The sequence below is a fragment of the Aquimarina spongiae genome, assembly GCF_900141785.1.
GTDB lineage: Bacteria > Bacteroidota > Bacteroidia > Flavobacteriales > Flavobacteriaceae > Aquimarina > Aquimarina spongiae.
The window spans coordinates 57,672-288,357 of record NZ_FQYP01000004.1 but is presented as its reverse complement, the minus strand read 5'-3'; the positions used below and the strand labels follow the sequence as shown (position 1 = coordinate 288,357).

The 230,686-nt window shown below is 36.4% G+C and carries 184 protein-coding genes and 1 tRNA gene (2 of these 185 only partly in view); 128 read left to right on the top strand and 57 right to left on the bottom strand.

Annotated features, from left to right (window positions below; all coding sequences use genetic code 11):
* Positions 1-1,633 carry the 3' portion of a cation:proton antiporter gene (locus BUE24_RS10895; protein ID WP_073316049.1) on the top strand. 200 nt of this gene lie to the left of the window's left edge, so the window shows 1,633 of its 1,833 coding nt (coding positions 201-1,833); its start codon lies beyond the left edge, outside the window; its stop codon occupies positions 1,631-1,633.
* 120 nt (positions 1,634-1,753) lie between these two features.
* The gene (locus BUE24_RS10890; RefSeq protein ID WP_073316048.1) at positions 1,754-2,008 is read left to right on the top strand and encodes a hypothetical protein; all 255 of its coding nucleotides are present in this window, start codon (positions 1,754-1,756) and stop codon (positions 2,006-2,008) included.
* Between the two features lie 44 nt (positions 2,009-2,052).
* Here BUE24_RS10890 and BUE24_RS10885 read toward each other — a convergent pair whose 3' ends face one another.
* Positions 2,053-3,096, bottom strand: coding sequence for an endonuclease/exonuclease/phosphatase family protein (locus BUE24_RS10885; protein ID WP_483188849.1), 1,044 nt, complete (start codon positions 3,094-3,096; stop codon positions 2,053-2,055).
* A 147-nt stretch (positions 3,097-3,243) separates the two neighbouring features.
* Between BUE24_RS10885 and BUE24_RS10880 the strand changes: the two genes are divergently transcribed.
* Both BUE24_RS10880 and BUE24_RS10875 read left to right on the top strand, forming a co-directional pair.
* Complete coding sequence (locus BUE24_RS10880; protein ID WP_073316046.1) at positions 3,244-6,126, top strand: peptidase associated/transthyretin-like domain-containing protein; 2,883 nt, start codon at positions 3,244-3,246, stop codon at positions 6,124-6,126.
* Between the two features lie 11 nt (positions 6,127-6,137).
* The gene (locus BUE24_RS10875; protein WP_139241973.1) at positions 6,138-7,544 is read left to right on the top strand and encodes a DUF5689 domain-containing protein; all 1,407 of its coding nucleotides are present in this window, start codon (positions 6,138-6,140) and stop codon (positions 7,542-7,544) included.
* Between the two features lie 3 nt (positions 7,545-7,547).
* On the opposite strand, the gene BUE24_RS10870 is transcribed toward BUE24_RS10875, so the two are convergent.
* The 4 genes from BUE24_RS10870 to BUE24_RS10855 all read right to left on the bottom strand — a co-directional run bounded on the left by BUE24_RS10870 (position 7,548) and on the right by BUE24_RS10855 (position 9,511).
* Complete coding sequence (locus BUE24_RS10870; protein WP_073316044.1) at positions 7,548-7,994, bottom strand: GNAT family N-acetyltransferase; 447 nt, start codon at positions 7,992-7,994, stop codon at positions 7,548-7,550.
* A gap of 12 nt (positions 7,995-8,006) precedes the next feature.
* Complete coding sequence (rpiB, locus tag BUE24_RS10865; protein WP_073316043.1) at positions 8,007-8,438, bottom strand: ribose 5-phosphate isomerase B; 432 nt, start codon at positions 8,436-8,438, stop codon at positions 8,007-8,009.
* A 570-nt stretch (positions 8,439-9,008) separates the two neighbouring features.
* The gene (locus tag BUE24_RS10860) at positions 9,009-9,248 is read right to left on the bottom strand and encodes a hypothetical protein (RefSeq protein WP_073316042.1); all 240 of its coding nucleotides are present in this window, start codon (positions 9,246-9,248) and stop codon (positions 9,009-9,011) included.
* An 83-nt stretch (positions 9,249-9,331) separates the two neighbouring features.
* Complete coding sequence (locus tag BUE24_RS10855; protein WP_073316041.1) at positions 9,332-9,511, bottom strand: hypothetical protein; 180 nt, start codon at positions 9,509-9,511, stop codon at positions 9,332-9,334.
* 240 nt (positions 9,512-9,751) lie between these two features.
* Here BUE24_RS10855 and rnr point away from each other — a divergent pair, with 240 nt between their 5' ends.
* From rnr to BUE24_RS10840, 3 genes are read left to right on the top strand one after another with little or no spacing between them, the layout of a single operon-like run.
* Positions 9,752-11,950, top strand: a complete 2,199-nt coding sequence (gene rnr, locus BUE24_RS10850) for a ribonuclease R (RefSeq protein WP_073316040.1) — start codon at positions 9,752-9,754, stop codon at positions 11,948-11,950.
* 43 nt (positions 11,951-11,993) lie between these two features.
* The gene (locus BUE24_RS10845) at positions 11,994-12,668 is read left to right on the top strand and encodes a head GIN domain-containing protein (protein WP_073316039.1); all 675 of its coding nucleotides are present in this window, start codon (positions 11,994-11,996) and stop codon (positions 12,666-12,668) included.
* Positions 12,669-12,707: 39 nt separating this feature from the next.
* Positions 12,708-13,406, top strand: a complete 699-nt coding sequence (locus BUE24_RS10840) for a LysE family translocator (RefSeq protein WP_073316038.1) — start codon at positions 12,708-12,710, stop codon at positions 13,404-13,406.
* Between the two features lie 31 nt (positions 13,407-13,437).
* Here BUE24_RS10840 and BUE24_RS10835 read toward each other — a convergent pair.
* Positions 13,438-13,508: transfer RNA gene (locus BUE24_RS10835), tRNA-Cys, on the bottom strand.
* Between the two features lie 93 nt (positions 13,509-13,601).
* Complete coding sequence (gene folB / locus BUE24_RS10830) at positions 13,602-13,958, bottom strand: dihydroneopterin aldolase (RefSeq protein WP_073316037.1); 357 nt, start codon at positions 13,956-13,958, stop codon at positions 13,602-13,604.
* A gap of 160 nt (positions 13,959-14,118) precedes the next feature.
* Here folB and BUE24_RS10825 point away from each other — a divergent pair, with 160 nt between their 5' ends.
* The gene (locus BUE24_RS10825) at positions 14,119-16,164 is read left to right on the top strand and encodes a glutamine--tRNA ligase/YqeY domain fusion protein (protein ID WP_073316036.1); all 2,046 of its coding nucleotides are present in this window, start codon (positions 14,119-14,121) and stop codon (positions 16,162-16,164) included.
* Between the two features lie 33 nt (positions 16,165-16,197).
* Here the strand turns inward: BUE24_RS10825 and BUE24_RS10820 are convergent, their stop codons facing one another.
* The 5 genes from BUE24_RS10820 to BUE24_RS10805 all read right to left on the bottom strand — a co-directional run bounded on the left by BUE24_RS10820 (position 16,198) and on the right by BUE24_RS10805 (position 20,971).
* On the bottom strand, positions 16,198-16,707 hold the full coding sequence (locus BUE24_RS10820) for a hypothetical protein (RefSeq protein ID WP_073316035.1): 510 nt from the start codon (positions 16,705-16,707) through the stop codon (positions 16,198-16,200).
* Between the two features lie 284 nt (positions 16,708-16,991).
* On the bottom strand, positions 16,992-17,945 hold the full coding sequence (locus tag BUE24_RS10815) for an SPFH domain-containing protein (RefSeq protein ID WP_073316034.1): 954 nt from the start codon (positions 17,943-17,945) through the stop codon (positions 16,992-16,994).
* 65 nt (positions 17,946-18,010) lie between these two features.
* Entirely contained in the window at positions 18,011-18,187 is a 177-nt protein-coding gene (locus tag BUE24_RS23940) for a hypothetical protein (protein ID WP_170864591.1), read from the bottom strand.
* 106 nt (positions 18,188-18,293) lie between these two features.
* On the bottom strand, positions 18,294-19,805 hold the full coding sequence (gene gltX / locus BUE24_RS10810) for a glutamate--tRNA ligase (protein WP_073316033.1): 1,512 nt from the start codon (positions 19,803-19,805) through the stop codon (positions 18,294-18,296).
* A 125-nt stretch (positions 19,806-19,930) separates the two neighbouring features.
* A complete protein-coding gene (locus tag BUE24_RS10805; RefSeq protein WP_073316032.1) occupies positions 19,931-20,971 on the bottom strand; it encodes an alkane 1-monooxygenase in 1,041 nt (346 codons plus the stop codon).
* Positions 20,972-21,072: 101 nt separating this feature from the next.
* On the opposite strand from BUE24_RS10805, the gene BUE24_RS10800 reads away from it, so the two are divergent.
* The 11 genes from BUE24_RS10800 (at position 21,073) to BUE24_RS10750 (ending at position 58,927) form a co-directional block, all read left to right on the top strand.
* Entirely contained in the window at positions 21,073-24,444 is a 3,372-nt protein-coding gene (locus BUE24_RS10800) for a DUF4175 family protein (RefSeq protein WP_073316031.1), read from the top strand.
* On the top strand, positions 24,437-24,865 hold the full coding sequence (gene ybeY, locus BUE24_RS10795; RefSeq protein ID WP_073316030.1) for an rRNA maturation RNase YbeY: 429 nt from the start codon (positions 24,437-24,439) through the stop codon (positions 24,863-24,865). Before BUE24_RS10800 ends, ybeY begins: the two co-directional genes overlap by 8 nt.
* Positions 24,866-24,941: 76 nt before the next feature.
* Positions 24,942-26,813, top strand: a complete 1,872-nt coding sequence (mnmG, locus tag BUE24_RS10790; protein WP_073316029.1) for a tRNA uridine-5-carboxymethylaminomethyl(34) synthesis enzyme MnmG — start codon at positions 24,942-24,944, stop codon at positions 26,811-26,813.
* Complete coding sequence (locus tag BUE24_RS10785) at positions 26,813-27,292, top strand: hypothetical protein (RefSeq protein ID WP_073316028.1); 480 nt, start codon at positions 26,813-26,815, stop codon at positions 27,290-27,292. Before mnmG ends, BUE24_RS10785 begins: the two co-directional genes overlap by 1 nt.
* 104 nt (positions 27,293-27,396) lie before the next feature.
* Positions 27,397-28,266, top strand: coding sequence for a class I SAM-dependent methyltransferase (locus BUE24_RS10780; RefSeq protein ID WP_425290162.1), 870 nt, complete (start codon positions 27,397-27,399; stop codon positions 28,264-28,266).
* A gap of 229 nt (positions 28,267-28,495) precedes the next feature.
* Positions 28,496-29,020, top strand: a complete 525-nt coding sequence (locus BUE24_RS10775) for an OmpH/Skp family outer membrane protein (protein WP_073316027.1) — start codon at positions 28,496-28,498, stop codon at positions 29,018-29,020.
* 570 nt (positions 29,021-29,590) lie between these two features.
* The gene (locus BUE24_RS10770) at positions 29,591-31,648 is read left to right on the top strand and encodes a T9SS type B sorting domain-containing protein (RefSeq protein ID WP_084549488.1); all 2,058 of its coding nucleotides are present in this window, start codon (positions 29,591-29,593) and stop codon (positions 31,646-31,648) included.
* A 4-nt stretch (positions 31,649-31,652) separates the two neighbouring features.
* Positions 31,653-35,531 carry a PorP/SprF family type IX secretion system membrane protein gene (locus BUE24_RS10765; RefSeq protein WP_073316025.1) on the top strand — a complete coding sequence of 1,293 codons (3,879 nt, stop codon included), beginning with the start codon at positions 31,653-31,655 and terminating at the stop codon, positions 35,529-35,531.
* Positions 35,532-35,589: 58 nt separating this feature from the next.
* A complete protein-coding gene (locus BUE24_RS10760) occupies positions 35,590-50,736 on the top strand; it encodes a T9SS type B sorting domain-containing protein (RefSeq protein WP_170864589.1) in 15,147 nt (5,048 codons plus the stop codon).
* Between the two features lie 84 nt (positions 50,737-50,820).
* Positions 50,821-51,777: a PorP/SprF family type IX secretion system membrane protein gene (locus tag BUE24_RS10755; protein ID WP_073316023.1), complete on the top strand. Its 957-nt coding sequence runs from the start codon at positions 50,821-50,823 to the stop codon at positions 51,775-51,777.
* Between the two features lie 169 nt (positions 51,778-51,946).
* A complete protein-coding gene (locus BUE24_RS10750) occupies positions 51,947-58,927 on the top strand; it encodes a PA domain-containing protein (RefSeq protein WP_073316022.1) in 6,981 nt (2,326 codons plus the stop codon).
* Between the two features lie 56 nt (positions 58,928-58,983).
* Here BUE24_RS10750 and BUE24_RS10745 read toward each other — a convergent pair whose 3' ends face one another.
* Both BUE24_RS10745 and BUE24_RS10740 read right to left on the bottom strand, forming a co-directional pair.
* Positions 58,984-59,382 (bottom strand): DoxX family protein, encoded by a 399-nt coding sequence (locus tag BUE24_RS10745; RefSeq protein WP_073316021.1) that lies wholly within the window; start codon positions 59,380-59,382, stop codon positions 58,984-58,986.
* 62 nt (positions 59,383-59,444) lie between these two features.
* Positions 59,445-60,599: a DNA polymerase III subunit gene (locus BUE24_RS10740; RefSeq protein WP_073316020.1), complete on the bottom strand. Its 1,155-nt coding sequence runs from the start codon at positions 60,597-60,599 to the stop codon at positions 59,445-59,447.
* A 224-nt stretch (positions 60,600-60,823) separates the two neighbouring features.
* Here BUE24_RS10740 and BUE24_RS10735 point away from each other — a divergent pair, with 224 nt between their 5' ends.
* The 8 genes from BUE24_RS10735 to BUE24_RS10700 all read left to right on the top strand — a co-directional run bounded on the left by BUE24_RS10735 (position 60,824) and on the right by BUE24_RS10700 (position 77,060).
* Positions 60,824-62,011, top strand: a complete 1,188-nt coding sequence (locus tag BUE24_RS10735) for a phosphoglycerate kinase (protein ID WP_073316019.1) — start codon at positions 60,824-60,826, stop codon at positions 62,009-62,011.
* A gap of 230 nt (positions 62,012-62,241) precedes the next feature.
* Positions 62,242-63,861 (top strand): LysM peptidoglycan-binding domain-containing protein, encoded by a 1,620-nt coding sequence (locus BUE24_RS10730; protein ID WP_073316203.1) that lies wholly within the window; start codon positions 62,242-62,244, stop codon positions 63,859-63,861.
* Positions 63,862-63,877: 16 nt separating this feature from the next.
* Complete coding sequence (locus tag BUE24_RS10725; RefSeq protein ID WP_073316018.1) at positions 63,878-64,864, top strand: DUF4837 family protein; 987 nt, start codon at positions 63,878-63,880, stop codon at positions 64,862-64,864.
* Between the two features lie 151 nt (positions 64,865-65,015).
* Positions 65,016-67,442, top strand: coding sequence for a T9SS type A sorting domain-containing protein (locus BUE24_RS10720; protein WP_073316017.1), 2,427 nt, complete (start codon positions 65,016-65,018; stop codon positions 67,440-67,442).
* Positions 67,443-67,500: 58 nt separating this feature from the next.
* Positions 67,501-69,906, top strand: coding sequence for a hypothetical protein (locus BUE24_RS10715; protein WP_073316016.1), 2,406 nt, complete (start codon positions 67,501-67,503; stop codon positions 69,904-69,906).
* A 58-nt stretch (positions 69,907-69,964) separates the two neighbouring features.
* The gene (locus tag BUE24_RS10710; RefSeq protein ID WP_073316015.1) at positions 69,965-72,415 is read left to right on the top strand and encodes a hypothetical protein; all 2,451 of its coding nucleotides are present in this window, start codon (positions 69,965-69,967) and stop codon (positions 72,413-72,415) included.
* 85 nt (positions 72,416-72,500) lie between these two features.
* Positions 72,501-74,891: a hypothetical protein gene (locus BUE24_RS10705; RefSeq protein ID WP_139241972.1), complete on the top strand. Its 2,391-nt coding sequence runs from the start codon at positions 72,501-72,503 to the stop codon at positions 74,889-74,891.
* 42 nt (positions 74,892-74,933) lie between these two features.
* On the top strand, positions 74,934-77,060 hold the full coding sequence (locus tag BUE24_RS10700; protein WP_073316013.1) for a Tex family protein: 2,127 nt from the start codon (positions 74,934-74,936) through the stop codon (positions 77,058-77,060).
* 66 nt (positions 77,061-77,126) lie between these two features.
* Here the strand turns inward: BUE24_RS10700 and BUE24_RS10695 are convergent, their stop codons facing one another.
* Complete coding sequence (locus tag BUE24_RS10695) at positions 77,127-77,315, bottom strand: twin-arginine translocase TatA/TatE family subunit (protein ID WP_073316012.1); 189 nt, start codon at positions 77,313-77,315, stop codon at positions 77,127-77,129.
* Positions 77,316-77,550: 235 nt separating this feature from the next.
* Here BUE24_RS10695 and BUE24_RS10690 point away from each other — a divergent pair, with 235 nt between their 5' ends.
* From BUE24_RS10690 to purD, 27 genes are all read left to right on the top strand, one after another.
* Positions 77,551-78,420 (top strand): M23 family metallopeptidase, encoded by an 870-nt coding sequence (locus tag BUE24_RS10690; protein WP_073316011.1) that lies wholly within the window; start codon positions 77,551-77,553, stop codon positions 78,418-78,420.
* 5 nt (positions 78,421-78,425) lie between these two features.
* Complete coding sequence (locus tag BUE24_RS10685) at positions 78,426-79,925, top strand: GH3 auxin-responsive promoter family protein (RefSeq protein WP_073316010.1); 1,500 nt, start codon at positions 78,426-78,428, stop codon at positions 79,923-79,925.
* A gap of 23 nt (positions 79,926-79,948) precedes the next feature.
* Positions 79,949-81,643 (top strand): DUF6909 family protein, encoded by a 1,695-nt coding sequence (locus BUE24_RS10680; RefSeq protein WP_073316009.1) that lies wholly within the window; start codon positions 79,949-79,951, stop codon positions 81,641-81,643.
* Positions 81,644-81,646: 3 nt separating this feature from the next.
* The gene (locus BUE24_RS10675) at positions 81,647-82,615 is read left to right on the top strand and encodes a hypothetical protein (protein WP_073316008.1); all 969 of its coding nucleotides are present in this window, start codon (positions 81,647-81,649) and stop codon (positions 82,613-82,615) included.
* Positions 82,616-82,672: 57 nt separating this feature from the next.
* On the top strand, positions 82,673-83,647 hold the full coding sequence (locus tag BUE24_RS10670) for a type I phosphomannose isomerase catalytic subunit (RefSeq protein ID WP_073316007.1): 975 nt from the start codon (positions 82,673-82,675) through the stop codon (positions 83,645-83,647).
* A gap of 3 nt (positions 83,648-83,650) precedes the next feature.
* Entirely contained in the window at positions 83,651-84,667 is a 1,017-nt protein-coding gene (rfbB, locus tag BUE24_RS10665) for a dTDP-glucose 4,6-dehydratase (protein WP_073316006.1), read from the top strand.
* Entirely contained in the window at positions 84,664-85,527 is an 864-nt protein-coding gene (gene rfbA, locus BUE24_RS10660) for a glucose-1-phosphate thymidylyltransferase RfbA (RefSeq protein WP_073316005.1), read from the top strand. Before rfbB ends, rfbA begins: the two co-directional genes overlap by 4 nt.
* Positions 85,524-86,075 carry a dTDP-4-dehydrorhamnose 3,5-epimerase gene (gene rfbC / locus BUE24_RS10655; protein WP_073316004.1) on the top strand — a complete coding sequence of 184 codons (552 nt, stop codon included), beginning with the start codon at positions 85,524-85,526 and terminating at the stop codon, positions 86,073-86,075. Before rfbA ends, rfbC begins: the two co-directional genes overlap by 4 nt.
* Positions 86,065-86,934: a dTDP-4-dehydrorhamnose reductase gene (gene rfbD, locus BUE24_RS10650; RefSeq protein WP_073316003.1), complete on the top strand. Its 870-nt coding sequence runs from the start codon at positions 86,065-86,067 to the stop codon at positions 86,932-86,934. Before rfbC ends, rfbD begins: the two co-directional genes overlap by 11 nt.
* Complete coding sequence (gene wecB, locus BUE24_RS10645; RefSeq protein ID WP_073316002.1) at positions 86,934-88,070, top strand: non-hydrolyzing UDP-N-acetylglucosamine 2-epimerase; 1,137 nt, start codon at positions 86,934-86,936, stop codon at positions 88,068-88,070. Before rfbD ends, wecB begins: the two co-directional genes overlap by 1 nt.
* A complete protein-coding gene (wecC, locus tag BUE24_RS10640) occupies positions 88,060-89,274 on the top strand; it encodes a UDP-N-acetyl-D-mannosamine dehydrogenase (RefSeq protein WP_073316001.1) in 1,215 nt (404 codons plus the stop codon). Before wecB ends, wecC begins: the two co-directional genes overlap by 11 nt.
* Positions 89,275-89,298: 24 nt before the next feature.
* Entirely contained in the window at positions 89,299-90,639 is a 1,341-nt protein-coding gene (locus BUE24_RS10635) for a flippase (RefSeq protein ID WP_073316000.1), read from the top strand.
* Positions 90,632-91,627: a polysaccharide pyruvyl transferase family protein gene (locus BUE24_RS10630; RefSeq protein WP_073315999.1), complete on the top strand. Its 996-nt coding sequence runs from the start codon at positions 90,632-90,634 to the stop codon at positions 91,625-91,627. The genes BUE24_RS10635 and BUE24_RS10630 overlap by 8 nt, the downstream gene beginning before the upstream one ends.
* 12 nt (positions 91,628-91,639) lie before the next feature.
* Entirely contained in the window at positions 91,640-92,590 is a 951-nt protein-coding gene (locus BUE24_RS10625; protein ID WP_073315998.1) for a glycosyltransferase, read from the top strand.
* Positions 92,591-92,613: 23 nt separating this feature from the next.
* Positions 92,614-93,837, top strand: a complete 1,224-nt coding sequence (locus BUE24_RS10620) for a hypothetical protein (protein ID WP_073315997.1) — start codon at positions 92,614-92,616, stop codon at positions 93,835-93,837.
* Positions 93,815-94,396: an acyltransferase gene (locus BUE24_RS10615; RefSeq protein WP_073315996.1), complete on the top strand. Its 582-nt coding sequence runs from the start codon at positions 93,815-93,817 to the stop codon at positions 94,394-94,396. The genes BUE24_RS10620 and BUE24_RS10615 overlap by 23 nt, the downstream gene beginning before the upstream one ends.
* A complete protein-coding gene (locus tag BUE24_RS10610) occupies positions 94,380-95,621 on the top strand; it encodes an O-antigen ligase family protein (RefSeq protein ID WP_073315995.1) in 1,242 nt (413 codons plus the stop codon). The genes BUE24_RS10615 and BUE24_RS10610 overlap by 17 nt, the downstream gene beginning before the upstream one ends.
* Positions 95,614-96,636 carry a glycosyltransferase gene (locus tag BUE24_RS10605; protein WP_073315994.1) on the top strand — a complete coding sequence of 341 codons (1,023 nt, stop codon included), beginning with the start codon at positions 95,614-95,616 and terminating at the stop codon, positions 96,634-96,636. Before BUE24_RS10610 ends, BUE24_RS10605 begins: the two co-directional genes overlap by 8 nt.
* Positions 96,611-98,752, top strand: a complete 2,142-nt coding sequence (locus tag BUE24_RS10600; protein ID WP_073315993.1) for a bi-domain-containing oxidoreductase — start codon at positions 96,611-96,613, stop codon at positions 98,750-98,752. Before BUE24_RS10605 ends, BUE24_RS10600 begins: the two co-directional genes overlap by 26 nt.
* Positions 98,753-98,819: 67 nt before the next feature.
* The gene (locus BUE24_RS10595; RefSeq protein WP_073315992.1) at positions 98,820-100,268 is read left to right on the top strand and encodes a hypothetical protein; all 1,449 of its coding nucleotides are present in this window, start codon (positions 98,820-98,822) and stop codon (positions 100,266-100,268) included.
* A gap of 44 nt (positions 100,269-100,312) precedes the next feature.
* Positions 100,313-101,467, top strand: a complete 1,155-nt coding sequence (locus tag BUE24_RS10590; protein ID WP_073315991.1) for a glycoside hydrolase family protein — start codon at positions 100,313-100,315, stop codon at positions 101,465-101,467.
* A gap of 1 nt (position 101,468) precedes the next feature.
* Positions 101,469-102,212 (top strand): WecB/TagA/CpsF family glycosyltransferase, encoded by a 744-nt coding sequence (locus BUE24_RS10585; protein WP_073315990.1) that lies wholly within the window; start codon positions 101,469-101,471, stop codon positions 102,210-102,212.
* The gene (locus BUE24_RS10580) at positions 102,209-103,519 is read left to right on the top strand and encodes a UDP-glucose dehydrogenase family protein (RefSeq protein WP_073315989.1); all 1,311 of its coding nucleotides are present in this window, start codon (positions 102,209-102,211) and stop codon (positions 103,517-103,519) included. Before BUE24_RS10585 ends, BUE24_RS10580 begins: the two co-directional genes overlap by 4 nt.
* Positions 103,516-104,493 carry a UDP-glucuronic acid decarboxylase family protein gene (locus BUE24_RS10575; protein WP_073315988.1) on the top strand — a complete coding sequence of 326 codons (978 nt, stop codon included), beginning with the start codon at positions 103,516-103,518 and terminating at the stop codon, positions 104,491-104,493. The genes BUE24_RS10580 and BUE24_RS10575 overlap by 4 nt, the downstream gene beginning before the upstream one ends.
* 11 nt (positions 104,494-104,504) lie before the next feature.
* The gene (locus BUE24_RS10570; protein WP_073315987.1) at positions 104,505-105,851 is read left to right on the top strand and encodes an undecaprenyl-phosphate glucose phosphotransferase; all 1,347 of its coding nucleotides are present in this window, start codon (positions 104,505-104,507) and stop codon (positions 105,849-105,851) included.
* Positions 105,852-105,954: 103 nt separating this feature from the next.
* Entirely contained in the window at positions 105,955-107,250 is a 1,296-nt protein-coding gene (locus BUE24_RS10565; protein ID WP_084549487.1) for an O-antigen ligase family protein, read from the top strand.
* 115 nt (positions 107,251-107,365) lie between these two features.
* Positions 107,366-108,637: a phosphoribosylamine--glycine ligase gene (gene purD, locus BUE24_RS10560; protein WP_073315985.1), complete on the top strand. Its 1,272-nt coding sequence runs from the start codon at positions 107,366-107,368 to the stop codon at positions 108,635-108,637.
* 77 nt (positions 108,638-108,714) lie between these two features.
* Here the strand turns inward: purD and BUE24_RS10555 are convergent, their stop codons facing one another.
* Positions 108,715-108,945 (bottom strand): DUF6341 family protein, encoded by a 231-nt coding sequence (locus BUE24_RS10555; protein WP_073315984.1) that lies wholly within the window; start codon positions 108,943-108,945, stop codon positions 108,715-108,717.
* 123 nt (positions 108,946-109,068) lie between these two features.
* Between BUE24_RS10555 and BUE24_RS10550 the strand changes: the two genes are divergently transcribed.
* The 3 genes from BUE24_RS10550 (at position 109,069) to BUE24_RS10540 (ending at position 111,708) form a co-directional block, all read left to right on the top strand.
* Positions 109,069-109,989 (top strand): DUF6427 family protein, encoded by a 921-nt coding sequence (locus BUE24_RS10550; protein WP_425290161.1) that lies wholly within the window; start codon positions 109,069-109,071, stop codon positions 109,987-109,989.
* Positions 109,990-110,051: 62 nt separating this feature from the next.
* Entirely contained in the window at positions 110,052-110,660 is a 609-nt protein-coding gene (locus BUE24_RS10545; protein ID WP_073315982.1) for a DUF4254 domain-containing protein, read from the top strand.
* Positions 110,647-111,708: a glycosyltransferase family 9 protein gene (locus BUE24_RS10540; protein ID WP_244548139.1), complete on the top strand. Its 1,062-nt coding sequence runs from the start codon at positions 110,647-110,649 to the stop codon at positions 111,706-111,708. The genes BUE24_RS10545 and BUE24_RS10540 overlap by 14 nt, the downstream gene beginning before the upstream one ends.
* Before the next feature lie 12 nt (positions 111,709-111,720).
* On the opposite strand, the gene BUE24_RS10535 is transcribed toward BUE24_RS10540, so the two are convergent.
* Positions 111,721-112,773: a ferredoxin--NADP reductase gene (locus BUE24_RS10535; protein ID WP_073315980.1), complete on the bottom strand. Its 1,053-nt coding sequence runs from the start codon at positions 112,771-112,773 to the stop codon at positions 111,721-111,723.
* Positions 112,774-112,922: 149 nt separating this feature from the next.
* Here BUE24_RS10535 and BUE24_RS10530 point away from each other — a divergent pair, with 149 nt between their 5' ends.
* Positions 112,923-114,395, top strand: a complete 1,473-nt coding sequence (locus BUE24_RS10530) for a DUF5687 family protein (RefSeq protein ID WP_073315979.1) — start codon at positions 112,923-112,925, stop codon at positions 114,393-114,395.
* Between the two features lie 4 nt (positions 114,396-114,399).
* Positions 114,400-115,131 (top strand): ABC transporter ATP-binding protein, encoded by a 732-nt coding sequence (locus tag BUE24_RS10525; protein ID WP_073315978.1) that lies wholly within the window; start codon positions 114,400-114,402, stop codon positions 115,129-115,131.
* Between the two features lie 34 nt (positions 115,132-115,165).
* On the opposite strand, the gene BUE24_RS10520 is transcribed toward BUE24_RS10525, so the two are convergent.
* Together BUE24_RS10520 and BUE24_RS10515 are read right to left on the bottom strand one after the other, a co-directional pair.
* On the bottom strand, positions 115,166-115,624 hold the full coding sequence (locus BUE24_RS10520; RefSeq protein ID WP_073315977.1) for a hypothetical protein: 459 nt from the start codon (positions 115,622-115,624) through the stop codon (positions 115,166-115,168).
* A 79-nt stretch (positions 115,625-115,703) separates the two neighbouring features.
* Entirely contained in the window at positions 115,704-116,258 is a 555-nt protein-coding gene (locus BUE24_RS10515; protein WP_073315976.1) for an RNA polymerase sigma factor, read from the bottom strand.
* Positions 116,259-116,346: 88 nt separating this feature from the next.
* Between BUE24_RS10515 and BUE24_RS10510 the strand changes: the two genes are divergently transcribed.
* From BUE24_RS10510 to atpG, 13 genes are all read left to right on the top strand, one after another.
* The gene (locus tag BUE24_RS10510) at positions 116,347-117,513 is read left to right on the top strand and encodes a FecR family protein (RefSeq protein ID WP_073315975.1); all 1,167 of its coding nucleotides are present in this window, start codon (positions 116,347-116,349) and stop codon (positions 117,511-117,513) included.
* A gap of 85 nt (positions 117,514-117,598) precedes the next feature.
* Positions 117,599-120,841, top strand: coding sequence for a TonB-dependent receptor (locus BUE24_RS10505; protein ID WP_170864587.1), 3,243 nt, complete (start codon positions 117,599-117,601; stop codon positions 120,839-120,841).
* 263 nt (positions 120,842-121,104) lie between these two features.
* Positions 121,105-123,744 (top strand): type IX secretion system periplasmic lipoprotein PorW/SprE, encoded by a 2,640-nt coding sequence (porW, locus tag BUE24_RS10500; RefSeq protein WP_084549498.1) that lies wholly within the window; start codon positions 121,105-121,107, stop codon positions 123,742-123,744.
* 24 nt (positions 123,745-123,768) lie between these two features.
* Positions 123,769-124,215: a bactofilin family protein gene (locus BUE24_RS10495; RefSeq protein ID WP_073315974.1), complete on the top strand. Its 447-nt coding sequence runs from the start codon at positions 123,769-123,771 to the stop codon at positions 124,213-124,215.
* A complete protein-coding gene (locus BUE24_RS10490; RefSeq protein WP_073315973.1) occupies positions 124,169-124,414 on the top strand; it encodes an AtpZ/AtpI family protein in 246 nt (81 codons plus the stop codon). The genes BUE24_RS10495 and BUE24_RS10490 overlap by 47 nt, the downstream gene beginning before the upstream one ends.
* Before the next feature lie 35 nt (positions 124,415-124,449).
* Positions 124,450-124,827 carry a DUF6168 family protein gene (locus BUE24_RS10485; RefSeq protein ID WP_073315972.1) on the top strand — a complete coding sequence of 126 codons (378 nt, stop codon included), beginning with the start codon at positions 124,450-124,452 and terminating at the stop codon, positions 124,825-124,827.
* A gap of 122 nt (positions 124,828-124,949) precedes the next feature.
* Positions 124,950-126,017, top strand: a complete 1,068-nt coding sequence (gene atpB, locus BUE24_RS10480; RefSeq protein WP_073316200.1) for a F0F1 ATP synthase subunit A — start codon at positions 124,950-124,952, stop codon at positions 126,015-126,017.
* Between the two features lie 33 nt (positions 126,018-126,050).
* Positions 126,051-126,242, top strand: a complete 192-nt coding sequence (atpE, locus tag BUE24_RS10475) for an ATP synthase F0 subunit C (protein ID WP_027394417.1) — start codon at positions 126,051-126,053, stop codon at positions 126,240-126,242.
* 86 nt (positions 126,243-126,328) lie between these two features.
* Positions 126,329-126,829 (top strand): F0F1 ATP synthase subunit B, encoded by a 501-nt coding sequence (locus BUE24_RS10470; protein WP_073315971.1) that lies wholly within the window; start codon positions 126,329-126,331, stop codon positions 126,827-126,829.
* An 8-nt stretch (positions 126,830-126,837) separates the two neighbouring features.
* Positions 126,838-127,365: an ATP synthase F1 subunit delta gene (gene atpH, locus BUE24_RS10465; RefSeq protein WP_073315970.1), complete on the top strand. Its 528-nt coding sequence runs from the start codon at positions 126,838-126,840 to the stop codon at positions 127,363-127,365.
* An 11-nt stretch (positions 127,366-127,376) separates the two neighbouring features.
* Entirely contained in the window at positions 127,377-128,849 is a 1,473-nt protein-coding gene (locus BUE24_RS10460; RefSeq protein ID WP_073315969.1) for a hypothetical protein, read from the top strand.
* Positions 128,850-128,870: 21 nt separating this feature from the next.
* Positions 128,871-130,451, top strand: a complete 1,581-nt coding sequence (gene atpA / locus BUE24_RS10455; RefSeq protein WP_073315968.1) for a F0F1 ATP synthase subunit alpha — start codon at positions 128,871-128,873, stop codon at positions 130,449-130,451.
* Between the two features lie 43 nt (positions 130,452-130,494).
* Positions 130,495-131,355: an ATP synthase F1 subunit gamma gene (atpG, locus tag BUE24_RS10450; RefSeq protein ID WP_073315967.1), complete on the top strand. Its 861-nt coding sequence runs from the start codon at positions 130,495-130,497 to the stop codon at positions 131,353-131,355.
* 79 nt (positions 131,356-131,434) lie between these two features.
* On the opposite strand, the gene BUE24_RS10445 is transcribed toward atpG, so the two are convergent.
* Positions 131,435-132,133 (bottom strand): LytR/AlgR family response regulator transcription factor, encoded by a 699-nt coding sequence (locus tag BUE24_RS10445; protein ID WP_073315966.1) that lies wholly within the window; start codon positions 132,131-132,133, stop codon positions 131,435-131,437.
* A gap of 4 nt (positions 132,134-132,137) precedes the next feature.
* Positions 132,138-133,814, bottom strand: a complete 1,677-nt coding sequence (locus BUE24_RS10440) for a histidine kinase (RefSeq protein ID WP_073315965.1) — start codon at positions 133,812-133,814, stop codon at positions 132,138-132,140.
* Between the two features lie 161 nt (positions 133,815-133,975).
* Here BUE24_RS10440 and BUE24_RS10435 point away from each other — a divergent pair, with 161 nt between their 5' ends.
* The 8 genes from BUE24_RS10435 to BUE24_RS10400 all read left to right on the top strand — a co-directional run bounded on the left by BUE24_RS10435 (position 133,976) and on the right by BUE24_RS10400 (position 142,826).
* A complete protein-coding gene (locus BUE24_RS10435) occupies positions 133,976-135,829 on the top strand; it encodes a serine hydrolase domain-containing protein (protein WP_170864586.1) in 1,854 nt (617 codons plus the stop codon).
* Between the two features lie 207 nt (positions 135,830-136,036).
* Positions 136,037-136,417 carry a hypothetical protein gene (locus tag BUE24_RS10430; RefSeq protein ID WP_073315963.1) on the top strand — a complete coding sequence of 127 codons (381 nt, stop codon included), beginning with the start codon at positions 136,037-136,039 and terminating at the stop codon, positions 136,415-136,417.
* Positions 136,418-136,426: 9 nt separating this feature from the next.
* On the top strand, positions 136,427-137,881 hold the full coding sequence (locus BUE24_RS10425; RefSeq protein ID WP_073315962.1) for an oligosaccharide flippase family protein: 1,455 nt from the start codon (positions 136,427-136,429) through the stop codon (positions 137,879-137,881).
* 37 nt (positions 137,882-137,918) lie between these two features.
* Positions 137,919-138,353 carry a dUTP diphosphatase gene (gene dut / locus BUE24_RS10420; protein WP_073315961.1) on the top strand — a complete coding sequence of 145 codons (435 nt, stop codon included), beginning with the start codon at positions 137,919-137,921 and terminating at the stop codon, positions 138,351-138,353.
* 44 nt (positions 138,354-138,397) lie between these two features.
* The gene (locus tag BUE24_RS10415; protein WP_073315960.1) at positions 138,398-139,414 is read left to right on the top strand and encodes a sugar phosphate nucleotidyltransferase; all 1,017 of its coding nucleotides are present in this window, start codon (positions 138,398-138,400) and stop codon (positions 139,412-139,414) included.
* A 35-nt stretch (positions 139,415-139,449) separates the two neighbouring features.
* Positions 139,450-140,820 (top strand): tetratricopeptide repeat protein, encoded by a 1,371-nt coding sequence (locus BUE24_RS10410; RefSeq protein ID WP_073315959.1) that lies wholly within the window; start codon positions 139,450-139,452, stop codon positions 140,818-140,820.
* 6 nt (positions 140,821-140,826) lie between these two features.
* Positions 140,827-141,597 (top strand): lipoprotein insertase outer membrane protein LolB1, encoded by a 771-nt coding sequence (gene lolB1, locus BUE24_RS10405; protein ID WP_073315958.1) that lies wholly within the window; start codon positions 140,827-140,829, stop codon positions 141,595-141,597.
* Complete coding sequence (locus BUE24_RS10400; protein WP_073315957.1) at positions 141,597-142,826, top strand: murein hydrolase activator EnvC family protein; 1,230 nt, start codon at positions 141,597-141,599, stop codon at positions 142,824-142,826. Before lolB1 ends, BUE24_RS10400 begins: the two co-directional genes overlap by 1 nt.
* A gap of 12 nt (positions 142,827-142,838) precedes the next feature.
* Here BUE24_RS10400 and BUE24_RS23935 read toward each other — a convergent pair whose 3' ends face one another.
* The 3 genes from BUE24_RS23935 to BUE24_RS10390 all read right to left on the bottom strand — a co-directional run bounded on the left by BUE24_RS23935 (position 142,839) and on the right by BUE24_RS10390 (position 144,840).
* Positions 142,839-143,006: a hypothetical protein gene (locus BUE24_RS23935; protein ID WP_170864585.1), complete on the bottom strand. Its 168-nt coding sequence runs from the start codon at positions 143,004-143,006 to the stop codon at positions 142,839-142,841.
* A gap of 102 nt (positions 143,007-143,108) precedes the next feature.
* Complete coding sequence (locus tag BUE24_RS10395) at positions 143,109-143,618, bottom strand: acyl-CoA thioesterase (protein WP_073315956.1); 510 nt, start codon at positions 143,616-143,618, stop codon at positions 143,109-143,111.
* Positions 143,619-143,826: 208 nt separating this feature from the next.
* On the bottom strand, positions 143,827-144,840 hold the full coding sequence (locus BUE24_RS10390) for an HU domain-containing protein (RefSeq protein ID WP_073315955.1): 1,014 nt from the start codon (positions 144,838-144,840) through the stop codon (positions 143,827-143,829).
* A gap of 147 nt (positions 144,841-144,987) precedes the next feature.
* On the opposite strand from BUE24_RS10390, the gene dprA reads away from it, so the two are divergent.
* Positions 144,988-146,091 (top strand): DNA-processing protein DprA, encoded by a 1,104-nt coding sequence (dprA, locus tag BUE24_RS10385; RefSeq protein WP_073315954.1) that lies wholly within the window; start codon positions 144,988-144,990, stop codon positions 146,089-146,091.
* Positions 146,092-146,168: 77 nt separating this feature from the next.
* Here the strand turns inward: dprA and BUE24_RS10380 are convergent, their stop codons facing one another.
* The 6 genes from BUE24_RS10380 to BUE24_RS10355 all read right to left on the bottom strand — a co-directional run bounded on the left by BUE24_RS10380 (position 146,169) and on the right by BUE24_RS10355 (position 152,027).
* Complete coding sequence (locus BUE24_RS10380) at positions 146,169-148,034, bottom strand: M12 family metallopeptidase (RefSeq protein ID WP_073315953.1); 1,866 nt, start codon at positions 148,032-148,034, stop codon at positions 146,169-146,171.
* A 92-nt stretch (positions 148,035-148,126) separates the two neighbouring features.
* Positions 148,127-148,519, bottom strand: coding sequence for a nuclear transport factor 2 family protein (locus tag BUE24_RS10375; protein ID WP_073315952.1), 393 nt, complete (start codon positions 148,517-148,519; stop codon positions 148,127-148,129).
* A 12-nt stretch (positions 148,520-148,531) separates the two neighbouring features.
* Complete coding sequence (locus tag BUE24_RS10370) at positions 148,532-149,632, bottom strand: glycoside hydrolase family 3 N-terminal domain-containing protein (protein ID WP_084549485.1); 1,101 nt, start codon at positions 149,630-149,632, stop codon at positions 148,532-148,534.
* 30 nt (positions 149,633-149,662) lie between these two features.
* A complete protein-coding gene (locus BUE24_RS10365; RefSeq protein WP_073315950.1) occupies positions 149,663-150,514 on the bottom strand; it encodes a sulfurtransferase in 852 nt (283 codons plus the stop codon).
* Positions 150,515-150,533: 19 nt separating this feature from the next.
* Positions 150,534-150,989, bottom strand: a complete 456-nt coding sequence (locus BUE24_RS10360) for a nuclear transport factor 2 family protein (RefSeq protein ID WP_073315949.1) — start codon at positions 150,987-150,989, stop codon at positions 150,534-150,536.
* 42 nt (positions 150,990-151,031) lie between these two features.
* Positions 151,032-152,027 carry an NAD(P)H-dependent glycerol-3-phosphate dehydrogenase gene (locus BUE24_RS10355; protein ID WP_073316199.1) on the bottom strand — a complete coding sequence of 332 codons (996 nt, stop codon included), beginning with the start codon at positions 152,025-152,027 and terminating at the stop codon, positions 151,032-151,034.
* 124 nt (positions 152,028-152,151) lie between these two features.
* On the opposite strand from BUE24_RS10355, the gene BUE24_RS10350 reads away from it, so the two are divergent.
* From BUE24_RS10350 to BUE24_RS10315, 8 genes are all read left to right on the top strand, one after another.
* Positions 152,152-153,081: a nicotinic acid mononucleotide adenyltransferase gene (locus BUE24_RS10350; protein WP_073315948.1), complete on the top strand. Its 930-nt coding sequence runs from the start codon at positions 152,152-152,154 to the stop codon at positions 153,079-153,081.
* A gap of 260 nt (positions 153,082-153,341) precedes the next feature.
* Positions 153,342-153,554 carry a hypothetical protein gene (locus tag BUE24_RS10345; RefSeq protein WP_073315947.1) on the top strand — a complete coding sequence of 71 codons (213 nt, stop codon included), beginning with the start codon at positions 153,342-153,344 and terminating at the stop codon, positions 153,552-153,554.
* Positions 153,555-153,795: 241 nt separating this feature from the next.
* Positions 153,796-155,349 carry an L-piperidine-6-carboxylate dehydrogenase gene (amaB, locus tag BUE24_RS10340; protein ID WP_073315946.1) on the top strand — a complete coding sequence of 518 codons (1,554 nt, stop codon included), beginning with the start codon at positions 153,796-153,798 and terminating at the stop codon, positions 155,347-155,349.
* 170 nt (positions 155,350-155,519) lie between these two features.
* Positions 155,520-157,085: a T9SS type A sorting domain-containing protein gene (locus BUE24_RS10335; protein WP_073315945.1), complete on the top strand. Its 1,566-nt coding sequence runs from the start codon at positions 155,520-155,522 to the stop codon at positions 157,083-157,085.
* A 99-nt stretch (positions 157,086-157,184) separates the two neighbouring features.
* The gene (locus BUE24_RS10330; RefSeq protein ID WP_073315944.1) at positions 157,185-157,559 is read left to right on the top strand and encodes a hypothetical protein; all 375 of its coding nucleotides are present in this window, start codon (positions 157,185-157,187) and stop codon (positions 157,557-157,559) included.
* Positions 157,560-157,646: 87 nt separating this feature from the next.
* The gene (locus BUE24_RS10325; RefSeq protein WP_084549484.1) at positions 157,647-161,342 is read left to right on the top strand and encodes a T9SS type A sorting domain-containing protein; all 3,696 of its coding nucleotides are present in this window, start codon (positions 157,647-157,649) and stop codon (positions 161,340-161,342) included.
* 66 nt (positions 161,343-161,408) lie between these two features.
* Positions 161,409-161,870: a hypothetical protein gene (locus tag BUE24_RS10320; RefSeq protein WP_073315942.1), complete on the top strand. Its 462-nt coding sequence runs from the start codon at positions 161,409-161,411 to the stop codon at positions 161,868-161,870.
* A 148-nt stretch (positions 161,871-162,018) separates the two neighbouring features.
* The gene (locus BUE24_RS10315) at positions 162,019-165,720 is read left to right on the top strand and encodes a T9SS type A sorting domain-containing protein (RefSeq protein WP_073315941.1); all 3,702 of its coding nucleotides are present in this window, start codon (positions 162,019-162,021) and stop codon (positions 165,718-165,720) included.
* Between the two features lie 120 nt (positions 165,721-165,840).
* On the opposite strand, the gene BUE24_RS10310 is transcribed toward BUE24_RS10315, so the two are convergent.
* From BUE24_RS10310 to BUE24_RS10295, 3 genes are all read right to left on the bottom strand, one after another.
* A complete protein-coding gene (locus BUE24_RS10310; protein WP_073316198.1) occupies positions 165,841-166,944 on the bottom strand; it encodes a TFIIB-type zinc ribbon-containing protein in 1,104 nt (367 codons plus the stop codon).
* 71 nt (positions 166,945-167,015) lie between these two features.
* On the bottom strand, positions 167,016-168,152 hold the full coding sequence (locus BUE24_RS10305; protein ID WP_073315940.1) for an SPFH domain-containing protein: 1,137 nt from the start codon (positions 168,150-168,152) through the stop codon (positions 167,016-167,018).
* A 385-nt stretch (positions 168,153-168,537) separates the two neighbouring features.
* On the bottom strand, positions 168,538-169,020 hold the full coding sequence (locus BUE24_RS10295; protein WP_073315938.1) for a hypothetical protein: 483 nt from the start codon (positions 169,018-169,020) through the stop codon (positions 168,538-168,540).
* A gap of 258 nt (positions 169,021-169,278) precedes the next feature.
* Here BUE24_RS10295 and BUE24_RS10285 point away from each other — a divergent pair, with 258 nt between their 5' ends.
* Both BUE24_RS10285 and BUE24_RS10280 read left to right on the top strand, forming a co-directional pair.
* Positions 169,279-171,015: an AraC family transcriptional regulator gene (locus tag BUE24_RS10285; protein ID WP_073315936.1), complete on the top strand. Its 1,737-nt coding sequence runs from the start codon at positions 169,279-169,281 to the stop codon at positions 171,013-171,015.
* Positions 171,016-171,123: 108 nt separating this feature from the next.
* Positions 171,124-171,321, top strand: a complete 198-nt coding sequence (locus BUE24_RS10280; RefSeq protein WP_073315935.1) for a hypothetical protein — start codon at positions 171,124-171,126, stop codon at positions 171,319-171,321.
* Positions 171,322-171,365: 44 nt separating this feature from the next.
* Here the strand turns inward: BUE24_RS10280 and BUE24_RS10275 are convergent, their stop codons facing one another.
* The 3 genes from BUE24_RS10275 to BUE24_RS10265 form a co-directional block, all read right to left on the bottom strand.
* Complete coding sequence (locus BUE24_RS10275) at positions 171,366-172,094, bottom strand: metallophosphoesterase family protein (protein WP_073315934.1); 729 nt, start codon at positions 172,092-172,094, stop codon at positions 171,366-171,368.
* Between the two features lie 16 nt (positions 172,095-172,110).
* Complete coding sequence (locus BUE24_RS10270) at positions 172,111-173,247, bottom strand: ATP-binding protein (RefSeq protein ID WP_073315933.1); 1,137 nt, start codon at positions 173,245-173,247, stop codon at positions 172,111-172,113.
* An 85-nt stretch (positions 173,248-173,332) separates the two neighbouring features.
* Positions 173,333-174,085 carry an SDR family NAD(P)-dependent oxidoreductase gene (locus BUE24_RS10265; RefSeq protein ID WP_073315932.1) on the bottom strand — a complete coding sequence of 251 codons (753 nt, stop codon included), beginning with the start codon at positions 174,083-174,085 and terminating at the stop codon, positions 173,333-173,335.
* Positions 174,086-174,502: 417 nt separating this feature from the next.
* Here BUE24_RS10265 and BUE24_RS10260 point away from each other — a divergent pair, with 417 nt between their 5' ends.
* The 13 genes from BUE24_RS10260 to BUE24_RS10200 all read left to right on the top strand — a co-directional run bounded on the left by BUE24_RS10260 (position 174,503) and on the right by BUE24_RS10200 (position 188,985).
* Positions 174,503-175,504: an AAA family ATPase gene (locus BUE24_RS10260; protein ID WP_073315931.1), complete on the top strand. Its 1,002-nt coding sequence runs from the start codon at positions 174,503-174,505 to the stop codon at positions 175,502-175,504.
* An 81-nt stretch (positions 175,505-175,585) separates the two neighbouring features.
* Positions 175,586-176,452: a DUF58 domain-containing protein gene (locus BUE24_RS10255; protein WP_073315930.1), complete on the top strand. Its 867-nt coding sequence runs from the start codon at positions 175,586-175,588 to the stop codon at positions 176,450-176,452.
* 11 nt (positions 176,453-176,463) lie between these two features.
* Positions 176,464-178,107, top strand: coding sequence for a BatD family protein (locus tag BUE24_RS10250; protein ID WP_073315929.1), 1,644 nt, complete (start codon positions 176,464-176,466; stop codon positions 178,105-178,107).
* Between the two features lie 2 nt (positions 178,108-178,109).
* Positions 178,110-179,114: a vWA domain-containing protein gene (locus BUE24_RS10245; RefSeq protein ID WP_073315928.1), complete on the top strand. Its 1,005-nt coding sequence runs from the start codon at positions 178,110-178,112 to the stop codon at positions 179,112-179,114.
* Between the two features lie 6 nt (positions 179,115-179,120).
* Positions 179,121-179,630 (top strand): flavodoxin family protein, encoded by a 510-nt coding sequence (locus BUE24_RS10240; protein WP_073315927.1) that lies wholly within the window; start codon positions 179,121-179,123, stop codon positions 179,628-179,630.
* A 65-nt stretch (positions 179,631-179,695) separates the two neighbouring features.
* Positions 179,696-180,730: a vWA domain-containing protein gene (locus tag BUE24_RS10235; RefSeq protein ID WP_073315926.1), complete on the top strand. Its 1,035-nt coding sequence runs from the start codon at positions 179,696-179,698 to the stop codon at positions 180,728-180,730.
* Positions 180,720-181,619: a tetratricopeptide repeat protein gene (locus tag BUE24_RS10230; protein WP_073315925.1), complete on the top strand. Its 900-nt coding sequence runs from the start codon at positions 180,720-180,722 to the stop codon at positions 181,617-181,619. The genes BUE24_RS10235 and BUE24_RS10230 overlap by 11 nt, the downstream gene beginning before the upstream one ends.
* A gap of 54 nt (positions 181,620-181,673) precedes the next feature.
* Positions 181,674-183,440, top strand: coding sequence for a BatD family protein (locus tag BUE24_RS10225; RefSeq protein ID WP_073315924.1), 1,767 nt, complete (start codon positions 181,674-181,676; stop codon positions 183,438-183,440).
* A 9-nt stretch (positions 183,441-183,449) separates the two neighbouring features.
* On the top strand, positions 183,450-184,199 hold the full coding sequence (locus BUE24_RS10220; RefSeq protein ID WP_073315923.1) for a tetratricopeptide repeat protein: 750 nt from the start codon (positions 183,450-183,452) through the stop codon (positions 184,197-184,199).
* An 81-nt stretch (positions 184,200-184,280) separates the two neighbouring features.
* Complete coding sequence (locus BUE24_RS10215) at positions 184,281-184,601, top strand: hypothetical protein (RefSeq protein WP_073315922.1); 321 nt, start codon at positions 184,281-184,283, stop codon at positions 184,599-184,601.
* Between the two features lie 151 nt (positions 184,602-184,752).
* Positions 184,753-186,351 (top strand): SulP family inorganic anion transporter, encoded by a 1,599-nt coding sequence (locus BUE24_RS10210; protein WP_073315921.1) that lies wholly within the window; start codon positions 184,753-184,755, stop codon positions 186,349-186,351.
* 26 nt (positions 186,352-186,377) lie between these two features.
* Positions 186,378-187,010 (top strand): carbonic anhydrase family protein, encoded by a 633-nt coding sequence (locus BUE24_RS10205; RefSeq protein WP_073315920.1) that lies wholly within the window; start codon positions 186,378-186,380, stop codon positions 187,008-187,010.
* Between the two features lie 109 nt (positions 187,011-187,119).
* Positions 187,120-188,985, top strand: a complete 1,866-nt coding sequence (locus tag BUE24_RS10200; RefSeq protein WP_073315919.1) for a SulP family inorganic anion transporter — start codon at positions 187,120-187,122, stop codon at positions 188,983-188,985.
* 45 nt (positions 188,986-189,030) lie between these two features.
* Here BUE24_RS10200 and BUE24_RS10195 read toward each other — a convergent pair whose 3' ends face one another.
* Complete coding sequence (locus BUE24_RS10195) at positions 189,031-189,534, bottom strand: CvpA family protein (protein WP_073315918.1); 504 nt, start codon at positions 189,532-189,534, stop codon at positions 189,031-189,033.
* Between the two features lie 147 nt (positions 189,535-189,681).
* Between BUE24_RS10195 and BUE24_RS10190 the strand changes: the two genes are divergently transcribed.
* Together BUE24_RS10190 and BUE24_RS10185 are read left to right on the top strand one after the other, a co-directional pair.
* Complete coding sequence (locus tag BUE24_RS10190) at positions 189,682-189,924, top strand: hypothetical protein (protein WP_073315917.1); 243 nt, start codon at positions 189,682-189,684, stop codon at positions 189,922-189,924.
* 6 nt (positions 189,925-189,930) lie between these two features.
* Positions 189,931-190,209 carry a hypothetical protein gene (locus BUE24_RS10185; RefSeq protein WP_073315916.1) on the top strand — a complete coding sequence of 93 codons (279 nt, stop codon included), beginning with the start codon at positions 189,931-189,933 and terminating at the stop codon, positions 190,207-190,209.
* Positions 190,210-190,214: 5 nt separating this feature from the next.
* Here the strand turns inward: BUE24_RS10185 and BUE24_RS10180 are convergent, their stop codons facing one another.
* The 3 genes from BUE24_RS10180 to BUE24_RS10170 are packed head-to-tail and all read right to left on the bottom strand — an operon-like array spanning position 190,215 to position 194,302.
* Positions 190,215-192,767 (bottom strand): TonB-dependent receptor domain-containing protein, encoded by a 2,553-nt coding sequence (locus tag BUE24_RS10180; protein ID WP_073315915.1) that lies wholly within the window; start codon positions 192,765-192,767, stop codon positions 190,215-190,217.
* A 54-nt stretch (positions 192,768-192,821) separates the two neighbouring features.
* Complete coding sequence (locus BUE24_RS10175) at positions 192,822-193,733, bottom strand: FecR family protein (protein WP_073315914.1); 912 nt, start codon at positions 193,731-193,733, stop codon at positions 192,822-192,824.
* Between the two features lie 56 nt (positions 193,734-193,789).
* Complete coding sequence (locus tag BUE24_RS10170; protein ID WP_073315913.1) at positions 193,790-194,302, bottom strand: RNA polymerase sigma factor; 513 nt, start codon at positions 194,300-194,302, stop codon at positions 193,790-193,792.
* A gap of 71 nt (positions 194,303-194,373) precedes the next feature.
* On the opposite strand from BUE24_RS10170, the gene BUE24_RS10165 reads away from it, so the two are divergent.
* From BUE24_RS10165 to BUE24_RS10150, 4 genes are all read left to right on the top strand, one after another.
* Complete coding sequence (locus BUE24_RS10165) at positions 194,374-195,942, top strand: 7TM domain-containing protein (RefSeq protein ID WP_073315912.1); 1,569 nt, start codon at positions 194,374-194,376, stop codon at positions 195,940-195,942.
* 40 nt (positions 195,943-195,982) lie between these two features.
* Positions 195,983-196,858 (top strand): sugar-transfer associated ATP-grasp domain-containing protein, encoded by an 876-nt coding sequence (locus BUE24_RS10160; protein ID WP_170864584.1) that lies wholly within the window; start codon positions 195,983-195,985, stop codon positions 196,856-196,858.
* A 6-nt stretch (positions 196,859-196,864) separates the two neighbouring features.
* Positions 196,865-197,998, top strand: a complete 1,134-nt coding sequence (locus tag BUE24_RS10155; RefSeq protein WP_073315910.1) for a hypothetical protein — start codon at positions 196,865-196,867, stop codon at positions 197,996-197,998.
* 78 nt (positions 197,999-198,076) lie between these two features.
* Positions 198,077-198,433: a hypothetical protein gene (locus BUE24_RS10150; RefSeq protein ID WP_073315909.1), complete on the top strand. Its 357-nt coding sequence runs from the start codon at positions 198,077-198,079 to the stop codon at positions 198,431-198,433.
* A 200-nt stretch (positions 198,434-198,633) separates the two neighbouring features.
* Here the strand turns inward: BUE24_RS10150 and BUE24_RS10145 are convergent, their stop codons facing one another.
* Together BUE24_RS10145 and BUE24_RS10140 are read right to left on the bottom strand one after the other, a co-directional pair.
* The gene (locus tag BUE24_RS10145) at positions 198,634-198,924 is read right to left on the bottom strand and encodes a DUF1330 domain-containing protein (protein WP_073315908.1); all 291 of its coding nucleotides are present in this window, start codon (positions 198,922-198,924) and stop codon (positions 198,634-198,636) included.
* 10 nt (positions 198,925-198,934) lie between these two features.
* A complete protein-coding gene (locus BUE24_RS10140; protein WP_073315907.1) occupies positions 198,935-199,264 on the bottom strand; it encodes a winged helix-turn-helix transcriptional regulator in 330 nt (109 codons plus the stop codon).
* A gap of 208 nt (positions 199,265-199,472) precedes the next feature.
* Here BUE24_RS10140 and pheS point away from each other — a divergent pair, with 208 nt between their 5' ends.
* Together pheS and BUE24_RS10130 are read left to right on the top strand one after the other, a co-directional pair.
* Complete coding sequence (gene pheS, locus BUE24_RS10135) at positions 199,473-200,492, top strand: phenylalanine--tRNA ligase subunit alpha (RefSeq protein WP_073315906.1); 1,020 nt, start codon at positions 199,473-199,475, stop codon at positions 200,490-200,492.
* Between the two features lie 27 nt (positions 200,493-200,519).
* Complete coding sequence (locus BUE24_RS10130) at positions 200,520-200,915, top strand: hypothetical protein (RefSeq protein ID WP_073315905.1); 396 nt, start codon at positions 200,520-200,522, stop codon at positions 200,913-200,915.
* Positions 200,916-200,919: 4 nt separating this feature from the next.
* Here the strand turns inward: BUE24_RS10130 and BUE24_RS10125 are convergent, their stop codons facing one another.
* Together BUE24_RS10125 and BUE24_RS10120 are read right to left on the bottom strand one after the other, a co-directional pair.
* Complete coding sequence (locus tag BUE24_RS10125) at positions 200,920-201,690, bottom strand: hypothetical protein (protein ID WP_073315904.1); 771 nt, start codon at positions 201,688-201,690, stop codon at positions 200,920-200,922.
* Positions 201,691-201,692: 2 nt separating this feature from the next.
* Positions 201,693-201,992, bottom strand: a complete 300-nt coding sequence (locus BUE24_RS10120) for a hypothetical protein (protein ID WP_139241968.1) — start codon at positions 201,990-201,992, stop codon at positions 201,693-201,695.
* A gap of 345 nt (positions 201,993-202,337) precedes the next feature.
* Here BUE24_RS10120 and BUE24_RS10115 point away from each other — a divergent pair, with 345 nt between their 5' ends.
* Positions 202,338-202,811, top strand: coding sequence for a hypothetical protein (locus BUE24_RS10115; RefSeq protein ID WP_073315902.1), 474 nt, complete (start codon positions 202,338-202,340; stop codon positions 202,809-202,811).
* Positions 202,812-202,973: 162 nt separating this feature from the next.
* On the opposite strand, the gene BUE24_RS10110 is transcribed toward BUE24_RS10115, so the two are convergent.
* A complete protein-coding gene (locus tag BUE24_RS10110) occupies positions 202,974-203,720 on the bottom strand; it encodes a DUF6261 family protein (protein ID WP_073315901.1) in 747 nt (248 codons plus the stop codon).
* 297 nt (positions 203,721-204,017) lie between these two features.
* Here BUE24_RS10110 and BUE24_RS10105 point away from each other — a divergent pair, with 297 nt between their 5' ends.
* Positions 204,018-204,704: a hypothetical protein gene (locus tag BUE24_RS10105; RefSeq protein WP_073315900.1), complete on the top strand. Its 687-nt coding sequence runs from the start codon at positions 204,018-204,020 to the stop codon at positions 204,702-204,704.
* A 493-nt stretch (positions 204,705-205,197) separates the two neighbouring features.
* Here the strand turns inward: BUE24_RS10105 and trpS are convergent, their stop codons facing one another.
* The gene (trpS, locus tag BUE24_RS10095) at positions 205,198-206,166 is read right to left on the bottom strand and encodes a tryptophan--tRNA ligase (RefSeq protein ID WP_073315898.1); all 969 of its coding nucleotides are present in this window, start codon (positions 206,164-206,166) and stop codon (positions 205,198-205,200) included.
* A 145-nt stretch (positions 206,167-206,311) separates the two neighbouring features.
* On the opposite strand from trpS, the gene BUE24_RS10090 reads away from it, so the two are divergent.
* On the top strand, positions 206,312-207,055 hold the full coding sequence (locus BUE24_RS10090) for a lysophospholipid acyltransferase family protein (protein WP_073315897.1): 744 nt from the start codon (positions 206,312-206,314) through the stop codon (positions 207,053-207,055).
* Positions 207,056-207,147: 92 nt separating this feature from the next.
* Here the strand turns inward: BUE24_RS10090 and BUE24_RS10085 are convergent, their stop codons facing one another.
* From BUE24_RS10085 to recA, 4 genes are all read right to left on the bottom strand, one after another.
* Positions 207,148-208,716, bottom strand: coding sequence for an outer membrane beta-barrel protein (locus BUE24_RS10085; RefSeq protein ID WP_073315896.1), 1,569 nt, complete (start codon positions 208,714-208,716; stop codon positions 207,148-207,150).
* Positions 208,716-209,264 carry an RNA polymerase sigma factor gene (locus tag BUE24_RS10080; RefSeq protein WP_073315895.1) on the bottom strand — a complete coding sequence of 183 codons (549 nt, stop codon included), beginning with the start codon at positions 209,262-209,264 and terminating at the stop codon, positions 208,716-208,718. Before BUE24_RS10080 ends, BUE24_RS10085 begins: the two co-directional genes overlap by 1 nt.
* Before the next feature lie 22 nt (positions 209,265-209,286).
* On the bottom strand, positions 209,287-209,703 hold the full coding sequence (locus BUE24_RS10075) for a hypothetical protein (RefSeq protein WP_073315894.1): 417 nt from the start codon (positions 209,701-209,703) through the stop codon (positions 209,287-209,289).
* 140 nt (positions 209,704-209,843) lie between these two features.
* Entirely contained in the window at positions 209,844-210,854 is a 1,011-nt protein-coding gene (recA, locus tag BUE24_RS10070; protein WP_073316197.1) for a recombinase RecA, read from the bottom strand.
* A 579-nt stretch (positions 210,855-211,433) separates the two neighbouring features.
* Between recA and BUE24_RS10065 the strand changes: the two genes are divergently transcribed.
* The 8 genes from BUE24_RS10065 (at position 211,434) to BUE24_RS10030 (ending at position 220,071) form a co-directional block, all read left to right on the top strand.
* On the top strand, positions 211,434-212,051 hold the full coding sequence (locus BUE24_RS10065) for a DUF3103 family protein (RefSeq protein ID WP_073315893.1): 618 nt from the start codon (positions 211,434-211,436) through the stop codon (positions 212,049-212,051).
* A 582-nt stretch (positions 212,052-212,633) separates the two neighbouring features.
* On the top strand, positions 212,634-213,665 hold the full coding sequence (trhO, locus tag BUE24_RS10060; protein WP_073315892.1) for an oxygen-dependent tRNA uridine(34) hydroxylase TrhO: 1,032 nt from the start codon (positions 212,634-212,636) through the stop codon (positions 213,663-213,665).
* 154 nt (positions 213,666-213,819) lie between these two features.
* Positions 213,820-215,100 carry a PSP1 domain-containing protein gene (locus BUE24_RS10055; protein WP_073315891.1) on the top strand — a complete coding sequence of 427 codons (1,281 nt, stop codon included), beginning with the start codon at positions 213,820-213,822 and terminating at the stop codon, positions 215,098-215,100.
* Positions 215,087-215,581: a gliding motility lipoprotein GldH gene (locus BUE24_RS10050; RefSeq protein WP_073315890.1), complete on the top strand. Its 495-nt coding sequence runs from the start codon at positions 215,087-215,089 to the stop codon at positions 215,579-215,581. Before BUE24_RS10055 ends, BUE24_RS10050 begins: the two co-directional genes overlap by 14 nt.
* The gene (locus BUE24_RS10045; RefSeq protein ID WP_073315889.1) at positions 215,582-217,924 is read left to right on the top strand and encodes a penicillin-binding protein 1A; all 2,343 of its coding nucleotides are present in this window, start codon (positions 215,582-215,584) and stop codon (positions 217,922-217,924) included. It abuts the gene before it with no gap.
* A gap of 100 nt (positions 217,925-218,024) precedes the next feature.
* Positions 218,025-218,726: a CoA transferase subunit A gene (locus tag BUE24_RS10040; protein ID WP_073315888.1), complete on the top strand. Its 702-nt coding sequence runs from the start codon at positions 218,025-218,027 to the stop codon at positions 218,724-218,726.
* A gap of 35 nt (positions 218,727-218,761) precedes the next feature.
* Complete coding sequence (locus tag BUE24_RS10035; RefSeq protein ID WP_073315887.1) at positions 218,762-219,403, top strand: peroxiredoxin; 642 nt, start codon at positions 218,762-218,764, stop codon at positions 219,401-219,403.
* Positions 219,404-219,414: 11 nt separating this feature from the next.
* Positions 219,415-220,071: a CoA transferase subunit B gene (locus BUE24_RS10030; protein WP_073315886.1), complete on the top strand. Its 657-nt coding sequence runs from the start codon at positions 219,415-219,417 to the stop codon at positions 220,069-220,071.
* A gap of 608 nt (positions 220,072-220,679) precedes the next feature.
* Here the strand turns inward: BUE24_RS10030 and BUE24_RS10025 are convergent.
* Positions 220,680-221,507, bottom strand: a complete 828-nt coding sequence (locus tag BUE24_RS10025) for a M57 family metalloprotease (protein ID WP_084549482.1) — start codon at positions 221,505-221,507, stop codon at positions 220,680-220,682.
* Between the two features lie 362 nt (positions 221,508-221,869).
* Positions 221,870-223,564, bottom strand: a complete 1,695-nt coding sequence (locus BUE24_RS10020; RefSeq protein ID WP_073315884.1) for an ABC transporter ATP-binding protein — start codon at positions 223,562-223,564, stop codon at positions 221,870-221,872.
* Positions 223,565-223,668: 104 nt separating this feature from the next.
* Here BUE24_RS10020 and BUE24_RS10015 point away from each other — a divergent pair, with 104 nt between their 5' ends.
* The 4 genes from BUE24_RS10015 (at position 223,669) to BUE24_RS10000 (ending at position 226,989) form a co-directional block, all read left to right on the top strand.
* Positions 223,669-225,147, top strand: coding sequence for a sensor histidine kinase (locus tag BUE24_RS10015; RefSeq protein ID WP_073315883.1), 1,479 nt, complete (start codon positions 223,669-223,671; stop codon positions 225,145-225,147).
* 62 nt (positions 225,148-225,209) lie between these two features.
* Positions 225,210-225,413 (top strand): DUF4177 domain-containing protein, encoded by a 204-nt coding sequence (locus BUE24_RS10010; protein ID WP_073315882.1) that lies wholly within the window; start codon positions 225,210-225,212, stop codon positions 225,411-225,413.
* Between the two features lie 24 nt (positions 225,414-225,437).
* On the top strand, positions 225,438-226,220 hold the full coding sequence (locus tag BUE24_RS10005; RefSeq protein ID WP_073315881.1) for an enoyl-CoA hydratase/isomerase family protein: 783 nt from the start codon (positions 225,438-225,440) through the stop codon (positions 226,218-226,220).
* A gap of 130 nt (positions 226,221-226,350) precedes the next feature.
* On the top strand, positions 226,351-226,989 hold the full coding sequence (locus BUE24_RS10000) for a hypothetical protein (RefSeq protein WP_073315880.1): 639 nt from the start codon (positions 226,351-226,353) through the stop codon (positions 226,987-226,989).
* 6 nt (positions 226,990-226,995) lie between these two features.
* Here BUE24_RS10000 and nadD read toward each other — a convergent pair whose 3' ends face one another.
* Genes nadD through BUE24_RS09985 form a run of 3 tightly spaced genes read right to left on the bottom strand, consistent with a single transcriptional unit; the run spans position 226,996 to position 229,015 of the window.
* Complete coding sequence (gene nadD / locus BUE24_RS09995) at positions 226,996-227,577, bottom strand: nicotinate (nicotinamide) nucleotide adenylyltransferase (RefSeq protein ID WP_073315879.1); 582 nt, start codon at positions 227,575-227,577, stop codon at positions 226,996-226,998.
* A 4-nt stretch (positions 227,578-227,581) separates the two neighbouring features.
* Positions 227,582-228,154 (bottom strand): guanylate kinase, encoded by a 573-nt coding sequence (gene gmk / locus BUE24_RS09990; RefSeq protein WP_073315878.1) that lies wholly within the window; start codon positions 228,152-228,154, stop codon positions 227,582-227,584.
* Positions 228,155-229,015 (bottom strand): YicC/YloC family endoribonuclease, encoded by an 861-nt coding sequence (locus BUE24_RS09985; protein WP_073315877.1) that lies wholly within the window; start codon positions 229,013-229,015, stop codon positions 228,155-228,157.
* 218 nt (positions 229,016-229,233) lie between these two features.
* Between BUE24_RS09985 and BUE24_RS09980 the strand changes: the two genes are divergently transcribed.
* Positions 229,234-230,025, top strand: coding sequence for a zinc metalloprotease (locus BUE24_RS09980; RefSeq protein WP_073315876.1), 792 nt, complete (start codon positions 229,234-229,236; stop codon positions 230,023-230,025).
* Positions 230,026-230,100: 75 nt separating this feature from the next.
* Here the strand turns inward: BUE24_RS09980 and BUE24_RS09975 are convergent, their stop codons facing one another.
* Together BUE24_RS09975 and BUE24_RS09970 are read right to left on the bottom strand one after the other, a co-directional pair.
* Positions 230,101-230,661 carry a GNAT family N-acetyltransferase gene (locus BUE24_RS09975; RefSeq protein WP_073315875.1) on the bottom strand — a complete coding sequence of 187 codons (561 nt, stop codon included), beginning with the start codon at positions 230,659-230,661 and terminating at the stop codon, positions 230,101-230,103.
* Positions 230,662-230,666: 5 nt separating this feature from the next.
* Positions 230,667-230,686 carry the final stretch of a CopD family protein gene (locus BUE24_RS09970; RefSeq protein WP_073315874.1) on the bottom strand. It continues 532 nt past the right edge of the window, so the window shows 20 of its 552 coding nt (coding positions 533-552); its start codon lies beyond the right edge, outside the window; its stop codon occupies positions 230,667-230,669.

Below are 230,686 nucleotides of genomic sequence, written 5' to 3'. Positions count from 1 at the left end.
GTTTTATTTTGTTTCTCTGGCCATTAGTATCATTCTATTCGAAGGTGGATTAACGCTAAGGCGTAGTGAAATTTTGAATGTAGGTCCGGTGATCATTAAACTTATTACCCTGGCGGTAGTCGTTACCTTTTTTGGAGCTGGACTGGCGGCCCATTTTATTTTTGACCTGAGCTGGCCTATTTCTTTTCTTTTTTCCTCATTAATTATCGTTACGGGGCCAACAGTGATTACACCTATCTTAAGAAATATACCCCTCAAAAAGGATGTGTCCGCTGTATTAAAGTGGGAAGGTATCCTTATCGACCCTATTGGGGCTTTGGTCGCGGTTTTGGTTTTTGAGTTTATTCGTGTTGGTGGAGGTGAAGAGTTTACCTTTACTGCACTTGTCGAATTTAGTAAAATCGTTCTGGTAGGTTTTACCTTTGGTTTTACCTTTGCATATGGTCTTGCTTTTTCACTGAAAAGAAAAATTGTTCCACACTATTTATTGAATGTCGTAACGCTTGCCACAGTACTTGGAGTATTTGTGCTCTCTGATATTTTTGCTCACGAATCCGGTCTATTATCTGTTGTGGTAATGGGTATGGTTTTGGGGAACATTAACTTACCTTATCTGGATGAGATCTTATATTTCAAGGAATCTCTGAGCGTTCTTCTAATTTCGATTCTTTTTATTCTTTTGGCAGCAAATATTAACCTTGAAGACTTACAATTGGTATATAACTGGAAAGCGGGATTGCTTTTTGCCGTTGTTGTATTTATCGTTCGACCTCTTGGGGTTTTTCTTAGTTCTTCGAAATCTGGTCTAAAAACCAATGAAAAGCTTTTTATTAGTTGGGTAGGACCCAGAGGAATTGTAGCAGCAGGAATCGCTTCCTTATTTGGGCTAAAGTTGTACAAAGAAGGAGTACCCGGAGCAGAATATATCACTCCATTGGTGTTTATGATAGTACTGGGTACAGTATTACTAAACGCCACTACTGCACGATATGTGGCCAAATTGGTAGGTGTCTTTTTGAATAAGTCTGAGGGAATTTTAATCATTGGCGCCTCCAAAATTTCAAGGCTTATTGCTCTATACATCAAAAATAATAACAAACATGTTGTACTTGTAGATAGTAATAGAGATAATATTACAAAAGCCAAAGACTTAGGACTAGATGCTATTGAAGCAAACATTTATGGTGAGCAATTAAAAGATAATATCGAGCTTAATGACGTTGGATATCTTATGGCACTTACTGCTAACAGTGATATCAATAAATATGCGATTAATAAGTTTAAGGATCAATTTGGGGAGAACGGTTCGTTTCGATTAATCACTTCGGACGAAATGAATAATCCTAATAACAATCCACAAGAAGGATTGTTTTCTCATACCGATGATTACTACAAACTTATTGCACTTGCCGAAAAGTATCCTAGTATTCAAGAAATAAAAATTAAGGACAAAAAGCATTATAAAACGCTTATTGAGATTACCAAAGAAGATTCAGATATCATTCCTCTGTTTATAAAAAATAGTACTAAAAATCTTCGTATTATTTCTTCCTACAGCAGAGAAATAGATCAGATACAGGAAGACAGTTACTTAGCCTATATCGGTAAACCTTTTGATATTGAAGAGGTATAAAAACAATCGCTAAAAAACATTTTTTATCGATAAAATGCATTTTTTTAACTTAATTTTTTGTTAATAAGTGTATAACTTCTATATTTGGGCTCATAAATTTACATTAAACACCCAAATACTATGAAAAAACTTATGTTATCTGCCGTATGTGCATTCGCTTTAGTTATAACCTCTTGTGGAAGTGATGATGATGGAGGAGGAAACTGTAGAGAGTGTGAAATCATTGGTATCGCAACTTCTATTTGTGACAACGGTGATGGTACAGTAACTGTTACTGCATTAGGGCAGTCTGGTACTGAAACACTTCCAGAAGGAACAACTTTTGAAGCGTTTGCTGATGCCACTTGTAATGCTGGAATAACAATCGGTCAATAATCGGCCTAGCTAACTAAATCTTATGAAGGTGACTCTATTTGGAGTCACCTTTTTTCTTTTATCAAATACATGTACACTGGTAAGTGATCACTATAGCCTCCTACATAGTTTTGACCACTAAAACTTCGGAAAGGATATCCTTTATATCTCCCGGTGGTAGTTATTAAAAATGCTTCACTGAATATTCCTACCTTATAAAACCTGTAAGAACTGTAATCTTCTTGTAATAACTCCTTCGACACGATGATTTGGTCAAAAATCGTCCAACTATCGTTCCAGGCATGCGTACCAACACCTTTATTCTTCATTTTGGCCAAAGGATTATATAACTCTTTCAAATCTGTATCCATTCGTTTAGAGGTCACTCCCAATACTTTTTTTAGGCTTGCGCTATCAGGATCATCATTAAAATCTCCCAACGTAATTATTTTTGAGTAAGGATCTAAAACAAAAATTGAATCTATTATTCTTTTATTCAGTTTCGCTGCTTTTTTCCTTTTATATGCGCTTCTTGTCTCACCTCCTCTTCTTGATGGCCAATGATTTACAATACAATGAATCAAATCACCATCCAAATACCCGCTTACTATCAATTGATCTCTTGTATATACTCTTTTTTGTGTTACTTCATCATAAAGGTATAATTCATAGGTTTTAAAATGTTTTGGTTTGAACCGATCTTTTTGATACAATAAACCCACGTCTATTCCTCTGCGATCTGGAGAGTCCTTGTGTATAATCCCATATTTATTTTGAATAAGGATAGGTTCTTTAATCAAATCTTCTAATACCTTCCTGTTTTCTATTTCTGCAACTCCTAGTATAGCCGGAGCACTTCCAGTATGTTCTTTTCCAATTTTCGAAATCACTAATGCCATGTTTTGTAATTTCTCTTTATACAATTTATCGGTCCAATGATATCGGCCTTTTGGAGTTCTATCATTATCAAATGTTAGAGGATCATCTATGGTATCAAAAAGGTTTTCTAAATTATAAAAAGCGACGGTCTGAATGTTATAGGTTTTCTTTTGCTGTGAGAGCAGTATCGCAGGCACAAAAGACAAAAAGATCATCAGTACTCTTTTAATCACAACCATAATACAAATCGTTTAATCATTCTCACAAATATTAATGTTCTGAGTTTCAGATTTTGAAACTGATGTAATTTAATATTGCCTCTCACAACGTCGTCCTACTCATAATTTTTTATAACCAAAAAGAATTAGGTAAAGGACATGATAAATCGAATATCTACATTAAAACTCGCTCTGGTATTTGAGTTTTGTGTTTCCATCTTAAATGCTCAGGAAACTAATATAAAAGGTAGGGTTATCGACACTTTTAGCAATGAAAATATTGTTGATGCTTTGGTGTCAATTGAAAAAACCGATATCTCTTGTCGAACCAATACTTTTGGAGTCTTTAGCTTTAATGATGAGCAACTTCCTCTTGGAGAGCAGATTCTTGTCATTTCAAAACGTGGATACCTTTCGAAACGGTTTCCTGTTGTGATTAATGAAGCCCAAATACTTGATCTTAAAATCCTCCGATTAGATTATGATTTTAGTGAAGAGGATCAACAAATTGCTACTATCGAAATCAGTGACCTGGAACTGGAAGAAGAGAACGATGTTTCCTTTAATATTCCGGCGCTCTTACAAGCTAGAAAAGACATCTTCTTGAATGCCGCAGCATATGATTTTAGCGCAGCTTTTTTTCGACCAAGAGGCATAAATAATGAAAATAGTCAACTTTTGATTAACGGAATTGCTTTCAACAAAATCTACAATGGAAGACCGCAATGGAGCAATTGGGGAGGGTTAAATGATGTACAGCGCAATCAGGAATTTTCAATGGGTATTTCAGAAAACAGCTATTCCTTTGGCGATCTCCTGGGGACATCAAATATCATTATGAGGGCATCTCAGTACAGAAAAGGAGGAAGAGTCTCTTATGCCGCTTCAAACCGCACCTACCAGGGAAGGGTAATGGCTACCTATAATTCTGGAGTTTCACAAAGCGGATGGGCATATTCATTATCGTTTTCTAAAAGATTTGGTGAGGAAGGAATTTTTGAAGGCACAGGATACAATGCACACTCCTTTTTTGCATCCGTAGAGAAAAAAATAAATGAGAAACACAGTCTTAATTTTACGGGGTTCTATACGCCAAATCAAAGAGGTCGATCTACTGCAATTACCGAAGAGGTAGCTCGTATCAAAGGACCTAATTACAATCCGAATTGGGGATATCATAATGGTAAAATAAGAAATGCTCGACAACGAAGAATAGAAGAACCTATCTTTATGCTAAATCATTATTGGCAGCTTTCAGAAAATACCCTAATCAATACCAATTTAGCGTATCAAACCGGAGAGGTAGGGAACAGTCGTATTGATAACACAGGAGGAGACCTGTTTATAACTTCAAGTGGACAACAGCTGTTTGCCGGAGGAGGAAGAAGTACACAAACCAACCCTGTTCATCAAAGTAACTTACCTAGTTTTTTTCTTGGTAACCCTAACCCAACTCACCTAGATTTTCAGAATGCTTTTTTAGCTCGAGAAAACCTAATCAATAATGGACAGATCGATTGGGACTCTCTAGTAGCTACAAATCTTAACAATGCAGCATTAGGAAATAATTCTACTTATATCGTATATGAAGATCGTACGGATGACACTCAATTGGTGGGTAATGTGATTGTAAGTAGTAAGATATCCAAACATATCAATTTTAATGCTTCCATGTCTTATCGCTCCTTATCTAGTGAAAACTTTGCAGAAGTAAGCGATTTATTAGGGGGTAATGGTTTTTTGGATGTTGATCTCTTTGCTATATCCTTTTCTTCTTTAGACCACGATATACAACTTAATCAAGCGCAAAGTGATCTACGTAACCCAAATAGAATAGTCTCCGAAGGAGACAGATATGATTACAACTATATACTGGAAGCGGCTACTATGAATGGGTTTTTGCAAACATCATTTCGGTTTAACCCCGTTGATTTTTTTATTGGAGGTAAGATATCTCAATCTTCCTTTCAAAGAGACGGACTGTATGAAAATGGTTATTTTCCCGGCAATCAATCCTTTGGAAAAAGTACGGCACAGCAATTTCTAAATTATGGCATAAAAACAGGATCTACGATACGAATCGATGGGTTACAGACTTTTCAGGTCAATGCGGGATATTTTAGTAAAGCCCCTACGCTTCAAAATGTTTTTGTAAACCCAAGACAAAACAACATGACTGTTTCTGAGCTTACCGGAACAGAACAACCAAATGAAATCATTCAAACCGTAGATGCTAACTATTTATTCCGTTCTAAACGCATCAAAGCGCGTTTGAGCGGTTATTATACCAAAATAGAAGACGCGACAGATATTTCCTTTTTTTACACGCAAGCTATTTCAGGATCAGAAGCTGGTTTTGTACAAGAGATTGTAACCGATATCGATAAGCTTTACTATGGAGGTGAACTAGGTATTGAATTTCAGATTACCCCAACCTTAAAACTCAAATCCGCAGCAGCGATTGGAGAATTTAGATACAATAACAACCCAGAACTAGCACTAGCCAGTACTAGTGATGTTTTTGCAGAGGTACAAGGTGTTCGTTCTTTCGGCAAATCCTACATCAAGGGATATTATTTGCCTGTGGGTCCACAAAACGTGGCTCAATTGGGATTCGAATACCGTGATCCTGATTTTTGGTGGTTTGGAACCACTGTTAATTATTTTTCTAACGCCTTTATCAATGTGAGTCCATTTGCAAGAACCTCTAATTTTTATCAAGATCGTGATGGTTTGCCTTTTAATGATATTGATGAAACTGTAGCTCAATCTTTGTTACAGCAAGAACAATTGGAAGATTACTTTCTTGTAAATGCTATTGGTGGAAAATCATGGAGAATTAACAATTATACTTTAGGTTTTTTTGCTTCCATTACTAACATCCTTGACCAGAAATACAGAACCGGTGGTTTTGAACAAACCAGAAATGCCAATTATAGACTAGCATTAGAAGAATCCAGAAGGGATACGCCCATTTTTGGCCCAAAGTACTTTTATGGCTTCAGCACCTCATACTACCTTAATTTTTATGTAAGATTTTAAACACAGATCAAATGATATTCACACCAAAAACCAGCAGATCAATTTGCTATATGTTCCTAGCTTCAATTCTTTTATACTGCACTCCAGAACAAAATTTTGACACTCCATCCATATCGACTCAGGAACCAGAAATTACAGGTACTTCTATTGATATACAATCCTTATTAGGCATGCTTGGTCAGGAACTAGAAAAAGAAGGAGAAAATGCGAAATTGATCTTTGAGGATACTGATAATTTTATCAGTGGATATGTGGTATCAAGTGACCGTGCAAGCAATTTTTTTAAAGAGCTCATCATTCAAAACAAAAAGGATAATCCTACCGCGGGGATTAGAGTATTGGTAGATGTTAACCCTCTGTTTACCTTTTACGATTTTGGAAGAAACGTATTTATTCCTCTGAATGGTTTATCTATAGGCATAGAAAATGGGGTTCCTACATTAGGAGTTCTCGATGGAAATACGATTGCTCCAATACCTTCATTTCAAACTGAACACACAATAATAAGAGGCTTAGAAATAGCAGAAATTATCCCTTTGGAATTGAGTATTTCTGATTTTTCTGATCAGTATCTTCATCTTTTTATCAAGATCAACAACCTTCAATTTCATAAAAACTTTGTCCAAAATGATAATGTCTTTTCTTTTGCTTCAGAACCCAATGACCTATTTGATGGAGAACGAATCATAGAAGATTGTGAAACCCAAAGAAACACGGTTTTAAGCACCAGTACTTTTTCTGATTTTAAAGGCTTAAAACTACCTCAAAATAGGGGTAGCTTTCAAGGGATTCTTACCAAGAATTTTCTTGGAAATCGATATAATCTGGTACTCAATGATCCCAATGGACTTTTATTTGATACCGAAGAACGATGTGATCCTCAAGTATTTGAATGCGTTCAAGAACAAGAAGGAAATCAAATCATTTTTGAGCAAGATTTTACTGATTTTAAAACCTCAGATTTGGGGAAAGAAGGTTGGTTTAATATCAATCAAACACAAGGGAAGTTGAAATACAAAATAGGGGAGTTTGCCAATAATAAATATGCTCAAATCACAGGGTTTAGATCAAATGAAGGCTTGTATGAAGTTTGGTTGATTACTCCTGAAATTGACTTAAGTACCACATATTCAGAAGTTTTGAACTTTGATGTCCAAGCCGGGTTTGATAATGGTAATATTCTAGAGGTGTTTATCAGTACTGATTTTGTTGATGATGTCTCGACTGCCAACTGGTCTAAATTAGACGTAACCGTACCCCGCGGACCATTAAATGCTTTTGGAGACCTTTTTCCCTCTGGTGCTATTGGTTTGAATTGTGTAGAAGGTACGGTGAGAATAGGGTTTAGATATTTGGGCGGTGATCCAAAAGTGACCACACGGTACCACATTGATAACATCAAAATAACTGGTAACTAACTTTTACTCTAGTATCATTCCGATATGGGGGATACCATCTTCGAGGTACTCCTCTCCTACCATAACAAACCCATGGGATTCGTAAAATCTTTGTAAATAGGTTTGTGCAGAAATTTTGATGGTGGTGGTTTTAAAATGATTGTCCACGGCAGCAATGCTTTCTTTGATGAGATCATGGCCATATCCGTATTGCCTTTCTTTTTCAGCAACCACTACTCTACCAATACTGGCGTGCTCAAAATAATCGCCTGCTTTAAATATTCTAGTATAAGCGACAACTTGATCATCTTTGTAACCAATTACATGCAATGCTTTTTGGTCTTTGTTATCGATATCTTGATATACACAATCTTGTTCAACAACAAAAACTTCTGCGCGTAAGCGCAAAATTTTATAGAGCTCCGATGCTGTAAACTCATCGAACCTTTTTACCATAAATTTTAGGCTCATAAATCCGTAGTATTAGCACATCGGTATTTTGTTTACCCGATTTAAGTGTCTACCTCCTTCAAAAGCAGTATTTAAAAATGTTTTTACCATTTCTAAAGCTTGTGGTGCAGAAGTAAATCTTGCAGGGATACATATAATGTTTGCATTATTATGTTGTCTGGTAAGTTCTGTTATTTCTTTTGTCCAACACAGACCAGCCCGAATATTTTTGTATTTGTTAGCAGTCATGGCAACACCATTACCACTACCACAAATTAAAATTCCAAAATCCGCATTCTCACTATCAACATCTTTTGCTACAGGATGCACAAAATCTGGATAATCTACACTAGAATCTTCGTTTGTACCATGATTAATTACTTCAATTCCCTGAGAAGTAAGATATTCTACTATTGTAAACTTATATTCTGTTCCTGCGTGGTCGTTTCCTATAGCTATTTTCATTTGTTTTTGATGTCTGTTTGAGTTACACTACAAAGATAATTTAATCCAAAAAAGTAACCTTCAAAAAGTCAAATAATTACGTAAATATTACCTTAATGTTAATAACTCATAACCTTGTGTTAACATTGTATGTGAATAAATGGTTCCTAAAATTTATAACATTTTTTTGCTTGTTTGATTTTTTATTAGAATACAAGAGGTGTCTGCAATTTTCAAAACAATAAATTCATTTTTTTTGGTTGAGTTTTCAAACATTAAATTAATGTTATGAACTGCCATTTTTTTGAAAAACTATTAAATATTATACCTGTGAATATGCTATTAACAACTGTTGATTATTTTTTATTTCTGTTACATTTTCAAGCAATTATCATATTGATATCTTGTTTATATGTTTCTGAAAATTTCAAGAAACTAAAAAAGCAAAAAAAACTTCGAAAAGTTATACCGCTATTCACACTACATCATAAGTATCATTATTAATTTTAAATTTCAAAAAAAGAAAAAAGATATATTTAATATATGTTGAAAAGTATCTTTGAATTTAAAAATTGAAAATAAAGAATGTTCTTATACAATTCGTAGATGAGAATTGGTATTTAAATCGTCTATGATTTGTAGTACTCTTTCTTTGTCTCTTTGATGAACTTTGAGATTGATTCCTCCCAGAGCGTTGGAGTAAAAAGGAAAAACGCCAATCATTGTTTCGTTCTCGAAGAAATACGATATGCCTTCTCTATCTAGAAGAAGTTTCAATATAGCGTATTCATAGGGGTAAGTAAAGGTTTTTACAATAACAAAGTCTTTCATTAAAAGAAAATCAATAGCTAAATATACGAAATAAGAAAAAGGGATCAGTAAAGTAGTGATAAAATGAGATAAACTACTGACCGTTAATCAGTCTCTAGAGTTTCTTCCCCAAATCGTGCTGAGCCATTTATCTCTGACTCATTGATCGTTTCATTCTTTTTATCCAGGGTATTACTGATATATAAACTGAAAGAATACACTCCTAACAAGAATATTAGAACGAAAAGGAATATTACTTTATGTACTTTTTTGATTTTAGCCATCGTTATATAGAAACAGCAATCTATGACTGTTTAGTATAGTAAAATAAAATTAAGTAATTTTTAAGATAAAAGCAGGAAATTGTTTAGAAAATGTAAATATAAACTACTGATTTACAGATAATACATTTTTTAAAGGTTAAACATAAAGAGAATGCAATGATTAATAAAAAGTTTAAACCTAAAATTATAAATCTTTAACAATAAACAGTACTTTTATCAGATATAATATAATTGACATTAATGAAAAGAAAGAGTAGAAGAAGAAAAAAGTCTCCCAAAATAGAGAATATCACCCAAGGAATACTCAAAATACTTAAATCAGAACCTCATAAAACTTTTAATTACAAACAAATAGCTGCTAAATTCGGTGTGAATGATGCCAGTAGCAGAAATCAGATTATCAAGAAGTTAGCTCAATTAGCAGCAAAAAAACAAATTGAAGAAGTTGAGCGAGGTAAATTTAAGATCATTCCTAATATAAATACATTTACAGGTAGATTAGAGATCACCGCAAAAGGAACTGGATATGTAGTGGTAGAGGATCTTGAAGACGATATTTTTATTCCAAATAATAATTTAAATAAAGCATTAGACGGAGACGAAGTAGAGGTATATGTGTACCGCAGAAAGAGAAGAGGGAAAAGCGAAGGAGAAATTACAAGAATCATCAACCGTAAAAGAAATGAGTTTGTAGGAGTTATTGAGCTTCAAAAAAATTATGGTTTTGTAAATGTTCAGGATGGTAAAATGTATACCGATATTTTTGTACCGAAGAATAAAATAGGCAAGTCTGAACATGGGGATAAAGTATTGGTAAAGTTAGAAGATTGGCCTGATAATGCAGAATCACCTTTTGGTAAAGTAGTAAAAGTTCTGGGTAAACCAGGAGAACACCATACCGAAATTCATGCTATTTTAGCTCAGTATGGGCTACCATATGAATTTCCCGAGGAGGTTGAAGAATTTGCCAATCAATTAGATACGAGTATTCAGGAATCTGAAATCAAGAAACGAAGAGATATGAGAAATATCTTAACGTTTACGATAGATCCCAAGGATGCCAAGGATTTTGACGATGCTTTATCTTTCGAAATTTTAGAGAATGGAAACTACGAAATTGGTATCCACATTGCAGATGTATCACACTACGTAAAACCAGGATCAATTCTTGATGATGAAGCCTACGAAAGAGCAACTTCTGTATACCTGGTAGATAGAGTGGTACCGATGTTACCCGAGATTTTATCGAATAATGCATGTTCTTTAAGACCACATGAAGAGAAATATACATTTTCTGCAGTTTTTGAACTTAACGATAAGGCAGAAATCAAAAATCAATGGTTTGGTAGAACAGTAACCTACTCTGATGCACGTTTTGCTTACGAGGAAGCGCAACATATCATAGAGACCAAAGAAAGTGGTATTCCTGAAGAAATTTCACTTACCGGAAAAAGCTATGCCGCTGATGATAAGATAAAAGAAGCGATTCTTAAATTAGATGAGTTGGCCAAGATCATGCGCTCCAAACGAATGAAACATGGAGCTATTTCTTTTGATAAGGTAGAAGTACGGTTCTCTTTAAACAACAATAACGAACCTACAGGAGTCTTTTTTAAGACTTCTAAGGACGCCAATAAGTTAATCGAGGAGTTTATGTTACTTGCTAATAAAAAAGTCGCAGAATTCATCGGAAAACAAAATCCAAAGAAAACCTTCGTATATCGAGTACACGACGAACCCGATGACGAAAAGTTAGCAGCACTACAAAACATCATCGGACGATTTGGATATAAATTAGATTTAAGAGACCGAAAAACTACCACAAAATCTTTAAATGGTTTATTAAAGGATGTGCAAGGTAGAAAAGAACAAAACCTTGTAGATACGCTTGCTATTAGAAGTATGAGCAAAGCGGAATATACTACCCGTAATATTGGGCATTATGGATTAGCATTTGACTATTATTCGCATTTTACATCACCGATTAGAAGATATCCTGATGTTATGGCACATCGTTTGCTGCAACATTATCTGGATAATGGAAAATCTGTTGTTGAAGAAGAATACGAAGAAAAGTGTAATCACAGCAGTAGTATGGAAAACCTTGCTGCAAATGCAGAAAGAGATTCTATTAAATACATGCAGATCAAGTTCATGAAAGATCATGAAGACGAGCATTTTTTGGGTGTAATTTCTGGAGTAACCGAGTGGGGTATTTATGTAGAAATTATTAGCAATAAATGCGAAGGAATGATCAGATTACGCGATATGAATGATGATCATTACGTATTCGATCAGGACGAATATGCTGTTGTAGGGCAGACTTCGAAGAAAGTTTACCAGCTAGGAGATGAAGTTTATGTGAAAGTAAAAAGTGCTGATTTGGTCAAAAGGCATCTGGATTTTACACTTATCGGAAGTAAAGAAGAGGTAGAATAAAATTCTATAGATAATAACACACAAATCTTAAAATATTTTTGATATGAAAAAGATTCTTTTTTTATGGGTATGGTTACCATTACTCTCGATAAATGCTCAGGACGTAGTGACCAAAAACATTGGAGATTTTACTGAACTAAAGGTATTTGATAAAATCAGTGTAACCTTGGTGGAGAGTGATGAAAATAAGGTTGAAATAACTGGAATAAAAAGACGTGAAGTAGACGTGATTCTGAAAGATGATCTGTTGAAAATACGAATGTTTGTAGATAATATTTGGGATAATAACAACACCAAAGTAACCGTGTATTATAAACAAATTGAAAAGATTGATGCCAACGAAGGTGCCAGGATTATCGCCCAGGACGTTATCAAATCAAGAGATTTGGATATCCGTGCGCAAGAAGGTGGAAAGGTCATTGGAAAAGTAGATGCCAATTTTGTGTACGGAAAAGCGGTAACAGGTGGAGAAATTGATCTTGAAGGTGAAGCAAAGGAACAGGAAATTATAATTAACTCTGGTGGGCAATATTACGCTAGTGAACTTGAAAGTAACGAAGTACAGGTAAGGGTAAGCGCCGGAGGAACTGCAGAAGTTTTTGCCAGAAAGTACATCAAAGCCAATACCAATGCTGGAGGTACCATAAGAATTTTTGGAAATCCAACAGAAATGGATACTCAAAAATTATTGGGAGGTAAAATCATAGAAGTTAACTAAGTAGTTTTTTTACCTTTGTAGTATAGACACACTTATCATATGCTTCAAGATGCTCAGGCCGCAATACCATTAGGATTTTTATTAGCCTTTTTGATTGGGCCTGTTTTTTTTGTGCTTTTAGAAACAGCGGCTATTAAAGGTTTTCGAGCTGCATTAGCGTTGGATCTGGGTGTAATTTTTGCTGATATTGTCTTTATTCTTATCGCATATTTTAGTACCAATCAAATTCTTGAAAAAATTAAAGATGATCCTGCGTTATTTATTTTTGGTGGGATGTTGTTGGCTACCTATGGAGTAATTTCTTTTATCCAGGAACGTAAAAACTATAATAAACTTCGAGATACGTCGGTAGAAATAATCAATAAACAGAATTACTTGATGCTCTTTGTAAAAGGGTTTTTGCTCAATTTTATCAATATCGGAGTATTGGGTTTCTGGCTGAGTATTATCATTGTTATTGGACCACAATTGGATATGAATACCAATAGAATATTGTATTTCTTCAGTATTGTTCTAGGTACATATTTGTTTATTGATGTGTTCAAAATGTTATTGGCCAAACGCTTAAAAAGAAAATTGACTCCAAAAAGAACATATATGACCAAAAGAGTAATTAGTATACTGATGGTTGTTTTTGGAGTGTTTTTAATATTAAAAGGAGTCTTACCAGATACCATGGAGGAGAGAATACAAAATGAAATAGAAAGAATAACTCCAGAAACTCCTGCTTTTAACTAAAAAATCCCGTACAAAATGTACAGGATTTTTGAGGTGTCGAGCGGATTCGAACCGCTGTAGATGGTGTTGCAGACCACTGCCTAGCCACTCGGCCACGACACCAGTTTTTGGTTGGAAGGCAAATGTAAAAAAATTTATTATTTCTTAGTAAGAAATTGCATTAAAACTGCATTCCAATATAACGAAAGTACAAAGTTAACGATTTTTACTTCGGGTTATAGTAACCATTTCAACATTTCCTCCAATAGGTGGATTAATTTTTGAAACATCTACTGTTGCTTTTTCAACGAGAGGTAACTCTTTGAGTATTCTTACCAATATTCGTTCTGCCGCATGTTCTAAAAGCTTCGATCGAATAGCCATTTCTTTTTTTACAATATGATTTAAATGTACATAATCTACGGTATCAGCCAAACGGTCTGACGCTGCAGATTGAGTTAAATCTGCTTTAATTTTAAGATCAACTCTGTAGTCGGATCCTATTTTTTTTTCCTCAACAAGACATCCATGATAGGCATATATCTTGATGTTTTTCAGTTTAATTATTCCCACAGATGTTTTTGACAAAGGTAAAGGAATCTTTATTAATATTCGAGTCAAAAATTCTGGTTATCGTATGGATATGATCATATTTAAAATAATGTAATTAAAGGTTTTTTGATGTAGTGAAGCAACATAAGAATTTGTAGTTTTGTGGTTTATTTACTTTGTAATGACTGAAGAGAAAAAATCGCTCAATTTTATAGAGCATATTATAGAAGAGGATCTTGAAAATGGAATGAACACTAGCAATTTGCGTTTTCGTTTTCCTCCGGAACCTAACGGATATCTGCATATAGGACATACCAAAGCTATAGGAATAAGTTTTGGTTTGGGGTTAAAATATAATGCTCCTGTCAATCTTAGGTTTGATGATACCAATCCTGCAAAAGAAGAGCAGGAATATGTAGATGCAATAAAAGAGGATATTACCTGGTTGGGGTATACATGGGATAGAGAATGCTATTCTTCAGATTATTTTCAACAGTTATATGACTGGACAGTACAGTTAATTAAAGAGGATAAGGCATATGTGGATTCTCAAACTGCAGAAGCTATAGCAGAGCAAAAAGGTACCACTACAGAACCAGGAACAAATAGTCCTTATAGAGACCGGTCTGTAGTCGAAAATCTGGATCTTTTTGAACGGATGAAAAATGGAGAATTTGATGAAGGAGCACATGTAGTTCGCGCCAAAATTGACATGGCTGATCCAAACATGTTAATGAGGGATCCATTAATGTATCGTATCCTTAAAAAATCACATCACAGAACAGGTGACGAATGGTGTATTTATCCTATGTACGATTGGACACATGGAGAGAGTGATTACATCGAGAATATATCTCATTCCCTATGTTCTTTGGAGTTTAAACCTCATAGAAAATTATATGACTGGTTTTTGGATCAGGTGTATAGTGAGCATATAAGACCCAAACAGAGGGAGTTTGCCAGGCTTAATTTGAGTTATACCATTATGAGTAAGCGAAAGCTCCTTAAACTGGTAGAAGAAGGTATTGTCAAAGGATGGGATGATCCAAGAATGCCTACTATTTCTGGCCTTAGAAGACGTGGATATACTCCAGCATCGATACGTAAATTTGTAGAAACAGTAGGTGTGGCCAAGCGAGAAAATGTTATCGATGTTTCTTTGTTAGAATTTTGTGTAAGAGAAGATCTTAATAAAATAGCGCCTAGGGTAATGGCGGTTATGAACCCGGTAAAACTGGTAATCACGAATTATCCTGAAGGACAAGAGGAGTGGTTAGAAGCCGAAAATAATCCTGAAGATGATAGTGCAGGATCTAGAAAAGTTCCATTTTCTAGAGAGTTATATATAGAAAAAGAGGACTTCAAAGAAGAAGCTAGCCGAAAGTTTTTCAGACTTACTTTAGGTAAGGAAGTTCGTTTAAAAAATGCATATATCATTAAGGGAGAAAGTGTAGTAAAAGATGATGAAGGAAACATCACCGAAATCCACTGTACATATGATCCAGAAAGCAGATCGGGTAGTGGTACAGAAGCTTCTAAACGCAATGTGAAAGGAACTTTGCATTGGGTATCTATAGCACATGCAGTACCCGCAGAAATAAGAGTATATGATCGATTATTTAATGATGAAGCACCTGCTGGACATAAGGATAAAGATTTTATGGAGTTCCTTAATCCAGAGTCTCTAAAGATCATAACAGGGTATGTAGAACCTAGCTTAAAAGAGGTGCAACCACTTGAACAATTTCAATTTCAAAGACTAGGATATTTTAATGTTGATCCTGATAGTTCTGATAATCTTTTGGTATTTAATAAGACTGTAGGATTAAGAGATACCTGGGCAAAGGCTAAACCTGTACAATCTCAAAATAACAACAATAAACCAGCTCAAAATCAGCAGAGAGAGGTTCGTGCTATAGAAGAGGTAAAAAGAGCAGGGAAGAAGTACACCAATTTACCCGAAGAGAAAAGAGCTGTGCTAAAAAATAAGATCATTGAGGCGGCAAAAAAAGTCGAAATTGAGGAGTTGATTCCGCTATATAACACAGCGGCAAAAAAGGTTGGAACCCGCATTGCTACTACAATTGCGTTGGGTATAGTACTTGAAACAAAGAATATGGAACCAGATGAATTGGCGATAGCATTTATTCAGAAAGGAATAGAAGACGGCAACGAATTACTACAAACGGAAGCTAAAGAAATTGCCAAAAAATATAGTATTAACTAAAAAAGAAAAGCCCTCAAATAGAGGGCTTTTTTATTAGTTTTCTGCGATGTGCTCATCAAGAGGTATCTCTATATCTGTTTTAAAATTTGGAAACAGTTTCTGAGTATCAGGATCATCAAGTAATTTATTGGACTCTACAAAATACCATTGCGATTTTTTGGAATCATAAAATCCAAATAAAGAACCTTTTATCACTACGGATCTACCACTAAAGTCCATCTCTACAGTATTCTTTATCAGACACCGATATTCTTTTCCTTCTTTTTTAAGTTCTGCAACTTCTTCGATTTTAGATTTTTTAACTTTAATATTTTGAGCATCCATAGTTCTGAAATTATCATTCATGGTTTCCATCAATTGTTCTTGTCCAAAGGCGTCAAAAATATTTGGATGAGTATATTTAAGCATTTGACTTAAATTTCTATCAACGGATGCTTTTGATGTTGCTTTAGCATCTCTTAGTGCAGTTTTTTTAAGAGTGTTTGCGTTTTGCGAAAAAACACTCCCTGTGACCAAAAGTAACAGTAAAAAGTAATTTTTCATGGGACTACGTTTTATAAAAATTGTTAAGTTTACGACTATAAGTTTTATTTATAAATTTACAGTATTTATCACTTTTTCTTATTAAAAATAACGTTAAATAAAGCTTTTTAAACGATTAAAAAAATAACAGAATGTAAATCTATATAGGGAAATCAAAAACTGTGCTAAAAACCCTGTAATTGATTTTTTAACAAAAATAAGCCCGTTTTCATAAGTTTGCAACAAAAAAATAAAAAACCCGACCTATGAGCATAGGTCGGGTTGATTTTTAAGATAAAAAAATGTTATTCTTCGGTTCCAGGTTTTTTCTTTCTGGTGATTCCTTTAGCTGCATTTTGTCTTTTCATTTCTTCACCAATTTGATTCGAAGCGGTAAAAGAAGCAATCATGTTATTTAACATATCACTTCCTGCTTGAGGAGAATTTGGAAGTAATATTAAATTACTATTGGTTTCTTCTCCTATAGATTGTAAAGTATCATAATGTTGAGTAACTACAATTAGAGCTGAAGCTTCTTGAGAATTGATACCAACATTGTTAAGCACATCTACACTTTCTTCCAGTCCTCTTGCAATTTCTCTACGTTGATCGGCGATACCTTGTCCTTGTAATCGTTTACTTTCGGCTTCAGCACGTGCTTTTGCTACAATTTTAATTCGCTCAGCTTCTGCTTCATACTCTGCAGCAATCTTTTCACGTTCCGCAGCATTAATACGGTTCATTGCTTCTTTAACTTGTAGATCTGGATCAATATCAGTTACTAACGTTTTTATAATGTCATATCCGTAATTGATCATTGCTTCATTTAATTCTGCTTTTACGGCAATAGCAATGTCATCTTTTCTTTCAAAGACATCATCCAATTTCATTTTAGGAACTTCGGCACGTACAACATCAAAAACGTATGAGGTAATTTGATCATGTGGGTTTTCTAGTTTATAGAAAGCATCATATACTTTCTCTTTGATCACTTGAAACTGTACAGAAATTTTTAAACGTACAAACACATCATCTTTTGTCTTCGTTTCAACGATTACATCAAGCTGTTGTATTCTCAAATTGATTCTACCAGCAATACGATCGACTATTGGAATTTTCATTTGGAGTCCTGAATTACGGAAGCTCAAAAACTTTCCAAAACGTTCTACCACGGCAGAGGTTTGTTGTTTCACCACAAAGAATGAGGAGAACAAAACAATAAAACCAAAAATTAGTACCGGAATTAATAATATACCCATTGTTTTTTCTGATTAAAGTTAATAGTTATGTAAATGAATGTACAAAATAAATGTATTGCAATACACTATTTTGAAATGGTAATCATAGCAGTAGCAATCTGCGCATTACTCGAACCAAATGCTACTGAAACTATTTCCCAACCATCTTTTGAAACACGATTAAGGGTATCTTCAACCTCTTTCCTTAGCTTTTCGGTCGACCATACATTGGATAGTTTTAGTACTCTAAATGTTTTTGCCATTGCTATATTTTTGTTGATTCTAGTATTATATATGTGTCGGTTTTTTAGAAAACGTTACATATGTTCGATGTGGAACAATAAAAATAGTATTGCAAAACAAACAAGATTAAAGCTGCTCTATAGCACTTTCAATTCTGTAAATGGTTTGTTTTTTACCAATTATAGAAGCGATCAAAAATAGATCCGCTCCTTGCAATGATCCGACTAGTGCTACTCGTAAAGGCATCATTATTTTTCCAAAACCTATTTCCTTTCCAGTAATCCATGCTTTTACGATTTGGGAAACGTTATCTTGAGTAAAGTCATCAATATCGCTAAGTATCCGAGTTAGCTCGTGCATAAGATCAGCCGTATCTTCTTTCCAGGCTTTCTTTGTAGCTTTTTCATCGTATTGAGTAGGTGGTATAAAGAAGTAGGAGGACAGTTCCCAGAGATCATTTACAAATACCGCTCTTTCTTTTACTGCTTCAACTACAGTTTCGATAGGAGCATCGGTGGTGATCTTTTTATGCTCTAATATGGTTTTGAATGCACCTACCAGTTCAGAATTATCTAGTCTTTGTAGGTGCTGTTGTTGAAACCATTTTGTTTTTTCTGGATCAAATTTGGCCCCGGCTTTATTCACTCTCGAAAGATCAAATTGTTGAATTAATTCATCAAGGGAGAAAAGTTCTTGCTCGGTTCCAGGGTTCCAACCCAAAAAGGCAAGCATGTTTACTACGGCTTCAGGAAGATAACCATCTTCACGATATCCGGCAGAAAGATCGTTGGTTTTCGGATCATTCCATTGTAATGGGAATACAGGGAATCCTAATTTGTCACCATCTCTTTTGCTTAGTTTTCCTTTACCGACAGGTTTTAGAATTAAAGGAAGGTGAGCAAAAACAGGAGCTTCCCATTCTAATGCTTGATATAGCATAAAATGAAGTGCTAGAGAAGGTAACCATTCTTCACCTCTAATTACATGAGTAATTTCCATCAAATGATCATCTACGATGTTAGCAAGATGATAGGTGGGCATACCATCACTTTTGAATAAAATTTTATCATCCAAAGTGTTGGTGTCTATTTTGATATCTCCTCTTATTTCATCTTTGAGATGTAATGTTTCGTCTTGTGGAGATTTGAATCGAATTACATAAGGTACACCAGATGCCAATTTGTCGTGAACCTCTTCTGCAGATAAGCTTAAAGAATTATCGAGTTCGTTTCTATTATGCCAATTGTAGATAAAAGTTTTCTTATTGGCTTCGTGTTCTTTTCTTAACTGATCAAGACTATCAGGGGTATCAAATGCATAGTATGCTTTTCCATTTTCCAGTAGACGATCTGCATATTGTTTGTAAAGATCTTTTCTTTCACTTTGACGATAAGGACCAAATGATCCTTCCTGATCAGGACCTTCATCATAAGGAATATTACACCAGTTTAAGGCATCTTTAATGTATTGTTCTGCTCCTGGTACATATCTATTTTGGTCGGTATCTTCAATACGTAAGATAAACGTACCGTTGTTTTTTTTTGCAAATAAATAATTGAATAAAGCGGTTCTTACTCCACCAATGTGTAAAGGACCGGTTGGGCTGGGAGCAAATCGTACCCTAACTTGTTTTGTCATGATCGTGTAATTTTATGCGCTTTATGATAATTGTTTTATCATAAATAATCATGCACAAAGATACAATCTTCATAAGTGAAATAAAGAGTTTTTTGGAGGATATGTGTATTGATTTGATTATGAATTTATGAGGTTTTCATTTCACGTGGAACTCGTTTATTCATAATCATAAACCAAATTGGAGGTAATAAAGAAAGAACCATGGATGTAGGATAGCCAAAAGGTAGTTGTGGACTTTGATCATGATGATCCAATAATTGATATTTTTTGGAGGCACGGTGGTGATGGTCACTGTGTCGGGTTAATTCGTAGAGTATAATTCTTCCTAGAGAATGATTAGAATTCCAGGAATGAATCTCTCTCACTCTTTCATATCTGCCAGAAGAAGTTTTGTTGCGCCTTAATCCATAGTGTTCGATATAATTGATAGTTTCAAGAAGTAAAAAACCAACAATGCCACTAAAGAAAGCAATTTTTAATCCTTGAAAATCAAATAATATATAAGCTAGTGAGAGGTATGATGCTTGTATAAGAAGGTACCAAAGCATATCATTTTTTATAGATAAAAAAGATTGATTCTTTTGTTTCAATAAATTGAGCTGTATACGCCATGCGCTCAGATATTGCCCAAGAGTAGAAGAGAGCCAAAAGAAGTAAACAGGTTGATTATATTTTGCCGTAGCGGGATCTTCTTTAGTTGCTACTTTAAGATGATGGCCAAAATTATGTTCAATATAGAAATGCATGTACAATGAAGGTAGTAGAAGTGCTTTTCCTATAAAGCGTTCTTTGGTGAATCTATGGCCTAATTCATGACCGACATTAATACCATTGGTGCCTAGAATGATTCCAGTAGAGAGTATGATACCAACAATTTCATAGGTTTCAAGATTAGTATTATGACATACGTAAAGCGTTGTAAATAGGATTCCGTAAACTATAGGTAAATTAAAATAGAGCATCCAGTCAAAAAGTTTGTTCTTGGATTTTTCTTCTTTTTGTGGTTGATCATCATTACGGGTAGAAGCAGCTGTAAATAACTCCAACAGAGGTATGAAACCAAAGGCATAAATGAGGGTTAAATAGGTAAAATATCCTTGAAGCAAAAGACCAATAATGGCCATCAGAGGAATGGTGTAAGCGGTAATATATTTTAGATCTTTCATAAGTTATTAGGAGCTAATGGATTGAATTATCATAAATATAACAATTCTATTAAAAATAAAGTTGTAGTTTTAAAAGTTACAGGTACTAGAACAAAGGTTTTATGGAGAATTTTGATATTATAAAGAATAAGTTAGAGGGATTTGTAAGGAAGTATTATATCAATGATTTGATAAAAGGAGTGATTCTTTTCTTTGCAATAGGAGTTTTGTATTTCTTTTTAACAATGTTGATAGAATACTTTCTTTGGTTAAGTCCGGTAGGTCGAACAATTCTGTTTTGGTTATTTGTCGCGGTAGAGTTTGGTTTGTTTGTTAAGTTTATTTTGATACCTGTAGCTAAGTTATTTCGTTTAGCAAAAGGAATCGATTATAAAGATGCTTCTACAATTATAGGAAATCATTTTCCTGAAGTAGATGATAAGTTATTGAATCTTTTACAACTTAAGGACAGCAATGAGGAATCTTCATTATTGTTGGCAAGTATAGATCAAAGATCAAAAGAGTTACGTCCGGTTCCGTTTTCTTTAGCGATCAATTTTAAAGGGAATATCAAGTTCTTGAAGTATGCAGCAATTCCTATAACTATATTTTTAGTTCTATTGGCTATCAACAGAATAAGTTGGATTTCTGATAGCTACGATCGGGTGGTAAATTACAATGTGGCTTATGAACCACCGGCGCCGTTTAGTTTCTTTATTGTGAATAAAGAATTGAATGCTTTCGAACACAAGGATTATATACTCAGGGTTAGAACTAGTGGTGAAATTGTACCTGAAACTGCTACGGTAACTTATAATGATGAAGTGTATTTTATGAAAAATACAGGTGTTGGTGAGTTTGAGTATGTTTTTGTGCAACCTAAGGAATCAATTGATTTTGTGATAAGTGCTAATAATATTAGCACAAATTCATATACATTAAATGTGGTTCCTATTCCTGCGCTTTTGGATTTTACGATGTTTTTAGATTATCCGGGGTATACCAAGAAGGTAGATGAAAGTTTAAAAAGTTCGGGTAATGCAACTATTCCAGAAGGAACAAAAGTGAAGTGGATGGTATTTACTAGAAATACAGAAAAGGTGGATATTAAAACGAAGGATAGTATTATTCCTCTTAATGGAGATGAAAATGAGTTTAATCATGAGATGAAGGTTTTCTCCAATATGGACTATGAGATTACCACTTCTAATCACAATGTAGAAAATTATGATAATCTATCCTTTACTTTGAATGTAGTGAAGGATCAATATCCAGAGCTTAATTTAAGATCAGAGAAAGATACTTTGGATAATAGAACGATGTATTTTTCTGGGAGGATAAGTGATGATTATGGGTTGAGTAGTTTACGTTTGGTGTATTATAATACAGAAGAATTTGACAACAGAAAAACAGTAAATCTTCCCATAAGAGGTTCGGTTTTTGACGAGTTTATTTATGCTTTTCCTGGAGATTTACAATTGGTTGATGGCGCCAATTACGAATTCTATTTTGAAGTTTTTGATAACGATGTGATACATAATTATAAAAGTTCGAAGAGTCAGGTTTTTGATTTCCGAAAGTTAACTGAAATAGAAAAAGAGGAAGAATTACTACAGAAACAGAATGAAGCGATTTCGGGATTAAATAAGTCTTTGGATAAATTTAAAAAGCAAGAAGAGGAGTTAAAGAGTATAAGTAAACTTCAGAAGGAAAAGAAAGAATTAGATTTTAATGATAAGCGAAAGTTGGAAGATTTTCTAAAGAGACAGAAGCAACAGGAAAAGATGATGCAGGATTTTTCAAAGCAGTTAAAGGATAATTTGGAAGAATTTAATAAGGAAAAGGAAGAACCTTTTAAAAATGCATTAAAGGAAAGACTGGAAAGAAATGAAGAACGATTAAAGAAGAATGAAAAGTTGCTAGAGGAAATAGAAAAGTTATCTGATAAAATTCAGAAGGAAGAGTTGACCAAAAAGCTAGATGAACTAGGGAAGGAAAACAAGAATCTGAAGAAGAACTTAGAGCAGTTACTGGAGTTAACAAAGCGATATTATGTAACAGAAAAGCATGAAAAAATGGTGGAGAAGTTATCAGAGTTATCTGATAAGCAAGAGGAATTATCTGAAAAAAATGAAGAGGAAAATACCAAGGAAGAACAAGAGAAATTGAATGATGAATTCAAGGATATTCAAAAAGAATTAGAGGAATTGAGAAAGGCCAATAAGGATTTGAAAAAACCAATGGATCTAAAAATGGACAAGAAAGATGAACAGGATATAGAAAAGGATCAGAATGAGGCCAAGGAAAATTTAGAGAATAAAAAGAATAACGAAGCAAAGAAGAATCAAAAAAGTGCTGCTCAGAAGATGAAGCAAATGAGTAACAATATGAAGATGCAGATGAATATGGCAGGAGGTGAACAGCAGATGGAGGACATGGAAATGCTGAGACAAATATTGGACAATCTAGTTGATTTTTCTTTGGGACAGGAAGACTTAATGAAAGACTTTAAAGGTATAGATAGGGACAATCCAATCTATTCAACAAAGTTAAGAAGGCAAAGTGTGTTGAGGGAGAATTTTATACACATAGATGATAGTTTGTATTCTCTTGCATTAAGAACTCCTCAGATTACAGAAAACGTAACTCAGAAATTAAATGATATCGAATTTAATATCGATAAATCCTTAGAACGTTTAGCCGAAAATCAAATAGTACAGGGTACAGCTAACCAGCAGTATACAATTACAGGTTCTAATGATCTGGCGTATTTGTTAAGTAGAACTTTGGACCAAATGCAAAATAGTATGTCCGCTGCAGGCAAAGGACAAAGTGGTCAGAACGAATTCCAACTTCCAGATATCATTAAACAACAGGGAGAGTTGAATGAACAAATGCAGAAGGGTATGAAAAAAGGAGATAAGAAAAATGGTGAACAAGAAGGCCAACAGAATGAAGGAAGTCAAGGGGATCAAAAAGAGGGGGAACAAGGAAAAGGAAAGGAAGGAAAAAAGGGAAATAGGAATAGCGATGGCGAACAAAACAATGGGCAGGGTCAACAGGATAAGTTGCAAGAAGATTTAAATGGAGAGCTATACGAAATATACAAGAAGCAACAGGAATTAAGAAATGCATTGTCCGATCGAATCGAGAAGTTAGGTAAAGGAAATGGTGAAGGAAGTGAGTTGTTGCGTAGAATGGAACAGGTAGAACAGGAGTTGTTGGACAAGGGTTTTAATGAAAGAACCTTAAGTAGAATGTTGAACTTGAAACACGAGTTGTTGAAACTTAAAGATGCAACTTTTGAGCAAGGTGAAGAGGATAAAAGAGAAAGTGAGACGAATCAAAGATTGTTTGAAAATACAGGTAAGATCCAATTGGAAAATGCTAAACAATATTTCAATACTACAGAGATATTAAACAGACAAGTATTACCTTTGCGGCAAAATTACAAGAAAAAGGTACAAGAGTATTTCAAGAAAGACAATGATTAACTTTTATTACGAGACAGTTGTAGGGCATTTGAACGAACCTAAATTAATGGGTTGGCTAAATGCCGTTGCTAGTTCTGAGGATACGAGCATAGGAGAAATTAGTTATATCTTTTGTGACGATGAGTACCTGCTTGAGATTAATAAAAAGTTTCTGAATCACCACACCTATACGGACATCATAAGTTTTGATGATACCATCGGAAATTTATTAAATGGAGATATTTTTATCTCTCATGAGAGGGTAGTAGATAATGCAAAAAACTATGACGTTTCGGTAGAAGAAGAATTAAGAAGAGTGATGGTTCATGGACTGTTGCATCTTTGTGGTTTCAAGGACAAGACAGACAAGGAAGCTTCTCTTATGAGACAAAAAGAAGATGAAAAACTTAGGATGTTCCACGTGGAACATCCTAAGTTGTAATATAAATTTGTTCCACGTGGAACAAATTTTTTCAACAAAGTGAGTAACGTTCCACGTGGAACAATGAGATAAAATTATGTTTGATACAGAGTATGATGTTGTAGTAGTTGGAGGAGGACATGCAGGAAGTGAAGCAGCGGCGTCAGCCGCTAATTTGGGTTGTAAAACATTGTTGATTACAATGAATTTGCAAAACATTGCGCAAATGAGTTGCAATCCTGCTATGGGAGGAATTGCAAAAGGACAAATTGTTCGAGAGATTGATGCGCTCGGAGGGTATAGCGGAATCGTGAGTGATCGAACAGCGATTCAGTTCAAGATGTTGAACAAATCAAAAGGTCCTGCAATGTGGAGCCCAAGAGTTCAAAGTGACCGAATGCGGTTTGCAGAAGAATGGAGATTACTTTTGGAGCAGACCGAGAATTTAGATTTTTATCAGGAAATGGTAAGTGGTCTGTTGATCGAAAATGGAGAGATCAAAGGAGTAAAAACATCTTTGGGAATTGAAGTAAAAGCCAAGACGGTCGTTTTAACCAATGGTACTTTTTTGAATGGTTTAATTCATATAGGAGAAAAGCAATTTGGAGGAGGTCGAGCAGGTGAAAGAGCGGCTACAGGAATTACCGAAGAGTTGATCGGTTTAGGATTTGATGCTGGTAGAATGAAAACAGGAACACCACCAAGAGTAGATGGAAGATCTTTGGATTATTCAAAAATGGTAGAACAACCTGGAGACGATTTGCCGGAGAAATTTAGTTACAGTGATAAAACAAAACCGCTTTCCGAACAGCGATCTTGTTTTATGACATACACTTCTCCGTTGGTTCATGATTTGCTTAAAGAAGGTTTTGATCGTTCTCCAATGTTTAATGGAAGAATCAAAAGTATTGGGCCTAGATATTGTCCATCGATAGAAGATAAGATTAACCGCTTTTCTGAAAAAAATAGGCATCAGATTTTTGTAGAACCGGAGGGATGGAATACTGTAGAGATGTATGTAAATGGTTTTTCTACTTCCTTACCAGAAGATGTACAATTTAAAGCGTTACGTTCTGTAGTAGGTTTTGAAAACGTAAGATTTTTTCGACCGGGATATGCAATCGAGTATGATTATTTTCCACCTACACAGTTATCACACACACTAGAAACGAAATTAGTTTCTGGTTTGTTTTTTGCAGGACAGATTAATGGAACTACGGGATATGAAGAAGCAGCATCTCAAGGTTTGATGGCGGGAATAAATGCTGCTTTAAAAGTTCAGGAAAAGGATGCTTTTATTTTGAAAAGAAGTGAAGCTTATATTGGGGTGTTGATTGATGATCTAATCACTAAAGGTACAGAAGAGCCATATCGAATGTTTACATCAAGAGCGGAGTATAGAACTTTGCTAAGACAAGATAATGCTGATTTTAGATTAACTCCAAAATCTTTTGAGATTGGTTTAGCTTCTGAAGAACGAATGCGAAGAATGGAACAAAAGGAAAAAAAATCATCAGACTTTGTTCAATTTTTTAAAGATACAAGTGTAACTCCAGAAGAAGCAAATCCGGTTTTAGAATCAAAAAATTCTGCTCCGGTAAAACAGAGCGGAAAGATGTTTAAATTATTTGCTAGACCTCAAATTACTTTAGAAGATATTCAAAAGTTCAAAAAGGTTCAGGAATACATCAAGGATCAAAATTTGGACAAAGAAGTTTTGGAGCAAGCCGAAATTCAAGTAAAATACTCGGGATATATTGAAAAGGAGAAAAATAATGCGGATAAATTGAATCGATTAGAGGATATTAAAATTCCGGAAAATTTCGATTACTCCAAACTGAAATCTTTGTCTTATGAAGCTAAAGAGAAAATGTCAAAGATAAAACCAGCTACGGTTTCTCAGGCATCTCGAATTAGTGGAGTATCACCAAGTGACATTTCTGTGCTATTAGTTTATATGGGGAGATAATGAAAAGTGTAATTTGCAAACAAGATAGAGCACTAAAAGGAAAAATACTTTCGGCTTTAATTTTGTGTTTTGCCATTTTTTATGCGTTTCAGAATACAGAGCCGTTAGTAAGCAGAGTTCTTTTTTCGGCAGGGAGTTTACTATTGTTTGGTTTTTCCGTTTCTTATAAGATTACAGAGAATTTTCAGAACAGAAAATTGTATTCAATCTTTGGCGTTGTAATTTTTAGTTCAAAATTAGAGTTAGATTTTCCGGATTATATTTCAGTTTTCTCTGGATCATTTTCCATGGACAATGAATGGGGAGCGGTAAGTGCAATCGGAACTAAAGAGCGACATGAAAAATTAGTAGTTCGTTTTTTTACAGGAAACAAATATGTTTCTCTGTTTAAGACGGAGAATTATAAAGAAGCATTACAAAAAGCAGAAGAGTTAAGTAAATTGCTAGAGGTAGAAATTTACGATACCACCAAAGAATAGTTCCACGTGGAACACAAAATAAAAAGTATCCAATAGTAGATACTTTTTTTGCGTTTTGTCATGAGAGTTGTGTTTAATGTAAAACAAAATACCAGTACTAAATTGTGAATGTTTTGGAAGAGAAAAAGCAAAAAGAAGAACAACCCATTTTTGTAAGCTGTAAAGATCATACAGTTTCTGGAGAAACTTTTCATTTGATTTCTGATACGAACTACGATATGTTGGTGACTACTCCAAAACCTAAAGAAGAGGATTTAGGGAAATACTATGAGAGCGAAGATTATATTTCTCATACCGATAACAAAAGATCTCTTTTTGAAAAAGTGTACCATTTAGTAAAGTCTTATGCGTTACGCAAAAAAGTTGGATTGATTACTAAGCTGAACAATGGATCAGGAACTATTTTGGATATTGGAGCCGGTACTGGCGATTTTTTATCAAAAGCAAAAAATGGAGGTTGGACAGTGTCTGGAATCGAGCCAAACGAACAGGCAAAACAATTAGCCCAACAAAAAGAGGTTTTACTACACACAAAGACTGATGAATTTGAAGATCACTCTTTTGATATAATTACACTTTGGCATGTACTAGAACATGTTCCCGATTTACAACATCAAATACAAGAAATAAAACGATTACTAAAACCTGGAGGGTATGTTATTGTAGCTGTTCCTAATTTTAAATCTTATGATGCTACACACTACAAATCTTTTTGGGCTGCTTTTGATGTTCCTAGACATTTGTGGCATTTTTCGAAAAATGCAATTCAAAAATTATTTGCAGAACAAGGATTGAATTTGACACAAACCTTGCCTATGCATTTTGATGCATATTATGTGTCACTATTGTCCGAAAAATATAAAACAAGTAAAATGAATTTTTTAAGTGCTTTTTGGATTGGTTTTCGTTCTAATATAAAAGCAATACGTTCAAAAGAGTATTCGTCCCATGTTTATGTACTCAAAAATTCATAATTCTTATTTTGGGACGTTTTTTATCTAATATTTGACCTTTTCTAGTAAAACTACATTGCTTTTTTTAAAAAGTGGCTTAAATCGGCTTATTTTAATTGAGTTTTAATAGGATTTATAAATGATAGGTCAAATAAGTATTGTTTTTACTTATATATTGTTTTTTTAAACTGAATAATCAATTTTATGAGTTGAACTTTGATATTTTTGCCCAGAACTAATTTTTTGAAACATGAGAAAATTTTTATGGATTGCAAGCGTTGCTTTTATTTTGGGATCATGCAATCAACAGGTAGAAAAAACAGCTTACGTAAATAATACAAAAGTAGTTTCTGATTTTAAAGAAATGAAAACTGCTCAAGAAAAATGGACAAAACGAAATAATGAAGTTAGAGCCGAACTTGAAGCAAAAGCCAAACAATTTCAGATAGAGGTACAGGGATTCCAGAATATCGCCAACCAAATGTCTAAATCTAATAGAGAAAAGAAACAGCAAGAATTGGTTGTAAAGCAACAAGAGCTTCAAAGAGAACAACAATCAAGAATGCAAGAAATTCAACAAGGAAGCCAAAAAGAAATCGATTCTATTATTAATAAAGTAAAGAATTTTATCAAAGACTACGGTAAGAAAAATGGATATACCTATATCTATGGAGATACCGAAGTAAGTAATATTCTGTATGGAAAAGAAGAATTAGATATTACCGAAAAAATTCTAAAAGAATTGAACGGTGAAGAAGTTAAAACAGAAGAATAAAGTATATTTTTTTATACGTTATATAGACTCCATCAACGCGTATTGATGGAGTTTTTTTTATGTCCAATTTGCAGAAGAAATATGTTAATAAACGATCGTTTTTTAACGCTTTTTTGGTAACAAAATAGGGGAGATTTTAACTTTACTATTTTACACTTTATCGAAAAAAGTTGCCTTTTTCTGAATTTATTTAACGTTTAAAATGTTGATAAAATCCAGCTTTTTTTAATGATTTTCTATGATTTTCTGCAAATTTAATACTGATTTTAAGGGAGATTTTGGTCTTTTTCGAACCCATATTTGGTTTTTTTAACGTATTACAATTGCTTGATTAACAAAAAATTATGTATATTATTCAATTATAAGGATGTATCTTATAAATGAGTCCAATAGGACCTGAAAAAATAAGTCAGAAAATTATTACAAAAAAAATTAAAATTTTCGTTTGATATAAATATTTAATTTATAATTTTATGACTTGGTAAAAAATATATTAACAATATTATTAACAAGCGCCCCAAATCGCTTCGTTGATAATTAGCATATCCACCCCTTTAAAAGTGTGATATCATGAAAAGTAAACTTAACCTCATAATGCTCGTCTGTGCGCTATCGTTCATTAATAGCAATGAACTTTGGTCGCAAAGAACTATTGGGGCTCCTGAACTTCAAGATTTTGCGGCTTGTGCCGATAGCTTTTTCAACTCCTTTACCGTCATTGCAACACTCTCTCCTGGGGATGCACTTCCTTCTAATAATGAGTTCATCTTAGAACTTTCTGATCCCAATGGTAGTTTTGACGACCCAAATGCGATTACTATACTTGATACAGCACCAGGCCCAAACAATGGTTCCGCTTCAGAGTCGGAGATTCGTTTTGAGAATTTTCCGATTCCAGAGGATGCCAATAGTGATAATTACAGGTTAAGAGTACGTACAACTACAGATCCTCCGATTTTTAGTAGTTTGTCTGATCCAACCGCGTTTCATTTTTTTAGAAACGATATAGATTTATTTTTGAATGAAAGACAGGACGTGATCTTTTGTAACGTCAGTTCATTCTCAAAAACATTATCTATACGACTTGAAGATCTGGACGGCAATGCTGTTGCCGCTGATTCTTTTGAGTGGGAATGGTTTAGGAACGGGTCTCTTATTGTAGGAGAGACGACACCAAATCTGGTCGTCACCGAGGTCGGCACTTATTTTGCCAGGATCCCACTAGGTAACTGTCAAAACTTTTTTACATTCGAAGAAACCAACCGAGTAGACGTATCTTTAGTAGATGTGTCTACAGCGTTTATAGAAAATGCAGACCCAATGGGTGATTTTGCATTTTGTCCAAACGATACCAAAGTATTACAGTCCAGTCTGCAAGACACCAGATTTACCTATCAGTGGTTCAAAGATGATGTGGCAATAGACGGAGAAGTGGGTCCAACCATAACCCTACCTACCAATGAGTTTGCAGGAGTGTATTCGTTAAGCATCAGTCTAAGTGAAGACTGTACATTAGATGAGAACCAAATACCACCGGTAACTGTGATTAACGAAGGTTCTTCGATTACACAACCGTTACCAGAAAATTTAATTCTTTTACCAACACAAACAATCAATCTGGAAATCATGACAGATGCTCCAGATGGGAGTACCTTCAGATGGTTTGTAGAAACTAATCCACAAACACAAGGTGTTTTATCAGGAGGAACAACCTCTCTAGAAGCTCAATTTGTCGGTTTGTACAGAGTAGAAATTGATGCATTGGATGCTTGTAATAGTTTCTTGTTTTCAGAATCAAACATATTGGCGCCAACTGGTTTTACCGTGGTGATTGGGCCACAAGGAGAAAACGTCTGTGACTCTGATTCTTTTGTGCTAGAACTCAAAGAGATTATTGGTCAAACTACGGTAGACGGCCTAGAAGTACCGCTTACCGAAGAACAATTAGGGTTTTTTGATTATGAGTGGCGTCGAAATGGAATCCCAACAGGAGATACCACTACATCGATAACTGTATCAAGCTCAGATATCGGAGATGTATATACGCTTTTTGCTACACTAAGAACTAGAGAATTTGTTGATGTTCCTTCAAATGATTTAACAGTGGCTCCTATACCACCAGGTACAGTAATTACCGCAGATCCTTTGGTGCTTACAGAAGGAGGTTCGGTAACCTTGTCTGTGCCCTCTGATCCAGGATATACCTATCAATGGTTTACCGTGGTAGATGGAGAAGATGTACCGATTGATGGGGAAACTAATAATACTCTGGTAGTGACCGAACAAGGCGAATACGGAGTGACAGTAACTTCTGCCATTTGTGAGGTTCGATTGGATCCTGTAATCATAGGCTCACAAGGGGTAACTGAGATTATTCCAAATATTATTACACCAAACGGTGACAATATCAATGATAATTGGTTTTTGCCAGACTCTTTGTTCAATCAGGCAGATGTAGAAGTAACAATTTATGATATCAATGGTCAAGTTGATTTTTCAGGGGTTAGTTATCAAAATAACTGGCCTTTTGAGAATTCTAAATCGTCGGGTCAAAATCCGATATATTATTACATAATAACTAAAAACAACTCCGTCGTCAGAAAAGGTTCGATAACGGTAATGAGATAATTTTATGGTCAGAAAATTACTTGTATTAATAATATGTTTTTCTCTTAACATGGTTAGAGGGCAAGAAGAAGACGCTACAGTTTTTGGTGTGCTTCCTACGGACATACCTACCCATAACTTGGTTAAATATAACCGTTTTTACTTCAACCCCACCTTTTCTTTAGTTCGTGAAAACAAAAAATCAATCAATGCCTATAACAAAACACAATGGGCAGGTTTCAATGATAATCCACAAACATATTTAATCAATTACACCGCCAATTTTGATGAGAAAACAGGAGTTGGTATAGGTCTGCATCAGCAAAATGAAGGGATTTACAGATATTTTGGAGGTATTGCCAATTTTGCATACAACTTGGAGTTCGACAGAGATATGAATTTTACGTTTGGGTTAAACCTGGCGTTCTCACAAAGTGGTCTGAAATCGAATATCGATTCTGCCACTAGTATCGTTTTGAATAATGGAGTAGAAGTAAGTGATCCAACGATATTAAATTTTGAAAACAGTTCGGTATTTACCCTCTCTCCTGGGGTTAACTTTAATTATGCTGAGTTTGATGTAGGGGTATCTGTATCCAATCTTGCAGCATATAACCTGAGTGGTAGCGAATTATTAACGGATAACATGGCATTTACAGGCCATGTAATGTACACTACGAGTTTACAAAGAAGATCAGACAAGACTATACGAGGGATGGCATATGCCAATATGCTTACCAGTGCTGACGAAGCTGAAAGCGATTCAAGTTTACGATATGGTGGAAACGTAATTGTAGAGTTTCCAGAATTAGGTTGGGCACAGGCCGGTTACAATAGTTTTTATGGTGCCTCTTTGGGTATTGGTGGTAATATTACAGAAAATGTATCTGTGGGATATACCTACGAGATGGGTCTTGGAGATACCAGTAATTTTGGCTCTACCCATGAGGTAGGACTAGCCTATAATTTCCAGAAAGAAAGACCTAGAAGACGAAGAGGCGGACCAAAATCTAGTACTCAAAAAGCATACGAAGAAAGAGACTCTGAAATCAGAAGATTGAAGAAAGAAATTCTTGAACAGAATAAGATTATTAGAGAACTTCAGGATGAACAAGGAACCACTCAAAGTAATGAGGAACGAGCAATGAGTGAACTTGAACGATCTATTGCTGAAGCTAAAGAAAAAGAAGCAAAAGCAGCAAGAGAACTAGAGTTACAACGAGAAGAAGAAGTAAAGTTACTCAACAAACAAGCTGAAGAAGAACGTCTGGCTGCACAAAGAGCGCTTGAAAGAGAATTAGACGAACAAGGAGATGAAGAGGAAGGATTAGCTTCTCAGAAAGCAATAGAAAAAGAAGTTACCGTTGAAGAATCTGAAGAGCAAAGAATAGCTGCAGAAGAAGCTGCAAGAGAGGCAGAAGCCGCCAAAGAGCAGGCTGCAGAAGAGGCCCGTATTGCACAGGAAGAAGCTGCAAGAGAAGCCGAGGCTGCTGAACAACAGGCTGCCGAAGACGCTCGTGTCGCTCAAGAGGAAGCTGCAAGAGAAGCCGAAGCTGCAAAACAACAAGCTGCAGAAGAAGCTAGACTTGCAGAACAACAAAGAGTAGAGCAAGAGCAAGAAGCTGCCCGTATTGCTGCAGAAGAGCAACGTAAAGAAGAAGCGGCAAGAAGTCTAAGAGAATTAGAAAGAACAACTAGTCAAGTGATCTCTGATGGTGATTCTGATGCGTTGAGAAGTCAGGCAGACTTAGTAAGATCAAATCAGTTTATTCCAGATCCTGAAAAAGAAAGATTATTGGCAGATATCGATGCAAAGATTGCTGAGAAACAAGCTGATGATATTCAGGAATTGATTGCACAAACAAGATCAGTGATTAGCGAAGGAGACTTGGAAGCTCTTAGATCTCAGTTAGGAATAGTACAAGCAAGCGGTATCTTACCACAGGCAGATTTAGATGGCCTGGTAGGAGAGCTTAATGCCAAGATCGCAGAGAAGGAAGCTGAGGCTACTGCCGCTGCCGAAGAAGAAAGATTACGTCAGGAGGCTGCAGATGCTGCGCGTGTTGCAGAAGAGCAACGCCAGGCAGAAGAAGCACGTAATATCAGAGAATTAATTGATCAAACAAGATCGATACTTAATGAGGGTGATTTAAATGCCTTGAGATCTCAACTTGATGTTGTACAGGGTAGTACAATTTTACCACAGGCAGACGTAGATGGTCTTGTTGCAGAACTTAATGCCAAGATTGCCGAGAAAGAAGCTGAGGCAGCTCAGTTGGCAGAACAACAACGAAGTATTAGAGAATTAATCGATCAAACAAGAACGATACTCAATGATGGCGATGTAAATGCCTTGAGATCTCAACTTGATGTTGTACAGGGTAGTACAATTTTACCACAGGCAGACGTAGATGGTCTTGTTGCAGAGCTTAATGCCAAGATTGCCGAGAAAGAGGCTGAGGCGGCCCAGTTGGCAGAACAACAACGAAGCATTAGAGAATTAATCGATCAAACAAGAACAATACTTAATGAGGGTGATTTAAATGCTTTAAGATCACAGTTAGATGTTGTACAGGGTAGCACAATTTTACCGCAAGCAGATGTAGATGGTCTGGTAGGAGAGCTTAATGCTAAGATAGCCGAGAAAGAGGCAGAAGCTGCGAGATTGGCAGAAGAAGAAAGATTACGTCAGGAAGCTGCAGAAGCTGCTCGATTAGCAGAAGAGCAACGTCAAGCTGAAGAGGCACGTAGAGTTCAAGAGTTAATTGATCAAACCAGAACGGTTATCGCCAATGGTGACCTAGATGCTTTAAGATCTCAATTAGGTATCGTACAAGGAAGCGATATCTTACCACAAGCAGATGTAGATGGTCTGGTAGGAGAGCTTAATGCTAAGATTGCCGAGAAAGAAGCAGAAGCTGCGAGATTGGCAGAAGAGGAGCGATTGCGTCAAGAAGCAGAAGCTGAAGCCGCTGCTGCCGCTGCCGAAGAGGAAAGACAGAGACAAGAAGCTGCCGCTGCTACTCAAGAGAATGAAGAAGGTCTTGATGAAATTAAGAAAGAACTTGATGACAATACGCGTATCTCTAGTAAGCTATTCGCTCGACGAGACTCATTATTAACAACGAGTTTGAATGTAGATAAACGAGGATTTAATAAGTTACTTGAATCGTTAGTAAGTATGAACGACGATGCCGAAGAAGCTAAAGATTCAGATCCTACAAGTTCTAAGAGGCTTTCAGCAAATAACAGGTTCATCAAGTTTGCTGATGCAACTCGACCTGAAGCACAATATGCAACTAAGTATATCCCAGGATATCCAGAAGGATATTATCTGATTGGTAATGTATTCAAGGGAGGAACATACGCACAAAAGTTTACGGAGACATTAAGTGATCTAGGATTTAATAATTCTAAGATCATCTTAAACCCAGAAAACCAATTCCAGTACGTAGCTATCGAATACTACGAAGATAAGGATGAAGCGGCCGAGAAATATCTAAACAGTATTGATAATAGATACTATGGAGATATGTGGATCCTGCATATTGCGAAGAGTAGAGTAGCATCGTACAAGAAACTGCTACAAGAGACGAGATTGATCACCGATACAGTAAAAGACGATACGGTATTGACTGAGAGTCTATCTTATATCGGAGGACATAATATTGAAAATGGATATTATTTGATTACCAATATTTTCAAGAGAGAGAACTATTTCGAAAGAGGTATGGAGAAATTGAGATCACAAGGACTTGAGCCACAGTTTTTCAGAAACCCAAAAGATAACTATATCTATGTGTACCTGAAACGATTTGATGATCTGGATAGTGCGAAACAGAGTTTATTCTCGAATGTAGAAGGATCGTTCAGTGGAGACTTATACATCTTGAAAATACAGTAAATAAACGCCCAACGTAAACACCATAATGACCCAAAATAAAACACTAAATACTCAGCTTATGAAAACCAAAATAGCCCTCAAAATAGTTTTGGTGATGTTGTTGATGATCGCCAGTAACATAAGCACTTTATATGCGCAGGAAATCATCCCCCTTTCTACAAGGGAGACGCAAAACAGGATTAACGGTAACCTGATCATGAATGGTAACGCCATTGTTGGTTTGGTTGACAGCGACAGCGACAATGTTGTATATGATCCAAATGCTGCATACGATGGTAATTTCAATAACGGTAACAGTATATCCGACTATATCGATATCGATGGTGATCCAACGACATTTAGTTCGAGTAGTGCAGATATCAATACCCCAAGACCGGAGTGTACAGAGATTGTATATGCGGGTCTGTATTGGAGTGCCACGTATTATCTAGAGAGGATTCCTATAACCAGCAGTACACTTACGGTAAATAATACTGGTCTGGCGGGCGATTATGATGTTGTAGACAATAATTTCACTCCAGGTAATGTCCCACCACCAAATCCGGGAGTAACGGGAAATTTAGTGTTAGCAATAGATGCTAGTGGGTTTACAGATGGTTGTGATGCTCCGTTACAAAATTCGGCAGCCATTAATGGTAATATCGCAGTAATACGAAGAGGGTTTTGCGGTTTTACTCAGAAAGTGATCAACGCTCAAAACGCAGGAGCTATTGCGGTTATTATAGTAAATAATAATGGAGGAGCTCCTTTTGCTATGGGCGGAGGTAATGGTGCGATTACTATTCCTGCAGTAATGATGGACCAAGCAAATGGTGAAGCATTGATTACTCAAATGGCAAGTAGTACGGTTAATGCTACTTTGGGTGGTGTAGTAGATACCACTACTGGTGATGAATTATTAACTGGATTGCCTTTGGCAGATGCCAGAAAAATAGGTGATGCAGATTTTAGAAATATTAAGTTTAGAGTACCAGGCGGATCATATGTAGATATCACTGCACAAAATGTAATTTATGACGGGTATAGAAATACACCGACCAACCTTTTGTCTGATGGTTCACAAAATCCAAATGCGACTGATGATGTACCTTATGTATGTTATTCGAATGTAACTAATTTAATAGACCAAAACAACACAAATGGTACTTATACCGTAGCAAATATGAACGCTACCATTGGTCGAACCTCGGGGGCCTCTGGAGCTTCTGGAGGATGGGTACTTGTGATTATTTATGAAGATCCGCTCGAAAGTAGTAAGTTTATTAGTACCAATGACGGGTTCGTACAAATACGAAATAGTGATCCTGATGTAGATTTTACCTATACAGGATTTACTTCTTTACCAGCACCACTGCCAGTAGAAGTACGTTATGGTGTAGCCGCCCTTGAAGGTGACCGTAGTTTGGGTGCTACGACCTTTAGACCTAATGGAGATCAGTTATTAATTGAAGATACCAATACACCTTCTAATTTTGTGCCGCTTGGAGAAGATAATACTGCTCCGGCTAACAATTTTGATATTAATCCAACGATCAACTTTTTTAATAGTTCGATTACTTTTAATCATCAATACCTAACAGGTCGTAATCCGAATTCGGAAAACACTTTAGGATTTGATATTGACCTTTTTGATCTGGACAATACGGGTAATCAATTAATCGGAAATGATCAAACCGATGCAACTTTCCGATTATCTACCGACCAGGATACCTATCGGGTATTCTTAAATACCTTCTCTATTGAAATTATAGAACCCGAATTGCGGATCATTAAGAGAGTTTTTGATACCGATGGTACTACCGAAATCACCAATGCTACTGTAGAGCTTGGTGATGAGCTGTTTTATGACCTAGAGATCGAAAATGTAGGTAATGAAGATTTGGTGGATGGTACGGTTACTATTCGAGATGTGCTTCCTGCCAATGTAAATTTAGTAAGCATACAAACATCAACATTACCTCCTGGAGTTACTTTTGACGACTCTGTACCAGGAATAATCGATTTTGATATTCCTGCTAGCATAGTTGAAGAAACAGATGCCCCAATTTTTATACGATTTAGAGTGCAGCTGGTGAACAGTTGCGAAGAATTGAGAGATGCATGTTCTGATGTGATCCAAAACTCAGCTTTAGCTACCTTTACGGGAGCTATATCAGGGGTTACTGCAACCAATAACAGTAGTAGTGTGATCGGAGCCTGTGGTAATACAGATGGAGAGGCCACTAACTTCTTGGTAAATGTACCATCTTGTAATTTTGATGTAACGTTTTGTAATAACAACTTGCAGTTGGTTGCAGGTGGTGGATATGATAGATATACTTGGTCTGGACCAGGGATTGCACCACCAGTGGTACAAACTGGACCAAATGCAAATATATTTACACCTACAAATCCGCAAGCAGGTACGTATACGGTAATCAAAGAAGATACAGATCCGTCTGATGGTACTTGTATGACACTTACGGAGGAGTTTACGGTAGCAGACTTTAGAACAATTCAAAATCCAGTTTTAGATTATGTAAACGGAACAAGTGTAATTACTGCAAATTGTAGTGGTTTAGAACTTCCACAAATCTTATTATGTGGTGATCAGGATTTCTTACTAGAAACAAACTTTGATCCATCTTTAAACTTACAATCCATTTCATGGCAACGTCTAACTCCAAGTGGTTCTTGTGTGTTGGATTCAAACGATCCATGTTCATTATTATCTGGAGCATGTACTGATGCAAACTGGGTAGAAGAGCCAGGAGGAAACACACCTAATTTTACCGTTTCTGATGCAGGGGATTATAGAATCCTTGCAGAGTTTGATGGAGGGTGTTTGATTCCATTCTTCTTTAGTGTATTTAAAAATGATTTCCAACCTACCTTGGCGATGCAACCGATAGAGTGTGGTAACCCAGGTAGTGTAAGCGTAACTAACGCACCAACAAACTTTGAATTTAGTTTAACATCAGGTGGGCCATATAGTAATACAACGGTATTCCCAATTGCGCCTGGAGCAGGAGGAGACATTACCGTATATGGTATAGACACCACCTTCCCAGGTTGTGAGTATACGGCAACGATCAACGTTCCTGAAATTAATCCTACCTTTAACATAACAGGATCTAACCCATCGTGTACCAATGACGATAACGGAACAGGTACAGGTAGTATTCAGATTCAAGTAACAGGAGGTTCTCCAGAATATCAATATACCATTTCTGGAGGTGGACTTACTTCGCCAATTATTATTCCAAATAGTAGTGCCAATAATGGTAACTACACACAAAATAACTTGAACCCAGGAACCTATACTGTAGAGGTAATCTCAAACAGACCAGACCCTGAGTGTATCGAGACACAAACAGTAACGATTGATCCAGCCACTCCGTTTACCGCAAATGTAGTATTGGTTGCTCCAGAAACTTGTGATAGTGGGGCAATTGTAGAGGTTGTGGTAACATCAGGATCCGGTAGTTATGAATTTGACGATGGTACTGGTTCTTTTGGACCAAGTAATCAATTTGAAATTCCTAGACCTGCAGATCCTTCAACAACCTATACATTCTTTGTTAGTGATACGAGTTTACCAGCAGGAACTCCTGCTTGTATTATTGAGGCAAGTATTACAGGGATCTCTCCTTACGAACCGATTGTTCTAGATAATGTAACTGTAACACAACCACCATGTCCGGGAGACGGTGGACAGGTTAGAGTAGAGGTATCTCCAGAAGTGGCCGGTAGAGAATACACCTATCAGTTGTTAAATACCACTGATATGGATCCGGTAAGTCCTATATATACTGTAGTACAGGAGATTGTGTCTACCTCTAGAGATATTACTTTTGTAAATGTACCAGATTTAACATCTTATAGAGTTCGAGTATTCCATAACAATACTACCGATCCAACGGCAGGACCTATTTGTCCTGTAGATGGTACTGATTTTGCAATTGCTAGCCCAGTAGATATCAATGCTACGGTAGCTGTTACTAGAGAGTTAAGCTGTAATCCGGCACCAAACGATACTGCGATCATAACAATATCAGGATTATCCGGTGGATCTTCTACTTTTGAGTGGAGTTTTAATCCTACCTCTGGATTTGCGAACATTACTTCAGATCCTTTTGATATCCCAGTTAGTGTTGCAGGAAGTTATACAGTATATATACGTAATCAAGGAACCGGTACTTGTGCAGTTAGCTTTCCGGTAGATATTGATCCTTTGGTTACTGTAGATGATATTGACTTTACGGTACCAGGAGCATCAAACTGTTCGGCTCAAACCTATAATATAACGGCTACTGCTGTTCCAGCAGGACCCACCTATACCTATAGTGTAGTACCAGCACCAGTATCAAGTGGTCCTGGAGCGGGAGAATTTAGATTAAGAAGAGGTATAATATATACGGTTACCGCTACAAATACAGCTAATAATTGTACCTATTCTGAGCAATTTACTGAAGATAGTATACCAGAAATCCAAATTACAAGTGCCGTAGAAAGCGACCCTGTAAGTTGTGTTGGATTTAGTGATGGAGAATTGACATTTACGGTTGCTAATAGTACTAATTTTGATTACGAAATTACAGGACCAGTGAACAGGACAGGAACCGGAACCGGAACAGATCCTATAACCATCACAGAAGGTTCTTTACCTGCAGGTACATATACCATTGATGTGACTGACAATGCTTTAACACCTCCTTCTGCAAACTGTACAGATAGTGAGACCGTTGTAATAACAGAACCAGCTAACGCTTTAACACTTGGTACATCTTCAACTCCTGCAAATTGTGGTGCTGATACCGGTACCATAACGGCTACGGCTACAGGAGGTAGCGGAACGTATCAATTCCAATTAATAGATAACGGAACAGGCTTACCAGTTACAGGATTTGCTTATCCGAATACCAATAACTCATTTACCGGTCTTGCAGCTGGAGATTATACGGTATTTGTAAGAGATGGAAATTCTACCGATGCCTGTGAAATTTCAGAAGTACGTGTAGTAGATCAGTTTGTACCACCAACAATTGCCGCAGTAGCGGGAGGGGATGCTTGTGTGGATACAGATCCGGCAACACAGTGGATTACAATTACACCAAGTACATCTCCAGCGCCACCAGTTTTAGGGCCATTCGAGTATACCTTAACTGGCCCAGTTACGGCAAATAATGTTGCGGTTACATTTTTAGCAACTACACCTCCAGTATCGGCTCCGGCAAATACGTTTGAGATCCCTGGATTAATCCCAGGTGCATATACAGTTACGGTAACCAATACAACTACCAACTGTGTAACTGCGGTAGAAAACTTTACAATTAATCCAGAGTTAACGATAACAGCAACGTTAACCCAAGATATAGATTGTAACAATCCTGAAGCTACGATAGAATTTATGGCGGCAGATGGAAGTGGAACTTATGACCGATTCGATTTGTATGCTGCAGGATCTTTAGGAACCCCTATCGCAGGAGGAGGGAATATCGCCTCTCCATTTACAAGTGCGATATTGGTACCTGGAGATTATGTGGTTGGAGTACTTGACGATGCAGGTTGTACTGCATTTTCGAATACGGTAACAGTGACTCCGTTTAACGCTGTCACCGCTACTTTAACACCAGAAGATCCATCTTGTAATGGACTTACCGATGGTACAATACAGGTTGAGGTTACAGCAGGAGAAGGACCATTTATTTATATTCTTGATGGTGTTGCAGCTACTCAAATAGGACCTACGGGAGATACTATGGTTACTTTCAGTAATGTTGACGATGGCCTACATACAGTAACTATCACAGATGGTTCTGGAGCTACTCCTCCTTGTACATTCGACTTTAATACTACCTTGAATGATCCAGCAGCAATTACGGCAGCTATTGTAGATATCAGAGATCTTAGTTGTACGGCTACCCCAGATGCTCAAGTGCAAGTAACACTTGGAGGTGGTTCCGGAAGCTATGAGTGGAGTATAGATGGTACCAACTTTAACGCAGCGGGAACTACTGCGTTTACAATTGACTTTAGCACAGATGGAAACTTTACGTTATCTGTTAGAAATGCTGCTACAGATGACTGTTTGGAAACCTTCCCAATAACCATCGATCCAATATTGGAAGTAGATACCGTGACGGTAACCCCAGGTGATCAGGATTGTACCAATCAAACAACTGAGGTAACCCTATCAGCTACTCCGGCATTAACGCCACCTGAAGAGTATGAATTTAGTATTACACCAGACCCAGCAACTGGTGCAGCCGCTACAGGATCAACAGCATTTAGTAATACAACAAGTTATACCTTTACCAATGGAGTTACGTATAGAGTAACTGCAAGAAGAAGTGATAATGAGTGTACAGATTTTGTAGACTTTAATCAACCTCTTTTAGATGAAATAGAAATTATAAGTGCTGCCCAAACGCAACCAGTTACTTGTATTAATGGAAACGATGGTGCGTTTACGTTTAATGTAGATACAGCAACCTTTACTAACTTTACATTTGAGGTTACGGGACCTGCTCCGGCTACAACAGTTGTGGCTACAGGTACGTTCCCAGCAGATCCGTTAACGGTTACAGGTTTAGAAGATGGTACTTATACCATCGAAGTTACCAATGCTGACGCTACTGTAAATACGAATTGTACAGATACTGAAACGGTTGTAATCACCGAGCCTACGCCGATTAACTTTACAATAGATACACCAGATCAATCTTGTATTAATGGAAATACAATAACCATTAGTGGAGTGTCTGGAGGAAATGGAGGACCATACCAGTACTCACTAACAGATGGTGCTGGAAACCCAGTTAATGATATTTTTGCTAATCCGGTAGTTTCTCCAAGAGATATTGCGATACCTTACGAAAACCTTCCTGATGGAACGTTTGAAATTATTGTTACGGACACCGACAATTGTCCTTCTGCAGCTCAACAAATTACTATAAACCCTCTACCTGTTCCTGCAATAGGATTAGATTCTGCAGATTTCTGTTTAAATCCAGATGGAGAAGTGAGTTTTGTAGTGGAAGTTACGGCTTTGGGTACAGGAGCACATACGTATACACTTACTAGAGACGGGAACCCTGTTTCTGGACCAACAAATATAACTTTAGCTGCCGTTCCATTTACTTTTACAACTACACCTCCACCAACGCTTTCTCAGGCAGGAGTGTATCAGTTTATTGTTACAGATGAAAGAGGTTGTGCTTCGGCGACACTAGATGTTACTATAGAAGAACCTGTAGAATTAACAGCGACAAAATTATCAGAAATTACATGTAATGTGTCTGGTAATCCTGCTGATCCTTTAACTGCTGGTAGTGTAGGATTTACCGTGGCAAATGGATATGCTCCTGCACCAAACTATACTATTGAATTTAGTACCGACGGTGGAGCTACATGGAATCTTCATGTAAATGAGCCAGGACCAGCTTTTACTAATTTCACAACAACAACCGGTGGAACTTATCAGTTCAGGATTATGGATGGACAAAGTTGTATTGGACTATCTGATCCGATCGAGTTTGTTGCACCAGTTGCGCCAACCTTTAATTCACCGCAGGTTGATCTAGCCTGTTTTGGAGATACAGGTACAGTTGTTATTAATTTCAGTGCACCAAATCTAGGAGATTTCGAATTGACTTATGATGGTGGCGCTGCAACAACAGTAACTAATACGACCATCTCGATACCAAATCAAAGTGCTGGGACATATAACTATACATTTAGTAATACCGTAACAGGTTGTAATTATGACGGTTCGGTCACAGTTACTCAGCCAGATGAATTACAAGTAGTCAATGAGGTAATAACTAATATTGACTGTAGTGTTGGTGGAGTGCCACAAGATGGGTCCATTTTATTGGATCTTGATGGGGGAACTCCAGATGCATCTGCAAATGCTTCTAGTCTTACTTACGTACTTAGACGTAATGGTACAGTAGTTGTGGCACCAGGAATTTCACATCCTTTGCCTAACCAAGTACTGATTACACCTTTAACTTTTGGTAATTATGAACTAGATATTACCGATGGTAATATGTGTAGTATTACACATCCTTTTGAAATTAGAAATGAGGTCGATGATTTAGGAGCATTTTTAAACCCGGCGGGTAGTTGTGCTACTGGAGCTGTATTAGACGTATATGTTAGAAACGGTACAGGACCTTTTACCATCGAAATTGATGGTATTGTTACGCCACCAGTTGCATTGAATGATGGAGCACCGCCAAACGCATTATTCCCACCACCAGTTGGTATAATTAATGACCACCAAGTGGCAGCAGGGGTACTAGAGTTTGGTATTTTCTATACGGTTACTATTGTTGACCAAACTACAAATTGTGTTTATCAGGAGATTTTCCAGATAACACCTCCAAGTGCTCCAGATGTAACTCTAGGAACAGTGACACCGGAGCAATGCGATGGTGCAGACGATGGTATCGTAGAGTTTGTGGTTGATAACTATGAAGTTGTTGCTGGCCAAACTATAGACTGGGAAATCTTTAGAAGATTTGACCCACCACCGGCAGCGCCTGTTCTTGTAGGAAATGTGGCTGCTCCAGGAGGACCTGTGACCATTAACTCTAACACAGATTCTACTCCAGTAGGAGGAGGATTACCTCCAGGAGATTATTTTATTAGAGTAACAGAAACAAATGGAGCAAGACTTTGTTCAACAGCATCAGATTTCTTTACTATTGATGAAGCAGATCCGATAACATTGAACGCTGGACCAATATCCAATGGTAACTGTAATGTGTCTTCAACGGTAATTATGACTACTACAGGAGGTACACCATTTACTGCAGGTACGGCAGATGGATATCGTTATGTAAGAGTGGATGATGATGGATCAGGAACTACTCCTGTAACTGCACTGGCTGCATTAGTACCAGGTGATTTTACCTTAACAAGTAATGTTATCGATTTAGGAACAACAGATGGAGCGATATTCTATATTGCTGTTATAGACGATAATGACTGTATACAAGGATATGAGCAAGTGGTAGCATCTGTGGATGCACTACCAACTGCGTCTTTTGATACTCCACCATTTGTGGATGATCCTTGTACGTACGATAATAATTATACATTTACGGTTAATGCTACGGGAATACTTATTACTCCTTCAAATACTTTATTGTATGAGATTTTTGAAGTAAGTACTCCGGCAAATGTACAGCAGTTTACTGATGGTACTTCACATGAGTTTACTGTAACTGCAGCGGGAACATATACGATTACCGTTATCGATGGAAATGGATGTCCATCAACACCTATTAATATTACCGTATTTGATCCGTTAGAGTTTGAGGCAGAATTTACCACAGCACCAAATTGTTTGGCAGAAGATGGTATCATTACAACGACTCTAACTACAGGAACTGCAGCAGGAACATTAACATTTGTTCTCACTGGAGTTAATGGTACAACTGTTCCTGGTGGAGTGGTTCAATCCTCTCCTGGAGTATTTGAAAATGTACCGGTTGGAGAATATGTAGTTGAAATTACTGACGACGGAAGAGGTCCAGCACCTGGATGTACATTTACGGCTCCAGTAAGTATTGAAGCACCTATAGAACCAGTGTTGATTCAGCCAACAACAAACCCAAGTATCTCATGTAACGGAGCTACAGATGGCACGTTGACAGCTATTTTAAGAACTACACCACCACCATCGACTGTGGATAATACGGCAACATATACCTATGAAATTACTGCTGGTCCAACGCTTAGAGGACCACAGGCGAGTCCTATATTTGACAATTTAGGACCTGGTACCTATACCGTTGAAGTTAGAGCAACAGAACCAAATGGTCCTGGTGCAACAGATGATGTGGTTTGTATTGATACAGAAGATTATACAATAGATGATGTTACCGTTCCAACTTTTGATGCTGATCAAGCAGATCAATTTGATTGTGATGGGAATACCAATGCAACAATAGAAATTACCAATGTATTAAATGGAAATGGTGCGCCTTATACGGCTCAAGTAACTAGACCAGATGCTACGGTAATTTCTAATATTCCTGTAACGCTTCCTACGACTTCTATCGAAGCACCAATACCAGGAACGTACAACATTCAGATATTTGATAGCAACAACTGTCCTTCTGCAATAGATAATGTAGTTATTGCGCCTTATACACCAATGTTTGATCCACTAGTGACACAAACGCAGGCAATCAACTGTCAAACACCTCCACCGGCAGGAATTGGAGACGAGATTGTTGAAGTTTCTATTCAAGGAGGATCAGGTGATTTCTTGTTTGAGGTGATTTCTGGACCTGCAAGTGTTACACTGCCTCCAGCGATTGATACACCTCCAGGAACTCGTCTTGCGCAGTTCTTTAATTTACCAAGCATAGGTACATATACCTTCAGAATTGTAGATCAAGGAGATGTTAATGGTTTAGGACTAAACTGTGATATAACAACAACATATGATGTTCCTGAGTTTGATGTTATTGAAGTAACAGCAACTGCTGGTCTTGATTTAACATGCTTTAATGTAAATACAGGAACATTAGAATTCTCGGTTGCAAATTATACCGGTGCTTTTGATTATGATATTGTAAGCACCACCGCAGGTGTGGTAACATCAGGTTCTGAACTTGCTGGATTTACAAACCCGATTAGTGTTGGAAGTTTACCAGCAGGAGTGTTCGAGGTTGTAGTAACTGCAACTGATGCACCATTCTGTGACGCAACTTCAAACAGAATTACACTAGAACAACCAGAAGAATTGAGATTTAGCATTACAAATAATGAAAATGCAAATTGTAATGAAGACGCAAGAGTAACAGTAGTTGTAACAGGAGGAACTCCTCCATATACCTATACAGCAACCGCTGGTGCTACTGTAATTACGAATACAACAACGAACACTACTAATGAGTTCTTGTTACCAGTAACAGCTCCAGCTACAACAGTAAACTATACTATTGAAGTAACTGATGATAATAGTTGTATTTCTAATCCTGTTTCTATATTAGAAACAGTAGAAAGAACAGAAGATCCAACGGTAGACTCAGTAACCTGGACAGATCCTTGTGTGTTTGATGATAATTATACGATAAGAGTAGTAGGGACTAGTAATGTGCCTGTTGTTGCACCGGCTACCAATGCACTTACCTTTGAAATAGGACCAGCAGGTAGCGGACAAGTACCAGGTAATGTAAATGGTACTACCCATGACTTTACGGTGACTACACCAGGAATATATACCGTAAGAGTGTACGACGAAAATGGTTGTGTCTCTGCAGATGAAACCATTACCATTGTACCAGAATTGACTATTACTGCAACATTTACTGGTGATCCACAATGTAGAACAGATGTTGGAGGAGAGATCACAGCAACGGTAACAGGAGGTTCTGATTTTGCCGCGAATCCTACTAACTTTACGTTTACCTTAAGCGGTACGGATAGTAGTGGAACACCAATCGCACCAATCGTACAAAATGGTGCAGGAGCAAACGTATTCACGCCTGTTACTGCAGGATCATATACGGTAACTGTAGTTGATAGCAATACACCACCGGCTACTGGTTCTGGATGTTCTGTAAACACAGCAGTTTCTTTACCTATACCGGTTGATCCAGTACCTGCAGCTGCTTCGCCAGTGGGAGTATCTTGTATTGGCGATAGCGACGGAAGTGTTGTAATCACCCTACAAGCAGGAACTGATGGAGACGGTCCATATTCTTACCAATTGTATGAAAATAATGGAGGAACTCTTGCCATTACTGGAGCAGCAATAGGAGCACCACAAATAGATAACCCAACATTTACAGGTTTATCTTTTGATGCGCTTCCTGCACCACATCCTACAGCAGGTGAGTACCTGGTAGAGGTAACTTCGGCTAGTGGATGTTCTGGTTTGGTTGCTTTTGTAATACCAAATGCAACTCAAGTAATAGCTAGTGTTGATCCAGGGAACTATACTTGTACAGGAACAACAGAAAACTTCCCAACGGTGACCGTAACTATTCAAGATGGAACACCACCGTATAGCGTAAGTTATACTACACCTTCTGGAGCTACAATAACTGATACTAATATTACAGATGCTGATGCGGTAGCTGTAGGAGTACAGTATGAGTTTACAGCTGCAGAAGAGGGTACTTATGATATTGAAGTTACTGATAGTAATGGTTGTGAAACCGTACCGATGGTAATTCAAGAAACCATTGATCTACCAATCATGGAAGATCCTACAGTAACACAGGTTACTGCGATCACTTGTCCTGCGGGAGAAGATGTGACAGTGAGTGTTACTGATGGAGCGGGTCCATTCAACTTTGAAGTAATCAGTGGTCCAGTTGCAGTAGCACCACAAAATAATGTGCCTGCAGGAACCGCAGACAACCCAGGAACTCCTGCTGTAGAGACCAACGCTACTAATGTTAACTTTACGCTTACTGATGTAGGATTATATGTGTTCAGAATCACGGATCAAACTACAGGATGTTTCGTTGAGGTAGATTATACAATTGACCCATTTGATCTGGTTGAGATTGTTGCTACACAACAGACTCCAGAAACCTGTTTCGGAGATGCTGATGGTTCTATCCAGATTGCAGTTTCGCAATATGTAGGAGCCTTTGGATATACAATCGTTGATGTGGGTGTAACACCAGAAGTAACGGTGTTCACTAGTACAGTAGACCTAAATACAGATGTGGATCCTGCAACGGCAGATACGTTTGTGATTCCACCACCACCAGCTGGATTAGGGGTAGGTAACTACAGAGTAGATATCATAGAGCGTAATGCTCCACTATGTACAGGAAGCTCTAATATTGTAACTATAGATGGGCCTGCAACTCCGTTTGAAATTACATTAGTACCAATCAACGATCAGGAAAGTTGTGATCCTGCAAATGATATTTCATTCCAGACAAGTGTAAGTGGAGCAAGAGGAAATGTAACCTACACACTTGTAGAAACTGGAGATGTGAATACCACAGGATTGTTTGAGGGATTATCAATTGCTCAAGCTACCAATACTGCAGGGGTGTTCACCTTTACAGTAACTGCTGTAGATGATAATGGAACATTTACATGTACAGATGATGATACGATAACAGTAACACCACCAGCAGACGATGTGGCCATTACGCCTATCCCTGATAGTAGTATTAGCTGTTTCGGAGAAACGGATGGAGTAATTACGGTACTTGCAACAGCAACGGATATCCCATTACGTTATACAATTACACCAACTGGAGGACCAGAAAGTGTACAACAAACCGTAAACAGATTCGAGAACCTAGGTCCTGATACGTATACAATTACCGTATACGATCAATTAGGATGTACTGCGCAAACAACGGCTGTGATCAACGATGTACCACAAGTACTGATTGATATTGTAGATATCGACCCAGTAACATGTAGTGATAATACTGCTACAGTAACACTAAGTGCTACTAATGCAGTGGGTACGCCTCAGTTTGTTCAGATTAATGTAACGGACCCTCTTAACCCAGTGGAGTCTGCACCAACAGCATCTAACATATTTAACCTTCCTCAAGGTGAGTATGTGTTCTATGTGATAGATGGTAATGGATGTAGATCACCACAATCTGACCCAGTGCCAGTTGTACCGATCAATCCAATTACTTTCCAATTGGATCTTAGTGCAGCCATGATCAACTGTCGTGATGAAGCTACAGCGATCATTAATATTACTGATCTGGGTGGTGGTATAGGAGATTATGAGTTTATCTTAGAAAATCTTGATACAGCAACAATTTTAGGACCTCAGTCTACAACAGAGTTTAGAGATCTGCCTCCAGGTAACTATGAGTACACGGCGAGATCTGTAAGTGATAATAGCTGTACGTTGACTCGTCCATTTACTATAGATAACCCTCCATTATTCGAACCAGAGGCATTCTTTACGAATGTAACTTGTAACGGAGAAGATGATGGTACGATTAGAATTGTTGCCGCGGGAGGTACACCACCATACTCGTTTGCGATAGATTCTATGCCTGGAACATTCTTTAACGATGCTTCAGATGGTATTCCTAACGAGCACACCTTCGAGAACTTAGCGCCAGGTATTTACCTAGTGTTGGCTCAGGATGCTAATGGTTGTGATGTAACGTTTACAAGAGAAATCTTAGAACCAAATACGTTGATGGCTACAGAAACCTTCAATATGCCAGAAACATGTTTCGGAGATAACGATGGAGCATTCACGATAGAAATCACTGGAGGTACACCTCCGTATGAGACGAATATCACGAATAATGATGGTGACTTTGTGGTAGATCTGTTTACCTATACAAATTTACCTTCAGGAGTAACCGAAGTATTCATTAGAGATGCTAATAACTGTCGTATTAGTTTACCAATCACGATCGATCCAGGTGTAATGCTTGATGCAGATCTTGCGCCTAGATTAGAGTGTCCGGTTAGAGATCCAAACAATCCGGCGAATATTACCACAGGACCAAGATATTTCATCGACTTTGAATTATCTCCTGATTCGGTGAACACAGATATCATCTTTACTCTTACCGGTATTAATGGTACTGCTGATCCTGCACCAAATAGTAATTTAACAGGAGAGTTTGAAGTGGCGCCAGGAGAATACCAAGGTACGATGGAACATGCAGGAGGATGTACCGTAGATGTTGGAACGATTATTATCGAAGAGTACGTTCCATTGTCTGTGCCGGTTGCACAAATGACCAATAATCCTCAAGACCCTAACGAGTATGAGATTATTGTGACTGATGGTGTACCACCGTATACCTATTTTGTGACCTTCAACGGAAATGAAATAGAATTGGAAGACAATATTTTTGCAATCCGCGAGACAGGAGATTACATCATACGTGTAGTAGACTCAAGCGGTTGTGAGGTGATTGTAACACAGTTCTTAACGTATATCAATATCCGTATACCAAACTACTTTACTCCGGATGATCCGAATGCGACAACCGAAGAAAGGTTCTGGTATCCAAGACAGATAACTCCAAATGCAGACGATCCGTTCTTCTTCGAAAATATGGAAGTAACCATATTCGATAGATACGGTAGAATGTTGGCAGAGTATAGAGGAGATCAACAAGGATGGAAAGGAACATACCAAGGTAAAGAACTTCCTTCGGGAGATTACTGGTATACGATTATCCTTAATGATATAGACAATAGAGAGTTTACCGGTCACTTCACCTTGTATAGATAATATATAGATTAGAAGTGAGTTATAAAACAAAGTGGATATAGCCAAACGACCGAAAAGTCAGTGGTCAGTAATTAAAAATAGTAGATGAAGAAGTATATTGTAATATTAAGTCTGTTTGCAAGCTATTGCACCTTTGCTCAAGAGTTTTTTGCTCCTGTGCAGAATCAATACATCGCAGATAACCCTTACTTGATATCCTCGGCATATGCGGGAATCGGAGATTGTTGGCAGATCAGAGCTTCTGGTTTCGAACAATGGGTAAGTATTGAAGACTCTCCGGGAACACAATCCCTTTCGATAGATGGTCGGATATCAGATCGTTCGGGAGTAGGTGCTATTCTGTTTAATGACCAGAATGGTTTTACTACCCAAAGAGGGATTCAGTTGTCATTTGCGCACCATTTAACACTGAGTGAATATAATAATCAATACCTATCTTTTGGGATAAGCTATAAGTTTACTCAGTTTGGTATTGATACTTCAGAGTTTAATAATGGTGATCCTGACAATCCGGTAATTCCTGGATTGGCAGATATCAGCGTAAATGATTCTAATTTCGATATTGCGTTGCTATATCGTTTAGGACGATTCTTTTTGAGTGCCAATGCGGTAAACTTATTACAAAAGGAAATAGACGACTTTAATCCAACAGAGCCTTCTACCATCCAGAACTATTACATCTATACCGGATATACGTTCTATCATCGATTTAGTGATATAGAAATAGAACCTTCGGTATTGTATCAGAATTTTGCTGGAGATGGACGTTCTACAACCGACCTTAACTTAAAAGTTCGTAAACTACATCGAGGAGATTATTATTGGGCAGGAATTAGTGTTAGATCCCTGGTAGATCAGGATTTCAAGCCTTTATCTGTCTCTCCCATGATAGGAATCAAAAAAGCTAATTTTTATGTGGCTTATGGATATCAGGTAAATGTAAATGAAGTATTACAGCCAACCACTGCAGCTGGATCACACTTGATTACATTAGGACTTGACTTTGGTTGTAGGCAGAGTAAATGTGGATGTACTTACTAAAGAAAATATATACAGGCAAAAACCACCCAATTTGGGTGGTTTTTTTACGCCGAAACATTATTTATTTATCCATTCAAAATTTTTCTCACTTTTTAGGGTAATGTTTTTCGAAAACAGACACTTATAGAAACAACACCTAAATTAATTTTATTAACTAACCTATAAATGAATGAAAAAACCATTACACTTTAAATTATTGGTATTAGGAGTACTATTAATTTTTAATGGCCTAAGAAGTTATGCTCAAGAGATTGTTCCTCTTGCAGAAAGGGTAAAGCTAAATCAGGTCCAGGGAGATCTCACCATGATAGGAAATTCTATCGTTGGATTAGAGAATAGTTTTACAGATAATATAGTGTATGATCCAAATGCAGCTTACAATGGCAATTTAAATAATGGGAATAGCATTTCGGCTTATATCGATATCGATGGTGATGCAACTACATTTAGTTCTAGTAGTGCAGATCTGATAACGCCAAACCCAAGTTGTACTACTATTGCCTATGCAGGACTGTATTGGTCTGCTACCTATTATTTGGAAAGAATTCCGCAAACCGAATTGATATTTAGCATTAATAATACTGCCATAGCGGGTAATTATTCTGTGAATAATAATACACTGGATCCTGGAGGTATAGATGCACCCACCTCACCCGGGATTACTGCCGATTTGGTATTGGTTCAAGATAGTGGAGGAATAGATGATGGATGTGGAACCCTTGTTAACACAGCAGAACTGAATGGTAATATTGCTGTACTTCGAAGAGGTTTTTGCTCATTTACTCAAAAAATACTTAATGTGCAGAATGCAGGAGCTGTGGCTGTCATTATTGTAAACAACGGACCAGGAAACTTTACCATAGCAGGAGGAGATGCTGCGATAACCATACCGGCGGTATCTGTAAGCCAAGAAGATGGAAATACCATCATTACTGAAATGTCTTCTAATACGGTCAATGCCACCTTAGTCAATAGTGCAGATACAACAACAGGGGATGAACAGTTAACCAACTTACCATTGGCAGATGCCAGAAAAGTCGGAGATGCAGATTTTAGAAACATCAAAGTAAAAGTACCTGGAGGTTCTTATATAGATGTTACTGCTACTTCTGTAATTTACGACGGATACAGAAATACGCCAACGAATCCGTCTAACGTTGCGCAAGACGATGTGCCGTATGTGTGTTACGCAGATATCACGAATCTTATTGATCAAAACAATACCAATGGTACGTTTACTATTGCTAATATGAATGCTACAATTGGTCAAACTTCTGGAGTTTCTGGTGCCGTAGGAGGATGGACATTGGTGATAGTCTATGAAGACCCACAAGCGACTCCAAAGTTTATTAGTACCAACGATGGTTTCGTACAGATTGTAAGTAGTAATCCAGACGTAGATTTTACATATACTGGGGTTCCTACGCTTCCTGCACCACTATCAATTAACGCAAAGTTTGGAATTTCTTCTCTAGAAGGAGATCAAGGCTTAGGAGGGGATAGAGTAAGTATTTTAAACACTTCTGATATCTATGAATCGCTGGGAGATCAAAGCGGGAATAACCCATCTTCAAATTTTTTCAATAGTTCAATTACAAACAATGGTGCCTTTGTAACGAATAGGAATCCAAATTCACAAAATACGCTTGGATATGATATCGATATTTTTGATTTACCAAATCCCGGAAATTCTCTAATCGGAAATAATCAAGAAAATGTTGGTTTTAGGCTAAGAACCGATCAAGATAGCTACAGAGTATTTCTAACGGCTTTTGCTACAGAAAACATAGAACCAGAACTTTTAGTCATAAAAAGAGGATTAAACACAACAACTGCCACAGACATCACGGGTAGCACATTAGATTTGGGTGATGAGTTGTTTTATGAACTAGCGATAGAAAATGTCGGAAATGAGAATTTCTTAGATGGCTCTGTAATTGTTTCTACTCAAATTCCAGCAAATATGGATTTGGTAAATATAGATGATGCAAGCTTACCTGCTGGAGTGGTGTATGATCAATCAGTACCAGGAAAAATAGATTTTGTAATACCTTCAGGTATTGTAGAAACCACAGACGCTCCTATATTTATTCGATATAGAGTACGAGTGATAAATGATTGTGCTTCACTTCGAAATACTTGCTCAGAGAATATCCAAAGTTCAGCAACTTCTTCTTATATAGGAGAATTTTCTGGTATTTCGGTTGTAGGAGTTCCAAGTAGCACCACTGTTGATAATTGTGGGGTAGGAAACTCACTGCCAACAAGCTTTTTGCTAGATATCCCTGCATGTAGTACTGATGTTACGACATGTACAGGTAATCTTCAGTTAGTAGCTGGATTAGGGTATGATCGATATACTTGGTCTGGGCCAGGAATTGTGTCCCCAATAATACAAACAGGAGCTAATGCCAACATTCTTGACCTTGCCAATGCTCAAGAAGGAACTTATACTGTGAGCAAAGAGGATACAAATCCAGCAGATGGAACCTGTGTAACCCTTACAGAAGAATTTAATGTTTCAAGTTTTAGAGCCATTTCAAACCCAATTTTGGATTATGTAAACGGAACCAGTATCATTTCTGAAAATTGTAGTGGAATCGATATTCCACAAATTCTATTATGTGGAGATCAGGACTTTTTATTAGAAACTAATTTTGATCCAACGCTTAATTTAGTATCCATCTCGTGGCAACGATTAGCACCAAGTGGTGCATGTGCATCAGATGCAAATGATCCTTGTTCTTTATTATCAGGAGACTGTACGGATACAAATTGGGTAGAGGAACCAGGAGGGAATACGCCTAGTTTTACAGTTTCTGAAACCGGAGACTATAGAATCCTGGCAGAGTTTGACGGGGGTTGTTTCAATCCATTTTATTTTAGTGTATCCAAAACCGATTATCAGCCCGAACTCACTATGCAACCTATAGAGTGTGGCAATGCTGGAAGCGTTGAGGTAACCAATGCACCCTTAAATTTTGAGTTTAGTTTGAATTCTGGAGGGCCATATAGCAACACAACAGTATTCCCTATTCCTGCTGGGGGTGGAGGAGACATTACAGTGTATGCCATAGATACCACATTCCCAGGATGCGAGTATACAGAAACCATCAATGTTCCTGAAATTAATCCAACAGTACAGATTACAGCTACAGACCCCACTTGTATCAACGATGCCAATGGTGATGGTTTTGGAAGAATCAACATAGAAGTAATTGGCGGTTTACCAGAATATCAATACACTATTTCTGGAGGGAATTTGAGCTCACCAATTGTTGTTCTCAATAGTGATGCTAATAATGGAGTTTATACCCAAACTGGTCTTGCGCCAGGAACTTATACAGTTGAGGTAGTTACTAATCTTCCGGCGCCAGATTGTGTGTTTACCGAAACAGTAACCATTAATAGCGCACCAGACTTTACAGCAGAGGCCGTGTTAATAGCCCCAGAAACATGTGACACAGGGGCATTGGTTCAAGTAAATGTTACGTCGGGAGCAGGAGACTACCAGTATGATGATGGTTCAAACAATTTCCAAACCAACAATGTATTTGAAATTCCAATCCCTGCAGATCCAAGTGCTACATATGCCTTTTTTGTAACAGACACTAATGTTCCTGCAGGAATCCCTCCTTGTATTATTGAAGCCAATATTACAGGTATTGAGACATATAGTGCTATAAACATTGATAACGTAGAGACGGTTAATGCCGCTTGTGCAACAGATAGCGGTGAGATCAGTATTCAGGTATCTCCAACAGTTGCAGGAAGAACGTATACCTATCGATTGGTAGATACTTCTGCAGATTCAGAAGTAGAAAAACTAACTAGTACAGAAAGAGACATAACGTTTGACAATGTTGTTGATGGATTTTATTATATCGAAGTATTGCATAACAATACATCCGATCCGTCAGCAGATCCTATATGTGCTGTTACGTCGGCTGTGCAAACGGTAACAGCACCTTCACCAATAGATGCAACGGTATCCGTAATACGTGAATTAAGTTGTAGTTCTGGAACAGAGGACGCCATTATTAGAGTAGATGCTATTTCAGGTGGTTCAGGAAGCTATGAATGGAGCTTCAGCCCGACAGGACTATTTACTGCCATTACCGCAGATCCTTATGATATTCCTGTGAGTACAGCAGGCAACTATGCGTTGTATATACGAAATCAGGCAACAGGTGATTGTTTTGTGTCTTTTGATACTACAGTTGCCCCTTTGCTAGAAATAGATGACATTAATGCAACCATTGGAAATATAGATTGCAATACCCAAAACATTGAAGTAACGGTTTCTGCTGCACCAGCAGGGCCTACATATTTGTATTCGGTTACACCAGCTCCTATCTCTGGAGATGCGAATACGGGATTTTTTGTTTTGGATGGAGGAGTGAACTATACGGTTACAGCACAAAGATCGGATAATTCTTGTACATTAAGTAAAGTCTTTACTTTTGATGCTACTTCTCCGATTAATAATCCAACAGTGGTTAGAGATGTTTCTGCGATAAACGCAGGACAAATCTCATGCAATAATCCAGAAACGGTAATTGTTTCCATTACTGAAGGTGTAGGTCCTTTTCTTTTTGAAGAGCTTAATGGGGTTGTTCCAAGTCAAACCGTTGCCCAAGGTACAGGTGATAACGGAGCGACTGTCGGAATAGAAACAACTGCAATGTTCACATTATCGAATGTAGGATCGTATACATTTAGGATTACAGATTTGGCGACAGGGTGTAATTTTGACACACCATCGTACTCGATTGATCCTTTTGATACAGTCGAAATACAGGCATTGGTTGCTTCAGACATTACTTGTTTTGGAGATAGTGATGGATCAATTACTATTGAGGTTTCTGGATATACAGGATCATATGACTATAATGTAACCAATGTTACCACCATTTCAGGAACAGGAAATACCAATGCGGGACCTGTTGTTATTACTAATTTGTTGGCTGGATTGTATACTGTGGAAATAACTGCTTCCGAAGCACCATTTTGTAACGTTGCAGCAAACGTAGTAGTTTCAGAACCGCAACCCATAACAGCCAGTTTTACAGTAACTGATCCAACCACGCAAACCGGAGGGCAAATTGAGATAGATACTGCCGGAGGAACACCGCCATATTTCTATACGTTAACGGGTGATGGTATTGGGCCAATCACAGCTACGTCCAATTTATTTGTTGATTTGGATCCTGGAAATTATTTAGTAAGCATCGATGATAGTAATTCTTGCCGTGTAGAATTTCCAGTAACTTTACAAGAGCCTGTAATTGATAATCTTGAGGTGACTTTGGATCTTGGTTCCACCTTTATCAACTGTTATGCACAAAGCACTGCTGTGGTAAGTGCTGATGTAACAGGAGGCACAGGAAATTATCAATATACACTTACTGGAACTAACTTCTTTGGTAATACCATTACTGTTGGACCACAATCCAATAGTGAGTTTAGAGATTTGGCTGCAGGGAATTATAATTACACGGTGGAAAGTGATGGAGTTAGTCCGTCTACCATTCCTTTTGTGATTACGCAGCCTCAAGAGTTGGTTGGGGCAGCGGATATAACAACTTCGATTTTATGTGTAGGAGATAATGATGGGACCATAAGAGTACAAGTAACAGGGGGGACACCACCATATTCGTATGCTTTGGCTTCAAATCCAGGTCTGTTTTTTAGTGATGAATCCGATGGAGTGTTAAACGCTCATACTTTTGAAGGACTAATTGCTGGTAATTATGAAGTGTTAGTTCAGGATGCCAATGGTTGTAGTCAGGTAATTAGTGTTGTGATTCCTGAGCCCACACCAATTGTAGCAGATGTGATCAATATAATCCCTGAGACTTGTTCAGGAAATAGTGATGGAGAATTTACAATTGCCATTTCAGGAGGAACGCCACCATATTTCACAAACATTACTAATAATGATGCTGATCTTGTAATCGATAAATTCAGTTATTCAAATTTACCTGCTGGTATAACTACCATTTTTGTTAGCGATGCTAATGGTTGCAGAGTTACGTTTCCGATAGAAATTTCAGAAGGAATTGATCTTAGAGGAACGCTTATTGCCAATGCAACATGTGCTTCGGATAGTGGTACACCAACATCGGTTTATGAAGTTCGTATAGAATTGGACAGTAATACACCAAACACAGATGTGATTTACTGGCTAGCGGGAATTAATGGAACTCCAAATCCTTCAGAAACGAGTAATACATCAGGAATATTTGCTGTGGAGCCTGGTGAGTACGAAGGAAGCGCCCTAAGTGCAGGTGGATGCGAAGTCTCTGTGGGAACGATTCTGGTAGAAGAGTATGAAGAAGTAAGTATTGTGGTAGAAGGCACGAATCCTACCAACCCAGGAGAAAATGGAGAAATCCTGGTTAATATTATCGCAGGAAACGGACCGTTCAGTATTACTTTGGATGATGAGGCTCCAATTATTGTAGAGAACAACAATTACGTCTTTACTCAGGTAGCAGCTGGAGACCATCACGTAGTGGTTTCGGATAATGGTGGATGTAGTGTACAAACTGCAACAGTAACTATTGTTGAAGAAGACAAGAATCCAATTGTTACTTATGCCGAAGAGATTTTAGTTTGTGCCATCACAGGTCAAAGTTATCCAGTGGTTACCATACAGGACGAACAAGGAGAGGTAGTAGATCTTCCTTTACTCAATGTACTTTCTATAGTATGGCAGAAGTTGGATGAGATTACTTGTGATATCGAATTAGAAGATAATTGTCCAACCTCGGACTCTGTATGTACTTCAGATTGGTTTGACATAGGAAACGGAACGAGCAATACATTTACTGAAGCAGGAGAATATCGAGTAGTGGTTAACTTTATCACGCGTTCTGGTAACAACGAAAAAATCTATTATTTCAGAGTAGAAAGCGAAGTAACTACTATAGATAAAGAGATTGTAGCATTTCCTAATCCATCCAAAGATAGAGTTCGATTAAATAAGGAAGTAGAAGAAGTGCTGATCTATGATGTAATGGGGAAACTGGTGATGAAAACCAATCAAAACTCATATAGCATCGCTGGTTTGCGCAATGGAATCTATTTTGCAAAAATCAAAACTTCGAACCGTAGAGAAGTGATTGTAAAACTCATTAAAGAATAATGAGTCAATATATAAGAAGAAGAAAAAAGGAGCATCATTTACCGATGCTCCTTTTTTTATGGTGTGATTACATACAAACCAAAAATAGCTACAATAAAATAACAAGTAATAGTGAGCGCTCCCTGGTAGTCTTTGGCTACACGTTGACCAAAAAGAAGGAGCAAGAGTGTAATACACCCCAAAAACATAGCTAGGGTACCAAAATAGGTATTGCCGTCCATAATGAGATGATAAATACCAATGATACTGCACACAGCAGTTACAACCTCTATCACCAAAACGACCAATAGTAAAAGTGGGACCATTTTGCCCATAAAAGTGGCTGCAAAATGTTCTTTTAACCAAGAAAGATTTCCTTTCCAATCTACTAGTTTGTCAATCCCGGATTGTAAAAAGGTGATTAAAAGAAATAATAGAATAGTAATTGAGACGATATGCGTCATAAAATTATCCATAGTTGAGCGATTTTGTAAAGCTCAAATATAGAGGTAAGATTTAAGAAGATAAAATAATGGACTTAAACACTTTTGCGATGTAGCAATCGCGTAAGTTTAATTGAGAGATCCGTGAGTATGATCTTAGCATTCCCATTACGTTCGATATGATAAGCAGCATCCTGCAATTCATTACAAATATCCATGATGTTTGCTCCGTGTATAAAAGGCGCAAATTTTTCGAGTTGAAATCCACTGGTCTGAGGTTCCAAAAACACCAATTGTTCGGCTCCGTAATTGAGTAAGAGTGCTTGTCTGAAGAAATCAAGACAATAGTTCAAAAAACGTTTTTGGGTTTCTCTACCTGTTTTGGCAATCGATTCACTCCAGGTGATCAAATCATTTACAGCAGATTTGTTGCCCTTTGCTCTAAAAGCTGTTCGTACCCATTGTATAAACCATTCTTCGAACTGTTCATCACCACCATCGTGGTGCAACAAATGTAATGCCTTGCTGTAATCCCCATTGGCTTGATGGGCAATTTTCAAAGCTTGAGTATCGGATAGGTTTTCATTTTTTTGAAGCGCTTCCTGAATCACTTGCTCTCCCAAAGGAGGGAAATGTAAAACCTGACATCTGGATCTGATCGTTTGGATAAGCTGTTCCTGATCCTCGGTAATCAAGATAAATATGGTTTTCTCTGGTGGTTCTTCGATAAGTTTCAACAACTTGTTGGAAGCCGCAATATTCATTTTGTCCGCCATCCAGATCAACATCACTTTGTAGCCACCTTCATAACTTTTGAGGGAAAGCTTTTTTACAATTTCTAAGGCTTCATCAACCCCGATTTGTCCTTGCTTGTTTTCAATGCCCAAAGAGAGATACCAATCAAAGATACTTCCGTAGGGATTCTCCTTAACGAATGTTCTCCATTCCTCGGCGAACTGATCTGATGTAGGATGCTTTTTTACCTTATCATTGATAGCTACGGGATATACAAAATGTAAATCCGGATGTGCCAGATGATCAAATTTGATATTGCAGGCATGGTTCCCTTCTGTGTTTTCTGCGTTTTTATTTTGACATAAAATATATTGCGCATAGGCAATCGCCATCGGGAGTGTACCGCTCCCATTAGGACCTACAAAAAGTTGTGCATGCGGAATACGTTGTCGATCTGCACTTGTAGTGAGATAACTTTTGATATGTTGCAGTCCTAAAATTTCGGAAAAAAGCATAGGCAAATATAAAAAGAAGTATGAGGTACCCCATAAAATGAAGCACTATTAATTAGGATTGTGACAAGTTTATGGAATATCATTTTTCCATCAAAAAAGCGGTTTTTGTAAAAAATCAATAAAACTTAAAATTTACTATCGTTTTCGTAGATTTTTTTCTTGATAATTCGGAGGTTTTTAATGAAATAAAATTATTTTCGTTTGCTCAATCCAATACCAGTAAAATGAAGACAATCAGTGACTATAATTTCGAAAATAAAAAAGCCCTAATACGAGTTGATTTTAATGTGCCTTTGAATGAAGAATTCAAGGTAACCGATGACACAAGAATTCAGGCAGCCAAGCCTACCATTATCAAAGTTCTTGAAGATGGGGGTAGTGCGGTTTTGATGTCGCATTTAGGAAGACCAAAAGGGGTTCAGGATGAGTTTTCGTTACGTCATATTGTAGAAAAAGTATCCGAAGTATTGGGTGTGCAGGTAAAGTTTGTAGCAAATTGTGTTGGTCAGGAAGCCGAAGATGTTGTAGAAGCACTCAACCCAGGAGAGGTATTGTTATTAGAAAATTTACGATTCCATCCCAGCGAAACAGCAGGAGATGAAGCTTTTGCCGAACAATTATCCAAACTAGGAGATATTTATGTAAACGACGCCTTTGGAACTGCACATAGAGCTCATGCTTCTACAACGGTGGTGGCTAAGTTTTTCCCGGATCAGAAATGTTTTGGAAGCCTATTGGCCAAAGAGATCGAAAGTATTGATAAGGTCTTAAGTAGCGGAGAGAAACCAGTTACTGCAGTATTAGGAGGATCAAAAGTGTCCTCAAAAATTACCATTATCGAAAACATTTTGGATAAGGTAGACCATTTGATCGTAGGTGGAGGAATGACCTATACCTTTGTAAAAGCTCAAGGAGGACAAATCGGGGATTCGATCTGCGAAGATGATAAACAAGAATTGGCCCTAGAAATTTTAAAGAAGGCTGCAGAAAAAGGAGTTCAGATACATTTGCCTGTAGATGTTTTGGGAGCGGATGCCTTTGATAACAATGCCAATACTGAAATCATGAAGGTAGATGCTATAAAAGAAGGATGGCAAGGATTGGATGCAGGCCCTGAAACGTTGACGAATTTTCATGACGTTATTTTGCAATCAAAAACCATTCTTTGGAATGGTCCATTAGGTGTTTTTGAGATGGAAAATTTTGCCAAAGGAACGATAGCACTTGGACATTCGATTGCCGAGGCTACACAAAATGGAGCGTTTTCGCTAGTAGGTGGAGGAGATTCGGTAGCAGCGGTAAAACAGTTCGGTTTTGGAGATAAAGTAAGTTATGTATCTACCGGTGGAGGAGCGATGCTGGAAAGTTTAGAAGGAAAAACACTTCCTGGAATTGCAGCAATAGAAAACTAATAAATAGTAGATTTTAGTAGGAAAATCAACATTTTTTGTAAGAATTAAGATAAAACCGGTCATTTGAACCGGTTTTTTAATGTTTTTAACGTCTTGATCTTTTGGATTTTAGAAAAAAAATGCGATTTTCGCTGATGTATTGTTGATAACATGTTGACAGCAATGCTTTTTACCCCAGAATTCCCTAAATAGTTTTAAAAAGAATTAAACCGTATCGTAAGATGATTGGAATGAAAAATAAGTATGCATTATTTTTTTGTTTTTTGGCAATACTAACTACAGTTTCGGCTCAGGAACCTACACCTGAAACCGATCCAGAGAACACCAAGGAAATTGTACTGGAAAAAAATGTGGGCCTTCAACAAGATACGGTGACGGTTGTAGATACTACCAAGATCATCAAAACGGGAATTGAATTACAGACAACAACGGTTACTTCTACTAGTGTAAAAGATTCTGTGATTTATGCCGCAAAGGATCACCCAAAGTTATCACGACTGGATTCTCTGTGGAAACAAGAACTATACAATTCTAGTTTATTTGACAGCATTTATAAATCGGTAACCGAACTCGAATACGAACCGGTAGAATATGTAGACTTACCCACGGATACACTAAAGGCCCGATTGGCAGAACTTAATGCACGTACGCCTTTTAATGTAGAATACAACCCTTCTCTGGAAAGTGTGATCAAAAGATACCTCAAAAATAGACATGAGCATCTGGAGCGACTTATGGCACTAAGTCATTTTTACTTCCCTCTTTTTGAGCAAGAGCTAGATAACCAAAATATTCCCCTAGAAATTAAATACTTAGCCATTGTAGAGTCTGCGCTGAAGCCTAGAGCAAAATCTAGAGTAGGAGCTACAGGATTATGGCAGTTTATGTACGGAACAGGAAAAATGTATGGATTAGAAGTAAGCTCGTATGTAGATGAGCGTATGGATCCTATCATGGCCACCAAAGCGGCGTGTAAGTATTTGGCAAAGTTGTATGAAATATTTGGGGACTGGGATTTGGCTTTAGCTTCTTATAATTCTGGTCCAGGGAATGTGACCAAAGCCATAAGACGCAGTGGAGGATATACCAATTATTGGAATATACGACACAACCTACCTAGAGAAACAGCAGGGTATTTACCAGCATTTCTAGCAACCATGTATATTTTTGAGTATGCCGACAAGCATGGTTTCAAACCCAAAAGACCAGAGTTTGGATATTTTGAAACTGATACGATCAAGGTAAAACAGATGATTACTTTGGATCAGGTTTCAGAATACATGAATATCGATGTTGAAGAATTACAGTTCTTAAACCCTTCTTACAAGCTAGATATTATTCCTTATATCAAGGACGAAGACTATGTACTTCGATTACCTTTGAATGAGGTGGGAGCCTTTGTAGCCAACGAGGATACAATCTATGCAAGAGCTAAGGCAGAATTCGATAAGCGCGAAAAACCGTTGCCAAAATATTTTGAAGCTAATGATAGAATCAGATATCGTGTTCGAAGTGGAGATTACCTGGGGAGAATAGCAAGAAAATACGGAGTACGAGTAAGCCAGATTAAGCGATGGAATGGTTTACGAAGCAATAATTTAAGAATAGGACAACGACTTACTATCTATCCAAGAAGACCTGTTGTAGACGCTCCCGTAAAAAAGAAGACACCCATAAAAAGTAAGCCTATTGATCCCAATATTGAGACTTACGTTGTCAAGTCTGGAGACACCTTATGGAGTATTTCGCAAAAATTTAAGGGGATAAGCGTCGAAAATCTTAAAAATTGGAACGATATTAGCGGTAGTGGTATAAAGCCAGGTATGAAACTGAAGCTTTCGAAGTCATAACCGCAAACAATATCTTATGAAAAAAATAGCACTCACCATTGTTGGTGCGCTGTGTTTACTTGCATGCACAGAAACCAAAACTGAAAAAAAGAAGTCTTCGCAAGGGGCGATGGCCCACTCTGTTGGAAAGATCAACGAGCTTTCGGTCGTTATTGATAATGATTTATGGAAAGGAAAACTAGGGGATACCATCCGCAAGTATTTTGGAGCCGAAGTTCCAGGGCTTCCTCAGGAAGAACCTTTGTTTTCGATGCGCCAAATGCCAAAAACAGCTTTTTCTGGACTAGCACGAAAGAACAGAACTTTTTTGCAACTCAATAAAGGAGGAGAAAACAATTTTCAGGTACTTACCAATAAGTTTGCTACCCCTCAGGTAGGATATGTGATTTCAGGAAAAACAGAAGAAGATGTGGCAAATGAATTGATCAAAAACTATGAAACCATCGTCGCCAAATTCAAACTGGTCGAAACTAAAGAAAAACAAACAAGAATTAGAAAGTCATTAGAAAAGATACCTCAATTACCAGAAAAATTAGGAATCAATCTCGATATACCTAGTGCGTATCGTATTGCAGTAGAGGAAGAAGATTTTTTCTGGATTCGTAAAGATATTCAACACGGTAGCATGAATTTGATGATATACGAGCTACCTATGAATACCATCAGTAAAGATTCGAATACGGTAGCGAGTATTGTAAAGATGAGAGATTCTATCGGCGCTGTAAAAATTCCAACTGAAGAGGTAGGGAAATTTGTTACAGAACAAGCGTATGCACCCTATTTGTACGAAACAAATCTTGATGGAAGGTTTGCTTTCGAAACCAAAGGAACCTGGGAAGTCAAAAATAGATTTATGGCGGGTCCTTTTGTAAACTACGCTATAGAAGATAAGCCAAATAATAGACTACTAGTGCTAGAAGGTTTTGTATTTGCCCCTTCGGTAAACAAACGAGATAATATGTTTGAGTTAGAGGCAATTATGAAAACCATAACATTTAATTAGAAGTATTGGCAAAAAATTAACTTAAATCTCTTAAGATCGGTATAATATTTGTGAATTTATAAACAGAATTCACCCCATTTATTGAGTATTTTTAAAATATTCACAATGGGGTGTTTTTGTCTAGTAATCAACTCAATAATTCACAAAGCTTATGAAAAACCATCTATTTAGATTTCTGGCCTTACTGTTTATTTCACTTCCCGTTTTTGCGCAAGACGGAGATATTGTTACTGTAGAAGAAGCCAATGCTTCTTATTTTGAAGTTCCCCGAGAGACCTTGTATCTTCATGTTAATAAGAGTGCTTATGTTACTGGAGAAGAGATCTGGTTTAAGGGATATGCATATGATCGACAAAACAATCTTCCTTCGATTAATTCTACCAATTTTGAAGTTGAAATTTTTGATGAACAGGGTAAAGAAATCTACGATGGAGTCTTTATGGGCAACAATGGTAGTTTTCAAGGAAATATAAAAGTGGACTCTACCTGGAGTAGTGGTACCTATTTTATGAGAGCCTCTACCCATTGGATGCATAATTTTGCAGAGGACGAGACCTATACCAAAAAGATACGTATTATCAAGGACGAGTTACCAGAAGTAGTAACTTCAGAAAATGTACAATATGATTTTCAGTTACTTCCAGAAGGAGGACATGTGGTAGCTAATACGTTCAACACTATTGGCTTCAAATTGATTAATGATCAGGGATATGGTGTAGCTTTTGATCGTGGTGTGATTCAGGATGAGTCGGGCAATGAAGTGACTACATTTTCTTCTAATGAATTGGGATTAGGTAAATTCAATATTACACCTACATTAGGCAAGACTTATCGTGCATTGATCAAACTCAATGATGGCAGTGAAATTGAAGGTAAATTTCCACAAATTGAAAGAAAGGGAATTAGTATAAGTATCAATAATCTGATCGAAGATGAGTTAGCGATAGAGCTTAATACCAATACCAATACGATAAAGGAGTTACTAAAAGACGATTATACGATACTCATCAGAAATGATCATCTTTCCAAAAAGGTAAAAGTCCGTTTTAGAGGAAAAGAGTTAAAAAAGAAACTATCCATAAAGCGGTCAGACCTATATGCCGGAATGAACATATTGACCCTTTTTAAAGAAGATATGCCTGTTTTGGAACGCCTAGTGTTTAATCCAATCAACATACAAAATGATGGGATCAAAGTAAGTGCTTATGGCGCGACAAAGGATTCTTTGTCAATCGCTGTAGCATTATCTAATTGGGATAGCGCATATGATCTAAGTGTATCCGTACTCCCTACAGAGACCAAAGCCTATTCGCATTCAGATAATATCCATTCGGCAATGTTACTAAGACCTTATATCAAAGGTTTTATAGAAAACGAGAAGCGTTATTTTACCAATATTGATCGAGATAACATTTACGATTTGGATTTGTTACTGATCACTCAAGGATGGAGCAAGTTCAAATGGGAAAACATCTTTAATACCAATCCAGAGGTTAAATATGACTTTAATCAAGGCTTCAGAATTACAGGTAAGATCCAGGACAAAAAAAGAGAAGCGGTAGATAAAGTATATCTATATCCAACCATCAACAACGGAGCAAAGCTTGTACAGGTAAATCAAGATAATACGTTTGAGATCGATAACTTTTTCCCACAAAAAGGAGAGAAATTAAGGATCTCGGGGATAGCAGCTCAAGGGGATTTTAATAAGTCGGGACTATACCTTCAGGTACAATCCAACCGAATACACCGACCATTCTTGAATACATTTCCTGTAGTGGATAGACTGTATACCCAAAAGATCCAGAATAAGGTAGTAGTACCCTATAACTTTTTGAGTGATGTACAAGAGCTAGAGACTGTAGAATTAGAAGGAGAAGCTGAGGAAGAATTCGGGAGAACTAGCAGTATTCAAATCCCAAAGTTCTTTGAACTGAATTCTAAGAAAATTACACTCGAAAAAGCAGAACAATATTATTCTGTTTTGGACTACATTCAGTCCACACGAAAGTTCAAAGTACTACGAGATAATGCATCTTTTGTACGTATTTTACCTCCCTGGGCTCCAGAATATAGCCTTCCTGTTGGGCAAGACCCGACGTTAGAAATATTGGATCAATTGTCGGAAGGAACAGATGTAGCTGTCTATCTGGATGAAATTTTACTCTCAGAATTAAGTATTCTATGGGATTTAAGAACCGCCGATGTAGATCGTATTTATATGGATAGAGTTAGTTATGGAGGAGGTGCCAGAGCTGGAGCAGCTGGATCGATTAGGATATATACTAGAAGATATCCGTTGGTAAGAGGTGATAATAAGGATAAGGAGTATCTGGAATATGAGTTTACCAAAGGTTTTGAGCCTACCAAAGAGTTTTATAATCCCGGATATACCAATTATAAAGATCCGTTTTTTGTGAATTATGGAGCCATATATTGGCAGCCTAGATTACGTTTTGATAAAACAGGTACCGCTGTGTTTAAAATCCCAAATACGGGATTAGAAAATGTAACCTTACACATCGAAGGAATGATGAGTGATGGGAGCTTAGTTTCTAAAACACAAAAGGTAAAGTAATCAAACAACAAAGTAGTTCTAAACGAAGCAACTAACTTATCTAATTCATAAAAAGCGTATGAAAAACCATCTATTTCAATTTTTGGCCTTACTGTTTATTTCACTCCCCGTTTTTGCACAAGGCGGAGATATTGTTACTGTAGAAGAAGCCAATGCTTCTTATTTTGAAGTTCCCCGAGAAACCTTATATCTTCATGTTAACAAGAGCACCTATGTTACTGGCGAGGAGATTTGGTTTAAAGGATATGCCTATGATCGGCAAAATAACCTTCCTTCTATCAATACCACCAATTTTGAAGTCGAGATTTTTGATGAACAAGGTAATGAGGTCTATGATGGGGTCTTTATAGGCAGCAATGGCAGCTTTCAAGGGAATATAAAAGTAGATTCTACCTGGAGTAGTGGTACGTATTTTATGAGAACCTCTACCCATTGGATGCACAATTTTGTCGAGGATGAAACGTACACCAAAAAGATACGCATCATCAAGGACGAGCTACCAGAGGTGGTAACTTCAGAAAACACTCAATATGACTTTCAATTACTTCCTGAAGGAGGGCATGTAGTTGCGAACACCTTTAACACCATCGGTTTCAAACTCATCAATGACCAGGGATATGGTATTACCTTTGATCGTGGTGTGATTCAGGATGAGCTGGGTAATGAGGTGACTACCTTTTCATCAAATGCATTAGGTCTAGGTAAGTTCAATATTGCACCTAGGTTGGGTAAGACCTATCGAGCGCTTATCAAACTTAAAGATGGTCGTGAAATTGAAGGGAAATTTCCACAAATTGAAAAGAAAGGAGTTAGTATAAGCATTAATAATTTAATTGATGAGGAACTCGCGGTAGAGCTCAATACGAATACTGCTACTATAAAGGAACTCATAAAGGACAACTATGCAATACTTATTAGAAATGATCATCTCTCTAAAAAGGTAAAAGTTCGCTTTAAGGCGAAGGAGTTGAAAAAGAAACTGTCGATAAAACGTTCAGACTTATATGAAGGAATGAACATATTGACCCTTTTTAAAGAAGATATGCCTGTTTTGGAACGTCTGGTATTTAACCCGATCAATATACAAGATGATGGGATCAAAGTAAGTACTTACAGCACAACAACGGATTCTTTGATGGTAGAAGTTGCGGCACCCAGTTGGGACCATGCGTATGATCTTAGTGTTTCTGTATTACCATCGGAGACCAAAGCCTATGCGCATACAGATAATATTCATTCGGCAATGTTGCTAAGACCGTACATAAAAGGTTTTATAGAAAACGAGAAGCGATATTTTACCAATGTTGACAGAGATAAGATATACGATCTGGATTTGTTACTGATTACCCAAGGATGGAGTAAATACAAATGGAAAAACATCTTTAATAGCAGTCCAAAAGTTAAATATAACTTTAATCAAGGCTTCAGAATTACAGGTAAGATTCAGGACAGGAAAAGAGAAGAAGTGGATAATGTATATCTATATCCAACGATCAATAATGGGGCAAAACTTGTTGAGGTAAATCAAGATAATACTTTTGAAATCGATAATTTCTTCCCGCAAAAAGGAGAAAAACTAAGAATCTCAGGGATTAAAACCAAGGGAGATTTTAAGAAATCAGGACTATATCTGCAGGTGCAATCTGACCGGATACACCGACCATTTTTCAATACTTTTCCTGTAGCAGACAAACAGTATACCCAAAAGATCCAAAATAAGGTAGTAGTACCCTATAATTTTTTGAGTGATGTACAAGAGCTGGAGACTGTAGAGCTAAAAGGAAGTAGCCAAAAGGAATTGGAAAGAACAAGTAGCATACAAATCCCAAAATTCTTTGAGTTGAATTCTAAAAAGATTACGCTAGAGAAAGCAGAGCAGTATTATTCAATATTAGATTATATTCAATCCACAGGAAAATTTAATGTGCAAAGAGACAATGCTTCATTTGTACGTATTCTTACTAGAAGAGGAACTACTATAAGTTTACCAGTTGGTCAGGCACCACCTATTGGAGTTGGAACAGGTGTAAATGTTTATTTGGATGATTTTCTACTTGCGGACTTGGGAATTTTATGGGATTTGAGAACCGCAGATGTGGATAGAATATATACTGATTTTATTGGGTATGGTGCAGGTGCAAGAGGAGCAGGACCAACGATTAGGTTATATACACGAAGATATCCATTAGTAAGAACCCATGATGGAGATAAGAACTATCTGGAATATGAGTTTACCAAAGGTTTTGAGCCTACCAAAGAATTTTACAACCCTGGATATACCAATTATAAAGATCCTTTTTTTGTGAATTATGGAGCTATACACTGGCAACCCAGATTGCATTTTGATAATACAGGCACGGCTGTGTTTAAGATCCCCAATACAGGCTTAGAAAATATAACCTTGCACCTGGAGGGAATGATGAGCGATGGTAGCTTGATTTCTAAAACACACAAGATAAAATAACTCCCAATACAACATTTATAATCTAAGTAACTAACTACATCTAATTCATAGAAAACATATGAAAAGCTATCTGTTTGGGTTGTTCACCCTATTACTCTCTGTATTCCCTGTTTTTTCACAAAATCAGGACATTACAGTAGAACAAGCCAATGCTTCTTATTTTAATATCCCTAGAGAGACACTATATCTTCATGTCAATAAGAGCACCTATATTACTGGAGAAGAAATCTGGTTTAAAGGTTACGCCTATGATCAAAAAAACAATTTACCTTCGTTAAATACCACTAATTTTGAGGTTGAAATTTTTGACGAACAGGGAAATGAAGTCTATGATGGAGTTTTTATGGGAAACAATGGTAGTTTTCGAGGGAATATTCTTGTAGATTCTAACTGGAATAGTGGCACCTACTACATAAGAGCATCTACCCATTGGATGCATAATTTTATAGAAGATGAGACGTACACCAAAAAGATACGTATCATCAAGGATGAACTTCCTGCACAAACTCCAAAGAAAATAGAAAGCTATGATTTCCAACTACTTCCTGAAAGTGGGCATGTAGTGTACAATACATTCAACACTATAGGTTTCAAATTAATTAATGATCAAGGGTATGGTGTTGGGTTTGATCAAGGTGTAGTTCAAGATGAGTTGGGTAATGAAGTGACTACCTTTTCTTCGAATACTTTAGGATTGGGTAAATTCAACATCACTCCAGTACCAGGTAAACAATATCGGGCATTCATTAGACTTAAAGATGGACATGAAGTTGAAGCAGCATTCCCAGAGATTCATGATAAAGGTGTTAGTTTGAGCATTAATAACCTTTTGGAAAATGAGGTAGTCATGCAGTTTAATACTAATGAGGCAACTATAAAAGAATTAGTGTTTAGCAATTATATGGTACTCATCCGAAAGAATCATCTTTCAAAAAAGATGAAAATATATTTCAAACCAAAAGAACTAGAGAAAACGATTTCTATTCCACGTTCGGATTTGTATACAGGAGTGAACACCATAACCCTTTTCAAAGAGAATACACCTGTTTTGGAACGATTGATTTTTAATCCTGTCGATGCCAAAGAGGACAAGATTACTATTGTGAGAAATACCAGCTCATCAGATTCTGTATCTATAGCAGTGCAAGCACCAAATACATATGCTGCCTATGATCTTAGTGTTTCTGTATTGCCGTCAGAGACCAAAGCATATGAACATCAAGATAATATACGGTCTGCAATGTTACTACAACCCTACCTTAAGGGATATATAGAAAATGCGAAGCATTATTTTACCAATATTGATCGTGATAAAATATATGATCTGGATGTACTATTGATCTCTCAAGGGTGGAGTAAATATACCTGGGAAAATATTTTTAAGCACACTCCAGAGGTTCGCTATAATTTCAATCAAGGTTTTAAGATTACTGGTAAGATTCAAAACAAGAAAAAGATCAAGGTCGATAAGGTATATTTTTATCCGTCGATTAATAATGGAGCCAAGTTAGTGCAGGTGAATCAAGACAACACTTTTGAGGTAGCGCATTTTTTCCCACAAAAAGGAGAGAAACTTAAAATTTCTGGGATTATGGCTAAGGGAAGTTTTAAAAAATCAGGAGCTTATCTTCAGGTACAATCCGAAAGAATCAATCGACCTTTTGTCAACATATCTCCAATTTCAGAAAGACAATCTGAACAAAGAATACAGAACAAGGTAGTAGTACCGTATAATTTTACTTACAATATCCAAGAATTGGAGGCAGTACAGTTAAAAGGGAGTAGCCAAAAGGAGTTAAAGAAAACAAGTCGAATAAGCATTCCGAAGTATTTTCATTTGAATTCGACAAAAATAACTTTAGAGAAAGCCGAGCAGTACTTTTCAATATTAGATTATATCAGGTCAACGGGAAAGTTTAGAGTGTTCAATCAAAGTCCAACCGATATATCAATACTTCCTATTGGTGGTGCTGTTGTTAGTTCGATAGGTTCTACTAGTGGCAGTGGACAACTAGCACTTCCTGATCCCGAGGAGGAAGATCAACCCAAACCTGTGGCTGTTTATTTGGATGATGTTTTATTATCAGATTATGGTATCCTATGGGATTATAGAACGCAAGATGTGGATAGAATCTATATGGATAGAACGAACTATGGTGCTGGTTCTAGAGGAGGACGAGGAGGTTCGATACGTATTTACACCAGACGATTCCCATTACTTCGAACACGAACACCAAATCAGGATTATCTAGAATACGAATTTAAAAAAGGGTTTGAACCCGTAAAAGAGTTTTATAATCCCGGATACATTACCTATACCGATCCGTTTTTTGTGAATTATGGAACGATTTCTTGGCACCCCAAGTTAGCATTTGACGAAAATGGACTAGCCATATTCAAAATCCCAAATACAGGCCTTGATGAAATAACCTTACACATCGAGGGAATGCTGGGAGATGGCACTTTAATTTCTAAAACTCAGATTGTAAATAAAGCAAAGGGGAACTAAACTTAATAAGAATATCGTGTTTGAATGCTTCAAAATATTTGAACACGAGATAATAATTGGTAACTAACTTTAATACTCACTATATATGAATCATCTTTTACGCCTTTTTGTTTTACTTTTTCTTTCAAATACTATGCTCGCTCAAAATGAGGTAAAGATTACTCCAGAGCAAGCCAATGCTTCTTATTTTGAGTTTCCCAGAGAAACACTCTATCTGCATCTTAATAAAGACACTTATCTTGCTGGTGAAGAAATTTGGTTCAAAGGATACGCTTATGACCAACAAAGCCAACGACCTTCTTTTAATACCACAAACTTCAATGTAGAACTATTTGATGAACAAGGAAAGGAAGTGTACGATGGCCTTTTTTTAGGATACGAAGGAAGTATGAAAGGCAATATAAAAGTGGATTCGACATTGACAAGTGGAACTTATTATTTAAGGGTTTCTACCAATTGGATGAACAATTTCTTGGAAGACGAATCTTATACCAAAAGGATCAACATTATTAATGGAGTTGCAAAAGATGAGACAACAAAGAAGATACAATACGACTTTCAGCTGCTTCCTGAAGGGGGGCATTTGGTGGCAGATACTAAAAACACCGTTGGTTTTAAATTGATCAATACAACAGGAAGAAGTGTGGCTTTCACAGAGGGTAGTATTGTTGATGACCAAGGTAAGACGATCACCACATTTAGTTCTAATGCATTTGGAATAGGTAAGTTTTGTATAACACCTAGGCAAGGTGTTCGATATAGGGCACGAATAGCATTTAATAAACGAGCAATAGAAACATTGCTTCCTAAGGCAAAGAGCAAAGGGATAGCAATGACCCTAAATAATCTTTTTGAAGAATATTTGGCAATAGAATTCAATACAAATCCCAATACACTTAAAGAAATCGTAAAGAAAGATTATGAATTAATGATTCGGCAAAATCATCAATCGAAAAAAGTGAAGGTAAAATTTATGTCCAATCAAACCAAAAAAGAAGTAGCAATTGATCGTGCCAAACTATATTCAGGAGTCAATACTATTACACTTTTTCAGGACAATACACCAATATTGGAACGATTGGTTTATAATGAAATAAAAACCCAGGAGTACAATGATAATTTTAATCTGGTTGTCGAATCCCGAGAAAATGACTCATTAACTATTGCCATATCAACTTCTACAGACCCTAAACTTAATTTTGATATGAGCGTTTCAGTATTGCCTACAAATACCAAATCTTATAATCCAGAAGATGATATTCGATCTGCATTATGGTTAAAACCTTATTTAAAAGGATATGTGGAGAATTCCAAATACTACTTTCACCAAGTGGATAGGAAAAAAAGATATGATTTGGATTTGTTGTTAATCACGCAGGGTTGGAGCAAATACAGCTGGAATAATATATTTAATTATAATTCCATACCACAATATGAATTCAATCAAGGATTTAAGGTGGTAGGAAAATTTCAAAATGTAAAAGAGGATATTCGTCAAGCGTATATCTTTCCTACCAAAAACAGCGGGTCCAGGATTATCGATTTGAAGGAAGATAATAGCTTTCAAATTGATAACTTTTTCCCTGAAAAAAATGAAAAAATCAGAGTAGCAGCAGTCATGCCAGACGGAAGTTTTGTTAAGAATGGTATGTATTTACAATTACAATCCAATCGGTTTAAAAAATCATTTTCTCAAAGCGTTTCTTTGAGTATGAATACAGAAGAATTAGGATTACCCAATATCCAAATCCCGCAAGAGTTTTTTAGTGATGAGGTAGAACTTCTTGAAGAGGTTGTGATCCAGGGAAAAACAAAAAAGCACATTCGGGAACGAAGCCGAATTCCAAAGTACTTTCTGCAGAATTCTGTAGAAATTACAAAAGAGTTGGTATTCATGCATTTTAGCGTTTTGGATTATATCGAATCCACAAAAAAGTTTATTGTATTTCGTGATAACCCATCAAACGTATTCATAAGAGCACGAAGACCAGTAAGTGTAAGAGGACCAGTTTCGCCTATTCTGTTTATCGATGATATTCCTTATGAAGACTTTGGAATTTTATGGGGATACAATTTGATAGATGTAGAAAGAATTTATATGGATCAAATTGGATATGGCGTAGGAGGAAGAGGATTAGCAGGATCCATACGCATATATACTAGAAGAGAACCTTTAGAGTATTTTAAAAAACCAGAAGGAGTGGATAAAGTATCTTCATATTATGTGGCGAAAAGAGGTTTTGAACCTACAAAAGAATATTATAATCCTGGGTATTCAAATTATTTGGATCCACTCTTTGTTGATTATGGCGCTATACATTGGCAACCTAATCTGCAATTTGATAGATCGGGAACCGGAAGATTTAAAATCCCAGACACTGGACTAGAGAACATTCAGTTTTTTGTAGAAGGAATGGCTTCAGACGGAAGTTTAATCTCGAAACAGCATATCTTAAAAAACATAAATCCGAATTAGACATTTTGTAATATATTTAGCGATTCAAAAAAACACAAATTGATGAACACAGTTTCTTATATCGCTAAACATATTCCTGTTTCTGAAAAGCAAATCACCAATACGGTTAAACTTTTGGATGAAGGAGCTACTGTTCCTTTCATTTCTAGATATCGTAAAGAAATGACAGGTGATTTGGATGAGGTAGCCATTGGTGAGATTGTAAAATATAAAACAGCTTTCGAAGCTTTAGAAAAAAGAAAAGAAAGCGTACTGAGTACGATCAAAGAACAGGGGGCACTAACTCCAGAACTTGAGAAAAAAATTCAAACGGCAGATACCCTTACTCAGGTAGAAGATTTATATCTGCCTTATAAGAAAAAGCGAAAAACTAAAGCTACCGTTGCCAAAGAACAGGGACTGGAACCTTTGGCCAAAGTAATCCTGCAACAAAAGGAAGAAGAACTCCTTTTTGTTGCTTCTCAATACCTTAATGATACGATTCCTACCGAAGAAGAAGCCCTTCAAGGTGCGAGAGATATTATTGCAGAATGGATTAATGAAGATGAAAAAGTAAGGAATAGATTGCGTAGACTCTATCAAAGAAAAGCCAGTATAAAGTCGACGGTAATCAAAACCAAAAAAGAAGATCAGGAAGCACAAAAATATCAGCAGTATTTTGATTGGCAAGAACCGTTGCACAAATGTCCTTCGCATCGATTGTTGGCTATTTTGCGAGCAGAAAATGAGAAAGTGGTTCGCGTAAAAATCGAAGTACTCGAAGATGATGCCTTAGATATCATTGATGGTGTGATGATCAAAACCAATGTTGAGGCATGTACCGACCAAATGTTTCTTGCCATTTCTGATGCGTATAAGAGGTTATTGACTCCGGCGCTCTCTACCGAAGTGCTTAATCAAGCCAAAGAAAAAGCAGATGATAATGCCATCAAAGTGTTTGCTCAAAACCTAAAGCAATTATTGTTGGCCTCACCCTTGGGTCAAAAGAGGATTTTGGCTATCGATCCGGGGTTCAAATCAGGTTGTAAAGTAGTTTGTCTTGATGAGCAAGGTGATTTGTTACATAACGAAAACATATACCCACACCCACCGCAACGAGATGTCACGGGAGGGATTAAGAAAATAAAATCGTTGGCAAATGCCTACAAGGTAGAAGCAATAGGTATTGGTAATGGTACGGCTGCTCGAGAAACTGAAGCGTTTATCAAAAAGATACCTTTTGATCAATCGATGCAGGTGTTTATGGTTAACGAAAGCGGAGCGTCGGTATATTCGGCATCAAAAATTGCCAGGGCAGAATTCCCAAATTATGATGTTACCGTTCGGGGAGCAGTATCCATAGGTAGACGTTTGGCAGACCCTTTGGCAGAATTGGTAAAGATCGATCCCAAGGCGATTGGTGTAGGGCAGTATCAACATGATGTAGACCAAACTAAACTAAAAAATGAATTGGATACCGTGGTGATGAGTTGTGTAAACAGCGTCGGTATTAACGTAAATACGGCGAGTGTTCCTTTGCTAAGTTATGTTTCAGGAATTGGGGAAAAATTGGCTGAGAACATTGTATCTTATCGTTCAGAAAATGGAGCACTGCAATCCAGAGAAGAATTGAAAAAGGTACCCAGGTTAGGAGGTAAAGCTTTTGAACAAGCTGCCGCATTTCTTAGAATTACCAGTCCTACACATCCACTTGATAATTCTGCGGTGCACCCAGAGCGATATCAGTTGGTGTCAAAAATGGCAAAGGAGGCAGGTGTACCACTCGCAGAATTGATTGGAAACAAACCCGCTATCGCAAAGATCAAGTTGCAAAACTATATCACTGATGAGGTAGGTTTACCTACACTTAATGATATTGTAAAAGAACTAGAAAAACCTGGAGTAGACCCAAGAAAGAAAGCAGCCGTCTTTGAATTTGATCCCAATGTAAAAACGATAGAAGACCTGAAAAGTGGGATGAAACTACCTGGTATCGTAAATAATATTACCAACTTTGGTTGTTTTGTAGATATTGGAATCAAAGAAAGTGGTTTGATTCACATCTCAAAACTTGCAAACGAATATATCAGCGATGTCAATAGCGTTGTGCAATTAAATCAACACCTAATGGTGACCGTGATGGATATCGACTTGCAGCGCAAAAGAATACAACTATCGCTTATTGATTAATTAGAAAAGTATACAAATAAATAAAGCCCGGAAATACCGGGCTTTATTTATATATTGATTTAAAAATTAATTTTTCTCATCAATTTTAGGGTCCTCATCTTCTTTTGAAGCGTCTTTAAATTCTTTAATTCCACTTCCTAATCCTCTCATCAATTCTGGAATTTTCTTTCCTCCAAATAATAACAACACAATCACTACAATTAAAGCGATTTGCCAGGGACCAATCATTCCTAAAAATATACTTGATGTCATCATGATCTTAATAAATTAGAATACAAAGTTAGCAAGAAATGATGAATCCGTCATCATTTATATAATCTTTAACGAACGATCTTAAAGATTCATATATCACTTTATAAAAACCTATAAATGATCGTGATCCTCAAAAAATCAATTTTAGCATAAAATTAATGGAACGCATAGACTATTAATATCCCTTTAAACGTTGTATTTTTGGTATTCGTAGAATATGTATATTTGCTTTTCACTTATGGCAAAAAAGAAAAAGGAACAAAAAAGAATTACGAAGAAGCTGCTTAACAAGTATCGCTTGGTAATTCTTAATGAGGATACTTTTGAAGAGCGCATATCTTTTAAGCTGAATAGGCTTAATGTTTTTGTTATGGTGACCATTACCGGGATTCTCTTGGTGTCGGGAACTACATTCTTGATTGCTTTTACTCCCTTAAGAGAATATATTCCCGGATATTCGTCTACTTCATTAAATCTTAAAGCCACTCGGTTGGTAGCAACAACGGATTCGTTGGAGTCAAGAATAGTTGTGAATCAGCAATACTACAATTCTATAAAAAAGGTACTTACCGGTGATGTAAAAACCGTAGAATTTGATTTGGATTCTGCAGTACAATCTCAGAAGGTAAATCTGGAAGAAATAGACTTAAGTCCCTCGGATCAAGACATGAGACTTCGTGAAGAAGTATCCAAAGAAGATAAGTACAGCTTGTTCGAAAATGAAAAATCAAATTCTGATTTTTCCTTGTTTTCTCCTGTAAAAGGAAATATAACTTCTGGTTATGATGTTACCCAAAAGCACTATGGAGTGGATGTGGCTGTTCCCAAAGATACTCCAATACAAGCAGCTTCTGCCGGCACGGTAATCTTCTCAGAATGGACGGCGGAAACGGGGTATGTCATTATTTTGAAACATGCTAATAATCTGCTTACCGTATATAAACACAACGCTTCTTTGACCAAACAACAAGGAGAACAGGTCAAAGCGGGAGAAGTGATTGCAACAGCAGGCTCTACAGGAGAACTTTCTACAGGACCTCATTTGCATTTTGAATTGTGGAGGGATGGATACCCAACAGATCCTACAAACTTTGTCGATTTTGAATAATAAGTATGTCGTTAAAAGCATTAGGCGCTAAGATTTTCGCAAAACGTATTCGTAAAAAAATTAATAAGTGGGCTTCGGATCCGGTAGGTACACAGGAACGTGTATTTCGGGATTTGATAAAAACAGCTCAAAATACTGCCTTTGGTCAGGATCATGATTTCAGAAATATTAAAACCTATGCCGATTTTGCAAAGCAAGTTCCAATTCGAGATTATGAAGCGTTAAGACCGTATGTGGATCGGGTAGTAGAAGGTGAATCTGATATTTTATGGCCAGGAAAACCGCTATATTTTGCAAAGACTTCGGGAACCACAAGTGGAGCCAAATATATTCCACTAACCAAAGCCTCAATGCCAACACATATCAATGCCGCTCGAAATGCGATTTTGTGTTATATTGAAGAAAGCGGAAAGGCAGGTTTTGTAGATGGTAAAATGATCTTTCTACAAGGAAGTCCAGAACTCAGCGAAAAAAATGGAGTGAAATTAGGACGACTTTCAGGTATCGTTGCACACTACGTTCCACAGTATCTTCAGAAAAACAGAATGCCGAGTTGGGAAACCAACTGTATCGAAGATTGGGAGCAAAAGGTAGAAGCCATCGTAGAGGAGACTATAGATCAAAACATGAGTATCATTAGTGGGATACCACCCTGGGTACAGATGTATTTTGAAAGACTACAGCAACGAACCAACAAAACTATTGGTGAGCTTTTTAAAGGTTTTGAATTGTTCATCTATGGAGGAGTAAACTTTGAGCCTTATCGTAAAACCTTTGAAAATTTGATAGGAAGAAAAGTCGCAGGGATCGAATTATACCCTGCCTCTGAAGGATTTTTTGCGTTTCAGGACCGTCAGGATGAAAAAGGTATGCTTTTGCAATTGGATTCGGGGATGTTTTATGAGTTTGTAAAAGCGGATGAGTTTTTTGATGAAAATCCTAGGAGGTTAACTATTGGTGAAGTCGAAACGGGAGTAAATTATGTGATGTTGGTTTCTACAAGTGCAGGATTGTGGGCTTATAATATCGGGGATACGGTGATGTTTACCAATACAAACCCTTATCGAGTAGTTGTATCTGGACGGATCAAACACTTTATCTCGGCCTTTGGAGAACATGTAATTGGTAAAGAAGTGGATCAGGCATTGAGAGAAGGCGTTGAAGAAGTAGGTGCCATGATCAATGACTTTACAGTGGCTCCGCAAGTAAATCCTGAAGATAATGAATTACCGTACCACGAATGGTTTATTGAGTTTAAAGAACTACCAAAAGACATAGACGCATTGGCATTAGCGATAGATAAGTCCCTTAGAAATCAAAACACCTACTACGACGATTTGATAGAAGGAAAGATCCTGAAAACACTAAAAATTACTGTGGTTCCTAATGAGGGATTTAAAAACTATATGAAATCGATCGGAAAGTTAGGTGGACAAAATAAACTTCCGAGATTGTCGAATGATAGAAATATTGCAGATGCCCTTTCTGTTATGATTGACAAATAGACTATATTTGTTGCGAAAAACATATGGCAAACTTAATATTACAAGGAAGAACAAGAGCACAAGAAAGCTCTAGTGCAATAGAACGCATGTATATTACTATGCGTCATTTGTTTAACAGGGGTTTTTACAAACCGATGGGAGTGTCCGGAGATACCTTGAGGGAAGCACTACTCACCTTACGACCGGAGATTTATGGTTCTGTAGCCGAAGAAAAAGTAGAGCTCAACGGATTACTATATGTGATCGATCGATTACCAATAGGGATAGAAGAGTGTCGCTACATCAATCTTACCAGTGACGAAGGATATAAAAACTCTCATTTTAAAGTTATTGTCCCTCCAAAGAGAAGAAGAAATTGCTATCGTATCGACGAAGAGCAAATGAATATTGAGATTACCCGTGGTCGATCCGAAATCTATGATATCCTTACGCATCTTACCTTTTTGTTTATCGAGTCGCATAAGATCATGAATCGTGTGGTGATTAACGAAGAGGGTAATGTAACCAGAGATTGGCAAAAATTAGAAAATGCTGTATTGTCTAAGAAAGAATTGACCAAGGCCCAAAAGGAAGTTGCGTTAACACATACGGCAAATATTCTAGGTAGAACTTTTGAAGAGGCCAATTCTATTTATGATAGCTTTTCCTGTCCGGAGAATAAAGAACGTTTTCTACATATCATTTATTGGTTAGGGAAACTTGCTATCGAAGAGTATGTAGAGGACAAGAAAAGAATCGTGACTTTTAGTCCTGTACTTAGGGAACGTTTAGGACACCATATTCATGGAGAGATCTGGGCCAATACTATCAAAAGTAAACTAGAAGAACTAGATCTATTTGATCGTCCGATTCATATTATTAGTGCCAATATGCATAGTGTAATGAATACATTATATGCACCTTTGGCCTTAAAAAATGAACTAAAGAACAAGAGTACCTTTGATATTTATGAGTCGTTGAGCGATGATGCCAACGACAAACTTAGAAAGAGAGTAGAGAAGTTGGCCTTACAAAAAGGAATGACTTTTATCGATGATCAAAGTGGTGCCAATATCAATGTACAAGTTTTTGATACGGCAAAGTATGGTGATGGAGCGTATGGAGATCTTATAGTCAACAAAGAGGACAAAGAAAAACCGGTAATTATAGTAATGGATTATGCATTTGGAGAACAGGCGTATGAGACTATGGACGAATTACTAAAACCTTATGCTAATCTCGATGGGAACAAAATTCGAATGAATGTGAAATCGATTTCAATTATGGGGAAAGCTGGTATTCTTGAAGGAGGAAAAGGAGATATCATGATCCCTTCTGCTCATGTTTTTGAAGGTACAGCCGATAATTATCCATTCAAAAATCAGCTGAACAAAAAAGATTTAGAAGGTCAAGGGATTGATATCTATGATGGCGCAATGATCACTGTTTTGGGTACTTCACTGCAGAACAGAGATATTCTGAAGTTTTTCCACGATTCTACCTGGAATGTGATTGGTCTGGAAATGGAAGGAGCACATTATCAAAAAGCCATTCAATCTGCTTCTCGATTACGAAGTAGTATTAGCCCAAAAGTTAAAGTAAGATATGCTTATTATGCTTCTGATAACCCACTAGAGACGGGAAGTACATTGGCTTCAGGAGGATTAGGAACCACAGGAGTAAAACCTACTTATCTAATCACCGAAAAAATTATAGAACAAATATTTAACGAACGATAAAAAATGAGTCAAGCCAATCAAAACGAAGAAATGGATTTAATGCAACTTTTTGCAATGATCAAAGAGTTTTTTAGAAAAGTATTAAGTTTATTTGTTGATGCAGTTTTATTCATTAAGAAAAAAATAATTCTCTTTCTCATATTAGGAGTACTTGGGGGAGGACTGGGTTATTTTATGGACCAATTTCAAGACAAAAAAAACAGTTTTGTTCAAGAAGTGATTATAGAGCCAAAGTATAAATCAGTAGAGTATTTATACGATTTTGTTGAAGATCTACAGGACAACTTCAAGGATGATAATTATGTTTTGAAATTTGGTTTAGATTTGGAGTTGGTAAAAAATGTAGATAAGATTACTCTGCAGCCTGTAATTCGTTCAGAAGAAATATTAACTCAAATACAGGATAAAGAATCTTTTACTGAGGATTATGACGATAACCTTCTTAGAGAAAGAAAATATCGTAATTTCTATAAAGAACATAAGCTTACATTAATCTTTAAAAATTCAAATCCAGAGAATACAAAAATAGTTGCCGCAATTCTGAAGCACTTAAAATCTAATGAGTATTTCAAAAAGATTGTTAGTTTAGAACTCCAACAACTTAAGGGAGAAGTCGAACAAAACAGAAAAACATTAGCTTTTATTAATGATTACCTGGATAATTTGAGCAAGAATCCTAATGAGAACGAAGGTAAAATTGTATTTGCTTCAGAGACAGAAACACCAACTATTGCATCATTAATAAAACGAAAAGAAGAATTGTTGACTACGGTTCGATTTCAAGAAAGATCATTAGAATTAAATAAGGAAATTTACTCTGTTGTTAAGGATACTGGCATTATTTCAAAACAAAAACAACTGTCAAAAAGAATGCTATTTGTTATTCCATTAATTTTTGTAGGAATAGCAATTGGCATATATTTCTTTAGTTTCTTATTTAAATCCGTGGTTAATTTTGTAAACCAAGAATAGAGTCTTTATGTAATTACCCCTTAAAAAATTGAAAGTAACTATGTAAAACCTATTATCATGTTATATCCATTCAAATTTTATCCTATTCTGAAAGACAAAATATGGGGGGGAGATAAATTAAGAACAATTCTCAACAAACCAAATATAGATGGAAATATTGGAGAAAGTTGGGAGATTTCTACCGTTGGAGAGAACATTTCTATTGTATCTAACGGGATTTTTGAAGGTGAAAAATTAAATCATCTAATAAAAAAACATAAAGGTAGTTTATTAGGGAATAAAGTATATGAGTCGTTTGGTGATCAGTTTCCTTTGTTGATCAAATTTATAGATGCACACGATGATCTGTCAATTCAGTTACATCCAGATGATCGTTTGGCAAAAGAACGTCATAATTCTTTTGGGAAGACAGAAATGTGGTATGTAATTCAGGCAGATGATGATGCAAAGCTAATTGTAGATTTCAACAAGGCCACAAATCAAGAAGAATATCAACAGTACCTGAAAGAGAATCGATTAGTTGATTTGTTGAACATTGAACATATTACAAAAGGAGATAGTTATATTATTACTGCTGGTATTATTCATGCCATTGGTAAGGGGACGATGATAGCAGAAATACAACAGACCTCAGACATTACCTATCGGGTTTATGATTGGGATCGAGTTGATGATCAAGGAAACAGAAGGGAATTACATACAGAACTGGCTTTGGAAGCTCTTGCTTACGAGAATAAGAACAGTTCAAAGATTAAATATAAAGAAGGGTCAAATCAACCCAATGAAATGATCTCTAATCAATATTTTACAACTAATTTTATTCAAGTTGATAAAAGTTTTAGCAGAGTGTATAATGATATAGATTCTTTTGTCGTTTTCCTTTGTGTAGAAGGACAAGGTAAGATAGTTTCCGAGAATAGTGATATTCCTATATCCATGGGAGAAACTATTTTAATCCCTTCCATGATTAAGAATATTCAGTTAGAAAGTGATCATTCTGATATGAAATTATTAGAAGTTTATATTAAGTAAATTATGAAAAACATTTTAATTACTGGTGGAGCCGGGTTTATAGGATCTAATTTTATTCCTTATTTGATAAAGATGTACCCCGACTTCCATGTAGTTAATGTAGATAAACTTACCTATGCAGGAACGGTAGATAACCTTTCTGAAGTTGCAGAAGCAAAAAATTACACATTCATAAAAGGAGACATATGCGACAGAGGGCTGATACAAGATGTTTTTGAGCAATATGATATCAAAGGAGTAATACATTTTGCTGCAGAATCCCATGTCGATAATTCTATTGTAAGTCCGGATGAATTTATTAACACAAATGTCTTTGGTACATTTGTTCTTGTTGATGTAGCTAGGAATTACTGGATGAAATCTCCCAATACCTATAAAGAAGAGTATAAAGAATGCCGTTTTCATCATATTTCTACCGATGAGGTATATGGAAGTTTAGGTGATACAGGTCTTTTTGAAGAATCTACACCCTATGCACCCAATAGTCCGTACAGCGCTTCAAAAGCTTCTTCTGACTTTATTGTAAGAAGTTATTTTCATACCTATGGGATGAATGTCGTTACGACCAATTGCTCAAATAATTATGGACCTAAACAACATGATGAAAAATTGATCCCTACAATTATAAGAAATGCACTTGCTGAACGTCCAATTCCGATTTACGGTGAGGGTAAGAATATTAGGGATTGGCTATACGTATTAGATCATTGTAAAGGTATTGAACTTGCTTTTTTTAACGGAGAAAGTGGAGAAACCTATAATATTGGAGGTAAAAATGAAAGAAATAACTTATATATTGCCAAAACAATATGTAAGGTACTTGATGAGTTAAGGCCTAGAAAGAATTCAGCATCTTATCAAGAACTAATTACATTTGTAAAAGATCGCCCGGGACATGATTTCAGATATGCAATTGACGCTACCAAAATTGAAAGCAAATTAGGTTGGAAAGCAGAAGAAAACTTTGAGTCCGGTATTCTGAAAACAATAAGATGGTATATTAATAAGTATAGCAAATGAAAGGAATAATACTAGCAGGAGGTTCTGGAACAAGATTGCATCCGCTTACATTAGCAGTTAGTAAACAATTAATGCCAGTGTATGATAAACCGATGATATATTATCCACTTTCTACATTGATGAGTGCTGGTATTCAGGAAATTTTAATCATTTCTACACCAGAAGACTTACCTCTTTTTGAAAAATTATTGGGTAATGGAACGCAATACGGATGTAGATTTGAATATGCCTCACAAGAACAACCCAATGGATTAGCCGAAGCGTTTATTATTGGAGAAGATTTTATTGGTGAGGATAAGGTAGCCCTAATCTTGGGAGATAATATTTTCTATGGTTCTGGCCTTGAAGATCTTTTAGAGAGCAATAATAATCCTGATGGAGGAATTATTTACGCTTATCATGTACAAGATCCAGAACGCTATGGTGTAGTAGAGTTTGACAAAAGCGGTCACGCAATTTCTATTGAAGAAAAACCAAAGCAACCAAAGTCAAACTACGTGGTGCCTGGAATATATTTCTACGACAATGAGGTAGTAGAAATCGCAAAAGCAATTACACCAAGTGCAAGAGGAGAATTGGAAATAACCGATGTTAATAATGCGTATTTAAAGAAGGGAAAATTAAAAGTAAGCATATTAGACAAAGGAACTGCATGGCTGGACACCGGCACATTTCAATCATTAATGCAAGCTTCTCAATTTGTACAAGTCATAGAAGAAAGACAAGGATTAAAAATTGGAGCCATAGAAGAAATGGCTTTTAAAAAAGGATTTATTTCCAAAGAACAACTACATAATTTAGCACAACCACTTATAAAAAGTGGATATGGCAAGTACTTACTACAATTAGATCAGAGATGAATGTAAAACCTACTTTTTTAGAAGGGTGTTTTATTGTCGAACCAGGAGTTTATAAGGATAATAGAGGTTATTTTTTTGAGAGTTTTAATCAACAAGAATTTGTCGGAAAAACAGGAGTTGATGTCGATTTTATTCAAGATAATCAATCCTTTTCGACAAAAGGAGTTCTAAGAGGGCTTCATTTTCAAAAAGGAGATTTTGCGCAAGCCAAGTTGGTGAGAGTAGTTAGAGGAGAAGTGTTAGATGTTGTGGTAGATCTTAGAAAAGATTCGAAGACCTTTAAGCAGTCCTTTTCGGTAATATTGAATGAAAAAAATAATTATCAATTGTATATTCCCAGGGGTTTTGCACATGGTTTTTTAACCTTAAGTGAAAGTTCTATTTTTTCATACAAATGCGATAACTATTATCATAAAGAATCAGAGTCAGGCATAAGATTTGATGATGCAGATCTCGGTATCGATTGGAAATGGGATAAGAGTGAAATTATTTTATCCGACAAGGACAAAGAACTACCTTCTTTTAAGGAGCTATTAAATGAATTATAATTCAGAAAGAAAGAACGTTTTAATAACAGGATCCAAAAGCCAACTGGCACAGTGCTTGTTTGATATAAAAGATCAATATCCTGATTTCGACTTTGATTTCACTAGTTCCGAAGAACTAGATATTAGCAATACAAAAGAGATAGAGGATTACTTTGATAAAGTTTCTTATGATATAGTGATTAACTGCGCCGCCTACACCAATGTTGAGCTAGCAGAAAAAGAATCAAAGAAAGCATTTATGGTAAATGCTATTGGTGTCAAAAATATAGCAGAAGCTTGTAAAAAAAATGATGCGACGTTGATTCACATTTCTACCGATTATGTTTTTGATGGAAAAAAAGAGACACCATATACCGAAGAGGACCTTCCTAATCCAATCAACGAATATGGAAAATCTAAGCTTGAAGGTGAAAAAGAAATTCTGAAGATACTGGATAAATATTTTATCATCCGAACTTCATGGCTATATTCAAAGTATGGACATAATTTTTTCAAAACAATCTTGAGAAAATCTAGAACAGAAAAGCAACTTACTATTACTGCCTCAGAAACAGGAACCCCTACAAATGCTCATGATTTAGCCAAATTTATTCTTGAAATAGTGTCTTCAAATTCCTCAGATTACGGTCTTTATCATTACAGTAATCTCGGTGAAGCTACATGGCATGATTTTGCAGAAGAAATTTTAAGAGCTTCAGGAAAACTTAGTGAGATAAAACTAGAAAAAACAGATAATTACCCTACTTTTGCAGTCAGACCAAAATATGGTGTTTTAAGCAAAGAGAAAACAATTAAAGTTTTGAAAAATACCATTTTGCACTGGAAAGATTCGTTAAGAAATTTACATTCGATTAACTAATGAAAAAAAACTTAATCGTTTTTGGAACAAGGCCTGAAGCAATCAAAATGGCTCCTTTAGTAAAAGAATTCCAAAAACATAAAGATATTTTTGATACAAGGGTTTGTATTACTGCCCAACACAGAGAAATGCTAGACCAGGTTTTAGCATTTTTTGATATTGTTCCTGATTTTGATTTGAATCTTATGAAACCAAATCAAAACCTGTACACACTTACTTCTGATATTATCACTGGGATGAAAGATGTTTTGGAGAATTTCAGTCCTGACTTTGTATTTGTGCATGGTGATACCACGACGACTATGGCTTCGAGTATTGCAGCTTTTTATTCCGGAGCAAAAGTTTGTCATGTAGAAGCGGGTTTACGAACATTTAATATGCAATCTCCATTTCCAGAAGAAATGAATAGATCCGTAACTGGAGTAATCTCAGACATTCATTTTTCTCCAACCGAAACTTCGAAGCAAAATCTGATTAATGAAAATAAGTCAGAAGATACGATACTGATAACAGGAAATACAGTTATAGATGCCTTAAAGTTCAGTGTAGAAAAAGTAAACTCCAATGATTTTGAGGATAACGAAGTTAACGAGCTTAAGAAAATCATTGACAATCAAAAAAAGCTAATTTTAGTTACAGGACACCGACGAGAAAACCACGGAGAAGGATTTATTAGAATTTGCGAGGCTTTAAATGAAATTGCACTATTGAATCCTGACACTCAAATTATCTATCCGGTACATTTGAACCCTAATGTCCAGAAACCGGTTTATCAGCTTCTGGATACGGTCGAAAACATTCAACTAATAGCACCACAATCATATCCAGCTTTTGTATGGTTAATGAATCAATCGTATCTAATTATTACAGATAGTGGTGGTGTTCAAGAAGAAGCTCCAAGTTTAGGGAAACCTGTATTGGTAATGAGAAACACAACAGAAAGGCCTGAAGCGGTTGAAGCAGGCACAGTAATTTTGGTAGGAACAGATAAAGAGAAAATAGTTGCTGAAGCTCAGAGGCTTTTGAAGGACAGCAAATCCTACGAAAGCATGAGTAAACTTCACAATCCATATGGAGATGGAAAAGCCTGCCAACGAATTGTTGAATACATAAAAAGTACTGATTATGGACACTAAGCCAGGGGTAGTAATGATCGGTTTGGGATACATTGGGCTCCCAACAGCTGCGTTAATTGCTCAAAATAAAACATATGTTCATGGGGTTGATATCAATCCGAAAGTTGTAGAAACTGTAAATAATGGAAAGATCCATATTATCGAACCTGAATTGGATCAAGCAGTGGAAAATGCTGTAAAAGGAGGGTATTTAAAAGCCTCTGTTACTCCTGTAGAAGCCGACACTTATCTTATAGTGGTTCCAACACCTTTCAAGGGTAAAAATGAACCTGATATTTCTTTTGTAGAATCAGCAACCAAAGGAATTATTCCGTTGTTAAAAGAAGGGGATTTATATATCATAGAATCTACTTCTCCAATTGGAACTACCGAAAAAATGCTGAATCTAATTTATGGTGAACGTCCAGAGTTAAAAGATAAATTATATGTAGCATACTGCCCAGAACGAGTTCTTCCGGGTAATGTGATGTATGAGCTTGTGCATAATGATAGAGTAATAGGAGGGGTTGATCAGAAATCTACGGATAAAGCTGCTGATTTTTATCGCCAGTTTATCAAAGGGGATTTGCATAAGACTAATGCCAGAACCGCAGAGATGTGTAAATTGGTAGAAAACTCTTCTAGAGATGTTCAAATTGCATTTGCCAATGAATTATCTCTAATCTGTGATAAAGCAGATATCAATGTTTGGGAATTGATACAATTGGCGAACAAGCACCCAAGAGTAAATATCTTACAACCTGGTTGTGGAGTAGGAGGTCATTGTATCGCGGTAGATCCTTATTTTATAGTAGCAGATTACCCAATGGAATCTCAGATTATAGGAAAAGCAAGAGAGATAAATAATTATAAATCATTTTGGTGTGCCGAGAAGGTTAAAAATGCAAAACTTGAATTTGAACTAAAAAATGGTAAAAAGCCAAGAATTGCATTAATGGGTCTTGCTTTTAAACCAAATATTGATGACTTAAGAGAATCTCCGGCAAAATATATTGCTCAAAAAGTACTGCAAAATGCCAATAACGAAGAGTACTATATAGTAGAGCCAAATATTGAATCTCATAACATATTTAAGTTAACAGACTACGCGGAGGCTGCAGAAAAAGCTGACATAGTAGTATTTTTGGTTGCACATGATGAGTTCAAAGGTTTGAATATCCCAGAGAATAAGGTGGTACTGGATTTTTGTGGAGTGCTTAATTAGAATATTATAACTTTATTGTTTTGAATGAAATTCTTTAAACAACAAAATAAAATTGTAAAGAATATTCTATGGCTTTTTTTTGATAAAATTCTAAGAATGAGCTTGGGGGTTTTGGTTAGTATTTATTTAGCCAAATACTTAGGTCCTACAGAATATGGAGAATTGAGCTTTTGTGTTTCTTTCTTATACTTTTTTTTGGTTGTTTCAATGTTAGGGATGGAACCTATCTTGGTAAGAGAAATAACCAAAAGCCCATCAAAAACGGATGAAATTATTTCTACCAGTATCGTTCTCAGAATATGCTCAGGTTTTATATTGTTTGTCGTATCGGTGTTGACAGCATTTTACCTATATGGGTTATCTAAGTTTTTTTTTATTTTAATAATTTCATTTCAACTTTTTTTCCAAGCAGGAGATGTTTTTGGATCCTTATTCCTTGCAAAAGTAAAATCCAAGTATGTTGTTATTTCCAAAAATGTTGGATTTATTATTTCTAGTATTTTAAAATTAATACTGATCTTCTTAAACGTAAGCTTATTGACCTTTGCCTACGCAATTTTGATTGAATTTTTTATCGCACTACTTCTCTTAATATACTTTTTTAACAAGAGTGAGGTAGAGTTTAAGTTTTCATATTTTGATACATCATTGGCCAAAGAACTATTGATAAGTTCATCTCCACTTATTTTATCTAGTATTTTTTATGTGGTATATACCAAGTTGGATCAAGTGATGATTGAATTTCTATCAGATTCCGAACAAGTAGGGTACTACGCCGTAGCCAATAAATTGTCAGAAGTATGGTTTTTTATCCCTACGGTAGTAGTAAATTCATTTTATTCCGAAATCGTTGCATTAAAAAACACAAATTATAAAAAGTTTAAGGACAGGATATTAGAATTAATGACTCTTTTATCTTTTTTATCTGTAATACTTATATTAGGATTTAGTCTGTTTTCTGAAGTGATTATTACATTTTTATATGGGCAAGAATATGCATCTTCTGTTCCGATATTTAATGTTCATATATGGTCCTGTTTAATCGTGTTTTCTGCGGTCGTTAGTGGTGTTTGGTATGTAGCTACAGATTTACAGAAATATACCTTTTATCGAACTGGTGTAGGCGCCTTGGTTAATGTTAGTCTAAATTTTGCTTTGATACCCTTGTATGGAGGGCTTGGAGCAGCATATGCTACTTTGGGTGCCAAGATTTTGGCATCTTATCTTATGAATCTAATGAATAAAAAGACTAGAGAAGTTTTTTTTCTTCAAACAGAAGGGTATATTAATATATTTAAGATATACCCCGTTATACTATTTTCTAAAAGAATGATTTACAATTTGAAAAAACAAGCTAATGATTAATTCTATTCTAGATTTAAAAAAAATAATTAATGATAATCTATTCGATTTAATTGATGGTGATTATGTTCTATTCGATGTACCTGAACATAGGAATATTGGAGATCAATTAATATGGAGAGGAGAGCATGATTTTTTAAAGCAAATTCCTCATAATTGTTTGTTTATATCTTCATTAGGATATCATAGAAATCCAAAAATTGATAAAGACACTATTATCTTGTTACATGGTGGAGGTAATTTTGGCGATGTTTGGGTTTTACATCAAAAATTCAGAGAAAAAATCATAAAAGATTACCCTGAAAACAGGATTATTATTTTCCCACAATCCGTTCAATTTGGGGATAAAAGCAAACTGGTAGAAGCAGCCAAGATATTTAATAATCATGGTAACATCACTATTTGCGCTAGAGACTCATTTTCTTATGAATTATTAAATGAACATTTTAATTCTTGTAAAATCTTAATGGTGCCGGATATGGCTTTTTCATCTTCATTAGAAAAAAAGGTGAAGACAACAAAATCTAAAGATCTTATTTTAAAACGTATTGATAAAGAATTAGCTTCTGAGATAGATGAGAAGCAATTTTCAGATTTTGAAGTAAAGGATTGGCCCACATACAATATGGATGTTATAGAATATATTAAGAAGAAATATACTGGACTTAATAGAAGAATTTCCGAAACTCTTCTTAACAATGATAAAGAAGGTCTGGATTCTTTTAGAACTTTTGGTTTTCTACCATATCGTAAAAGAGATAATTTTGTGGATATAGGAATTGATTTTTTGAGTAGTTACGACCTAAATATTACCACCAGACTTCATGGGCATATTCTTTCTCTGCTATTAGGAATTCCGTCCATTATAGTCGACAATAGTTATGGTAAAAACAAGAGATTTTATGAAACCTGGTTAAGCAATGTAAACGACTCGTACTTTGCCAAAGATGTAGAAGAAGCAATTGTTATTTACAAAGAATTGAAATCCTAAAAGGAGTTTGTTATGGATATTTCTGTTCTAATGTCGGTGTATAACGGCGAGAGACATCTGCGAGAAGCTATCGATAGTATTTTGAATCAAACGTTTAAAGATTTTGAATTTATTATCGTAAACGATGGGTCAACGGATAGCTCTGAAAAGATCATTCAAGAATATCAGGATGATCGGATTCGCTATATAAAGAGAGAAAATGGAGGGCTTTCTGCTGCACTGAATACAGGATTATTTGTTGCTAAAGGAAAGTACATTGCAAGAATGGATGCAGATGATTTTAGTGTACCGGATCGACTTGAAAAGCAATTTGATTATATGGAAAAAAACCCTAACCTTGTTGCTTTGGGAGGTGGTATTACCTACATGGAAGAAGAAGGTGATCTCATATTTTCTTATGTAAATACAATGAGTCCGGATCAAATAAGAGAAAATATACTTCAGATGTGTCCTATTGCACATCCTACTGTTTTTTATAGAACCGATGTAGCTCAAAAATGCGGAGGATACTATGAAAAAATAAAACAGTATTTTGAAGATCATTTGCTATTTAAAAAAATGCTCAAATACGGAGATTTATATAGTCTACAAGAACCTTTGTTACACTATAGATTAGTTTCTACATCTATTACGTCGAACAAAGAGTTTATGTCAGAATATCTGGCGATTAGACAAAGGACGCTAGTCAATGAATCCATCTCGGATGAAGATCGAGATAGGCTTTTTGAAATAAAAAAGCACGGTAATACCAATTTAAATTTCAAAAAGAGTAAATATCATCTCTATCTTGGTAAATTGTATTTGTGGAAAAATGTAAATAAGAAGAAATCAAGGAAAAATCTAAGAATATCTTTAAAAAACCATTTTAAACTAGCAACTTTAGCTCTTTATATGGTTACTTTTTTACCCAGTTTTATTGTTGTCAACCTTTATAATTATGTGGATAAAAGAAGAACCAAATAGTACACAATTCTAAATTCTAAATTTTGGATATCAAACTTAGTAAAGGTTTATATTATTTGATATTGTTTGCAATGATCATGTTTTTTATTGCAGATGCGACCAACAAATATTTAGATGTGCATGGTTCTGGTCAGTCGGTTTCTATATTTGCACGATTTGTATTCGAAATTATTTTTATTGCTCTTGCCTTATCCATAGCTAATAAGAGAATTGTAGAGTTGTATATAGGGCTGGCTATTATACTTGTTTTTTTTCTGCTAGGACAATTCACATTATTAAGCAAAATGGCTCAAACTATGGGAGATTTTGCAGTAAATGTCAAAATATTCAACAAATATATTTTTGCTTTACTCATTTATCCAATAGTAGAATACGTTTTTGGTAAAAGGGAAGATTTGCTGTTGAAATTGGTTTATTGCTTTTATATCCTATTTCTCATTAATATTATTATAGCAATTGCAGGTCTTTTGCTAGATCTAGAAATCGTAAGATCGTACCCTTTTAGAGATAGATTTGGGTTTAGTGGGTTGATTCCTAAAAGAAATGAAGCAACCTTGTTTTATGTACTTGGCGTTACGGTCTCTTATGTTAGATTTGTTGTGTTGGGACGAAAAGAAAGATTGTTGTTTTTACTGTCTATACTAGGAGCTATCCTTCTAGGGACCAAAGGTATTTATATCTTTTTGGTGTTTTTATTCTTGTTTCATTTTAGAGCCAATAAAAATTTCTTGAGGAACTTTTTTATTGTGATTATCCTAGGAATTATCATTGGTGTGATCATTTTTCCTCAAACAACAATCTATCAATATTATTCAAGCCAAGCTGAACGGGTAGGATTAACGACAATGCTGCTCTCTGGAAGAGATATTATATTTTACAACGAGATTACAAGAACAGTTGGCGATTGGAATATTATTAATTTTTTGATGGGTGGACAAAATCAAAATATAAAGGCTTTTGAAATGGATTTTTTGGATTTGTTTTTCTTCTTTGGATTATTAGGAGCGATAATTTACTTATTGTTAACAATGAAATTTATCTTTGCAGGGCGTTATAAACTGCCATTTCAAATGTTTTTCATGTTTTCTTATTTCTTTTTGGCCTTTTTTGGAGGACACTTCTTTGCTTCGGCTGTAAATGCATTATATTTTGTAATTGTAGCTATATATATCAATAGATCTAATGCTTTATATGATCCTGCACTAAACCTAAAATTAAACAACAATGATACTTCAATTCATACATAGGTGCTACAACATATTTATCTATAGGCCATACCTGAAATGGAAACTAAATTTTTGTGGAAAGAATTTTAAGTTTGGATACGCTTCAGAATTAAGGAACCCACAATTTTTTAGGATAGGAGATAATTTTTATTCTGGTCCATATGGATACTTTGTAACCAACAAATATATTCCTGTTGAAATAGGCAATCACATAATGTTTGGACCTTTTTGTAAAATTTTTGGAGGCGATCACGATTTAGAGTATACAGACAATCATATTCGTTTTGCTCCAGAAAAAGCTGTTGTAGACAAAAAAATTGTTTTAGAAGATGGTGTTTGGGTTGGAGCTAATACAACAATGCTTACAAATGCATACATATGCGAAGGAGCAGTTGTTTCGAGCGGAGCCATAGTAAATCATTATATCCCTCCTTATTGTATTGCATATGGAATACCAGCAAAGAAATATAAAAGGAGGTTTACAACCGAAGATTTACAAGAAGTACTAACAAATGTAGGCAGCAAATACACGGTAGATCAAATTTTAGGTATTTATAAAGAATATGGGATTGACTCTTAACAGAAGAAATTTGTTTACAATAGGATGTTCTATTGCTGCAATAGGATACTTATTTTCGATTGCAACAGCCTCTATTGGGCTAATGGCATTGTTGGCTACTTGGCTTATTAATTTTAAGGATCTTGATTTCAAAAATATTGTAAGGCCAAATAGTGTGCAGTTATTAATCTTATTTTTTGTTTTATTGGCACTTGGATTGACATACTCCGAAGTACCTAAAGAAGGGTTTAAAGTTATAAATAGACATCTTCCATATTTAGTTCTTCCTCTGGTTTTTTTGACAATAAAACCATTAGAAAAAAGTCAGCGTCATTTAGTTTCAAAGGTGTTTATACATGCAGTAACACTTTTATACGTAGTATGTTTGATCAATGCTGTTTATCGGCAAGTTGTTTTTTCTTTATCTGGAGGACATTTTAACTGGTACTTTTTTTATAGGTTTGATTTTCTGGAAATTTTTGATCAGCACCCTACCTATGTTTCCATGTACACGCTATTATCTCTAAGCTTAGTTGTTTTTAACAAAGATCTATTATTCAAAAAAAAGGGGCTGTTCTGGATAACCTTATTGATACAAATAGCCGGTGTATTACTAGCAGGAAGTAGAATGGGTTATGTGGTTTTTTTAGGGATTTCCCTGCTCTATATCACAAAGGTATTAAGCTCAAAATCTAAAGAAGTAATTATCAAAACGGTTTTAGCGTATTTGTTATCCATCCTATTTTTACTTATTGTAGCTTGGAATATTCCTATCGTTAAAGAACGGGTCTTATATACCCTTGGGTACAAGTATGAATATAAGTATAACAACAAAGAATTTATTAAAAATAAAACGGCCGAGGAACAAGGCAGACTGTTATTGTGGCAAGATGCTTTGGATTTAATAAAGGATAACCCAATTCTTGGACACGGTACTGGATCCAACAAGAAAATACTATTACAAAAATATAAGCAAGAAGGACATTCGATTTTTCTTGAAAGAACCTATAATGTGCACAATACTTATTTAGAATCCCTTTTGATGGGTGGGTTGCCATTGCTTTTAAGTTTCCTTTCTATAGTGTTCATGTTGCTTTATCAAGGTATTAAAAGAAAAGATTTTGTGTTGTATTCCTTTTTTTTGATCGTTGCAGCTACTGCAGTTACAGAGACTTTATTTAGAGCTCAAGGAATAATGTTTGTAGGATTTTTTTATTGCTTTTTACTATCAAAAACTCATGAATAAAGAACTAGCTATTTTCGGACCTTATCCACCACCTTTAGGTGGTATATCTGTTCATGTAAAGAGAATAGAACCTTTTTTGAATGAAAGTAAGATTCCATATCAGATCTACAATCATGGCTATCAGGAACAAAAAAATGTGCTTGCTACAAAAAAGAACCTTTTTTGGTATATAAAACTATTGTTTACCAAAAGATATGGATTGTTTCATTTCCATCAATTTTTTTTCTTCCACTTCTTATACTATCCTCTGTTTTCACTATTCAGAAGAGAGAAGGTTTTTGTTACCATCCATTCTGAGAGGATACTAGGGTATCACAAAATTGTAAGATCTTTGGTATTGCTTTTGCTGGCGGTTACCAGAAAGACAACATTTATTTCGGTATCAAAGAACTTGAATGACTACTTAAATGAGAAGGGAGTGTCATCTATATTTTTACCCGCGTATGTTCCTCCTACAGTGATTGCTGACAAGAAAATTAATAGTACTAAAGAAATATTTCTTTTCAGCGTTTGGAAGTTCAATCAAAAGCTATCAAATGAAATATATAATGTACCTTTGACCTTTCAGTTTTTAAGTGAAAACAAAGATAAATTTACCATGCTTTTTATGATTGGAAGTCAATCAGATTCAGATGTGGAGTACTTGGAAGAATTAATGCAAAAGTATGACGTGACCGAAAACATAGAAGTTGTTTTTAATGAAAACCTAGTGGATTATGTTAAGAATTGTAAGTTCCTTCTAAGACCTAATTTGTCTGACGGCTATGGAGTCTCTATTCAGGAGGCTATGGATTTAGGTATTCCAGCTATTGCAAGCGACGTATGTGAAAGGCCAAAAGGAACTATTTTATTCAAAAGTGATGATATTGAAGATTTATCAAAAAGCGTAAGCTATGTAATGAATACTTCAAAAGATAAGATTTTAAACAAAAAAGAAAATTTGATATATCACAATCAGTTGATTGATATGTATGTAAAGATATTAAAGGATGAAACAGGTAATACAGAATTTTAAAACAGGGGAATTATACGTCGATGATGTACCAAAACCTTCTATTGCAGAAAAAATGGTTTTGGTAGAAAACAAATTCTCATTAATAAGCGCAGGAACCGAAAGAGGAACAGTAAAAGTAGCCAAGGCCAACCTTATAGGTAAAGCCAAACAGCGACCAGATTTGGTAGCTCAGGTACTTCAAAATATTAAGAAGGAAGGAATCAAAGCTACTCTTGATAAAGTGAAAACAAAACTAGACTCACTAAAGGCATTAGGATATAGCACTTCGGGAGTTGTGGCTGCTTCAATGGACAGCGATAGCAGGTTCAAACCCGGAGATAGAGTTGCATGCGCCGGACAGGATTATGCGTCACATGCAGAAGTAGTTAGTATTCCTCAAAATTTGGTGGCGAAGATACCTGATAACGTTAGTTTTGAAGAAGCAAGCTTTACCACTTTAGGAGCAATTGCGTTGCAAGGGGTAAGACAGGCAGAACCAAGATTAGGAGATAAGGTTTGCGTAATTGGTTTGGGATTATTGGGCCAGATAACCGTTCAGTTACTGAAAGCAAATGGATGTGAAGTATTTGGTACAGACTTATCAAAAGGACTAATTGACCTGGCAAAAGATAGTGGGGCAGATCAAGCATTGCTAAGAAATGATTCCAATTTGTTGACAGCAATAGACAATTTTACAAACGGTCATGGTTTTGATAGTGTTATCATTACAGCGGCGGCACCTACCAATGATCCTATAGAACTATCTGCAGTAATAAGTAGAAAAAAAGGGAAAGTAATTGTGGTTGGAGCAGTGAAGATGGATGTGCCAAGAGATCCTGATTTTTATAGAAAAGAATTAGATCTGCGAATGTCCTGTTCGTACGGACCTGGAAGATATGATACAAGTTATGAGGAAGACGGAAATGATTATCCGTATGCATATGTGCGTTATACAGAACAGCGTAACATGGAAACCTTTCTCACCCTAATTTCGCAAGGCACGGTCAAATTAAAGAACCTAATTACACATACTTTTGATGTTAGTGATGCGCAAAAAGCGTACGATATTGTATTAGGAAAAGTTGAAGAACCTCATATAGGGATTTTATTGTCTTATCCGGATAACGAAGAGAAATCAACAACAAAAGTAAATATCAAGTCAAGCCCTGTTCAAAAAATTAATGCTGGATTTATTGGAGCAGGTAGTTTTGCTCAAAGTTATTTAATTCCACATGCAAAGAATAATGGAGCTTCTCTAGACACTGTAGTAACTACCAAAGGCATTACTGCAAAGAATGTTGCTCAAAAATTTTCTTTTAATAATGCCTCTTCTGAGGCAAATGATATTATCGATAATACAGAAATTAATACTGTATTTATCGCGACACCGCATAATTCTCATGCTCCTTACACAATTAAAGCTTTAAAAGCCAATAAACATGTTTTTGTAGAAAAGCCTTTGGCAATGAACTATGAAGAACTTGAAGAAGTGAAAGCAGTATATGCAGCAGGCCAGGCAAAGTTGATGGTAGGTTTTAATCGAAGATTTTCGCCAGTTGCTGTAAAGATAAAAGAAGAGTTTTTAAACAACGGAGAACCTAAGGTAATAAATATCAGAGTAAATGCTGGACATATACCAAAGGATCACTGGACGCAAAATAAAAACTTAGGTGGAGGTAGAATAATTGGAGAAATGTGTCATTTTGTTGACCTAATGCAATTTTATACTGATGCAAAACCTGTAAAAGTATATGCTGATTGTATAAAATCCTCAAATGACAAGATAACTCCCGAAGACAATATTTCTATTACCATTTCATTTGAAGATGGATCAATTGGTAACCTTTTGTATTTAGGAAATGGGGATAAGTCTTTACCTAAAGAATTGATAGAAGTTTTCTCTGGAGGGAAAATAGGTCGAATTCATGATTTCAGAAATGGAACAATTCACAAAAACAATAAAACCATTAAGGTAAAATTGGATGGTAAAGGACATAAACAGGAGGTACAATCCTTCATTAATTCTTTAACATCTGATCAAGAAGCTCCCATCTCTTTTGAGTCGATATATTTAACTACGCTTACTACATTTAAGATATTAGATTCAATAGCAACAGGACTTCCACAAGAGATATAGGGTTTTTGGATTTAAGATTAGCGGAGTTGGTTATTTGGATATGCCAATTAATAATGAATTGATAAGAATGAATCGAGGAATTGATTTTGAAGTTTTAAATAGAATTTCAATTATGAAGCTTTTTGCATTGGCTTTAATATTGATCTTTTTGGCGTGCAGTAAAGATGATACCGAGGACATTGAGTATTCTTTAAAGTTAAATGGAGAAGTGTATACCTCTAATACTCTTGATCTTTCAAAAGAGGCAACATATATAATTACCATAAACGACATTGAAAATTACGAGAAAGAGGATATACATATTATTGATAATTCTAATGAAAATGTAGTTATTAATAAGGTTTATGATATGAATACCTCAACCTTCTCTTTATCATTTCAAACCGATGCAAGTGTAAGTCAAGATTTTTCTTTTACCATCAAGTATCTGGACTTAGCTTCTTTTGAGGTTTCAGGCTCTCTTTTTTCAGAACAAATATTATCCTTAAGAAATGATGATGAAGAAAATACTCTTGTTGGCGATGAGGTCGTTTTTGACTATTATCTGGGTCATAATTTTAAGGTTTTCAATAATAACAGTGTCTTTGCAGATTTTTCTATAGATGATTTAAGTATTTCCAATGCTACAAATAATGATTTAATTATTTTGATTAAACCATTTGAAGATTTTTTTAATATCAGTATTAAAAGTTATTCTATCATTAAAGATCCAGAGGTTTCTTTTGATGTACTATATGAAGGAGAAGTATTAAAATCATTTAAGAACGCCAAAGTAGTGTCTAATTTTAATAATAAGGTGGTCGTAAAAAAGAATAATGGGCGCACTGATGTTTATTATTTTTTTGATGATCATTTGATGAGGAGAGAAATTAGAAGTACAACAATTGCATTTAGAGAGGATTATTATTCACTTTGGATTGCATCAACTTCGGACTACGAATATGATGAAAATGGTTATTTGAAGTATCAGACTAATCCAGGAACGAATGGAGGTACTAGCTCCTATTTATGGATAGATACTCCGAAGGGAATAAAGATTGAATCCTACAGAAATCAATGCATTTCTGAAGGATTCAAATACAACGATGAAGGACTATTAATCAAAAAGACCTTTATCGATATAACTTGTGGAGGTGATTTTTCAGACACTGAAGAATATTCTGATTTTGTTGATGAAAAACCAAGAAAATTAACAGTTAATGGTGTTGGTATGAGCTATTATCTTACTGGGATTTTCGATTTAGATTATGATAGTAGAGGTTACTTGATTTCTAAAAAAAATGTTGATCCTACAGAAACTCTAAATAATGTGGAGAGTGAATTTAATCATAATGTGAATGATTTTCGGGTAGAATATGGTATTTGGGAAAAGGATTATGGATTAGAAGTTAAAAGGGTTATAAGAAGAGGTTCAACTGCCTTTACTATAGATTCTTATGAAAGTGATACTCAAAATAGGGTTATATCAAAAATATTTGACGATGGCAAAGAGTATAGATATGAATACATCGAGTAATTTTTTATTGTTATCTGTTTATTAAAAGTTTCGAACCAATAGAAATGAATAAATTCAAAGATAGTTTTGAAAAGCTAAAATCGTATTGTGAAAAAGAAAACTTTAAAGGTTGGGATCCTTATGATGGATTGAACAGTAAAGTTTTTCAGGCAATTCCTGGGTTTTCAAAAAGCAGGTTTATTAGACTTGCCTGGATTCAATTGTTTAAAAGAAACCCGATTAATCTTAGAGGGGTAACGATCGTAGAAAAGGGATATAACCCAAAGGGATTGGGGCTTTTTGTAACAGGGTACTGTAACCTTTATAATTTGGAGCCTAAAGAAGAATATCTTCAGAAGATAATTAAACTTTCGGATCAATTATTGGAGTTAAAAAGCCCAGGGTATTCTGGAGCTTGTTGGGGATATAATTTTGATTGGCAAGCTCGTGCGTTTTTTCAACCCAAAGGTACTCCAACAGTGGTGGCTACTACTTTTATCGCAAGCGCTCTCATTGATGCCTTTAAGATTACCAAGAATCAAGTTTATCTGGATACAGCCATAGATGCATCAAAATTTATTCTAAATGATTTGAATCGAACCTATGACAACCAGGGAAATTTTTCTTTTTCCTATTCTCCATTAGATAAAACTCAAGTTTTCAATGCCTCATTACTCGGAGCGAAGCTTTTAAGCCAGGTATACGAATATACACAGGACAAAGCTTTGTTGAATGAAGCAGAAAAGGCGGTGAGATATGCGTGTAATTTTCAAAAAGAAAACGGGGCTTGGTCATATAGTACTTTGCCTTATCATCAGTGGGTGGATAATTTTCATACGGGATACAATCTGGAGTGTATTTATACCTATCAAAAAATGTCTGGAGATAATACATTTTCAGAGCATATCACCAAAGGACTTACGTATTATTTGGAAACTTTTTTTACAGAAGAAGGTATTTCAAAGTACTATAACGACTCGATATATCCAATAGATGTTCATGCACCTGCACAACTAGTAGTTACGTTAAGTAAGTTGGATGTTCTCAAAGAGAATATTGCTTTAGTGGATAGAGTTTTAGAATGGACTATTAATAATATGCAGTCAAGTAAGGGGTATTTTTATTATCAAAAAAAGAAATTGTTTAATTCCAAAATACCTTACATAAGATGGGCCCAGGCATGGATGTTTTATGCGTTCTCTTATTATTATAAAAAGTAACATGGAAAATAGAATACATATTCTTAATACGGTTATTGATAATTTGTCTATGCAGGATACGATTTCTGAGATAGAGGATACTATCAAAACAGGAAATCAAATTCATCACGTAGTTGTAAACGCTGGTAAAATTGTTTCAATGCAAAGTGACCTCCAACTAAGGGAAAGCGTGAACAGCAGTGATTTAATTAATGCAGATGGACAAGCGGTTGTATGGGCTTCAAGATTTTTAAAAAAACCACTAAAAGAAAGAGTAGCAGGAATTGATCTGATGCAAAATCTAGTTTCCAAAGCAGAGGAAAAACAATATAAAATATTTTTTTTCGGAGCAAAAGAGGAAGTTGTAAAGAAAGTAGTTGATATTTATTCTGAAAAGTATTCTCCAGAAATTGTAGCAGGTTATCGCAATGGATACTTCAATAAGGAAGATGAGACAACAATCGCAAAACAAATCTCGGATAGTGGAGCTAATATTCTTTTTGTCGCAATTAGTTCTCCCACAAAAGAAAATTTTCTTTATCAGAACAGAGAAATTTTGTCAAAGGTAAATTTCATTATGGGAGTAGGAGGAAGTTTTGATGTAGTAGCCGGTAAAGTGAAAAGAGCTCCTCTTTGGATGCAAAAATCTGGATTAGAATGGTTTTATAGATTTATTCAAGAGCCAAGAAGAATGTGGAAACGCTATTTAGTTGGTAATACGAAATTTGTACTTTTAGTACTTAAAGAAAGATATAGAAGTAAATGAAAATATCGGTTATAGGAACGGGTTATGTAGGTTTAGTAACAGGCACCTGTCTGGCTGAAACTGGAAACGAAGTTATTTGTGTTGATATCGACGTCAATAAAATTGAGAATATGAGGAAAGGTGTAGTACCTATTTATGAACCTCATTTGGACGTATTATTCGAGAGAAATATCAATGCAAAAAGATTGAAGTTTACAACTTCATTGAAAGAAGGCCTAGATCATGGTGATATTATCTTTTTAGCACTTCCGACCCCAGAAGATGAAGATGGATCAGCAGATCTGAGGTATGTTTTGGGTGTTGCAGACGAAATAGGACAACTAATTACCGATTATAAAGTAATTGTCGATAAAAGTACCGTTCCGGTTGGAACCGCAGAAAAAGTTCATGAGGTAATTTCTAAGAATGCGAAGGTAGATTTTGATGTAGTTTCTAATCCTGAATTTTTAAGGGAAGGTTTTGCAGTTGATGATTTTCTTAAACCGGAAAGAATAGTCATTGGGTCTAGTTCTGATAGAGCTACAGAACTCATGGGGAAATTATATAAACCTTTTGTAAGGTCAGGTAATCCAATCATTATAATGGATGAGAAATCTGCCGAATTGACCAAATATGCGGCAAATTCTTTTTTGGCTGCAAAGATTACCTTTATGAATGAAGTGGCTAATTACTGCGAAAAAGTAGGAGCAGATGTTGACAAGGTGCGTATAGGTATGGGTACTGACTCGAGGATCGGAAAACGATTTTTGTTTCCCGGTATAGGCTACGGGGGTTCCTGTTTTCCAAAAGATGTAAAGGCACTTCATAAATCTGGAAAGGACGAAGACTATGATTTTAAGATTTTGGAGGCTGTACTAAAGGTTAACAAAAAACAGAAGTTAGCACTTTTACCCAAGATTAATTCATATTTCGAGAGTAATATTAAAGGAAAAACCTTCGCTTTATGGGGGTTGGCTTTTAAACCCGAAACCGATGATATTAGGGAAGCACCTGCATTAGATATGATTAACGAGTTGCTTGCCAATGGTGCAAAAGTAAAGGCTTTTGACCCAGAGGCTATGGATAATGTTGCCCGTAAAATGGGTGACAAAATTGAGTTTGCAAACTCAATGTATGATGTACTAGAGGGTGCGGATGCTCTTGTGATTTGTACAGAGTGGAGTATTTTCAGAACACCTAATTTTAATACAATTAGAGAGCTTTTGAAAAATAGTGTAATTTTTGATGGAAGAAATTTATATGACCTCCATGATATAGAAAAAGAGGGGTTTTCATATTATTCAATAGGAAGAAAGGATATAAAATGAAAAGAGTTTTAATTACTGGGGCTGCTGGCTTTTTGGGATCGCACTTATGTGATCGATTTATTAATGAAGGGTTTTATGTTATCGGGATGGATAATTTGATAACCGGAGACTTAAAAAATATTGAACATCTTTTTAAGCTAGAAAATTTCGATTTTTATCATCATGATGTTACCAAGTTTGTACATGTCCCTGGAGAATTGGATTACATTCTTCATTTTGCCTCTCCGGCAAGCCCGATAGATTATCTTAAAATTCCAATTCAGACTTTAAAAGTAGGATCGTTAGGGACTCATAATTTATTAGGTTTAGCCAAAGAAAAGAAAGCTCGGATTTTGATTGCATCTACCAGTGAAGTGTATGGGGATCCTTTGGTACACCCTCAAAATGAAGATTATTATGGAAATGTAAATACAATCGGACCAAGAGGAGTATATGATGAAGCGAAACGTTTTCAAGAATCGATAACCATGGCTTATCATACCTACCATGGTGTAGAAACAAGAATCGTACGTATATTTAATACTTATGGGCCAAGGATGCGTTTAAACGATGGAAGAGTTGTGCCAGCATTTATAGGTCAATCATTAAGAGGTGAGGACCTAACTATTTTTGGTGATGGGATGCAGACCAGATCCTTTTGTTATGTTGATGATCTGGTAGAAGGAATTTATAGATTGTTATTTAGTAGTTATGTCTTCCCTGTTAATATTGGAAACCCTGATGAAATAACAATAAAAGATTTCGCAGAGGAAATAATTAAGCTTACCGAAACTGATCAAAAAATAATATATAAACCGTTACCAATTAATGATCCACTTCAAAGACAACCAGATATTGCAAAAGCAAAGGAAATATTAGGTTGGGAACCAAGAGTAAGTAGGCATGATGGGATGAAAAAAACCATAACATACTTTAAAAGTCTCTCTAAAGAAGAACTTCAAAGAAGTGAGCACAGAGATTTCCAAAAAAAATGATATAGTTTTATATGAATGCAAAAATAGGCAGATATTCAGGGTATATAAAACCACTTTTTTGTTTAGTAGATTTAGTCATACTAAATGTTACCATATCATTTTTTGATACCAATATAAACCAGAGTTTATTATTTTCTATTTATGTATCTATATTATGGATTATTCTATCAATAAAGAATAAGTTTTACGATATAAAACGATTTTCTAAGGTAATTCAAATATTAGCGTCAATCATAAGCCAATTTTTAATTTTTGGCCTCATTCTATATGCTTTCATCGGATTTTTTAAACAGCCCATAGTTAGTCGATTAGAAATAGGAAAATACTTTTTAGCGGTCATAGTAATCGTCACGTTTTCAAAATTTGTACTACTGTACTTGTTGTCTAGATATAGAAAAGTATTTGGTGGAAACATTAGAAGAGTAGTCGTAATTGGAAATAATAAAAAAACAGATCAACTTATAGAGATTTTTAGGAGTAGACCTGAATTCGGTTACAAGTTTCATAGAAAGTTTGATGTCAAGACCGATGAATTTGATCTTGAAAACTGCTTTAACTATATTTTTGAAAATGAAATAGACGAAGTGTATTGTTCTGTTGCAGAATTATCTAATAAGCAATTACGAGAGTTTGTAAGTTTTACAGATAACAACTTGAAAATTCTTAAATTTATTCCGGATAATAAAGATATTTTCACCAAAAAGTTAGTTTTTAATTATTATGGATATGTTCCTGTACTTTCTTTTAGAGAAATTCCGCTGGACGATTCTATAAACAAATTTGCGAAAAGAGCTTTTGATATACTACTATCTTTAATAGTATTAATTGGTATTCTTTCCTGGCTTACCCCTTTAATTGCATTGCTAATTCAATTAGAATCCAGAGGACCTGTTTTTTTTAAGCAAAGACGCAATGGATTGGATTATCGAGAATTTTATTGCTATAAATATAGATCAATGAAACCAAGTAACAGTGCTAATCAGGCTACTAGAGGCGATTCAAGGGTTACAAGGGTCGGAAAGTTTATACGCAGAACAAGTATTGACGAACTTCCACAGTTTATAAATGTTTTGAAGGGAGATATGTCGGTAGTTGGACCAAGGCCACATATGGTAAAACACAATGAGGAATTTGCCAGTAAGGTTGATAAATTTATGGTACGTCACTTTGTAAAACCGGGTATTACTGGATTAGCTCAAGTAAGTGGTTTTAGAGGCGAAATAGAAACCAATAAAGATATTATTAATAGAGTAAAATACGATATCTTTTATGTAGAAAACTGGTCATTATTATTAGACATAAAAATTGTGGTTTTAACGGTTATTAATGCTATTAAAGGAGAGGAAAAAGCTTATTAATAGCATTTCCTCATAAGATAAACATCCTAAAACTTAAAAGATCGTAGACTTTGCGTACCTTATCGAGGAAACGAGTAGAGGTTAACGATGATCGTTGTGTAAAATGATATTTAAAGAGGTCATATATGGATTAAACAGAATGTTTTACAGAGATGAAGAAGATCTAATCGTAACCATCTTCTGGAACAGTTTATATATCTCGTTTTTTCTATTGCCTTTGGGGATCAATTTACCTACTCCCTTTTTTGTAATATCCATTTTACTGGGCTTAATCAATATTTTTAGAACGAAAAGAAATTTCTTTTCCGATAGTAAGGTATTATGGCTCTTTCCTATTTATTTTATTATCATTTCTATTAGCATGATCTATACAGAAAACATTCAAGATGGAATGAATTTGTTGCAAAGGTCACTGTCATTGTTGTTTTTTCCTATAATTTTTCTCTTTGTAAAAGAAGATGCTTCTTCGGTAAGAAAGTTATTCGATTTTTTACTTCTGGGTATTCTGGTTTCTTTTTTTATCAATTTTGCCATAGGAATTTATGATACTTTAGGATACATTAAACGAAGTGGATTTTTCTTGGAAGCATCAATTGAAGGGGTTTCTAGTCTCTTTGATGCGACTATGAAAGGATGGAGTTACTTTATCAGAACTGATTTCTCCAAGTTAATTAATTCAAGCTATGTTTCCTTATACATTTTATTGGTACTTAGCTATTATTTGAAAAACAAACTACAATCTAGAGTTCAAGTGATCATTGTTTTCGTATTGTTTTTTTATTTATTTCTGCTGGCTTCTATCGCAGCATATCTTATCCTATTGATCATGTGCCTTTTATTGATATTTAATATATCTGATAAGAGTAAGAAATATACGATGTCACTATTGTTTTTTTTGGGCGTGATTGTGTTTCTGAATAATCCAAGGGTGTTCAATTTCTATAAAAATGTTACGGGCATTTCGGATGATTTTGGAATTACCACTACTACCATTGAAAAGTCGAGATTGTTAACCTGGAATGCGAGTTTAGATTTGATAAAAGAAGCTCCAATTTTTGGATATGGAATTGGAGATACCAACGATGTATTGACGCGGAAATATAAAGAACTTAACTATTTTCATAATTATGAAAATAAGTACAATGCGCACAATCAGTTTCTACAAACTTTTTTACAGACGGGAATATTAGGTTTTGGTGTGTTGATTACCATTTTTGTACTACTAGCCATTAGGATGTGGGGTAGTAAAAATGAATTTTCTGTTTTTTTAATCCTTTTTATTTCGTTGTTTTTTGAATCGATGCTAGTTCGATTTAACGGAATTGTGTTCTTCTCAATCATTATTCCCTTGTTACTCAAAAAGAGAAGTATTTTAAGTAGTAGAATTATTCGAAACTAACCGTTTTTCTGTGAACCCCAAAGATCTCCATTAAATCATAAAAATGATGGTAAATAATTAGTTCGAAAAGCAGTAATACGCTATTTTTGAAGCTTTAAATTTAAGCTACCTAATCATGAATATCTTAATACTTGGATCCGGAGGGAGAGAACATACCTTTGCCTATAAAATTGCAAAGAGTGAAAGATGTAGCCGTCTTTTTGTTGCTCCCGGAAATGCCGGTACCGATTCAATTGCAACTAATGTTCCTATTGCTGTAACCGATTTCGAAAGCATAAAGGAGTTAGTGCTCAAAGAGGAAATTGCAATGGTTGTGGTAGGCCCAGAAGACCCTTTGGTTCGCGGTATAAGTGATTTTTTTGCCCAAGATTCTGAATTGGCCAATGTTGTAGTTATTGGACCTTCAAAAGAAGGAGCTAGATTAGAAGGAAGTAAAGAGTACGCCAAAGAGTTTTTATTTAGACACAATATTCCAACAGCAGCATATCAGAGTTTTACTGCCGCTACCGTAGACGAAGGGAAAAAGTTTCTGGAAACCCTAACTCCTCCATATGTATTAAAAGCAGATGGTTTGGCAGCAGGAAAAGGAGTATTGATTCTTAAAGATCTGGAAGAAGCCAAATCAGAACTCGATAATATGCTGACCAATCAAAAATTTGGAGCAGCTAGTCAGACGGTTGTGATCGAGGAATTTTTAGACGGGATAGAACTTAGTGTTTTTGTACTTACCGATGGGAAGAACTATGTTACACTGCCTACGGCCAAAGATTACAAACGTATTGGTGAAGGAGATACAGGATTAAATACCGGAGGAATGGGTGCAATCTCTCCAGTACCTTTTGCAGACGAGGAGTTTATGGGCAAAATAGAAGAACAAATCATCAAGCCCACGGTACAAGGGCTTTCTAAAGAAAATATCGATTACAAAGGATTTATTTTTATTGGCCTAATCAAAGTAGGAGATGATCCAAAAGTAATAGAATACAATGTGCGAATGGGAGATCCAGAGACAGAAGTAGTCCTTCCAAGATTACAAACCGATTTGGTAGAATTGCTCTCTCATGTAGGAGCAGGATCCTTAGATCAGATCGATCTACAAATTGACGATAGAAGCGCTACTACGGTAATGACAGTTTCTGGTGGATATCCAGAGGCCTATGAAAAAGGAAAAGAGATTACAGGAATAGAAAATATAGATGATTCAATCGTTTTTCATGCTGGAACCAAAATTGAAAATGGCAAAGTAGTAACTAATGGAGGTAGAGTAATTGCGATCACTTCTTTTGATAATGATTTCAAACAAGCCTTAGAGAAATCTTACTCAAGCATAGAGAAACTACACTTTGATAAAATGTATTATAGAAAAGATCTTGGGTTCGATCTATAAAGAATCCTGAGCAGAACTAAATAAGAAAAGCGCTTGTAACTACAAGCGCTTTTCTTATTTATATAGAGTAAATATCTTTAGTTCAAGAAAGAGTGAGCCTTAGGGTCTCTGTTTTCCTCATTGTTGTCATTAAATTTTTTCAGCTCTTTCATCCAGTAGAAAAAAGCGACAAATCCAATTAGCATGAACAACCAGTTTATAATATTAGCAGCAGTCCAACTTTCCAATTCAAGGGCTCTTAAAGCATCAAGTGGTGCGAATAATACATTGACAAAAAGAGATTCAATTGCTTCAAAAAATTCTTTCATAACGTGTTTTATATAGGCTTTATAAAAAGTAAACAGTAAGGAACTGAAAACTTTTTATAAATTCGTTCAACTTTATTAAAAATAATTAGTTTCTTATTCCTGGCAAAAATATAAAAAATAGTAGTGTTATCAAGTTTTTTTAGCAAATCAAAACCCATTAATTATGTTGTAGTGGCATTATATATGTTCCTTTTGTATGGAATTGCACATTACAAAAAGGGAATAGTACTAGAATCCAAAGAGATATTCCTGTTGATCATAGGCCTGGCCTTCTATATTTTGCCTATGTTGTTGCTAAATTTTATTCTTCAAAGAAACGATATTACCGAAAAAGGATCATACACCATTTTAATTTATGGTTTCCTTACGGGCGTATTGCCTCATGCGCTTACAGATATCAATGTATTGTTGGCAAGTGGTTTTATTTTGGTAGGGTTTAGAAATGTGATTCGGTTGCGAAATGAAAAGGAGATTAAAGCCAAGATTTTAAATGCTTCTCTTTGCATCGGTCTGGCATCGCTTGCCTATTTTTGGAGTATTGCATTTATTGTTTTGGTCTATGTAGGTGTTCTGTATTTTGATTCAAAAAATTATAGAAATTGGATTATTCCGATAATTGGAGTGCTTACCATTTATTTATTTGCAAATTGTTTTACGTTATTGTTTTATGATTCCTTTTATAACTATTCGGAGTACTTGGATGTAGCTTCCTTGTCTTTTCAGAATTACTTAGTCAAAGATCAATTATTTTCATTAGGAACGTTATCTATTTGTATTCTGTTCTTTTTGGCGCTTTATCTTATCAAATACAGTAGAAAAGCTGCAAATATTAAACCAGTACTCAGGTTGATCATCGCATATCTTGTTATTGCCGTTGGAATCGCTGTAATTGCTCCAGCCAAAAATACTTCCGAAGTGTTTTTCTTATGTATTCCTTTAGCCATAATGGGGACTACGTATCTTGAGATGAATTACAATATGCTGGCCAAAGAAATTAATATTTGGGTGTTTTTACTGATTCCTTTTACGATGTTATTGTTCTAAGATGATAATTCTATTATAAATTATAATACCTTTGTACACATTTTCAGAAATACAAAGATTCAATGTTTACGGACAAGGCAAATAAAATTTTTAAGGAAGTTATCGATCAATATCACATTATCGATAGCGTAGATCAAGAATTCAGCAACCCTTATGATAGCAAATCACAAGTTATAGAGCATCTGCTATATCGTAAATGTTGGATTGATACCGTACAATGGCATTATGAGGATATCATCCGTGATCCTGAAATTGAACCGGTTGCAGCTTTGAAGCTAAAGCGACAAATTGATGCTTCAAATCAGGACAGAACCGATATGGTAGAATATATCGACAGTTATTTTTTGGAAGAGTACAAAGCGGTGACTCCAAAAGAGGATGCTACTATCAATACCGAAAGTCCAGCGTGGGGTGTAGATCGCTTATCGATATTGGCATTGAAGGTATACCATATGCATGAGGAAACGGTGAGGACTGATGCCTCTGATGCACACAAAGCTGCTTGTCAGAAAAAGTTAGACATTTTACTAGAGCAACAAGTAGATTTATCTACCGCAATAGACACATTACTGAAGGATATTGAGCAAGGAGATAAGTACATGAAAGTCTATAAACAGATGAAAATGTACAATGACGATGAGCTAAATCCTGTATTGCGTGGCGAAAAATAAGGTAGATATACGTAATACTCCTGAAACAAACATCTTGGTAATACGGTTGTCTGCTATGGGAGACATAGCCATGACGATACCCGTATTACGAACCTTTAGAGCTACGTATCCCAACGTTAAGCTAACCGTACTTACCCGTAAGTTCTTCGAACCTCTTTTTAGTGATATTGACAATCTCGAGGTCTATCCCGCAGAAGTGGATCGAAAACATAAGGGGATTTTGGGATTAACGCGATTGCATAAAGATTTACGTCGATTAGGCATTACTGCAGTTGCTGATTTACACAATGTTCTTCGTTCTAATGTATTGAAAACACTATTTTCTTTTAGTGGGATACCAGTAGTACAAATAGACAAGGGAAGGACTGATAAAAAAGCCTTAACCAGTGCCAAAAACAAAGTGTTTAAACCCTTAAAAACAACCCATCAACGTTATGCAGAGGTTTTTGGAAAGTTAGGTTTCCCTATAAATATTGATGATCATAGTTTTCCTCAAAAAATATCGCTGTCACCCAATATCGTGGCGTTAAGCTTAAATTCTTCCAAAAAATGGTTAGGGATTGCTCCCTTTGCTCAATACGAGAGTAAGACCTATCCCTTGGAGCTAATGGTTGAGGTTATTGAAACTTTGGATCGAGAAAACCAATTTGAGATTTTCTTATTTGGGGGAGGAAAACGCGAAAAGGACATATTAAACAATATTGCATCCAAATACAACAATGTGATTAATGTAGTAGGTAAATTACCATTTGAGGATGAACTAAAGCTTATTGGTAATCTGGATGTAATGTTGTCTATGGATAGCGGTAATGCACACATAGCGGCTATGTATAATGTGCCTACGATTACCCTATGGGGGGTTACGCATCCATTTGCTGGCTTTATGCCATTTGGACAACCAGCAGAAAATGCTATATTACCTAACCTGGCAAAGTATGACCAGATACCTACTTCTATTTATGGCAATAAAGTACCAGAGGGTTACGAAAAAGTGATGTATTCTATTCCTCCAAAGACGGTGGTAGAAAAACTGAATTCATTTGTATAAATCAGCAATTAATTACACATCATCAAAGTCAACTTTGATCGATGCTGTAGTAGGATGAGCCTGGCAGGCCAAAACTAATCCTTCCTCAATTTCACCATCGGTAAGGATACTATTTTTTTCCATCACAGCTTTACCTTCAGTTATTTTACAAACACATGAGCTACAAACCCCTCCCTGACAAGAATAGGGAGCATCTATATCCTCATCCAGAGCAGCATCTAATAAGGTCTTTTTTTGATCCATTACAAAGGTAAACTCTTCATCGTCTACAATCACTGTGATCGAAGTTTTACCATCTAGATCGGCGTCGATTTCTGTCGCTTCAGAACTGCTGGTAAAAAGTTCAAAATGAATTTGATTTTTGGTAATTCCATTTTCTTCCAAAACAGCGGTTACGGTATTGATCATTTCCTCGGGCCCGCACAGATAAAAGTTGTCGAAGGTAGTTTCCTTAAACTTATTCTTAAGTACGTAGTTAACTGTAGGTTTCTCGATTCTTCCAAAATGAGCGTTATCTTCTCTGGTTTGGCTAAAGACAAATTCTATAAAGAAACGATCAGAATGAGCATCTCGAAGCGCTAATAGTTCGTTATAAAATATGGTTTCCTCAGGACTTTTATTTCCATAAACCAAAACAAATTGACTGTTTGGCTCCTCTTCTAATACCGATTTGATCATACTCATCACAGGAGTAATTCCACTACCTGCTGCAAAAGCCGCATAAGTATTGCTCGATGCAGGATTCGTTTTCAGTACAAAATTTCCTTCTGGAGGATGAACTTCCAAAACATCATCTTTAGATAGTTCGGCATTGGCCAATACCGAAAAAGTACCGCCTTCTATCGCTTTTATAGCAACTTTAAGCTCTTTACTTTTTGAGGAACTACAGATAGAATAGGCTCTTCGTACTTCTTTACCCTCAATCTCTTTTTTGAGTGTAAGATATTGTCCTGGTACAAAAGAGTAGGTGTCTTCGAGATGAGAAGGCACTTCAAAAGCAATAGAAACTGCATTTGGAGTCTCTTTGATGACTTGTTTTATAGTGAGTTGATGAAAATCTGACATTACAATAATTTTCCGCAAAAATAACAAATGGTTTAAGAGGAGATGGCTTTTAAGATAAATTTATCTAAATGGATTTTGTAACAAAATTCAAGTTGCGGTTACTAAATAATTAAAGAAGTATATCCTTCTTTCCAAAAACCCTTTCAACAATGGTTAAACATTTTGTCTCTTTACAATGGAAATCCTTTTGGAGATCAGCATCCATGTCTTCGGGATTATTCATGAAAATTTTTATGGCATTTTGGGCGTGTTGGTTAGCCCTTATGTCGGCCCTTGGCGGCATAGCATTCTACAAATTGGTAAAAGAAAAATTAGAGCTCGATCCCTTAGAAACCTTAAATCGATTTTTGATTTATTGGTGGGTTGGAGACCTGCTTTTTCGTTACGCCCTGCAAAAAATGCCGGTAATTAATATCAAGCCGTTGCTATTGCTCCCGTTTAACAAAAACAAAATAGTTTCTTTTGCCTTTGGGAAGACCGTATTCTCATTTTTCAATGTGATTCATGCGTTCTTTTTTATTCCATTTTCACTGGTTTTGATCAAAAACGGACACCCAGTAACCAATGTATTGTTGTGGCATTTGGGACTAATCGCCTTGGCATATGCCAATAACTTTTTAAACATCCTTTTGAATAAAAAAGATAACCTGATTTTTCTTATTGGTGGAGTCTTAGCAATTTTCGGAGGGCTTCATTATTTTGGATATTTTGATGTTACGGTATACACAGCTCCGTTTTTTCAGGGACTATATGATCTGGGATGGATGGTATTTGTTCCCATGGCAGCATTAATAGTTTTGATTGCTCTATCGTTCAGATCCTTTACTTCAGACTTATATCTCGATGCAGGTTTGGCTACCAAATCAAAAGATATAAAAACAGAGAATCTGGATTGGTTAAATAGATTTGGTAGAACAGCTACTTTTCTTAAAAATGATATCAAACTGATTAAGAGAAATAAACGTGCAAAATCAACAGTATTGGTAAGTGTGTTCTTCTTGTTTTATGGATTGTTATTCTTTACAGGTGCTGTAGAAGCCTACGATGGACCAGTGTGGAAGATTTTTGCGGCCATATTTGTTACTGGAGGATTTTTATTGAGTTTTGGGCAGTTTGTTCCTAGTTGGGATAGCTCGTATTATCCTTTGATGATGAGTCAAAATATCAAGTATAAAGAATACCTGTCATCAAAGTGGTGGTTGATGGTAATTGCTACCTTGATCTCTACCGTTTTGGCTTCTGGATATTTATATTTTGGATGGGATGTGTATTTGGCCATTATAGTCGCATCAATTTATAATATCGGAGTAAATTCTCATGTGGTGCTATGGGCAGGAGCCTATGTAAAAACTCCTATTGATTTAACTAGTAACAAAAAAGCTTTTGGAGATAAACAGGCCTTCAATACCAAAACGCTATTGTTGTCCTTACCCAAAATGGCATTACCCATGGTATTATATGCCATAGGACACTATGCCTATAGTCCAAATGCTGGGTATGCACTAGTCACAATAGCAGGAATAGCAGGTTTTGCGTTTAAAGATGCCGTTTTTACCAAAATCGAAAAAATCTACAAAACAGAGAAGTATAAAACCTTATCGGCATACAAACAAAAAAATTAAGAACATGATTGCAGTACATAACCTTAGTAAAACTTATACGGGGAACACCGTTTTAAATATAGAACATCTTGAGATTGAAAAAGGAAAAAGCTTCGGGCTGGTAGGGAATAATGGAGCCGGTAAAACCACTTTATTCAGTGCTTTGTTGGATTTGATACAACCCACAACTGGATATATCGAAAACAATGGGATCAAGGTTAATAGTAGCGAGGATTGGAAATCAATTACTGCTGCATTTATAGACGAAAGCTTTTTGATTGGATACTTGACCGCCGAGGAGTATTTCTATTTTATCGGAGAGTTGCGTGGCCAGAACAAAGCAGATGTAGATGCCTTGCTTTCAAAATTTGAGGACTTTTTTCACGGAGAAATTCTAGGAAAGAAGAAGTACTTAAGAGATTTGTCTAAAGGAAATCAGAAAAAGGTAGGGATTGTAGCTACCCTAATCGGTAATCCCGAAGTAGTTATTCTAGATGAACCTTTTGCTAATCTGGATCCTACTACACAAATACGCTTAAAGCAGATTATCAAAGAATTATCTGCAGATCCAAACGTCACGGTTTTAGTTTCTAGTCATGATTTGATGCATGTTACCGAAGTGTGTGAACGCATTGTAGTATTGGACAAAGGTATTGTGGTTAAAGATATTGTTACCTCTGCAGAAACATTAAAAGAGCTAGAAGAGCACTTTGGTAAGAACGCTATTGCTGATACAGTAGAGGAAGCGAATCAATAACTATCTTTTTCGTTATATCTGTCTAAGGATAGCATTATTGTTCTACATACCAACGAATGGATAGTGGGAAGGGATCATGACCAAGTATTTCTCCAGTAGTTACATTTCTGGTCATAGATTCGGATTTTCCATTGCTGGCTGCAATCAATGTCCACTCGATATTTTCTTTTAAGGATATGGTTTGTTCATCGTATTTTGGAGTTTGTCCAATGATAGGATCGATTTGTGCAAATACTAAGGTGTCACTCATAATGGTCAGGAATTTAGCTTCTGCAAAATGTTCTACTTTTTTGCTCTTATCATTTTTTCTAGCACCATACCAATAGATCCGAATTCTATTTCCTTTTCGTACGGCATCGATTAGGTCTTGAATATCTCCTTTAGATTCTCCTTTACCGTTGTTGGTATAGGTAAGTTTCCAACGATCATTTTCTTGAGAAAAGAGGAATGTACAAGAAAATAAAACAAGCAAGAGTGCGACACTTTTTTTCATAACTGAATGTATTGATTGAAGAACCACTAATTTAAATAGATAATTAGTTAAGACAGTAATTTTCTAGACATAAATCTTTTCAGAAGAATAGGCCGGAAACATTGGTTTTTAAAAACCGAAGGGCTTTGCTAATATGGGATTCTACAGTTTTGGTAGATATACCCAATATCTCGGCAATCTCTTTATGCTTTTTTTGCTCCAATCGACTTAGTTTGAAGACTTCCTTACATTTCTGAGGAAGCTGATCCAGCATTTTTTCGAGTTTGTTCCAATCCGCTTCGTGCTGATCTTCCTTTTCATCATACATGTCAAACAGCGTTTGCCACTTGATTTCATCCAGAATATCATGTTCTTTTTTCTGAGCTCGCAGATGCATTAAAAACTCATTATGACAGGATCGAAAGAGATAATTCTTTAAAGAAGACGAGATTTTTAAAGAAGATCTTTTTTCCCAAAGCCGTAACATCACATTTTGAACTAGATCTTCAGACAAGGTACTATCATGAGAAAGTTTATAAACGTAGTTACATAACCACTCATAGTACAGATCAAAAAGAAGTCTGTAACTCTTTTCGTCTCCTTGGGTTAATCCCGTAATAAGTGCTTTTTCTATGTCGGCAGAACTGTTTTTCATGACTAAAACGTCAACTAAATTAAAAAAAATTAAAATAAAGTAGGGGATTCTTTTGATTTCTGCATCATATAGGTGTAAAAGGAATAAAATGGATAATTATTTAACAATAATTAGAAAATATCTTAAAGGCGACTGCTCTTCAGAAGAAAAAGAATGGCTTAAACAATGGGTAAATGCTAATGAGGAAAACAAAGCACTTTTTAAGAAGGAAATAAAAGAGTCGTATGCTGCAAAAGAGCATTTGGAAGTAGATGTGGAGGGAGCTTTTGAGCGTTTTGTAAAAGGAATACAACAAAAAGAAACCAAAGTAATTTCCTTGAAGCCAGTTTTAAGAGTTATTGGATATGCTGCAGCAGTCGCCGCTGTTGTTTTTGGGATATATACGTATAGGAGTGGTAATTCATCTTTTGAGATCACTACACCAGAAGTGGTACAAGCGGAAGATACTTCTTCAGACAAAATCAAGATTGTACAGGCAGATGGTACCATTAGTTATTTAGGATTGGATGATACGGCAAGTATTAAAGATGCTGAGGGTAATCTTGTGGTTAAAAAGAATGAAGATCAATTAGTGATTCAAGGCGAAAACCACAGCACCAAAACAGAATATCTTCAAATCTCAATTCCAAAAGGAAAGTTGTTTCAATTGGCTTTATCCGATGGAACCAAAGTATGGTTAAATGCGGCTAGTGCACTTAAATTTCCTAGACATTTCAACCCAGAGGATAAAAATAGATTGGTATATCTAGAAGGTGAAGGGTTTTTTGACGTAGTTACTAATACCAAACAACCTTTTATAGTAAGAACCGGAGAAGTAGATGTGGAAGTGTTAGGAACCCAGTTTAATGTATCATCTTATGAGGATGATGCAACAGTCAAAACAACCCTTGTAGAGGGATCTGTGGCTATTAGTGATCCAGAGCAAGAAGATGTAAGACTGAAGCTTACTCCAAATTACCAGGCTATTTTCAGTAAAAACAACAAAGCCTTGGAGCGTAAAAAGGTGGATCCGGCATTGTTTACTTCCTGGATGCATAAGAAAATTATATTACAAAATGAGTCTTTTGCTGAAGTATACAAAAGAATCGAAAGAACATATGATGTAGAAATAACAAGCCTCAATCAAAAATTGAATAACACCCGATTTACCGGAGAATTTGATATCGAAAATGTGGAGCAGATTCTAAAGGTATTTTCAGAAACGATAGCATTTACATATGAAATAAAAGATAAGAAGATTACAATCAATCCGTAAGAAAAATAAGAAAGGAAGTGCTGCCACACTTCCCCTTACGGTTTGATTACTATTTAATTGAGTACTAACCAAACTTTTCAAAATTATGAAAAAAAAGGGTAATCGTACGCTATTTTCACACTTAGCGCACAAATCGAATGTATTAAAAATGAGGCTTACACTGGTTTTATTCTGTTTTTCCATTTTTCAGGTAATGGGAACTTCTGGCTTTTCGCAAGGCGAAATAAAACTTGATTTTAAACAAACTCCTATTGTAGAGGTATTAGACGAAATCAAAAATCAAACTTCGTATAAATTCTTTTACATCAGTGATGAGGTTGATCTTGATCAAAAAACATCTATCAAAGTGAATAAAGAAAGCATTGATAGAGTATTGGGATTACTTTTTGATCCAACCGATATTTCTTATACCATTATGGGCAAGCAGGTGATCTTAAAAAAATCACCTTTGGTTAAAGAAAAACCAGTAATCCAGAGAGAAATCAATGGTAATGTAAAAGATTCGAACGGGAGCCCTCTGCCAGGGGCCAATGTTCTGGTAAAAGGAACTACCATAGGGGCGCAAACTGATTTTGAAGGAAACTTCACCATCAATATCCCTGAAGAGAATAACATATTGGTAATTTCTTACCTGGGTTTTGAAACCCAGGAAATCAATGTGGAAGGAAAAGACTTCATCTCGGTAACCTTACAAGATGCATCTGCGCAATTGGATGATGTAGTGATTGTGGGATCCAGAAATCCTAGCCGTACCGCTGTTGAAACGGCCGTTCCAATTGATGTGATAGACATTACAGAAATTGCAACACAAGGACCTCAGACAACTGTAAACGAAATACTTAACTATGTAGCACCTTCTTTTACTTCACAAACGCAAACAGTTTCAGATGGTACTGACCATATCGATCCGGCGTCTTTGAGAGGTTTAGGTCCTGATCAGGTATTGGTGTTAATTAATGGAAAGAGACGACACAATACGGCATTGGTTAATGTAAACGGAACGGTAGGGGCAGGTAGTGTTGGAACGGATATGAATGCAATTCCAACCGCAGCAATCCAAAGAATTGAGGTGTTACGAGATGGTGCGGCTGCACAATACGGATCCGATGCCATTGCTGGGGTAATCAATATTGTATTGAAGAAAGCAACCAACAAATTGGATGTTACAATCAATACGGGAGCTAACTTCAGTGAAAACTCGAATCAATTTGACGGCGGTAGTGATGGAGAAAAGGTAAAAGTCGATGTCAATTATGGACTACCGATTGGAGACAAAGGAGGATTTATCAATTTCACCGGATCATTATCGACCAGAGCTCCTGCATTAAGAAATAGAGATTATCAAGGAGATATTTTTAGAGGTTATCATGGTGCAGAACGTGTTTTTGCAGCAGGTGGAGGTAATGTAGCCGAAATGACATTGGCAGATTATCAAACAGCAGCACAGGGGATCACCTATCTGGATCAGGCAACCCGTGATCAAATTGCAGCACTGGATGTGACCAATGATGCGGATATTGAAACGTTTAGAACATTGTTGGATATCGATGTTGACGAAGATGAACTTGCTGCAAGAGGATTGACCAGAACAGATTTTAGATTTAGAGTAGGTACTTCAAGATTAAGAGAGGGAAAGTTCTTTGCCAATATGGCGATTCCATTGGGTGAAGATGCAGAATTCTACAGTTTTGGAGGAATTAGCTATCGCGAAGGTCTGGCATCTGGTTTTTATCGTAGACCAGCTCAAGGTGATGGCCGCGCCAATACTCCTGCTTTTCCTAATGGTTTCTTACCTAATATAGGTACCGATATTGTAGATAGATCGATAGCGGTTGGGATCAGAGGTGTTGTAAATAATTGGAATGTCGACTTTTCTAATACCTATGGAACCAACACTTTCGATTTTACAGTAAGCAATTCTAGTAATGGTACTCTTGGAGTAGCTACACCCAGAGATTTTGATGCAGGATCATTAAGCTTTATGCAAAACACCACCAACTTGGATATCAGTAGATTCTACGAAGATATTTTTAGTGGATTAAATGTGGCAATGGGAGCAGAGTACAAAGTAGAAAACTATGCCATTGTCGCTGGCGAAGAAGCTTCGTATGTAAGCTATGATGTAAATGGAAACGTGGTTACAGGTACTACGCCGGATACCGATTTGGTTCGTAATAATTTTACAGGTGCTGTGTTAGGTGGCGGGTCTCAAGTATTCAGAGGCTTTGATCCCAATAACGAAACCGACGAATATAGAAATAGTATTGCTGGATATATTGATCTGGAAGCCGACTTTACAGAGCAATGGTTAGTAAGTTTAGCGGGTAGGTATGAGAACTTCTCCGACTTTGGAGACACCTTTAATTATAAATTAGCCACCCGATATAAGATCACCGAAAACTTCTCGATAAGAGGAGCCAATAGTACAGGATTTAGAGCGCCTTCATTACACCAGCAGTTTTTTAGCAGAACCAGCACCGTTTTTGTAGATAATCAACCTTTTGAACAAGGAACATTTACCAATAACAGTAGAGCTGCGGATTTGATCGGTATTGCCCAACTAAAAGAAGAAACTTCGGATAGTTACAGCGTAGGGCTTACTGCCAAAATTCAAAATTTTACGGTTACGGCAGATGCATACTTGATCAATATTGATGATCGAATCGTATATAGCGGAAGTTTTGGTAATGGAGGTGATCCTGAACTAACTCAGATATTTGAAGCTGCCGGAGCAACCAGTGCACGATTTTTTGTAAATGCCATCGATACCAAATCGCAAGGAGTAGACGTCGTGGTTTCGCATAAAATGAATTTTGGAGAAGAAACTACTTTAAAAAATGATCTTTCTGCCACATTTGCCAAAACCGAGGTCGAGGAAATTCGAGTACCAGAGAGAATTGCAAATGCAGGTCAAAGCGGTAGCTTTTTCGACGGACAAGAAGAAGCCTTCTTAACCCTGGCACAGCCCAGAACGAAAATAAGCCTTAGTAACGCTTTGTCTTTTGGGAAATATAATGTGTTACTACGTAACGTGTTTTTTGGAGAAGTAACAGATCCCGATGATTTTAACGGAGACCCTAGAGTAGATGGCACTGTTGTGAGTGATGATGCAGTGTACGGAGGAAAAGTGGTGACCGACCTTTCATTCTCGGCAGAACTTCTGGAAAATTTAAACATCACCATCGGAGCAAACAACTTATTAGATGTTTATCCCGACGAAAATAGAGAAGGAGGTACAGCTGGAGATCAATTTGTATTCTCAAGAAGAACATCACAATTTGGATATACCGGTAGGTTCTTGTTTGCAAGGGTAAATTTCAAACTATAATGTTTCACTAATTCAGTTTTTGTTTGTTAAAAGGCGAGAAGTTTTCTTCTCGCTTTTTTTGTGAGAAAATCTTGAAAGTGAGGTGTCAGCCATTACTAATTATCAGAAAAACACCATAAATAGGATATAGAAGCCAGAAAAACGTACTAACCCCCTGTTTTTTAACTAAAGAAATGTATTTTTACCTCAGGCGTACTATTTTTGTATATTACAACACACTAAAAAGCAAGTTTTTTAGTTATCACACTTATAAATTATCTCGTTTGGGACGAAAAATTTCACAAATAGGGCTAGTATTGCTTTTGGCAATTGTTGGGTTTGCATGTTCTCGTAAAAAAGACAAGTTTGTAAACCGGACCTGGCATGATGTTACTACAAAAAACAATACCTTATACAACGGTAGATTGGCTTATGATAAAGGCCAGGAAGAATTAATCCAAACATACAACGATAATTTTTGGGAACTACTGCCAATAGAGCGTATGATTGTGAGCGAAGATGTTCGACTCCCTAATGAAGTCTTGAATCAGAATTTTGATCGGTCAGAAGAGAAGGCGGTAAAAGCCATTCAAAAACACAGCATGCTCATCGATGGTAAGGAGCGCAATCCAAAAATTGATGAAGCTTTTCTTTTGTTAGGTAAGGCTAGATATTTTGAACAACGGTTTATCCCTGCGCTAGAAGCTTTCAATTATATTCTTTACAAATATCCTACCAGCAACACGATCAATCATGCCAAAGTATGGAGGGCAAAGACCAATGTACGTCTGGATAATAATGAAAAGGCGATAGAGGATTTGATCCGAATGATTGAGCAAGAGTATATGAAGCCACAGGATTATGCAGATGCGGTTGCAATGATTGCTCAGGCGTATGTGAATTTAAAACAAAAAGACTCGGCACTGGCATATATCAATAAAGCCAGTATTCATACCCAAAAATTCGAAGAAAAAGGAAGGTATTATTACATCAAAGGACAATTATTAAATGAATTGGGCTTTAAAGATAGTGCCAACTATGCATTTGATCAGGTAATAGATCTGAACAGGAGAACACCACGCAGATATATGCTTAATGCTTATATGGCCAAAGCAAGAAACTTTGACTACGAAACAGGAAACCGTGAAGAGTTTTTAGAATTGCTTACGGATCTTGAAGAAAATCGTGAAAACCGTCCTTTTTTGGATAAAATCTATAATCAAAAAGCAGAATATTTCAAGACCTTGGATTCCATAGATTTGGCGATCGCATATTATAACAAATCATTGAGAACCAACTCACCAGATAAATACCTAGAATCTCTAAATTATTATACGTTAGGTGATATTAGTTTTGATAGAAAGAGATATGCAGCTTCTGGGAAATATTATGATAGCACCCTGCAACGAATGATTGTGGATTCAAAGCGATATCGTGTGCTTAAGAAAAAGAGAGACAATCTGGATGATGTTATTTTGTATGAAGGGATTGCGCAAACCAATGATAGTATTTTACGTGTATCTGCAATGTCTGATGATGAGAGATTGGCATATTATAAAACTTATACCGATAGTTTAAAAGCAAAGGCAATTGCATTGCAGGAAGCAGCGGAGTTAGAAGACTATAAAAATCAATTGCCAGCAGAACGTAGATTCCAACAACCACAGAGTAGTATCATAGGTCCAAAAACTAACAATGGTTCAGAAGCTGGGAAGTTTTATTTCTACAATCAGACTACAGTAGCGTATGGTAAAACAGCGTTTAAACGCACCTTTGGAAATAGAGAATTACAAGACAATTGGAGAGTATCAAGCATTTCTAACCCTTCGGCAGTAGCTGCAGAAGTTCCAGAAAAAGAAAATGAATATTCTATAGATACAGATCCCGCTTTTGATCCTTTAACGTATATAGCTCAGGTTCCTACCGACGCGAAGATTTTGGACAGTTTAAAAACCGAAAGGAACTTTGCATATTATCAACTAGGAGTAATTTATAAGGAGAAATTTCAGGAATATCAGTTGTCAATCGATAAGTTTGAAAACCTGTTACAAAATGACCCTGAAGAGCGTTTAATTGTTCCTTCAAAATACAATTTGTACAAAATTTACTTAGCACAAGGAGATATCCCTAATTCTAATACCTACAAGCAGGATATTATTAATAATTATGGAGATTCCAGATATGCTAAGATTCTTCAGAATCCAAATCAGGAGTTAGAGGATAAGGATAGCCCAGAATCAAAGTACAACAAGTTGTATAAGATTTTTGAAGAGCAGCGATATGCTGATGTGATACGAGAGAGTGATGTGCTGATTACAAAATTTGGAGCCGATGAAGATTTTCTTCCAAAATTTGAGCTGTTAAAAGCACAGGCTATTGGTCGTTATCGTGGGTTTGAAGCTTATAAATTGGCCTTAAATTTTGTAGCCCTTAATTATCCACAAAGCCCTGAAGGGAAGAAAGCTCAGATAATGTATCAGGTTACAATACCACAGATCGAAAATAATGTGTTTGCTGTTGGAACGGATGATAAAGAGAATCACAAATTGATTTATCCTTTCTCAACATTTGGTGATAATCAGGCAGCAGCTTTAAAAGAACTTATTGCGCAAATCCTAAAAGAGCTGAAATACGATAAAATGAAAGTGTCTTTAGATGTGTATACCAAAGATCAACAGTTTGTGGTAGTACATACCCGAAGAAATCGAGTAGAAGCCGAAGGTTTAGCAGAGTTGTTATCTATCGGTAGAACCGAGGACACCAGGGGTGTAGATCTTACCAAATGGAATCGTAGAAAAAAATATTATAAGAAAATTGAAGATAATTATTTTACAATTGCATCAGCCAATTATAGAATAATGCAGATTCATAAAAACCTACAGGATTATGATCAAGAGTATGCTGTAGAAGAAGAAACAGAATAATAACTTAATTCCCCTTATATAATTATGTTTTCAGATAATAAAAAAGGCAGAGATCAGGGCGGTATGACTGATTTCTCACGTAACCAAAACAAGATTTCTGAAGGAACAAAAATCGTAGGTGATATTGTTTCTGAAGGAGGTTTTAGAATTGAAGGGACTATTGAAGGTACCTTTAAAACTACAGGAAAAGTTGTAGTAGGAAAATCTGGTTTTATTCAAGGCACATTAGAATGTTCTGATGCAGATTTTGAAGGTAAGTTTTCAGGAACATTATTGGTTTCTAATACGTTATCATTAAAACCTACCGCACATATCGAAGGTGAAGTATCTGTAGGTAAGTTGGCGGTAGAGCCTGGTGCAAACTTTAATGCTTCATGTTCTATGAAGGGTGGTGTAAAATCATTAAGCAAACCAACTGCTGGCAGTGACTCAAAACAACCGCAAACCCAAGGACAAGGGAAATCAGCTTAGGAAATATGCGGCCCTCACCGGAATCGCTTTTCAAATGGGGGCTACGATATTTATCTGCGCATATATCGGAAAAAAGCTTGATGCTCATTATGAACTTCAAAAGCAGTGGTTCACTATGGGCTTTGTGCTTTTTGGGGTTACGGCCTCGGTATATTTGGTGATAAAGCAATTAAATCGGATCAATAAGTCTGACGAATAATATTATAGATCCATTGTCCTTCCTAAATTGTACTAATGCTCAAAGAGTTACTTCGTTTCATATTTATTTTTTTGGTGGTTGTAGTGGGAGGTTATTTCATTCATATGGGAATGGTCACGTCTTTTTCTCTGGATCGAAATCAAGGAATCATCAACTTTTCATATGTGTTTAATGGGATATTTACACTCCTTTTCGTGATAGGTATTTTGGTGTTCAGTAATAAATTCAAAGACCAAATCGGTTTCATCTTTATGGGGGGTAGTTTGGTCAAAATAGGATTGTTTATTGGGATTAGTAAGTTAAATAACATGGATATTGATAAAAATGTCTTTCTGGATTTTTTTGTGGCTTATCTAATTTGCCTCATCCTTGAGGTGTATTTTGTTTCCCGAATTTTGAAATCAGTTAATTAACTGATTATTAGCTATTTAAAAATCTTAAAATATTCTCAAACTTATTTACTCAAAATAGTTTAAGAATCTAACATATTTATGTACATTTGCACCGAAATTTAGGAACCGAAATTTTACGCGTAATGCAAAAACGTACTGTAGTTAGAATTTTATTGATTTTTACCCTGGTTTTTACCGCTTCAAATCTATTTGCAAAAGAAACTGAGAAAGAGGGGAAAGGAGATTTAAAAACAGAGATAAAAGAGTTTATTGATCATCACCTTCAAGACTCTCATGATTTTACCTTGTTTTCTGATAAAGCTACGAACAAGCACTACGGATTTCCACTTCCGGTAATTCTTTGGGATGGTGGTTTAAAAGTGTTTTCTTCTTCAAAATTTCATCACGGAGAAACAGTTGCCGAAGTAGATGGTAATTACTACAAACTATATCACGGAAAAGTATACAAAACAGATGCAGATGGTACCATCAACTACGACGAGGATCATCATGCAACCAATGCGAAGCCATTAAACTTTTCGATTACTAAAAACGTGGTAAGCATGCTTCTTGTGAGTTTATTAATGTTCTTTATGTTTAGAGGATTGGCAAAATCGTATAAGAAGAATAATGGTATTCCTACAGGTCTTGGTCGTTTCTTAGAGCCACTAGTGATTTTTGTAAGAGATGAAATCGCTATTCCTAATATTGGAGAAAAGAAATACAAAAAGTATATGAGCTTTTTGTTAACTATATTTTTCTTTATCTGGATACTGAATCTTTTAGGTATGACTCCTCTAGGTGTTAACGTAACCGGAAATATCGCGGTAACTTTTGGATTGGCATTGCTTACGTTTTTGATTACCAATTTTACGGCTAACAAAAATTATTGGGGACACATATTCTGGATGCCAGGAGTTCCTACTTTTATGAAAATCGTTTTGGCACCGATAGAATTACTTGGTGTATTTATCAAGCCTTTCTCACTAATGATTCGTTTGTATGCGAACATGACTGCAGGTCACGTAGTACTAATGAGTATTGTGGGAATGATGTTTTTGTTTAAAAGTTGGCTTGGTAGTCCGTTATCATTTGGTTTAGCATTTGCGTTATCAATATTAGAATTATTGGTAGCAGCATTACAAGCATATATATTTACGATGTTGTCTGCACTATACTTCGGTATGGCGAATGAGGAGGCACATCACTAAACGATAATTGTTTAATTTTTTTAATTCTTTACTATGGAAGGTTTAAATTATGTAGGAGCTGGTTTGATTGTTATCGGTGCTGGTTTAGGTATTGGTAGAATCGGTGGACAGGCAATGGAAGCTATTGCTCGTCAGCCAGAAGCTTCAGGAAAAATCCAAACTGCAATGCTTATCGCAGCTGCACTTATCGAAGGTATTGGATTTGCTGCTTTATTCGCAGCTTAATTTACAAACAACAGCTGTAACGGTTGGTTACAGCTGTTGTTACAATTTTTAAAATTAGACAATAAAAGAACATAATATAATTACTGATGGAGAAGTTAATAAATGATTTTTCGTTCGGCCTTTTTTTCTGGCAGATTTTACTTTTTGTAGGTTTAGTGCTATTGCTTAGAAAGTTTGCATGGAAACCAATAATGGAAGCGATTAACAATCGTGAAGAAGGAATCAAAGATGCTTTAGAATCTGCGGAAGCTGCAAGAAAAGAAATGCAAAATCTTCAGGCAGATAACGAGCGTATTCTTAACGAGGCCAGAGCAGAGCGTGATAGTATGTTGAAAGAGGCTAGACAGCTTAAAGAAAATATGATCTCTGATGCAAAAGCAGAAGCTCAGGCAGAAGCAGATAAGATTGTAGCTCAGGCACAAGCAACAATTGCTAGCGAAAAGAAAGCGGCAATTGCTGATTTGAAAAATCAAGTAGCTGGACTTTCTGTAGAGATTGCAGAAAAAGTAGTAAGACAAGAATTATCCGACAAAAAGAAGCAATTAGAACTAGTTGATTCTATGTTGGGAGATGTTACTTTAAACTAAGAAGATAGATGAGTAGAGCAGCAATACGATATGCAAAAGCAGTTTTGAGCATCGCTCAAGATAAAAACGCGACTTCGGCTATTCAAAAAGATATGCAGAATATCATCGCTACTATCGATGAGAGTGCAGATCTTAGAATGGTACTGAATAGTCCATTGATCAAAAGCGAAGTAAAACTAGCTTCTCTACGTGAGATTTTTAAAGGTACAGAAGAGATTACTCAAAAGCTATTCGAAACTTTGGTTCAGAATAAAAGAGTAAACCTATTAGGTGATGTTGCAAAACAATACATTGTACTTTTAGATCAATTAAACAATACACAAGTTGCTAAAGTGACTACTGCGGTTCCTTTGGATAAGGCATTGAGTGCAAAAGTACTTGACAAAGTAAAGGAGCTAACCGGCAACGAAGCAACTATAGAGAATATTGTCGATGAAAGTATTATTGGAGGGTTTATTTTGAGAGTGGGAGATATGCAGTATAATGCTAGTATCGCACACAAACTAACTGCACTAAGAAGAGAACTTAGTAACTAATCCAAATAACTATGAGAAATATTGTAACCATCGTACTACTTACTTTTAGTCTTACCCTTTGCGCACAAAAGGTTAAGGTAAAAAAAGGTGTAGTTTTAGTAGATAAACAGGAAACTCCTATACGAGTGACTACATCAGAAGGTGGCGAATATATTTTCACAGATTCATCTTCGGATAAAGTGTTTATCACTGCAAAACGAGAGGCTTACAAGGTAGACGAAACAAAAAGTTTCGAATGGCTTATTTTAAAGAATGAGAATAGCGAGTTCGAGAATGAGGTAGATATGAAATACATGTCTTTCACTTTGAACATGAAAAAAGCTATTGCTGAGTTCTTGATGAAAGAACTTGGTTTTTTTGATGCTGCTGGTGCCGTAAATAATGATAAGATTACTGCCTTTTTCAGCGAGAAAAGAGAACGAGCTAGCAAAGCAGAATACGAGCAATTGGTAACTGCTGCAAAAGAGAGTGCAGCTGCTTATGCTGCTACCGAAAGTATTGGGATTTATGTGGATCCTGAACTTAAAGAAATTACTAGAAAAGGTGAGAAAATCGGTTCGTACCGATTTGCGGATGCAAGTACTATGATCATTCGTGATTTAGATACCTACAAAATCGGAGTGGTTACTCAGGATTTAAGCGGAAATGTAAACATAGAATCACAGTTACTTACAAGCCCTCTTACTTATAATACCAAGAATAGATATAGTGCTACAGACAAGTATGCTACCAAAGAGTTTGTTATCGAGGCAGTACGTCGTATGCATACTCGCGGATTGGAACTTGGACATAGTGCCAATGAGACTTTGGAAAAAGTAAACGAAGAAGCAAAAGCTGAGGCGATCAAAAGCTATGAAGAAGCAAAAGCGAATTCGTCTAATATCTATGGTCAGTTAGGATACGGTATAGACGATAAAGGAGAGCGTTTCGAAGGAAAAGTAACTATGCTTTTTGAAGATATTAAAGATCCTACAGACCCATTATCTGGAGGAACGATTGTAAATGTAGGAGGCAGTGATATTGGTAAGAAAGTAAGCATCATTTACTTAAACGAAAAAGAAAAGAAGAGAACCAAAACCTTATCGGCAAAAAAAGCAACTCGTTTCTGTATATTCGATAAGGAAGGTAACGAAACTTGTTATCAAGGGATAAAGGTAAAAAGTAACGGAATGCTGGCCGGCGGAGGAGATGCTTTGTCTATTGGTGGTTCTGGTGCACTTTTTATGCAAGAAGTATTTAAAGATGGAAAAGGAACTATCTATCAAGAGTTCCCCAGCAAAAAATATTATTTAAGAGTAGAAGGTCAGGAAAAAGCATTTGATTTTGCTTTTGGACCGTTGATCAAAGAAGAAAAGAAGATCGCTAAGTTAAAAGAATATCTTGGTGGATGTGACTATGGAAATGGGTCTTATGACGAAGCAGGTCTTCAAAAAATAGAAAAGGTAAAAGAACTTATTAATTTTTATAACAACTCTTGTAAGTAATCAAGAGAAATAATAGTAATTATGGCAGAAGTGAATCCTGCTGAAGTATCAGCAATTTTAAAACAACAATTATCCGGATTTGAGGCAACAGCTTCATTGGAAGAAGTAGGAACGGTATTACAAGTTGGTGATGGTATCGCACGTGTATATGGATTATCTAATGCACAGTACGGAGAATTAGTGCAGTTCGAATCAGGGTTAGAAGGTATCGTACTTAACCTTGAAGAGGATAATGTTGGTGTAGTACTTTTAGGTTCTTCTACAGAGGTAAAAGAAGGTGCAACAGTAAAACGTACTCAGCGTATTGCATCTATTAATGTTGGAGAGGGAATCGTAGGACGTGTTGTAGACACACTAGGTAACCCAATTGATGGTAAAGGAGCAATCGAAGGTGAAACTTTTGAAATGCCATTAGAGCGTAAAGCACCTGGGGTAGTTTTCCGTCAGCCGGTAAACGAACCACTTCAAACAGGGATCAAATCTATCGATGCCATGGTACCTATCGGGAGAGGGCAGCGTGAGTTGGTAATCGGTGACCGTCAGACTGGTAAGACTACAGTTTGTATCGATACGATCCTTAACCAAAAAGAATTTTATGATGCTGGTGAGCCAGTATACTGTATATATGTAGCTATCGGGCAAAAAGCTTCTACTGTGGCAGGAATTGCCAAAGTATTAGAAGATAAAGGAGCTTTAGCTTATACAACTATCGTTGCGGCAAACGCTTCTGATCCTGCACCAATGCAGGTATATGCTCCTTTTGCTGGTGCGGCTATCGGAGAATACTTCCGTGATACAGGTCGTCCTGCATTAATCATCTATGATGATTTATCAAAGCAAGCGGTAGCATATCGTGAGGTATCTTTGTTATTACGTCGTCCACCAGGACGTGAGGCGTACCCTGGAGACGTTTTCTATTTGCACTCAAGATTGTTAGAGCGTTCTGCAAAGGTGATTGCTGATGATAACATTGCAAAAGACATGAATGACTTGCCAGATTCATTAAAAGATAAAGTAAAAGGTGGTGGTTCATTAACTGCTCTTCCAATTATCGAAACACAAGCTGGTGACGTTTCTGCGTATATTCCAACCAACGTAATTTCGATTACTGATGGTCAGATTTTCTTAACATCAGACTTATTTAACTCTGGTGTACGTCCTGCAATTAACGTAGGTATTTCAGTATCTCGTGTAGGAGGATCTGCTCAGATCAAATCGATGAAGAAGGTGGCAGGTACATTAAAACTGGATCAAGCACAGTTCCGTGAATTAGAAGCCTTTGCTAAGTTTGGATCTGACCTTGATGCGGCTACATTAAACGTAATCGAAAAAGGAAAGCGTAACGTAGAAATTCTTAAGCAGGCACAAAATGACCCTTATACCGTAGAAGATCAAATTGCGATCATCTATGCAGGTTCTAAGAACTTATTAAAGGATGTTCCTGTAAATAAAGTAAAAGAATTTGAAAGCGATTATATCGAATATCTTAATGCAAAGCATAGAGATGCGCTAGATACTCTTAAATCAGGTAAGTTAACAGACGAAGTTACGGATGTACTTATGTCTGCTTGTAAAGAGATCTCGGCAAAGTATAAAGCTTAATTAAATTCATAATTCTGAATTTCAGAATTCATAAGTATTAAAAATGGCAAACTTAAAAGAATTACGTAGTAGAATTACATCGGTGTCTTCGACCATGCAGATTACCAGTGCCATGAAAATGGTATCGGCTGCAAAGTTGAATAAAGCTCAGATGGCTATTACAGCAATGCGTCCGTATGCAGATAAACTGACCGAGCTTTTACAAAGCTTAAGTGCTTCTCTAGAAGGAGATAGTGCCAGTGCATATGCAGAACAACGTGAGGTAAACAAAGTATTAATTGTTGCGGTTGCCTCAAACCGTGGTTTGGCCGGTGCTTTTAATTCTAATATCATTAAGGCTGTAAGAGGCTTATACGAGAACGAGTATGCAGGTAAGCAAGTTGACTTTTATACTATAGGTAAAAAAGTAAATGATGTGGTTTCCAAAACGCATACGGTAGTAGCCAACAAAAATGAGGTTTTTGACGACCTTACTTTTGCAAATGTGGCTGCAATCGCCGAAGAGTTAATGGAGAAGTTTACAAACGGTTCTTATGATAAGATTGTTGTTGTATACAATAAGTTTAGAAATGCAGCTTCTCAAGATGTAACCACAGAGCAGTTTCTACCAATTCTGCCGGTAGAAAATGCAACGGCTACTAATGTAGATTACATTTTTGAACCGTCAAAAGAAGAGATCGTTGAGCAACTAATTCCTAAGTCTTTAAAGACACAATTGTACAAGGCAATTAGAGATTCTTTCGCTTCTGAGCATGGTGCACGTATGACTGCGATGCACAAAGCTACAGATAACGCAACAGAGCTTAGAGATTCGCTTAAATTATCATACAATAAAGCTAGACAAGCTGCAATTACTAATGAGATCCTAGAGATCGTTGGTGGGGCAGAAGCGTTAAATAGCTAATAATAATATCAACATAAAAAGCCTTATAAGCATCCGTTTATAAGGCTTTTTTATGCCTGTTTTCGATGTTAAGGCAATTTTATTTAAACATCTCCTTTAGCGTTTTGTATTTCGTTCTTCCAATAGGAAGTATTTCACCATTCTTAAGTTCTGCTTGATACTTACTTCCAGAACTTACTTTGATGGTTTTAATCTCCTCAATTTTGGTGATATATGATTTATGAATTCTAACAAACCTATCCGGTAGAAGTTGTTCTAATTTCTCAAGGGATTTATCATGAAGAAAGGTGCTATTGTTATTTAACACTAGTTCCGAATATACTCCGGCTCCTTTGATGTAAATGATATGTTCAATATCAATGAGTTTTACCTCTCCACGTTTTTTGATGGCCAGAAACTTGATGTTTCTTTGGGTGGTATCTTCTTTATGCATTACGCGATCAAAAGCTTTGTGTAACCTTTCCTTGTTAAATGGTTTAGGGACAAAATCTAGGACTCCAAATTCAAAAGCTTGTATGGCTTGATCTTTATAGGCGGATATAATGATGGTATGAAAGGATTGCGAAACTGCTTCTTTAAGGAGGTCAAAACCACTTTCCCCATTTAGATTGAGGTCCAAAAGAACAAGATCTACTTTGTGCGCTGTTACAAATTCAAGTCCTTTAGCCAATGATTCCATATGCGTTATCTCGGATAGCGTATTCAGAAAGAACTCTCGGGTCATTCTCATGATGCGCTTTGCGATTCTTGATTCGTCCTCAATAACTAGGATATGCATAAACTTAAGAATAAATAGTTATGATATTTTTCCATCCTTCTGGGGTTTGATAAGATTCAAAATCCCATTTTCGGCCATAACTTTCGGTTAAACGAGCTTTAATATAGGTATTTCCGGTACCATCTTCAATGGGTTTTTCAGGATTTCGTAAGCTAGCTACGGTACATAACCTATAGCTTCTATAAGATGATGAAGATTCTTGCGATAGGTGGAAATGAATCTCATTCTGATCATCAGGCATACAATGAGTGATTCCGTTTTCGACTAGAGTATGTAATATAGCGGGAGGGATACTTTGGGTTGGATCAATGCCTTCGTCGTTCCAGGAATAGATAATCTCTTTTCGATACCTCATAATATTGAGAAAGCTTTTGCAAAGCTGTATTTCCTGGTCAATAGGGATGAGTTTTTTATCTTCAACCTGGTTTAGTAAATCGAACTCTTCGGCCAAGGCTTCAATAAAATCAACGCCTTTACTCGGGGATTCCTCAACCCAATCTATCAAAGAAGTAAGGGTGTTCATCAAGAAGTGAGGCTGTATTTTTTTCTTTAATAATTCATTTTTTAATCTGGAGGTTTCTACCAAAGAATGTTCAAAAGCCTCACGTTGTTTTTGGATGTGTCGGGCAAGAACATAAAACATACTTAGCAATAAAATGGTGAAGCTAATGATAAGACTAAAATCATAAGTGATCAGATAATACAGTAAAATATTGATCAGTAATGAACCTAATACTACAATGGCATTTTCTGTTTTTTTGTAGGTTGCAATACCCACGATGATTATAGAAAAAACCCACATACAGATAATCAGAAGTGCTGTGGTATGATCGTATCGCCCTCTGAAATAGAAAAATATAAATAGCAAGAGTATAAAGTAGCTGGACAACAGCAACTTTCTTTTGGGAAGTGAAAACTGTATCGAGAAATATACCGGAATCAAAAAAGCGATCAAAAATGTCAATACACCAATAATTTCTAACCGGATGTAAAAAACGCTGTAGTGAATAGGGAGGAAAAATTTAATATATTCTACAACGATAAGCACCGAAAACAGAAAGGAGCATATGCTAAATAACAATACCGGAAAAAATCTTTTGTTATAAAAATAGAGCATAAAAAAATAAACCGCTGTGAGTAAAAAGGCACCTGCAAAAATATAAGTGATGGCTGTTAACACTACCGGTGATTGGATAAGGTTTTTATAACTACTTACTACAAAAGCAAAACCACGTTTTTGATCCGGGTAATACCGTTGCGAAATGCGTAGCGCCAAGAAGTGTTCCCCCTTTTTTGCTAGAGAATCAGGAATAATAAAAGATCGATCCACTTCTCCTTTTTTAAGATGTTCCTTGCCTGGGGTGCCATTTCTGCCTATCAAAACTTCGTCCCAATACACTTCATAAGCACCAAAGCCATAGATAAGCAAACCTTGAGGGGTATCTTCTTGAGGATGTTGATCTATACGAATAGTAGTTCTCGCCCAAAAAATAGCATCTTTACTATTCTCTCTTTGCAATGACCAAGAATTGTCATCAATGTTTTTTAATCGCCAATTTAGCGTGTCTCCTGTCTTGTATCTTATTTGAGGAGCTTGAACCTTAAAATCATTTTCGCAAGAGATGAAGCAAGCAATACTAGTGATAAAGACAACAATTTTGAATATACCAAATCGATTCATGAGCAAAGAGATCTTGATAAGGCTAAGATAGGACAAAAAGAAAGTCAAAAAATGCAGTTCAAATAACTATAGAGCAGTTGGTAAAGAAAACCTTTTAAAATGGTCCATAAAAGAAGAATTTAGATCCAGATAATCAAAATACGAACAAATACTTTATGGATATGAGAACGACAAAAGTTAAAATGAGGGTACTAAGTATCCTTTTTAGTTACGCTATGATGGGGAACATGATTTATGGTCAATCAAAGCAATCACAACCTTTAGAAGCGTTGACAGAACAGATCAATCAGAAAATGCAGAAACACCAACTTCACGGATTGAGTGTTGCTGTATTCGACGATTACAAGATGATTTGGTCGCATCAATGGGGAATCAAAGCGTCTGGTACGACAGATAAAATTGACGAGAACACAGCTTTTTCTACCGCTTCTACTTCCAAAGCGATCATTAGTATGCTTTGCGGAATTTTGGAAGAAAAAGGACATATTAACCTTGATGATCCAATTTCAAAATATTTAAAACGATGGCAATTACCATCGAGTGAGTTCGAAAATAGTAAGGGTATTACTTGGATGCAACTCTTATCTCATACGGCAGGTACAAGTCAGGGTGGATTTGCGGATTTTTATGAAGGAGATAAAATCCCTACCATTTTGCAAAGTTTGAAAGGAGAATTGCTGCCAAGATATGATAGGGAAATAGAGTTTTTATTTGAACCGGGCTCCAATTGGAAATACAGTGGAGGAGGATATGTAATCATCCAGATGGCCCTAGAAGATCATTTGAACACACCATTAGCCGATTTGGTAAAAACATATGTTTTTGATCCGCTTGGACTTAAAAACACAACCATGAAACAACCTAACGAAGAAGGTTTCCTGAACAATGTGGCAAAAGTACATAACATGAAGGGAGAAATTATAAAAACGGGACTTCCGATCACGCCGCAAGTGGCTCCCTCAGGAATGTGGTCTACACCTTCGGATTTGGCAATTATAGGAATAGAAATGCAAAACGCATTGCGCAATCAATACAACAAAGTAATATCCCATAGGGTAGCAAAACGAATTACCAAAGTGCTATCTCTGGATAATGTAGGCGGTTGGAGTGCGGGTTGGAATAGGTCGTTTGGAATAGGTAATCGTGATTGGTTCTCTCATGGGGGTTCGAATACAGGTGTTGGAGGAGAATTTATGGCTACCCTAGAGGGAGGAAGCGGCCTTGCAATCCTTGCCAATGGGGATAAACCTAATCGATTTCCAGTGATAAATTTTTTGAGAAATGAAATTGTAGAAAGATGTAATTGGAAACAATCTATCAATCAAAAACTATTGAAAGAAGTACCAAAGGATCTGAAAAATATGGTGGTTGGGTCCTATTTGGATTTCTTGTATCATGCTCCTGGAGTCAATAAGATTTTTGAAGAAGATGGTCAGCTGTTTATTAGTTCACCCATGTTTGAGTTTATGTTGCAGAAGAAGAAAAATCAGATGTATTATGTAGGGAATAATACATTCAAAATTGAGGACTATCCCAATAATATACAATTCGTAACTAATGGAAACTCGCAATTAAAGGAGATCGTGATTTTTAGAAATAAGACCAAAGAAAATAAAGTGGTGATTCAAAAAGAAGAAGTAAAAAACCATAAGACCCAGCTTATTGATGCCTTTTCGAATCTTGAAATTGCAGCTGCAAAACAAGAATATAAAAAGATCAAAGAATTAGCTCCGGATCTTGAGTTTGAAGCTATTCTTAACGAATTCGGATATATTTTCTACATGGAAAATAATATGAAAAAAGCGATTGCGGTATTAGAGTTTAATCGCGAAGAACATCCAGATTCATGGAATACATACGACAGCCTTGGTGAGATCTATGAAGTAAATGGGCAGTTTCAAAAATCGGTTAAAAACTACAAAAAGGCTCAAGCATTGAATGCTTCTCAAGAATACAAAGAAAGGGTGTCTTTAAAAATCAAGGAGTTAGAACAAAAGTCTGAACAAGAATTTTAAACAACCCTATTTGTAAAATTGACCTCATAAGGAAACTTATGAGGTTTTTTTGGTAAGAAATAAATTTTTCTTCTTTTTTACGTTTGATTTTCTATATTGATGTACATTTAATCAATAATAGCCATGAAATTAATGAAATCGCTTACTATAGCAATTACGTTTTTAGTAATATGCCCTCTATGTATACAATGCGCAAGTAGTCAGAAAATGGATAAGATCGCACCTGTAAAAGTTGAAAACCCGTATTTTGAAAGATGGAATACTGATGATGAAAGGGGATTGACGCTTTATATTCCTGTTGATGAAGCTTCGACAATACAATTAGAACATGCATATTTTAAGTTCAAAAAAATTGCACTTAGTAAGGAAGAAGGAACCTCGGTATATGTAGGGAAATACACCCTGCCAAAAGGAGAAAACAAAGATATGGTGATGAGCTCTGATCCAAAGGAAGAATTTAATAATACGCTACCGCCAGGAATAGAAAGAATCCCTTTTCAACTTAAAGGTAATGAGTGTGTAATTAGTTACATCAAAGACGGTGTGCAAAGTCATTTTAAGATAGCAAATATTCAAGAGAAAAAGTAATACCACACATTGAGTATCTTTCAGAAGTTATTTAAGCAAACGTTTATTTATGGATTGGCAACGGTTCTACCTAGAATGTTGTCTTTTCTTTTGGTGATCGTTCATACCAAATATTTAGATGGCCCCATTGCCTACGGCCGTGTTACTATTTTGTTTTCCTGGATTATTGTTTTTAATGTGGTGCTTGCTTATGGTATGGAAACCTCGTTTTTTCGATTTTTGAATCTCGATAAATTTAAAAGCAAGGTTACAAGTACTTCTGCAATATCCATTGTATTTTCTACAGCCATTTTTGTACTTATTACCATTTTGGCTCAAGATCAAATAGCGTCCTTGATAGGTGTAGAAACAGAATTTTTGAGATATGTGATATGGATTTTGGCATTAGACACTTTAGTGATCATTCCTTTTGCGCATTTAAGGGCTATGGAAAGACCGATGCGTTATGCAATCATTAAGATTATTAATGTGGTCATTTATGCTTCTTTGAACGTGTTTTTCCTGATCTTTCTTAAAGATCTTGCTTCTCAATCTGAGATGTTTCAGGAAATTTATATTGAAGATTTCCAGGTACAGTACATATTCCTTTCCAATGCAATTGCTAGTGGGGTTACCCTGCTATTGATGTTGCCTTTCTATCTTAAAATCAAGTATCGTTTTGACAAAGAATTATGGCAAAAGATGTTGGGCTACGGTTTCCCAATACTGATCTCGGGATTGGCATTTGCGATCAATGAGCATTTCGATAAAATCTTGTTAGAATGGATATTGGGAGAGAAAGAAGGATTGTTTGATTCTGGAGCCTATGCAGCCTGCTATAAACTGGCCTTGTTTATGACCTTGTTTGCAACCGCTTTCAGGATGGGAATAGAGCCCTTCTTTTTTAGCCATGCCAAAGAGAAGAACGCTCCCAAAACCTATGCGCAGATCACACAGTATTTTGTGATTTTTGGATGTGTAATTCTGATCGGAGTTATCACATTTTCTGATCTGCTGAAAGCATTTATGATCAAAAATCCAGAGTATTGGGAAGCTATGATTGTAGTACCTATTATTTTGTTGGCTAATCTTTGCCTTGGGATCTACCATAATCTTTCGGTATGGTATAAAATTACAGATAGAACCAAATTTGGAGCCTACATTTCTATAGTAGGGGCTTTGGTAACGCTTATTCTTAATTTTGCCTTGATTCCGCAATATAGTTATCTCGGTTCTGCGATCGCTACCCTGGCAGCATACGGAACGATGATGACTCTATCCTGGTATTTTGGCCGAAAATATTATCCGATTCCGTATAATCTTAGAAAGATTGGAGTGTATCTTCTTCTATCTATAAGTTTTTCGGCAGTATCCTTTTATATTTTCGACAGCAATTATTTGATTTCTATCCCGTTGTTCGTACTGTTTTTAGTAATTTTGTACGCCTCTGAAAGAAGGGAATTGAAACAAATTTTAAAAAAGTAAGGTCAACTAAAGGCCATTAGCAATTTTACTAATATCTATGCAAATCAAAATTATTAATAGATCATCCCATGATCTTCCTAATTACGAAACTATTGCGTCTGCAGGAATGGACCTAAGAGCAAATATAGAAGAGCCTGTTACATTAGCGCCTTTGGATCGAGCTATTATCAAAACAGGATTGTTTATCGAATTGCCAGTAGGGTATGAGGCGCAAGTAAGGCCAAGAAGTGGATTGGCGGCAAAAAAAGGAATCACGGTACTGAATGCTCCAGGAACTATAGATGCAGATTATAGGGGAGAAATAGGAGTGATATTAGTCAACTTGTCTCACAGTAATTTTACCATTGAAAATGGGGAGAGAATTGCTCAGTTAGTAATTGCTAAACACGAACGTGCAGAATGGATAGAAGTAACCGAATTATCTGAAACCTCTAGAGGAGAAGGAGGCTTTGGAAGCACAGGAGTGAAATAAAAAGAAAAGAAAAAATTAACCAATATCATACAAAACAATAACACATGAAGATCATTGTACCTATGGCAGGAAGAGGTTCAAGACTAAGACCTCATACCTTAACTGTTCCTAAACCTTTAATCCCTGTTGCAGGAAAACCTATCGTTCATCGATTGGTATCCGACATTGCCAAAGTTTTGGGAGAACCAGTCGAGGAGATTGCTTTTGTATTGGGAGATCCTGCCTTTTTTGGAGATGATGTGGTAGCTAGTTTAACAGAGTTGGCAGAAAGTCTGGGGGCAAAGGCTTCTATTTATAGACAAGATCAGCCTCTGGGAACCGGACATGCAATTATGTGTGCAAAAGATTCTTTATCAGGGCCAGCAGTTATCGCTTATGCAGATACGTTGATTCGCGCAGATTTTAATCTGGATAAAGATGCAGATTCGGTTATTTGGGTAAAACAAGTGGATCAACCTGAAGCATATGGAGTAGTAAAACTAAACGAGCAAAGTCATATTACAGAATTAGTAGAAAAACCTAAAGAATTTGTATCGGATTTAGCTGTAATAGGAATCTATTATTTTAAGGATGTTGGTGTGCTAAAAAATGAATTGCAATATGTATTGGACAACAACATTATTCATGGAGGAGAATATCAGATAAACGATGGTATCAAAAGAATGATGGCCGATGGAAAAGTTTTTGTTACCGGAAAAGTCGACGAATGGATGGACTGTGGCAACAAAAATGTAACCGTAGAAACCAATTCTAGAATGCTAGGTTTTTTGCAAAAAGATGGCGAAAATTTGGTAAGCGATTCGGTTACTCAAGAAAACGCAACAATTATTGAACCTTGTTACATTGGAGAAAATGTAACTTTAAGAAATACAACGGTTGGACCAAACGTATCTATTGGAAATGACTGTACAGTGGAAAATACCACAATTAAAAATAGCTTGGTGCAAACGAAAACTACAATAAAAAATGCTAACTTAGACAATGCTATGGTTGGTAATCACGTAGTTTACGACGGAAAATTCTCGACCATTAGTATTGGAGATTATTCCGTTTTGGAATAATTTGTGAAGCGTTAATAGTTTAAGATGGATTTGTGATGAAACGAAGGATCTGTATTTGCTTATTTTGTTTGTCCTTTGGATGGGGCAGCGCTGTTGTTTTGGCTCAGGAAATTGAGCCCAAGCAGGAAGTAAATATTGATGATCTGGGAAATGTTTCTGACGAATTCCAGGAGAATTTCTTTGAAGCGCTAAAACAAAAAGCGATCACTAACTACGATAAAGCAATCAAGGCTTTAGAAAAATGTATAGAGTTAGATCCTTCGCCTAATTTTTTATATCTCGAACTAGGTAAAAATTATCTTGAGCTTAAACTCTACGAACAGGCAGAATCCAATTTCAAGAAGGTATTAGAAGAAAAACCAGACGATCGATTTGTGCTAGAGCTTTTGTATGAGGTGTATTTCAAAGAGCAGAAATATAAAGAGTCGGTAGAAGTTGTAGAAAAATTGGTGGTATATAATAGTATGTTCAAAGAGCAGTTAGCTAATCTTTACTACATCGAAAAACGCTATGATGATGCGCTTAGAGTGCTGGATGAATTGAATGAAGAGTATGGGATTGATACGTATCGGCTTCAACTCCGGAAACGAATTGCTTTAAAGATTACCGATCCTTCAAATCAGATTAGTAGACTTGAACAACAAATCAAAGAAAAGCCCAAAGTAGAACAGAACTATTTGAATCTGATCTATATGTATAGCCAGGACAATCAAAAGGAAAAGGCATTCGAAACCGCTAAACGCCTTTTGAAAAAAGTACCGAAGTCAGATTTGGCACACCTGTCTTTGTACAAGTTTTATTTGGAAAAAGGACAAACCAAAGAGGCCATTCGCTCTATGGAGATTACACTAAAGAGCAGTAAAGTAGACACCGAGGCAAAGTATAAGGTGGTGAGCGACTTTTTGCAGTTTATCAATACCAATCCAGAATATGAAAGTGAGCTGACTATAGTAATGAATGCACTTTCTGGTGATGGTAATGGTGTTAAGGTATTTACAGAATTAGGCCACTTTTACTATAAAAAAGATCAGAAAGAACAAGCGCTTAATTTTTATGAAAGAGGAATCAAAGCGAACGCTAATGACTTTGGATTGCTAAAACGGATATTACTTTTACAATTGGATTTAAAACGCTATCAAAAAGCGGAAAGCGGGAGTGAATTGGCCTTAGAAATGTATCCTGCACAACCAATCTTTTATTTGGTGAACGGAGTGTCGCTATTGCAATTAGAAAAAGCAGATGCTGCGATTGAAATTTTGACTACCGGAATCGATTATGTGATCGATGATTCGAAGATGGAATCCGATTTTTATAAACAAATTAGTGAAGCCTATCAAAAACTCGGAGACGAAAATAAAGCTTCAGAATATATGCAAAAGGCTATTCAGCTTCAGAAAAAATCATAATAGTTGATGAACAAAATATGCTATCTTTTATGTTTCTCGTTATTCTTTCTGTATTCGTGTAAAGGAACAAAAACTGCAAATACTACCAAGGTCAAAAAACTAAGTGCAGAAAAGGTGATTGCCAATCACTATAACCGCTCTTTCAACTTCGAAACTCTTAATGCTAGGATAAAAGTAAAATACGACGATGGTAAACGTGGTGTAAGCCCAACAGCCACCTTAAGAATTGAAAAGGACAAAGTAATATGGGTAAGTGTCAAAATGTTGGGAATTACCTTGGCAAAAGCACTAATCACTCCAGATAAGGTAAGTTACTACGAAAAAATCGAAAACTCTCATTTCGAAGGAGATTTCCAATTGCTAAGTGAATGGTTGGGCACCGATCTGGATTTTGACAAGGTGCAACAACTCTTATTAGGGCAGGCATTATTTAATCTTAGAGAGGACAAATATAAAACCAGTATAGACGAAGGGTCTTATCTATTAAAACCTAAAACTGATTTCGTGCTTTTTGAGCGATTATTTCTTGTCGACCCGGGTAATTTTAAGATGGCAGAGCAAAAGTTGAAACAACCTGCCGAAAACCGAGATTTATCCATCAAATATCAGGGTTATCAAAAGATAGGAAATCAGGATTTCCCCAAAAGAATCATCATCGAAGCGGTAGAAGGCGACGATACTACCATAATTGATGTAGAATATAGAGCAGTAGATTACAATGCTCGCGTAAGTTTTCCGTTTAAAATACCATCAGGGTCCAAGGAAATCAGTATTTAATGAAAGTATTGCGATTTATAAGTGTTGTTGTATTGCTATTGTGTGTGGTACCTATGTACGCCCAAAGCACCAAACAACAGAAACTTGAAGAAGAACGGCAACGTTTGCGTCAGGAAATTGAGCAAATGAGACGTTTGCGAGAAGAGAATAAAGTAAAAGAGTTATCCGTTCTGGATGAGGTGGAATCTATTTCTGCACAGATAAGCACGCGCCAAAACCTGATTAAGATCACCAATCAACAAACCAATTTACTGACCAGAGAAATCAATAGTAATCTAAATAAAATTGATACTTATCGCAATGAATTAAAGGTGCTGAAAGAAGACTACGCCAATATGGTCAAGAAATCTTACAAAAGTAAGTCGCACCAAAGCAGGATTATGTTTTTGTTGTCATCCTCCAATTTTACGCAAGCCTATAAGCGATTGCAATACATGAAGCAGTACAATGAACATCGAAAAGAGCAGGCAGATCGTATCGAAAAGAACACTATGGAGCTTCAGCAATTAAATCGAAACCTATCTAAACAAAAAGAGGATAAAGAGACCTTGATTAGCGAAAATCGAGAAGCACAAGAAAAATTAAAGGGAGAGAAGAAAGAACAACAGGTGCTCATGGCTTCTATCAAAAAGAAGCAAGGTGTCTATACGAAACAAATCAAAAAGAAACAGGAGCGCGCCAGTGCGATTGATAAGCAAATCGAAAAATTAATTCGTGAGGCCATTGCTCGGGCCAACAAAAAAGCTGGGAATAAGGTAGCCAAAAAAGGTACAGCTACTACTTTTGCGATGACCGCCGAAGCCAAAATACTAGCCGATAATTTTACATCCAACAAAGGAAAACTACCTTGGCCAGTAGGTACTGGTAGACTAACCAAAAAATATGGTCGACAACCACATCCTACCTTACCCAATATCCAGATCAATAGTAGTGGTGTGGAAATTGAAACAAGATCAGGTGAACGCGCCAGAGCAATTTTTGAGGGAGAAGTAATAGCCATTCAAAAATTGAAGGGAGCAAGTCGATTGGTGCAAATCCGACATGGTAACTACATTACTACCTATTATAATCTGCATAATATTTCTGTAAAGGAAGGCCAGAAGGTTACCACAAAACAGTCTATAGGCGAAGTTAGAACAAATCCAACAACAGGAAGGGCAATCATGAAGTTCTTAATTTATCAAAATGCTAAGCGATTAAATCCTCACCAATGGATTTATCGAATGTAATCTTTTCCTCAACTAGCAAGAGGGCGAAAGTGTTTCAGTAAGCGAAGTAAACACCAGAGAAAGATAACTGTATACATCTTCGGCTCCAAAATATCGATATCGTATAAATAGCGCAAGCATCAGGATAAACCCAACCAAAGTGATGTATACCGATATAGTTATTTTGTGTTGTTTCTTCATCTAGAAGTTCCTATTGTCCTTATCAAGATAGATAAAAATGGTCAAAAGGAAATGCTATTTTCTCGACTTTAAGATAGATTTAAGTAATCTAATAATGAGGTATTAAATGAATAGTGCCTTAAGTTCTGTAGCATCATCTGGTTTCATCTTTCCGGCCAATACCAAGCTCAATTGCTTGCGACGTAACGCTGCTTCATAACGTTGCTTTTCCAGATCAGTTTGTGGTTGTATAGGAGGCACAGGAACTGGGCTTCCAGTCTCATTTACTGCTACAAAGGTATAAATGGCTTCGTTTACCTTGGTACGATCACCACTTTGTCGGTCTTCTACCCATACGTCGATAATCACTTCCATAGACGAGGTAAATGCTCTGGATACTTTCGCTTCCACAGTAACCACACTACCCAAAGGGATTGCTTGATTAAATGCTACATGGTTTACAGAAGCGGTTACTACAATTCTTCTAGAGTGTCTCCCAGCTGCAATTCCTGCCGCACGGTCCATACGGGCAAGTAATTCCCCTCCAAATAGATTATTCAAGGGATTGGTCTCTCCTGGTAAAACTAAGTCCGTAAGTGTGGTTAACGATTCTGAAGGATATCGAGCTTCCATAAACAATAAAATTTTTGGCAAAGATAATCACGTAAAAAGAACTTACACTATTTCGCTGGCCAAAAGTGATTTACACCACTTAAGCAAGGTTTGAGATTTTGAAAAACTTTTAGGGTTTAGAAAAGAAGATTCGTAAACAAATAGGAGCAATCATTAGTAAAATAATGATGATGTAAAGCTTATGATGAAAAGTACGTTTTTCGAAATTTTAATTCTGAACCAGTAACCAAGCCTTAGGACTTTGTTCATTCTTGATTTTTCGAAGCGCTTTTAAGGCATCTAATCTATTCGCGTAGCTGGCGTATACTACCTGGTGAAGTCCATATTTATTAACCCCAATAAGACGGGCATCAAAACCTTGTTCTTTTAGTCGTTGTACTTTCTTATCTGCGTTTGAAGCAATTCTAAAGGCTCCCGCAACGATATGAAAGTTTCCTGCAGTTGCATCATCAGAAACAGGGACAGAGGTATCCGCAACACTTTCCTCGGCGCTATTCTCTTCTTTAGTTAGATTCAAGCTGATGGCTGGTAGCGGATTTGAAATCTCGAACGTAGCTTCTTGAATGGTGTTCTCAATTTCCTGATTTGCTTTTACCCATTCCTGATTGTTATGGCTAATGGTATTATTGCTAATTTGTTTCAATCCAAAAAAACCACCAAGACCTATAACAATAGCTGCAACTGCTGCATACTGTAAATAAGGACGTTCTTGTCTTTTCTCGGGAGTAAATGCAATAGGAGTAGTTTCTTCTATAGCTTCCACTTCTTCTTTATACACTTCCCTTTGGATTGGGATTTCTCTTTCTATATTAGGAGAAACAAAGCTTTGCATACCAAAAGCTTCAGTAAGGTAATTTACATCTTGAGTTGGCTCAAACTGGATAGTATTTTCTACAGAAGTAAAGAAAGCACCAATACCTTCTAGCTCAACACGTTTTCCTAACGCCATTTTATCTCTAAGGGATAACGCATAGCGTTGTAACTTGGCAACGGCATCTGTATACGAAATACCTTCGGCAGCAGCAATATAATTCGCTAATAACCCATCATTGTTCTGTAATTGACGATTAAAAGAAATGCTCTTTTTAGGAGGGTAAAATGAATGAGTAGTTTCCTGAATTGAAGCAGATTCTCGTCTGGTTAAAAATGCTCCAAAACCAGGTAGGATTACACATTCGTAACGATATAATAATTCACTGATGTATTTTGCCGTGTTGTTCATTTGCCCCCTTCTAAAAATGCTGCATGTACAGCCAATGGTTAGTTAACTCAAAGGTATAAAAAAATGAAAATCGTGAGCGCTGGAACGAATGAATTTATCAACAGTTTTAATTTTTTTTGTTTCTTGCATTGATATACAAATCATTAGATGTCCAACGAAAAACTCTTAGCACTACTAGCGCTTAAAAAAGTACCCAATCTAGGGGATAGTTCTATCAAAAAATTGATTAGAGAAATCGGAACTCCAGAAGAGATATTCACAGAAAAAGTGGATAACTTGTTAAAAATTGACGGTATAGGAAAAGCGAAAATCAAAAATTTAAAGGACCCTAAACATCAACGGGATGCCGAAAATGAATTGAAGTTTATTCAAGATCAGCATATTAATTATGTGACTTATGATCAGGAAGCATATCCGGATCGGTTAAAGCATTGTATAGATGGTCCAGTGGTTTTGTTTAGTCGAGGCAATATCGATATCAAACAAAAGAAGATGTTGAGTATCGTTGGCACCCGCAAAGTAACAAGATATGGGGTACAGTTTTGCGAAGAATTGATAGAAAACTTAGCACCAATAGATCCGGTAATTGTTTCTGGATTTGCCTATGGTGTAGATATTACTGCACAACGAGCTGCTGTAAAACATGGGTTACAGACCATCGGTTGTTTAGCGCATGGTCTCAATCAAGTTTATCCCAAAGCACACAAAAAGTATATGGCACAAATCGAAGAGAATGGAGGCTTTTTTACCGATTTTTGGAGTACAGATACTTTTGATCGTAAAAACTTTTTAGGCCGTAATCGAATTATTGCTGGGCTAAGTGAAGCCACTGTAGTCATAGAAAGTGCTGGCAAAGGGGGTTCTCTGGTAACTGCAGATATCGCCAACTCCTACAATAGAGAGGTGTTCGCGGTACCTGGTCGTGCAAGCGATCCCCAAAGTACAGGTTGTAATATGTTGATCAAAACACAACAAGCGCATATGCTCACTAGCGCTGCAGATTTAATTTACATGCTCAACTGGGAACTCGAAGAAAAGACACAACCTATTGTTCAGAAACAATTGTTTGTAGAGCTGGAAGGTGAAGAGCAAAAAATTTATAATTACTTACATCAACATGGAAAAGAGCTGCTGGATGTTATTGCTCTGGAGTGTCAGATTCCTACCTCTCAATTAGCTTCAATGTTGTTGAATATGGAACTAAAAGGAGTAGTGAAACCATTACCAGGTAAACTTTTTGAAGTGGTTTGATCAGTATTATAAAAAACAAAGAAGAGCAGTATAAAATACTCTTCTCTATTTTATGCTGTTTATCTTAAAAGATTATGCTAATACTCTCTGATAAAAGTGCTACCATTAGAACGACCGTAGTACACAACCCTACTTCCTGGGCGGTAACATAAAATGTCTGATCTTCCATCCTTATTATAATCCAAACTTATTATTTTGTCTAGACCCGAAGCCAAATCGTATCCCATGATTCCACTATGACTTCGTATTACGCTGGTAAATGAACCATTGCTATTTGCTCTATTCAGATAAAAAACTCTGCTCCCAGGTCGATATGCCACAATATCCTCATAACCATCATTATTATAGTCTAAGGTTACCAAGCGATCATTACTTCTAGCTAAATCAAAACTGGCAATACCATTAAAACTTTTGATAGGAGTAGAAAAAGTAGTGTTTCCATTAGATTTTAATAAGAAGAATACTTTTGAGCCGGGTCTGTAAAATCCAATATCATCTTTTCCATCTTTATTATAATCTAAGGCAATAGCGTTGTCATTTGCGCTTTTAAGATCAAAACCACCAAAACCAGATCTGGCATCAATCATTTTTTGAAAGGTTGCGGTTCCGTTTGAACGGTATAAGAAAAACACACTTTTTCCTGGTCGGAAACACATCACTTCATCTTTTCCGTCTCCGTTATAATCCAAAGCAACCATTTTATCGGTAGTTACTGCCAGATCATATCCCTGAAATCCGTTCCAACTTTTATATACCGCCGTAAATGTACCATTACCATTGGATCGAAGTAAGAATGCAATTTTGTTTCCAGGGCGATAAATAATGATATCATCTTTATTATCTCCATTATAGTCCAGGGCTATGATTCGGTCTCTGGAACTTGCAAGGTCATATCCAGCGACGCCATTATGACTTCGCACAACGGAGGTAAATTTTCCATTTTTATCATTACGTTGTAGATAAAATACTTTGTTTCCCGGGCGATAATTAATTACGTCTTCATAACCATCTCCATTATAATCCAGCGATACGGATAGATCTTTGGAACTAGCCATATCAAAACTACCTAGTCCTATGTTTGGATACATTCTCAAAACCCCCAGTTTGTCATCTGCAGATAAAGCATTCCTCTGGATAGAATAAGTACTACCATCTTTTTTGGTAATTGTAGGCTGATTATTACTTGAGAAAAAATAAGGTCCGTACATCATGATACTACCAAAATCCAAAGTAGAAGTATACTCTGCTCCGTCTTGACCCTGCTGTACATAAGTTCTGAAATTATGTTCTCTTCCTGCTTGAATGTTTCCAAAATTGATAGTGACATAGCTATCTCTATCCTTTCTGCTTTGTTCGTGCCAAAGACCAATAGCGTGACCAATCTCATGGATGGTATTTCCTGTAGAGCAGCCATCAGCCAGATTGATGTCTTGTCGACCTCCAACTCGCCCAACAAAAGAAGAACAACCAGAACCTTTTTTAAAATAGATATAATCTGGTTGATTAGTACGAGCAACAAATCGCAGGGGAGTGTTGTTTTGCCAATGTGCAATGGCATTAGTCACTCTGGCTTGATTAGGTAATCCTGTCTCGATCGCATAATAAACTGTATTATTTGGCCATCTTCGTGCAAGATTGCTTCTACCGACACTTTTAGTTCCTAGTTGGTTGTTAGAGATCAAAATATCCCCTTCGAAAACCAGATTGTTCTCAATTTGCTCTACATGCAAGGTCTGTTTTCCGATTCGAATTTGCTTTTGTATTCCAGAAGCTTTCGGAAACGCCAATTCTGGTTTTTCAAAGTTTTCTGTAATAATTGGTGCGTTTGATTCTGTTTCAAAATCCGCTTCATTTTCGCAACTGGCGCAAATAGAGAGAAGTAAAAATATTGCGCATACCCATGTAAAAAGACTTATGTCTTTTTTGACCCTTTTGTGATTCATTTATCTAAGTTTATTGGTTAATAGTATTTAGGCTGTATTCCTAAACTGATCACAAAATAATTAAAAAAGGTTTGAATAGGTTAAAGAAAATGTTATGATTTGCTTCCCAAAAATTCACCCATTTTTTGATGCACAATTTGAATTGCTTTTAGAGGGCGGATCATCACTTTGATATCTTTTAATTTACCCTCGTCATCAAAAGTTAGCATATCTACACCTTCTACGGTAATGCCATCGATTTCGGTGACAAACTCCAAAATGGCATGTTCACTATTGGTAATTTCTCTTACATATTTAAAATGAGGTGTAGCAATTATCGTAGCAGCGGCAGTAAGGTAGAGGCTTACGATCATTTTACCTTTTTGTGGTGTCCAAACCACTGGAGAATGTAAAACAGCATCATCGGCTATAAGCTGATCTAACCCAGCCGTATTTCTTTCTTCTACAAATTGATGCCATAAAGCCAGTCCTTGTGATGTTGCCATGATGTTAAGTTTTTAAATGATACCTGCACAGATTTTTAATCGTAGAATTTTTCTTACCGATTCCATAACCTGTTGTTGATATGTAGCATCCTTTTTGATTTCGGCAAGAATTGAATTCATGGTCTTTCTTTCGTCTTGAGGCATGAGGATCATATCGCACCCAGCTTTTGAAGCTTGAAGCGGAGCATTGTCCAGAATAGTTACTGCTTTCATAATATTCAAGGCATCAGAAACGATAATCCCTTCAAAGCACATCCCGTCTTTTAGAAGATCGGTTACAATTCTTCGGGAACAACTCGACGGAAGCCCATCGGTACCAAAAAGGTCATTATTTACTACCGTGATATGTGCAATCATTATCGACAATACCCCATCGGCAATAATAGGCTTGTAGTTATCGATTTCTTGTAATGGGCCATCAATATATACACTTTGTTTATGAGTATCTCCTTTGACTAACCCATGGCCAGGAAAGTGCTTCGCTGTAGCGATAATACCACCCTCCTGAGTACATTTGATAAAGCGATTCGCCAAATTAATTACAGAATCTTTGTTGCTACCATAACTACGGGATTTGATGGCCTCGTTGTTTGGGCTAATATCCAATACCGGAGCAAAATTATGATGCACCCCAATTGCTTTCAGTTCGTTATTAATGATAGCCACTACAGAATCCGATTGGGTGTCAGTCTTGATTTCAATAGTTTTTCCTACTTTTTTGGCGCCCATTATCCTGCTGGCAAATAAACTAGGCTCTGCGTCCATACTAAAGATAAGAGGTAATGTTTTGTTTTTTTCTGAAATGGTGTTCAGTTCATCTATGGTAGTAGTATGTTCTTTTTTACTTCCTTTTAGAAATACTACTCCTCCGATAATATCATCTTGAGCTAGTTTTTTTACAGTGGCTTCAGACTTTCCTAACTCTCCCGTACAGCTTATGATCATTTGCGCCACTTTTTGTTTTTCGGAAAGAGAATGGAATATAGAATCTACTTCTTTATCCAAATCAGCATTTTCGGTATAAAAATCGGCTAAGGTAAATTGGGCTTTCTGGGCTATCCCAACAAAGGATCCCATTACCAAGGAAAAGAACAACGCAAAAAAATGTTTCATAGGTAATTAAGTAGGTATTGTATTCGATAATTAAACTGAAATAGGCACACCGTCCAGCTGTCCCCATTCACTCCAGGATCCGTCATAAACAGATAGATTAGAATATCCAGCTATTTCTGCTGCCATCATAAGGATACAAGCCGTAATCCCGGATCCACAGGTAAAGATCAGTTTTTTATTGTCAATATTAAAATCTGAAAAAATCTTTTCTAATTCTGGGGTGGATTTCATTATGCCTTTTTCCAAAAGCTGTTTATAAGGTAAACTCTTCGAATTAGGAATATGTCCTCCCTTTAAGCTTGCTCTGGGTTCGGGTTCGGTAGCGTTAAATCGTCCAGAAGATCGAGCATCAAGAATAACAGTTTGTTCGTTATTCATCTCTTCCAAAACTTCACTTGCAGCGGTTACTAATTTAGGATTAAAATGGGCCTCAAAATTTCCTAGCGCATACTCCTTTTGTAATGCATCTTCTGGTTCACAAGGCAAATCTTTTTCTTGCCAGGCAGGAAGACCTCCGTTAAGAACCGCTATTTGTGAGTGCCCCATAATTTTAAACATCCACCAAACTCTTGGGCTGGAATACATCCCGATTTTATCGTATACTACAATCTTATGATGCGAGCTTATGCCCAATTGTTGGCAAGCATCTGCAAATTTTTCTGGTGATAGGAGCATATTTGGGATATCCGAAGTGGTATCCGAAAACATCTTTTTGATATCAAAAAAACGACTGTTTTTGATTTTAACTTCCGGGTAGCGTTCTGTGATGTCACTGGTCACTTTTTTGATGGTAGCATCCAGAATGATGAGGTCTTTATGATCCAAATGTGCTGCTAACCAATCAACAGATACTAGGGGAGAAGTAAGTTCTAATGTATTCATTGTGTGTTTAAGTAGAGTATCAGGAAGTCATAAATTTATCCAGTAATCGATTGGTTTGGTGGATGAGTTTTTTCTGAAAAAATCCAGTTCCACCCAATAGTTTTCCTTTCCATCCAATGGCTTGCGAAGCCCATCGGTGCAGGTTAAAATGATCCGTATGTTTTATAATTTTCCCGTCTTTAAACTCAAATTGAGCATCAATACTGTTATGAACTGATCTTCCTGTTTTGCTAAAGGTATACCATGCTTCCCAATGTGCGGATCCCTTCTCTTCATCGGCTTCAACTTTTGAGAATTCTACCTTCAGATCCGTTCCATTCTTGCAGAGCATTTGCCACATTCCTTTGGCGCGATCCCCATATAATTTTCCGAATCCGGGATCCTCAAATTCAACATCATCATGATAACAGGAAATCATGGTATCTGCATCACGATTATTAAGCGCCGTGTAAAAAGTTTCAATAAGATGCTTCATAGGTCAAAGACTAAAATAGCTGAGCAATGAAGATAAGCATAATTAATCTAGCTTTTCAGCTAATTTCTTAAATACTTTTTTTGGATTTTTGTTTTCGTACAAAACATCGTGAACTGCATCAATAATTGGGGTTCTTGTCTTTTTGGTGGCATCCAATTCGTAGGCGGTTTTTGCTGCATAGTATCCTTCGGCGACCATATTCATCTCCATTTGTGCGCTTTTTACGGTATATCCTTTACCAATCATGTTCCCAAACATTCGATTACGCGAAAAAATAGAATATCCGGTCACCAATAAGTCTCCCAGATAAGCCGAATTGTTAATATTACGCTTCATCTTATGGACTTTTTTAATGAAACGCTTCATCTCACGAATGGCATTACTCATCAATACACTCTGAAAATTGTCCCCATAACCCAGTCCATGTGCAATTCCTGCAGCTACCGAATAGATGTTTTTTAATACAGCGGCATACTCGGTACCTATGATATCATCGCTCGTTTTACATTTGATGTAATAACTACTTAGGTGATTGGCCATGATGGTAGCTTTTTCTTCGTCGTTGCTGGCTATAGTTAGATAAGAAAGACGCTCGAGCGCTACCTCTTCGGCATGACAGGGTCCTGTAATCACACCAATATTATTAAAAGGGATATTATAAATGTCATGAAAATGCTCTCCTACTATCAATCCAGTTTCGGGAACAATACCTTTGATTGCCGAAAAGATCACCTTGTTTTCTAGCGAGGCAGTAAGTTTTTCCAGCTCACTATGCAAAAAAGCAGAAGGAATAGCAAAGATGACGTAATCCGCATAAGCTACTGCTTCGTTAATATCATTGGTCAACTTTAATTGCTCTAGTTTAAACTCAACCGAGCTCAGATAATTCGGGTTGTGTTGTTGTCTTTTTAAATGTTCCAAAGCATATGTGCTACGCATATACCACCCGATCTCGTCTAGATTTTCGGTTAACATTTTTACAATAGCAGTGGCCCAACTACCACCACCAATAACTGCAAATTTCGGACTGCTTTCCATAAATAAGATTATTGGGTCAAAAATAAGTAAAATAGAATTCAAAATAAAAGATTGATAATCAAATAGATATGAGTTTGGCACATGTTTTGGTTTTCGAATTAGTGAAATTCAAAATTCACAGCTTATGAAGACGTTAAAATTACTTTCGGTTCTTATTTTAGGTTCTATGTTATTTACATCATGTGTGGCAGAGGTGGTGATTGAAGAAGATGTTTTTATCGAGGAACCTACAATTAGTTTGTATGACCTTTTAGGAGATTATGAAATTTGGTATGTTGATATCGAACGTACCCAGGGTAATGGTGAAATTCCTTTCCTGCAGAAAGCATTCACAGTTTCTTTCCGTGGAGGTACGTTTTATGCAAATAACAATTTGGTGGGAATAGGAGATAATGGAGGTGGATTTGGATTGGATGTTGGGTACTATGATACTTTCCGTATGGAAGTGGATATTACTCATGATATTGATGGAAGATACGAGTTGGTGGTGAGTCAATTATCTAGCAATGAAATCGAATTGTATGATCGAGTGTCAAACACACGATACTATCTAATAGGCCATCAAAGAAGCACTTTTGATTATGATCGAGTGTTTTATGACAACATTCACTATTTCTTACAAGAGTATGAGGTTTGGGAAAAGGTATACACCAGTGAATATGGGGTGTTAAACGAATTTGATGAAGAGAATTACCTTCAGTTTTTGTACTACGGTGCAGGAGATAATTTTAACAGCTCACAGGATGCTGTAGGGATTCCGATCGATGATATTTATTACGATTATACCGGGTATTATGAAGTGAATGATATCGCTAATAATTTTTATAGGAAAATTTTAACACTTGATTACGACTATCTGGGCAATGAATACTTCGAATTATCCGTTATCAATGATAGTAAAATAGAATTGTATCATCCAAATTCTGGAACTGTATATCATTTTAAAGGTAGAGGTCATTTACTTTTCAAAAATTCGACCACAGGTAAGAAGATACAAAACGAAACGAAGAGATTAAAAAAGGCCGATTTTAAACTTAGAAAGCTTGTAAAATAAAAGTAAGGATCGCGCTAAACAATATAAACTTTTTGGTTGGTTATTTAGTTGGAAATCGCTCTACAGGAGAAATCTTGTTTGGGCGATTTCTTTTTGTTAATGAGTCTACATTGGTATACTACAAGAAAGATTAAAAGTAGCAATAACGAAGACCTATTTTTATTAAAATGAGGAAGTATTTGTCTGATTTTCAGTAAAAATGAGGTTAAATAGGCAAGGTGTTCTTTACCTTTAATGTATTCACAAATTAATTTTATAGTATGCTGAAAAAAATCTTAAACATCGAAAACACCAAGAAATTAAACAAAAAAGAGCAGCAATCAATTCATGGAGGTGGATTTCCGTTTTTTGGAGATTGTTGCGCTTGTGTTTTTACACCAAGAGGAAGATCTTTTCCGATTTTGATCACTCAATCGTGTTCGATTCCATGTCCGATAGATGGAAGTTTGGAATATGAAGATACAGGATGTTAAAATGGTAAAAGCGAACTTCGGTTCGCTTTTCTTTTTTGGAAGATATGAAGGCTTTTATGATCTTAGAATGAGGTAGAAACAGAATGTCAATTTGATGTGTGGACTTTCTTATTTTTTGCATTTTTGATTTTTTGAAGGCTATTTTATTGCAAAATCTATTAAAACCAACTTTAAGAACAATCAGAATTTAATATATCTGCAAAACACATTATCTTTATACTTTCAAAAAGTTACAAATAACATGGCAACAGCAATCGTGGATTTCGGGATTCAGGAAGCATTACAACAATTAGGTGTTTCGGATCATAATAAAGGAACTTCAACAGGTACAGAATGGTTCTCTTCGGGAGATGCTATCTCTTCCTATTCTCCAGTAGATGGAGAATTGATCGGTAAGGTAGAAACGACAAGTAAAGAGGACTACGAAAAAGTAATTCAAAAAGCACAAGAAGCTTTCAAAACTTGGAGAGTGATGCCTGCTCCTCAACGAGGAGAAATCGTGAGACAGTTTGGTGAAGAACTTCGTAAATTAAAAGAGCCTTTAGGTAAATTGGTTTCCTACGAAATGGGAAAATCCTATCAGGAAGGATTAGGAGAAGTACAGGAGATGATCGATATCTGTGATTTTGCAGTTGGTCTTTCTAGACAGCTACATGGTTTGACTATGCATTCAGAACGTCCGGGGCATAGAATGTACGAACAGTACCATCCTCTTGGAATTGTTGGGATTATTTCTGCTTTTAATTTCCCAGTAGCAGTATGGTCTTGGAACACAGCACTAGCATGGATATGTGGAGATGTTTGTGTTTGGAAACCAAGTGAAAAAACACCTCTATGTGGAGTAGCTTGTCAAAATATTATCGCAAAAGTATTAAAGGCAAATGACTTGCCAGAAGGTATTTCTTGCTTGATCAATGGAGATTACAAAGTGGGAGAGATGATGACTACCGATGGCCGAGTGCCTCTTGTTTCTGCTACTGGATCAACCAGAATGGGTAAGATCGTTGCGGCAAAAGTTGGTGAACGTTTAGGAAAATCCTTGCTCGAACTTGGAGGTAATAATGCGATTATCGTTTCACCAGATGCAGATATCAAAATGACCGTGATAGGTGCTGTTTTTGGAGCAGTAGGAACTGCCGGACAACGATGTACATCAACCCGTAGGTTAATTATTCATGATTCTATATATGATCAGGTTAAAAACGCGTTGGTAGATGCCTATGGACAATTACGAATAGGAAATCCACTTGATGAAAACAATCATGTTGGGCCTCTTATTGATACTGATGCTGTAAAAGGGTATCAAAATGCTTTGGAAAAAGTAGTTGCAGAAGGAGGAAAGATCGTAGTTGAAGGTGGAGTGCTATCTGGAGAAGGTTATGAAAGTGGTTGTTATGTAAAACCTGCTATTGCCGAAGCTAATAATGCATTTGAAATTGTACAGCACGAAACTTTCGCTCCTGTATTATACCTACTTAAGTATAGTGGAGAGATAGAAAATGCAATCGAAGTTCAAAATGGAGTGGCTCAGGGATTATCGTCGGCTATTATGACCAATAATTTAAGAGAGGCAGAACGATTTTTATCGCATGCCGGATCAGATTGCGGAATCGCCAATGTAAATATCGGAACTTCTGGAGCCGAAATCGGTGGAGCTTTTGGAGGCGAGAAAGAAACCGGAGGTGGTCGAGAGTCTGGATCAGATGCCTGGAAGGTATACATGCGAAGACAAACCAATACCATCAATTATACTACCGAATTGCCATTGGCTCAGGGAATCAAGTTTGATTTGTAAAGAGTATTGAACATAAAATATATGGTTAAAAGCATCTCATTTGATTGAGGTGCTTTTTTAGTATCCGCTTACTAGAGAAATTAACGATAAATTCAAGATAATGAGACCTTTACTTTTTTTAAATTAAAAGAGATACAATTAATATTGTGGGATTAATAAATCCTTACACAATGAAAAAACTTATCGTTTTATTTTTTGTAATCTCTCAATTACATGCACAAGAGCCTGATCAGTTAGCCAAAAATAAGATAGTTGCCAATGGGGCCAATACCAATCTTGGTTATAATGCTGGTAATAGTGGTTTTGGTAATACTTCTATCGGTTATGAAGCAGGAAATGTGGTCACTGCAAATGCTAATACATTTTTAGGGTTTGAAGCAGGAGCAAGGAATACGATAGGCTATGACAACGTATTTTTGGGACTCCAAAGTGGAGCATTTACAACTAGTGGAAGACAGAATGTTTTTATCGGAAGAGCATCTGGAGTGAATAATGCAAATGGTGCTCAAAATGTTTTTATAGGACACCGGTCGGGTTCTGGTAGTAACGCTTTCTTTAATGTATTTATCGGTAATGAATCTGGTAGAGAGAATTACGATGGCAATGAAAATGTATTTTTGGGGAATAGATCGGGTAGCATGAACTTTAGGGGTAATCTTAACACATTTATTGGTAATGCTGCCGGCGAACAAAATAGATTTGGTGAAGAGAATACTTTTTTGGGCGCTGCTTCAGGAGTTGATAACCAGGCCAATTACAACACTTTTTTAGGTGCCTATACGGGATTAGCAAATCAATCAGGAGAAAGAAATACATTTATTGGTTACAGAACTGGATCATTTAATACAACCGGAAGTTATAATGTGTTCTTGGGTAGTGGCGCCGGTAATGGCATTCTTACGGGCAGTCATAATGTGATGATCGGGAATGTAGCTACCTGGACAGGAGATGTAAGTAATAAGTTAGTAATCCAGGACGGTGACGTAAACAGAACACCTTTGATCTATGGAGATTTCAGCACTGGTAATGTTTCTATTAATAGTACTTCTAATTTTGGCTACAGGTTATATGTAAACGGAGATGCGTATACCACAGGAGTTTGGGTAAGTAATCAAGGCGGTAGTGTTTTCCGAACCAAAAATAATGTTAGTTCATTAAAAGATCCAATTGGTAAGCTTCAAATGATTAATAGCATAGAACAAACAATCACAGTAGAAAGAGATAATCAAAAAGCCAGACAGGAAAAGCAATATATTTTGGATGCCAATGAGTTGCGAAATGTGTTCCCTGCTTTGGTAAAAAACAATAAGGAACATACGGCTATAAACTATCAAGGTCTGATTCCTGTACTTATTGAGGCAGTTAAGGAATTGAAGAAAGAAAATGAAAAACTGAAAGAACAGTTATCGGCAATAGTTCATTTAACAACTGGAAATACTAGTAATAGAAATGAAGATCAGAGTTTTTTTTCAAAAGGATTTGCACTATCTCAAAATATCCCTAATCCGTTTACAACTTCCTCTATAATTTCTTATACCATTCCAAAAGGGTATGAGCAACGTGCAAGCATCAAAATTTTTGATTTAAATGGTAGACAAATAAAGGTGTATGAAAAATTAAAATCAGGCGGCAATACCCTCAAAATACAGTATAGTTCTATACCTTCGGGGACATATGTTTATGCGATGTGTTTTAATGATCAAATCGTTACTTTTAAACGAATGATAATTAACTAAGCTTTTTGGTCACGGCTTTCAGGAATTGCAACACAACGCAACCATTCAGTCAGGGTAACATCTAATTAACGATAGTAGAAATGACAATAATTAATTAAGATGAAAAAACTTTTTGTAATCCTGTTGACCGTTGCTTTTTTTGGATGTAATGATGACGATTCCACTGATGATCCTATTTTTTGTACAGAAGACTTACGTCCTGGACTAGAGGTGACCGTAACAGATGGAATAAATGGAGATCCTATTACCGAAGGAGTAAATGTTGTGGTTGTTGATGGTCAATATACCGAAACATTGATCCATATCGAAGGAACCGGAACTTTTGTTGGCGCCTACGAACGTGTTGGTACATACATAATTACAGCCACAAAGGAAGGGTATAATGATAGCACTACTGCTGAACCTACCATCGTAGAAGAAGATGCTTGCCATGTAATCACCGAAAAAGTGAGCGTAGTTTTGCAGAAAAAGTAATATTCTGTTAATTTTTCTAAAATTTTAAGAAAAAATCTCAAAAATTTAGGTTAGATTTGAGAATTACTCACAAATCAGCTTAATAAAATGAAAACTTTTTTACTCTGTCTCAAACGTTCCGTTTGGGCTTTATCCCTATTCGGGATGGTAGCTTCTTTACAAGCTCAACAAGTTAAAGGTCTGAAAACACAAGCAGATCAATTAGTGAAGGGTCACGCGCTCTACAAACAATCCAAAGTTTACGATAGTAAACACGGAGCCAAGGAAACAAAGATCCAAACGGTAGGTGATCGCGCGGTTGATCGAATGAATTATGAGTTAAGTCGACTCAATGATCCTAGCACAGGCGAAATCCCTCTGGGAATAAGAGATTTAGAAATCAGTTATTCCAAAAATATCCCTGTAGGTACAGAGCTTAAGCAATCTGTTAATGCAAAATCTTCTGGTAAATTTAGAAGATTTCAGTATTGGGAAAATCGAGGTCCTTTCAATGTAGGAGGTAGAACACGTGCACTGGCAATTGATCGTACTAACGAGAACATCATTTTCGCAGGTGGTGTATCTGGTGGTTTATGGCGTTCTTCAAACGGTGGTGAAACCTGGAGCAGAGTTTCCAGCCGTAGAGAATCTCCAAGTATTACTGATATCATCCAAGATCCAAGACCAGGAAAACATAGAATCTGGTATTATGCTACTGGTGAACGCTTAGGAAACTCTGCAGGAGCTAGTGGTGCATTCTTTCAGGGAACCGGTATTTACAGATCTGTAAACAATGGAAGAAGCTGGAGATTGCTGGAAGCATCTAGCGATGGTGATGTTCGAGCTTTTGGTCCATTGGATTTGATCAACTCTATTGCGATTGATCCTACCAACGGAGATTTGTATGCAGGTACTATTACTGGTGTACAAAGATCGCAAGATGATGGTAGAACTTTTGAAGAAGTACTATCTGGAGGATTCGACGTGAAGGCTGAGGTAATAGCCACTTCAAATGGACAGTTATATGCTACCTTGGATTCGGGAAGTGCTCCAAATGAAGGATTCTTTACTTCAACCGACGGTGGAGATACTTGGGAAAGTATTACTCCAGAATTCCTTCCTGCAACTATAGGAAGAACAATTATGAAAGCAGATCCGGCTAATGAGAATGCCGTGTATTTCTTTGCTCAAAACGTTGGTCCAGGAGGTCCTGCCTTCTTATTGAAATACGATGCTGCTGCAGCTTCTCCAGAAGAAGCGTGGACAGATCTAAGTGCTAATCTTCCAGTAAATTTCGGTTCCGGAGGAGGAACATTTAACTTACAAGGAGGATATAATATGGTTTTGGAAATAAGCCCGGGAGACTCAAACTTAATGTTTGTTGGTGGTACTAACTTATATCGATCTACAGATGGATTTACTTCGCCGGTAGCAATAGGAAGCTGGATTGCTGGATATAGCCCAACAAATCCTGGCAGCTTTCCACAATATACGAATCAGCATCCTGACCAACATACCTTAGTATTTTTCCCTTCTAATCCGAATCGGGTGTTATCAGGAAATGATGGCGGAGTTGCTCTTTCTGAAGACATCACTGCCGAAAATCCCGGAGCAGAGCCTGTTGCATGGACTGATCTAAGTAATGGATATTTAACTACGCAGCCGTATCATGTGGCTTTTGACCCAAGTGGTAATAGCGATGATTTGGTAGCAGGATTTCAGGATAACGGTACCTGGTTTACAAACTCTACCGATGGTATTGCACCCTGGGAAGAAGATTTTGGAGGAGATGGTTGTTTTTCAGCAATTGCCAACGAAGGAAGGACTAGATACGTAACAGCTCAATTTGGAACTCTTTTTAGATTTAACTTTGATGAAGAAGGCGCTTTTGAATCCTTTGCAAGAGTGACTCCTGCAGGAGCAACCGGGTTTCCTTTTGTAACACAATTTTATCTAGATCCTAATGATGAGAGAATCATGTATTTACCGGCGGGTAATCGTGTTTGGAGAAACAACAACTTAGATGAAATTCCTTTGTTTATTAATGCAAATACTTCAGTAAATTGGGTAGGCCTAACAAATTCTGATACTCCGGTAGGAACTACAGTAAGTTCTTTAGGACTTTCAAAATTCCCGGTGGCAAATAGATTGTATTACGGTACTAATGCGGGGCAAATCTTTAGAATGGACAATGCCAACCTAGATAATCAGCCCGTTATTAATGTTTCTGAAGGTAAAGGATTGCCAGAAGGAGGATTTGTTAATGACATTAATGTGGATCCTTCCAACGCTGATCGTGTAATTGTTACTTTTTCAAACTATAGAGTGATCAGTATATTTCTTACTGAAGATGGAGGAGATACCTGGACAAATATTAGTGGTAATTTAGAGGAAAATCCAGATGGATCAGGAAATGGTCCTTCAGTAAGGAGTACGGCATTCTTTGGAAGTAGTCAAGGATTTTTTGGATCTCGATTACAACGAGTATTTGCCGCTACCAGTACAGGTCTATATTATACAAATAGATTAAATGGTGAAAACACAAGATGGATCAAAGAGTCTTTTGCAATTGGTAATGCTGTGGCAGACGAAGTAGTAACTCGTGACGATGGGTTTATCGCTTTGGCAGTGCATGGAAATGGATTGTTTAGTGCGAGATTTCCAATCTTTAATGAGCAACCAGAATCTACATTAAGCGTAGCTTATTTGTTGGATGATTTACGTCTTCCAGAAAATAGCGAAGATGTGCAGGTAAACGTTGCCGATCTTTTTGTAAGCTCTACAGGAGCGCCGATTAATATTGAGTTGACCAACTCAAATCCTGAATTAGTAACGGTAACCCAAGAGGGAGATGTTCTTAATCTTTCTTTTGCACCGGATAGCTTGGGTCAGGCAACTATTGGATTGATTGCTACTTCTGGAGAAGAACAAGTGGCAGAAGGATTTACTGTAAACGTATTAGAATTTGCTATTTATGAACAAATTGCAGGTCAGGTTAGAAATTATCCATCTCAAAACTTTTTAGATTTTGGAGCCTTGGCACAATCCTCAGATGATTTTACCGTGCCAGAACAAGCTTCTTGGACGGTAGAGAGAATACTGGCATTTGGAGGAGGACTTAATTCTCCTATTTTGGATAATGCTACTGTAGTTATCTACGAAAATAACGGAGGGATTCCTGGTGCAGAGGTATACAATAGTGGTCAGCTTACTCCGATTTCGGATCCTACAGATTTAAACATGAATATTTTACTTCCTGAGCCAGTTGAGTTAACAAGCGGAGATTATTGGTTAACGGTATATGCTAATTTGGCATTTGCACCAAATAATACCCAATGGTTCTGGGGAGCTCAGGCCGGAGGTATTGGCCAAGAGACACACTTTAGAGACGAGCTGAATTTATTTGGAACAGGAGCAACTGATTGGACTCCAGCTTCAACAGCATTCGGTGCAGATTCATTAGATCAGATTTTCCAAATTTTTGGAGACCTTAATGATCTTTCTGAACCAGTAGGATCAGAAACCAAGGATCCCGAGCCATTAACTACACTAGAAAGCAAGTTTAATGCATTGGTTTGGCCAAATCCGTCACAAGGTGATTTTACATTTAACCTGAAGAGCCTTAACGCAAATGGTAAGATCTCCATAAACATTTTTGATATCACAGGTAACTTGGTATATCAGCAAAGTGATTTAGATCCGAATGCTAGATTTGCTTGGGATGCATCAAACCTTGGATCAGGCTTCTATTTTGCGCAAGTTTCAGGTAGCTTGAATAGAACGCTCAAACTCGTAAAAAGATAAGTTAATTAAGCATATTAAAACAAAAAGGAGTTGATATTCTCAGCTCCTTTTTTTATTTTACCAAACATGAAAAGGATAGTATATATTTTGGTAGTGATTGCACTTGTATCTTGCAAGACTAACACCGTTGCACAAGAACAAGAACCAACCAAAAAAACAAAACCGGCTGTAGTGGAAAAACCAAAGTTTGATGATGTAGTTTATGATCGAATCGATCCAAGCACTGTACATATTGTAGCGACTGTTATGACGGTGGGAGAAGAAAAGACCATTTGTAGTAGAAATTACAAAGATGTGGTCAAGATTAAAATTGACGCTATTAATGGGTCAGGGCAAGCCATAGTAAACGTTTTGTCCATAGGGCAGGAGATCGAATTAGGTTTTGTAAATAAAACGCTGAGCAGGGATGTGATACAGCAAGATTTGACCAAGGACAAACAACTATCTATGGTGGTTATAGAGACTTTATGTCAGGATTTTAATCAAACAACCTATGAAATTGTGAGTTACGGAAGTAAAAAGCAATGAAGTGGAGTGCCTTAAGGTTTGATTCTTCCCTTTGACAAAAGGCTTTCACAAAAAAATAAACGGATAGCACAATTTTTCTTAAAGTTTAAGAAAAATTATGAAAAAATTAAGTTAGATTTGACGCTTACTCACAAATCAGTTTAATAAAATGAAAAAATTGCTATTCTCGCTCAAACACTCTGTTTGGGCTGTAGCCATGTTGGGAGCTACGACAATCACCTATGCCCAACAACCAACTCTCAAAACTCAGGCCAAACCAACACTAAAAAACCAAAAGGTTTTTAGTAGTGATGCAGGTTCGCTAGATTACCGTAATATCCAGCTTAAAATGGATGATGCGATGGAGCGATTTAAATGGGAGACTGAGCGACAAAAGGATCCAAATACCGGAGTAATTCCTGCAGGAATTCGAAATGCGGAAATTGAATTTTCAAGTAAAATTGCTATTGGAGATGATTCTCAAAAATCCCTTCAGCAATCTGCAAAATCTGCAAAAAGAGGACGTTTTTCATTCTGGAAAAACAGAGGTCCTGGTAATGTGGGGGGTAGAACCAGAGCGGTTGCTATCGATCGCAATAACGAAAATGTAATCCTGGCAGGAGGAGTTTCTGGAGGTGTTTGGAGATCCCAAAATGGAGGTAATACTTGGAGAAAAGTAACAAGATCTTTTCAAAACCCAAGTGTTACTGCAATTGTGCAAGACCCTCGCCCAGGTAGAGGTTTTACCTGGTATTACGCCGGAGGAGAGCGTAGAGGAAGTGGTATTAGCGCGGGAGGTGCTTTCTTCCAAGGGAACGGAATTTTCAAATCTCAAGATGGAGGACGTACCTGGGAGCAATTAAGAGCTACCCTTAACGAAAATGTAGGTACTTTTGAGTCTCCTTTTGATCTTATCAATGATTTGGTAATGAACCCAACGAATGGAGATTTATTTGTTGCCACTTTTAATGGGATTTTCAGATCTCAAGATGGAGGAAATTCTTTTGAGGAAGTACTGGAAACTGGATTTGATAGTTTCGCAGAAATGAGCATTAGCCCAACAGGTATTATTTATGCTTCAACATCATCTAATGGTGCTCCTAATACTGGGTTTTTGACATCTAATGATAATGGAGAGACATGGACAAACATCACACCTCCAAATTTCATTCCTGCTTACGGAAGAAGTAAAATCGGAATAGACCACTCTAATGAGAGTACGGTTTATTTCTTTACGCAAGACAGAAATCCAGCTAATCAAGCTGTTTTATTCAGATATGATGCGTCGGCTCCTACGCTAGAAGAAGCTTGGGTGGATCTTACTGCAAATTTACCATTTACAATTCCTATTAATTTTGGTCTTGGTGATCTGGAACTTCAAGGAGGTTATAATATGGTATGCCAAGTGCACCCTACGCAATCTAATATTGTATTTGTAGGAGGTACGTGTTTATACAGATCGACTACAGGATTTACAACTCCAGCAGGAGCAGAAACCTGGATAGGAGGAAACGGACCTGGTGAATTAGATGTTTTATTGAATACTGTTGGTAGAGGAGCATCGTATACCAATCAACATGCAGATCAGCATGCCTTAGTATTTTTCCCATCAAACCCTAATAGAGCCATTGCAGGTCATGATGGTGGACTGTCTTTAACAGAAGATATCACAGTAGTTAACGGTGATGCAGAACAAGTAACATGGGAATCATTAAACAATGATTACGTAACTACACACCCGTACCATGTGGCTTTCGATCCGGAAAGCGAGAATGAAAACCTTATTGCTGGATTTCAGGATAATGGTACTTGGTTTACCAACTCGACTAATCCATCAGACCCATGGTTAGAGCAATTAGGAGCAGATGGAGCCTATAGCGCGATTGCCGACAACGGCAGAACTTTTTACGTATCTTCTCAAAATGGAGGTGTTCGTCGTCTTAATCTTGATGAAGACGGAAATAGAGTTTCTTTTAGCAGAGTAGCACCTGCAGGTGCAACCGGATTTTCGTTTATCAATCCTTTTATTTTAGATCCTCTAAATGATAACGTGATGTATATGCCTGTTGGAAATACAATATGGAGGAATAATGACTTAGATGATATCCCAGAGTTTTTTAATGCACCAACTACAGTAAATTGGGTGAATTTGGAAACTGCTACTGTTGCTGGAGCAACAATTACAGCATTGGATTTATCTAAATTTCCAGTTGCCAATAGATTATATTATGGTACAAATAATGGGCAAGTATTTAGAATGGACAATTCTAATGTAGATGGTCAGGAAGCTGTAGATATCATTACAGGAAAAGGATTGCCCGCTGGTTTTGTTAATGATATCAATGTAGATCCTTCTAATTCAGACCGTGTTATTCTTACGTTCTCAAACTATGGTATTCCTAGTGTATTTATAACTGAAGATGCAGGAGAGACATGGACCAATATTAGTGGTAACCTAGAAGAAAATGCAGACGGATCAGGTAATGGTCCTTCAGTACGAAGTACTGCATTTTTTGGAGGTAGTCAAGGATTTTTTGGATCTAGAAGACAAAGAGTATTTGCTGCGACAAGTACAGGATTATATTATACGACCAGACTTAATGGAGAAAATACAGTTTGGAGAAAAGAAAATGTTAGAATTGGAAATGCTGTTACCGATGAGGTAGTAACTAGAAAAGACGGATTTATTGCCATTGCTTCTGGTGGTAGAGGGATGTTTAGTGCACGTTTTCCAATCTTCAACGAATTACCAGAATCAACACTAAGTGCTGCTTTTTCTTTAGATGATTTTGGAGTATTCGAAAACAGCGAAGATACAGAAATAGATATTACAGGTTTATTTGTACAGTCTAGCGGATTGCCTATCAATATCGAGCTTACTAATACAAATCCTGATTTGGTAACGGCTACATTGGTTGGAAATACATTAACGTTATCTTACACTGCCGATTCTCGAGGAAAAGCATCTATAGGTTTGGTTGCAACTTCTGGAGAAGAACAAGTATCAGAAGGATTTACCGTTACTGTATCAGAGGCTTCTATTTATGAGCAAACCAATGCTACTGTAAGCTCTTTAGCTTCACAGAATTTCTTAGATTTTGGTGGGTTAGCGCAGTCTGCAGATGATTTTACAGTACCAGCTGGTAATACTTGGGATATAAATAGAGTACTAGCATTTGGAAGTTTTGGTGGAGCCGGTGCACTTAACAATGTAACAGTAGTAATTTATCAGGATAATGCCGGACTTCCTGGAGACGAGGTGTATAATAGTGGAGAGATTGTTCCGATATCAGAACCTAATGACTCCAACCTTAACATAGTTCTTCCAGAAATTGTTACTTTAGAAAGTGGTAATTACTGGGTATCAGTATATGTTAATCTTGCATTTGCCGGATCTAACATTTGGAACTGGTTATCACAAGACAATGTAGTAGGAGAACAAACTCACTTTAGAGATGTATTAAATCTTTTTGGAACAGGTGCTGTAGACTGGACAAGTGCAGCAGCATCTTTTGGTAGAGTGCCAATCGATCAAAGATTCCAAATTTTTGGAGATGTTAGTGGTTCAGATGGTGATGAGACCGAAGGAGCAGAAACAGAACTGGCAACTATAGAGGCTTTTACAAGTGCAGGGGTTTATCCTAACCCTTCTCGAGGTGAATTTGCTTTCAATTTTGGAGATGAGTTGTCAAAATCTGGAGAAAAAACTACAGTGAGAATTTACAATAGTATAGGAAGATTGGTACAGGTTAATTCTGATATTGATCTAAGAGGAACTTTTGTTTGGAATGCTTCAAACTTTGCTCCTGGATTATATTTTGCAAAATTCTCTGGAGGTATAATAGGAACATTTAAACTAGTTAAAGAATAATTAGTTTCAGATATAGAATGAAGAAAAGGAGTTGAATATTCAACTCCTTTTTTTGTTTTGATTATTGAGCATTGTATGCGTCTACAGTCTGTCTTCAAACAAAAACCTAATAATATATAATTACTGATTAGATAACATCATAATGATTCCGATTACTATTATAATGAATAGCACAAAAAAGAAAATTTTCCAGAAAGAGTAAGGCCGTTTTCCTGAGATAGCTCCGGTTTGTCCATTGACATAAAAATTGTAGGTTTTACTGTTGAATCTGTATGCGCTAATATAAACAGGAAGTAAAATATGTTTGAAGGTTTCTTCAGAGAGTGTCATATCGATCGAAGAGACACGTTGAGTATCCCCACCTATATCTCTGCGCGCCCAAGTGGTTGCGATACGCTCTGCTTCTCGGGTAGATGCAAGATGACCATCCTTTAAGGGAATCGTATATTTTTCGGTTACAAAGCCAGCCAAATAACTTGTATTGAAGCTTTCTAAAGCCTCTAAATTCCAATTGGAAATCTTAGGAGGTATTGGGTTTTTATGCTGATGAGAAGCTTCGATAAGCGTATCATCTACAAACCCATTGATAGAACCTCTTACTGGCGTCCATCTGGTTCTTCGTTCCTGTCGAGTTCTTTGTACTCGTTTTCCATTTACTGTTGCAGTGTATGGCACAGTAACATAATAATAATCTCCTCTTTGCCCAGAGTAATTGGCAAATAACTGAGCGTCAAAAGTCCAATAGGGTAAATATAATCCTTTAGTGTTTTGCGGGTCTAATGCCGCTTTTTTGAGTTTGCTGGGGGCAAACCACAATCCTTTTACCCACTTAGAAAATATTTGATGCGATTTTTTTTGGTCGAATTGAAACGGAAGTACCGCACCTGGTAAAATCCAATCTTCTTTATATGCATCTTCAATGATTAGTGGTGTGGTGCAATACACACAATGTAAAGACTTATAGTTTTCTTCAACATGTTGATTCGCCCCACAGTTTTTGCATTGCAACATCACAATCTTTTCCGAATGTGATTGTGAGCCCATCTCATTTAGATAGGGTTTGAGTTCCAACTCTTGAAATCCATTAGAATCTTGAACGATTTCCTCTACATTTCCGCAGTACTCACAAGTAATAGAGGTGGTGCCGGGCTTGTATTTAAGTTCTGCTCCACAATTGGAACAGGACTTTTTTTGTTCTGAAACAGCTCTTTTTTCTTCTTCCATAAATCCGATATCCCGATCATTATCCAATAGTGCAATGATCGGGTTTGATGATTTCTATATTATATATCTTATTAGTTCCCAGGTAGTGGTGGTGGTGTACTACCTCCCAAAAATGACTTTAACTCTTCAACATCTTTTAGGGCAGTCCAATTGGCCATTCCTTGTTTCCAAACCAAAGAATCTTTATTTACTGTTCTGTTAGCAAATAGAGCTTTTAATTGATCAAATGAAACAGGGCCTGCCTGTTGTCCATTATGAGCGTAAAAATACTGTACTTGTACGGGCATTGGGGGAGGAGCTGTAGGAGAGGTGGGTTGTACCTGGGCTTGTTGTTGTCCGGCCATTGGATTCATCATACCTCCCATTTGCTGGGCTAGAACAAATCCCATTCCCATTCCCATTCCTGCGCCTGCTGTGCCACCTTCATTAGCTGCTGCAGCTTCGATAGCTTTGGCGGTTTTGAATTTGGTCAACTTGTCCAAATCCAACTTATCAATTCGACTGTATTCAAAAATTTCCTTCTTCAATTCTTCTGGCATCGATACATTTTCGATGAAGAATTTTTCTAATGAAATTCCAACAGAATTAAATTCAGGTTGCATCACCTCCAGACAGGTTTCAGAAAGTTCGGTGGTATTGGCAGCATATAATTCGATAGGCAAATTTGCTTCACCAATAGTATCTGTAAAACGAGTAGATATCAAGCTTTTCAAATGCTCGTTAATTTCAAAATTTGTAAAGTTGGCATCAGTACCTACTACATCGATAATAAACTTACCAGGATCGTTAATTTTGAACGCATAGGTTCCAAAAGCCCTTATCTCTACCAACCCGAAACGATCATCATTGAGTGTAATAGGATTTTTTGTTCCCCATTTTTCGTCGGTAAACAAATGAGTGTTTACAAAATATACTTCAGCTTTAAAAGGACTATTAAAACCGTATTTCCAACCTTTTAAAGTTGCCAAGATAGGCAGATTTTGTGTGTTTAGGGTGTAAGTACCGGGAGCAAATACATCGGCAAGTTTTCCTTCATTAATAAATACAGCAGTTTGCCCTTCTCTTACGATGAGTTGAGCACCGTTTTTTATTTCATTTTGATAACGCTCAAATCGATGAACAATGGTATCATCAGTATGGTCTAACCACTCAATGATATCAATAAATTCGTGGCTGAGTTTTTTCTTTATTTCGTCAAAAATTCCCATGGATTGTCTATTTTATGAATTCGTGTCCTAAATCTACAAAATAGAAATGTCGAAGAAAAATTAATTTTAGATCAATAGAGATGATATCAATACAACAAGCTTCAAAGAAATAAGATCTTCGAAGCTTGTAAATTAAGGACAAACACTCTCTAATAAATGAAAATTAGGAGTTGAAACAAAAGCATTGACCACCGTTGTATATACCACCAGCAAGTCCACATTTACCACGACCACTACCGCAACAAATTTGATCTCCTTTTCGACAAGCGATTCCTATAGGAAGATGGAGAGCAAACCCCTGACCAGTAATATGTTTTTGTTGGTCCCGGTCGATTTTTTCAACGTTTTCAAGATGTAAAATGTTTTTAAGCATGATGATAAAATATTAATGATTAATATCAATCTCTTTATATCTCGACCAGGAGCCAATATCGGTGTTATATAGGCCATAACCAATTAGCCATTTATTTCTTTTATGCCCATCATGTGCAGCGGGTAAAATAAGTGTTGTTGCATTTGAGGGGCGATCGATTGACAAGGTTTTGGTCCACGTATACCCGTCAATAGCTGAATCATATTCTTGATAATAAAGATCGAGATGATATGTACCATTGCCCTGCGCTGCTTGATTTGAAAAATTTGGAGGTAAAATTAGAGTATAAGTTACTTTAGTTGAAGGAGCTGTCTCATTTGGGCCGTATAACCCCGGTACTAAAGTGAAAATTTTGCCATTATCGTTTTCAATGGTTTCAATTTTGAAAGGATTGGTTTCAAGGTCGTGGTTGATGATCTCATCTGTTTCTTCCTTCTCACAAGATGTGAAAACCAAAAGTGCAAAGATTGGTAAAAAATAAAATACTTTTTTCATTTGTTTTAATTTTAAAGATTAATTTGTTAGCTGAAAGTGGACAAATATAGATGTGGTATTTATTTGAAAACAAATGACTTATATCGAAATTCATGAAATCAATGTCGAAATTCATGAATTCCGTTATTTTTATTTTGGGGAGTATTTGCTTTTTAATGAAGTGCCATTTTTTTGGGGTGTAGTTACATTTTTTATGAAACCTGTTATTGGTTCAAAATCTTATATTTGTAGCACTTGCAACTTCTTTTTCGTAAGCAAATGATAGTCTTAATACCCAAAAAAACAAATGGTTTTTTTAGTTTAATTAGTCTGTTTAGGCTATTCACAGTTTTTGTTTTGGGGGTATATACTGCAGTTGGGCAAGAGTCGATTTCTAAGGATTCGTTGCAGAAACTCTCTTACGACGAGTTGTACACTGCCTACAGAAATGCAAATGGGGATACGCTTATATCCAAATTGTATTTATCGACATATCTCGAAAAAGCAATGGCCGATATGGATACGATAAAAATGGCAGAAGCCTATAGTTCTTTATCCTATTATGCGGCCGAGGAATCCGAAAAAATTGCACTCCTGGATTTGGCTATTGCCATTACCAAAAGATTAGATAATGATAGATATCCTATAAAGGCGTACTCTTTTAAGGGAGGGTATTATTTTACAAAAGGGGATTATCAACGTGCCTTAGATAATTATATTCTTGCCTTAGCATTGTCAGAACAAGTACAAAATACCGAGTACATACAAAGTACCAATCATAACATCGCCTGCATAAAAACCAAGATTGATAAGCATGAAGAAGCGCTTACTTTGTTTAAAGAGAATTTTGAATATGAGAGTGATAGAGATGAATTAAATGCGATGTCTTATTTGTTGTCATTAATTCCTATGGCAGAATCCTATCGATATAACAAATTGCTAGATTCGGCTTCTTTCTATAATCATAAAGGGATTGTGATGTCCTTGAAAAGCAAAAAACTTAAACATCATTTTTATGGGAAGCTGGTACTAAATGAAGGAGTTAATTTATTCTTTAAAGAGCATTTTGACCGTGCATACGATAGCATAAACAAAGGAATACGATTACTGAAAGAAGAACAGATAAAAGATAATGAGAGTTATGTACTGGGATCTTTTTATTTGGGTCGGCTTTATCTTAAAAAGGAAGACACACTTCGAGCAGAAAAGGAGTTTTTGGATATGGATGCTCTAATTCAAAAGGATAACATTATTCTTCCTGAAACTAGAAAAGGATATGAGTTTTTGATTGCATGGTATAAGACCAATTCAGAACAAGAAAAGCAATTGACCTATATCAATAGATTGCTTCAATTTGACCGCGTGATTGGAAGTCAAAGAGCATCCGTTTCTACCAAGTTGTTCAAAGAGTTTGACACCCCTTTATTACTAAAAGAAAAAGAAGATGTAATTACTAAACTAGAAGAGAACGCAAGCACCCTTAGTTTTTGGGTGATCATACTGGTTTTATTGTCATTAATGGCTACCGGTTTTACCTATTATCAATTTGTAAAAAGAAAGAAGTACCAACAAAAATTTAATGAACTACTCACCCAGGGAAATAAAAGAGAAGAATCGTCTACAAAATTGGCAGATGATGAAATAGGGATCGCAGACGAGGTAGTTAATGATATTCTTAGCAAACTGGATCAGTTTGAAGAGGAGCTTCAATTTCTTCAGAAGAATATTAGTATTTCCTCTCTTGCAAAAGAAATTAATACGAATACGAAGTATTTATCGAAGGTTATTAATTATCATAAAAATAAGAGTTTCACCAACTACGTTAATGAATTAAGGGTGCAGTATAGTGTAGAACAATTAAAAGAAAATACATCTCTCAAGAATTATACGATACAAGGTATTGCTGAAGAAATGGGTTTTAATAGCGCAGAATCATTTTCGGCGGCCTTTAAAAAGAGCACTGGGATTAAACCTTCTTATTTTATGCGTAAACTTACCTCTTTAAATGTTGAATAATTTATCGAAATTCATGAAATCCATGTAATGTGGCTATGTTAAATAGTTGGTTTTGCTATTCTTATTATACATTTGAGTAGACAACGTAAACCACTATAAGGCAAGGACATGAAAAAAGTAAAAGCAAAAAAATTAGAGCTTAAAAAGCTAAATGTTGCTCAATTAGATCGATTGGATACGATAAAGGGAGCGGGCACCTCTATTTTAACCATTTTAATACAAACTGAGAATCCTCGGGTATGTCCAAAAGATACCGATAAATGTCACACTAATGATTGCCCGGGAACAACAATAATACGCATATAAGGATATGATAAAAGAAAGAGGACTATCGAAGTCCTCTTTTCTATTTAATTTCTTCCTCTTTCTTGTGGGTAAAGTAGATGTACAGGATCACTTTGCCAGTATTCTTTGGTGTCTATATCCATGATAGTTAGAGGGCCTTTGAAAGCTGCTCCTGTATCCATATTCCAAACGCATGCCGCGTTAATAGGTACGGTTTTATTGATTCGAGTAACAGGAGTATGTCCTATGTATATTTCGTCAAAAATCAATAATCTCTTAGGATACCTACAGTCCGTTTTTTCTAGTTGAGCGTCTAGTCCAAGAGCTGTTTCCCAAAGGGTTCTATCCCAGTAAAACAATTTTTCAAAATACTCTCGGTGTGGACCATTCAAATTGGTAAAACCTGCATGCAAAAACAATCGGTTACGATTATCAATATGATAATTAATTAATCCTTCAAAGAAATGCAAGTGAGTTTCAATTTCCTCTTTGGACTTTTTGGCATACGAATTCATGGTAGCTTGACCGCCATGTTTAATCCAATCAGAATTATAGGTGTTTTGAGTCAACCAGGTATAACATAATTCGTCGTGATTTCCTCTTAGAAATGTGCAATTATGTGTAGTGTTTAATTCCATTAAGAAGGAGATCAGCTCAGCACTTTCGCTCCAACCATCCACATAATCTCCGAGGAAAATAAGATGATCATCGGGAGTTACATTTATTTTTTGTATTAATTGTTTCAAGGCTTTTAGTGCGCCGTGAATATCACCTATTACCAAATTTCTGCTCATGTTTTTTTACTAGGTATTAACTGTATCTGACTTTTCTTAAAATTCTTATGCTTTCTTTGTAAAGGGAGTATACTTTACCGTTGTACGTTTTTAGATGGGGTTTGGCGTCTTCAAGTTTTTCTTTTGCTTCTTTAAAATCATTAAAATAACAGATCAGATAAGTTGCAGGGAGGTTTAACAAATCATTCTCTTCGTTTTTTGATAAAGGAATTTTGTTTTTTAACTTATCAATTAGTGCATTATTACTGTTGTACAGGTGATATAAAGTTTTTCGATCAAACTGTGGGGGGTCAAAAAGTAGTTTACTTTCAATATCATAACTCACATTGTCCTTGAAAGTGATGACGACTTCTTCAAGCGGATAATATTTGTAAGTCTCTTGCAATCCAAGTTGTACATATTCTACAATTTTAAACTGATCTTCGGATAAGGATATACTAACTTCATCAAGTTCTGAATAAAACAGCTTAACCTGTTCATTAATCAATGCAATATCGACTCTCGAGTAATAAGCGTCTCCATTTTGTCTTTTTTCTTTGCCAGCCCAGCAAACCACAAAATACTCTTTAAAGACCTTGTAAGTGGGGTTGTAATCTTTTCTGGAATTCATAAAATCAAAAACACCGTCCAGAGTAAGTTCGATATTGTTTTGTGCATGGCTTTCGATAGCGCTTACAATTTCAGAATTGACATCTTTAATTTCGATATCAAAAACTTTGGGCATGCTAATACTACCATCTCTGAAAAAGACCGTTCCTCCATAATATTTCCAGATGTTCTTGCGTAGTGCACATATTTTATTGGACTGTGATCGGATGGATACCAGTCCAACTACTTTGTCTCCAGGCAAATGCGGGAACGGGATATTTTCGTAAGCTACCAAAGGCGGATTTTCAAGATACGCATTAACCAGATTTTGGATTTTGCTATCGTCAAAAAAATCTACACCAACGATCTCATTATCTTCATCTTCAACACCAATCACGATATAAGAGTTGTTTTCGGGATTAGAATTGGATAAAGCACAGATATGTTTCAAAAACTTGGCTTTACCCTCCTTTTCGCCAATATTAAGCTTCCTCTTTTTGTCATAAAAACTATTTTCGTCATTATGAGCGAGTAGGTTCTTGATAAGTAGGCGTTTATTAATCATTCCTTTTACAAATTGCAATCGACATTTTTCCCAATATAAACTTAGCTATTTTTATTCGGCGGACAATGATGTGAAAATAAAGAAATCATAAACTTTTGTTAACCATAGTACTTGTAGCCTGGGCTGTAGGCAACACGATCAAGTCTGAAATATTGACGTGATAAGGTCTGGTAACAACAAAAGCAATGATATCCGCAATGTCATCAGGGGTAAGTGGGTCAAAACCTTTGTACACATTATCTGCTCGATCATCATCTCCTTTAAATCGTACATTGCTGAATTCGGTTTCTACCAAACCAGGATGCACAGCTCCCACCTTTATGCCATACTGATTAAGATCAATAAGCATGGCTTTGTTTACAGCATCTACTGCATGCTTACTGGCACAATAGACATTACCATTGGGGTATACCTCTTTGGCGGCAATAGAACCTATGTTGATGATATGACCCGATTTTTGATTAACCATCTTTGGGATGATCGCTTTTGATACATACAACAACCCTTTTACATTAATATCCATCATAGCATCCCAATCCTCTAGATTTCCGGTTTGTATAGGGTCCAGTCCATGAGCGTTACCTGCGTTATTGATCAAGATATCGATAGTGCCAAAATCAGAAGGAAGACTTTCTATACCATCAAATACAGCTTGCTTATCTCTTACATCAAAAGACAAGGTGTGTACTTGGGTGTGTTCTCCTAATTCCTGTTGTAGTTGATCAAGCCGGTCTGCTCTTCTTCCGCATAGAATTAATTTGTAGTGTAATTTGGCAAATGCAATGGCAGTAGATTTTCCGATGCCACTGGTAGCACCTGTAATTAAGGCTGTTTTCATAGGTGAATACTTATTCTTTTTATTTTAGAAATTCTGATTACTAAAAATGGTCATACCAACCATTAGATATAGCAACATATTGGGAGTATATATTTTCTTTAAAATCGTTTGTTGTAGCCAAAAAATAAAATATAGCTACAGCACAGACAAAAAAGAAAAGCTTTTGATCATGTTGGCTGCTTGAAATGCAACATCTATATCTAGGTTTCGTCTTTGAAATACTCATCGTAGAAACGATGTGAATCAGTATGTCCTGTTTTTTCTGAAACGAGCGTTAAATATACTGTAAAATTTGGGCTTTTGCTTAGTTATATAGGATATATTTAACCTAGAATTAACAGGGTGTCGAAAATTATTTTAACAATTTGCAATGTTGAATTAGTAATGTTAAATTCACGCTTTTAAAATTAAAAATAGATGGAAGAGAACAATTCTATTGATATAGCTTCAATCAACCAAAAAATAGAAAAGGAATCTGCGTTTGTGGATTTATTGACCTTGGAGATGAACAAGGTGATTGTGGGTCAAAAGCACATGGTAGAACGATTGTTGATCGGATTATTGGGTCAAGGGCATATTCTGTTAGAAGGAGTGCCGGGATTGGCAAAGACCTTGGCGATTAATACCTTGTCGAGAGCGGTTCATGGTAGTTTCAGTCGTATTCAGTTTACGCCAGACTTACTTCCTGCCGATGTAGTAGGAACCTTGATATATAACATAAAAGAGAACGATTTCTCTATCAAAAAAGGACCTATTTTTGCCAACTTCGTATTAGCAGATGAGATCAACCGTGCTCCTGCAAAGGTACAAAGTGCATTGCTAGAGGCCATGCAGGAAAAGCAAGTAACCATTGGTGATGAGACTTTTATTCTAGACAAACCATTTTTGGTAATGGCTACGCAAAACCCGGTAGAGCAAGAAGGAACGTATCCACTACCAGAAGCACAGGTAGACCGTTTTATGCTGAAAACCGTGATCGATTATCCAAAACTGGATGAGGAGCAGTTAATCATTCGTGCCAACCTGAAAGGATCTTTTGAAAAAGTAAATCCGGTAGTCTCTCTAGAGCAAATTCTGAATGCTCAAAAAGCAGTGAGAGAAGTATACATGGATGAGAAGATTGAAAAATATATTCTGGATATCATTTTTGCTACTCGTTATCCAGAAAAATACGGTTTAGAAGATTTAAAACCATTGATTAACTTCGGAGCTTCTCCTCGTGGTAGTATCAATCTGGCAACAGCAGCAAAATGCTATGCTTTTATCAAAAGAAGAGGATATGTAATTCCAGAAGATGTACGAGCAGTAATACATGATGTATTGCGTCATCGTATCGGAATTACGTACGAAGCTGAAGCCGAAAATGTAACTTCTGAAGATATTATCAATAAGATCGTTAACGAGATCGAAGTACCATAGGGTTTTTAGGTTTTCGAAGAATGATTACACAGATACTTAATTCAATCATTCGTCAAAAAATCAGAATCGTAAAGAAATGCAATGGATACTAAGGAGTTACTAAAGAAAGTTCGAAAAATTGAGATCAAAACACGTCGGTTAAGTGATCACATCTTTGGAGGAGAATATCATTCTACCTTCAAGGGAAGAGGTATGACCTTTAGTGAAGTGCGACAATATCAGTTTGGAGATGACGTGCGTAATATAGATTGGAATGTTACCGCGCGTTATAATGAACCTTATGTAAAGGTTTTTGAAGAAGAGCGAGAACTTACCATGATGTTGATGGTAGACGTTTCGGGATCTCAGTTATTTGGTACTCAACAACAATTTAAAAAAGAAATCATTACCGAAATAGCGGCTACTTTGGCGTTTTCGGCTACGCAAAATAACGACAAAATAGGATTAATTTTGTTTACCGACGAGATCGAACTGTTTATTCCACCAAAAAAGGGAAGGTCTCATGTTTTACGGATCATTAGAGAGCTTTTGGAGTTTGAACCTAAAAGCAAAAAGACCAATATTACCGAGGCACTGAAGTTTCTTTCGAATGTAATGAAAAAGAAAGCCATCGTTTTTATACTGTCTGATTTTGTTGCGGACGAATATCAGCAAACGCTCAAAATTGTTTCAGGAAAACACGATGTAACCGGAATACGAGTTTATGATCGGTACGAAGAAGAGATTCCTAATCTTGGGATGGTGCAGATGGAAGACGAAGAAACCGGAGAGTTGCTTTTGGTCAATACAGGTTCTAAAAAAATACGCCAGAATTATAGCAAGTACTATAATGAGCAGATCAACTATTTCAAAGATAGCTTTAATCGAAGTGGAGCGGGATCGCTAAGCAGCAGGATTGATGAAAGTTATGTAAAAAAATTACTAGGATATTTTAAAAGAAGAGGATAGTAGCACTATTAATGAAGAATAATCGATTACCACATACAAAAAAACAAAACCTAAAAGTAGTTCCGTTCTTTCTGTGGGTAGTTTTTTCTTTATTGACTACCGCAGGTTATGCGCAGGTAAAGGGAACTATTGATTCCACTTCTATCAAAATCGGGGAAGAAATTCGATATAAGATGGAAGTGCAAGCAGATTCTACACAGATTGTAGTTTTTCCAGAAGGGCAAACATTCATGCCACTAGAGGTTATCGATTCGTATACCATCGATACGGCTAGAAATGATAACCGATACAGTCTTATTAAGGAGTATGCACTGACACAGTTTGATTCGGGACAATATACCATACCTCGACAAAAAGTGATGGTTGGGGATCAAGTATTTTTTACCGATTCATTAAAGGTAGAGGTGCGAGATGTTTTGGTAGATACCACCAAACAAAAAATGTATGAGATCAAACCTCTGGTCGAGGTTGATGCTTCTTTTTTTAATTTGAAAAAATACATTTGGTGGATTTTGATTCCGTTGGTATTGCTGGGAGCAATTGCATTTTTTGTCTTCCGAAGAAAAAAGAAGAAACAGGCCAAAGAGGAAGAATTGCCAGCCTATGAAAGAGCTATGCTTGCGTTGCGAAGAATAGACGAATCTCATTTACTCGAAGAAGATTCTCATAAAGAATATTATTCCCAACTTAGTGACACCGCAAGAAAATATATCGACGAAGAGGTGTATGATCATGCTATGGAGAGTACTACCGACGAGTTGATCGCCAAGTTGGACGAAGAAATTAAATCTGGAGCTCTAGATTTAGACAAACAAACCATAGAAGAGCTAAAAAGCGTTCTGAAAACTGCCGATATGGCCAAATTCGCTAAATCAAAACCAGATATTGGGACGGCAAAAGCGGATCGAAATGTGATCGAACGAGTGATTACCGAAACCAAAGAGGCAATTCCAGAGCCAACCGAAGAAGAACTTTTGGCGGATGAGGAATACAGAAAGACAATTGCAGAGAAAAAGAGGAAGAAGAAGATCATTCTGGGGAGTTTGACAGGAATAGGAGTTGTAGCGATTACCCTTGTTACCTTTATCTTAATCAAAGGGTATGATGTGGTAAAAGATTCGTTACTAGGGCACCCAACCAAGGAGCTGGCAGAAAGCCAATGGATATCTAGTGCGTATGGATCTCCACCCGTTACAATCTCTACCCCAAAAGTATTGATCAGAAATGAGTATCAATTGACCGAGGAGCAAAAGCAAATCCTTAAAGGAAACGAAACCTTTGCCTACGGAAGCATACTTGGTAATTTTTATGTAGTGGTAAGTACCTTATCATATCAGCAACAAACAGAGGTTGATCTTAAAAAAGCAGTAGAAGGTAGTGTAGGATATCTAGAAGGGAATGGAGCCAAAAATATTTCGGTAAAAAATGAAGAATACCAGACCCTGGGTGGTGCAAAAGGAGTAAAAGTTTTTGGAAATTTTGAGATTACCAACCAAGTAAAACAAACCACTCAAAAGAATGAATATGTGATGCTTAATTTTGCCGAACAAGGAGGATTTCAGCAAATCACAGTGGTGTATGATATAGAAGATCGTTATGCCAGAGATGTGGCCCAACGTATTATTAATTCTGTAGAACTAAGAAATCCCAAATAGCAATGTTTGAAAACTTTACATTCGAAAATCCACAGTTTTTCTGGTTGTTTTTGTTGCTACCATTGGCGATAGCTTGGTTTATATGGAAACGCAATAAACAACAGGCCGAGCTCAAAATATCTAGTATCAAAGGTTTTAAGGTTGCTGGTAGCTGGTTAACAAAACTAAAACCACTTTTGTTTGCGTTACGATTAATTGCAATGGCGTTAATCATAACTGCGCTGGCAAGACCAAGAACAGTAGATGTATCTACAAAGACCAAGACGACCAAAGGTATAGATATTGTAATGGCTATCGATGTTTCTGCCAGTATGCTTGCCAAAGATTTGCGACCAAATCGCCTTGAAGCCTTAAAGGAGGTAGCAGCAGAATTTATAAAAGATAGACCTAATGATCGAATCGGGTTAGTAGTATATGCGGGAGAAAGTTTTACCAAAACACCAATTACAAGTGATAAATCTATTGTTTTGAATAGCATGAAAGATGTGCGCTATGACAATGTTTTGGAAAACGGAACAGCCATTGGGATGGGATTAGCAACATCCGTAAACAGGCTTAAGGATAGTAAAGCTAAGAGCAAGGTGATCATATTACTTACCGATGGATCTAATAATGCCGGATTTATCGATCCTAAAATTGCTTCAGAACTAGCGGTAGAATATGGTGTTAAAACCTATACGATTGGCTTAGGAACCAATGGGATGGCGCTGGCACCTGTTGCTATATTACCCAACGGTTCTTTCCAGTACGGAAGGGTGCAGGTAGAAATTGATGAAGAATTGTTGAAGGAAATTGCCAAAGCAACCGGAGGAAAATATTTTAGAGCAACTAATAACAAAAAATTAGAAGAAATCTATCAGGAAATTGATAAATTAGAAAAAACGGATATCGAAGAGTTTAAGTTTTATAACTACGAAGAAAAATTCAGGTCCCTGGTGCTACTTGCTGGATTGTTGATTTTTGTCGAGTTTTTGCTTCGATACACCGTATTTAGAAGTTTTGTGTAAAAATTGATGAATAAAGGAATAATACTAGTTGGTAGCTCACGCAGTAATGGAGATACATCCAAAGTGGTAACGTATCTTCAGGAGATTACCGGTTTTGAAGCTGTAGATCTTAGTCAAAAAGACATTGGTTATTTTGATTATGAATTTAAAAATAAGGATGATGATTTTAATTATCTCTTTAAAGGGATAGTGCAAAATTACCAAACGATCATTTTTGCTACTCCTGTATATTGGTATACAATGAGTGCAACAATGAAGACATTTTTGGATCGAATTTCAGATTTTTTGTATCAGGAAAAGGACTTTGGTCGTATGCTTCGAGGAATGAATATGGGTATGTTGAGCTGCAGTAACAGTGATGATCGCCCAGAAGAGTTTCATTTGCCATTTTCAAGAAGTGCTTCTTATTTGGGCATGAATTATTTGGGAGATGTGCATTCCTGGGTAAAAGATGATGAAATTCCTGCTGATGTGAAAGAAAAGATTAATGCTTTTGCATTGCAGATAAAAAGTTGAGTTAATAATTGTAACAATACGTGAGATCCAAGGTTGTAATATATAGAGGATAACACAGATAACATATGTATCTATTAGAAGAAAAAATATACTTTTGGTTATTACTGGGGATTCCGGTGCTCATACTCATGTTTTTAGGAGTGTTGGTATGGAAAAAGACGATGCAAAAAAAGTTCGCCAACCCAGAATTGCTGAAGAAATTAAGTCCTAATCGCTCTGTTTTCAAATCGATACTGAAGATTGCTGTAATTAGTCTGGCTTTAGCCTGCCTGGTGATGGCTTTGGTCAACCCAAAAATCGGAACCAAGCTGGAAACGGTAAAACGAGAAGGGGTAGATGTTGTTTTTGCTATTGATGTTTCCAAAAGTATGTTGGCAGAGGATATTGCGCCTAATCGATTAGAAAAATCGAAACAATTAGTGACTCAGATTATCAATAATCTGGCAAGCGATAGAATCGGAATCATCGCTTATGCGGCTAGTGCATTTCCACAGTTGCCGATTACAACAGATTATGCTTCGGGTAAAATGTTCCTTCAATCCATGAATACCGATATGTTATCTTCACAAGGAACGGCAATCTATGAGGCGATAGAATTGGCAAAAACTTATTACAACGACGAAGAGCAAACCAATAGGGTGTTGTTTATTGTGAGCGATGGTGAAGATCACGAAGGAAATGTACAAGCCATTGCTGAAGAAGCAGCAGAAGAAGGGATCAAAATTTTTACCATTGGTGTAGGATCCCAAAAAGGAGGACCAATCCCCATAAAAAGAAATGGAATTGTACAGTCCTACAAAAAGAATAGCCAGGGAGAGACGGTAATTACAAAATTGAATGCGTCAATTTTGCAGGAAATTGCCAACGAAGCCGATGGCACATATATTGAAGGGAGAAATACCAGTAATGTGGTAGAAGAGGTAACGACCATATTACAAAATATGGATAAGAAAGAGTTTGAAGCAAAGCAGTTCGCAGATTTCAAAGATCAGTTTCAATGGTTTTTGGGAGCAGGGCTTTTATTGTTGTTCTTAGATATTTTCTTGTTGGAGAGAAAGACATCCTGGTTAAAGAAGTTAAACCTTTTTAATGAGCAATAAGATGAAATATTATAGCATTATCATATCGTTGTTTGTATTTGGATTGAGTTTTGCACAAGAGCAGAACCTCGAGGAGTTGGCTAATGAAGCAAGACAATTTGTAGCAACAGGTAATGAGGTGCTTACCAGAGATGGTAATTTCCCAAAGGCTGAAGGAGAGTACAGAAAGGCTATTGCCAAAAACCCTGTAGATCCCACAGCAAAATATAATCTTGCCAATGCCTATTACAATTCAGAAAAATATGACGAGGCACATCTGCGTTATAAGGAGGCAGCAAAAATAGAAACGGCGACCAAATCCGAAAAACATAAGGCATTTCATAATCAAGGAAATACCTATATGGAACAAAAGAAGTATAAAGAAGCGGTCGAAGCCTATAAAAATGCACTTCGTAATAATCCCAAGGATGATGAAACCCGTTATAACCTAGCTTTGGCCAAAAAGATGCTGGAAGAAGAGCAACAGCAAAATGACCAAAACCAGGATGATCAAGATCAGGACCAGGATCAAAACGAAGATCAGCAAAATCAGGACAATCAGGATCAGAAAGAAGGAGATGATAAGCAGGATCAAAAAGGAGATGATGGTGACAATGAACAGGATCAGCAGAATGATAAGGAAGAGGGCGAAGACGATAAGGATAAAGGCGATCAGGAGAAAGATGATAAAGGAGAGCCTAAAGATGAAGAAAAGGATCAGGGACAAGGTGAAAATGAAAAACAAGAACAGCCTCAGGATCAAAAACCACAACAGGCACAAGGACAGCTATCTCCTCAGCAGGTAAAAAGTCTATTGGAGGCCATGAATAATGAAGAAAAGAAAGTTCAGGATAAGATAAATGCCAAAAAAGCACAAGGGCAAAAGGTACGTACCGATAAAGACTGGTAAGTATATCGTCTTCCCTAAAGCTTTTGATGAAGTGAAAGAGAAAAAATAAAACGAATGAAACTAAAACTAATTTTTCTAACCCTAGTACTCGCAGTAACTCAGTTTACCGTTGCGCAGGTAAAGTTTGAAGCTAAGGTGAGTAAGAAAAAGTTGGGCGTAAACGAAAGATTACGCGTGGATTTCGAGATGAATAAGGATGGAGATAACTTTACACCTCCTTCTTTTTCGGGATTTACGGTTGTAGGTGGTCCTAATCAATCCATTAGTAATTCTTGGATCAACGGTAAAAGATCCTATTCAAAAACGTTTAGCTATTTTCTAGAACCCACTCGAAGAGGTAGAATCACCATCAAACAAGCGACCATAGAGATTGATGGGCAAACCTATAAAACCTTGCCAGTACAAGTAGAAATAACAGCAGCTGTCGATAAGCCAAAAGATGGAAATAACTCTGATTTTGTAGCCAGCGAGAATTTACATTTGGTTGCCGAAGTGTCCAAAGGAAATCCTTATCTCAATGAAGCGATTACAGTAGTTTATAAACTGTATGTAAGCCCAAGGATCAGTGTGAGTAATTGGCGGGAGTTGGACAGTCCAACCTATAGTGATTTTTGGAGTCAGGCCATTGATATGAAGCAACTGAAGATCGAAAATGGAGAATATAAAGGAGAACCTTATCGATTTGTAGTACTGCGCAAAACCGTATTGTATCCTCAAAAAACGGGGAAATTAAACATAGAACCTTTAACTCTTACGGTCTCTGTAGATGTGCCTACCAAACGAAGAGATATCTTTGGGGGTAGACTATATTCTACAGTAAACAAGACCGTGGCTGCCGGTAATAGAACGATTAATGTAAAACCTTTGCCACAACAAGGAAGGCCTGATGATTTTTCAGGGGCAGTGGGATCTTTTGATTTTAAGGTAACTACCAACAAACGAGAATTGGATGCTACAGAGTCACTAGAAGCCAAAGTATCGGTAACAGGTAATGGTAACCTGAAGTTGTTCGATTTACCAAAATTAAGTGTTCCCAACGGATTAGAGCAGTACGAACCTGAACATAATGAGCGTGTAAGAACTAACCTTACCGGAATGGCAGGAAATATTGGAGACACTTATACCTTGGTACCGCAGTATAAGGGTAAATATCCTTTACCATCGATTTCTTTCTCTTATTTTGATCTGAAAACAGAGAGTTACAAGCGCATTACTTCTGATGAGATCATAATTAATGTAAAAACAGGACCAGATGGTGGCGATGTGGTAAGCACAACAGAAGCTACCAATAGTGGTAAAAAGCTGGTAACACAAACGGGTACGCAATTCAGATTTTTGAAGCTGGATGCTAATCTCGAACCCATTCAAAAAGAACATTTCTTCAAGTCTACTGCATATTGGGTAGCACTAACTGCACCTTTGTTAGCAATTCCCCTATTTTTATTCTTTGGTAAGAAAAGAGAAGAACGTCTTAACGATATTAGCGGGAATAGAGTTAGAAAAGCAGATAAACTAGCGCGTAAATACCTTTCTGAGGCAAAGAAAAATTTAGGAAATCAAAAAGAGTTTTATATCGCTATGGAAAGAGCACTTCATAATTATCTTAAGGCGAAGTTGCAAATCCAAACCAGTGAGATGAGCAAAGATCGAATACAACGATTGCTAAAAGAAAGAGAAGTTGATGATACCACAGCAATAGAATTTATAGGATTGTTAGAAAGTTGTGAGTTTGCAAGATATACTCCTTCATCTACTTCGGCGATGCAGCAAGATTATGATAAAGCTTCTAGAGTGATTGCTAGTATCGATAAACAATTATAAAAATATACCGTGAAACAAATAGTTAACATACTAGTTTTTATAGCATGCTTCTCTGGTTTTTCGCAGCATACAGAAAAGTTTCAAAGAGCTAATGCATTATATAATCAGGAAAAATACCAGGAGGCTATAGACGCCTATAGATCTATTTTGGATGCTGGTCAGGAGTCAGCAGCGCTATATTATAATCTTGGAAATGCGCATTATAAGCTCAGTAATGTAGGGCCTAGTATTTATTACTTCGAAAAGGGGTTAGAATTGGCTCCAAATGACGAAGATATCCAAAACAACTTGGTTTTTGCTCAAAACGCTACAATAGATGCCATTGATGCGATACCCGAAGGATTCATCTCGGGTACCTTAAATCGATTTACCTCATTGTTTTCGTTTGACGGTTGGGCATGGGCTTCTGTATTGTGTGTTATAAGCTTTGTAGTATTATTTATTTTGTACTACGTGGCTAGAACTTCCTCAAAAAAGCGTTTATTTTTTGTGGCTAGTTGGGCAATCGTTTTGATTGGATTATTCTCAATATTTTTTGCTTTCAGACGGTTTGATAACATACAAAACAATCAGTTTGCGATCATTTTTGCGCAGGAAACAACCATCAAGAGTGAACCAAATCTTCGAAGTGAAGACATTTTTCAATTGCATGAAGGAACAAAAGTAGAAGTTACCGAGACTGTAAATAATTGGAAAAAGATAAAACTTACTGACGGAAAAATAGGTTGGATTCCTTCTGAAGACCTGAAAGAATTGTAATATTCGGGCAAATTTACGATTGATTTAACAGAATTTGAAAGTAATACTGTTATTTTAGCTTCTCAAAATTTAGTATAGTTGATGTTCAAGCCTCAAATAGCTCGTTTGTTAATCATGTTAGGATTCCTTCTACATTTATCCTATTATGGGGCTGGATTAATTGATTTTTACGTTTGTGAAGATAAATCCTCTATCGTCTTAGAGGAAACAGAGAGTTCTGAACAGCAGGAAAAAGAAAATTCAGAAAAAGAAGACGTAAAAGAGAAAGATAAAATTTCACAAGACTTCGATCAAAGACTTACGAGATGGGTGGATAATAGTATCAATACGTATCCTGACCTGTTTACCTCAAATATCTCGGTATATCTGGAACATAAGACGCCTCCTCCAGAATTCGCCTAGTTTTTACCGTAACCAATCAATGATGTCTACTTGAGCATATACGCTTAGGTAGCGGTTGATATTGTTTTTTTACCGAAACAAAACATTTTTTTATTCGATTGTACTTTTTAAAACTCAGATAAAAGCACAAACAACCAAATAGATTTATATTATGAGCGTTTTTAAAACATTAAAAAATGATTTACCGGCAAGTATTGTCGTGTTTTTTGTAGCATTACCATTATGTTTGGGTATTGCACTTGCCAGTGGAGCTCCATTATTTTCTGGATTGATAGCAGGGATAGTAGGAGGTATAGTTGTAGGTATTCTTAGTGGTTCTCAAATCGGAGTAAGTGGTCCGGCAGCGGGTCTTGCGGCTATTGTATTATCCGCTATTGGTGCACTGGGAGGTTTCGAAAATTTCTTGGTAGCTGTAGTACTAGGAGGAGCAATTCAAATAGCTTTTGGACTTCTTAAAGCCGGAATTATTGGATATTATTTTCCGTCATCAGTAATCAAAGGAATGCTAACAGGTATTGGAATTATTATCATTCTAAAACAAATACCCTACTTTTTTGGTTTGGACAAAAATCCAGAAGGTAATTTTGCCTTTTTACAATTGGATGGAGAAAACACTTTAACAGAACTATTAAAGACTATAAATGCCGTAATTAGCGGAAATGTGAGTGTAGGAGCAACAGTGATTGCTTTGATCGCATTGGGGATATTAATCCTTTGGAATAAGGTTTTATCAAAAAAGGGTAAAATTTTCCAACTTATTCAAGGTCCTTTGGTAGCTGTGGTCGTTGGTATATTGTTTTATGTTTTTACCAAGGATGGTGCGTTAAATATTACTAAAGATCATTTGGTAGCCGTTCCTATTCCGGATGGTATTGATAGCTTTTTAGGGCAATTTAGCTTTCCTAATTTTGCTGTAATTACAAATACAGATATTTGGATCACTGCATTTACTATTGCATTAGTAGCAAGTTTAGAAACACTATTATGTGTTGAAGCAACCGATAAACTAGATCCTGAAAAAAGAGTTACACCTACCAACCGAGAATTATTGGCTCAAGGAGCAGGAAATATGATTTCAGGATTTATTGGCGGACTACCGATTACACAGGTAATTGTTCGTAGTTCTGCAAATATTCAATCTGGAGGACGCAGCAAAATGTCTGCTATTATTCATGGTTTCTTTTTGTTGATTTCAGTTATCTTAATCCCAACACTCTTGACAAAAATTCCATTATCTGTACTTGCTGCCATCTTATTTATTGTAGGATATAAATTGGCAAAACCAGCGTTGTTTAAAACTATGTACAATTTAGGTTGGAAACAATTTATCCCGTTTGTAGTTACTGTATTAGGTATTGTGTTTATAGATCTTTTATGGGGTATTGGTTTAGGGCTAATGGTAGGAATTGTTGTTATCCTTATCAAGAGTTATCAAAATTCACACTTCCTGCATATGGAAGATGTTAGTAATGGTAAGCATCGCGTAAATATGACATTGGCAGAAGAAGTAACTTTTTTCAATAAAGGAGCAATTCTTAAAGAATTGGATCGATTACCAGAAGAAACTTACTTAACCTTGGATGTTAGGAAGACTAGATATTTGGATAATGATATCATAGAAATTTTAGAAGACTTCTCTGAAAAGGCAAAGAATAGAAGAATAGATATCAAATTGATTTCTGAAAGAGGTGAGATTGAAAACCCCGATAGTTATATCCAGTTTTTTAAATTACGACCTCGAACCGCATAAAATTAATAATATTAGTAACTACACACATGAAAGCACTTACAAAAGAAACACAAGCAGCAATTACTCCACAAAAGGCAGTAGAGTTGCTTAAAGAAGGAAACGAAAGATTTCAAAAAAGCTTAAAAGCGGATCGGGATCTTTTGGAACAAGTAACAGATACAAAATCTGGTCAGTATCCTTTTGCTACGATATTGAGTTGTATAGATTCTCGAGTATCTTCAGAATTGATTTTTGATCAAGGGATAGGAGATATTTTTAGCGCAAGAGTAGCTGGTAATTTCGTAAATGAAGATATCCTGGGAAGTATGGAATTCGCATGTAAATTGGCAGGTACCAAGTTGGTATTAGTATTAGGACATACTAGTTGTGGAGCCGTAAAAGGAGCTTGTGATGATGCAAAATTAGGAAACCTTACTGCATTGATCAGTAAAATAAAACCAGCTGTAGCAGCGGTTACCGAACCTGCTGACGCTGCAGAACGTACTTCAAAAAATATTGATTTTGTAAACGAAGTCGCTGTTAAGAATGTACACATGACTATCGATAATATCAGAACCCAAAGTGCCGTGCTCAAAGAGATGGAAGACAATGGGGAAATCCTGATTCTAGGAGGAATGTATGATATTAATGACGGGAAAGTGACCTTCTTTGAAGCATAAGACATTTATAATTTTTTAGAAAAAGAGCTGTTGCGTGTGTGCGACAGCTCTTTTTTTATTGGTATTTTTGATTTTGAAATAAGGAAAACAAACACAAACTATAGCCAATATGAAGGGTTTTTTCAAACATTTAAAAGGGGACGTCTTTGGTGGGTTAACCGCCGGTATCGTTGCATTACCATTAGCACTTGCATTTGGAGTATCTTCTGGATTAGGACCTAGCGCAGGTTTATATGGAGCTATCTTTATTAGCTTTTTTGCCGCGCTTTTTGGAGGTACAAATACTCAGATTTCTGGTCCTACAGCACCAATGACCGCAGTAAGTATGTTAATCATTGCAGGTTTAATTGGAGCACACAACGGAGATGTTAATGCTGCATTGCCAGCAATACTAACCGTTTTTTTACTAGCAGGGATCATACAAATTGGACTGGGTGTTGTTGGCGTAGGAAAGTATATTCGATATATCCCTTATCCCGTGGTTTCTGGATTTATGACTGCAATTGGGGTAATGATTCTTATTACGCAGTTCTTGCCGGCCTTGGGGTACTACCCAAAGGAGGATAAAGCTTTTGTAAGTAAGTTTATGCCTGAGGCAGAAGAAGTAATTTTGAATAAGATCCTTAAGGATGAAGCTGGTGAAGGGATTTTGGTATTAGGAGATTTTAAAGAAACGATCAAAAGAGCAGAGAAGATTACTCCGGGAGAAGTTGAATTAGAAGCTACAGCTTTGGCAGGAAACTACTCCTCGGGAGTGGTAGGTTCTTTAAAAAGTTTACCAAACGCATTAGGTAATATCAACTATTTAGAGCTTATACTATGTCTTGCCACCATACTGGTTGTATATGGTTTTAAACGAATAACAAAAGCAATACCGAGCACTTTGGTTGCTTTACTATTGGTATCTGGTATCGCTTATGGGTTTAATTTGGATTATCGACCCATACAGGAAATACCAAGTGGGTTCCCAAAATTCAATCTTTCTATATTTTCGGACTTTAGTTTAGGCTCTGTGGCGCCCTATATCTTTTCGGCACTAACACTTTCTATATTGGGAGCTATAGACTCTCTTTTGACTTCGGTGGTAGCTGATAATATGACCAAGACCAAACACAATCCTAATAGAGAATTAGTGGGGCAAGGAATAGGGAATAGTATTGCTGCACTATTTGGTGGAATACCTGGTGCCGGAGCTACTATTCGTACTGTAGTAAATATCAATGCCGGAGGGAAATCAAAACTATCCGGAATGATTGCAGGAGTACTGTTGTTGATTGTTTTATTAGCTCTAGGGCCTGTTGCTTCACAAATTCCGGCGGCTGTACTAGCTGGAATTCTAATTACTGTGGGAATCGGAGTAATGGATTACAAAGGATTAAGAGCCATCCCTCATATGCCAAAAATAGAGGTAGTGATCATGCTTATTGTATTGGTATTATCCGTTACCTGGAATTTGATCTATGCGGTTGGGATTGGATTGATTATCGCATCTTTGATCTTTATGAAAAAAATGGGAGATGTTACTGCTCGACAATCTAAGTTAGTATCTCTGGATGGGGTAGAACATACTCCAAAGATCGAAAAACTATGGAAGGATGAAACTAATTTTCCAAAAGAGCTACAAGAAGAGATTTTTATCAAGCACCTTAGTGGGCCGGTATTTTTTGGTGCTACAAGCGAATTACAGGAGCTTGCTAGCCAGATCCCCGAAACGGCAGCCCATGTGATCATACGAATGGATAAAGTGCCTTATATGGATCAATCCGGGGTATATGTTCTTGAGGAGATTTTACTAGGTCTGGATCAAAAAGGTATAGATTCTTCTATTGTAGGGATACAGCAACAACCTTTGTATCTCACCAAAAAGATGAATATTATCCCAGATTTGGTGCCCGAGCATTTCGTATTCAAAGACTTTGATTCTTGTATTGGTGCAGTGCGTCAAATTGTAATCGAAAAGATAGGAAAGGGATAAATTTCCTTATCGATATTATGTAATAAGATATGCAAAAAGGCCTTGTTAGGCCTTTTGTTGTTCTGTGTCTTTTCTCAACAAATTAGGGAGAACTGCAGGTGCAATTTTACGCACCGGTTCATACAGTATGGACGAATTTAAAGTCTCTTGTTTGATCAGTGTAATATTTCGATTTATGGCATCTACAAAGATCAGGATAACACTGGCGATAAAAGCCATTTTTAATACACCAAAAGCACCTCCCAATATTTTGTTGAGTATACCGAGTGCTGCATAATCTGCAATCTTGGTCAATAATTTTCCTGCTAACGAGACAAGGATAACAACCAATATAAACGTGAGCGCAAAAGCAACCAATTTCATAGCCCCTTCAGACCAGTCTACATATTCTTGCAAATACCCTCCAACAATATCAGAAAAATGGACTGCTATATAGATCCCTACAATCAAAGCTACCAGAGAAGCTAGTGAAGCAAATAAACCCTTGCTAAGGCCTTTTATCATTCCCCATAACAAAAGAATCCCCAAAATAATATCTATGTAATTCATTCATGCTCAATTATGCATTCAAATATAGTTGATTTTATCCCTTCCCTTATTCTGTTATATGTATAATTCGAAAAACTGGATGATGGATTTCTTTCTTTGAAGTGAAAATATATGTATATTTAGCATACAATATATAGAATATATACAATGAGAAAAATAATTGATATCGATGATCAAATAATTCCTAAACTAAAGCTATTAGCGGCTTTAGAGGATTCTAGTGTAAAGAAAGTAATGGAGGATGCGATTTCTTGGTATATTGATCACAAGCAAAATGAGCAGTTAAAAAAGATGTCTGCAGCTCAAAAAGAAGATCTTGGTTTACTATTACTTTTACAGCAGGCTAACATGGATGATACGATTTCAGAAAATGATTTGTTTACGGAATAGCAGTGTATGGAACTTTTGATATCTTCACAATTTGCGGCCGACTACAAGGAGACTCAAGATCCTTCTTTGCAGGAAAAACTAAAGAGTGTTTTTACTGCCATTAAAAGTGCGAATACTATTGCCGAGCTGCCTAAGTTTCGTAAAATCACAGGTACAGCTAAAGCTTATAAAATGGGTATAGGGTTTTATTACGTTTTGGGATCCATCACCAAAGAAAATGAAATCACATTGATTCGATTTTTACATCGTGATAGGGTTATTGCGGTTACAGATCAAAACAAGTAGGCCTGTTAAAAGTACATCCTGAAAATGAGATTGGGTGTAAATCCAAGAGATTCTTGTCGGAGTACCTCCAATTCAATATCTCCGGTGTTTGGATTTTCGTCAACCTGATAACTCACCGCTATAGGTACCTGTCTTCTATACAGGTTTTGGATAGATGCTCCTAGTTGGCCTCTCCAACTTCCTGTGGTATTAAAATTAAATCGATATATAGCAGATACATCCATTCTGTGATAAGCAGGAAGGCGTAAAGCATTTGCTGATCCAAATACAATTTCTTCGCCTACAAGATCTGCATCGGTAAATGGTGCTCCAGAGCGCCATAACCATCCTAAAGAAAACTCCCAATCATTCACTTTTAATGTATTCGAAATTTGAAAATTGTGAGTAATATCATTGTTCCCAGGAAAAGGATTGGCTTGAATTTCTGGAAAGGTGTATTCGATATCATTAAAGGTGTATCCTAACCAGGTTCTGAAATTCTTAAATCGCTTTTTAATCAATACATCCAATCCAAAAACCCTGCTTTCTCCAGTAGATAAATCTGTCGCTATGGCATTAAAGCCATTGGTGGCAGAGGTTAATCCTTCTATGTTTTTATAGTATCCATCTAGTTCAATATTCCAATCATTATTGGAAAACAAGAACCCTCCAGAAAACTGGGTACTCTCAACTACAGGAATTTCTTCATTATTGGCATGAACCCACAGGTCATTGTTTAAGCGAAGCTGAGTATCTTCAAATTCTATAAGTTGACTGATAGGTTGGAACCTAAGTTCTCCCGTTGCTTTTAAACGCAGGTGTTTAGCAATAGGATATTCTATATTCACTCTTGGTTCGATATAGAAATCATTTACAACCGAATAATGAGAAGCTCGTACTCCCAGATAAATGAGCCCTTTATTTTTGGGTAAAAGCTTATAGTTAGCATAAATCGTATTCGCTGTGTTTTTAACCAGGTCTGTTTCATTCACTGGGTTCTCAAATTCACCATCGATGGTAATGGCATAAAAAACTTCATTGTTAGAAAATTGATACCCCAAGGTCAATAGATGCTTAGGATCAAAATGATAGGTGATATTTGCATCCATACCGATATCCTCTACACGATTTTGTCTTATCGATTGTTCTTCCAAAATATTTTCTTCTCGAATGGTAAACAAATAATCAGAATCAAATTTTGAGTAGTATGCCTTTAACTCGTGATCCAAACGTTTGGATCGAGATCCTACCCAAGAAAAACTAGCACCCTCATTGCTGATTTCCAAATCATCGGTAATCAGATCTTCTTCGTTGTCGATTTCAAAAGTGAGATCATTTTTGGTATAAATACCACTTACCATAATCTTATCTTTTTTTGAAGGTGCAATGATTAGTTTTGCACTGGTATCATAAAAGAAGAAGTCGTTGAATCCGATGTCTTCTTCAATTTCTTCGTCTTCTTCTTCATCAACAGGACCTGCAGTATCTACAATTTTAGTGTTTTGAAATACTTTTTCAGAAAAAGCATCGTAGGTGGGCGTTTCAACCAAATCAGTATAAGAACGTCGACCAGAAACTATTAATCCTACTTTGTTTCCTAACGGAGCCTTTAGAAAAAGATCAGCATGAGTACCGTTAATTCCTACACCGCCGTTGAATTTTTCAGGAACTTCCCGATCACTAGAAATAGCAATAACTCCAGACACTCGATCTCCGTATTTGGGATCTGCACCGCCTTTAAAAATTTTTGCATCTTGAACGATATAGGGATTAAATGCAGATAGCATCCCGAATAAATGTCCCGTATTGTACATTTTAATATCGTCCCAAAGGATGAGGTTTTGATCTGGAGATCCCCCTCGTATCTGGATTCCGGTCACAGTTTCACTGGGGCTACTAATCCCGGGGATAAGTTGTATGCTTTGTAAAATATCAGGTTCACTTTGACCAGGTAAGATCCCTAAATTTTCATTGGTGACCAAGAAAGAACCATCAATGCTTTTATCAATTCCTGTAGTAAGATATTCTACGATCAATACTTCTTCTAGAGCAGTAGTGGTAACAAACATGGGTATTCTTGGGCAACTTCCTGTCTTAAAATCTGATGCTTTTATACGTTTATCTAGATAGCCAACATATTCGATTTGTATCATTTCATCCTGAGAAACCATTCCCAGTTGAAAAAAACCATCATCTGCCGCTATAGTTCCTGTTTTTGAGCTTTCAATACTAATAGAGGCAAAGGATAACGGCTCATTTGTACTTTCATCAAAAAGATATCCGCATACTTCAACCTTGTTGTCTGGAGCACTAACAATCACTTGTCGATCCGATATTTTTTTGAAATTAAGATCGGTTAAGGATTTAAGGATAACAAGCAGTTCATCTATTGGCGTGTCTTGTATGGCTACAGTTATGATCTTGTTTTTAACAATATCATCACTAAATGAAAAAATAAGATCATAGGATTCAGATAACTCCGATAGAACTTGTTGTAGTGGAGTCTGTTTGTATTCTTTAACGATTTGTGCCTGTGTAGTGTAGGTGATTACCAAAAACAGAAATAGCATTTTTCTCATAGTAGGCAATTTTGGACTATTTTTAAATTTTTGGTCATCTGATATTTTGATAATTTATTTTGTGGATAGCGAAATGGTTTTGCCATTAATAACATATTCGATGCCCATAGGTACCAATACAGATTCTAAGGCAATAGTAAGGTCATCATACACAAATCCACCTGTAAACAATTGCTCTTGATCAATAGCGGCACGAGTGATTGTGATATCAAATTGTCGTTCGAGCTCATCCAACACTTCAGAAAGAGGAACGCTATCAAAAAGACTTTCTCCTTTGGTCCATAGGGGTTGATTTTGGGTAACCTGAATATCCACCAGTTTTTTGTTTTCCAAAATTACACCTTGTCCTTTTTGAAGTACCTTTTGCTGATTACCTTGAGCAGAGACACGAACTTTACCTTCATAACAGCCTACCAGGAATTTTGTATTTCTGCTTCTTACATTAAACTGAGTTCCTAACACCTCTATTTTCCCTGTTTCCGTTTCAACGGTAAAATTAGTACCCGAAGTCACCTTAAAAAAGGCTTCTCCTGTAAGTTTAACTTTTCTATCCTGAGACCAGAAAAAACGAGAATGCGATAATATAGAGGCAGCATTAAGATCTACCGAGCTTCCATCGGGTAAAACAACTGCGAGCTGCTCACCTGGCAAAGCAGTATAAGTAACTTTATTGAAGAAAATTCCTATGATTAATGCGATCGAGGCTGCTACTGCCAATGCATACCACAATGGTTTGAGCGGTATTACTTTGGTTTTTGATTCTGGGGTTGGGGTGTCCAGCCTTTCCAAAGTCGTATTTAAAGACTTTTTGGCATCAAAATCAGGAGCTTTAAAATAGGTCAATCCAGTTATGATTTTGTCATAATCTTCATACTCCGGGAGTTGTTTTAACTCCTCCAGATCTTCCGTATTCAGCTCATTATTAAGCCATTTTGCTAAGTATGTATTTTCATTATCCTTGAGCATAATTTTTCTCTCATATCACCATCATAACAGTTAAGTAAAAAAATACCCTACCTAACTTAGATGTTTTTTACCAATTTTCTTAAATGTTTTAGTGCATTGTGCATTCGCTTTTCTACCGCTTTCACAGAGATATCAAGCATTTCTGCAATTTGAGCATATGTTTTTTTATCGATACGATTTAGTAAAAAAACTTCTCGTTGCCCTTCAGGGAGTTCTGCCAAAGCTTGCTGTAGTTTGTCCATAAACTCCTTTTCTTCCATTACAAAATCGGGGGCTTCAATATTCTTGTTTCTATGAGGTAGTTTTGAGTATTCTAATCGAACCTTTTGGTGAGCTACCTGATTTAAAAATAAATTGTTGGCTACAGTACATAAAAAACCTTTTGCTTTTTCGTAGATGACTTTTTTACAGTTATGCCATAATTTGATAAAAGCTTCTTGCATCACATCCTCTGCTTGTTCTTTATTCCCGCATTTGTAGTAGATAAAATTTCGAACAGTTTCTGCATGCGTTTCGAACAGCGATGTAAAAACCGGACGATCACATACAGACTTTGAGGATTGCTCCATAAAAAAATTTTTTTCGATTTCAGGTAGGGTGATTTTGAATTCACCTGTTATTAACCCAAAAATAACGGATTATGAATTCCCAAACAAATCTCAAAATCGCATTGATTCTTATTACAGCAATGGCATTACTGTCTATAGCTTTCAAGGTGAAACCTGTATTTGATAACTATGACACCTTCAATGCCCAAACTGCTTTTAAGGTCAATTACAACTACTTTTTTAAAAGTGAAGATCAAAGTACTACAGTAAAAACCTTTATTCCTAAGAGTAATGATCGGCAACGGATTTCAAAAAACAAAAATGTAAGTGATAGCACTTTGTATTTTGAAGAACGTGCCCTGATAAATGGCAACAAAAAGGCAATTTGGAATACCAAAAAAGCAAATACCTACCATGCTTCGAACTACGAGTTCATCTTTGAAGGAAAAGAAAAGCGATACCAGATTCCCGTAGATTTTAAAAAGCAACCTCAAGTTGATGAAAAGTATCTTATGCCTTCAAAAAACATTCAGGTTGAAGATGATAGGATAAGTACTCTGGCTACGCAATTAGCTCAGGGAACACAAAATGATAAAGAACGTATCAAAAGACTTTTTGATCATGTAGTAAGCATCCCTTCTGCGCCAATTATAACACTAACCGATGCGGTAACCACTTTGGAACAAAATCGGGCATCTTGTAATGGTAAAAGCAGATTGTTTGTGGCTTTGTGCCGAAACTTGGGATATCCAGCAAGAATAAAGGGAGGAATAATTTTGGAGAATATCAACAAAAGAACCTCTCATGTTTGGGCAGAGGTATTGATGGACACCACTTGGGTGCCGTTTGATGCACTCAACAATCATTACGCATATATCCCATCCAACTATTTGGAAATCTACCAGGGAGACGAGTTCTTGATCACGCATTCTTCTGGGATACAATTTGATTATGCTTATCAGATTGATGCGTTGAATCATATCCCATTTCTGAAATTAAATTCTGAAGAAATCCGTGGATTATCCAGCGTTTCATTATGGCGATTGGTAGAAGGAAATGTGATTCCGCAAGGAGCACTAAACCTACTTTTATTGTTGCCAGTAGGAGGATTGCTGATTGCCTTTTTACGAAACGTGGTTGGAGTGAAGACTTTTGGAGTGTTCTTGCCGGTGTTGATTGCCTTTTCACTATTGCATACAGGTTTTGTATCCGGATTACTACTTTTTATCGGTCTGATTTTACTGGTAGGGCTGGTGTCATATCCATTTGACAAAATTGGATTGCTCTATACGCCAAAACTGGTGATTTCTCTAAGTATTATGGTGGGGATTATGATTTTGGCCACGATGATAGGGATACGATATAACATCACCTGGTTAACGACACTCACATTCTTCCCAACGATCATATTAACCATTGCGGCAGAACGATTTTCTAGAGCTACCATCGAAGATGGGTACAAACTGGCTTTGGATAAACTATTCCAAACACTTTTGGCAACAACAGTATGTTATGGTCTTTTGTCCTGGCAGGCGCTACCCTCAATTCTAATCATTTTCCCAGAATGTATACTGCTTATTATCGCAATGGCGATGCTGTTAGGACGATACATCGGAATTCGATGGGTAGAGTTCTATCGATTCAAACCATTACTCAGATAAAAAAACAAATAAACAAACTATGCTTTCTACCATTATACCCATGAAATCACACAAAAAAACAAAAAAGGTCGTCGGCCTGAATGAAAGAAATATTAAGCTGATTTACCCTAATAATCCAAAAAGATATTATCCTCTGGCGGATGATAAGGTGCTTACCAAAGAAATTTTGCATCAATATGATATCCCCTGTGCCGAAACCTATGCTGTTATCGAATACAACAGTGATATCAAATCTGCCTGGGAACAATGCAAAACCTATGATGCGTTGGCAATCAAACCCGTACGGGGCAGAGGTGGGGGAGGAATTAAAATCCTTAAAAAGGATACCGAGGGGAACTGGACAAGCAGTGGTAAAATTGTTACCGAGCGTCAGGTTTTTCAGCATATGGCGGCAACCATTATGGGGTTTTATTCATTGGGATCTCACGATAGAGTGTTGATCGAAGAATGTATAGAACCGGACCCTTTTTTTGATAAAATTTATCCATCCGGAGTGCCTGATTTTAGAATCATCACGCTTAATCAAACTCCACTAATGGGAATGTTACGAATGCCAACAGATCGTTCTGATGGAAAAGCCAATCTACATCAAAATGGAGTAGGAATAGGGATAGATATGGAAAAAGGAACATTGACCCAGGTGTACGATGGTACTTCGTATTACAATTATCATCCGGATAGCAAATTTGTAATAAAAAATCTCCCGATACCCTATTGGGAAGAGATCATCAAAATATCTGTGGATACCGCCAATGCTTTCCCCCTCAACTATCTGGGAGTCGATATTGTAATCGACAAGAACAAAGGACCTCAGATCATGGAAATCAATGTGCGACCGGGACTAGGTATTCAACTAGTAAATCAACAAGGATTAAAGGAAACAATAGAGAAAACAAACCATTTAAGAGAAAAATAATACGCTATGCAAATACGAAAAGTAATCACGAAACTCTTCATACTATTCATAACCACAATGGGAATGGCCCAGAGTAAAACCTCATTAAAATTGGAAACACAAGGAGGTTATGAGTATAATTATTTTAGAAGCCCCGAGGAAATACGATCTGATGGACAACTCCTCACCAAAGAAGACCTTATTTCCAGTAGTACGTACCAAGATGTTTCGGCTATCTTCAGATATCGTTATAAGTGGGGGAAGAACAGGTTGCGATTTTTGGCTAATCCATTTTCCCGGATTTTTTATGAGAATATTGATGACAGTTACTGGAGTCTAAACACAACGGTAAAGTATGATCATAAAATTAGCAAAAGTTTGATTTTATTGGCAGAAGCACGATTTAAAAGAATGAATAGAGAAGGGTTAGGAGGAGATCAAAATGTATTGATTAATCCATTGGGGTATACCAATTATGGGGCATCTGGTGGGGTAGAATTTGTGCCTTTTACCGCCAACGAGATGACCATAAAAGGGTTTTATAATTTCAAAGATTTTGATGCTTTTGGAGTTCGGGATTTACAATTTAATGAGTTCGGAATACAGTTCTCGACCGTACAATCTTTTACCGTAGATAGACAAGAACATCAAATAGGGTTAACCGCCTATGTTAAAAAACGAAAGTATGATACTTTTAATGCCAGTGAGATCGATACCGATGGAGAGAGAGATTGGGATTATGTAAAAGCAACCCTGTTTTATGAGTTACCTATCGGAAATCGTTTTAAAATAAGCCCTGACCTGATGTACTATAAACGCATAGATAATTCTACAGATAGATCAGGATTTAATCAATATGGTCCAGGAGTTACCATGGTATTCAAAAGTAAATTAACTAGAATTCGTTCTTCTTTTTCCTTCATAACCAGAAACTACGATGTGATCGAAGCAAGAAATACCGAAGAACTAATAGGCGAAAAGCTGAAATATGAGTATGCGAATTTTGGGTTAGACATTACACATAAAATTGGTAATGGGTTTTCTATATCTGGGACTGTATTTTCCAGAATACGAAATACAAATTATACAGATATTGATGCACGTTCTTTTAGGAATTATAGAAATCAGTACGCCGGGATTGGGATTTTATGGGAATTGTGATTTTTCCCGGATTTTTATAGTTTGTTTTTTTAGGCTAAGCGTTACTTTTGTAGTGCTTAGCTTTTATAGCAATGAATTATGGCGAGAGACGAAAAACTTAAAGAACGTTGGGAACATTTGGTAAACAAACTTTCTACTCAATTTGCTGATGGAGAGGATTTGGACCTGGATGGCATTATATATTTGATCGGAGTTCAGGAACTAGGGCAGCTGCATCGTAGATTTAAAAAGGATGAGAAGCTTGATTTGATGCATATTGCTATATGCAGACTATTAGAACCTTATGGATATTATGAGTTTGATTACTATGATGACGATGGATGGCCACATTATAAGGTAAAAGAAGAACTGCCACATCTTAAAGCAGGAGAACAATCAGTATTGATGAAAGAGGCGATTGTAAACTACTTTTTGGTTAGTCAATACATAGATTAGGGACTAACACTCCAAGATGCTGGCACATTCAGCAAGGTTTGTCTAAATTCTATGGTAAAATCAGCAATAGTATATAGCATAAGGATTACTTTTCTTTGATATTCCTAATGATTTGAGACCTGCTGATAAGGATCTAAAAAAGGGCCTAATATTCTTTACCATAAAGAATAATAGACCCCTACATGTTTTACAATGGATGTTTAGCTTATGTACGCTTCTAGCTTGGAGAACGCTTTTTCGCGATATGGCAATAACTCCTGGTAGGCAGCCCCTTCAAAGACCGCTTGCAACGAATCCATATCATTAAATTCCATTACCGAAACCAAACTAGGCGTGTTTTCGCCAATAAGTGATTTGGAAACCTTGTATTTTCCTACATTTTTGGCGCTTACCTCTTGATAAAGCTCACCTACTTTTTCTACATAATAGGATAAAGCTTCCTTTTCGTTGGGATTAATAGTCCCAACGATTACTAAATTTACTTTGTTCATAACACTATTTTTATGGATTAAATTCTTTTGCCCATGTTCTGGCCCATGTTTCCAGAGGATGCAACAATTGAAAAATTTCTTCTCCTTTGTCTGTTAAGCCATACCCTTCTACAGTTCTTTGGATAAGAGCAGCTGTGGTTAGTTCTTTTAATCTTTTATTAAGAGTAGAGGGAGATATAGACTCGCATCGTTCCTGAAGTGCCCTGAAAGTGCAAGGGCCCTCATTCAATCTCCAAATGATACCCATGGCCCAGCTACGTCCTAATAGATCGAAGAGCGCCATCAAATGGTTACCAGATTTGGATCCTCTTACGGGTTTTCCTGGTGTTGGGAATGACATATGATTTTTATTTGCTATTAAAAACATAACAAAGCTACAAAAAGTGTAGCAATGCTACAAAAAAGATAGCAACTTTTTGAAAATATTCCGGATAAGAATCTAGTGACAAATCACACCTGCTATCCTGGATCTAGTGAATATCCTTTTAAAAACGTTCATAATTTAGGCTAAAAGCTATAAATTTGCCTTCTTACTAAGAGGATAATCGATGATTGACAAGATTAAAGAATACATAGCTGAGGTTGAAGGTTTCAAAGCCAAAACCAAGGAAGAAGTAGAAGCATTCAGAATTAAATTTTCTGGTAAAAAAGGATTAGTTAATGATCTTTTTTCAGAATTTAAAAATATAGCCAATGATCAAAAGAAAGAATTTGGTCAGGCAATCAATGCACTTAAAACAGCTGCAGAAAGCAAAGTAAAGTCTTTAAAGGATGAATTAGAATCCCAAGAAGAAGAAAAAGGAATTTATGGAGATCTTTCTAGACCTGCAGAACCCATTCAACTAGGATCAAGACATCCTATATCTTTGGTAAAAAACCAAATCATTGAAATTTTCTCTCGTATTGGGTTTAATGTAAGTGAAGGGCCTGAAATAGAAGATGATTGGCATAACTTTACCGCATTGAATTTACCAGAGTACCACCCGGCGAGAGATATGCAGGATACGTTTTTCATTCAGACTGATCCTGATATTTTATTGCGCACTCATACATCCTCCGTGCAAGTACGTTATATGGAAAACAATCAACCACCGATACGTACGATATCTCCGGGAAGAGTATATAGAAATGAAGCGATTTCTGCAAGATCTCATTGTTTCTTTCATCAGGTAGAAGGTTTGTATATTGATAAAAATGTATCCTTTGCAGATTTAAAGCAGACGTTACAATATTTCACTACAGAGATGTTCGGAAAATCTAAGATTAGATTACGTCCATCCTATTTCCCTTTTACAGAGCCTAGTGCAGAGGTAGATGTATATTGGGGATTAGAAACCGAAACCGACTATAAGATGACCAAAGGAACAGGATGGTTAGAAATTATGGGTTGTGGGATGGTAGATCCTAATGTACTTAAAAACTGTAATATCGATCCTGATGAGTACAGTGGTTTTGCTTTTGGAATGGGAATTGATCGCATCGCCTTATTACTGTATGGAATTTCTGATATCAGAATGCTGAGCGAAAATGACGTTCGATTTTTGGAGCAATTCAAACCTACTTTATAAAAGTTCTCCTAATCAAGTTACCGAAGAATGAAGAAAGATATCGAAATACCTGTTGTAGAACATGTATACGTTGCCGTGGTGAAGGAATGGAACGAAGAGTTTCTGGCCCAGGACTGGAATTCGTATATCATCAATGACAGAGATACAGCCATAGAAATGGTATTGGTGGTGACCAAAGGATATGATGGTGATCGCAAAACATCATTACTAAGACATGGTATTGGCACCATCGCTGCAAAATCTTCTGCAAAAATTGAGATGATTCAGGAAGAATTACTCAGTATGAATAATGAATTTACAGTAACCTTTTTTGCAGATGGTAAATTGTATGACAAAAAATATGTCTTCAGAAAAAATACCATCAACGAAAATGCTTTCCAAGAGCTTCCGGTAATGGATCAACGTGGGGTTTTGGTAAAATAATTCCTTAATAAGGGTCAACACTTTCAATTCTATCGATAGCAAAAACAGCTTCAGCTTTTATAAGTTGGTCATTGATTTTGATCCTCTCATAAAGGTATAAGGTTTTATAGCTTCCGGCAATGTTGATTAAATCTTGTTTGGCAACAGTTACCTCCTTTTTTAGAGCGACTTTGTCCCAATGGTAGTCGTGTTTAGATAGTTGAAGTACCACACTATCTTCTGAAGAACTAGATAAAGTGTAGGTTAACTCTGCTCTTTCTCCCCGTTTAAATCCTTCTCTTCTTCCTGCAACATTAATCTTAGGAATCATTTCGATCATTTTGATATGATAAATATCTTTGTTTGCTGCAGACTTGATTAATGCAACGGTTTCTTCATTGAGTTTGTCATTTTCTTTTCTTTTTTCAACCGATTCAAAGCCTCTACCTACCGATCTCGAAACTTCTTTGGTCATGTTAGTTACCAATAGACCAATTAGCAGTAGGACTGGGATCATAAGAATAATAAAACCTGTATACGCCCAATACGGAGTTTTGATTCGGGCTTCAGCCTTGTTAAGCAAGGTTCTTAATTGAGCATCAGTGCCTACTTCCTTGTCGGTGGTATTGTTTTTTACTTTCCAGAACTTGGTGATAGGGAATACCGGGATGAAAAATAAAAAGAAAAAGTTCTGATATAACTGAAACTTAAGATGACTATACTCGGCAGGTAAATTGAGTTCTTGATGAGTATATGTCTTTGTTCGTATTGAGTATCTACCATAAAAAATTACCATATCTAGAGGTTTTTGATTAGTACTAATTTCATTAAGGTAATCATCCCGTATAACGCTGATGTATAGATAATGAGTCCAATGATTTGTCCAAAAAAGAAAAACAACTCAGAATCAGTAATGAGCATTCCTAAATTCCGAAATAGAATTCCAAAAAGGTTTGAAGGAAGTATCAAAATTAAATCCAAACCATCCGAAATGGAATCGACGTATTTTGACAATTTTAAATCTGTGAAATAATCATAAGTACCTAGCGAGATGTAAACTAAGGAAATTATGAATGACGTGACCGTTGTTTGTTTCAATTTAGGTTGATTTGTCAAACTTGTTGCTTATAGCAAATATATTGATTGAAATTTAAACGTATTGTTAAGTTCCTTTTTTGCTTTACAGCTTGACATGTCTAAAAAAAGTATAAAACAAGTTTTTCAAATTAATAATGATTCAAAAAAGGAAGTGCTTTTTATACTTTTTTTTATGCCAAAACATAACGATATGATATGATTTTAATAGGATTAATGAGAGTAATTCATTTTGAATTTAATACGATAAAATGCAATAATAAACGATGAAATACACATTTTAGCGTTAATTTTTTGTTAATTTGAATTTTTTTTCTGATTTTTGTATGGTAACTGGAAATAGAATATATGCAAAAACTTTTACTCTCTTATGTAGCGAGATTAACTATACTGGGCGTATTGTTCTTTTCCTGCGGTAGTAGTGGTACTAAAACACAAGACATTACTATTGTAGGAACATGGAAACTAAAGCAAGAGTATAGCAATGAAGGAGGAGATACACCTTTGAAGGAGTTTCCTTTGTCGATATGCGACAAGGCAACGACCTTGGAGATCATGAAAAGTGGAAGATTTGTAGAGAAAAGTTACTACGAAAATTCCAGTATCGCTGGCGAATGTGCAAAAAACAGTAATGATACCAGAGGAGACTGGAAAAAAGGACCAGGAGGAATGTTTCTTTTTGTTTATGATAAAGATAATGCACTTTCGCTTGTAGGCTCCAAAGTAACCCTCGAAAACGGGGAGCTTATTATCTCGGCAGTATATACAGATCGCGATATGGGACCTAGAACGATGCTTAAATTTATTTATTCAAAAGTTTAATTTTTAATTGTTTTTAGTGTTTAATTTAAAAGCCTGTGCACGTTACACAGGCTTTTTCGTCTTTTCAATGATTTGCTTTTACACTAATAAAAAATGAGTAGGGCTCATGTACAAATCAAATAAAGACGCAACCACTACTAAAAATATCTTAGTTTGGGGAAACTAATTTGGATTGGTTTTTTCAGGTATATCCACTACGTCCAATAGAACTTTGACTCGTTTTTCTACCAAAGCATTGTACTTTTTGGTCAGCATATTTATTTCATTAATTACTTTACTAAAGATCTTTTGAGGTTCAAGAATAGATTGCGCTGTAAGATGATTAATTAGTTGCCTAAAACTATCTTTGGCAGTATTGATTAACGCAATCGTATTTATCTTACTTGTATTGGTGAATTGGGTATTATGGGCTAAGTATAGGTCTTCAAAAGAAATATTGCTTTGTTTTAGTTCCTGCGCCCATACCAGGATTTGCAAGGTGTCTAATCCCTCTCTTAGTACCGTTATTTTTTCCCAATCCTCGGTGAGTTTGTGAATGAGATTCGTTTTATCATAATAATTTTGTTGATGGATCACATCGACATACTGATCTATACTTTGCAATAATACCCGGGCCGCAGCGCGTTTTGCTGGTTCAAAATGATTGGTAAATCCTTCGGTCACTATCCGTATTCCTATTATAGCAAGGTCTCTGCGTTTGTCCAAAAATTCATGAGTTGCTGTCACCGAGCTTCCGAGTTGCTTTTTGTACACTTCTTCTAAGCGAACTAAATGATCATGTAATCCAATAAGTTGAGGTACAACTTGTAATGTTTTGGGGTCGTTTATGGTAATAATGTGTTGTATTTCGGAAAGGTATTCTATAAACTCACTATTTCTGAATCTATAAAAAGTGGGCGTGATAAACATAAGTTGAGCTAGATTTTAGGGCTGCTAATTCTCAAATTGAGTCAGTGTCTTTTAAAATTTGGAGGCCAAGCTATTATAAAAAAACAGAAAATTCTTACGGCTTTCCGCAATACCCAGAAAATAAAGTAATTAATAGCTTTAATAATTCCTAAGTCTCAGGATTTCAGCCGAATAAAAAACAACTTTTTTTGAATTTGTGTTAACCTTTTTCAAAATCACACATTAACCTACCGGATCACTTTGTTCTTTTTGTGCAAAGTGTGATTCATACAGTATTAACTTAAAACCGTTTTAATTATGAAAAAAGTAGTATTGGGGCTGATCATTATTTTTTGTTGGTCATGTCAAAATGAGAATGATCCAATCGTTCAGGAAATTAACAAGGAAGTATTTGTTGCCTATTCTGGAGGTGAATCTAGCTCAAAAGGGCCTTCGGGAAGATTATGCAGATTTATTTTTGAGTATGGTGATCTGATTTGTGATCCATCCGGAAACAATTGTTATTGCGACGACACCAATGGATTGCTATGTGAAATCAGTATGGAATGTTATGCAGATCCAACAATTGAAATTAATCTTCCTCCGGTAGTTTGGGATCCTTGTAAGATCATTCCTTGTGGATGGGATTATAATGACCCATGGATTATTTATGACAAGATTGATCCTCGGAAATTTGGATCGATTAGGGATTATTTGCAAGTTGAAGTGCAACAACCGACAGCAACTGCCTTTCCGTTTGTAATGAACAAAGAAATTCTTGGCTTACAGTTTTATCAACCCAACAATTTGATGAGTATAAATGCTGTGGGTTTAGGAGACCCTTCTCCCCAACCAAGTATTTATCACTTAAAAAACACGATAAAACTTGACCAAAAATTGTCTCAAGAACTAGGCTTACAGAGTAATATCATCAAACCCGGTGAGTACCCAGTAGTCCTCAACCCAAAAAACAACACTTACAATGTGCTTTTAAAAGTACAGTAATTAGTGTGTCAACTGTGATTTGTTATCCCAGATACAGTCAATAAAAAAGAACATTAGGCTGTATTCGGGTCACTTATAGAGTAACAAAGGTTTACTTTGTCCTGAAATATGCTTTTCTGATTAAGATAAAGTACATGACCATTGGAATAAGTACACAGACAATTACTGAGGAAATTTTATAACTGCTACCTAAGTGATTAAACAGATTTAAGAAGTCCACTGAAACATTAAATAACCATAAAGCAAATAACTCAAAATCAGGGATATATATCAGAAACAAAGCCAAAATCAGTAAAAATGTAGCTTTTAGGTAATGTTTGCCTAAAATTTTATCCAGTAAAAGTACCCAGGTAAAAGGAATAACTATATACCAAATAATGATATTGATCTCTTCGTAAGTAAATCCTGTAAGTTTCTCAAGGAATTTTAAAAAATCATAAACTACTTTGAACAGAGCTTCCACCGCATTGTCAACGCTTAGAGTTAAAAGAAATTAATACCCAACTTTTTCCCGTACTCTGGCAAGAACCTTATTTGCGATAACAGCTGCTTTCTGAGCTCCTTTTGCTAAAGCTTGATCTACTTCGTCAAGGTTTTCCATGTAGTAATTGTATCGTTCGCGTTCTTTCGAGAATTTTTCTATCAATAACTCAAACAAAGCTTGTTTTGCGTGACCATATCCATAATTTCCCCCTAAGTAGTTTTGCCGCATTTCTTCCTGTTGATCGGGAGAAGCAATTAATTTATACAGTCCAAATACGTTACAGGTGTCGGGATCTTTGGGATCTTCAAGAGGTGTACTATCGGTTTCGATAGACATGATTTGTTTTCTAAGCTTTTTGTCTGGCAAAAACAAATTGATAATATTTCCTTTAGACTTGCTCATTTTGGTTCCATCTGTACCAGGAACATACATGGTGTCTTTTTTAAGTTGTATTTGCGGTAAAACAAATACTTCTCCCACCTTATTATGAACTCTACTGGCTACATCTCGAGTAAATTCCAAATGTTGTTCCTGATCCTTTCCTACGGGAACTATTTCGGCATCATACAATAGTATGTCCGCAGCCATTAGCATAGGGTATGTAAAAATTCCAGCATTTACATCATCTAATCGATCTGCTTTGTCTTTAAAAGAATGTGCCAGTTTTAGTCTTTGATAAGGAAAGAAACAATTTAAGTACCAAGCAAGTTCAGTGGCTTGAGGAATATCACTTTGCCTGTAAAAAACAGTTTTTTCTATGTCCAAACCACATGCTAACCAGGTGGCAGCAGTAGAGTAGGTGTTTGTTCTTAGTTCTTTGGCATCTTTAATTTGTGTCAAAGAATGCATATCGGCAATAAACAGAAAAGATTCATTCTCTGGTTGATTTGCCATTTCAATAGCAGGAAGTATTGCTCCCAATAAGTTTCCTAAATGTGGAGTTCCGGTACTTTGAACCCCAGTTAGAATTCTAGACATAGTATTTTTTAGTTTGTGGCAAAGGTAATTTTTTTTGCGAACCGAAGATCTTTTTTATCTGCTAAAGAGATATTTTTTATCATCAAAGTAAGGGTGTCTGCAAAAAGTATTACACTAGCTCGAAGCAATTATGTATTTTTGAGAAATGACTTTGATTCGAAACATACTCATACTGCTTTGGCGTATTTGGTTTTACATACTTGTGGGCGTTCCTATCATCATTATGTTTCCGATTTTATTGATATTTACTTCTAGAGAAGAATGGTATCCTCAGTTTTTTGTTGTGGCTCGATTTTGGGCAAAAATCGTTTTGTATGGTAGTGGATTTATTCCCAAAGTTACCAAAGAAACCAAGGTGAATCGCAAAAAAAGTTACATGTTTGTGGCTAATCATGGTTCGATGACAGATATCATGTTTATGCTCTACTGTGTAAAAAATCCATTCGTCTTTGTTGGTAAGAAAGAGCTGGCGAAGATTCCTATTTTCGGTTTTTTCTATAAACGTACTTGTATTTTGGTGGATCGAAATAGTCAAAAAAGTAGAAAAGAAGTTTTTGATAAAGCTCATGCCAGATTACATAACGGAACCAGTATCTGTATTTTTCCCGAGGGAGGTGTTCCCGATGATGAAACTATTATACTTGACGAATTTAAGGATGGAGCTTTTCGACTGGCAATAGATCATCAAATCCCTATTTTACCATTGACGTTCTTCGATAACAAAAAGCGTTTTTCGTATACTTTTTTTAGTGGTAGTCCAGGAGAAATGAGAGGGTATATTCATAAGGAAATCCCAACTCAGGGATTGACTCAATCCGACAAAAAAGAATTGAAGGAAAAAGTAAGAGGCATCATTCTTGAAAAGTTGGAAGCAGATTTAAAAATATAAATACAAAAGCCGCTTCCTATAGAAACGGCTTTGTTCATCATTGCCATTTAAAGCAATAACTACCTAACCAACTAAATCATTTGATTTCTTATTTAAAATTTTATGCTCATCCCTGTGTAAACTCCAAAATAGAATGGCCTGAAGTCTCCAGCATCATTAAAAGCATTAAACTGATATTTAAAAATGGGCTCTAAATTGATCTGAAATTGATCTGATAATTTATAATCAATTCCAATACCAATATTACCACTGAAACTTACCTCGTTCAGATTATTGGCTTGACCAATTTCAGTTTCAAAATCCCCGGCTTCCAAAGAAATTTCATTGTCCTCCAGAAACAGGGTACTCACTCCACCAATCATATTTACTCCAACTTTTCTATCCACAATGGCATACTTCATTTCCAAAGGCACTTCGATATATCCAATTCGCTGATTTAATAAACCAGCATTTTGTCGTTGATTAATGGCATCACGATTCACTTCTGAAGCATTAAAACCAGGGACATCTTGAGTTCCAATATCTGATACCAAAATAGCTTGTGCACTAGGGGCATAATCAATGCTTGAAATATTTTGGCCTGTTGCAGAGGGAGAAAACCCTACATCAAGTGTATTATAGCTTAAATCTACTTTATGCACTCCAGAACGGATACTAAATCGCTTATTGATCTCATAGGCTACTTGTACCCCATAACTTAAATTCACCTGACCACTCTTTTCATTGTCTGCAAATTGTCTATCGATAGACGAACCATTACCTACAGAGTTATAATATACCGGAGCTACATTAGGAGCTACAGTCCATTTTTTACCCGATTCTTCAGTTGCTTCTATATCTTCTTCATTTTCTGCGATAGCGTCAAAAATTGACTTTTTGACGGGTTCTTCAGTAGTAGTCTTGACGTCTTCATCTATGGATTTCTCATTGCTACCCTCATTGTTATCAATAGTGGTATTATCTGCAATACGTTTCGAATCCTGAACAGAGTTAGAATCCAATGGTTTTGCATTAGATTCCTGGGTTGTAGTTTTAGGATCTGTATGTTGATTTTCGGCTAAACCAGTGGTTGCTTTTGAAGGATCTTGTGGAGCAATTAATGAGTTTTCTTCTTTTTCTGAAATCGCAGTATTTGTTTTCTGGTCAGAAGTTTGTTCAACAATTGCATTTTGAGTTTGTGAGTAGGACGATCCTTTAGGTGTTGTATATCTATTTTCTTTGGGGAGTTTAGTATCTACTGCCTCTCTCTTTTGGGAAGTAGTTATGGGATTAGAAGAAGAAGTTTGTGTTTCATCTTCTTGCGATGTTTTAGGTTCAGGTAGATTTTCTTTGCCTTCATCCGAAGAAACTACGGTAGTATTTGGGATGCTGTAGTTTGTTGTTGAATCTATGGGACTTGAAGGTGTCTCTTTGGTTTCAGATTTTACAAGGGTAGGATGGGTGTCAGCACGTTCAGTTAAGGAGAAGTATCCAATAGCAATCAAAATAGCAGCTACGGCAGCTACACCTCCAACTTTATACCAAAGAGGAAGTATAAATGCCCGTTTGCGATCATCGTCTTTTCTGGCTTTTATTTTTTCCCATACCGATTCATCTGGAGTAACATCAAAATCCTTGAATTTCTCCTGAAACAAACGGTCTATATTCTTTTTATCGCTCATTATCTATCGTCAATTGCCCGTACATACGGTTCTTGATTGGTCTCTATTTTTGTTTTTAAAATGTTTCTGGCTCTTGCCAGATTTGATTTGGAAGTACCTACAGATATGCTAAGCATTTCGGCAATCTCTTTGTGAGCATATCCATCCAAAACATAAAGATTAAAGACTAACCGGTATCGGTCGGGTAGTTCCTGGATGATACTCAAAAGATAATCTAATGATACCTCTTCATTTTCAATTTCTACTTCAACTTCTTCAATTTGTTCTTCGTTAACAATATCAAAAACTTTCTGTTTTCTATACTTCTGTAAGGCGGTATTGATCGTAACTCGTTTCATCCAACCTTCAAAAGAGCCTTTGCTTTTGTATTGTGTGATTTTATCAAAAATAGTTATAAAAGCATCTTGCAAAGTATCTTCGGCACTGGAATAATCTGTAGAATACTTTAAGCAAATAGAGAATAATTTACTACTGTACAATCTATATAATTGCTCCTGAGCCGCAGCGTTTTTTTTCTTGCATTTTTTTATGAGTTGATCCAACCCCACTAACTATCTTTTTGATTTGCTTTTAATTTTCTACGGGTACTTCTATAGTAAGATATTGATTGTTTCCTTGGTCATCTCTACCTTGCCAGAACCTAAAAACATAAGATTCTTCATTTCCTACAAAAAACTCCAAGGATTCTTCTACACTGGCGGTATCTTCAAGATCTCTACAATTATCCGGATTTACCACTAGATTAACAACAGCTACTGTGCGTTCATTGTTGTCGGGGGTATAATCAAATCCTGCAAAGGCATGACAAGAAGTAGGTCTGAAAAAAGTAACACTTATGGTGTACGTTTCTCCTCTGACAAAGGTGTCAGGAACTGTAGCAGTTTCTATAGGGACTAGCTCATAAAAAAAGCCAGTATTGTCATCAACGCCACATCCAGAAGTCATTGCGATGATAAAAAAAGCCAAAATGATCTTAATCGTCTTCATAAACATTATGGGGTTAGAGTAATAAACATATATAATCTAATATATAGATGAACGTAAACACATATGGTTGCTTTAAGGTATAAAAAAATCCTGTCGCGATCACGTTCACGACAGGATTTTAATATAATGATGACTAATATTTATTGCTCTTTAATAATCTTTATAGCCTCTTTAATCTTTTCTTCTAGTTCTTCCATAAGCTCCGGATTGTCATTTAGTAATGCCTTTACAGCATCCCGACCTTGTCCTAGTTTAGTATCCGCGTAGCTAAACCATGATCCACTTTTCTTTACGATTTCATAGTCTACGCCGATATCGATGATCTCTCCTGTTTTTGAGATACCTTCACCATACATGATATCAAATTCTGCTGTTCTAAAAGGAGGTGCTACCTTGTTTTTTACAACTTTCACACGAGTTTTATTTCCTTTTACTTCACTGTTACTATCTTTAATCTGCGTAGAACGACGAATGTCTAATCGTACCGAAGCATAAAATTTCAGTGCATTACCTCCGGTTGTAGTTTCAGGATTTCCAAACATAACACCAATTTTTTCACGAAGCTGATTAATAAAAATCACGGTACAATTGGTTTTGCTGATAGAACTGGTTAACTTTCTTAGTGCCTGAGACATTAATCGTGCATGAAGCCCCATTTTGGAATCTCCCATTTCACCTTCAATTTCACTTTTTGGAGTTAATGCCGCTACCGAGTCGATAACGATGATATCAATAGCTCCAGATCGAATCAGGTTATCAGCAATTTCTAGTGCTTGTTCTCCGTGATCTGGTTGTGATATGATAAGATCATCAATATCTACACCTAATTTTTCTGCATAAAAACGATCAAAAGCATGCTCCGCATCAATAAAAGCAGCAATCCCTCCTGCCTTTTGTGCTTGTGCAATCGCATGTAATGTAAGCGTTGTTTTACCCGAAGATTCCGGTCCGTAAATCTCTACAATTCGCCCTCGTGGATACCCTCCAACACCTAGTGCCAAGTCCAAACCAAGAGATCCGGTTGGGATGACATCTACTTCCTGAACAGAACTGTCACTCATTTTCATTACAGTTCCTTTTCCGTAGGCTTTGTCTAATTTATCTAAGGTTAATTTGAGGGCTTTTAATTTTGCATCTTTCTCTGTACTCATTTGTTGTTCAAATATATCGGGATTTGACATTGGAATTAACTTTCTGCTAAAGTACTATTTCTTTTTGTAGTTGGTCTATAGATTTCCAAATGGTTATTAACAACAAAATTAGAGGATAAGAGTATCAAAAAATGAAACTCAATTAATAATTTTTTTGTCGCTACGCAACCCTTCAGGAAATGTTGCATCTAAACTAAAAAGCAAAGAGAACAAAACCGTAGAACGACTTAAAGTAGATGAAATTTCTTAAAAAGGTCACAAGACATAACCATGCGGGCTATGTGATTACAAAAATTAGTAATTGCATAGTAGAAGGTGGCTAGCTTCGTTATTGAATTATTTTATCGTTAAAAGATTAGAAAGAATCAATAACGAATTAGCCAAAAAAAGCCTTGAAGATATCTTCAAGGCTTTTTTTATTTCATAATGGTATTTGTCTTTTGCCAGCGATAAATAAAATCAACAAAATATAGGTTAAATAGGGAACAATAGTACATGATATTGAAACATATGTTCAAGTAGGCTTTCTTGGGTCGATTTACTTTTAGATCCGATATCTAACTTTAAAATTCAATTATCATGAAAAAACTATTTTTTATCATTGGGATACTGGTACTAGCACAAATATCCTGTGAAAAAGAAGCATTAGAAGAATTACAAATGGAAATATCTATTACCGAGAGTCAAAAAATGTATCCAACAGCATCATTTCCATTATCAACTACACCATCTCCAACAAAAATGATGCTTTATGAAATTCGCTTATCTGATGACAAGGAAAATAGATTACGAGGAAAGGCAGACATTTATGCAATTATTTCAGGATTTAAAGACGAACAGAAAAATCCACTGGTAAAAAAGGTGCAATTAAAATTTTTGGATCACGATAAGAGGATTTATCGGCCAGAAAACTTTATTCTAGTTGATTGGACCGAGTTTAAGTTGAATACGGTAAGAATTGAATTATGGGAACATGATTGTTGTTTTGGTTCTGGCCATTTTCGCAACGAATTTGTAGATGGAGAGTTTGCGAATATGAGTGAGTTTGAAGCTTTGGATGCAATCTACCAGAAGTTTATTTATTTTGGGATAGAAGATGATAAGGTAGATCTGTTTAAGTATGTCGAGAAAAACCGGAACTATTATAATCATTTTGGCAGTTTGAATAATGCTAGAGTAAAATTTTTCAAAAGGTAATAACAAGTATGTGATGATCTAATGGTGGTCTAATCAACCTATTGAGAATACTAAAAAAAACCAGATTTAAATAGAATGGCTATGGGCTTAAATACGATGTCCATTCCTTTTGGAGTAAAGGTTATAACTAACACAAAGATTTCGGATAAATCTACATAGAATGAGTTCTCCATTTAAGATAACCACGTACCATCAATAAACAATTCACAAGATGCATAAATGCTAAAAACCAAAGTGAAGTTACAACACATACGACTGCTGCTAATAACTGGCCAATAGCCATAAAAGAATAGCCTTGTAAATGTTTTCGGTTTAATAACTCAAAAGCGATTAGTATTAAAATAGCAGACATCACTTCGACGACGGTTTGTATAACTTCTATGGACATTAGTAACTTGGTATAAATTAAAGTAAACTAAAAATAAAGCAATCTTTTCAAATATTGGGGTTATACTATAATATACTTAAAGTACGAGGCTAACCTGAAAAATATCTTGCATTAGTTTCTAAGCATTTTTTATTCCGTAGAGTATTTGTACTTTTGCGCAAAATATCTTTTTTAACTTAAAACATTAGTATAGCATGCAACTGTACAATAAATTAAGTGCAAAAGAAAGAGCAGCTCTTATCGACGAAGCCGGTACGGATCGACTTACGCTTTCTTTCTACCAATATGCACATATCGGAAATCCAGAAATTTTCAGAAACCACCTTTTTATTCATTGGAACGAACTCGATGTACTAGGACGTATCTATGTAGCCAAAGAAGGGATAAATGGACAACTTTCTGTACCAGCTCCTAATTTTTTGACTTTCAAAGAACATCTGGATAGTATTTCTTTTCTTGAAAATGTTCGTTTGAATATTGCTCGCGAACAGGATTCGAAATCTTTCTTGAAATTGAAGGTGAAAGTAAGGCATAAAATTGTAGCCGATGGCTTGAATGATGATACCTTTGATGTTACCAACAAAGGAGTGCATGTAGATGCCCAGCAATTTAATGAGTTGATCGAAAATCCTGATACGGTGTTGGTAGACATGCGTAACCATTATGAAAGTGAAATTGGTCATTTTAAAGGAGCCGTAACACCAGATGTGGATACGTTTAGAGATTCTTTGGATATTATCGAAGAAGATCTGACAGAGCATAAAGAAGATAAAAATCTTGTGATGTATTGTACGGGTGGGATTCGTTGCGAAAAAGCAAGTGCCTATTACAAACATAAAGGATTCAAAAACGTATATCAGTTAGAAGGTGGTATTATCGAATATGCCCGACAAGTTGAAGAAAAAGGATTGGAAAATAAGTTTTTGGGTAAAAACTTTGTTTTTGATCACCGTCGAGCAGAGCGTATTTCAGAGGATGTAATTGCCAATTGTCATCAATGTGGTAAACCTTGTGATACCCATGTAAACTGCGCAAATGAAGCTTGTCATTTGTTGTTTATCCAATGTGAGGATTGCGCGGCAGCTATGGAAAACTGCTGCTCTGATGCTTGTAAAGAGGTAAATCGTTTACCATACGAAGAACAAAAAGCTTTAAGAAGAGGAAAAGGGAATAGTAACCAAATCTTCAAAAAAGGTCGTTCTGAAGCGCTGATTTACAAGAAGTAATGCTAAAATACAAAAGATACTATGGTTGATAATTTTTTTCATAGTATCTTTAACGATTGAGATGCCGGAAATCCAGTGTTTTTCTGGCTTTAGTAAGAACCATATTTGTAGTGATGTAAATCATCATGTACAAATTTCAATATAGTAGGAACATATGGGGTGTAGTAGTTGTTCTTCCGGAAAAGACGGACAACCGAAAGGATGTAAGAATAACGGTACCTGTGGTGCCGATGGATGTAATAAATTAACAGTTTTTGACTGGTTGTCAAATATGTCGCTTCCCAATGGAGCAGCACAATTTCCTTTTGCCGAAATACGATTCAAAAACGGCAGAAAAGGCTATTTCAAAAATACAGAAAATCTTTCCTTAAGTATCGGTGATATTGTCGCTACCGAAGCTTCTCCCGGTCATGATGTGGGCATGGTTTCCCTAACCGGAGAATTGGTACGTATCCAAATGAAAAAGAAGAAGGTAGAAGAAGAAGGGGATGATATCAAAAAAGTATACCGTAAAGCTTCTCAGAAAGATATAGATATCTGGCAAAAGTCTCGGGATCGCGAAGAAAAGATGAAGGTGAGAGCTCGAGAAATTGCAATACGACTGGAATTACAAATGAAAATTTCGGATATCGAATTTCAAGGAGACGGATCTAAAGCTACTTTTTATTACACTGCAGAAGAACGTGTAGATTTTAGACAATTGATCAAAGAATTTGCTCACGAATTCAATACTCGAATCGAAATGCGTCAGGTTGGTTTTAGACAAGAAGCTGCTCGACTAGGAGGTGTGGGATCTTGTGGTAGAGAACTGTGTTGTTCTACCTGGCTTACCGATTTTAGATCGGTAAATACCAGTGCAGCAAGATATCAGCAATTATCATTAAATCCTCAAAAACTTGCAGGGCAATGTGGTAAGCTGAAGTGCTGTTTGAATTATGAGTTAGACGCTTATATCGAAGCTTTAAATAGTTTTCCTAAACTAGAAACAAAACTGAAAACAGAAAAGGGGACTGCAGTATGCCAGAAAATAGATATTTTTAAAGGGCTATTGTGGTATGCTTATGAAGGAGAATGGATGAACTGGCACAAAATATCTGCCGAAGATGCAAGTGAAATTATTGCAGCAAATAACAACGATGAAAAAGTAGCTAGCCTAGAAGAGTTCGCTTCAGAATTGATGGAAAACACTAAAACCGATTTTGAAAACGTTGTAGGACAAGATAGTTTAACCAGATTCGATCAGCCAAAACGAAGCAAAAGAAGGAGGAAAAATCGAAACAGAAAGAAAAACTCTGGTAATGCTTCTTCGCAAAAACAAATGGCTACATCGAATGCATCAAAAGGAGGGAACCCTGAAAAGAAAAACACCAATAAGTCAAAGAACCAACGTAACAAAAGACATCGTTCACGTAATAAAAACAATGATAAATCTTAAAGGTATAGGTTGGATCTGTGTGATACTACTGTTGTTGTCATGTGATGATCAACAAATTTTTGATCAATACCAAACGGTGGCAGAATCATGGGAACGGGATGAAAAAATAAACTTTTCATTACCTTCACTCGATCCCGAAAAAGAATACAATTTGTTTATCAATGTACGTAATACTAACGATTACAAATACAGCAATTTGTTCTTGATCAGCGAAATGAGATTTCCTAATGGAAAGGTAGTGACTGACACCTTAGAATATGATATGGCAGCACCCAATGGAGAATGGTTGGGAGCTGGTTTTTCGGATGTAAAAGAGAATAAACTTTGGTATAAAGAGAAAGTAAAGTTCATTGAAGATGGGACGTATGAGATTACCTTACAGCACGCAATGCGTAAAAATGGAAAAGTGAATGGAATTTACGCTTTAGAAGGAATAACAGATATTGGATTTAGAATAGAAGACGCTCAAAACCTTAAATAAATGGCAAAGGCAACACCCAAATCAAGAAAAAGAACACCAAAAAAAAAGGCAGGAACCAGTACGTTAAAGTTTATTAAGGCGTTTTGGATTGCATTTGGAACCGGGATCCTTTTGGTGATATTATTATTCTTATTAGCAAGTTGGGGCGCATTTGGAGAAATGCCCACTTTTGAGGAGTTAGAAAATCCGCAAAACGATCTTGCTACGCAAATCATCTCTTCTGATGGTGCGCAGATCGGTACATTTTTTAAAGAAAATCGTACTCCGGTTAGCTATAATGAACTTTCTGAAAACTTGGTACATGCATTAGTGGCTACCGAAGATGCCAGATATTATGATCATTCTGGGATTGATGCACGAGGAACCATTAGAGCTTTTGCTTTTTTAGGAAAAAAAGGAGGGGCGAGTACGATTACACAGCAATTGGCAAGACAGTTGTTTGTGGGGGTAAGATCAAGAAATATATTCGCAGCGATTACTCAAAAAGCAAAAGAATGGGTGATTGCAACCAGATTAGAAAGACAATACACCAAAGAAGAAATCATGACCATGTATCTCAACAAATATGATTTCTTAAATCAGGCGATCGGGATTAGTTCTGCATCGAGAATTTATTTTAATCGTGATACCCCAAAAGATCTTAAGATCGAAGAGGCGGCAGTTTTGGTAGGGATGCTAAAAAATTCATCTCTTTTCAATCCACTAAGAAGACCAGAATTGGTTAAAGATAGAAGGGATGTTGTATTAAGCCAAATGGCAAAATATGGATATATTAATACTGCGCAAAAAGATAGCTTACAACAATTACCGCTTAAGTTGGATTATGCACCAGAGGGTCACTCTGACGGAACAGCTACTTATTTTAGAGAATTTGTAAGAAGTTGGATGGGTGATTGGGTAAAGAAAAATCCAAAAGGAGTGAACGAAGAAGGAGAGGAAGAATTCTTCAATATTTATAGAGATGGATTACGTATCAATGTAACCATCGATTCTAGAATGCAAAAATATGCCGAAGAAGCTACTCGTGAGCATATGGCAAATCTTCAAAAAGAATTTGATAAGCAAGAAACAAAGAATAAAACCACTCCATTTAGAGATATTACCAAAGCCGAAACGCAAGGGATCATCAATAGAGCGATGAAAAGTTCTGCCAGATGGAAATCCATGGTAGCTAATGGGAAAAGCGATAAGGAAATTCGTAAGTCTTTTGAGGAAAAGACGGAGATGAAGATTTTCAGCTGGAAGGGAGAAATAGATACCATTATGACTCCCAAAGATTCCATCCTATATTACAAGAAATTTTTACGCTCTGGTTTGATGTCTATGGAACCGCAAACAGGTCATGTAAAAGCCTGGGTGGGAGGTATCAACTATAAACATTTTCAATACGATCATGTAGATCAGGGAGCGCGACAGGTAGGATCAACGTTTAAGCCTTTTGTATATGCTACGGCGATTGATCAATTAAAACTATCACCTTGTGATACTTTGCCAAGGTCGCAAATTACTATTCCAGTAGATTCTCATGGGGTAGTAGATAAAGACTGGACTCCAAAGAATAGTGATGGAGAATACAGTGGTTACCTAAGTCTAAAAGACGCATTAGCAAAGTCGGTAAATACCATTTCTGCACGTTTGATGGATAGAATTGGTCCAGACCCTATTGTTCGTCTTGCTCAAAATACAGGAGTTAAATCAGAAATACTACCGGTAGCATCTATATGTTTAGGATCTGTAGATTTAAAATTGTCTGAAATGGTAGGAGCTTACAGTACGTTTGCCAATCAGGGAATCTATACCAAGCCTGTAATGATTACTAGTATTGAGGATAAAAATGGAACTGTACTCTATCAATTTGTACCAGAAACCAGAGATGTGATCAGTAAAGAAGCTGCTTATGTTACCATCAATTTGATGGAAGGGGTAACCCAATCGGGATCTGGGGTTCGACTTAGAACGGGACCTTCTACGAGATACGACATTAAGAATGTAGTAACAGGGCATCCATACGAGTTTAATAACCCAATTGCAGGGAAAACAGGAACCACGCAAAACCAAAGTGATGGTTGGTTTATGGGGATTGTTCCTAATCTTTGTACAGGGGTTTGGGTAGGTGCAGACGATCGTGCTACACACTTCGAAACTACAACCTTTGGTCAGGGTGCTACTATGGCTTTGCCAATATGGGCACTGTATATGAGAAAATGTTACGAAGACAAGGATTTGAATGTGTCAAAAGATGCATTTCCAAAACCCGAAGGTCTTACGATCGAAGTGGATTGCGAAGAATTTAAAAAGAGCATTACTCCAGAGGAAAATATCGACGACGAATTCTCTCTGTAACCGTATTTTTCAGACCTTTAAATTATTCATAAAACTCTCATTGTTCAAACGATTTAGTACTATTTTTTTAGTACTTTTAGTTCGCTAAAATTTGAACAATATGATTCGTAAAACGGTACCCAATGTTGCCGAAGCTTTATCAGGTGTAAAAGACGGAATGACCTTTATGCTGGGTGGATTTGGATTGTGCGGTATTCCCGAAAATGCAATTGCCGAACTGGTTAAATTAAACGTTACCGATGTAACTTGTATTTCTAACAATGCCGGAGTTGACGATTTTGGATTAGGGCTTTTACTTCAGAAGAAACAAATCAAAAAAATGATCTCCTCTTATGTGGGAGAGAATGACGAGTTCGAACGCCAGATGTTGAGTGGCGAATTGGATGTCGAATTGATTCCTCAAGGAACCCTTGCAGAGCGTTGTAGAGCTGCTCAGGGTGGTTTTCCTGCCTTTTATACTCCAGCAGGTTATGGTACCGAAGTAGCCGAAGGAAAAGAAACAAGAGAATTTAATGGCAAAATGTATGTGTTAGAACATGCGTTTCAGGCAGATTTTGCTTTTGTAAAAGCCTGGAAAGGAGATGAAGCTGGAAATCTGATTTTCAAAGGAACGGCAAGAAATTTTAATCCTTGTATGTGCGGAGCAGCAAAAATCACCGTTGCCGAAGTAGAAGAACTAGTTCCTGCAGGTACCCTGGATCCGAATCAGATTCATATTCCTGGAATATTTGTACAGCGTATTTTTCAGGGAGAAAAATATGAAAAGCGAATCGAGCAACGAACTGTACGCCAAAAAGCATAAAAAGATACTTTTAATACCTTAAAAACACATAAATCATGTCAGCATTACGATTAGGAGACGAAGCACCAAACTTTACAGCGCAAACTACAGAAGGAGAAATAAATTTTCATGATTGGCTAGGGGATAGCTGGGGAGTACTTTTTTCGCACCCTGCAGATTACACCCCTGTATGTACTACAGAATTAGGAACCGTGGCAAAATATACTGATGCATTTAACGCAAGAAATGTAAAAGTAGCCGCGTTGAGTGTAGATGGATTAGAATCTCATCACGGTTGGATCAAAGATATTAATGAAACCCAGGAAACTACAGTAAACTTTCCTATTATAGCAGACGAGGACAGAAAGGTATCAGAGTTATATGATATGATTCATCCTAATGCAGATAGCCAACTTACGGTTCGTTCTGTTTTTGTTATTGGTCCTGATAAGAAAATAAAATTAACCATAACGTATCCAGCTTCTACAGGAAGAAACTTTGATGAGTTAATACGTGTTATCGATTCACTTCAGTTAACGGCTTATCACAAAGTTGCTACTCCTGCTAACTGGAACCAAGGAGACGATTGCGTAGTGGTACCTTCTGTGGCTACAGAAGAAATTCCCAACTTATTTCCAAAGGGACATAAAGTGATTAAACCGTATTTAAGAACTACACCACAACCAAATTTGAATTAAGAAGTTAATATATGCTAGATAAAAACGGAATAGCAAGGCGCATTGCCAAAGAACTACAGGATGGGTATTTTGTAAACCTTGGGATAGGAATACCCACCTTGGTGGCTAATTATATTCCTCAGGGAATAGAAGTAGAGTTCCAAAGTGAAAATGGGGTATTAGGTATGGGCCCTTTTCCTTTTGAAGGAGAAGAAGATGCAGATATTATCAATGCAGGGAAACAAACCATAACAACGATGCCAGGAGCGTCTTTTTTTGATTCTGCTATGAGTTTCGGGATGATTAGAGGGCAACATGTGGACCTTACCATACTAGGGGCTATGGAAGTTTCAGAAAGCGGAGATATCGCCAATTGGAAAATACCAGGAAGAATGGTTAAAGGAATGGGTGGAGCTATGGACTTGGTGGCTAGCGCAGAAAACATTATTGTGGCAATGATGCATACCAATAAGGCTGGGAAGTCCAAATTGCTGAAGGCTTGTAGCTTACCGCTTACTGGAGTGAATTGCGTAAAGAAAATCGTTACTAACCTTGCACTCTTGGAAGTTGTAGACGGAGGTTTTAGATTATTGGAAAGAGCTCCGGGAGTAAGCATTGAAGATATCCGGAAAGCAACCGAAGGAAATTTGATCGTTGAGGGAGAAATCCCCGAAATGATACTCGACTAATTCTTTATACAGGTTTACGAATAATAATTGAGATACTACGAATAATAATTTTAAAAGTGCATCGTTATAGTGATATACATCTCGCAAACTCAATTTTGAAAGAAAAATACTACAATTTCTTCAGATTTTCTATCGTCTTAAACCTTTGCTTTAACCTGTAAAAACAAGCTTTTAAAAGTTAAATGTTAAAATTTTGTGTTTTTTGTCGATTTATTAGGCATTTAAACGTAATTATTGAAAATATTTTGCATATTAGTGTCCCCTTAGAAAATCGTGTCCCCTTTACACATTATTTTTTAAGATTAAACAAAGTATTAACCCACACATATTGTCCCTATTATGAAAAAACGTATAAATCGCTTACAGAAGTCAGTTAAACCAACTATGGAATTACTTTCTAACTGTGTGTATTTAGCGAAAAAAGTATTTTTGTTGATGTGATTTTTTGTTGTTAATCAATCGCAACCTCCCCAAGTCGCGATGAATTAAACCTGTTAATCTACTAAGCTTAACAGGTTTTTTTAGTGCCTATTAATTGCCTTCCAAAGAATAAAGAATAAAAAAGCGGAGTAACCCCCGCTTTTATCTTTACACAATATCTTATAGATTTAGTACACAAAACGTAATGCTGTTCTATCGGCAGCAGTAAATGGTCTGTCACTTCCATCACTGCAAGCTAGCATCCATGATCCATTTTCGGGACCTCTTGGTGTTCCAGGAACAAATAGAGCTCCAGGATTGCTAAAATCTTGCTCATTTACAGGTTCTCCACCACAACTGAAAGAGCGATCAAAGAGGTCGGTATGTCTAAATCCAATAGCATGACCAATTTCATGAGCGATAACCGTTGGAGCATCTGCAGGTGTTCTTGATCCAAATACTTTTGAATTTAATGTAATAGGAGTAGCAGGTCTTCCATTTCTTGGGAAACCAGCACTTCTCCCTAATACCACATTACCTTGTGGAGTATTAGGAATATCTCTTAGTAAAATTGCAATATCAGACGCAGCTTCGCTCGAAACACTTCTAAATGTAAGATTTATATTAAGCTCATTGTAGCGATTTAGCGCTTCATTAAAGGCTGCCCGCATTGTTGAACTAAAAGAAGGATCTAGAAACACATCTACTGTTACAGCGCGATCCCTAGGCAAAAGACTTGGAGTTACATAGTGCTTTTCTAAATCATCAGAGGGCTGTTGCTCCTTTAGTAGATCACTGATCATAGCTTTGTCCAGAAATATATCTCCTTCTACAACGACGCCTTTTTTTCCGTCTAATTCGGCTTCGTACATCGCCTCTGTAACAAAACCTAAAGAAGCTATCTGGGACTCCAAAATAGATTGTTCTGTGGTCTGAGGTTCATCGGCATCAGACTGGCACGATACTGCCATTAATAGTACTGTGCCTAAACAGGCAAATAACATGTTTTTTTTCATAATTAAAATAAATTGAATTTGTATTAGGCATCAATTTATATAAAATGAAAAGTTGGATTTTAACAGTTTTAACATTGATTGTTTATAAGGAATAAGGTAAAGCCATACGCTAGTGAATGTATATCCAGTAATTAAGAAATTCTATAGAATTTAAAGTATTTTTTTGACCGAATCTATGCAATTGATTTTCTCATTTTTAGGCTATAAGTGTACTTTGTATTATGGGTTTCGCCGATATGTATTAAAGATGTTAAAATAGATATAAAGCAAAATTCTGAGTTAAGAGTTTTTACTAAAGATTTAACAAAGTTTAGGAAAAGTTTTATAACTCTAGAATGAACTTTTGGAGTAAAAGAATAGGATTACATTCCTTTTGGGATGGCCTGAATTAGTTTTTTGGTGTATGCTTTTTCAGGATGGTTATAAATTTGATCTGCATCTCCGCTTTCTTCAATTTTACCTTCATTCATTACAAGCAATTGATCAGACATGTATTTTACCACTGCTAGATCATGTGATATGAAGATATAAGTAAATCCGAATTTCTCTTTAAGCTCATTCAGAAGATTTAATACTTGTGCCTGAACAGAAATATCAAGTGCGCTTACCGATTCATCACAAATAATCAACTTAGGCTGTAGTGCAATAGTTCTGGCAATCCCAATACGTTGGCGTTGCCCACCACTAAATTCGTGAGGGTACCGATCAAAATGACTGGCTTCTAAGCCTACACGTTCTAATAATTCGATCACCTTTTCTTTGCGCTCTGTATCTGATGCGTACAGTCCATGAACCTTCATAGGTTCCATAATCGCCTTACCCACGGTTAGTCGTGGATTTAACGAAGCAAAAGGATCTTGGAAAATAAGCTGTATTTCTTTTCGAAGCGATCTGATTTCAGTATCAGATAACTGCGTTAAATCTTGCCCTTTATATAAGATCTGCCCCTTGCTGGCTTGATCAAGTCTAAGAATGGTGTTTCCCAAGGTCGATTTACCACATCCTGATTCTCCAACCAACCCCAGAGTCTCTCCTTCAAATAATTGAAAACTCACATCATTTACCGCCTTAAATTCAGTTTTCCCAAACCAACCGACATTAGAGAAGTACGTTTTCTCGACATTTACAACTTCTAGCAATGGGGGTTTGCTATATAACTCCTTATGCTGTTGCTCACGTTGCGCCGTTGTAATCACTTCTCGATCATCACCATGGGTATCTTTCAAATAGTCTGATATGGTAGGTAATGTTTTGAATCTTACATCTAGCGTTGGTCTTGCATTGATGAGTGCTTTGGTGTAATCTTCTTGAGGATTATTAAAAATGGCATTAGTTTCTCCGTATTCAATCATTCGCCCCTGATACATCACCAGCACATGATCTGCGATTTCTGAGACAAGAGATAGGTCATGAGAAATGAATAACACACTCATTTTATATTCTTGTTGCAGTGCTTTTAATAGGCTGATGATCTCTTTTTGTACAGTGACATCCAAAGCCGTTGTGGGCTCGTCGGCAATCAAAAGTTTGGGTTTACAAGCAATTGCCATGGCAATCATAATACGTTGTTTTTGCCCACCACTCAATTGATGCGGATAAGATGTATAGGCTCTTTTGGGATCGGGTAACTTAACTTTTTCAAAAAGGGAAAGTACTTCGGTTTTAATTTCACTCTTTGAAAGTGTGGTATGAAGTGCTAATATCTCTCCCACTTGTTTTCCACATTTCATAGAGGGATTGAGAGAACTCATCGGTTCCTGAAAGATCATCGCAATCTCGTTTCCACGAATCTTACGATATGCTTTTTCAGAAAGTGACGATAGAGAAGTGCCGTTGTAAAGAATATTCCCTTGAGATATTCTGGCAATTTTTTGAGGCAAGAGTCCTAATATTGCTAGCGAAGCAACCGATTTTCCACTTCCGGATTCACCAACAACACCTAAAATCTCATTGCTATAGATGTCGAACGAAATGTTATGAAGTACCTTATTTTCTTCTTTTTTTGAAAAGAAGGAAACACAAAGATCTTGTACAGAAAGCAATATTTCTTGACTCATTTTGTAAAGCTAAATAAAATTAAGGAATGGTCTGTGCCTTGGGATTTGTTTTTCGCACTATTTTTTGGTGCGATATTTGTTATATTTACCTATCAAAATTGGATATGAAGCTATACAAACTCTCTCTCCGTACACGGATTTTTATTTCGATGACCGTTTTGGTCTTGTTGGCTTCGATATTAATTGCGGCGGTTACCATATATCAATATAAAGAAGAAGCCGAAGATTATCACAGAGAGCGTTTAGAGCGAAAAGAAACTCGAATCCAGATTGCGATCAATAATGCATTACGCAGCACAACCTATCCGGTAGATGAGGAACACCTCTCCAAAATCTTTGGGTATAAACAAAAGATCTATCAAATTTCTGAAGAACATTCTTTGCCAATTAACATCTATGGATTGTCTGGAGAACTATTGATCAAGTCCGAAGGAATTTTTGCCAAAGACACAACAGATAAACAGCTAAGTCCTAAAATATTGGATACCCTGGCTTCTTTGTATGACAAGAAGTATTTGGTGAAATCCGAAAAAAATGGAGTTCGTATTCTATCTTCTTATACGTTCATTACTGATTTTAAGTCCAAACCTCTGGGAATTTTAAATTTACCGTATCTGGAAGACGATGATTTGATTACCCGAGAGTTGTTTGAATTTTTACAACGATTGGGGCAAGTGTATTTGTTAATGTTGCTGATTGCTATTGCATTGGCATACTTTTTATCCAAGTACATTACACGATCTTTAAAAACGATTTCAGAAACCATAGATCAAACCCGATTGGATAAGCGTAATAAGCGGATAGGTATTATTGATGCCAGTGAAGAGATATATTCGTTAGTGAGTGCTTATAACAGTATGATCGACGAGCTTGAAGAAAGTGCTGCTATGCTTGCCAAAAGTGAGCGGGAAGCCGCTTGGCGAGAAATGGCAAAACAGGTAGCGCACGAGATCAAAAATCCTTTGACACCTATGCGACTTACAGTGCAAAGTTTTCAGAGAAAGTTTGATCCCGAAGATCCCAAAATTCAACAAAAAGTACAGGAGTATAGTAACACCCTTATCCAACAAATTGATACCATGAGTTCTATCGCCTCGGCATTTTCAAATTTTGCACAAATGCCAGCGCAAAAAAGTGAAACTTTGGATGTGGTAAAAATTGTAGGATTGGCGTTGGATATTTTTAACGAAGATTACATTATTTCGCCTTCAGAAAAAGGAGAGATTATTGCCAAATTTGATAGAACACAGTTGATACGGGTGGTTACCAATCTGGTCAAAAATGCAATACAAGCTATCCCATCAGATCGCACTCCAAAAGTGATTGTAAATGTATTTACTGAAGATGGAAACGTAGTCATTACAGTTGCAGATAATGGTATAGGCATTACTGAAGAAAATAAAAAGAAGATTTTTGAACCTAAATTTACCACAAAGTCAAGCGGAATGGGACTTGGTTTGGGAATGGTGAAAAATATAGTGGAAACCTATAAAGGAAGTATTACCTTTACCTCGCAAGAAGGAAAAGGAACGATCTTTAAAGTTTCTTTTCCCAGAGAATCAAAAATAGAAACTACTGCGTAAAATGAGCCATGATTATTGGTGAATGTTATCCGACAGTTGAAAAGTACTTAACGTAAAAACAGATGAAAGAATACAAACTAGAATCTCTGGTCTATTACTCCAAACTAACGTTGGATAAAGAACATATCTTAAAATCTTCTTCCAAAGACATTCAGGCTAAATTGGATGAATACTCTAGTGAAGGCTGGCGTTTGGTTTCTACAGATGTTGAAGATTTTGGACTGGGAATGTACTTCTATTTATATTTTGAAAGAGATAAAAATTAATAGCTCACATAAAATAATACCAACATAATGTATAATAACATTCTTACATCTCAAGAAGATGGAATAACCAAAATAACGATCAATCGTCCTTCAAAATTAAATGCACTCAATAAAGAGACGATTCAAGAACTTCATGCCGCTTTTAGAGTAGCAGATTTGGATGCTGCAACCAAAGCAATTATTGTTACCGGTAGTGGAGAGAAGGCTTTTGTAGCAGGAGCAGACATTAGCGAGTTTGCTGATTTCTCTGTTTCTGAAGGAGGAAAACTAGCCGAAAAAGGTCAAGAACTACTTTTTGATTTTGTAGCGAATCTATCAACTCCCGTAATAGCTGCTGTAAATGGTTTTGCTTTAGGAGGAGGACTAGAATTGGCAATGGCAGCTCATTTTAGAATTGCTAGTGATAATGCCAAAATGGGACTACCTGAGGTATCTCTGGGTGTGATTCCTGGATATGGTGGGACCCAACGTTTGCCACAATTGGTAGGAAAAGGAAGAGCCATGGAAATGATTATGACTGCAGGAATGATAGATGCCAATCAGGCGATGCAATATGGCTTGGTAAATCATGTGACTACACAAGAGGAACTATTGCCATTGGCCGAAAAGTTGGCAGGAAAGATCATGAGAAACTCTTCTGTGGCAATTGCAGCTGCTATAAAATCTGTTAATGCCGCTTTTGAAGATGGAGTAAACGGATTTAAAGTAGAAATAGAACAATTTGGAAATTGTTTCGGTACCGAAGATTTTAAAGAAGGAACTACTGCGTTTCTAGAAAAACGCAAGGCAGATTTCCCTGGAAAATAAAATAAACATATACTAATAGAAGATCCCAAGGGCCAATCGCTTTTGGGATTTTTATTTGCTTCTTATCTCAAGAATAGAAGTAATCCATAATAGTTTTGTATTTTTACTAAACACTCTTATTCCTTACTTCATGAAAGCTCTGTACAAAAATCCTATAGCCATTATTCTCATTGTTTTTGCAGTGGTGGGTTTTGTATTGCTAGAAGGGCAATTGCCAGCTATAAATTTGGCACACCTTACCCCCGGAAATGTAGTGGCTGTATTAGGATACACCTCGGTAATTATGTTTGTAGTAGAGCAGTTTATAGAAATTTTTGTTCATGATTACAATCAGAGACTTAAGAAGGAATGTAAAGAACGTATTGATGAGATTGATCGCAAATTAGAGAGTATGAATGAGCCGTTGGCTGGTGAGGAATCTGCTTTGGAAACAGAAGAAGTTTCTGTGCCGGAAGTGGCAAACATGATGAAGGAGAAAAGAAGGCTAGAAAATACCCTTACCAAAGAAGGTATGAAACGCAAACAGCGAACCATTGTGATTGCTTTTATTATTGGACTTATTTTATCCTTTTCGGGTTTTAGATTGATGTCGGGTATATTGTTTAATGAAACCAGTGATAACTTATCCGAGATACAATCTACCATTATTCAATCGATAGATATTATCCTTACCGCTGGGATAATTGCAGGAGGAAGTGATCGTATGCATAGGTTAATAAAAAGGGTGAAAGAAGCTTTTCAGCCAGAGAATAGTTATAATGAGTACTAAATTCTTTTATCGATAAAAATTCATTTGATCGATATATTCCCATACTTCTTGAGAGAGTAAAGGGCGTACATTTTTTCCTTCACCAATAGTATTTCTAATAAATGTTGAAGAGATCTCCATAATCGGTGCGCTAACCTGTTTAATTTTTGGGTGATCCTTAAACTGATGTTCAATCTTCCCTTCAGAAATACGGGGATATACATAGATATGATGGTTTTCGAGAATCACCTCATAGTTTTTCCATTTATGAAAGCTTTTCAAGTTGTCTTCTCCCATGATCAAATTAAATTGATACTCGGGATAGTGTTCTTGCAAATGTGCTAATGTATGTACCGTATAATTCGGTTGTGGTAGTTTGAACTCGATATCACTGGGCTTCAACTTAGGATACGATTCTGTTGCTCGGTAGACCATTTCATAACGATGATGATTGTCTAATAGCGAGCTTTTCTTTTTAAAAGGATTATGAGGGGTGACTACCATCCATATTTCGTCAAGATCAGAAAACTCAGCCATATGATTGGCAATTGCCAAATGGCCAACATGAATAGGATTAAATGTCCCGAAGTATAATCCAATTTTTTTCATTGTACTATCCTAAAAGAAACTTCTTTACTAGTTGATAAACCTCGGCTTTTGCCTTTTCCAGATCATCATTGGTAACTATAGCATCAAATTGCGGCGCTGTTGCCATTTCTGTAGAGGCCTTGGCAACACGCATATTGATTTTATCTTCAGATTCGGTTTTGCGTTTTTTAAGTCGAATCTTTAGCTCTTCTATACTAGGTGGTTTTACAAAGATTGCAAGGGTACGATCTGGATAAATTCGTTTGATGTCTAATCCACCCACGACATCAATATCAAAAATAACGTGCTTTCCATTATCCCAAAGGCGTTGTACTTCAGTTTTTAAAGTACCGTAAAAATTATCTCTATATACTTCTTCCCACTCCAAAAACTCGTCGTTCTTGATTTTGTCCTTAAACTCACGTAAGGATAAAAAGTAATAATCTTTACCATGTACTTCGGCTCCTCTAGGCTCTCGAGAGGCTGCAGAAATAGAAAAACCAAGATTGAGTTCTTGGAGATCTAATAAATATTTTACCAATGTAGTTTTTCCACTACCCGATGGGGCAGAAAGTACAATTAGCTTTCCTTGCTTCATTTACAATACGTTTAGTAATTGCTCTTTTATTTTTTCGAGTTCATCTTTCATTTGCACCACTAACTTTTGCATTGGAGCGTAGTTAGATTTGCTTCCTATAGTGTTGATTTCCCGACCAATTTCCTGAGTAATGAATCCCAATTTCTTTCCGTTAGATTCTGGAGTGTTTAGTGTAGTGGTAAAGTACTCAAGATGATTAGAAAGACGAACTTTTTCTTCAGTGATGTCGAATTTTTCCAGATAATAGATAAGTTCTTGTTCAAATCGATTTTGATCCACTTCTTCTTTAATATCGGATACTGCTTTTTGTAATCGCTCGCGAACCCCTTCGATACGTTCGGGATCCATTTCGATCACGTCGGCTAGTAACTTTCCTATATTTTGTATACGTATGACAAAGTCTTTCTCCAGTGCTTTCCCTTCATCGACTCTATAGGTGTCAATAGCATTCAAAGCGTTACGTAGTCCCTCATTAATAGCTTTAAATTCTTCTTCATCAATTTCTTCTCTCACTGTTTTTAAAGCATCCGGCATACGAACTGCCATTTTCAGATATTCTCCAATTTCTCCGCTGTTGTGTATGCCCTGTAATTGTTTCATATAATCCTTAACCACAGCGTCGTTGATTTTGGTCGAAGTCTCTTCTGCAGTGATTTCAACATACAACCCAAAATCTACCTTTCCTCTTACCAATGATTTTGCAATGGTATTTCGCATGGGTAACTCTTTTTCTCGGTATTGAGATGGAATTCTAGCGTTGATGTCTAAGTTCTTGCTATTGAGCGATTTTACCTCGATAGTGACTTTTTTTGTAGGCAGTTGTAATACAGACTTCCCAAAGCCGGTCATGGATTTGATCATAGAGTCAATTTAATAAGTGGCACGAAGATACGGAAAAGTATAAAGTTGAAATGACTAGATATCAGGAAACATCAATTGTCATCATAATTTTGTCTATACAAGTTCTCTTTTTTATAAAAAAACAAAAATAGGGTTATTAAAATGTTGTTTATCTAACATTGTTGAAAATCAACAAATTATTATATTTACAATACACAAATTCAAAACATATATTTATTATGAAAACTTTCAAATTAGGTATGCTGATTGTCATAGCAATCGGCATGGTAAGATGTTCCAACGATGTTGAAAATGATATTCAACAGGAGTCAACAATTACTCAACAAGATGTTTCTTCCGAAATCCTTTCTAAATTACAGCAGATGGGGTTTGACATGGATAAAACATCAGTTATCCCCTCTAAAGGAGGATATATTGTAGATGGCGATATTTTTATCACTCAAGAAACACTAGAGCGTGGCGATTTTCAAAAACAGGCATTTATTAGTATTGTCGATTGTAACAGAGCAGGCAATATTCGTATTCAAAATGCCTTAGGTAACAATGCAGCAGGAAGAGGATTTCAAAGAGGGATCGATTTATGGAATAGGGTTAATGGTACTACTTTACGATTGATTCCGGTAAATAATAATCCTGATATTTTGGTTCGTTTAGCAAATCCCGGCGAAATTGGAGGCTGGGGTCTTGGTGAATTCCCTACTAATGGAATTGAAGGAGGTTTGATCATATTGAACCTTAACGAACCCAGCATTGATGGTGACCCGGTTACAGCAAGAGAATGGGGAAATATATTAACTCATGAAATTGGTCATAATATTGGATTTCTTCATGCAGAACAAGGATTTTTTGGAACACAAGTTCCAGGAACGCCGATTAATGATCGTAACTCGATTATGACTTCGGGATCAAATCCTAGTGTGGTATTTAACGCTAATAACGTTTCGCGAAATGATAGAAGAGCAGTAAGACGTATGTATAGTAATAGAAATAACAGATTGTGCGGTAGATAAAATATTGATCAAATAATCTAAAATAATAGAGGCTGCTCACAAATTGTTGGGCAGTCTTTTTTTGCTATAAAACCATCAGTTAGAATGTTCTCTAAGATTGATAGACATAGTTATTTTATCAATGTATTTTTTGTCTTCAAGGAAAAAACTATCAATGCGTCCACACTCTTGAAAATTCATTTTTCGGTATAGTGCGATACCCGCTTTGTTACTGGCATATACTTCTAACCAGATTATTTTTAGTGTGTCATTTTTTCTGGACCAATCCAATACATTTTGAATAAGAAAAGTGCCTACTCCTTGATTTTGCCAGCTCGTATGTATCCCCATCCCAATCATAGCCGTATGAACCATTTTTTCTCTCGAACTTCCGGTGAGATCAATGTTGCCTATAAGCTTTCCGTCATGTTCGGCTACTAAAAGGAGGCTATTGGTTTCTTTTTGGTAGCGTTTGATGAGTTGGTTTTCTTCGGTAATATTATTAGAGTATTCATAATCAAACAACGGAAGGGTATTCGTATTTTTTAGATACTGTAGTTTGAGTTCAAGCAATTGTTTGGCATCGTCGGGATGTGCCTCCCTAATGATTACCCCATAATCGGATTTGGTTTGATATGTTTTTGGTAAAAAATGCAATGAATTTAGGCGTTAGGATTTTTGT

Coding starts and splice junctions, on each gene's coding strand:
- BUE24_RS10890 (WP_073316048.1), top strand. CDS start 1,754: ATGAAAAAACTTATGTTATCTGCCGTATGTGCATTCGCTTTAGTTATA.
- BUE24_RS10880 (WP_073316046.1), top strand. CDS start 3,244: ATGATAAATCGAATATCTACATTAAAACTCGCTCTGGTATTTGAGTTT.
- BUE24_RS10875 (WP_139241973.1), top strand. CDS start 6,138: ATGATATTCACACCAAAAACCAGCAGATCAATTTGCTATATGTTCCTA.
- BUE24_RS10870 (WP_073316044.1), bottom strand. CDS start 7,994: ATGAGCCTAAAATTTATGGTAAAAAGGTTCGATGAGTTTACAGCATCG.
- rpiB (WP_073316043.1), bottom strand. CDS start 8,438: ATGAAAATAGCTATAGGAAACGACCACGCAGGAACAGAATATAAGTTT.
- BUE24_RS10860 (WP_073316042.1), bottom strand. CDS start 9,248: ATGAAAGACTTTGTTATTGTAAAAACCTTTACTTACCCCTATGAATAC.
- BUE24_RS10855 (WP_073316041.1), bottom strand. CDS start 9,511: ATGGCTAAAATCAAAAAAGTACATAAAGTAATATTCCTTTTCGTTCTA.
- rnr (WP_073316040.1), top strand. CDS start 9,752: ATGAAAAGAAAGAGTAGAAGAAGAAAAAAGTCTCCCAAAATAGAGAAT.
- BUE24_RS10845 (WP_073316039.1), top strand. CDS start 11,994: ATGAAAAAGATTCTTTTTTTATGGGTATGGTTACCATTACTCTCGATA.
- BUE24_RS10840 (WP_073316038.1), top strand. CDS start 12,708: ATGCTTCAAGATGCTCAGGCCGCAATACCATTAGGATTTTTATTAGCC.
- BUE24_RS10825 (WP_073316036.1), top strand. CDS start 14,119: ATGACTGAAGAGAAAAAATCGCTCAATTTTATAGAGCATATTATAGAA.
- BUE24_RS10820 (WP_073316035.1), bottom strand. CDS start 16,707: ATGAAAAATTACTTTTTACTGTTACTTTTGGTCACAGGGAGTGTTTTT.
- BUE24_RS10815 (WP_073316034.1), bottom strand. CDS start 17,945: ATGGGTATATTATTAATTCCGGTACTAATTTTTGGTTTTATTGTTTTG.
- BUE24_RS23940 (WP_170864591.1), bottom strand. CDS start 18,187: ATGGCAAAAACATTTAGAGTACTAAAACTATCCAATGTATGGTCGACC.
- gltX (WP_073316033.1), bottom strand. CDS start 19,805: ATGACAAAACAAGTTAGGGTACGATTTGCTCCCAGCCCAACCGGTCCT.
- BUE24_RS10805 (WP_073316032.1), bottom strand. CDS start 20,971: ATGAAAGATCTAAAATATATTACCGCTTACACCATTCCTCTGATGGCC.
- BUE24_RS10800 (WP_073316031.1), top strand. CDS start 21,073: ATGGAGAATTTTGATATTATAAAGAATAAGTTAGAGGGATTTGTAAGG.
- ybeY (WP_073316030.1), top strand. CDS start 24,437: ATGATTAACTTTTATTACGAGACAGTTGTAGGGCATTTGAACGAACCT.
- mnmG (WP_073316029.1), top strand. CDS start 24,942: ATGTTTGATACAGAGTATGATGTTGTAGTAGTTGGAGGAGGACATGCA.
- BUE24_RS10785 (WP_073316028.1), top strand. CDS start 26,813: ATGAAAAGTGTAATTTGCAAACAAGATAGAGCACTAAAAGGAAAAATA.
- BUE24_RS10775 (WP_073316027.1), top strand. CDS start 28,496: ATGAGAAAATTTTTATGGATTGCAAGCGTTGCTTTTATTTTGGGATCA.
- BUE24_RS10770 (WP_084549488.1), top strand. CDS start 29,591: ATGAAAAGTAAACTTAACCTCATAATGCTCGTCTGTGCGCTATCGTTC.
- BUE24_RS10765 (WP_073316025.1), top strand. CDS start 31,653: ATGGTCAGAAAATTACTTGTATTAATAATATGTTTTTCTCTTAACATG.
- BUE24_RS10760 (WP_170864589.1), top strand. CDS start 35,590: ATGAAAACCAAAATAGCCCTCAAAATAGTTTTGGTGATGTTGTTGATG.
- BUE24_RS10755 (WP_073316023.1), top strand. CDS start 50,821: ATGAAGAAGTATATTGTAATATTAAGTCTGTTTGCAAGCTATTGCACC.
- BUE24_RS10750 (WP_073316022.1), top strand. CDS start 51,947: ATGAAAAAACCATTACACTTTAAATTATTGGTATTAGGAGTACTATTA.
- BUE24_RS10745 (WP_073316021.1), bottom strand. CDS start 59,382: ATGGATAATTTTATGACGCATATCGTCTCAATTACTATTCTATTATTT.
- BUE24_RS10740 (WP_073316020.1), bottom strand. CDS start 60,599: ATGCTTTTTTCCGAAATTTTAGGACTGCAACATATCAAAAGTTATCTC.
- BUE24_RS10735 (WP_073316019.1), top strand. CDS start 60,824: ATGAAGACAATCAGTGACTATAATTTCGAAAATAAAAAAGCCCTAATA.
- BUE24_RS10730 (WP_073316203.1), top strand. CDS start 62,242: ATGAAAAATAAGTATGCATTATTTTTTTGTTTTTTGGCAATACTAACT.
- BUE24_RS10725 (WP_073316018.1), top strand. CDS start 63,878: ATGAAAAAAATAGCACTCACCATTGTTGGTGCGCTGTGTTTACTTGCA.
- BUE24_RS10720 (WP_073316017.1), top strand. CDS start 65,016: ATGAAAAACCATCTATTTAGATTTCTGGCCTTACTGTTTATTTCACTT.
- BUE24_RS10715 (WP_073316016.1), top strand. CDS start 67,501: ATGAAAAACCATCTATTTCAATTTTTGGCCTTACTGTTTATTTCACTC.
- BUE24_RS10710 (WP_073316015.1), top strand. CDS start 69,965: ATGAAAAGCTATCTGTTTGGGTTGTTCACCCTATTACTCTCTGTATTC.
- BUE24_RS10705 (WP_139241972.1), top strand. CDS start 72,501: ATGAATCATCTTTTACGCCTTTTTGTTTTACTTTTTCTTTCAAATACT.
- BUE24_RS10700 (WP_073316013.1), top strand. CDS start 74,934: ATGAACACAGTTTCTTATATCGCTAAACATATTCCTGTTTCTGAAAAG.
- BUE24_RS10695 (WP_073316012.1), bottom strand. CDS start 77,315: ATGATGACATCAAGTATATTTTTAGGAATGATTGGTCCCTGGCAAATC.
- BUE24_RS10690 (WP_073316011.1), top strand. CDS start 77,551: ATGGCAAAAAAGAAAAAGGAACAAAAAAGAATTACGAAGAAGCTGCTT.
- BUE24_RS10685 (WP_073316010.1), top strand. CDS start 78,426: ATGTCGTTAAAAGCATTAGGCGCTAAGATTTTCGCAAAACGTATTCGT.
- BUE24_RS10680 (WP_073316009.1), top strand. CDS start 79,949: ATGGCAAACTTAATATTACAAGGAAGAACAAGAGCACAAGAAAGCTCT.
- BUE24_RS10675 (WP_073316008.1), top strand. CDS start 81,647: ATGAGTCAAGCCAATCAAAACGAAGAAATGGATTTAATGCAACTTTTT.
- BUE24_RS10670 (WP_073316007.1), top strand. CDS start 82,673: ATGTTATATCCATTCAAATTTTATCCTATTCTGAAAGACAAAATATGG.
- rfbB (WP_073316006.1), top strand. CDS start 83,651: ATGAAAAACATTTTAATTACTGGTGGAGCCGGGTTTATAGGATCTAAT.
- rfbA (WP_073316005.1), top strand. CDS start 84,664: ATGAAAGGAATAATACTAGCAGGAGGTTCTGGAACAAGATTGCATCCG.
- rfbC (WP_073316004.1), top strand. CDS start 85,524: ATGAATGTAAAACCTACTTTTTTAGAAGGGTGTTTTATTGTCGAACCA.
- rfbD (WP_073316003.1), top strand. CDS start 86,065: ATGAATTATAATTCAGAAAGAAAGAACGTTTTAATAACAGGATCCAAA.
- wecB (WP_073316002.1), top strand. CDS start 86,934: ATGAAAAAAAACTTAATCGTTTTTGGAACAAGGCCTGAAGCAATCAAA.
- wecC (WP_073316001.1), top strand. CDS start 88,060: ATGGACACTAAGCCAGGGGTAGTAATGATCGGTTTGGGATACATTGGG.
- BUE24_RS10635 (WP_073316000.1), top strand. CDS start 89,299: ATGAAATTCTTTAAACAACAAAATAAAATTGTAAAGAATATTCTATGG.
- BUE24_RS10630 (WP_073315999.1), top strand. CDS start 90,632: ATGATTAATTCTATTCTAGATTTAAAAAAAATAATTAATGATAATCTA.
- BUE24_RS10625 (WP_073315998.1), top strand. CDS start 91,640: ATGGATATTTCTGTTCTAATGTCGGTGTATAACGGCGAGAGACATCTG.
- BUE24_RS10615 (WP_073315996.1), top strand. CDS start 93,815: ATGATACTTCAATTCATACATAGGTGCTACAACATATTTATCTATAGG.
- BUE24_RS10610 (WP_073315995.1), top strand. CDS start 94,380: ATGGGATTGACTCTTAACAGAAGAAATTTGTTTACAATAGGATGTTCT.
- BUE24_RS10605 (WP_073315994.1), top strand. CDS start 95,614: ATGAATAAAGAACTAGCTATTTTCGGACCTTATCCACCACCTTTAGGT.
- BUE24_RS10600 (WP_073315993.1), top strand. CDS start 96,611: ATGAAACAGGTAATACAGAATTTTAAAACAGGGGAATTATACGTCGAT.
- BUE24_RS10595 (WP_073315992.1), top strand. CDS start 98,820: ATGAATCGAGGAATTGATTTTGAAGTTTTAAATAGAATTTCAATTATG.
- BUE24_RS10590 (WP_073315991.1), top strand. CDS start 100,313: ATGAATAAATTCAAAGATAGTTTTGAAAAGCTAAAATCGTATTGTGAA.
- BUE24_RS10585 (WP_073315990.1), top strand. CDS start 101,469: ATGGAAAATAGAATACATATTCTTAATACGGTTATTGATAATTTGTCT.
- BUE24_RS10580 (WP_073315989.1), top strand. CDS start 102,209: ATGAAAATATCGGTTATAGGAACGGGTTATGTAGGTTTAGTAACAGGC.
- BUE24_RS10575 (WP_073315988.1), top strand. CDS start 103,516: ATGAAAAGAGTTTTAATTACTGGGGCTGCTGGCTTTTTGGGATCGCAC.
- BUE24_RS10570 (WP_073315987.1), top strand. CDS start 104,505: ATGAATGCAAAAATAGGCAGATATTCAGGGTATATAAAACCACTTTTT.
- BUE24_RS10565 (WP_084549487.1), top strand. CDS start 105,955: ATGATATTTAAAGAGGTCATATATGGATTAAACAGAATGTTTTACAGA.
- purD (WP_073315985.1), top strand. CDS start 107,366: ATGAATATCTTAATACTTGGATCCGGAGGGAGAGAACATACCTTTGCC.
- BUE24_RS10555 (WP_073315984.1), bottom strand. CDS start 108,945: ATGAAAGAATTTTTTGAAGCAATTGAATCTCTTTTTGTCAATGTATTA.
- BUE24_RS10545 (WP_073315982.1), top strand. CDS start 110,052: ATGTTTACGGACAAGGCAAATAAAATTTTTAAGGAAGTTATCGATCAA.
- BUE24_RS10535 (WP_073315980.1), bottom strand. CDS start 112,773: ATGTCAGATTTTCATCAACTCACTATAAAACAAGTCATCAAAGAGACT.
- BUE24_RS10530 (WP_073315979.1), top strand. CDS start 112,923: ATGGTTAAACATTTTGTCTCTTTACAATGGAAATCCTTTTGGAGATCA.
- BUE24_RS10525 (WP_073315978.1), top strand. CDS start 114,400: ATGATTGCAGTACATAACCTTAGTAAAACTTATACGGGGAACACCGTT.
- BUE24_RS10520 (WP_073315977.1), bottom strand. CDS start 115,624: ATGAAAAAAAGTGTCGCACTCTTGCTTGTTTTATTTTCTTGTACATTC.
- BUE24_RS10515 (WP_073315976.1), bottom strand. CDS start 116,258: ATGAAAAACAGTTCTGCCGACATAGAAAAAGCACTTATTACGGGATTA.
- BUE24_RS10510 (WP_073315975.1), top strand. CDS start 116,347: ATGGATAATTATTTAACAATAATTAGAAAATATCTTAAAGGCGACTGC.
- BUE24_RS10505 (WP_170864587.1), top strand. CDS start 117,599: ATGAAAAAAAAGGGTAATCGTACGCTATTTTCACACTTAGCGCACAAA.
- BUE24_RS10495 (WP_073315974.1), top strand. CDS start 123,769: ATGTTTTCAGATAATAAAAAAGGCAGAGATCAGGGCGGTATGACTGAT.
- BUE24_RS10485 (WP_073315972.1), top strand. CDS start 124,450: ATGCTCAAAGAGTTACTTCGTTTCATATTTATTTTTTTGGTGGTTGTA.
- atpB (WP_073316200.1), top strand. CDS start 124,950: ATGCAAAAACGTACTGTAGTTAGAATTTTATTGATTTTTACCCTGGTT.
- atpE (WP_027394417.1), top strand. CDS start 126,051: ATGGAAGGTTTAAATTATGTAGGAGCTGGTTTGATTGTTATCGGTGCT.
- BUE24_RS10470 (WP_073315971.1), top strand. CDS start 126,329: ATGGAGAAGTTAATAAATGATTTTTCGTTCGGCCTTTTTTTCTGGCAG.
- atpH (WP_073315970.1), top strand. CDS start 126,838: ATGAGTAGAGCAGCAATACGATATGCAAAAGCAGTTTTGAGCATCGCT.
- BUE24_RS10460 (WP_073315969.1), top strand. CDS start 127,377: ATGAGAAATATTGTAACCATCGTACTACTTACTTTTAGTCTTACCCTT.
- atpA (WP_073315968.1), top strand. CDS start 128,871: ATGGCAGAAGTGAATCCTGCTGAAGTATCAGCAATTTTAAAACAACAA.
- atpG (WP_073315967.1), top strand. CDS start 130,495: ATGGCAAACTTAAAAGAATTACGTAGTAGAATTACATCGGTGTCTTCG.
- BUE24_RS10445 (WP_073315966.1), bottom strand. CDS start 132,133: ATGCATATCCTAGTTATTGAGGACGAATCAAGAATCGCAAAGCGCATC.
- BUE24_RS10440 (WP_073315965.1), bottom strand. CDS start 133,814: ATGAATCGATTTGGTATATTCAAAATTGTTGTCTTTATCACTAGTATT.
- BUE24_RS10435 (WP_170864586.1), top strand. CDS start 133,976: ATGAGAACGACAAAAGTTAAAATGAGGGTACTAAGTATCCTTTTTAGT.
- BUE24_RS10430 (WP_073315963.1), top strand. CDS start 136,037: ATGGATAAGATCGCACCTGTAAAAGTTGAAAACCCGTATTTTGAAAGA.
- dut (WP_073315961.1), top strand. CDS start 137,919: ATGCAAATCAAAATTATTAATAGATCATCCCATGATCTTCCTAATTAC.
- BUE24_RS10415 (WP_073315960.1), top strand. CDS start 138,398: ATGAAGATCATTGTACCTATGGCAGGAAGAGGTTCAAGACTAAGACCT.
- BUE24_RS10410 (WP_073315959.1), top strand. CDS start 139,450: ATGAAACGAAGGATCTGTATTTGCTTATTTTGTTTGTCCTTTGGATGG.
- lolB1 (WP_073315958.1), top strand. CDS start 140,827: ATGAACAAAATATGCTATCTTTTATGTTTCTCGTTATTCTTTCTGTAT.
- BUE24_RS10400 (WP_073315957.1), top strand. CDS start 141,597: ATGAAAGTATTGCGATTTATAAGTGTTGTTGTATTGCTATTGTGTGTG.
- BUE24_RS23935 (WP_170864585.1), bottom strand. CDS start 143,006: ATGAAGAAACAACACAAAATAACTATATCGGTATACATCACTTTGGTT.
- BUE24_RS10395 (WP_073315956.1), bottom strand. CDS start 143,618: ATGGAAGCTCGATATCCTTCAGAATCGTTAACCACACTTACGGACTTA.
- BUE24_RS10390 (WP_073315955.1), bottom strand. CDS start 144,840: ATGAACAACACGGCAAAATACATCAGTGAATTATTATATCGTTACGAA.
- dprA (WP_073315954.1), top strand. CDS start 144,988: ATGTCCAACGAAAAACTCTTAGCACTACTAGCGCTTAAAAAAGTACCC.
- BUE24_RS10380 (WP_073315953.1), bottom strand. CDS start 148,034: ATGAATCACAAAAGGGTCAAAAAAGACATAAGTCTTTTTACATGGGTA.
- BUE24_RS10375 (WP_073315952.1), bottom strand. CDS start 148,519: ATGGCAACATCACAAGGACTGGCTTTATGGCATCAATTTGTAGAAGAA.
- BUE24_RS10370 (WP_084549485.1), bottom strand. CDS start 149,632: ATGAAACATTTTTTTGCGTTGTTCTTTTCCTTGGTAATGGGATCCTTT.
- BUE24_RS10365 (WP_073315950.1), bottom strand. CDS start 150,514: ATGAATACATTAGAACTTACTTCTCCCCTAGTATCTGTTGATTGGTTA.
- BUE24_RS10360 (WP_073315949.1), bottom strand. CDS start 150,989: ATGAAGCATCTTATTGAAACTTTTTACACGGCGCTTAATAATCGTGAT.
- BUE24_RS10355 (WP_073316199.1), bottom strand. CDS start 152,027: ATGGAAAGCAGTCCGAAATTTGCAGTTATTGGTGGTGGTAGTTGGGCC.
- BUE24_RS10350 (WP_073315948.1), top strand. CDS start 152,152: ATGAAGACGTTAAAATTACTTTCGGTTCTTATTTTAGGTTCTATGTTA.
- BUE24_RS10345 (WP_073315947.1), top strand. CDS start 153,342: ATGCTGAAAAAAATCTTAAACATCGAAAACACCAAGAAATTAAACAAA.
- amaB (WP_073315946.1), top strand. CDS start 153,796: ATGGCAACAGCAATCGTGGATTTCGGGATTCAGGAAGCATTACAACAA.
- BUE24_RS10335 (WP_073315945.1), top strand. CDS start 155,520: ATGAAAAAACTTATCGTTTTATTTTTTGTAATCTCTCAATTACATGCA.
- BUE24_RS10330 (WP_073315944.1), top strand. CDS start 157,185: ATGAAAAAACTTTTTGTAATCCTGTTGACCGTTGCTTTTTTTGGATGT.
- BUE24_RS10325 (WP_084549484.1), top strand. CDS start 157,647: ATGAAAACTTTTTTACTCTGTCTCAAACGTTCCGTTTGGGCTTTATCC.
- BUE24_RS10320 (WP_073315942.1), top strand. CDS start 161,409: ATGAAAAGGATAGTATATATTTTGGTAGTGATTGCACTTGTATCTTGC.
- BUE24_RS10315 (WP_073315941.1), top strand. CDS start 162,019: ATGAAAAAATTGCTATTCTCGCTCAAACACTCTGTTTGGGCTGTAGCC.
- BUE24_RS10310 (WP_073316198.1), bottom strand. CDS start 166,944: ATGGAAGAAGAAAAAAGAGCTGTTTCAGAACAAAAAAAGTCCTGTTCC.
- BUE24_RS10305 (WP_073315940.1), bottom strand. CDS start 168,152: ATGGGAATTTTTGACGAAATAAAGAAAAAACTCAGCCACGAATTTATT.
- BUE24_RS10295 (WP_073315938.1), bottom strand. CDS start 169,020: ATGAAAAAAGTATTTTATTTTTTACCAATCTTTGCACTTTTGGTTTTC.
- BUE24_RS10285 (WP_073315936.1), top strand. CDS start 169,279: ATGATAGTCTTAATACCCAAAAAAACAAATGGTTTTTTTAGTTTAATT.
- BUE24_RS10280 (WP_073315935.1), top strand. CDS start 171,124: ATGAAAAAAGTAAAAGCAAAAAAATTAGAGCTTAAAAAGCTAAATGTT.
- BUE24_RS10275 (WP_073315934.1), bottom strand. CDS start 172,094: ATGAGCAGAAATTTGGTAATAGGTGATATTCACGGCGCACTAAAAGCC.
- BUE24_RS10270 (WP_073315933.1), bottom strand. CDS start 173,247: ATGATTAATAAACGCCTACTTATCAAGAACCTACTCGCTCATAATGAC.
- BUE24_RS10265 (WP_073315932.1), bottom strand. CDS start 174,085: ATGAAAACAGCCTTAATTACAGGTGCTACCAGTGGCATCGGAAAATCT.
- BUE24_RS10260 (WP_073315931.1), top strand. CDS start 174,503: ATGGAAGAGAACAATTCTATTGATATAGCTTCAATCAACCAAAAAATA.
- BUE24_RS10255 (WP_073315930.1), top strand. CDS start 175,586: ATGGATACTAAGGAGTTACTAAAGAAAGTTCGAAAAATTGAGATCAAA.
- BUE24_RS10250 (WP_073315929.1), top strand. CDS start 176,464: ATGAAGAATAATCGATTACCACATACAAAAAAACAAAACCTAAAAGTA.
- BUE24_RS10245 (WP_073315928.1), top strand. CDS start 178,110: ATGTTTGAAAACTTTACATTCGAAAATCCACAGTTTTTCTGGTTGTTT.
- BUE24_RS10240 (WP_073315927.1), top strand. CDS start 179,121: ATGAATAAAGGAATAATACTAGTTGGTAGCTCACGCAGTAATGGAGAT.
- BUE24_RS10235 (WP_073315926.1), top strand. CDS start 179,696: ATGTATCTATTAGAAGAAAAAATATACTTTTGGTTATTACTGGGGATT.
- BUE24_RS10230 (WP_073315925.1), top strand. CDS start 180,720: ATGAGCAATAAGATGAAATATTATAGCATTATCATATCGTTGTTTGTA.
- BUE24_RS10225 (WP_073315924.1), top strand. CDS start 181,674: ATGAAACTAAAACTAATTTTTCTAACCCTAGTACTCGCAGTAACTCAG.
- BUE24_RS10215 (WP_073315922.1), top strand. CDS start 184,281: ATGTTCAAGCCTCAAATAGCTCGTTTGTTAATCATGTTAGGATTCCTT.
- BUE24_RS10210 (WP_073315921.1), top strand. CDS start 184,753: ATGAGCGTTTTTAAAACATTAAAAAATGATTTACCGGCAAGTATTGTC.
- BUE24_RS10205 (WP_073315920.1), top strand. CDS start 186,378: ATGAAAGCACTTACAAAAGAAACACAAGCAGCAATTACTCCACAAAAG.
- BUE24_RS10200 (WP_073315919.1), top strand. CDS start 187,120: ATGAAGGGTTTTTTCAAACATTTAAAAGGGGACGTCTTTGGTGGGTTA.
- BUE24_RS10195 (WP_073315918.1), bottom strand. CDS start 189,534: ATGAATTACATAGATATTATTTTGGGGATTCTTTTGTTATGGGGAATG.
- BUE24_RS10190 (WP_073315917.1), top strand. CDS start 189,682: ATGAGAAAAATAATTGATATCGATGATCAAATAATTCCTAAACTAAAG.
- BUE24_RS10185 (WP_073315916.1), top strand. CDS start 189,931: ATGGAACTTTTGATATCTTCACAATTTGCGGCCGACTACAAGGAGACT.
- BUE24_RS10180 (WP_073315915.1), bottom strand. CDS start 192,767: ATGAGAAAAATGCTATTTCTGTTTTTGGTAATCACCTACACTACACAG.
- BUE24_RS10175 (WP_073315914.1), bottom strand. CDS start 193,733: ATGCTCAAGGATAATGAAAATACATACTTAGCAAAATGGCTTAATAAT.
- BUE24_RS10170 (WP_073315913.1), bottom strand. CDS start 194,302: ATGGAGCAATCCTCAAAGTCTGTATGTGATCGTCCGGTTTTTACATCG.
- BUE24_RS10165 (WP_073315912.1), top strand. CDS start 194,374: ATGAATTCCCAAACAAATCTCAAAATCGCATTGATTCTTATTACAGCA.
- BUE24_RS10160 (WP_170864584.1), top strand. CDS start 195,983: ATGAAATCACACAAAAAAACAAAAAAGGTCGTCGGCCTGAATGAAAGA.
- BUE24_RS10155 (WP_073315910.1), top strand. CDS start 196,865: ATGCAAATACGAAAAGTAATCACGAAACTCTTCATACTATTCATAACC.
- BUE24_RS10150 (WP_073315909.1), top strand. CDS start 198,077: ATGGCGAGAGACGAAAAACTTAAAGAACGTTGGGAACATTTGGTAAAC.
- BUE24_RS10145 (WP_073315908.1), bottom strand. CDS start 198,924: ATGAACAAAGTAAATTTAGTAATCGTTGGGACTATTAATCCCAACGAA.
- BUE24_RS10140 (WP_073315907.1), bottom strand. CDS start 199,264: ATGTCATTCCCAACACCAGGAAAACCCGTAAGAGGATCCAAATCTGGT.
- pheS (WP_073315906.1), top strand. CDS start 199,473: ATGATTGACAAGATTAAAGAATACATAGCTGAGGTTGAAGGTTTCAAA.
- BUE24_RS10130 (WP_073315905.1), top strand. CDS start 200,520: ATGAAGAAAGATATCGAAATACCTGTTGTAGAACATGTATACGTTGCC.
- BUE24_RS10125 (WP_073315904.1), bottom strand. CDS start 201,690: ATGGTAATTTTTTATGGTAGATACTCAATACGAACAAAGACATATACT.
- BUE24_RS10115 (WP_073315902.1), top strand. CDS start 202,338: ATGCAAAAACTTTTACTCTCTTATGTAGCGAGATTAACTATACTGGGC.
- BUE24_RS10110 (WP_073315901.1), bottom strand. CDS start 203,720: ATGTTTATCACGCCCACTTTTTATAGATTCAGAAATAGTGAGTTTATA.
- BUE24_RS10105 (WP_073315900.1), top strand. CDS start 204,018: ATGAAAAAAGTAGTATTGGGGCTGATCATTATTTTTTGTTGGTCATGT.
- trpS (WP_073315898.1), bottom strand. CDS start 206,166: ATGTCTAGAATTCTAACTGGGGTTCAAAGTACCGGAACTCCACATTTA.
- BUE24_RS10090 (WP_073315897.1), top strand. CDS start 206,312: ATGACTTTGATTCGAAACATACTCATACTGCTTTGGCGTATTTGGTTT.
- BUE24_RS10085 (WP_073315896.1), bottom strand. CDS start 208,716: ATGAGCGATAAAAAGAATATAGACCGTTTGTTTCAGGAGAAATTCAAG.
- BUE24_RS10075 (WP_073315894.1), bottom strand. CDS start 209,703: ATGAAGACGATTAAGATCATTTTGGCTTTTTTTATCATCGCAATGACT.
- recA (WP_073316197.1), bottom strand. CDS start 210,854: ATGAGTACAGAGAAAGATGCAAAATTAAAAGCCCTCAAATTAACCTTA.
- BUE24_RS10065 (WP_073315893.1), top strand. CDS start 211,434: ATGAAAAAACTATTTTTTATCATTGGGATACTGGTACTAGCACAAATA.
- trhO (WP_073315892.1), top strand. CDS start 212,634: ATGCAACTGTACAATAAATTAAGTGCAAAAGAAAGAGCAGCTCTTATC.
- BUE24_RS10055 (WP_073315891.1), top strand. CDS start 213,820: ATGGGGTGTAGTAGTTGTTCTTCCGGAAAAGACGGACAACCGAAAGGA.
- BUE24_RS10050 (WP_073315890.1), top strand. CDS start 215,087: ATGATAAATCTTAAAGGTATAGGTTGGATCTGTGTGATACTACTGTTG.
- BUE24_RS10045 (WP_073315889.1), top strand. CDS start 215,582: ATGGCAAAGGCAACACCCAAATCAAGAAAAAGAACACCAAAAAAAAAG.
- BUE24_RS10040 (WP_073315888.1), top strand. CDS start 218,025: ATGATTCGTAAAACGGTACCCAATGTTGCCGAAGCTTTATCAGGTGTA.
- BUE24_RS10035 (WP_073315887.1), top strand. CDS start 218,762: ATGTCAGCATTACGATTAGGAGACGAAGCACCAAACTTTACAGCGCAA.
- BUE24_RS10030 (WP_073315886.1), top strand. CDS start 219,415: ATGCTAGATAAAAACGGAATAGCAAGGCGCATTGCCAAAGAACTACAG.
- BUE24_RS10025 (WP_084549482.1), bottom strand. CDS start 221,507: ATGAAAAAAAACATGTTATTTGCCTGTTTAGGCACAGTACTATTAATG.
- BUE24_RS10020 (WP_073315884.1), bottom strand. CDS start 223,564: ATGAGTCAAGAAATATTGCTTTCTGTACAAGATCTTTGTGTTTCCTTC.
- BUE24_RS10015 (WP_073315883.1), top strand. CDS start 223,669: ATGAAGCTATACAAACTCTCTCTCCGTACACGGATTTTTATTTCGATG.
- BUE24_RS10010 (WP_073315882.1), top strand. CDS start 225,210: ATGAAAGAATACAAACTAGAATCTCTGGTCTATTACTCCAAACTAACG.
- BUE24_RS10000 (WP_073315880.1), top strand. CDS start 226,351: ATGAAAGCTCTGTACAAAAATCCTATAGCCATTATTCTCATTGTTTTT.
- nadD (WP_073315879.1), bottom strand. CDS start 227,577: ATGAAAAAAATTGGATTATACTTCGGGACATTTAATCCTATTCATGTT.
- gmk (WP_073315878.1), bottom strand. CDS start 228,154: ATGAAGCAAGGAAAGCTAATTGTACTTTCTGCCCCATCGGGTAGTGGA.
- BUE24_RS09985 (WP_073315877.1), bottom strand. CDS start 229,015: ATGATCAAATCCATGACCGGCTTTGGGAAGTCTGTATTACAACTGCCT.
- BUE24_RS09980 (WP_073315876.1), top strand. CDS start 229,234: ATGAAAACTTTCAAATTAGGTATGCTGATTGTCATAGCAATCGGCATG.